170 protein-coding genes, 2 tRNA genes, 1 pseudogene and 1 other annotated feature are annotated in these 183,891 nt (G+C 47.3%); of the genes and pseudogenes, 62 read left to right on the top strand and 111 right to left on the bottom strand.

Translation table 11 applies throughout. The annotated features are described in order from the left end of the window. Window positions 1-1,001 (bottom strand): retention module-containing protein (locus tag ACED36_RS09490; protein WP_371733156.1); only part of this gene is annotated, 1,001 nt, incomplete at its 3' end. A 437-nt stretch (window positions 1,002-1,438) separates the two neighbouring features. Between ACED36_RS09490 and ACED36_RS09495 the strand changes: the two genes are divergently transcribed. After that, a complete protein-coding gene (locus ACED36_RS09495) occupies window positions 1,439-2,608 on the top strand; it encodes a Card1-like endonuclease domain-containing protein (RefSeq protein WP_371733157.1) in 1,170 nt (389 codons plus the stop codon). A 105-nt stretch (window positions 2,609-2,713) separates the two neighbouring features. Here the strand turns inward: ACED36_RS09495 and udp are convergent, their stop codons facing one another. The 7 genes from udp to ACED36_RS09530 form a co-directional block, all read right to left on the bottom strand. Further along, complete coding sequence (gene udp / locus ACED36_RS09500) at window positions 2,714-3,481, bottom strand: uridine phosphorylase (RefSeq protein ID WP_016961414.1); 768 nt, start codon at window positions 3,479-3,481, stop codon at window positions 2,714-2,716. 198 nt (window positions 3,482-3,679) lie between these two features. Next, window positions 3,680-6,160: a zinc/cadmium/mercury/lead-transporting ATPase gene (locus ACED36_RS09505; RefSeq protein WP_371733158.1), complete on the bottom strand. Its 2,481-nt coding sequence runs from the start codon at window positions 6,158-6,160 to the stop codon at window positions 3,680-3,682. Window positions 6,161-6,274: 114 nt separating this feature from the next. Beyond that, entirely contained in the window at window positions 6,275-6,748 is a 474-nt protein-coding gene (locus ACED36_RS09510; protein WP_017004094.1) for a response regulator, read from the bottom strand. Between the two features lie 88 nt (window positions 6,749-6,836). Continuing rightward, window positions 6,837-8,252 carry a DASS family sodium-coupled anion symporter gene (locus ACED36_RS09515; RefSeq protein ID WP_017004095.1) on the bottom strand — a complete coding sequence of 472 codons (1,416 nt, stop codon included), beginning with the start codon at window positions 8,250-8,252 and terminating at the stop codon, window positions 6,837-6,839. A gap of 171 nt (window positions 8,253-8,423) precedes the next feature. Then, entirely contained in the window at window positions 8,424-9,902 is a 1,479-nt protein-coding gene (locus tag ACED36_RS09520) for an MATE family efflux transporter (RefSeq protein WP_016961409.1), read from the bottom strand. A gap of 171 nt (window positions 9,903-10,073) precedes the next feature. Further along, complete coding sequence (locus ACED36_RS09525) at window positions 10,074-10,493, bottom strand: CBS domain-containing protein (protein WP_017004096.1); 420 nt, start codon at window positions 10,491-10,493, stop codon at window positions 10,074-10,076. A gap of 262 nt (window positions 10,494-10,755) precedes the next feature. Continuing rightward, the gene (locus ACED36_RS09530) at window positions 10,756-12,072 is read right to left on the bottom strand and encodes a DUF945 family protein (RefSeq protein ID WP_371733159.1); all 1,317 of its coding nucleotides are present in this window, start codon (window positions 12,070-12,072) and stop codon (window positions 10,756-10,758) included. Between the two features lie 171 nt (window positions 12,073-12,243). Here ACED36_RS09530 and ACED36_RS09535 point away from each other — a divergent pair, with 171 nt between their 5' ends. From ACED36_RS09535 to ACED36_RS09545, 3 genes are all read left to right on the top strand, one after another. Further along, the gene (locus ACED36_RS09535) at window positions 12,244-14,196 is read left to right on the top strand and encodes an ATP-binding protein (RefSeq protein ID WP_371733160.1); all 1,953 of its coding nucleotides are present in this window, start codon (window positions 12,244-12,246) and stop codon (window positions 14,194-14,196) included. Next, complete coding sequence (locus ACED36_RS09540) at window positions 14,197-14,697, top strand: response regulator (RefSeq protein ID WP_017004099.1); 501 nt, start codon at window positions 14,197-14,199, stop codon at window positions 14,695-14,697. It begins immediately after the preceding gene. Window positions 14,698-14,888: 191 nt separating this feature from the next. Next, entirely contained in the window at window positions 14,889-15,446 is a 558-nt protein-coding gene (locus ACED36_RS09545) for a hypothetical protein (RefSeq protein WP_017007481.1), read from the top strand. 51 nt (window positions 15,447-15,497) lie between these two features. On the opposite strand, the gene ACED36_RS09550 is transcribed toward ACED36_RS09545, so the two are convergent. From ACED36_RS09550 to ACED36_RS09565, 4 genes are all read right to left on the bottom strand, one after another. Beyond that, window positions 15,498-15,890: a hypothetical protein gene (locus tag ACED36_RS09550; protein ID WP_371733161.1), complete on the bottom strand. Its 393-nt coding sequence runs from the start codon at window positions 15,888-15,890 to the stop codon at window positions 15,498-15,500. Then, a complete protein-coding gene (locus tag ACED36_RS09555) occupies window positions 15,890-16,378 on the bottom strand; it encodes a TetR/AcrR family transcriptional regulator (protein ID WP_016961402.1) in 489 nt (162 codons plus the stop codon). Before ACED36_RS09555 ends, ACED36_RS09550 begins: the two co-directional genes overlap by 1 nt. A 79-nt stretch (window positions 16,379-16,457) precedes the next feature. Then, window positions 16,458-17,417: a DNA-binding transcriptional regulator DsdC gene (gene dsdC, locus ACED36_RS09560; RefSeq protein WP_016961401.1), complete on the bottom strand. Its 960-nt coding sequence runs from the start codon at window positions 17,415-17,417 to the stop codon at window positions 16,458-16,460. Window positions 17,418-17,526: 109 nt separating this feature from the next. Then, window positions 17,527-18,111 (bottom strand): TfoX/Sxy family DNA transformation protein, encoded by a 585-nt coding sequence (locus tag ACED36_RS09565; RefSeq protein WP_016961400.1) that lies wholly within the window; start codon window positions 18,109-18,111, stop codon window positions 17,527-17,529. Window positions 18,112-18,559: 448 nt separating this feature from the next. On the opposite strand from ACED36_RS09565, the gene ACED36_RS09570 reads away from it, so the two are divergent. Both ACED36_RS09570 and ACED36_RS09575 read left to right on the top strand, forming a co-directional pair. Next, a complete protein-coding gene (locus tag ACED36_RS09570; protein WP_016961399.1) occupies window positions 18,560-19,480 on the top strand; it encodes an HDOD domain-containing protein in 921 nt (306 codons plus the stop codon). A gap of 92 nt (window positions 19,481-19,572) precedes the next feature. Beyond that, on the top strand, window positions 19,573-20,472 hold the full coding sequence (locus tag ACED36_RS09575; protein ID WP_371733162.1) for a lysine exporter LysO family protein: 900 nt from the start codon (window positions 19,573-19,575) through the stop codon (window positions 20,470-20,472). A 97-nt stretch (window positions 20,473-20,569) separates the two neighbouring features. On the opposite strand, the gene ptsG is transcribed toward ACED36_RS09575, so the two are convergent. Then, window positions 20,570-22,003 carry a PTS glucose transporter subunit IIBC gene (ptsG, locus tag ACED36_RS09580; protein ID WP_016961396.1) on the bottom strand — a complete coding sequence of 478 codons (1,434 nt, stop codon included), beginning with the start codon at window positions 22,001-22,003 and terminating at the stop codon, window positions 20,570-20,572. 444 nt (window positions 22,004-22,447) lie between these two features. Here ptsG and ACED36_RS09585 point away from each other — a divergent pair, with 444 nt between their 5' ends. Then, window positions 22,448-25,207 carry a M16 family metallopeptidase gene (locus ACED36_RS09585; protein ID WP_371733164.1) on the top strand — a complete coding sequence of 920 codons (2,760 nt, stop codon included), beginning with the start codon at window positions 22,448-22,450 and terminating at the stop codon, window positions 25,205-25,207. Window positions 25,208-25,273: 66 nt separating this feature from the next. Here ACED36_RS09585 and ACED36_RS09590 read toward each other — a convergent pair whose 3' ends face one another. The 13 genes from ACED36_RS09590 to yceD form a co-directional block, all read right to left on the bottom strand. Then, window positions 25,274-26,050: a TatD family hydrolase gene (locus ACED36_RS09590; protein WP_016961394.1), complete on the bottom strand. Its 777-nt coding sequence runs from the start codon at window positions 26,048-26,050 to the stop codon at window positions 25,274-25,276. A gap of 68 nt (window positions 26,051-26,118) precedes the next feature. Further along, window positions 26,119-27,084 carry a DNA polymerase III subunit delta' gene (gene holB, locus ACED36_RS09595; protein ID WP_016961393.1) on the bottom strand — a complete coding sequence of 322 codons (966 nt, stop codon included), beginning with the start codon at window positions 27,082-27,084 and terminating at the stop codon, window positions 26,119-26,121. Continuing rightward, window positions 27,074-27,709, bottom strand: coding sequence for a dTMP kinase (tmk, locus tag ACED36_RS09600; protein ID WP_016961392.1), 636 nt, complete (start codon window positions 27,707-27,709; stop codon window positions 27,074-27,076). Before tmk ends, holB begins: the two co-directional genes overlap by 11 nt. After that, a complete protein-coding gene (mltG, locus tag ACED36_RS09605; protein WP_016961391.1) occupies window positions 27,706-28,719 on the bottom strand; it encodes an endolytic transglycosylase MltG in 1,014 nt (337 codons plus the stop codon). Before mltG ends, tmk begins: the two co-directional genes overlap by 4 nt. After that, window positions 28,716-29,525 (bottom strand): aminodeoxychorismate lyase, encoded by an 810-nt coding sequence (gene pabC / locus ACED36_RS09610; RefSeq protein ID WP_016961390.1) that lies wholly within the window; start codon window positions 29,523-29,525, stop codon window positions 28,716-28,718. Before pabC ends, mltG begins: the two co-directional genes overlap by 4 nt. Before the next feature lie 74 nt (window positions 29,526-29,599). Then, window positions 29,600-30,838, bottom strand: coding sequence for a beta-ketoacyl-ACP synthase II (gene fabF / locus ACED36_RS09615; protein ID WP_016961389.1), 1,239 nt, complete (start codon window positions 30,836-30,838; stop codon window positions 29,600-29,602). A 96-nt stretch (window positions 30,839-30,934) separates the two neighbouring features. Continuing rightward, a complete protein-coding gene (gene acpP, locus ACED36_RS09620; RefSeq protein ID WP_016961388.1) occupies window positions 30,935-31,171 on the bottom strand; it encodes an acyl carrier protein in 237 nt (78 codons plus the stop codon). A 157-nt stretch (window positions 31,172-31,328) separates the two neighbouring features. Then, entirely contained in the window at window positions 31,329-32,063 is a 735-nt protein-coding gene (gene fabG, locus ACED36_RS09625) for a 3-oxoacyl-ACP reductase FabG (RefSeq protein ID WP_016961387.1), read from the bottom strand. 60 nt (window positions 32,064-32,123) lie between these two features. Continuing rightward, a complete protein-coding gene (gene fabD, locus ACED36_RS09630; RefSeq protein WP_371733165.1) occupies window positions 32,124-33,047 on the bottom strand; it encodes an ACP S-malonyltransferase in 924 nt (307 codons plus the stop codon). A 13-nt stretch (window positions 33,048-33,060) separates the two neighbouring features. Further along, on the bottom strand, window positions 33,061-34,026 hold the full coding sequence (locus ACED36_RS09635) for a beta-ketoacyl-ACP synthase III (RefSeq protein ID WP_016961385.1): 966 nt from the start codon (window positions 34,024-34,026) through the stop codon (window positions 33,061-33,063). A 5-nt stretch (window positions 34,027-34,031) separates the two neighbouring features. Beyond that, a complete protein-coding gene (plsX, locus tag ACED36_RS09640; protein WP_017007496.1) occupies window positions 34,032-35,057 on the bottom strand; it encodes a phosphate acyltransferase PlsX in 1,026 nt (341 codons plus the stop codon). Window positions 35,058-35,066: 9 nt separating this feature from the next. Beyond that, the gene (rpmF, locus tag ACED36_RS09645) at window positions 35,067-35,237 is read right to left on the bottom strand and encodes a 50S ribosomal protein L32 (RefSeq protein ID WP_016961383.1); all 171 of its coding nucleotides are present in this window, start codon (window positions 35,235-35,237) and stop codon (window positions 35,067-35,069) included. A gap of 5 nt (window positions 35,238-35,242) precedes the next feature. Then, on the bottom strand, window positions 35,243-35,773 hold the full coding sequence (gene yceD, locus ACED36_RS09650; protein ID WP_016961382.1) for a 23S rRNA accumulation protein YceD: 531 nt from the start codon (window positions 35,771-35,773) through the stop codon (window positions 35,243-35,245). A gap of 236 nt (window positions 35,774-36,009) precedes the next feature. On the opposite strand from yceD, the gene ACED36_RS09655 reads away from it, so the two are divergent. Further along, the gene (locus ACED36_RS09655) at window positions 36,010-36,594 is read left to right on the top strand and encodes a nucleoside triphosphate pyrophosphatase (RefSeq protein WP_371733166.1); all 585 of its coding nucleotides are present in this window, start codon (window positions 36,010-36,012) and stop codon (window positions 36,592-36,594) included. A 92-nt stretch (window positions 36,595-36,686) separates the two neighbouring features. Here ACED36_RS09655 and ACED36_RS09660 read toward each other — a convergent pair whose 3' ends face one another. Both ACED36_RS09660 and rluC read right to left on the bottom strand, forming a co-directional pair. Beyond that, window positions 36,687-37,328, bottom strand: coding sequence for an HAD family hydrolase (locus ACED36_RS09660; RefSeq protein ID WP_016961380.1), 642 nt, complete (start codon window positions 37,326-37,328; stop codon window positions 36,687-36,689). Beyond that, on the bottom strand, window positions 37,318-38,274 hold the full coding sequence (rluC, locus tag ACED36_RS09665; protein WP_371733167.1) for a 23S rRNA pseudouridine(955/2504/2580) synthase RluC: 957 nt from the start codon (window positions 38,272-38,274) through the stop codon (window positions 37,318-37,320). The genes ACED36_RS09660 and rluC overlap by 11 nt, the downstream gene beginning before the upstream one ends. Window positions 38,275-38,794: 520 nt before the next feature. Here rluC and rne point away from each other — a divergent pair. Together rne and ACED36_RS09675 are read left to right on the top strand one after the other, a co-directional pair. After that, entirely contained in the window at window positions 38,795-41,860 is a 3,066-nt protein-coding gene (gene rne / locus ACED36_RS09670) for a ribonuclease E (protein WP_371733210.1), read from the top strand. A gap of 352 nt (window positions 41,861-42,212) precedes the next feature. Next, complete coding sequence (locus ACED36_RS09675) at window positions 42,213-43,769, top strand: SulP family inorganic anion transporter (RefSeq protein ID WP_017004111.1); 1,557 nt, start codon at window positions 42,213-42,215, stop codon at window positions 43,767-43,769. A 106-nt stretch (window positions 43,770-43,875) separates the two neighbouring features. Here ACED36_RS09675 and ACED36_RS09680 read toward each other — a convergent pair whose 3' ends face one another. The 3 genes from ACED36_RS09680 to ACED36_RS09690 form a co-directional block, all read right to left on the bottom strand. Continuing rightward, window positions 43,876-44,379, bottom strand: coding sequence for a fasciclin domain-containing protein (locus ACED36_RS09680; protein ID WP_371733168.1), 504 nt, complete (start codon window positions 44,377-44,379; stop codon window positions 43,876-43,878). A gap of 174 nt (window positions 44,380-44,553) precedes the next feature. Then, window positions 44,554-45,237 carry a helix-turn-helix transcriptional regulator gene (locus ACED36_RS09685; RefSeq protein WP_371733169.1) on the bottom strand — a complete coding sequence of 228 codons (684 nt, stop codon included), beginning with the start codon at window positions 45,235-45,237 and terminating at the stop codon, window positions 44,554-44,556. Between the two features lie 24 nt (window positions 45,238-45,261). Beyond that, window positions 45,262-45,579: a hypothetical protein gene (locus tag ACED36_RS09690; RefSeq protein WP_017007502.1), complete on the bottom strand. Its 318-nt coding sequence runs from the start codon at window positions 45,577-45,579 to the stop codon at window positions 45,262-45,264. A gap of 134 nt (window positions 45,580-45,713) precedes the next feature. Between ACED36_RS09690 and ACED36_RS09695 the strand changes: the two genes are divergently transcribed. From ACED36_RS09695 to ACED36_RS09705, 3 genes are all read left to right on the top strand, one after another. Continuing rightward, window positions 45,714-46,493 carry a tRNA-(ms[2]io[6]A)-hydroxylase gene (locus tag ACED36_RS09695; RefSeq protein ID WP_017004115.1) on the top strand — a complete coding sequence of 260 codons (780 nt, stop codon included), beginning with the start codon at window positions 45,714-45,716 and terminating at the stop codon, window positions 46,491-46,493. 153 nt (window positions 46,494-46,646) lie between these two features. After that, window positions 46,647-47,387 (top strand): sporulation protein, encoded by a 741-nt coding sequence (locus ACED36_RS09700; RefSeq protein WP_371733170.1) that lies wholly within the window; start codon window positions 46,647-46,649, stop codon window positions 47,385-47,387. A 185-nt stretch (window positions 47,388-47,572) separates the two neighbouring features. Then, complete coding sequence (locus tag ACED36_RS09705; protein WP_016961371.1) at window positions 47,573-48,058, top strand: acyl-CoA thioesterase; 486 nt, start codon at window positions 47,573-47,575, stop codon at window positions 48,056-48,058. Between the two features lie 93 nt (window positions 48,059-48,151). Here ACED36_RS09705 and ACED36_RS09710 read toward each other — a convergent pair whose 3' ends face one another. After that, the gene (locus ACED36_RS09710; protein ID WP_016961370.1) at window positions 48,152-48,757 is read right to left on the bottom strand and encodes a TetR/AcrR family transcriptional regulator; all 606 of its coding nucleotides are present in this window, start codon (window positions 48,755-48,757) and stop codon (window positions 48,152-48,154) included. Between the two features lie 92 nt (window positions 48,758-48,849). On the opposite strand from ACED36_RS09710, the gene ACED36_RS09715 reads away from it, so the two are divergent. Further along, on the top strand, window positions 48,850-49,872 hold the full coding sequence (locus ACED36_RS09715) for an aldehyde reductase (protein ID WP_016961369.1): 1,023 nt from the start codon (window positions 48,850-48,852) through the stop codon (window positions 49,870-49,872). A gap of 138 nt (window positions 49,873-50,010) precedes the next feature. On the opposite strand, the gene ACED36_RS09720 is transcribed toward ACED36_RS09715, so the two are convergent. Genes ACED36_RS09720 through iolC (ACED36_RS09730) form a run of 3 tightly spaced genes read right to left on the bottom strand, consistent with a single transcriptional unit; the run spans window position 50,011 to window position 54,387 of the window. Continuing rightward, a complete protein-coding gene (locus ACED36_RS09720) occupies window positions 50,011-51,522 on the bottom strand; it encodes a CoA-acylating methylmalonate-semialdehyde dehydrogenase (RefSeq protein WP_016961367.1) in 1,512 nt (503 codons plus the stop codon). 23 nt (window positions 51,523-51,545) lie between these two features. Continuing rightward, window positions 51,546-52,436, bottom strand: coding sequence for a myo-inosose-2 dehydratase (iolE, locus tag ACED36_RS09725; protein ID WP_016961366.1), 891 nt, complete (start codon window positions 52,434-52,436; stop codon window positions 51,546-51,548). A 13-nt stretch (window positions 52,437-52,449) separates the two neighbouring features. Beyond that, entirely contained in the window at window positions 52,450-54,387 is a 1,938-nt protein-coding gene (iolC, locus tag ACED36_RS09730) for a 5-dehydro-2-deoxygluconokinase (RefSeq protein ID WP_017004117.1), read from the bottom strand. Between the two features lie 208 nt (window positions 54,388-54,595). Between iolC (ACED36_RS09730) and ACED36_RS09735 the strand changes: the two genes are divergently transcribed. From ACED36_RS09735 to ACED36_RS09745, 3 genes are all read left to right on the top strand, one after another. Continuing rightward, on the top strand, window positions 54,596-55,192 hold the full coding sequence (locus tag ACED36_RS09735; protein WP_017004118.1) for a TetR/AcrR family transcriptional regulator: 597 nt from the start codon (window positions 54,596-54,598) through the stop codon (window positions 55,190-55,192). Window positions 55,193-55,332: 140 nt separating this feature from the next. Then, window positions 55,333-56,367, top strand: a complete 1,035-nt coding sequence (locus tag ACED36_RS09740; RefSeq protein WP_016961363.1) for an NADP-dependent oxidoreductase — start codon at window positions 55,333-55,335, stop codon at window positions 56,365-56,367. 201 nt (window positions 56,368-56,568) lie between these two features. Then, window positions 56,569-57,045, top strand: coding sequence for a DM13 domain-containing protein (locus tag ACED36_RS09745; protein ID WP_016961362.1), 477 nt, complete (start codon window positions 56,569-56,571; stop codon window positions 57,043-57,045). Between the two features lie 125 nt (window positions 57,046-57,170). Here ACED36_RS09745 and ACED36_RS09750 read toward each other — a convergent pair whose 3' ends face one another. Beyond that, window positions 57,171-59,714, bottom strand: coding sequence for a hypothetical protein (locus tag ACED36_RS09750; RefSeq protein ID WP_017004120.1), 2,544 nt, complete (start codon window positions 59,712-59,714; stop codon window positions 57,171-57,173). A 472-nt stretch (window positions 59,715-60,186) separates the two neighbouring features. On the opposite strand from ACED36_RS09750, the gene ACED36_RS09755 reads away from it, so the two are divergent. Then, complete coding sequence (locus tag ACED36_RS09755; RefSeq protein ID WP_016961360.1) at window positions 60,187-61,065, top strand: patatin family protein; 879 nt, start codon at window positions 60,187-60,189, stop codon at window positions 61,063-61,065. A gap of 229 nt (window positions 61,066-61,294) precedes the next feature. Then, on the top strand, window positions 61,295-62,206 hold the full coding sequence (locus ACED36_RS09760) for a DMT family transporter (protein ID WP_016961359.1): 912 nt from the start codon (window positions 61,295-61,297) through the stop codon (window positions 62,204-62,206). A gap of 98 nt (window positions 62,207-62,304) precedes the next feature. On the opposite strand, the gene ACED36_RS09765 is transcribed toward ACED36_RS09760, so the two are convergent. The 3 genes from ACED36_RS09765 to iolB form a co-directional block, all read right to left on the bottom strand. Continuing rightward, window positions 62,305-62,871 carry a DNA-3-methyladenine glycosylase I gene (locus ACED36_RS09765; RefSeq protein ID WP_016961358.1) on the bottom strand — a complete coding sequence of 189 codons (567 nt, stop codon included), beginning with the start codon at window positions 62,869-62,871 and terminating at the stop codon, window positions 62,305-62,307. 290 nt (window positions 62,872-63,161) lie between these two features. Beyond that, window positions 63,162-64,151 carry an inositol 2-dehydrogenase gene (gene iolG, locus ACED36_RS09770; RefSeq protein ID WP_016961357.1) on the bottom strand — a complete coding sequence of 330 codons (990 nt, stop codon included), beginning with the start codon at window positions 64,149-64,151 and terminating at the stop codon, window positions 63,162-63,164. An 82-nt stretch (window positions 64,152-64,233) separates the two neighbouring features. Beyond that, window positions 64,234-65,064, bottom strand: a complete 831-nt coding sequence (iolB, locus tag ACED36_RS09775) for a 5-deoxy-glucuronate isomerase (RefSeq protein WP_016961356.1) — start codon at window positions 65,062-65,064, stop codon at window positions 64,234-64,236. 173 nt (window positions 65,065-65,237) lie between these two features. Between iolB and ACED36_RS09780 the strand changes: the two genes are divergently transcribed. Then, window positions 65,238-66,425, top strand: coding sequence for a phytanoyl-CoA dioxygenase family protein (locus ACED36_RS09780; RefSeq protein WP_016961355.1), 1,188 nt, complete (start codon window positions 65,238-65,240; stop codon window positions 66,423-66,425). Between the two features lie 92 nt (window positions 66,426-66,517). Here the strand turns inward: ACED36_RS09780 and ACED36_RS09785 are convergent, their stop codons facing one another. Next, the gene (locus ACED36_RS09785) at window positions 66,518-69,286 is read right to left on the bottom strand and encodes a DUF4114 domain-containing protein (RefSeq protein ID WP_371733171.1); all 2,769 of its coding nucleotides are present in this window, start codon (window positions 69,284-69,286) and stop codon (window positions 66,518-66,520) included. 431 nt (window positions 69,287-69,717) lie between these two features. Further along, window positions 69,718-71,085: an MATE family efflux transporter gene (locus ACED36_RS09790; protein ID WP_016961353.1), complete on the bottom strand. Its 1,368-nt coding sequence runs from the start codon at window positions 71,083-71,085 to the stop codon at window positions 69,718-69,720. A 296-nt stretch (window positions 71,086-71,381) separates the two neighbouring features. On the opposite strand from ACED36_RS09790, the gene ACED36_RS09795 reads away from it, so the two are divergent. After that, entirely contained in the window at window positions 71,382-73,334 is a 1,953-nt protein-coding gene (locus ACED36_RS09795; protein ID WP_371733172.1) for a methyl-accepting chemotaxis protein, read from the top strand. Window positions 73,335-73,382: 48 nt separating this feature from the next. Here the strand turns inward: ACED36_RS09795 and ACED36_RS09800 are convergent, their stop codons facing one another. The 6 genes from ACED36_RS09800 to ACED36_RS09825 form a co-directional block, all read right to left on the bottom strand. Beyond that, on the bottom strand, window positions 73,383-73,886 hold the full coding sequence (locus tag ACED36_RS09800; protein WP_016961351.1) for a M48 family metallopeptidase: 504 nt from the start codon (window positions 73,884-73,886) through the stop codon (window positions 73,383-73,385). Window positions 73,887-74,028: 142 nt separating this feature from the next. Continuing rightward, entirely contained in the window at window positions 74,029-75,075 is a 1,047-nt protein-coding gene (locus ACED36_RS09805) for a LacI family DNA-binding transcriptional regulator (protein ID WP_016961349.1), read from the bottom strand. Window positions 75,076-75,356: 281 nt separating this feature from the next. Beyond that, window positions 75,357-76,271: a sugar ABC transporter substrate-binding protein gene (locus ACED36_RS09810; protein ID WP_016961348.1), complete on the bottom strand. Its 915-nt coding sequence runs from the start codon at window positions 76,269-76,271 to the stop codon at window positions 75,357-75,359. A 175-nt stretch (window positions 76,272-76,446) separates the two neighbouring features. Beyond that, window positions 76,447-77,250 (bottom strand): ATP-binding cassette domain-containing protein, encoded by an 804-nt coding sequence (locus ACED36_RS09815; protein WP_017004126.1) that lies wholly within the window; start codon window positions 77,248-77,250, stop codon window positions 76,447-76,449. 37 nt (window positions 77,251-77,287) lie between these two features. Continuing rightward, a complete protein-coding gene (locus tag ACED36_RS09820) occupies window positions 77,288-78,421 on the bottom strand; it encodes an ABC transporter permease (RefSeq protein ID WP_017004127.1) in 1,134 nt (377 codons plus the stop codon). A gap of 78 nt (window positions 78,422-78,499) precedes the next feature. Then, window positions 78,500-79,390: a TIM barrel protein gene (locus tag ACED36_RS09825; RefSeq protein ID WP_017007425.1), complete on the bottom strand. Its 891-nt coding sequence runs from the start codon at window positions 79,388-79,390 to the stop codon at window positions 78,500-78,502. 297 nt (window positions 79,391-79,687) lie between these two features. Between ACED36_RS09825 and iolD the strand changes: the two genes are divergently transcribed. From iolD to ACED36_RS09865, 8 genes are all read left to right on the top strand, one after another. Further along, window positions 79,688-81,541: a 3D-(3,5/4)-trihydroxycyclohexane-1,2-dione acylhydrolase (decyclizing) gene (gene iolD, locus ACED36_RS09830; protein ID WP_017004129.1), complete on the top strand. Its 1,854-nt coding sequence runs from the start codon at window positions 79,688-79,690 to the stop codon at window positions 81,539-81,541. A gap of 69 nt (window positions 81,542-81,610) precedes the next feature. Beyond that, the gene (locus ACED36_RS09835; protein ID WP_371733173.1) at window positions 81,611-82,786 is read left to right on the top strand and encodes a Gfo/Idh/MocA family protein; all 1,176 of its coding nucleotides are present in this window, start codon (window positions 81,611-81,613) and stop codon (window positions 82,784-82,786) included. Then, window positions 82,779-83,831 (top strand): 5-dehydro-2-deoxygluconokinase, encoded by a 1,053-nt coding sequence (iolC, locus tag ACED36_RS09840; RefSeq protein ID WP_371733174.1) that lies wholly within the window; start codon window positions 82,779-82,781, stop codon window positions 83,829-83,831. Before ACED36_RS09835 ends, iolC (ACED36_RS09840) begins: the two co-directional genes overlap by 8 nt. 21 nt (window positions 83,832-83,852) lie before the next feature. Continuing rightward, window positions 83,853-84,710: a 5-deoxy-glucuronate isomerase gene (locus ACED36_RS09845; RefSeq protein WP_017004131.1), complete on the top strand. Its 858-nt coding sequence runs from the start codon at window positions 83,853-83,855 to the stop codon at window positions 84,708-84,710. 23 nt (window positions 84,711-84,733) lie between these two features. Continuing rightward, window positions 84,734-85,585 carry a class II fructose-bisphosphate aldolase gene (locus ACED36_RS09850; protein ID WP_371733175.1) on the top strand — a complete coding sequence of 284 codons (852 nt, stop codon included), beginning with the start codon at window positions 84,734-84,736 and terminating at the stop codon, window positions 85,583-85,585. Between the two features lie 53 nt (window positions 85,586-85,638). Then, a complete protein-coding gene (locus tag ACED36_RS09855) occupies window positions 85,639-86,808 on the top strand; it encodes a Gfo/Idh/MocA family protein (RefSeq protein ID WP_371733176.1) in 1,170 nt (389 codons plus the stop codon). Window positions 86,809-87,045: 237 nt separating this feature from the next. Beyond that, window positions 87,046-87,417 carry a hypothetical protein gene (locus ACED36_RS09860; RefSeq protein WP_016961337.1) on the top strand — a complete coding sequence of 124 codons (372 nt, stop codon included), beginning with the start codon at window positions 87,046-87,048 and terminating at the stop codon, window positions 87,415-87,417. 77 nt (window positions 87,418-87,494) lie between these two features. Then, entirely contained in the window at window positions 87,495-87,836 is a 342-nt protein-coding gene (locus ACED36_RS09865) for a thioredoxin family protein (protein ID WP_371733177.1), read from the top strand. Between the two features lie 30 nt (window positions 87,837-87,866). Here ACED36_RS09865 and ACED36_RS09870 read toward each other — a convergent pair whose 3' ends face one another. Next, window positions 87,867-88,301: a VOC family protein gene (locus ACED36_RS09870; RefSeq protein WP_371733178.1), complete on the bottom strand. Its 435-nt coding sequence runs from the start codon at window positions 88,299-88,301 to the stop codon at window positions 87,867-87,869. Between the two features lie 262 nt (window positions 88,302-88,563). On the opposite strand from ACED36_RS09870, the gene ACED36_RS09875 reads away from it, so the two are divergent. Further along, entirely contained in the window at window positions 88,564-89,184 is a 621-nt protein-coding gene (locus ACED36_RS09875) for a LysE family translocator (protein ID WP_016961334.1), read from the top strand. 40 nt (window positions 89,185-89,224) lie between these two features. Here the strand turns inward: ACED36_RS09875 and ACED36_RS09880 are convergent, their stop codons facing one another. From ACED36_RS09880 to cobA, 5 genes are all read right to left on the bottom strand, one after another. Beyond that, complete coding sequence (locus ACED36_RS09880; RefSeq protein WP_371733179.1) at window positions 89,225-91,024, bottom strand: protein kinase; 1,800 nt, start codon at window positions 91,022-91,024, stop codon at window positions 89,225-89,227. 3 nt (window positions 91,025-91,027) lie between these two features. Then, the gene (locus ACED36_RS09885) at window positions 91,028-92,503 is read right to left on the bottom strand and encodes a NarK family nitrate/nitrite MFS transporter (RefSeq protein ID WP_371733180.1); all 1,476 of its coding nucleotides are present in this window, start codon (window positions 92,501-92,503) and stop codon (window positions 91,028-91,030) included. Window positions 92,504-92,685: 182 nt separating this feature from the next. Next, window positions 92,686-93,018 (bottom strand): nitrite reductase small subunit NirD, encoded by a 333-nt coding sequence (gene nirD, locus ACED36_RS09890; protein ID WP_016961331.1) that lies wholly within the window; start codon window positions 93,016-93,018, stop codon window positions 92,686-92,688. A gap of 10 nt (window positions 93,019-93,028) precedes the next feature. Then, window positions 93,029-95,614, bottom strand: a complete 2,586-nt coding sequence (nirB, locus tag ACED36_RS09895) for a nitrite reductase large subunit NirB (protein WP_371733182.1) — start codon at window positions 95,612-95,614, stop codon at window positions 93,029-93,031. 10 nt (window positions 95,615-95,624) lie between these two features. Then, window positions 95,625-96,413 (bottom strand): uroporphyrinogen-III C-methyltransferase, encoded by a 789-nt coding sequence (gene cobA / locus ACED36_RS09900; protein WP_371733183.1) that lies wholly within the window; start codon window positions 96,411-96,413, stop codon window positions 95,625-95,627. Window positions 96,414-96,886: 473 nt separating this feature from the next. Between cobA and ACED36_RS09905 the strand changes: the two genes are divergently transcribed. Beyond that, window positions 96,887-99,580, top strand: coding sequence for a molybdopterin-dependent oxidoreductase (locus ACED36_RS09905; RefSeq protein ID WP_371733184.1), 2,694 nt, complete (start codon window positions 96,887-96,889; stop codon window positions 99,578-99,580). Between the two features lie 59 nt (window positions 99,581-99,639). Here ACED36_RS09905 and topA read toward each other — a convergent pair whose 3' ends face one another. Then, window positions 99,640-102,261: a type I DNA topoisomerase gene (gene topA / locus ACED36_RS09910; RefSeq protein WP_371733185.1), complete on the bottom strand. Its 2,622-nt coding sequence runs from the start codon at window positions 102,259-102,261 to the stop codon at window positions 99,640-99,642. 404 nt (window positions 102,262-102,665) lie between these two features. Here topA and ACED36_RS09915 point away from each other — a divergent pair, with 404 nt between their 5' ends. Further along, entirely contained in the window at window positions 102,666-102,920 is a 255-nt protein-coding gene (locus tag ACED36_RS09915; protein WP_371733186.1) for a YciN family protein, read from the top strand. Window positions 102,921-103,066: 146 nt separating this feature from the next. On the opposite strand, the gene ACED36_RS09920 is transcribed toward ACED36_RS09915, so the two are convergent. The 3 genes from ACED36_RS09920 to sohB form a co-directional block, all read right to left on the bottom strand. After that, window positions 103,067-105,091 carry an acyltransferase family protein gene (locus tag ACED36_RS09920; RefSeq protein WP_016961325.1) on the bottom strand — a complete coding sequence of 675 codons (2,025 nt, stop codon included), beginning with the start codon at window positions 105,089-105,091 and terminating at the stop codon, window positions 103,067-103,069. 363 nt (window positions 105,092-105,454) lie between these two features. Next, window positions 105,455-105,868 carry a DUF805 domain-containing protein gene (locus ACED36_RS09925; protein WP_016961324.1) on the bottom strand — a complete coding sequence of 138 codons (414 nt, stop codon included), beginning with the start codon at window positions 105,866-105,868 and terminating at the stop codon, window positions 105,455-105,457. A gap of 8 nt (window positions 105,869-105,876) precedes the next feature. Next, complete coding sequence (sohB, locus tag ACED36_RS09930) at window positions 105,877-106,935, bottom strand: protease SohB (protein WP_016961323.1); 1,059 nt, start codon at window positions 106,933-106,935, stop codon at window positions 105,877-105,879. A 217-nt stretch (window positions 106,936-107,152) separates the two neighbouring features. On the opposite strand from sohB, the gene ACED36_RS09935 reads away from it, so the two are divergent. Beyond that, window positions 107,153-107,893: a YciK family oxidoreductase gene (locus ACED36_RS09935; protein ID WP_017004141.1), complete on the top strand. Its 741-nt coding sequence runs from the start codon at window positions 107,153-107,155 to the stop codon at window positions 107,891-107,893. A gap of 68 nt (window positions 107,894-107,961) precedes the next feature. Here ACED36_RS09935 and rluB read toward each other — a convergent pair whose 3' ends face one another. The 3 genes from rluB to ACED36_RS09950 form a co-directional block, all read right to left on the bottom strand. After that, window positions 107,962-109,059 (bottom strand): 23S rRNA pseudouridine(2605) synthase RluB, encoded by a 1,098-nt coding sequence (rluB, locus tag ACED36_RS09940; protein WP_016961321.1) that lies wholly within the window; start codon window positions 109,057-109,059, stop codon window positions 107,962-107,964. 195 nt (window positions 109,060-109,254) lie between these two features. Beyond that, window positions 109,255-109,875 (bottom strand): L-threonylcarbamoyladenylate synthase, encoded by a 621-nt coding sequence (locus ACED36_RS09945; RefSeq protein WP_017004142.1) that lies wholly within the window; start codon window positions 109,873-109,875, stop codon window positions 109,255-109,257. After that, entirely contained in the window at window positions 109,872-110,738 is an 867-nt protein-coding gene (locus ACED36_RS09950; RefSeq protein ID WP_016961319.1) for a PHP domain-containing protein, read from the bottom strand. The genes ACED36_RS09945 and ACED36_RS09950 overlap by 4 nt, the downstream gene beginning before the upstream one ends. Before the next feature lie 122 nt (window positions 110,739-110,860). Further along, window positions 110,861-110,955: a sequence feature (Trp leader region), on the top strand. A 70-nt stretch (window positions 110,956-111,025) separates the two neighbouring features. Here ACED36_RS09950 and ACED36_RS09955 point away from each other — a divergent pair. From ACED36_RS09955 to gspS2, 12 genes and pseudogenes are all read left to right on the top strand, one after another. Next, window positions 111,026-111,154: a hypothetical protein gene (locus tag ACED36_RS09955; RefSeq protein ID WP_017004143.1), complete on the top strand. Its 129-nt coding sequence runs from the start codon at window positions 111,026-111,028 to the stop codon at window positions 111,152-111,154. A 31-nt stretch (window positions 111,155-111,185) separates the two neighbouring features. Continuing rightward, a pseudogene (locus ACED36_RS09960) lies at window positions 111,186-111,461 on the top strand (3-deoxy-7-phosphoheptulonate synthase); the annotation flags it as partial. Further along, entirely contained in the window at window positions 111,458-113,041 is a 1,584-nt protein-coding gene (locus ACED36_RS09965; RefSeq protein ID WP_371733187.1) for an anthranilate synthase component 1, read from the top strand. The pseudogene ACED36_RS09960 and the gene ACED36_RS09965, both read left to right, overlap by 4 nt. After that, on the top strand, window positions 113,038-113,637 hold the full coding sequence (locus tag ACED36_RS09970) for an aminodeoxychorismate/anthranilate synthase component II (RefSeq protein WP_016961315.1): 600 nt from the start codon (window positions 113,038-113,040) through the stop codon (window positions 113,635-113,637). The genes ACED36_RS09965 and ACED36_RS09970 overlap by 4 nt, the downstream gene beginning before the upstream one ends. Window positions 113,638-113,663: 26 nt before the next feature. Beyond that, window positions 113,664-114,665: an anthranilate phosphoribosyltransferase gene (trpD, locus tag ACED36_RS09975; protein WP_371733188.1), complete on the top strand. Its 1,002-nt coding sequence runs from the start codon at window positions 113,664-113,666 to the stop codon at window positions 114,663-114,665. Continuing rightward, complete coding sequence (gene trpCF, locus ACED36_RS09980) at window positions 114,665-116,032, top strand: bifunctional indole-3-glycerol-phosphate synthase TrpC/phosphoribosylanthranilate isomerase TrpF (protein ID WP_371733189.1); 1,368 nt, start codon at window positions 114,665-114,667, stop codon at window positions 116,030-116,032. Before trpD ends, trpCF begins: the two co-directional genes overlap by 1 nt. Window positions 116,033-116,041: 9 nt before the next feature. Beyond that, window positions 116,042-117,232 carry a tryptophan synthase subunit beta gene (gene trpB / locus ACED36_RS09985; RefSeq protein WP_016961312.1) on the top strand — a complete coding sequence of 397 codons (1,191 nt, stop codon included), beginning with the start codon at window positions 116,042-116,044 and terminating at the stop codon, window positions 117,230-117,232. After that, window positions 117,232-118,053, top strand: a complete 822-nt coding sequence (gene trpA, locus ACED36_RS09990; protein WP_017007381.1) for a tryptophan synthase subunit alpha — start codon at window positions 117,232-117,234, stop codon at window positions 118,051-118,053. Before trpB ends, trpA begins: the two co-directional genes overlap by 1 nt. A gap of 178 nt (window positions 118,054-118,231) precedes the next feature. Beyond that, the gene (locus ACED36_RS09995) at window positions 118,232-118,780 is read left to right on the top strand and encodes a septation protein A (protein ID WP_017007380.1); all 549 of its coding nucleotides are present in this window, start codon (window positions 118,232-118,234) and stop codon (window positions 118,778-118,780) included. 64 nt (window positions 118,781-118,844) lie between these two features. Then, window positions 118,845-119,243 carry an acyl-CoA thioester hydrolase YciA gene (gene yciA / locus ACED36_RS10000; RefSeq protein ID WP_016961309.1) on the top strand — a complete coding sequence of 133 codons (399 nt, stop codon included), beginning with the start codon at window positions 118,845-118,847 and terminating at the stop codon, window positions 119,241-119,243. A 90-nt stretch (window positions 119,244-119,333) separates the two neighbouring features. After that, window positions 119,334-119,636, top strand: a complete 303-nt coding sequence (locus ACED36_RS10005) for a YciI family protein (protein WP_016961308.1) — start codon at window positions 119,334-119,336, stop codon at window positions 119,634-119,636. A gap of 31 nt (window positions 119,637-119,667) precedes the next feature. Continuing rightward, window positions 119,668-120,069, top strand: coding sequence for a type II secretion system pilot lipoprotein GspS-beta (gene gspS2, locus ACED36_RS10010; protein WP_016961307.1), 402 nt, complete (start codon window positions 119,668-119,670; stop codon window positions 120,067-120,069). 242 nt (window positions 120,070-120,311) lie between these two features. On the opposite strand, the gene ACED36_RS10015 is transcribed toward gspS2, so the two are convergent. The 4 genes from ACED36_RS10015 to ACED36_RS10030 all read right to left on the bottom strand — a co-directional run bounded on the left by ACED36_RS10015 (window position 120,312) and on the right by ACED36_RS10030 (window position 123,967). Then, complete coding sequence (locus ACED36_RS10015) at window positions 120,312-120,569, bottom strand: hypothetical protein (RefSeq protein ID WP_016961306.1); 258 nt, start codon at window positions 120,567-120,569, stop codon at window positions 120,312-120,314. A gap of 16 nt (window positions 120,570-120,585) precedes the next feature. Beyond that, window positions 120,586-121,530, bottom strand: coding sequence for a class I SAM-dependent methyltransferase (locus ACED36_RS10020; RefSeq protein WP_371733211.1), 945 nt, complete (start codon window positions 121,528-121,530; stop codon window positions 120,586-120,588). 261 nt (window positions 121,531-121,791) lie between these two features. Continuing rightward, complete coding sequence (locus ACED36_RS10025) at window positions 121,792-122,463, bottom strand: TIGR01621 family pseudouridine synthase (protein ID WP_017004148.1); 672 nt, start codon at window positions 122,461-122,463, stop codon at window positions 121,792-121,794. A 157-nt stretch (window positions 122,464-122,620) separates the two neighbouring features. Then, window positions 122,621-123,967, bottom strand: a complete 1,347-nt coding sequence (locus ACED36_RS10030; RefSeq protein WP_371733212.1) for a sodium-dependent transporter — start codon at window positions 123,965-123,967, stop codon at window positions 122,621-122,623. A 389-nt stretch (window positions 123,968-124,356) separates the two neighbouring features. Between ACED36_RS10030 and cls the strand changes: the two genes are divergently transcribed. The 4 genes from cls (at window position 124,357) to ACED36_RS10050 (ending at window position 128,375) form a co-directional block, all read left to right on the top strand. Then, window positions 124,357-125,817, top strand: a complete 1,461-nt coding sequence (cls, locus tag ACED36_RS10035; RefSeq protein ID WP_016961301.1) for a cardiolipin synthase — start codon at window positions 124,357-124,359, stop codon at window positions 125,815-125,817. Window positions 125,818-126,196: 379 nt separating this feature from the next. Next, window positions 126,197-126,625: a MarR family winged helix-turn-helix transcriptional regulator gene (locus tag ACED36_RS10040; RefSeq protein ID WP_017004149.1), complete on the top strand. Its 429-nt coding sequence runs from the start codon at window positions 126,197-126,199 to the stop codon at window positions 126,623-126,625. 335 nt (window positions 126,626-126,960) lie between these two features. Next, on the top strand, window positions 126,961-127,263 hold the full coding sequence (locus tag ACED36_RS10045; protein WP_016961299.1) for a hypothetical protein: 303 nt from the start codon (window positions 126,961-126,963) through the stop codon (window positions 127,261-127,263). Window positions 127,264-127,454: 191 nt separating this feature from the next. Then, on the top strand, window positions 127,455-128,375 hold the full coding sequence (locus ACED36_RS10050) for a manganese-dependent inorganic pyrophosphatase (protein WP_017004151.1): 921 nt from the start codon (window positions 127,455-127,457) through the stop codon (window positions 128,373-128,375). A 537-nt stretch (window positions 128,376-128,912) separates the two neighbouring features. On the opposite strand, the gene ACED36_RS10055 is transcribed toward ACED36_RS10050, so the two are convergent. After that, window positions 128,913-129,000, bottom strand: a tRNA-Ser gene (locus ACED36_RS10055). 246 nt (window positions 129,001-129,246) lie between these two features. Then, window positions 129,247-129,334, bottom strand: a tRNA-Ser gene (locus ACED36_RS10060). Window positions 129,335-129,536: 202 nt separating this feature from the next. Between ACED36_RS10060 and ACED36_RS10065 the strand changes: the two genes are divergently transcribed. Both ACED36_RS10065 and dbpA read left to right on the top strand, forming a co-directional pair. Continuing rightward, window positions 129,537-130,112 (top strand): UPF0149 family protein, encoded by a 576-nt coding sequence (locus tag ACED36_RS10065; protein WP_016961297.1) that lies wholly within the window; start codon window positions 129,537-129,539, stop codon window positions 130,110-130,112. 168 nt (window positions 130,113-130,280) lie between these two features. Continuing rightward, the gene (gene dbpA, locus ACED36_RS10070) at window positions 130,281-131,666 is read left to right on the top strand and encodes an ATP-dependent RNA helicase DbpA (protein ID WP_016961296.1); all 1,386 of its coding nucleotides are present in this window, start codon (window positions 130,281-130,283) and stop codon (window positions 131,664-131,666) included. Between the two features lie 109 nt (window positions 131,667-131,775). Here dbpA and ACED36_RS10075 read toward each other — a convergent pair whose 3' ends face one another. From ACED36_RS10075 to aspS, 25 genes are all read right to left on the bottom strand, one after another. Then, window positions 131,776-132,630 (bottom strand): bile acid:sodium symporter family protein, encoded by an 855-nt coding sequence (locus tag ACED36_RS10075; protein ID WP_016961295.1) that lies wholly within the window; start codon window positions 132,628-132,630, stop codon window positions 131,776-131,778. Window positions 132,631-132,723: 93 nt separating this feature from the next. Further along, complete coding sequence (gene nadA, locus ACED36_RS10080; RefSeq protein WP_371733190.1) at window positions 132,724-133,785, bottom strand: quinolinate synthase NadA; 1,062 nt, start codon at window positions 133,783-133,785, stop codon at window positions 132,724-132,726. 155 nt (window positions 133,786-133,940) lie between these two features. After that, window positions 133,941-134,669, bottom strand: a complete 729-nt coding sequence (ybgF, locus tag ACED36_RS10085; RefSeq protein WP_371733191.1) for a tol-pal system protein YbgF — start codon at window positions 134,667-134,669, stop codon at window positions 133,941-133,943. Between the two features lie 15 nt (window positions 134,670-134,684). Further along, on the bottom strand, window positions 134,685-135,206 hold the full coding sequence (gene pal / locus ACED36_RS10090) for a peptidoglycan-associated lipoprotein Pal (protein WP_016961292.1): 522 nt from the start codon (window positions 135,204-135,206) through the stop codon (window positions 134,685-134,687). A 33-nt stretch (window positions 135,207-135,239) separates the two neighbouring features. Further along, entirely contained in the window at window positions 135,240-136,592 is a 1,353-nt protein-coding gene (gene tolB / locus ACED36_RS10095; RefSeq protein WP_371733192.1) for a Tol-Pal system beta propeller repeat protein TolB, read from the bottom strand. Window positions 136,593-136,604: 12 nt separating this feature from the next. Next, window positions 136,605-137,699 carry a cell envelope integrity protein TolA gene (tolA, locus tag ACED36_RS10100; protein WP_371733193.1) on the bottom strand — a complete coding sequence of 365 codons (1,095 nt, stop codon included), beginning with the start codon at window positions 137,697-137,699 and terminating at the stop codon, window positions 136,605-136,607. Between the two features lie 13 nt (window positions 137,700-137,712). After that, window positions 137,713-138,159 carry a protein TolR gene (gene tolR / locus ACED36_RS10105; protein WP_016961289.1) on the bottom strand — a complete coding sequence of 149 codons (447 nt, stop codon included), beginning with the start codon at window positions 138,157-138,159 and terminating at the stop codon, window positions 137,713-137,715. 3 nt (window positions 138,160-138,162) lie between these two features. Continuing rightward, complete coding sequence (tolQ, locus tag ACED36_RS10110) at window positions 138,163-138,849, bottom strand: protein TolQ (protein WP_016961288.1); 687 nt, start codon at window positions 138,847-138,849, stop codon at window positions 138,163-138,165. After that, window positions 138,839-139,252, bottom strand: coding sequence for a tol-pal system-associated acyl-CoA thioesterase (gene ybgC, locus ACED36_RS10115; RefSeq protein WP_016961287.1), 414 nt, complete (start codon window positions 139,250-139,252; stop codon window positions 138,839-138,841). Before ybgC ends, tolQ begins: the two co-directional genes overlap by 11 nt. A 230-nt stretch (window positions 139,253-139,482) precedes the next feature. Further along, window positions 139,483-139,767 carry a cyd operon protein YbgE gene (gene ybgE / locus ACED36_RS10120; protein WP_016961286.1) on the bottom strand — a complete coding sequence of 95 codons (285 nt, stop codon included), beginning with the start codon at window positions 139,765-139,767 and terminating at the stop codon, window positions 139,483-139,485. Between the two features lie 10 nt (window positions 139,768-139,777). Beyond that, complete coding sequence (gene cydX, locus ACED36_RS10125; protein ID WP_016961285.1) at window positions 139,778-139,888, bottom strand: cytochrome bd-I oxidase subunit CydX; 111 nt, start codon at window positions 139,886-139,888, stop codon at window positions 139,778-139,780. Between the two features lie 15 nt (window positions 139,889-139,903). Then, window positions 139,904-141,040: a cytochrome d ubiquinol oxidase subunit II gene (gene cydB / locus ACED36_RS10130; RefSeq protein ID WP_016961284.1), complete on the bottom strand. Its 1,137-nt coding sequence runs from the start codon at window positions 141,038-141,040 to the stop codon at window positions 139,904-139,906. A 14-nt stretch (window positions 141,041-141,054) separates the two neighbouring features. Then, window positions 141,055-142,641, bottom strand: a complete 1,587-nt coding sequence (locus tag ACED36_RS10135; RefSeq protein WP_016961283.1) for a cytochrome ubiquinol oxidase subunit I — start codon at window positions 142,639-142,641, stop codon at window positions 141,055-141,057. A 457-nt stretch (window positions 142,642-143,098) separates the two neighbouring features. Further along, a complete protein-coding gene (ruvB, locus tag ACED36_RS10140) occupies window positions 143,099-144,106 on the bottom strand; it encodes a Holliday junction branch migration DNA helicase RuvB (RefSeq protein ID WP_016961282.1) in 1,008 nt (335 codons plus the stop codon). Window positions 144,107-144,120: 14 nt separating this feature from the next. Further along, window positions 144,121-144,750: a Holliday junction branch migration protein RuvA gene (gene ruvA, locus ACED36_RS10145; RefSeq protein ID WP_016961281.1), complete on the bottom strand. Its 630-nt coding sequence runs from the start codon at window positions 144,748-144,750 to the stop codon at window positions 144,121-144,123. Window positions 144,751-144,852: 102 nt separating this feature from the next. Further along, a complete protein-coding gene (locus tag ACED36_RS10150; RefSeq protein ID WP_016961280.1) occupies window positions 144,853-144,972 on the bottom strand; it encodes a hypothetical protein in 120 nt (39 codons plus the stop codon). Further along, window positions 144,965-145,963: a cytochrome d ubiquinol oxidase subunit II gene (gene cydB / locus ACED36_RS10155; protein ID WP_016961279.1), complete on the bottom strand. Its 999-nt coding sequence runs from the start codon at window positions 145,961-145,963 to the stop codon at window positions 144,965-144,967. The genes ACED36_RS10150 and cydB (ACED36_RS10155) overlap by 8 nt, the downstream gene beginning before the upstream one ends. Continuing rightward, window positions 145,963-147,402, bottom strand: coding sequence for a cytochrome ubiquinol oxidase subunit I (locus ACED36_RS10160; RefSeq protein WP_016961278.1), 1,440 nt, complete (start codon window positions 147,400-147,402; stop codon window positions 145,963-145,965). Before ACED36_RS10160 ends, cydB (ACED36_RS10155) begins: the two co-directional genes overlap by 1 nt. A gap of 231 nt (window positions 147,403-147,633) precedes the next feature. After that, window positions 147,634-147,792, bottom strand: a complete 159-nt coding sequence (locus ACED36_RS10165; protein WP_016961277.1) for a DUF3012 domain-containing protein — start codon at window positions 147,790-147,792, stop codon at window positions 147,634-147,636. 213 nt (window positions 147,793-148,005) lie between these two features. Continuing rightward, the gene (locus ACED36_RS10170) at window positions 148,006-149,805 is read right to left on the bottom strand and encodes an ABC transporter transmembrane domain-containing protein (protein WP_371733194.1); all 1,800 of its coding nucleotides are present in this window, start codon (window positions 149,803-149,805) and stop codon (window positions 148,006-148,008) included. A 136-nt stretch (window positions 149,806-149,941) separates the two neighbouring features. Then, window positions 149,942-150,385 carry a hypothetical protein gene (locus ACED36_RS10175; protein ID WP_371733195.1) on the bottom strand — a complete coding sequence of 148 codons (444 nt, stop codon included), beginning with the start codon at window positions 150,383-150,385 and terminating at the stop codon, window positions 149,942-149,944. 141 nt (window positions 150,386-150,526) lie between these two features. After that, the gene (locus ACED36_RS10180; protein WP_371733196.1) at window positions 150,527-150,952 is read right to left on the bottom strand and encodes a hypothetical protein; all 426 of its coding nucleotides are present in this window, start codon (window positions 150,950-150,952) and stop codon (window positions 150,527-150,529) included. 247 nt (window positions 150,953-151,199) lie between these two features. Continuing rightward, window positions 151,200-151,721 (bottom strand): crossover junction endodeoxyribonuclease RuvC, encoded by a 522-nt coding sequence (gene ruvC / locus ACED36_RS10185; RefSeq protein ID WP_016961273.1) that lies wholly within the window; start codon window positions 151,719-151,721, stop codon window positions 151,200-151,202. 6 nt (window positions 151,722-151,727) lie between these two features. Then, a complete protein-coding gene (locus tag ACED36_RS10190) occupies window positions 151,728-152,474 on the bottom strand; it encodes a YebC/PmpR family DNA-binding transcriptional regulator (protein WP_016961272.1) in 747 nt (248 codons plus the stop codon). A 193-nt stretch (window positions 152,475-152,667) separates the two neighbouring features. Continuing rightward, window positions 152,668-154,455 carry an aspartate--tRNA ligase gene (aspS, locus tag ACED36_RS10195; RefSeq protein ID WP_371733197.1) on the bottom strand — a complete coding sequence of 596 codons (1,788 nt, stop codon included), beginning with the start codon at window positions 154,453-154,455 and terminating at the stop codon, window positions 152,668-152,670. A gap of 309 nt (window positions 154,456-154,764) precedes the next feature. Between aspS and ACED36_RS10200 the strand changes: the two genes are divergently transcribed. After that, window positions 154,765-155,685, top strand: coding sequence for a DUF72 domain-containing protein (locus ACED36_RS10200; protein ID WP_371733198.1), 921 nt, complete (start codon window positions 154,765-154,767; stop codon window positions 155,683-155,685). A 54-nt stretch (window positions 155,686-155,739) separates the two neighbouring features. Here ACED36_RS10200 and ACED36_RS10205 read toward each other — a convergent pair whose 3' ends face one another. The 10 genes from ACED36_RS10205 to ACED36_RS10250 form a co-directional block, all read right to left on the bottom strand. Further along, a complete protein-coding gene (locus tag ACED36_RS10205) occupies window positions 155,740-156,903 on the bottom strand; it encodes a hypothetical protein (RefSeq protein WP_371733199.1) in 1,164 nt (387 codons plus the stop codon). An 8-nt stretch (window positions 156,904-156,911) separates the two neighbouring features. Then, on the bottom strand, window positions 156,912-157,706 hold the full coding sequence (locus ACED36_RS10210; protein WP_016961268.1) for an outer membrane lipoprotein-sorting protein: 795 nt from the start codon (window positions 157,704-157,706) through the stop codon (window positions 156,912-156,914). Window positions 157,707-157,725: 19 nt separating this feature from the next. Continuing rightward, the gene (locus ACED36_RS10215; protein WP_371733200.1) at window positions 157,726-160,059 is read right to left on the bottom strand and encodes an RND family transporter; all 2,334 of its coding nucleotides are present in this window, start codon (window positions 160,057-160,059) and stop codon (window positions 157,726-157,728) included. Window positions 160,060-160,311: 252 nt separating this feature from the next. Then, on the bottom strand, window positions 160,312-161,082 hold the full coding sequence (locus ACED36_RS10220) for a TetR/AcrR family transcriptional regulator (RefSeq protein ID WP_016961266.1): 771 nt from the start codon (window positions 161,080-161,082) through the stop codon (window positions 160,312-160,314). Between the two features lie 325 nt (window positions 161,083-161,407). Beyond that, window positions 161,408-162,340 (bottom strand): hypothetical protein, encoded by a 933-nt coding sequence (locus ACED36_RS10225; RefSeq protein WP_016961265.1) that lies wholly within the window; start codon window positions 162,338-162,340, stop codon window positions 161,408-161,410. After that, the gene (locus ACED36_RS10230; protein ID WP_016961264.1) at window positions 162,337-163,068 is read right to left on the bottom strand and encodes an SDR family NAD(P)-dependent oxidoreductase; all 732 of its coding nucleotides are present in this window, start codon (window positions 163,066-163,068) and stop codon (window positions 162,337-162,339) included. The genes ACED36_RS10225 and ACED36_RS10230 overlap by 4 nt, the downstream gene beginning before the upstream one ends. Further along, window positions 163,065-163,496: a MaoC family dehydratase gene (locus ACED36_RS10235; protein WP_016961263.1), complete on the bottom strand. Its 432-nt coding sequence runs from the start codon at window positions 163,494-163,496 to the stop codon at window positions 163,065-163,067. The genes ACED36_RS10230 and ACED36_RS10235 overlap by 4 nt, the downstream gene beginning before the upstream one ends. 14 nt (window positions 163,497-163,510) lie before the next feature. Beyond that, window positions 163,511-163,759: an acyl carrier protein gene (locus ACED36_RS10240; protein ID WP_016961262.1), complete on the bottom strand. Its 249-nt coding sequence runs from the start codon at window positions 163,757-163,759 to the stop codon at window positions 163,511-163,513. Window positions 163,760-163,841: 82 nt separating this feature from the next. After that, window positions 163,842-165,641, bottom strand: coding sequence for an HAD-IIIC family phosphatase (locus ACED36_RS10245; RefSeq protein WP_371733201.1), 1,800 nt, complete (start codon window positions 165,639-165,641; stop codon window positions 163,842-163,844). Between the two features lie 33 nt (window positions 165,642-165,674). Continuing rightward, on the bottom strand, window positions 165,675-166,691 hold the full coding sequence (locus ACED36_RS10250) for a polysaccharide deacetylase family protein (RefSeq protein ID WP_017004169.1): 1,017 nt from the start codon (window positions 166,689-166,691) through the stop codon (window positions 165,675-165,677). A 348-nt stretch (window positions 166,692-167,039) separates the two neighbouring features. Between ACED36_RS10250 and cmoA the strand changes: the two genes are divergently transcribed. The 6 genes from cmoA (at window position 167,040) to ACED36_RS10280 (ending at window position 173,561) form a co-directional block, all read left to right on the top strand. Further along, window positions 167,040-167,768: a carboxy-S-adenosyl-L-methionine synthase CmoA gene (gene cmoA / locus ACED36_RS10255; protein ID WP_016961259.1), complete on the top strand. Its 729-nt coding sequence runs from the start codon at window positions 167,040-167,042 to the stop codon at window positions 167,766-167,768. Between the two features lie 97 nt (window positions 167,769-167,865). Beyond that, entirely contained in the window at window positions 167,866-168,837 is a 972-nt protein-coding gene (cmoB, locus tag ACED36_RS10260; protein ID WP_016961258.1) for a tRNA 5-methoxyuridine(34)/uridine 5-oxyacetic acid(34) synthase CmoB, read from the top strand. Window positions 168,838-168,929: 92 nt separating this feature from the next. Then, window positions 168,930-169,691, top strand: coding sequence for an ATP-dependent zinc protease (locus ACED36_RS10265; RefSeq protein ID WP_371733202.1), 762 nt, complete (start codon window positions 168,930-168,932; stop codon window positions 169,689-169,691). Between the two features lie 41 nt (window positions 169,692-169,732). Beyond that, window positions 169,733-171,238 (top strand): inactive transglutaminase family protein, encoded by a 1,506-nt coding sequence (locus ACED36_RS10270; RefSeq protein ID WP_016961256.1) that lies wholly within the window; start codon window positions 169,733-169,735, stop codon window positions 171,236-171,238. A gap of 4 nt (window positions 171,239-171,242) precedes the next feature. Next, window positions 171,243-172,223, top strand: coding sequence for an alpha-L-glutamate ligase-like protein (locus tag ACED36_RS10275; protein WP_017004171.1), 981 nt, complete (start codon window positions 171,243-171,245; stop codon window positions 172,221-172,223). A gap of 180 nt (window positions 172,224-172,403) precedes the next feature. Continuing rightward, on the top strand, window positions 172,404-173,561 hold the full coding sequence (locus ACED36_RS10280) for a MalY/PatB family protein (protein ID WP_371733203.1): 1,158 nt from the start codon (window positions 172,404-172,406) through the stop codon (window positions 173,559-173,561). A gap of 110 nt (window positions 173,562-173,671) precedes the next feature. Here the strand turns inward: ACED36_RS10280 and ACED36_RS10285 are convergent, their stop codons facing one another. Next, on the bottom strand, window positions 173,672-174,139 hold the full coding sequence (locus ACED36_RS10285; RefSeq protein WP_017004173.1) for a hypothetical protein: 468 nt from the start codon (window positions 174,137-174,139) through the stop codon (window positions 173,672-173,674). Window positions 174,140-174,151: 12 nt separating this feature from the next. After that, window positions 174,152-174,598, bottom strand: coding sequence for a cytochrome c (locus ACED36_RS10290; protein WP_017004174.1), 447 nt, complete (start codon window positions 174,596-174,598; stop codon window positions 174,152-174,154). A 221-nt stretch (window positions 174,599-174,819) separates the two neighbouring features. Between ACED36_RS10290 and ACED36_RS10295 the strand changes: the two genes are divergently transcribed. The 3 genes from ACED36_RS10295 to ACED36_RS10305 all read left to right on the top strand — a co-directional run bounded on the left by ACED36_RS10295 (window position 174,820) and on the right by ACED36_RS10305 (window position 176,237). Then, a complete protein-coding gene (locus ACED36_RS10295; RefSeq protein WP_016961251.1) occupies window positions 174,820-175,446 on the top strand; it encodes a cytochrome b/b6 domain-containing protein in 627 nt (208 codons plus the stop codon). Window positions 175,447-175,484: 38 nt separating this feature from the next. Continuing rightward, a complete protein-coding gene (locus ACED36_RS10300; protein ID WP_016961250.1) occupies window positions 175,485-175,916 on the top strand; it encodes a MarR family winged helix-turn-helix transcriptional regulator in 432 nt (143 codons plus the stop codon). Between the two features lie 75 nt (window positions 175,917-175,991). Next, window positions 175,992-176,237 carry a YdcH family protein gene (locus ACED36_RS10305; RefSeq protein WP_016961249.1) on the top strand — a complete coding sequence of 82 codons (246 nt, stop codon included), beginning with the start codon at window positions 175,992-175,994 and terminating at the stop codon, window positions 176,235-176,237. Window positions 176,238-176,334: 97 nt separating this feature from the next. Here the strand turns inward: ACED36_RS10305 and ACED36_RS10310 are convergent, their stop codons facing one another. Then, window positions 176,335-176,625 carry a hypothetical protein gene (locus ACED36_RS10310; protein WP_016961248.1) on the bottom strand — a complete coding sequence of 97 codons (291 nt, stop codon included), beginning with the start codon at window positions 176,623-176,625 and terminating at the stop codon, window positions 176,335-176,337. Window positions 176,626-176,957: 332 nt separating this feature from the next. Between ACED36_RS10310 and ACED36_RS10315 the strand changes: the two genes are divergently transcribed. After that, window positions 176,958-177,335 carry a rhodanese-like domain-containing protein gene (locus ACED36_RS10315; RefSeq protein ID WP_371733204.1) on the top strand — a complete coding sequence of 126 codons (378 nt, stop codon included), beginning with the start codon at window positions 176,958-176,960 and terminating at the stop codon, window positions 177,333-177,335. 91 nt (window positions 177,336-177,426) lie between these two features. Here ACED36_RS10315 and ACED36_RS10320 read toward each other — a convergent pair whose 3' ends face one another. The 7 genes from ACED36_RS10320 to ACED36_RS10350 all read right to left on the bottom strand — a co-directional run. After that, window positions 177,427-178,284 carry a CZB domain-containing protein gene (locus tag ACED36_RS10320; RefSeq protein WP_371733205.1) on the bottom strand — a complete coding sequence of 286 codons (858 nt, stop codon included), beginning with the start codon at window positions 178,282-178,284 and terminating at the stop codon, window positions 177,427-177,429. Between the two features lie 162 nt (window positions 178,285-178,446). Next, window positions 178,447-179,043 (bottom strand): tRNA (pseudouridine(54)-N(1))-methyltransferase TrmY, encoded by a 597-nt coding sequence (gene trmY, locus ACED36_RS10325; RefSeq protein WP_371733206.1) that lies wholly within the window; start codon window positions 179,041-179,043, stop codon window positions 178,447-178,449. A 141-nt stretch (window positions 179,044-179,184) separates the two neighbouring features. Beyond that, window positions 179,185-179,802 carry a CDP-alcohol phosphatidyltransferase family protein gene (locus ACED36_RS10330; RefSeq protein ID WP_017004177.1) on the bottom strand — a complete coding sequence of 206 codons (618 nt, stop codon included), beginning with the start codon at window positions 179,800-179,802 and terminating at the stop codon, window positions 179,185-179,187. Further along, the gene (locus tag ACED36_RS10335) at window positions 179,795-180,457 is read right to left on the bottom strand and encodes an ATP-binding cassette domain-containing protein (RefSeq protein ID WP_371733207.1); all 663 of its coding nucleotides are present in this window, start codon (window positions 180,455-180,457) and stop codon (window positions 179,795-179,797) included. Before ACED36_RS10335 ends, ACED36_RS10330 begins: the two co-directional genes overlap by 8 nt. Then, window positions 180,423-182,132: an ABC transporter permease gene (locus ACED36_RS10340; RefSeq protein WP_371733208.1), complete on the bottom strand. Its 1,710-nt coding sequence runs from the start codon at window positions 182,130-182,132 to the stop codon at window positions 180,423-180,425. Before ACED36_RS10340 ends, ACED36_RS10335 begins: the two co-directional genes overlap by 35 nt. 5 nt (window positions 182,133-182,137) lie before the next feature. Beyond that, on the bottom strand, window positions 182,138-183,286 hold the full coding sequence (locus ACED36_RS10345; protein ID WP_017004180.1) for an ABC transporter substrate-binding protein: 1,149 nt from the start codon (window positions 183,284-183,286) through the stop codon (window positions 182,138-182,140). 120 nt (window positions 183,287-183,406) lie between these two features. Next, window positions 183,407-183,891 (bottom strand): TVP38/TMEM64 family protein (locus ACED36_RS10350; RefSeq protein WP_371733209.1); only part of this gene is annotated, 485 nt, incomplete at its 5' end.

Raw genomic sequence — 183,891 nt, forward strand, 5'->3', positions numbered from 1 at the left:
CCGGTATCCGCGACTTGCAACGGCAAATCAATCGCAATGCTATCGCCATTGATAGTCACGTAGCTGCCCGTGCTGTCTAAGTGATCTAATGGACCAGATTGCGTCAAAGATGCAGAAACAGAGAGTCCGTTTCCATCTTGGGTTGCCGTTAAAGTTAAGGTAACGACAACCTCGCCATTCACCGTTCCCACCAGCGTAAATGTGCCAACGCCATCACTATCCACACTCGTTTGACGAGTAAACAGTACGGGTTCGCCATTTGATGTCACACCGGCTAACTCAGCTTCGAACGCAGCTAAATCGCTCGGCGCGATCTGAAGCGAGCCGGGTAACAAACGATCGGTGCCACCTTCAATGACAAACGACTGAGTTTGAGGAACACCATAAGGATTGACGTCTAGGTCGCCTTCGGTAACTTCAAGTTTAATACTCTGTCCACCAGCAGCATCAATATCAACGGCAGGCGACCGAGAAGACCCGAAGAGATCACCACCAAGAAAATCCACGTCATCATTATTAGCACCTAACGGGCCAGCGGTATCGAATCCCGCTTCAGTTAACGACGATGCATACAGATAATCAATGACGATAAAACCTGCGTTCGACGATCCAAGATTTTCACCCGCAGCGGCTTCTTCAAATAATTCGGTGGGGTCAATGCCTTCTAAGATCAGTCGCTGCAAATCGGCTACATCAAGGTTTAAACCTTGGTTTACATCAAAGCCGTCCTCGTTAAATCGAACCCCGATGCCTGTGGTAGCAAGTTGGGCATCACCTTCGGAGATAGGAATAAGGCAGGAGGCACATCGACTGTCGACATAGAACTGCTGTTCACTTTGGCTGACGACAACCGCACTATTATCATTGGTCAGTAACACTTGATTGGGCGCTATTTGCATACCGGGAACCGCGGATACGATACCCGATTCATTGGAAACTAAGAATGCTTGTCCTTTAACGCTGTCAATATTTAACTTCGTGTCAAACTCATGACCAATCATATTTTTACCCCAACCTTTTATCGCAATTTTGGCGCGAATCCGTGTCTCTAAAAGTGATGCATAAACCTGAGCATCCTCAACCTAGAAGCTACCCAGCTATACAGTGTAACCAGCCGCCATATCACGGTGTTACCCCTAAGCCAGCTAGTTTCATGGCTCGCTCAATATTGAGACAGCCTGAGACGGAATCTTTCATCTCTTACTCGTCAATGTTTAACTATTGACACAAATGGCACTATTAATATTAGGAAAATCAGCGCTATTCGCACCGAAATTTACATAGCAATGTCATTTGACGAACTCGAGTCCATACTTCCTCTAGGGATAAATATGACTAAGTACTTGAATATTCCCAATCAAGCCCTGATATTAGCCAGAAGAACAACAAAAGATGGGTGAGCAGGTCTACTGCTCGAATGCATCTACATGGAGTAAATATGGCCATTCACGTCGGTATAATTGACCAAGATCCAGTTCGATTGGTCACCGCTTTGCTACACCGAAAATTCAAGGCCGAGAAAGTCATATTCATTGGCGTTGAATGTCAGCTGCAACAGTATGAACAGCTCAGTAAAGTATTGACGCCAAAAGGCATCATCACTGAATTTTTCCAGATCCCTTCTGACATCAATATTCCGCTAATCAAAAGCAAAATTGTTGAACTCGCGGAAAGGTTGAAGCAAGAAGGTGCGGAGGTGTGCTTCAATGCCAGTTGTGGTTTGCGTCACCGCCTTCTGACCGCTTATGAAATTTTCCGCACCTATCACTGGCCCATTTATGTCATCGAACCTTTCAGTGATGAATTGTGCTGGTTGTATCCATACGGTCTTGAGCAACAACAAGTCGAAGACCATATCAACATTAGCGACTACTTAACGATTTTTGGTGCGCGTTGTCAGTTGCAAGATGAAGATATCCGCAGCGTATTGGATACCACCATTGAAACACTGGGCCAAAAGTGGGCAAGTAACGCCTATGAGCTTGGCCCAGGTCTCGCCACACTCAACTACTTAGCGACAACCTGTCGTAAAGAACAGAAGCTTGATGTTGAGCTGAGCGAGAAGCAACAGGGTTATCGAGAACTCAAAATGCTGATTGATGACCTCAACGACGCAGGTTTATCCAACTTTGAGAATGGCATACTGACGTTTACAAACGAAGCCGCTAGGCGTTTTGCCAATGGTGAATGGCTAGAGTGGTATGTACACCATGTGGTTGAAGCCATTAAGCACGATCTTCTCACCATCCAAGATTTGTCCCTTGGTGTGCAGGTTTATCGTAAAATTGGCGAGAAAGAAGTGCGCAACGAACTGGATGTTGCCACTGTTGTGAACAACAAACTCCATATCATCGAATGTAAAACCAAAGGAATGTCGAGTGATGGCGATGATACGCTTTATAAGCTTGAATCAATTCGCGACCTTCTTGGCGGTTTACAAGCGCGTGCGATGCTGGTCAGCTTCCGTCCTTTAAGGCATCACGATATCACGCGTGCCACAGACCTTGGATTGGCGCTTATCGGCCCAGATCAGCTTGCTGACCTAAAAACGCATCTCCATGAGTGGTTTTTGGCGGCAGGCGGGACAGAGAAGGCGTCTTTCTCGTAACCTGCGATGTTCTTCGTTTCCCTTTTGGGTGAGAGAAGAAAATCATGCAAATACAAAAAAGCCGGCAAATTAGCCGGCTTTTCGATGTTATCGCCGATCAGCGTATTACTCAGTGAGCATTTTGCGTGCGGATTCCACCACGACTTTAATTGAACGCGCTTCAGTCGCAGCCATCGTCGCTTGGTCTGGGATTTCTTTCTGGGTGCGATTAATAATCACGCCCGCCACACAACCCGCTTTCAGTCCTGAACTTGCACACATGGTCAGCAACGTCGCGGATTCCATTTCAAAGTTCAATACGCCCATGTCTTGCCATTCTTTCATTGAACCCTGAAAACGACGAACAACGCGACCACTGAAGGTATCGTATCGCTCTTGCCCTGGGTAGAACGTATCGCTTGAAGCAGTTACGCCAGTGTGCACCGCCGCACCAGACTCATCAGCCGCTGCTTTCATTGCTGTCGCCACATCAAAGTCCGCAACCGCTGGGAATTCTAGAGGCGCAAAATGGCAACTCGCACCATCTAATCGCACTGAACCGGTCGTCACAATCATGTCACCGACATTGATGTTTGGCTGAATAGCGCCGGTTGTACCCACGCGCAAAAATGTGCGTACACCGAGTTGTGCCAATTCTTCAACCGCAATTGATGTTGAAGGGCCACCAATCCCTGTGGAGCAAACCACCACTGACTGACCTTCCAATTTCGCCAAATAAACGGTGTATTCACGATGGCTCGCCAAAAATTTAGGCGAATCCATCAAGGCTGCAATCTTTTCCACTCGGGCAGGATCACCCGGAATAATGGCCAATGTTGCACCGTCTAGATCCGATGCGTTGACGCCCAAATGGAATACGTTTTGCTCAGTCATGATTGTCTCCTCACTGTATCGTGCCCCTCAGCTTTGTCTAAATCGAAAAGTGCTGAGTACGATTGCCACGAATGATTAGGTGGCGATGAATTCAGCCACCACCTTAACGTTTGGAATGAAAAATAAAGTGACGAAATTCAAATTTAAAATATTTTCATTTCATTACATTGCACATATGAGTGATGTAGATCACCAACGCTAATTCATTTGTCCATGGGAGCCATCGCGGTCATCTTGTGGTCGAACTAAACCGTTTTCCGGCCTTTGCCCCTCAGGCGCGACTCGACGCGTTTTGGCTTTATAACGCAACAAACGTAGCGCATTCATGGTGACAATGGCCGTTGCCCCACTGTCTGCAAGCACGGCAACCCAAAGCCCGGTGAAACCCATTACCGTTGTCACAAGAAAAATGGCTTTTAATCCAATGGCTAGCGCGACATTTTGGCGAACATTCGCCATGGTCGCTCGAGCGAGATCGATGATCTCTGGAATACTTTCAATACGATTATGTCTTAGGGCGATATCGGCGGTTTCAAGCGCAACGTCTGTGCCGCTCCCCATCGCAATGCCAATTGTCGCCGCTTTCATTGCAGGTGCATCGTTGATCCCATCCCCCACCATGGCAACTCGAGAATGATTCGCTAATACATTGATAGCATCAACTTTACCTTCCGGCATCAAACCCGCTTGGTATTCCATATTCAAAATACCAGCCAAACCTGCTGCGGCCTTTGGGTTATCCCCTGTCAACATAAGAGAGCGAATACCTGCATCTTTTAAGCTCTCAATGGTATGAACCGCCGTTTGACGTAGTTCATCACGCCATGCCACTGCGCCATTCGCAACATCATCGATAAAAACAATCGCAACGGTTTTTCCACTATCCGCTAACTGCTGTGCACTCTCAACATTTTCAGCCTGCACGACTTGCGTGTCATTACGTTTATCGAGCGCAACAATGGTTATCTTCTTACCGTCCACATTGCCCGACACGCCTTTACCCGCATCTGTACGTACATTGTCGGCGGAAAGAATGCTCACTTGCTGACGTTGCGCTTCGATAACAAGCGCTTTTGCCAGAGGATGATGTGAGCCTTGCTCCACCGCAGATGCGAGTGCAAGCATGTCGTGACTGCCACCCTGCCAACAGAGTATGTCAGTGACCACCGGCTTACCTTCCGTTAAGGTGCCCGTCTTATCAAAAGCGACCCATTCAACACGGCTCAACGCTTCTAGCGCTGCACCGCCTTTTATTAATGCACCGTGTCTCGCCGCCGCCGCAAGCCCTGATGTCATTGCCGCTGGTGTTGAAATCACCAGCGCACAAGGACAAGCAATTAACAGCAACGTGAGTCCGCGATAAATCCAAACATCCCAACTTTCTCCAAACATAAGCGGAGGCACGATGACAATCAATGCAGCAATGATGATCATCAAAGGTGTATACCAACGGCTAAATTGGTCGATGAATCGCTCGACAGGTGCTCGTCGAGATTCTGCGTCTTCTATCAAGGTTAATATGCGGTCTATCGCACTTTCACCCTGTTTGGATACCACTTCCAATTCGACACGTTGGTCAACAGCCAACGCGCCCGCTGGTATTTTCTCACCTGCACTTTTTTCAACAGGAATAGACTCTCCTGTCAATGCACTTAAATCAAAACTCGCGCTTTCGGCAACAAGCGAAGCATCGGCTGGAAGCCTGCCACCCGGCGAAATTTCAATAATATCTCCCGGCTGAAGTGTGGATACAGAGACGTCTTTTCGGCCTCCATCTTTTTCAATTCTGACCACATTTTCTGGTACCAATGCCATCAATGATTTTATGCCTGCACGCGCTTTTGCTGATGCATAACCTTCAAGTCGCTCGCCAATCAAAAAGAGCACCAGAACCATGGCAGCTTCGACCGTTTCGCCAAGGTAAAGCGCACCAATGGCGGCAATCGACATCAACATTTCTATCGAGAATGGCGATCCACTTCTTGCTAGTACCACCGCTTTTTTAACAATAGGAATAAGGCCAATGACGGTAGCAACACTAAACAATATGCGCGACAGGTCAGGCACCCAAATGGAGAGAATGCCAGCAATGCTCATCACGCCGATAAGCGAAAGGAGAACGCCTTCTTCTTTGATGCGCTGGAGTGCACTTTTAGGCTGTGATTTTTTAGAAGGAAGAGAGAGATCTACCAGAGGGAATCCGGTTTGCTTAGCGCGAGCATTGATTTGTTCAAGCTGAATCTGTGTGGGTTCACGATCAAAGCTGACAACGAGTTTTTCTGTCGCGAATCGGACATTTACCTGCGTCACACCCTGTAGGCTTTTAATCGCGCCTTCAAGCTTACCCGCACAACTAGGGCAATCCATGTTGGTGACACGCCATGCATGGCTTTTGGCAATCGGTGATTGTTGTTGCGGCTCATCGGGAGCATGCACGTGCGAATGGACGTGGCCATCGTGAGAGTGCTCTGAATTAACATCATGGCTGCTGTGTTCGTGGTCACAACAGCCTTGTCCTGCGGGGTCGTCGCAATCCTCAGGTAGAGCATCACTGCCGTCGCTGACTGACGCAGAAGCACTGGCATTACAGCATGTGTTTGTTGACACTGGTGCGGCCTGAGAATGGGCGTGTTGATGACTTGGTTTGTTACAATGACCCGATTTACATGAATGACACATAAGGCTATCTCCCTATTTGAAATTACACTCAGTGTAAACCTTGGAGCTAACTCCAAGGTCAAGTAAACAAGATCATTATTTGGGACTTTCTCGCCGGCATTTCTATCTGATAAGTTACTTCAGTCGATCTAAAATAACTTGGGTATCCAACGCTGCCTGATAATCGCGATAGTCTAATCCTGCATCAAACACGAAATGGGTAATCAGTTTCTTTGCCGCTTCTTGCAGAACAATTGCTTGCCAAGGTTTTTCAAAGTATCGCTCAATACAGGCGTTATTGATGGCTTCAATCGTATCAGCATGCGTTGCTTGTCCGGTCAGCAGTACCTTGCGTGTGCCACGAAAACGTGGGTCCAAGGAGACTTCGGTCAGTAACTCAACACCGGTTTTCTCGGGCATCACATGATCAGAAATGATCAATGCAATGTGCTCGCCTTCTGCATCAAGATCATCCATTAACGCCAACGCTTCATCGGCTGACTCACAATCTTCAATATGAAACGCAACCGCAAGGGGAGCGAGATCTTTGAGCACAGCATCTAACACTTCACGCTGATCATCAACGCAGATAATGTTCACTTTTTCCATCTGTTTCCCCTTTCTAAAAGCCTACTGTAAAGGCAAGTGACTCGTCGCCCTCGCCCATTGTTAGAAACTTGGCATCACTGAATTGATGCTATAAGAAATTAACCAGTCGAAGTATCCAAACCATCACAAAACTTAGTGCGACACCCACAATGCCAAGTACCACACCGACTTTTGCCATTTGATTGCTATTTACATGCCCAGTGGCATGCGCCAGTGCATTTGGCGGCGTACTTATTGGCAGTGACATACCCAAGGATGCAGCAAAAGTAACAATCAGGATTAATGTCGCTTCACCACCAAGAGATGACAATGAAGTCATGGACATACCCAGCGCGGCCATAATCGGCATCAACAAGTTAGCCGTTGCAGTGTGGGACATGAAGTTTGCCATTAGCAGACAGAGTGCTGCTGCGCCCAACAGGACAATCTCAGGTGCAAAGTTCTCAAACGGAATGCTGTGGACAATCAGTCTTGCCAAGCCCGTTTTGTCCAATGCTAAACCTAACGCAAAGCCACCCGATACCAACCAAAGCACATCCCAAGAGACCTTTTTCAGATCTTCTTTGTTAATGATGCCAGTCATCGAAAACACGGCCACGGGAATAAGTGCAACCGTGTAGGAGTTCATGCCATGGCGTGAGCCCATCAACCAAAGCAACACCGTCGTAGCAAACGTGACATAGACGGTGATGGCTTTAGGCGTTTTAAGAAACTTGCCTTTAATACTTAGCGAAATCGATTGTTCATTTGATGGGAATAAATAGCTCAACAACGCCCACGCCAATACCAACATGACAGCCACAAACGGCACACCAAACGCCATCCATTCGCCGAAGGTGATCAAATTTTCGCCGGTTAAATATTGCAGTGCAATCGCATTAGGTGGCGTACCAATCGGTGTACCAATACCACCGATGTTGGCGGCAACAGGAATGGATAACGCGAAAGCAATCTTGCCTGGGTCGTTCGGTTTGAACACCATGAGAATGGGAGTAAGAATAGCCAACATCATCGCTGTCGTGGCCGTATTAGACATAAACATAGAAAACACGGCGGTGATGAGCATGAGCCCAGCCATGACCATCTGAGGTTTATGACCAAATGGTTTGAGCAATACACGGGCAAGGTTGACGTCTAAACGGTATTTTGTCGCTGCCATCGCGAGAAAGAATCCACCAAGAAATAGCATGATAATGGGGCTGGCAAACGTTGCCATGATATCGCTGTAGTGGAGTAGCCCGCCAAACTCTGGCGTTCCAGCATCGGTTCTAAACCAGATCAGTCCTTTGTCTGAGAGAAAAAGCAATTCAAGCACAATCACCAGAACGGACGTGGCATAGATAGGAATGGGCTCAAGTACCCAGCATAACGCTGCGAGTAAAAACAAAGCGATAGCCCGCTGCTGCATCACAGTCAGGGTTTCAAATGGAAAAACAGACGCTGGTAGTAGCATCACCACCAGCGGTATAAGAATAGGAAGTATGTATTTCGCCTGAACGCGCATAATCGCTTGTAATCCCTTAAAGCTAAACACCCACATTCCGTGGGCAACACGCTTATTCTGCGCTACTTGCTTTCAAGGAGTACTGAATTAGATCAATAAATTGGACTCATTTCTAAGTGAAAATATCGAATAGAAAAAAGGGACGTTTCGTTAGAAACATCCCTTCATCGACTAGCGTTTGGGAGCGGCGTCTTTTTTGTCTGTATCGGTGTTGATTGCGCTCTCGCTTTCTTCCGCCATGACGGCTCGGAAGCTGCTAAACGCTGTCACGGGTACAGCAGGTTCAATCGCAACCACATCTTCTTCTTTTTGCTCATGGTCTCGGGCAAGCTGTGCGATGAGTTTTTTAACCAAGATGTATCCTGCAATGCCGAAGAGAACAGAACCAACGGCTTGACCAATCAACACGCCTTCTGCCCCTCCCATGTAGCCGCCAACGTAAACAAAAGGAATCGTGCCTAGTGTTGCCTTTCCGACATTTAATAACGTTGACCATGTCGGTCTGTTCAGGTTGTTAAACGCGGCATTAGACACAAACAAGGTACCGTTGAAAATGAAGGTAATGGCGATGTAAGTACAGAACAATGTCACCATGGATGAAGCATCACCATCAAGGCTAAATGCATCAATGATGAACCCTTGTGCGAGGAACAAAATCAGTGCCACAACCACACAATACGCAGTGACAAACTTTACCGAGTCACTTAACGTTTGCTGAACTCTATCGAATTTTTGCGCGCCATAATTCTGCCCTAGAATCGGGCCAACAGCACCTGACAACGAAAAAATCAGCGCAAAGGATACAGGTAACAATCGGCCCATCACGGCATATCCAGCCACGTAATCCGCGCCGAATTTAGCGATTTGAGCGGTGACGATGGCATTACCAATCGGCGTTGCCGTGTTAGTAACAATCGCGGGGCCAGCGATATTCATGATGGCACGAAAGTGCTGCGAGAGATCTGCAAAGGTAGGGCGAGCCACCAAATCATGTTTACGGTGAACGGCATGGAAAGCGACGCCAAACAACACGAAACGAGACAGTAGCGATGCCGTCGCTGCCCCCTCTATTCCCATAGAAAGTCCAAAGATGAAAATAGGGTCGAGAATGGCATTCACCGCGCCGCTAATCAGGGTTGCCGCCATTGATAGCTTCGCGTCTCCCACTCCTCTTAGCGCCGCCCCCGCTGACATGCCCATTGCCATTAAGGGCGCACCGGGAAGGAGAATAACGAGAAAGTCTTTCGCTTTTTGTGCCGCTTCCCCTTGAGCACCAATCAACGCGAGGATCGGATCAACAAAAAACAAGATGATTCCCACGGTGACCGCGCTAACAATAGCCGCGAAAACCATAATGCTGCCCGTTAACTTTCGAGCCTCTTCTCGATTTCCCGAACCCAAAGCGCGGCTAACCAATGCTCCCATAGCAATCGAGGTGCCAATAGACACTGACGTTGAGAAAAAGACGATGGTGCCAGCAAAACCAATCGCCGCGGCTAATTCAACTTGACCGAGTAAACTGATAAAAAACATATCAACTAAATCGACCAAAAATAGAGCCATAAGCCCCACCGCGCCAGACGTCGACATGACGGTGATATGACGCATGATAGAGCCATTAACAAACTTGGCTTGTTGCTGATTGGGCATACTAATTTCCGTATTAAGTAAGAGAGACTGTCAGCCATCCTTGCGGCGTGATGAGAGAAAAGACTGAATCACAATGTGCGGGTAGATGTTTCTGTCGGTAAGTATTGTGCCATTAAAAAGAGGTGCTTCAAGCACCTCTTTTGATACGACACATTCAAAAATGTTTAACCATTATACGGGATGGTGAAAGCTGTCATCAATTTGAGTGGCTATCGCTTTCAAAATGTCGCGACGCGTAATGATACCCACTAGGCGATCATCTTCATCAACAACAGGGTACAGCTTAGGTTTGCCCGGTAGCATTTCTTCTGCCAGCTTAATAATACTGTCATCGGGTAATACGGCTGATACCTCTTTGTGCATGCAGTCATCTACTGTATTTGTATCATGACAGTAATAACCCATTCTGAGCAATTTATGGATCATATCTTGTTCAGACAAAAAGCCCACAACATGATGGTTTTCGTCCAGCACGGGACCGCCGGATTGGTTTGCATTCAGCATTTTTTCTAGCGCGACAGACAGAGACATGGAAGCCTTGAAGGTCACGGGTCGTTTGTTCATGTAATCTTTTACTTTTATCGATTCCATGCATCCCCCAATAATTATTCAGCAGTTATATCGATACAGCGAAAAATCTCTGTTTATCTCACTATTAGTGTCGACCAAGCTGACCAAATTACTAGCTCATGCAGAAGTATTTTTATGCTTTGTCACAAATGAAAGAGTGTTTTTCATTCAAAACCTCTCATTGGCTTACAAAAAAGGCACAAAAAAACCAGCATCTATTGATGCTGGTTTTAATAAAAATAGTGAAGATATTAAACCGTGCGTATATAAATCTTACGCTCGATTACATCAGCATCATCATCAACAGACCCAGCGGAATCTTCTCACCACTAGGCGATACTGCTTGATCACCTTCAATTTTCGCTGTCAGTGTCACGCCATTCTCAGCTTGAGAAATGAAGCCATAAGGTTCTAAGTTAGACAAAGACGCCTCCACTTCAGGGACACCTTCAACGTATGCTGTAGGAACATTAATGAAAAAGTTGCCCTTCAGCTTCGTCATGAGTGCACCAACATTTTGGGTCACACTGCCAAGCCCAGGCTCGACGGATAAATCAAACTTCGCGTCAATATGCCCTTCTGGTGTATCAAGTTCCAATGGAATGATTTCGAAGGTTAGGCCTTTCTCGACCAGACCATCTAACGCTGTCACCAACTTCATCATTTCTTCTTCAGTCGGCTCAGCACTCATCGAATCTGCCGTTGTCGCCAAGGCGATCATTGAGTTGTAATCAAGCGCATTGAAATTTACACCCATCTTAAAGTTATCAACGACCAGCGTGTCTGGCATATCAAACTTTTCGAATGAGATAACATTGGTGTTATCAAAACGAAGTTCATCAGGCGCTGCTGTTTTCACATCACCGTTGTTGATGGCAGATAGCGCGTTCTTCACATCCACAGCAAGCTTATCAATCGTCACCGTTGAGCCTGACATATCACTAAATGTACTGGTTGCGACATTCACTCTTTGCGACCCGACCCAAACTTCATCAACCAGTTGGCCATCGCCACTGCCTGTGATGTCTTTCAGCGCGAATTTCTCACCTTCAGGGCTCGATAATTCAATAAACGGCATCTCCAACTGGAACACCATCACGCCATCTTTATCGGCCGTTCCTGATACATTCGCAGGTGAACTCGTCACTTTGATTTCGTCGTTTTCGCCATTCATCGCTCGCACTGTCACATCATACTGAGTGGCGCCCAGCAACGAGGTCTCCGTGACAATCGTAAGTGGAGACTCGCCCGACGGCCAAAGCAGATCGGTAATCACTTTGATCTCAGGTGTCATTTCTAGCGTGGACGTGGTGCTAACACCTAGGAATCCATGACTCACGTGACTCAACACAGAATAAGATGTTGGTAGGCCTTCGTCTTCATAAACTTCTTTCATCGACCCGATGACAGCAACTCGCGTGATAACCTCAGAAGAGAGGTAACCTCGTTCATAGGATGTATTTTCGACAGTAAGATAAGGCGACTGGATTTGCTTAATCTCATTATCATAAAAAGACTGACCAATTTGACCTGTTGCAAATGGCCACAACACACCTACCGCGACGGCTCCAGCTATTGCCGTGTACTTTCCAAAAATCATTTTTGCTCCATGGGTCCGGCATTAATTTTAGAAGAGTTTAAACCATCCCCATCTATAACCCCATGGCCAGAAGAGGTTTTCTTTCAATATGTGCCAGTTTGCAGCGCTCTTCTCAGCTTAAAGACGGTGAAAACGATACACTCATAAAAAATAGTGATAATAGATAAACGTATGAATCTACAAGTCATCTTATGTCTTGATGATGACCCCACCATCTTGACCAAAATTGAATCCGAATTGTCAGCGTTTGGTGGGTTATTCGACATCATTTGCGCGGACAACACGCACACTGCGAGTGAAATTCTTGAAGAATTGCAGCGCAATGAGCGTCGTATCGCCCTGTTTATCTGTGACCATACACTGGGCGAAGACCAGGGCATTAATCTGCTGATAAACATCGACAATCACCCCGCTTCACACGGTGCACGAACCATACTGCTGAATGATCAGCCAAATTTAGACATTATCATGCAGGCGGTTAACGAAGGTCGACTCAACTATTGCATGACAAAGCCATGGGCACCGCAAGCCATGGCTGACACAGCCAAGAGAGAACTGACCCAATATGTGCTTCAGCACAACAGTGACGAATTATTGAAGTACTGCAGTGTGCTAGACCAAAAAAGGCTGCTAGATGCTCACATTGAGAACAAGCTCGCTTCTTACCGCAATGGTTTCATCGAATCTGCGCTGGGCGTCAGTGATGAAGTTTTAGCACAAGAGTTGGTTCAAGGCTTACACGAGTATTTTGCTCAGAACAGTGAGCACAACGTGACTCGCTTCTACAGTGAAGATCATCTGCTGACACACGAAGGCAAACCCAATTCATTCCTTTGGTTCGTCGAAGAAGGTGAAGTGGCACTGTTAAAACGTGACGAGACTGGCGCGTCTCATGAAGTAGCAAGACTGGGGCAAGGAAGCTTGATTGGCGGAATGTCATTTGTCACTGGTGATGTGTCATTTTCAACGGGCATTACCTTAGAGCCCACCAAAGTTATAAAACTCAACCGCACCTTGTTTTCTCAGGTTATGCAGGCCAGAAATGATTTGCTCCCGCTTTTTTCCAGTTACCTGCTTCGCCATTTTAACCGACGACTCAAGCGCAGCATTTCTACTGAAGTGAAATTGCAACAAACGCTTCAATCACTCGAACTAGCGCACAAGCAACTTATTGAAAAAGAGAAAATGGCGATGCTTGGGCAACTCGTGGCCGGCGTGGCGCATGAACTGAATAACCCAGTTTCTGCCATTCTCAGAAACAGTGACACGCTCAGAGATAATATTGGTCAATTGATTAATGTCGAATTGAGCGATGTAGCGAGAGACAAAGCAAACCAAATTATGGCGGAAGCACTGCTCTCTCGTCCCATGTCCACGGCAGATGCTCGTAAAAAATCCAAGGCAATTGAATCCCTTGTTGGCAACCGGAACCTTGCGCGAAAAGCCGTTAATATGGGGCTAGATAAACCTGATGACATTCAACTTTGGCAGAAAAAGCTCGCGCCAGAATTCACGGATACATTGAATCAATGGGACATGTTCTATCAAGCGGGCAGCTTACTGCGTTCAACCAATGTGTGCGCTCAACGCATTGCCGATATGGTCAAGAGCTTGAAAACCTACGCGCGACAAGATGACGAAACCATGCATGAAGTAGATATTCATGAAGGTATTGAAGACACACTGGTCATGTTTGAAAACCAACTAAAGCGCATTCAGCTTGTCCGTGATTATGGTGAGCTAAGGCCCATTCGCTGTATGCCCATCGCCCTTCAACAAGTGTGGACAAACCTCATTTCTAATGCTCTTGATGCGGTAGGCAATGACGGTGAAATCCATGTCACAACCCGAGAGACGGTATATCGCAGTCGTAAAGCCGTCAAAGTAACCGTACGGGACAATGGCATGGGGATCCCTGCGTCAATTAAGAATAAGATCTTTGAACTCAACTACACGACTAAACGAGAGGGTCACTTCGGCTTGGGTATCGGTTTGTCTGTGTGTCGTCAAATTGTGGAGCATCACGGTGGGTTGATTGATGTTAGCTCTTCGGCCGGTGAGTTCACGGCGATGATTGTTACCCTGCCCTATTCCCCGCTACTCACGCCCCCCAAGGAGGACTAAATGAGCCAATACCTTATTTTGTGCGTCGATGATGAACGTGACGTACTCGACAGTGTCACCAATGACCTCGCGTCACTCGAAGAGCACTTTGTTATCGAGGCCGCTGAATCCGTTGCTGAGGCCAGAGAGATTCTTGCTGAAGCCGCCGCTGACGAGCTTCAACTCGCCCTGATCTTGTGTGATCACATTATGCCGGAAGACCTTGGGGTCGACTTTCTTATCGAACTCAATCGCTTTGATATTACCGCCAAAGCAAGAAAGTTGCTGCTCACGGGTCAAGCTGGTTTAGAAGAGACCGTTCAAGCAGTGAATCATGGCAGCCTTGATTATTTCATTGCGAAACCGTGGCAAGGTGAAACCCTGCGACAGGTAGTGATCGACCAACTAACTACATTTATGATCGCACATGACGGTAACCTATTGCCTTGGGTTAGGGTTTTGGATGCAGAGAGAATCATGGAATCGATCAGTAATAATCGACTCAATTATTCTGACGACTAGCGAGAGTGATTTAATGATAGGCACAGTAATGGTAGGACAATTTATGATTGCAGCGCCTGTCTAACAGACTTTTTCGTATTTTTTGCTTAAATTTGACTCAGTAGTGCTTTAAATGCTCGCTATGCTGTTGTTTAGCAAAAGCGACTTCTATTAAACTACACCATAACTCCTTTTTCATCACGAGACCTTTCATGCGCAAAACCAAGATTGCTGGTATTTTACTGGCCGCAGCTTCTTCTGCTGTATTCTCTGCCGCAAGTGCTGCTAATGATGGCAGCATGAGCAACTTCAGCTACGACTACTTTGAGGCTCGTGTTGGTATTAGCCCTGTGACCTACGGCGTTGGTTTTAGCACGTCTATTCACCCTAATGCACACATTCGTGCAGAAATTGATAGTGAGTTCGAATCTGATTTCGATGCGACTGCCGCTATTGGTTTCCATGCGCCAGTTAACAACTGGGCTGACGTCTATGGCGAACTCGGCCTTCGCTCGATGAAGCAACGCGGACGTTTCGGCCACGACACAGAACTTGGTGTTGAAGTTAACCTAGGTGTGCGTCAATGGTTGGGTCCACAATTAGAAGTAGGCGGTGAACTCGGTCACGTCTCCATTGATAGCGATGAAGATATCTTTGGGTCAGTTTTTGGTCGCTTCCACGCAACCGAATTGTTCTCGCTTGGTGCTCAGATTCGCTTTAACGAAGCATATGGCGATCAATTCATGTTCACCACACGTTTCAAATACTAAGTTAGCATCATCAAAAAAGGCCTCAATGAGGCCTTTTTTCATCTCACGTTTCTATTCGCACGGAACAATTGTATAACCCGCCTCACTTTCTGCAGACTCAAGCTCACTGACCAATGTGAATCCCATCTCTTGCACGACTTTTAGGTCTCTCGCGTTTACGCTGTGAACCAAAATGTCCGCGGTTTTACCACCACACACACTTGCAAACATAAGATCATTTAATCTCGCACATTGGGACGATTCAACACTCACGCCAATCGACATGAGTTTGTCACGACTTTCTTGCACGGTACTCCCAGTCGTCTCACACTGAACAGCCCCGCGACTCTGATAAACAGTCACATCTTTGCTTTGCTTAATCGCGCAGCCCGAAAGGCTGACTGTGATATACAAACAACCTGTGGCTATAAATTTTGAGGGGCTATTCCCTTTTAGTAAACGCATTAACCTTCTTCCTTGTTTAGGCCGCTCGGACTTTCATTCCAATCAACATTCACCTCGAGTAAATGAGCAACAGACAAACCTAATAACTCGATAACAATGCTCTGACCGTATAAATCGAACAGTTTTTCCAACGCAGCTGCCGCCTTTTCTTTGCCGCTAGAATCAGCACCAGTCGCGCCAAGAAAATACTTAATACAGTGAATGAATTTTGCTTCTTGGAGTGCAGCGCACCACGTTGATTTAATTGTTTGATGTGACGTCGAGTCAATCAACCCAACAACATAGTGGAATACTTGCCCTTGAAAGGCTCCAGTCATTGATTCCTTCGTAGGAACAACACGCTGGATACCACTTCGACTTAATCCGGTGCGCTTAGCAATACTGCCATAAGTGACCGCATCCCATCCCTGCTCCATGAAAATATCAATAATGGTTTGATATATCGCCGCTTCTGTTTGCTGTGCACCTTCTTTGGTATTTTTCGCCATCAGTCCATTGCGTCCACGTTAACATACTGCGTATCTTATATTTTATTGACAAAAAGATACAGAAAGCACACCAAACTCATTAACAATTCAATCGATATTTTGTCGACTTTTCGAGTTGTTCAAGCAACCACTGCCTAAATGCGACTATTTTTGCATTGTTTACATGTTCTTCACGGTATACCAGATAAAAACTAAAGGGAGATTTAACCGACTGCGCAATCGGCGTCACGAGTCGACCAGAGTGCAAGTAGTCTTGAATATATGCGGTACGGCCGATGGCGACCCCCATCCCTGAAGTTGCTGCTTCAAGCGCAAGATCGGCGCGGTCAAAACTATGATTTGTGCCATTTAACTCAACACCGTTGGTATTCGCCCAATACAGCCATTCGTCACTCAAACTGGCGCTGGCCCAGGGGGCTGCATCATGAAGCAGTTGGCACTGAGCAAGTTGCTGGGGATTGTCATAAAGATTGTGATTCTTTGCATACTCAGGGCTGCAAACCGGCACGATGAAGTCATCAAGTAGATGATGAGTCGCTAGCCCAGTGTAACGTCCATGACCAAAATATATTGCACAATCAAAAGCCTCGGCTTTGAAGTCAACCAAATCATTTCGAGTTCTAAGATGGAGCGTAACATCTGGAAATGTATCGGCGAATTGAGAAAGTCGAGGCACCAGCCATTTTTGCGCGAAAGTCGGCGGCGCAGAAATGATGAAATCGCCAAATGGTCTAGCTCGATTGAGTTCCAATAACTTTTGGCTAATAGCCGAAAATTGCTCTGCGACCACTTGTTTTAGCTGCTCACCCTCATTAGTCAATGACAGATGGCGTGGACGTCGAATAAATAGCGACACCTCTAAACGCTGCTCGAGTTTTTTAATTCGATGGCTAACAGCGCTTTGCGTTAGATGGAGCTGCTCTGCTGCTCGAGTAAAGCTCATTGTTTCCGCGACAATTGAAAAGCAGTGCAGACCTGCGAGCAACGAGGAAGATAGCTCAGGTAGTTTCATGACAAAGCCACTGTTTTTGATACGCATTTAAGGGACTGTAGCAATATTGGCTATGTACGTATAGGGGATGGTTAACGATGTCATAAAGACAAAAAGCTGCGCAATGCAGCTTTTTTGGGGTGAGAATGGTGTGAAATCACACTGCGCGAAGAAGGTTTTGTTTGGTCTCTTCACTTAGCAAGGTGTAATGAACGCCCGTTTGAGCACCGGCAAACATCCACAGCAGTTTGATATCAACATCGTATCCGTGTGCTTCCTGCACTTTTCGGAACAATTCTTCAGGGCTCATTGAGAAGAAAGTATCAACATCTTCTATCCCTGCTTTTTTAAGCATTCTTTCAATGGTCAAACGCAGATTAGGTAAATCACGAAGACGCTTGTTTAGCTTGGAATCGCGGTATTCTTTCTCTGCTACAGAGTTCAACACGGACTTTTTTACCATCGCGTCTAAACCTGTATCTGCTGCGTCATAAAGATCCGTGATGTCGTAGTAATTAACAATCGCGGTTGAGCTCTTCTTTACATGAACAAACTTTTTACACTCTTTTGCCAACAACGCGTCCGTTAAGTCTGCGCCGCCGCGTAAGTAAATACGTTCTTCCTTAACCAGTGCAAACATTGCACCGCTCACAAAAAAGCCGGTTCCGCCAAACATTGAACGTTTCTCTGTTTCGCCAAACTGAGATAAGTACTCTACAAAGCCACTTTTAACTTCAAGCACAGGTGCCTCCTTTCTCCCCAACAGCCAATTCCTCGGCCAACATTCTGTAATTTCTCAACGCGAAATAATGATGCCGCATAAAGGCATAGAAAACCATGCACCAGATCACCCACGGCGTGAAACCGTAGCAAAAGTGCAACATCCGTCACGTTTGTGGTGTGTAATTTTTATGTATACACAATGTTAAATGAGCTATTGGACTCGCAATTTAGTGCAACCAATTGCATCAAGCTTGGCTTGCAAACGTTAATTCACTTCAAGTTTTGTCTTGAGACAGCCCTTAAACTTGCGTTTTCACCACTAATAATATTGTCAATTACTGGTATGACAAATTTATTGGACAGCACGTATTCAATTGGTGTCTTTCGTTCAAATTTATATACATATGTGTTCCAATTAAAACGTAAGAGATCTACTATTTACACAGCGTTTTTTCGAGTCTAAAAAAATGGATCACCTATCGTTATTTTGGGTTACCCCAAACCGTGAAAAGCACCTCAAAGCTATAGAAACTGATTTCTTCCAACGTGTTTATCGTTCTTTAAAAGACGGTACGTTAGCATTGCCCCCTATTCCCGATGTGGTAGTCAAACTCCAACAAGTATGTAACTCCCCGAATACCACAGTCAGAGATGTATCAACACTTCTCCTTGATGATGCAACGCTTACCGCTGCCGTGATTCGCTCGGCAAACTCTGCCGTCTTTAGTCCTAGAACGAATCGTCCATGCCATGATATCAATATGGCCGTTTCTCGATTGGGCATTCAACGCGTTCTCGGTATCGCCACGGCACATGCGATCCAATCATTGAAAAACAATGCTCACTTCAGCGTTGAATGTAATGGGCTGCTCAAGAAAAGTGCACAGGCGTCGCGAGAATTTGCCTCTACAATGGCTCTCCTATGTCAGAAGGTTAAAAACTACGATGACGATGGGATTGCTCTTGAAGTAGAAAAGTCGCTACTCATTGGGCTTCTCGCAGACATTGGTATCTACAGTGCTGTAAAGGCTTATCAGCAGTACTCTAATGAAGGCAATTACCTCGATTTTGATATTGCCAGTCACGTTTTCTACGCAGTGAGTAAAGAAGCCAGTCGATTTATCCTTAAGAGTTGGGGATTTGATTTAGACTTTGTTGAAGTATCTTTAAATCGCCACATTCGCCGAACTGGTGAAGACATCACCTATCTAGATGTTGCAAAAATGGCCAATCACTTGCTCATGTTCCGTGCGAATGATGAAGACATTGATGATCACGACGTTGAAATAACCCTCGCAGGTGCGGAAGCCCTCTATGAACTATCCAACCTGAACGAAACAGATTTTCGTCACCAGTTGAGTGGTATTATTAACAACTGCGGTTTTTAAGCCGCTCTTTGCCGGGACAAAGATTGACCTAGTTGGAAGACCACTGATACTCTCATCTCGGTTTTCTTTTTTATCAATAAGGTCTTAACTCGATGCTCCCCGGCATGCTTTATATTTTCCTTCCACTCGTTGTTGGTTATTTAATCCCCATTAAAAGTGCCTCATTGCTTGATACCATCAATCGATCTACGTCTCGATTGGTGTTTGTCATTCTAGGCCTAATGGGTCTGAGCCTGGCTGGTTTGGATAATCTCAGTAGTAACTTAAATCAAATTCTTTTGCTTAGCGTTACCTTCTTTTTCTGTATAGGTGTCGCTAATCTACTGGTGTTGCCAATCCTAGATTTCATTCTGAAAACCAAAACTGAACAACACAAGCAAACGATCCCACTTTCACAAATGGTGATGGAATCTGTGAAGCTTGTATTTGTCGTTGGCGGCGGATTGATACTAGGCCTTCTGCTTCCTATTCCCCTAGATTGGGTTGACCCTGCGAGTGAAGGTATCCTGCTAATATTGCTTTTCCTGATCGGTATTCAGCTTCGAAACAGTGGCATGACACTCAAGCAAATAATTCTAAACAAGAAAGGACTCAGTGTTGCCTTGGTCGTCATTGTCACGTCTCTATTGGGTGGTCTTCTTGCCGCATGGCTTCTCGAGCTTCCCTACAATCATGGTCTTGCTATGGCATCCGGTTTTGGTTGGTATTCTTTGGCAGGTATATTGATGGGTGATGCGTTAGGCCCAGTTTATGGCGGCGCGTCTTTCTTACTTGAGCTCACTCGTGAGCTTGTCGCGATTATCCTTATTCCTATATTTATTGGCCGTTATCCGTTAACCGCTATCGGTTATGGTGGTGCAACATCCATGGATTTCACGCTACCCATCATCCAAACCACAGGTGGGGTAAAATGCGTTCCTATCGCGATTGTCAGCGGTTTTATCCTGAGTCTTCTCGTACCCATACTTATGCTATTTTTTGTATCGCTGTAGTGTGTCGCGCACAAAAGAAATAACTGAACAAGAAATAGAAAAGGAGAGCGAATGCTCTCCTTTTTATCATCAAACGTTGGGGGAATAACGATTGATATTAATTATTGCGAATCCACTCATCCATGTCTGATTTCAAGTTGTCAGATTTAGTACCGAAGATTGCCTGAACGCCGCCGCCAGCGATAACTACGCCTGCCGCACCCAGTTTCTTCAATCTGTCTTGGTCAACAGCATCAACACTTGCTACAGCAACGCGCAAACGTGTGATACATGCGTCTAAGTTAGTGATGTTTTCTTTACCACCAAACGCCATCACCAACTCTTTCGCCATATCAGAACCAACACCAACTGCCGCTGTTTTTTCTTCATCATCATCTTCACGACCTGGCGTTTTCAGATCCAGCTTCACGATAGCAACGCGGAATACAACGTAGTAGAACACGGCGTACATCATACCCAGCAGCGGGAACAACCACATTTTCTGAGAATTTGCAGACAATACAACGAAGTCAATCAAACCGTGTGAGAAAGACGTGCCATGAACCATACCCAAGGTGTTAGTGATGACATACGCAGTACCAGCAAGGATAGCGTGGATAACATACAGCACTGGCGCAACGAACAGGAATGCAAACTCGATAGGTTCTGTAATACCTGTTAGGAATGAGGTCAGCGCAGCAGACACCATGATACCGCCCACTTTCGCGCGGTTTTCTGGTTTTGCGGTGTGCCACATTGCAATAGCAGCAGCAGGCAAGCCAAACATCTTGAACATGAAGCCGCCAGCCAACTGACCAAAGCCGTTACCTGCGGCACGTGTTGCTTCATCAGCAACCATATAGCAAGTCAGGATACCAGTACGTGCTTCACCAGCAGGCGTCACACATTGACCCGCTTCATAGAAAAATGGTGCGTTCCAGATGTGGTGCAAACCAAACGGGATAAGTGAACGCTCGACCAGACCATAGATACCGAATGCCACTTGTGGATTTTGAACGGATGCCCAGTTAGAAAAAGACGCAATCATCGCACCGATTGGTGGCCAGATGAAAGACAGACCAATTGCCAAGAATATGCTCAGAAAGCCAGTAATAATGGGTACAGAGCGCTTACCCGCGAAGAAGCCTAGGTAATCTGGAAGTTGAATACGGAAGAAACGGTTGAACGCCCATGCGGCAACACCACCAGCAAGGATACCGCCCAATACGCCAGTTTCAATCGCGCCTACACCGAACACTTCACCCATAACACCTAGGGTGTTAACCATGATGTAGTAACCAACAATAGCAGCAAGGCCTGCCACACCATCATTGTTAGTGAAACCCAGTGCAACACCGACTGCAAACAGAAGGCCCATGTGACCGAAAACGGCGTCACCAGCACTCATCATGATGGTTGAAACGACACTTGGTAGCCAAGAGAAATCGGCAGCACCAACACCTAACAAAATACCGGCGACTGGCATAACTGATACTGGAAGCATCAGCGCCTTACCGACTTTTTGCATATTCGCAAAGAGGTTTTTAAACATATGTAGCTCCTGAAATATGTAGGGTTGAGCTTGAACTCAGATCCGATTCTAGCTCTCGACAACCCGGAAACAATGTTATTCGCTGATTAATATAGGCCTGCTGTTACAGAGACTCTATGTAACATGACATGGGTATTCAGAAACCAAATATAGATCACATCAGACACTGAGATAATAGCATTTTTGATACTATCTAAATCATTGATTAAAATTAATTTTTTATGAATATGGAGTACTTAACACCCAAGTGGGTTTGTGCCAGGGGATCGAGGAAGGAACGTTATTTCATGTAACGAAATAACGCTTAATTTTATCTCTTAGTTACATAGTATTGCACAGATTTTAAGACTTGCCTGTCGCATTTTCAGACCAATAACATGATTGCGATGTATTCGATTGTGTAGATTACGTTGAACTGCTTATGGAAGAGAAAAGACCAACGTGATGAAACGACTATTTGTATTGCTCCCCGTTGTTTTTATTGCCGCATGCAACACAACACTGCTTAACGACCCGATCGCACCTGACACATCTTGGCAGCACACAACATTAGAAAACGGTTTGAACGTGCACATACGAAATCAAAAAGGTGCGCCAGTCTCCATCCGCCTTCTCGTTCACACGGGTTCAATCGACGAAGATAAGGACCAAAAAGGATACGCGCACTTTCTTGAACACATGGCATTCAATGGCAGTGATAACTTCCCAAAAAACGATGTCATTACGCTGTTTGGCGATGCTGGGCTCAACTTTGGACAACACCTCAATGCGTTCACTTATCATGATTGGACGTTCTACAAGCTGGATTTGCCCGATAACAGCCATTTGCCGCATGCGCTCGATTGGTTCAAAGATATTTCCACAGGCTTAACCCTCTCTCCTGATGCGGTCAACGCAGAAAAAGGGGTCGTACTCGGCGAACTTCGTCGACAAGAGGCATCTAAAGGTTCAATCAATTTCAAAGCCCACATGGCATTAGCGGAAGATGCTTATGAAGGGAATGTTAATGTCCTTGGCTCTCGCGAGTCGATAACCAATATTTCCACGGAAAGATTACAAGACTACTATCAGGCCAACTATACACCTAATCGCACCGAGCTAGTCATTAGCGGTGATATTGACAAAGCAAACATAGAAACGCTTATTCGCTCAACATTTGGTAGCTGGACCAACCAAGAGAACACCAATAGAAACAGTCAACTCGCCCAATTTAATCCCGAACCACTCACTCTCACCACTGCCGACAGTGAATTCCCATCTTTCACGCTCATTTTCAAACCAGAACAAAATGCGTTAACTGAAGGTGTTCACTTTGAGCAATATGCCAATCAAGTGATGCTTGCCAACGCCATCAACACACGTTTGAATGACAGAGCATCAGACACACAAGCCCCCGTTCAATTCGTTTCAAGTTCGACGGCTTATTGGCTTGGTTTACCCCAGCTAACAATTAGTGTGGCTTTTGAACCCAACAATCGCGACGCGGCGATGACATTTCTAGCACATGAACTCGCTACCCTCAGGGATCATGGCCTCAGCTCACTTGAAATCGATGCGCAAGAAACCGCTTTTGCCAATAAAGAGCAAAATATGAAGGAAAACTGGGCAGCGAGGGATTTTGCTGACGAGAAATTGAATAACCTAATAAACAACACTCAAACGCTTTCTCAAGATCAGCGCACTGAACTTTCTAAACGCTATGTCACTCTTGCGGACAAAGAATACTTCAACAAACAGTTACGTCTTCTGCTAGGTAAAAAAGACGTTAAGCCCATTACGGGACTCGCGTTCAACCAAGCCCTAGATGGAAACACGAACAAGCAAGTCACTGCTAATTTAAAAGCCTTTAACGACACCTTCCAAGCCAAAGGCCAACGACTGATACTCCCTGACGCCATTGACGCATTCCCTCAACCTGAGACAAAAGGCGATATTACCGCGATGGTATCCGTTGCGCCGGATACCACCAAGTTCACGTTGAGCAACAATGTCACGGTGTATCTCAGACATATGCCTGATGCCGGAGACACCGTCTACCTCTATGCCGGATCTCAAGGCGGTATCGCTTCGCTACCCCAAACATTAAGGCCTGCCGCTTATATGTCACCTGGCGCCTACGCGCTGACAGGATTAGGTGGAATGTCATCCACTGACTTCAATCGGTTTATGGTCAAAAACAAAAGCTATTTAGAACCCATGATTGATGAAAATAGGCATGGTATTTACGGGGAAGCACCACGAGAATCTTTGCCAGTGCTTTTAGCAGCTCTTCATCAAGCCTATCAGCATGCAACCGTGGATAAAGTAAAGTTTGAACAACACAAAGCAACGTTTGTCGCGAACCAAAAGCAATTCCATGATTCTCTCGATGGCAAGTCGTACTCTTCTTTTAACAAAAGCATATATTCGCCATCGTCACCGAGATATGGCTTCGATCCAGAACAATATCAATCAGTCACAGTAGAACAAGTCAAAGATGCCTATCAACAGCTTTTTCAGGTTAACCGAGGGCTAACCATCGTGATCGCGGGTAACCTCTCAGAAGACGAGCTAAAGCCATTGGCACGCACATATCTCGCAGGTATTACGTTTGATGAAAAAGCCCCCAAACCGAAGTACGACCTAGGCATCAAAACGTCGAAAACTGAGATCGTCTACGCCTTCGGCCCTCGCGGTAATAACGTCGAATTTGTTACTGTATTGACAAATTCAGCCCCAGCCAAAACAACCCGCGATCGGTTCATTGGCGATATGGCGGGCCGCATTATGACGCAAAGATTACTTGAGAATATTCGCGAAGAGGCGAGTTTGGACTATTCACCGTACTCCTTTGTAATGTGGCCTGATGGCGCAACACAGCAGATGTTTATGTTTGTATCGAATGTGTCATTGCTCAAGCGCGAGCAGGCGAAAGATCGCATTGGTCAGGTCGTTGACTCGTTAGGAGATGGCATTACAGAACAGGAGTTCTCAAGCACCGTCGCCCAGCTTTCTCAAGCACTGAAAGATGGACTTCTTCTCCCCAAAGAACAAGCGAGAATGATGTTTGACTACGTGCTATACGGTTCAGATCCTTTAGCCGTCATCAACCCTGACTCCATGCTGGAAGCCATTACTAAAGAAGAGTTAGAAAGCTATATGGCAGGTTTTGTGAGCAAAAATGCTATTCGCTATGAGATAACAAATTTGCCTTCAGCAAACTAAAAAGAAGCCGGGCATCAGCAGCCCGGCTTCTTTTTATCAATCTGTAAAATCAAACTTTCAGTATATCTATCGCTTCGCTTGAGAGAACAATTTGAAGAAGTTCTCTGTGGTGACTTTCGCCACTTCCTCACCGGATACGCCTTTCAGCAAACCGACATAGTCAGCAACTTCTTTCACGTAAGCAGGTTGGTTTTCTTTGCCGCGATACGGGATCGGCGCCAAATACGGTGAATCTGTCTCCACCAGCAGTTTTTCCAGCGGCAGACGGCGCACCACGTCTTTCAGTTCGGACGCTTTATTAAACGTTACAATACCTGAAATTGAGATATAGAAACCCAGCTCAATCGCGGCTTCTGCCATCTCAAAACTTTCAGTAAAGCAGTGGAGCACACCCCCCACATTCTGAGCATTCTCTTCACGCAGTATTTGCAACGTGTCTTCACGGGCCATGCGTGTGTGAATAATAAGGGGCTTATTCAACTCTACTGCGATACGTACATGCTGACGAAAGGCGTCTTTTTGTTTATCTGCTAACTCTGGCTGATAGTGGTAATCCAACCCCGTTTCACCAATAGCCACAACGCGGTCATCAGACGCCAATTGTTTCAAGATCTCGTAATCGAAGCCTTCTTCAATATCGAGCGGATGAACCCCACAAGACGCAAACACGTTATCAAACGGGCGAATCAACTCCATCATGTTTGGGAAGCTTTTTAGCGTCACGCCGACAGACAGTAAATAATCAACACCGCGCGCTTTGGCCTTTTCGACCACGTCAGCAACATCGGTGTGTAATTCGTCATAGTTAAGTTTGTCGAGGTGGCAATGCGAGTCGACTAGCACGTCACTTTCTCCGGTTAGCAAAATGATTGAAGCGCGGGATTATACGGTAATCTTCGCGCTAAATTAATTTATTCATTGAAGCCTGATAACCAGCGACTCAGGAGAAGTTCACTGTTCAGCCCTGTGTGTCTGGCAAGTTCAGCTTTCAACTTGTTTAAGGCCATCAACTGAGACGTAATCTTCGATGGGTTAACAGCCTTACTAATGGCATTGAGTTGTGCGGTTGAATCACAATGCACAATAGCCTCTTGAGACCCTTGCTGAGTCTTCATCACATCAAGCAATAAGAAGCTTAGCCAGTTCAAGCCATCTCTCTGGGCCTTCGCCAGCAGATCCGTCAGCGTAAATAAGCCTTGTTGTGTAGAAACAAAGCTAACGAAAGCACTCAGCAAGGCTTCGTGTTTACCAACGTTGCCATTTTCTATAAAGGCTTTCGCCGCCAAAGGAGCGCCACGGTTGATGCGAATAACCTGCAAAGGCACAGAGTCAAACAACCCACTTTCAACCCAACGCTTCACCACCGCTTCTTCTGGCAGTTTAGGTTTCCATTTATTACAACGACTGACAACTGTAGGCAACATGCTGTCCATGGACTCGCAAAGCAAGATAAAGTGGCAGCTTGCAGGCGGTTCTTCGAGGGTTTTGAGTAGCGCATTCGCAGCAGCTTCACCCATACTGTCCGCGTTTTGAACCAAGATGACGCGTTCACCGCCAAGTTGCGACGTTTCCCACGCATACTTGTTTCCCGCTCGAACCGCATCGACGCCCAGCTGTTTGCCTTCCGCTTCTGGCTTTAGCCAATGGAAATCAGGATGGGTGTCGGCATCAAATAACTGGCAGCTATGACAAACACCGCAAGGTTCGGTCACGCCATTTTTACACAAAATCGTTTTTGCGAGCGTGGCGGCAAGCGCTAACTTACCACTCCCTTTCGGGGCGCTCAGCAATACTGCATGGTGCAGGCGATCTTGACCCAGCAAGTGTTGCCAGTTTTGCCATAGCTCTTGATGCCAAGGATACAGGTTAGCCTGCATGATTCAGCCACGTTTCTAATGCATTGCGAATGTCTTTAGTGACGTTTTCAATCGACTGTGATGCGTCGATAATCACAACACTGTCATCAGCATTCGCCATTTCTAAGTAACGCTCACGAGTACGGTGGAAGAAATCAAGTTGCATTTTTTCAATGCGATCGAGTTCTCCACGTGCTTTAGCACGAGAAAGGCCAATCGCAGGATCGAGATCCATGTATAAGGTAAAATCTGGACGAAAGTCCCCAAGCACGGTATCACGCAGGTTTTGCATCAAGGCTTTATCAAAGCCACGACCACCCCCTTGATAGGCTTGCGAAGACATATCATGGCGATCACCCACTACATAAGCGCCGCGTGTCAACGCAGGCTTAATGACATTGTCGACCAATTGAATCCGTGCCGCATAGAGCAACAACAGCTCAGCCATGTCCGTCAAAGGCTCATCAGGGTGCCCTTCTTTGACCAGCGCACGCATTTGCTCAGCCAACGGCGTACCGCCGGGTTCGCGCGTTGTTTCAATATCTGAAATCCCACAGTCTTTCAGGGTTTCAATCACGTTATGGATAGCGGTAGTTTTCCCCGCACCTTCCAAACCTTCTACGACGATAAATTTTCCGTTATTCATTGGGCTCTTAATATCTTGAGATACTGTCTTACTGCACGGTTATGTTCCGCGAGCGTTCTAGAAAACGTGTGTCCGCCGAGACCATCGGCAACAAAATAAAAATACGGGGTATCCGATGGATTAGCGGCAGCAATAATGGACGCCTTACCCGGCATCGCAATCGGTGTAGGTGGCAATCCGTTAATCGTATATGTGTTGTAAGGCGTTGGCGTGCGCAAATCTTTCTTGCGAATATTGCCATCATACTTATCGCCCATACCGTAAATCACTGTTGGGTCCGTTTGTAGTCGCATACCCTTGTTTAATCGGTTAACGAATACAGACGCCACCTTTTCACGTTCTCGGTCTACTGCCGTTTCTTTTTCAATGATCGACGCCAGCGTTAATAAATCATACTCCGATTTAATCGGTAGGCCTTCTTCACGTGTTTCCCATGCTTGTTGTAACGCATTTTGAAGCTGGCTTGATGCACGTTTCAGGAGCGCCATATCACTTTCACCCGCCACATAATGGTAGGTTTCAGGTAGCAGCAGCCCTTCAAGTTTATCAACGTTCACACCCAATGCTTTAGCAATGTCAGCTTCTGACATGTCCGCTGTGTCATGCGTAATTTGAGGGGTTTCAGCTAACTGCTTACGCCATTCTTTAAACGTACTGCCCTCAACAAAGGTAATCGCAAACTGGTGCTCTTTGGCTGAACGCGCTACAACAAACACATCAGCTAATGTCATACCCGGCTGAATTTGATAGGTACCCGCTTTTAGTCGCGTCAGTTCCGGATGTGTTTTTGCTGCCCAACGTGCCCACTGAGAGCTTGGAATAACGCCTTCTGAGACAAGCTTACGCGTGAAAGAGTGGTAGTTTGAGCCTTCTGGTACTTTGATCAATTGGCTTTGTTCAATTTCAATGGGCTCATTCACATAGCTTTCAATTTGACCATGTACCCAATATGCGCCGCCCATTGCAGCTACAACGAAAAACAATAAAATCAGGGCGATTTTTTTTATCACGCACTCAACCTCAAGGTAATTGCTCTACATGCTAAAAAACTGCTGTAGAATGTTTTTTCTACACAACGAACAGGCACTAATCCCATCACTGCATTGGTTATAAATATTTCATCTGCATCGATAAGCACGTCTGGTTCAGCAGAAACAATACTGACGTGAAACCCTTCTCCGGGCGCCGCGTTGATCACTTCTGCGCGCATTGTACCTTCAACGCCCGACAACGAAAGGTCAGGCGTAAACAAGTTATCGCCTTTTCGCCAAAATAAATTAGACGCAGACGTTTCAATCAACTTGCCATTGAGATCGCAAACCACGCCGTCATCAAGACCTAAAGCGTCGACTTCTTGCTTAATCAACACTTGCTCAAGCCGATTAAGGTGTTTTAGACCAGCAAGAGGCGACAAACCAAGACGCTGCTGCAACATTCCCATCTGAATACCCTTTTCACGCCATTGTTTATAATGCGCAGGGGAAGGATGGGACGATACGACAACATTTGGGGTTTGGCAGCCTTGAGGGCTGTATCCTCGCCCGCCGCTACCGCGCGTGATCAAGATTTTAACGATCACCTCTGCCTTATCCTTCTGAGAAAGCGAGACTGATTCAGCCCAAGCGGTCAGCAAATCCCAATCTATGCCTTGAATACCGAGCGTTTCAGTATTTGACATCAAACGCGCCAAATGAAGTGGCCATGAACGCAACACGCCGTGATTTGACAGCATGGTGGTATAACATCCATCACCATATTGCAGCCCCCTATCCGACAACGGCAGGTGATCAGAAGCTTGTCCGTTGAGCAGGATCATCGTTCATCCTTGAAATGCAGATAAAAAAACGGCCCGATATCAACTATCGAGCCGTTCTAGTCTATCAAAAAAACTTACATTTTTTTGAAGATTAACGAGCCATTTGTGCCACCAAAGCCGAAAGAGTTACAGAGTGCATACTCCATGTTCACTTGGCGTGCTTCGTGAGGAACGTAATCAAGATCACAACCTTCATCAAGATTATCGAGGTTAATCGTTGGCGCTACCGCCTGATCAACCAAAGACATGATGGTAAAGATAGATTCAGCAGAGCCCGCAGCACCCAACAAGTGACCGGTCATCGACTTAGTCGAAGACACCATAGTTTTGTCAGCCGCTGCACCCATTGCTAAACGAATGCCTTTGGTTTCAGCCACATCCCCCGCTGGAGTAGACGTACCATGCGCGTTAATGTAACCGATATCTTCCGGTGTGATGCCTGCATCGCGGATCGCTGCTTTCATTGCCAGCGCACCGCCTGAACCGTCTGCACTTGGCGACGTCATGTGGTACGCGTCTCCGCTCATACCAAAACCGACTAATTCACAGTAGATTTTCGCGCCACGTGCTTTAGCAAACTCGTATTCTTCAAGAACGATCACACCAGCACCATCACCCAGAACAAAACCGTCACGGTCTTTATCCCACGGGCGTGATGCCGACTGTGGATCATCATTACGGGTAGACAGTGCTTTAGCCGCGGCGAAACCACCGATACCTAGCTCTGTAGAGGCTTTTTCTGCACCACCGGCAACCATTGCGTCAACATCACCATATGCAATCATACGGGCAGCGTGACCGATGTTGTGAAGTCCAGTAGTACAAGCCGTTGAAATCGCGATGTTTGGACCGCGAAGACCGTAATTAATTGAAACGTGACCGGCGATCATATTAACGATGGTCGACGGTACAAAAAATGGACTAATTTTGCGTGGGCCTTTTGCGACATACGCACGGTGGTTGGACTCAATTAAGCCAAGGCCACCAATACCAGAGCCGATGGCAACACCAATGCGCTCTGCATTCTCTTCTGTGACTTCTAAACCTGAATCTTCAAGTGCTTGCACACTTGCAGCGATACCGTACTGGATAAACAAATCCATTTTTTTGGCATCTTTCTTAGAGATGTAATCTTCACAGTTGAAATCATTCACCATCCCAGCAAATTGGGTTGCGAAACCAGTGGTATCGAAATGTTGGATGGTTTGAATGCCGCTTTGGCCAGCCAGCAAGGCTTTCCAAGAAGATTCAACGGTGTTACCTACAGGTGATAACATCCCCATGCCAGTGACTACAACACGACGCTTAGACACGATGATATTCTCCGAGAAAAGGTGTTATTTGAAATTTTCGGGGTCTTAGAAAAAACTCAGGCGGTCAAGTGACCGCCTGGAAGGATCTTGTTCTGATTACTCAGACGCGCCTACAACGTAATCAATCGCTGCTTGGACGGTAGTGATCTTCTCTGCTTCTTCGTCTGGAATCTCGGTATCGAATTCTTCTTCCAGAGCCATTACCAACTCAACGGTGTCCAGTGAGTCTGCACCTAGGTCGTCTACGAAAGATGCTTCGTTTTTAACTTCAGCTTCGTCTACGCCCAATTGCTCAATGATGATTTTTTTAACGCGTTCTTCGATGTTGCTCATATTAATACTATTCCTTACAAGATTCGCAGATGCGATATGTGCAGTAGTTTATTCAATAATGTGGACTTTGCAACACCCTATATGCTGGTCAAACCACGATATGCTCGATAAACAGCCGGAGTTTGACCTGTATCATTTAGTGTTGCAACTTTAATGTTTAAATCATGTACATGCCGCCGTTAACATGAAGTGTCTCACCTGTGATATATGCTGCATCCGCAGACGCAAGGAATGCGACTGTGGCAGCAATTTCACGTGGGTCACCCAATCGTCCAGCAGGTACTTGAGCAAGTGTTGCTGCACGCTGATCATCGTTCAGCGCTTTTGTCATATCGGTTTCGATGAAACCTGGAGCAACAGTATTTACGGTAATTCCGCGCGATGCAACTTCACGTGCCAGAGATTTGGTGAAACCCACAACTCCAGCTTTTGCCGCTGAGTAATTCGCTTGTCCTGCATTGCCCATGGTACCAACAACAGAACCCACGTTGATGATTCGGCCATTACGCTTTTTCATCATTGCACGCAGTACTGCTTTTGACATGCGGAAGATAGACGTCAAGTTGGTGTCCATAATGTCCTGCCACTCGTCATCTTTCATACGCATCAGAAGGTTATCGCGAGTGATACCTGCGTTATTTACCAGAATATCAATGTCACCAAACTCTTCTTTAATCGCTTTCAACACATCGCCAACAGATTCTGCTGATGTCACATTCAGTGCGAAACCTTTGCCATTTTCACCCAGATAATCGCTGATTGCTGCGGCACCGCTCTCAGAAGTGGCAGTACCTACGACCGTCGCACCACGTTCCACGAGAAGTTCAGCGATAGCACGCCCAATCCCGCGGCTTGCGCCCGTTACAAGAGCAATTTTTCCATTCAGGTTCATGAGTTTTCGTTCCTTTATAACAGCGGTTAGCGATTTAACACTTCCCGCAATTCCTAGAAATTACTTCGCGGCTTCCAGCGATGCTGGATCATTTACCGCCGCCGCATTTAGGTTGCGATCGATACGTTTTGCTAGACCGGTCAATACTTTACCTGGCCCCATTTCCAACAGCAGCGCTACGCCTTGACCAGCCATTTTCTCAACACTTTCAGTCCAACGAACAGGACCGTATAGCTGATGAACTAGTGCGCGTTTAATCGCAGCAGGATCAGTTTCAGCAGCAACGTCAGCATTGTTAATGACAGGAATCGATGGCGCAGAGAAGTCAATGCTTTCAAGTGCAACTGCAAGTTTATCAGCAGCAGGCTTCATCAGCGCACAATGTGAAGGAACAGAAACGGGCAAAGGAAGCGCACGTTTAGCACCCGCGTCTTTACACAGTACGTTCGCTCGTTCCACCGCTTCTTTATTACCAGCGATAACAACCTGACCCGGAGAGTTAAAGTTAACCGGTGACACGACTTGACCTTGTGCAGCATCTTCACACGCTTTCGCAATCGCGTCATTGTCCAAGCCGATGATGGCCGACATTGCGCCCACACCCGCTGGAACTGCTTCTTGCATCAACTCGCCACGAAGTTCAACCAACTTTACCGCTTGTTTGAAATCGATAACGCCCGCACATACCAATGCTGAGTATTCACCAAGGCTATGACCTGCCATGACAGATGGTTGCGCACCACCTTGTTCCAGCCAGACACGCCAGATTGCAACAGAGGCTGTCAACAATGCAGGCTGTGTAAGATTGGTTTGGTTTAGATCGGTGTCAGGTCCGTTTTGAACCAATTCCCACAAATCGTAGCCAAGTACGCCAGATGCTTCAGCGAAGGTTTCTTTAACTACCGCAAACTGCTCTGCCAGTGCTGCCAACATACCCACAGCCTGTGAACCTTGGCCTGGAAAAACCACAGCAAAGTTAGACATAACGTTTTCCTTATTAAAATTTAATCAGTGCAGAGCCCCAGGCGAAACCACCGCCAAAGGCTTCCAGCAAAATCGTTTGGCCGCGCTGAATGCGTCCGTCTCGTACTGCTTCATCGAGCGCAGTAGGAACAGAAGCGGCTGACGTATTGCCGTGTCTATCTAGAGTAATCACTACCTGATCCATCGACATTGCGAGTTTCTTCGCGGTAGCTTTGATAATGCGAAAGTTTGCTTGGTGTGGCACAAGCCAATCAATCTCTGATTTATCCATTTGATTTTCATCAAGCGTTTCAGACACGATATTGGCAAGTTGATTGACAGCGACTTTGAACACGTCATTGCCCGCCATTTCCAACCACGCATCTTGCGCAGTAGGGTTGCTCGCAATATCACGTGCTGGATATTTCAATTTCAGCAATTCACCAAACTTACCATCTGCACGAAGATGCGTTGAAATAATGCCTGGTTCATCACTTGCGCTCACAATAGCGGCACCGGCACCATCACCAAACAGGATAATGGTAGAACGATCAGTCGGATCACACTTGTGCGAAAGACGATCAGCACCAATCACCAATGCATTACGCGCCATGCCTGATTTCACGTACTGGTCTGCAACACTCAACGCGTAAACAAAACCAGAGCAGGCGGCAGCAATATCAAATGCAGGGCAACCGCTGATCTCCAACATTGCCTGAACATCACAGGCCGATGATGGAAACGCATTTTCACCACTGGTTGTGGCAAAGATAATTAAATCAATGTCTTGCTTGTCAATATTTGCCATTTCAATGGCACGACAGGCAGCGTGATAACCCATAGTTGCCACTGATTCATCTTCAGCAGCAATACGGCGCTCTTTAATACCAGTACGAGCCATGATCCACTCATCACTGGTATCAACCATTTTTTCGAGATCCGCATTCGAACGGATTTGCTCAGGCAAATAACTGCCTGTGCCTAAAATCTTACTAAACATGACGACTAATATTGCCTCTCGAGTAGTACGGCTTCCAAACGGTCACATATTTTTCTAGGTAGTTGCCGTTCGACTTCGTGTACCGCTTCTCCGATAGCGTGTTGGAAAGCGGATATATCAGCACGTCCGTGGCTTTTCACTACAATGCCGCGCAATCCTAACAGACTTGCACCATTGTACTGGTCGGGGTTCAGGTTATTTAGCGCTTTAAATAGGCTACCGAATAACCATTTAGCCACCAGTTTCTTAATTGGGTTCACCAGTATATGCATTTTTAGACTTTCTAAAAATAATCTGGCGACACCTTCACTGGTTTTCAGGCTGACATTACCGACAAATCCATCGCAGACAATCACGTCGGCCTTACCTGTATAAAGTTGATCACCCTCTACATAACCGATGTAATTGACCGCCGAGCACTGTTGTAACATTTCTGAACAGCGCTTAACTAAATCGTTGCCTTTTATTTCTTCTTCACCAATGTTCAACAACGCCACTGACGGTTTATAGCCTAGCTGCTCTTCAGCAAGGACCGATCCCATCACGGCAAACTGAAACAAGGTATCAGCATCCACGGACACATTTGCGCCCAGATCGAGCAACCAGCTTTTATGGCTTCCAATCGTTGGGAGCTCTGATACCAAAGCAGGTCTGTCTATACCAGGAAGTAATTTCAGTAACATGCGGGAAAGCGCCATCAAGGCACCGGTATTTCCAGCACTGACGCAAGCATCGGCCTTGCCTTCAGCGACAAGTTCGAGAGCGACACGCATAGAGGTACCTTTGCTCGCACGAAGTGCTTGCGAAGGACGTGTGTCATTGGCAATAGAAGATTCCGCATGAACAATTGATATGCGGGAGGCATTATTTTGACCCAGCAATGTAAGCTGGCGAGTGATCTCAGCGTGATCACCGACGAGTACGACTTTTAACGAAGGGAAATACAACAATGCCTGCACGGAGGCAGGCACTGTTATCTGAGGACCGAAGTCCCCACCCATCGCATCAAGTGCAATGGTTAGACCAGACAAGGCTCAACCTTACTTGTTGATTACCTTGCGGCCACGGTAGAAACCGTCAGCAGTCACATTGTGACGCAGGTGAGTTTCACCAGAAGTTGCATCTACAGACAGTGCACTAGTAGTTAGCGCATCGTGTGAACGACGCATACCACGCATTGAACGTGATTTCTTGCTCTTTTGTACGGCCATTGACCCTACTCCTCGTTACTTTGCTTTAAGTTCTTCAAAACGGCAAATGGATTCGGACGCTCATCAGCAAGCGGGATTTCCCCGAAAACCATACCATCAGCGGTGACTTCGCAGTCAACCTCATCGTGCATGGCAACCTGTGGCAATGCCACCATCAACTCATCTTCGATGAGGTGAAGCAGGTTAATCTCACCATTTTCGTCGACTAATGCCGGCTCATAAGCTTCCGGTAAATTGCCAACCTGATCTTCATTGAAAACCGGGCTGTAAATAAATTCGATATCACAGTGATGCGAGAAAGGCTTCCAACAACGCTGACATTCAAGAGTTACATCGACCTTGGCGTTACCGCTTACAATCTTCAGACCTTGAGCATCAATGTCAAACGAAAGCTTTACATTAGCATCACTAATCACACCTTCAGTTGCCTCAGCAAGACGCTCGAGTTGCTTTCCTGTGATGATGCCATCATAGTCCAGCCGCTTTTGCGCATTCTTAAACGGATCAACCGTCAGTGGTAGCTTTACCTTCTGCATAGGGCGCGAATTCTAGCCTCCAAAGTATCCCGAGTCAAAGAGATTTGTACCTTAACTTCCATATAGATGACAAAAAAAGCCACAATAATTCAGGAAAGGTTAATTTCTGTGCAACAGGTACTTAGCGAAATTAATACCAGAATGGACGCAAACAACGCATGTCCACTCGCCTACGCAAGTGTAAAACATTACACTGACCGCCGTATACGAATAATCTGACAAAGGTGCACCGTTAGATGAATAATCAAACAGTCGTGCTGGCATCTGGCTCTAAATACCGCCAAATGCTGCTTGAAAAACTCCGCATTCCATTCAAATCACATTCACCTGACATCGATGAAGCTGCTTTCGCTGATGAACCCCCCACTGAATTGGTCAAGCGCTTGTCCTATGAAAAAGCCCTCGCCTGTCGTGACGCTTATCCTGAAGCACTCATCATAGGATCCGATCAAGTCTGTGTGATCGACGGAAGGATCCTCGGGAAACCTCACACGCATGCACGTGCTGTTGAACAACTGAAAGCGGCCTCAGGCAAACATGTTACCTTTTATACAGGCCTCACCCTACTCAATGCCAAAAGTGGTCACACACAGACGGATGTTGAGCCTTTTCACGTGCATTTTCGAACGTTAACTGACAGTGAAATTGAAAACTATGTGCAGAAAGAGCAACCTCTCGACTGCGCAGGCAGTTTTAAATGCGAGAGTTTAGGCATTGCGTTGTTCACTCGATTAGAAGGAAGGGATCCCAACACTTTGGTGGGTTTACCCTTGATTAGGCTGTGTGAAATGTTGAAAGAAGAAGGTATGAGCATTCTGTAGCATGAGGCTTATTTCTTGCCAGTAGAACGAAGAATCACATGAAAAATCAAATAGAGAGGGCGATTGCCCTCTCTATTGTTTAACTTGAGTGCTTATATCAATGCATCAAGTGACGCAATAATCGCAACAGGTGAGTAATCCGAAAGTACAGCTTCATCATGTACTCCCCATGTTATGCCAATAGCATCGACGCCTGCCTTTTGTGCCAACAGCATATCGTGAGACGTGTCGCCGACCATGATGGCCTCATGGGGCTGAACATTTAGCTCGTCTAACAACTCAAGGATCATCAAAGGATCCGGTTTTGAAGCCGTAAGATCCGCCGTTCTTGTGGCCGCAAAGAAATGTCCCGTGTCCGTTTCCAGCATGACACGGTCTAAGCCAATACGTGACTTCCCTGTAGCAACCGCGAGCACATAGCCCTTCTCTTTTAATGCAGTTAAAACATCCACCACACCATCGTAAAGTGCATGCGGCGTCGTATTAAAATCACGAAACTGCTCGCCGTAATGTTTTTTCCACTCATCAAGCTTATCTAGCGGTGCATTCGGATAAAGATAGCAATAGCCTTTATCTAAACTTAACCCGATCATTTGCTTGAGTTCATCAGCCGACAATTCAGGCAAACCACCCGTCAAACGGGCAGCCTCCTTCAAACTCGACACGATGCGGGCAACAGAATCCATCACTGTGCCATCCCAATCGAAGATCACTAACTTGTAGTTAGTTAACACGCGGCAATTTCCTTAAGCCTTCTAGGGCTCTCTCTAATTGTTTATCCAACGGCGCAGAGATATCCATCACCTCTTCCGTGCCCGGATGCGTGAACTTGATGTTTGCTGCGTGCAGGAACAAACGGTTTAAGCCAAATTTCTTGGTGTAAGCATCAAAACGCGGATCACCATAACGGTCATCCCAAGCAAGCGGATGCCCAGCATACTGCGCATGAACTCGAATTTGATGGGTACGACCTGTGATTGGGCTCGCTTGAAGCAAGGTCGCCTGATCAAACTGTTCCAGTATTTTAAAACGTGTTTCAGATGCCTTACCATTGGGGTTAACACGAACAATACTGTTTACTTCGTTTTTAAGCAGTGGCGCAGTCACCTTCTTCATCGACGGCTTCCAGCGACCCATGCCAAGAGCGAAATAATATTTCTGTACGGTTTTTTCACGAAACTGCGCCTGAAGATGACGAAGTGCCGAACGTTTTTTTGCAATCAGCAAGATACCAGAAGTATCACGGTCAATACGATGCACCAGCTCAAGAAAACGCGCGTCTGGACGAAGTGCGCGCATAGCCTCAATGGCACCAAAATGGAGCCCACTGCCGCCATGAACCGCAGTTCCGGAAGGCTTATTGAGAACAAGCATGTGATCGTCTTCATAAATCACACATTTTTCTAGCTCTACCACTCTATCAAGCTTGGTGCTGGGAGCCGCAACCTGCGCCACCTCTGGGATCTTGATAGGTGGAAGACGGATAACATCGCCCGCTTGGAGCTTATACTCCGGTTTTATGCGTTTTTTGTTAACTCGCACCTCTCCTTTACGAAGAATGCGATAAATCATACTTTTAGGTACGTTTTTAAGCCTATTTCGGAGAAAGTTATCGATCCGCTGGCCAGCAATGTCATCAGAAATGTCGATGAATTGCACTTGGGGTTTGTCTGTATTCATAGGACTTCGATTCTACATTGCATCAAAGTAGTTTGCTGCAAAAAAGTGTCCCTGCTATAGTTGCGCCGTAATGCGAGAAAGTTTGCAGCTTTTTTGCACGTCACGACTACAAAGTCGACAAATAGAGTAAATCTTTACCGTTTTTTCCAAGACACTTGACCATTCACGGCACTATCTCTGAGTAGTATCTGATTCGCTGAGAGTTCAAGACGTCCTAATCATGCAGCAATTGGCGTAAGACATGAGGAATAAAGCACCCGTTAGTTTGTTGGCACGACGGGATAAATAACCAGTGTCAAAGAGACTATCGCCATTTGTGGCGAAGAGCCGACTGAATAAGGCGGAGTGATTTCTGATTTCCGCATCAGTGGGTCGATGAGTAGTGCCCTAGAGCGTCCCTGATTTTCCAGCCGTGAGGTTGCATTAATGTCAGACTTGGGACCTGGCAGCATTGCGTATTTTGTCTCGTATCCGACGACTAATAACAACAAATAATCGAGAAAAAATTGATATGAAAAGAATGTTGATCAACGCAACTCAGAAAGAAGAGTTGCGCGTCGCATTGGTTGACGGTCAGCGCTTATACGATCTAGATATCGAAAGCTCTGGTCATGAATCGAAAAAAGCAAACATCTATAAAGGTCGTATTACCCGTATTGAACCAAGTCTTGAAGCAGCATTTGTAGACTACGGCTCAGAACGTCACGGCTTCCTTCCTCTTAAAGAAATTGCTCGCGAATATTTCCCTGCCAATTATAGCTACCAAGGCCGTCCCAACATCAAAGAAGTGTTGAAAGAAGGCCAAGAAGTCATTGTTCAGGTTGATAAAGAAGAACGTGGTAACAAAGGCGCAGCCTTAACCACTTTCATTTCTCTCGCGGGTAGCTATCTGGTTCTTATGCCTAACAACCCTCGTGCTGGCGGTATTTCTCGTCGTATCGAAGGTGAAGAGCGTAGCCAACTAAAAGAAGCGATGTCCGGTCTTACACTGCCTCAGGGCATGGGTTTGATCGTTCGTACTGCGGGCGTTGGTAAATCAGCTGAAGAACTCGAGTGGGACTTGAAATATCTACTGAATAACTGGGAACGTATCCAGGGCGCAGCAGATACCAAAGTGGCCCCTTTCTTGATCTATCAAGAGAGTGATGTTATCGCTCGTGCATTCCGTGATTACCTTCGTCGTGACATTGGTGAAGTGCTGATCGACAGCGAAGCTGTATATAATCAAGCACGTGAGCGCATTCAGGCTACCCGTCCTGATTTCCTTCAACGTGTCAAACACTACGAAGGCGAAGTTCCGCTATTCAGCCACTATCAAATTGAGAGCCAGATTGAATCTGCGTTCCAACGTGAAGTTCGTTTGCCATCAGGCGGTTCAATTGTTATTGACCCAACCGAAGCACTGACCTCTATCGACATCAACTCTGCACGTGCAACAAAGGGTTCTGATATCGAAGAAACCGCACTGCAAACTAACCTAGAAGCTGCTGATGAAATTGCACGTCAATTACGTCTGCGTGATCTAGGTGGTCTGGTTGTTATCGACTTCATCGATATGACGCCAGTACGTAATCAGCGTGAAGTTGAGAATCGTCTGCGTGAAGCTGTTCGTATGGACCGCGCTCGCGTTCAAATCGGTCGTATCTCTCGCTTTGGTCTGCTAGAAATGTCACGCCAGCGCTTGAGCCCGTCTCTTGCAGAAGCTAGCCACCACATCTGTCCTCGTTGTACGGGTACAGGTGTAGTACGTGATAATGAATCACTGTCATTGTCTATCTTGCGTCTGATTGAAGAAGAAGCACTGAAAGAGAACACGTCACAAGTCATGGCGATCGTTCCTGTTCCTGTTGCTTCCTACCTTCTGAACGAAAAACGTCGTTCTGTTCAGCACGTAGAGAAGTATCACAATGTTCGCGTTGTGATCGTACCAAACGCCAACATGGAAACGCCGCACTTTGAAGTGGTTCGCGTCCGTGGCGGTGATGAAAACACAACATTGTCATACGAACTGCCACAGCATCTTGATGCCATTCGTGAAGCTGAAAGCAAAGAAGAAGCACCTGCAGAACGTGTTGTTAAGAAGCGTGAAGAACCTGCATTGCAAACTTTCGCTGCGCCTGCATCGCCAACACCGGCTCCTCAATCAGCGGCGCCTGCACCTAAGGCTGTTGATACAACACCTGGATTGCTTTCACGCGTTGTTTCTTTCATCTCTGGCCTGTTTGCAGGTAAAGAAGTAGAAGAAGAGAAACCGCAAGAGCCTGTACGCGAAAGTCGTAATCGTCGTGACCAAAATCGTTCACAAGATCGCACTCGTCGCGGTTCACGTGGCGTCCAGCGCGATGAGAATGGTCGAAACAATGAACGTAGCGAAGGCCGCAAACCTCGCCGTAACAATAGAGAGCGTCCAGAAAACACTGAGCGTAACGTCGAGCGTCAAGAGAAGCCGGCGAAGAAGCAAACTCGCAAGCCAGTTGAGAAGGTTGAAAAAACCGAACAACGTCCGCCAGCGAAAGTAGCGAAGCCAGTAAAAGAAGATGCCCCTGCGGTTAAACAAGACGTTGTTAAACCAGACGTTGCTAAACAAGAGAAAGTGGAAAAGACGGAAAAAGTGAAACAACGCCGTCAACGCCGCACCCTCAACAAGAAAGTGCGCCGCGCTGATTCTGCACAAGAAGCAGAAGCCATTGCAGCTAGCCCACTACTAGAAATGGGTCAAGCGGTTGCGACTGAGGCGAAAGCCGAAGTACAAACCACTGAGTTTACTCATTCAGTAGATGCGGCAGAAAACACAGAACAACGTGATGAGAAGCGTCGCAACCGTCGTTCTCCACGTCACTTGCGTGCTAGCGGCCAGCGCCGTCGTCGCAATAATCGGGAAGAAAACGAAACGTCTTCGACTGAACAAGCTCTTGATCAATTGGACATGATGGAGACCTCGGTTTCTGTTGTCGAAAAACGTAACCAAGTGGTGTTGAAATCAGGCGTTGCTTCTCCAGAAATGGCGATGGGTAAAGTATGGCCGTCAAAAGCTGCTATCAAAGCCCCTGTCGTTGCTGAAGTTGTTGCTGAAGCACCAACAGCTGAACAAGCCGTTGTTACTGAAAAACCTTCTTTGGGCGGTGTGGCCTTCCCTGAAATGGCAATGGGTAAAGTATTCCCACGTCCTTCTGCACCAAGCGTGCTGGAAGAAAAAGCCAAATCAGAAGGCACTGAAACACTGAGCGAAGAGCTTCCTGTTACTATCAACGCGCCTGCAGAAGCACAGCCAGAAACCGCTGTGGTAGACGCTGCCGAATCACAAGAGACAGAAGCAGCTAAGCCAGAAGCTAAAGTTAAAGTTAAAGAAGTGATGGAGGCAAGTGAAATCCCAGCGGTTGAGCCAGCTAAGGCTACAGAAACCCCTGTGATTCGCTATCGCCAAGTTGCTGCGCCAATGGCGAAAGCACCCGCACCGGAAAGCAACACTGCAGCACTTAACGTTGCTATTGCTGACTTCCGTAGTGATGTTGCACAAACCAAACAAGCAGGCAGCGATACCGCGACGAGTCGCGCAACAGCACCTGCCACCAAACCGAGTTTCTAAATAAACAAGGTTTGACGAAAAGAGCCATGCTTGTCATGGCTCTTTTTTTATTTCTATCTTTATCAAGCCGACTTAAGGTAAAGACTGGACGTATGATATCGCTTCAATGACAACATCTCCTTTGATGCCTAACGAAGCTTTCATTCACCCTATCGCTACGACATGACTAACTTATTGTTCAATCTGCAAAGTTTTCACCACCACTGTTTACAATAACGTTACTAACATTGAACAAAATCACACTTTTCGGTAGTATTCGCAGGCGATTTACCTCTGCGACACTGTGATTTCGCAGAGTCATATTTTTTGGCGATAGCCTTTTAACTCAATATTTAAGAAGTAATCCAACACGATGTTTGAATTTCCTAAATTCCCCCAACACTCAGTTAAAAACGACGTACTGTCTGGACTGACTGTTGCATTGGCTTTGGTGCCAGAAGCAGTTGCTTTCGCCTTCGTCGCTGGTGTAGATCCCATGGTTGGTCTCTACGCTGCCTTTATTATGGGTCTGCTGACTTCCATCCTTGGTGGTCGTCCCGGCATGATTTCTGGCGCAACCGGTGCAATGGCTGTCGTCATGGTCAGTCTGGTTGCTCAACATGGTGTTCAGTATCTTTTTGCTGCTGTCATGCTCGCCGGTCTTATCCAAGTTTCCGCAGGTGTATTCAAGCTGGGTAAGTTTATCCGCATGGTGCCGCATCCTGTAATGATTGGTTTCGTAAACGGCTTAGCCATCGTCATTTTCCTTGCACAACTTGGACAATTCAAAGCGCCTGACGCTTCTGGTGCCCTTGTTTGGCTTCAAGGTGAGCAAATGTTCTTGATGCTTGGGCTGGTCGCTATCACGATGGCTATCATTCACTTCCTGCCGAAGCTAACAACCTCTGTGCCTTCATCTCTGGTGGCTATCGTTTCTGTTACCGCCGCGGTGGTATTGCTTGATTTGGATACCCGCAACGTTGTCGACTTCCTGCGTTCAATGAGTGGCGATGAGAATGCAACATTGGCAGGTACACTGCCAACGTTCTCCATTCCATCCGTTCCGTTTAGCCTTGAAACGCTCTATATCATTCTGCCTTACGCACTCATTCTTGCTGCGGTTGGTCTAATCGAGTCGCTGCTGACGCTAACTGTGATTGATGAAATGACGGGTACTCGCGGTCGCGGAAACCGTGAATGTGTCGGTCAAGGCGTCGCTAACGTCACCTGTTCAGTGTTTGGCGCAATGGGTGGCTGTGCCATGATTGGGCAATCAATGATTAACGTTAACTCAGGTGGTCGTGGCCGCTTATCAGGTATCATGGCAGCCATTGCCCTGCTCTGTTTTATTCTGTTTACCTCGTCACTGATTGAAATGATCCCACTAGCAGCACTCGTTGGTGTCATGTTCATGGTGGTGATTGGCACATTCGAATGGGCAACGTTCAAGCTTGCACGTCGTGTGCCTAAAAAAGATTTCTTCGTGATCGTACTTGTGACTGTCGTGACAGTCATGACCGACTTGGCAATCGCCGTTATCGTAGGTGTCATTGTTTCTGCTCTGATGTTTGCGTGGGAACATGCTAAACACATCTTTGCTGCCAGCCACATTAACGAACAAGGGTCAAAAATTTACGAAGTAAATGGTCCTTTGTTCTTTGGTTCAGTTGCGAATTTCCTTGAGTTATTCGACACGCAAAACGACCCAGATGACGTCATTGTTGATTTTGGTAAGTCACGTGTTGTTGATCACTCGGCCATTGAGGCAATCGACACGTTGGCAGATCGCTATAACAAAGCGGGCAAAACACTGCACCTTCGCCATTTATCACATGACTGTCAGGCATTGCTAACCAAGGCGGGTAGCTTGGTTGAAATTAATCATATTGAAGATCCAAACTACAAAGTTGCAGATGATCTATTGGGCTAACCCTCTGCATCACGCATCGGTTTGAGGTCTGAGCAATGAAAAAAAGCGAGCTATTTAGCTCGCTTTTTTTTATGAAACAATATTTAACTCGGATTCAATTAGAAACTCACTGAGGAATAATCACGGTATCGATAACATGAATTACCCCATTTGACGCTATGATGTCCGTTGCGACCACGTTAGCGTTATCTACTTTGACGCCATTAGATGCATCGACTTTAATCATGCTTCCTTGTACCGTTGGCGCTTCAGTCATACCGATCACATCAGCAGCCATGACTTTTCCAGGGACCACGTGATACGTCAGTATCGAAATCAATTTATCTTTATTTTCTGGCATTAGGAGACTTTCAACCGTGCCAGCGGGAAGTTTAGCGAAGGCTTCATTGGTCGGTGCAAACACCGTAAAAGGTCCTTTTCCTTGCAACGTTTCGACTAAGCCAGCAGCAGCAACGAGGGTACTAAAGTCAGGGTTGCTTGCTGCAATCTCAACAATGTTCTTTTTCATTCCATGATGGTCAGCCTGGACGCTAAATACACCAAACATTAATGCACACACTGTTGCCAACAGGGTAGATTTTACTGACGACAAAACCTTTGCAGAAATCATAAGATTTCTCCTTCTTCAATACGCTATCTAAAATGGGGCGGACGCCCCAAGCCTTACTGATCAGCAGAGATGAATACGAGGGTGTCGGTGAATTAGATTACGCATACGGTTTGTTTTTTCATCGAAAGGCATCGTTTCATCAATATATTCTGTCGATCATTCGATTGAGTAGCGCTAGGTCTCGCAGCAAAGAGACATGAAATGTTGGAAGTTTTTCGTCGCCGAAGTTTCAAAGCTCTCATCCAACACGGCAACGCTTTTAATTCGATCTAGACGAAAATTTCGGTATTCATCGCGCAATTCGCACCAAGCCACGAGTGTCCATACTTTCCCCCAGTACACTTGTCCAAGTGGATGAATAACCCGTTTGCTTGTCACCTTTTCGCCAGTTTCATATTCAATGCGCACTTTGGATTTTTCTGATGCTGCTGCGCGCAATACGTCACCACGCGCTGCATGGTCACTTTCAACATGAAACGCTGGCACAGCAAGCGGAAACGCTTCAATTTGCGCTTTCAAATGTTCCGGTAAGATAGAGTGAATTTTACGAGAGGCAGATTCCGACGCAGAGGCAAGGCGTTTATCCGACCAAGCTTCAACCATCTTCATACCCAGTTCCAGTGCTAGCATTTCTTCTTCGGTGAACATCAACGGCGGCAAATGAGACCCTTTGCCAAGCAAATAGCCAACCCCTGCTTCACCTTCAATGGGCACACCCGAAAGAAGCAGAGATTGAACATCACGGTAAATCGTGCGCTCACTGACACCTAGCTCGTCAGCCAGTGCATTTGCTGTCACCGCGTAACGTTTAGAACGTAACAGTGTCAGCAATTCAAATAAGCGCTCCGATTTACTCATTCATCATTCCTGTTTGTTATTTCGTTATAGAGAAGAACTACAGATACTCATTTTGACGAAATCGGTAGCCATAACAAGCGATGCCTCATCGATATGAGAGACCATCTTCTGTGCAGACTCATTGCTCATAAAATGATTAGAAGCCGCTTTCGCATTTGCCATACTGTCCCAGTAAATCACATCAAGCCACTCTAGCGTTTCTTCGTTCAAGCTTAGTGAGCGATATTGAAAGCCAGCACTTCCCTTAACAAAAGCTGTTGTACCTTCAGCGTCAGACAAGAAACTTTGCACATCCGTGCCTTCATTCAATTTAAAGCGAACGGTTTCGACAACGTTTTCCATGGTGCTTTCTCCTTCTGTTTGGGTTAGAAGAAGCTTACTGCCAGCTACTGACAGAACATGTCAGGAGTGTTTCTCTCTGCCTCAGGGATTTGTATAATCGCTGTCTAAACACCTAATAAAAGCTAAGAATATAGATGTCGCTAAGCCAAGAGTTAGAAAAATTGCTCGAACCTATTCGCGGATTTCTGCATTGCGAAACCCCTCAAGCATGGATTGATGAAGCGATAAAGCCTGAGAATGAAACTATTTTGTTGCGCGATCATGCCAACTGCGAATTAAAAGCCAGCCAGACCGCCATGTGGCTGATCCGCAAATACGCCATCGATGAATCAAGCGGTGCGCTACTGCTGGAATGGGCTAAACCCTATGAGGATTTTGTTTATCTCTGCAAAAAAGACGGTATTTCCCAATCCAAAAAAAATGGCCTGAGTGCTCCTCTCACGCCAAAAGCAGGCTTTGCACATAGCCAAGATCTGATTGATAAAATGGTTCGCCTCATCAAAGAAGAATTCCATCATTTTGAACAAGTTGTCGAAATTATGGAAAAGCGCGACATGGCTTACTCATCACTGCCAGCCGGTGGTTATGCTCGCGGGCTGATGAAAAGCGCGCGTACCCATGAACCCGCTACGCTGATCGATAAGCTGATCATCGGCGCGTACATCGAAGCGCGTTCGTGTGAACGTTTCGCCAAAGTTGCCCCGTATTTGGATGAAGAGCTGCGCAAGTTCTATATTTCCTTACTGCGCTCAGAAGCCCGTCACTATCAAGATTACTTAAAACTGGCGGAAGCCATTGCAGGTGGCGACATCAGTGATCGCATTAAAATCATTGGCGAGAAGGAAGCCGCGTTGATTCAAGCGCCTGACAATACATTCCGCTTCCACAGCGGTGTTCCTGCTCTGGCTGCTTAATCCTTCTGGCAGTAGACCTTGTCAGCTGTCTTATTTCACGGCTTTTTCTTTTGAATTCAAGCAATCATGGATTTGTATCAAGGTTGCGGCTTGCACCAACCCTTCAGGGCGTGTAAACAGAGATCTTAAGTCTGAACGAGAGCAAGGATAAACATGTTCAAACAACTCAAAGCGTCTCTAGGCATTGGCGCTACCACGGTCGACACACGAGTAGAAAATGAATCCCTCTATCAGGGAGAAATGCTCAGATGTGTCGTTCGCATTAAAGGTGGGAACATTGAGCAGCAGATTGAAGCAATCTCGTTGAAGCTATGCACAGAAGTGAAAGTGGAATCTGATTCAGGGGTGAGTTACGAATCATTTGTGCTTGGATCAATGCAAGTAAACGACCCGTTCGTGGTCCAACCGGATGAAGAAAAAGACGTGGCATTTGAATTAAAACTGCATGATGAAACGCCAATCACAGCAGTCAATGCACGTTCCAACAAATGTCACGTTTGGCTTGAAACCACCTTGGACATAGATTTTGCCATTGACCCAAGTGATCGCGACTTCATTGAAGTCCGCCCATTGCCCGTGGTTCAACGTGTCCTCAATACGCTAGAACGTGAAGGGTTCACCATGGTCAAGGCAGACGTGGAGAAAGGCCAACTTAATGGTGACGGATTCACTTCACTCTCAGGTTGTTATCAAGAACTGGAATTCAAAAGCAGCGGCATGTTTAACCGTAAAGAAATTGAACTCTCGTTCATTCTCGATGGCAATGTGATTCATTGCTTGGCGGAAATCGACCGCTCATTCGGTCGCGGTGATATGTTCCGCTCATTCACCATTTCACTTGATGCATCAGAAGGAGAAGTCGAACAAGCATTGGCTTCAACGCTGCACGCATGATTTGACAATAGCGCCCAACTTTATCATTCGAAAGGTCAGCGTAAGCTGGCCTTTGTTGTTTGTCCCCGTTTTAAACACTGGGAGTGGCATTTAAACAACAAACTCGATTTAATCAGCAGAAATCTCAACACCTTGTTAATGTCTTTGTTATAAATAAGGTACTTCACGCAGTAAGGATGACAACGATGAGTGCAAAACAGCGGGACATAACATTACGCTTTCTGGCAGAGCCGAGTGATGTGAATTTTGGTGGGAAAGTTCACGGAGGGGCAGCCATGAAGTGGATTGACCTCGCTGCGTATGCCTGTGCTGCAGGATGGAGCGGTAAGTACTGCATTACAGCTTATGCGGGCGGTATTCGTTTCGTTGCGCCGATTCACGTTGGTAACTTGGTCGAGGTCAGTGCCAAAGTGATTTATACCGGCAGCTCATCGATGCACATTGCCATTGATGTGCAGGCAAGCGACCCCAAAGAGCTTAAAAATCGTCTCACTACCCATTGCATCGTGATCATGGTTGCGGTAGATGAAAACGGAAAGCCAACACCCATTCCAAAATGGATTCCTGAGTCAGATGAAGACAAAGAATTGGAACAATCCGCGATTCGCTTAATGAACATGCGTAAACAAATCGGCGAAGAAATGGAAGCGCATGTAAAGCTGTATAAATAGCATCAATATTATTCACAGCAAAAAGACCGTATCTGCGGTCTTTTTGCTTTTGTCAGTCACTACCATTCAGTTCCATATCTAAACAGAGTCGTGCTATTTGAAGACAGAGAATGCCACTTTGAGTACGTCTCTCACCTTTTCAGGGGCCTCTCCTCGCGCTCGCTGCGCCAATGCTGCGGTAAGTTGAGCATCAATGTAAATAGCCGCAAGCTGATTCGACATCGTACTCGACATATCGCCAACTTGTCTGGCTTGCTCTACGCGCTGCTCGATAAAACCCAGAAATTGCAGATGCGCGTTTTCGAGTGCTGATTGGGTGCTTTTTCCCAGTAGATGCTTCACCTCATTCATTTTCACCATCATGCAGCCATCAGGAGAATCACATCGCTCTTCAATGGCAAATTCAACAAGATCATCAAGCACATCATTAAAAGCAAGTTTACTACCTAGCTCGTTTAACTTTGGTAAAAGAAAAGTTTCCAAATAGGCATTTAGCGCCGCTTTCATCAATCCGTCTTCGTTATCAAACTCTCTATAAAGGCCAGGTTTAGAGACTTGCGCCAGTTTACAAATCTCATTGATTGAAACGCCCTTTGCTCCTTGCTTCCAGTAAGCCAACATTGTCACATCGAGGATATGATCACGATTAAGGGTTTTGGGTCGCCCTCTTGATGCTTTCACTGTGGTCTGATTTTTCATTTGGTACCACTTGGTATTTTATTATTGACACACTGAACTGAGTTGATTAATGTACCACTTAGTATTTAATTAAACAATCAAGGATGTCTACCATGACGGAAACAACACGTGGATTAGTACTGTTAACGGGCGTATCAGGATTTATCGGGCTTCATTGTGCAAAAGAGATGCTGCAACAAGGTTATAGCGTGAGGGGGTCTGTTCGAAGCAAAGAAAAAGAAGACGAAGTTCTGGCAACACTTCATGCCGCATCCGTTGACACCACTCATCTGAGCTTTGTCCGATTGGATCTGACCTCAGACAACGGTTGGGCGCAAGCTGCTGAAGGCTGTGACTACATCATGCATGTCGCCTCTCCGTTCACGATCGCAAACCCAAAGACTGAAGATGAAATGATCACTCCTGCCGTTCAGGGTTCGATTCGCGCTCTAAAGGCTGGCGAAAGTGCTGGTGTTAAGCGTGTTGTTCTAACGAGCTCTATCCTATCGATGATGGGTTCGATGAAAACGGGGACATTTGGACCTGAAGATTGGACAGACACCCAATCCAAAACCATCAACACGTATACCAAAAGTAAGGCCCTTGCCGAACGCGCTGCTTGGGAGTTCATGGCGAGCCAATCTGATAAAAATAAAATGGAATTGGTGGTGGTTAACCCTGGTGCCGTATTCGGCCCATCACTAGGCAAAAATATGACCGGTCAGACCATGACACTGTTTAAACAAATGTTACAGGGGAAAATCCCTCTTGTTCCTAACTTCGCCTTTCCTATGGTTGATGTACGTGATGTCGCCAAAATTCATGTTGAAGCACTGACCAACACCGAAGCAAACGGCAAGCGCATTATTGTTGCAACCGCAGAAGCACACAGCTTTCTTGAGATCGCGCAAATACTAAAAAATGAAGGCTATAAAGGACCAAGCACCAGAAAAGCGCCTGATTTTCTATTGCGCATTACGTCTATTTTTGACCGTGAAGCAAAAGGAATGCTGGGAATGTTAGGCATGAATATACAAGCAAACAACACTGAAACCCGCACCCTATTCAACTGGACACCTCGAACAATGAAAGAATCGGTTCTAGACACGGCAAAGTCAATTAAAGCCATTCAGTAGTCATTCTTTTGAACCAGCTCAGCTTTAACTTCATTCGGCGCTTTAACGTCACTGCTTTTTCTGGTTAACGAACAAAAAGGCCGCATCTGCGGTCCTTTTGTATCTACAGCGAACGGTTGTTGGTACACGTTCGGCATATTAACCCATTGTCGGCATCGTAAAGTGGCTTCTGTGTTTTTCGAGGCGAACACTGGTCGGCCAACGTGTTGTGACAGTTTTCATCCGGGTATAGAAACGCACGCCGTCGTTACCGTGCACGTTTAATGGGCCGAAAATTGAACGTTTCCAGCCACCAAAGCTGTGGAAGGCCATTGGAACGGGAATCGGCACATTCACCCCAACCATACCCGCCAACACGTCTTCGCTAAATTGACGCGCGGTTTCGCCGTCACGCGTAAAGATAGCGGAACCATTGCCATATTCATGGCTATTGATGAGTTCAAGTGCCGTTTGATAGTCAGGCACACGCACAACAGATAATACGGGGCCGAAAATCTCTTCTTGGTAGATGCTCATGTCTGGTGTGACATCATCAAACAAGGTCGCGCCAACGTAGAAGCCATTATCATGGTCTTCGACTTTACAGTTTCGACCATCAACCACCAGCTTCGCACCTTGTGCTTCACCCGCGTTGATGTAGCCGACGATTTTCTCTTTGTGCTGCGCAGAAATCACTGGGCCCATATCGTTTTCTGGACCATCGATAATGCCGGGGCCCACGCGCATTTTGCTGATGCTTTCGGACAAAGAGGCGATTAGCGTATCCGCCGTTTCATCGCCAACAGCAACAACGACGGACAACGCCATGCAGCGCTCCCCTGCAGCACCAAAGCCTGCGCCCAAAATTGCACCACTCGCCATCTCCATGTCCGCATCTGGCATCAGAATACAGTGATTTTTTGCGCCGCCTAGTGCTTGGCAGCGTTTGCCGTGCGCAGACGCTGTGCTGTAAATGTATTCTGCAATAGGTGTTGATCCGACGAAACTCACCGCCTGAACACGCGGGTCTGTCAGCAGTACATCCACAGCTTCTTTGTCACCGTTCACCACATTGAAGACACCATCTGGCAAACCTGCTTCTTTGAGCAATTGCGCCAACGCAATCGCCAAAGACGGATCTTTTTCAGACGGTTTTAATATGAAGGTGTTACCCGTAGCAAGGGCAATAGGAAACATCCACATTGGCACCATTGCGGGGAAATTGAAGGGCGTAATCCCAGCACAGACACCCAAAGGTTGCATGATGGAGTGGCTATCGACGCCAGAGCCTACATTGGCCGAGCTTTCGCCTTTTTGCAGATGCGGAATGCCGCACGCAAATTCCACCACTTCTAAGCCACGCGTCAGCTCGCCGACTGCATCGGAATAGACTTTACCGTGCTCATTGCTGATCAAGCGAGCCAGTTTGTCTTGATTGGCTTCTAACAACGCTTTGAATTTGAACATAACGCGCGCACGACGAAGCGGCGGCGTTTTTGCCCATTTTGGGAAAGCAGCTTGTGCCACAGTAATTGCCTGCTCCACTTCTTGTGCTTTGCTCAATACCACTTGACGAGTTTGTTCGCCGGTTGCTGGATTGAACACGACACCAAAGCGGTCAGTGGTGCTTTCGGTGATTTCACCGTTGATAAAGTTGTGTACGGTTTCCATGTCTTGGGTCTCCATGCTTTCAATTATATCAATCCGGCATGACGAGCAAACGCAGCCAAATTGTTGTATCCCATTGTTGCGTAAGTGAGAGGATCAGCGATAGACGGGTCTTGTTCCGCTTCTACCACCAGCCATCCTGCGTAATCGCTTCGCTTCAACACATCCATTACTGGGGCATAATCAATACAGCCATCCCCCGGTACAGTGAACACGCCATTCAATACCGCATCAAGAAAGCTCAGCCTGCGATTTTTCGCATCATCAAGCACCGCTTGGCGCACATCTTTGCAATGAACGTGGTTGATACGGGCGGCATGGCGCTTTGCGACCGCAACCGGATTACCACCGGCATAATGAAGGTGCCCCGTATCCAGTAATAAGCCAACTTCTGGCCCTGTTTCCGCCATGAGTCTATCAATGTCGCTTTCACTCTCTATTACCGTACCCATATGGTGATGATAGGCAACTTGCACGCCTTGAGACTGCGTGTATTTAGCAAACTCTGTGAGTTTTTTGCCGTAGTCATCCCAACACTTTTCTGGAAAGGCAGGGCGACGTTCAACGGGCACAGCTTGATTGCCATGAATACAGCCCGTGACTTCAGCAAACACCATTACTTTCGCGCCGAGGGCTTTAAGCAATTTAAGGTGCGATTGCGCAGCCTCAATTTCTTGTTCCACTGAACGGCTCAATAACTCGCCTGAGTACCAACCCGAAACTAGCTTTAGTCCGTGTTTGTCTAAAATCGGCCCAAGCACGAAATCATCACGCGGGAATTTATTGCCCAGTTCAAAACCTGAAAACCCCGCCTGTTTTCCTTCCGCTAAGCAAACATCCAGCGGCGTTGCAGCGCCCAGCGATGGAAGATCGTCATTTGTCCACGTCAGTGGGTTTATTCCTAATTCAACAGCCATGATGCTCTCCTTATCAACGCTGACGCCATGTTTCTATGAGTTCGAGATAGTTAGCCTTAACCGCATCTACGAAGCGCTCGTTATCCAGTTCCCCACGCATCCACTGACGACTTGGCTCACCAAAGATAGTTCGACCCACTGCAAAGCCTTTCACCGTTTGTGATTTTGCTGATGCTGAAAACCCTGCTTTGAGTTCATCTGCAGGCGCATCGAGTCCTAATAAAACAACACCACGGCAATGTGTATCGCGATCAAGGATCAGCGCATCAACATGCTGCCAGCCATTTTCTGTCAAAGGAGGAAGTTTCCACCAATCAGGTTTGATGCCGAGGTTATAAAGCCTTGTCATGACGCGAAGATAAAGCGAGTCAGACACCTCTGGAGATACCACATCAATATCGCGAGGCAGGATCACTTCAACCAAGAGTTCATTACCCGTTGCACAACATGCTTGATAGACCTCTAGCAATGTTTGCTCTTGCTCCAATTGCAGTTCGCGCTGATCGTCTGGATGATAGAACATCAAACATTTCACCACCTGCTCTCTCGGCCAACTGGCGAGTTGCGTACCAATGTTGCCATGTTCGAGACGCAGGGGGCGTGAGCCTGGCAGTTCAATAGGTCGCGCCACCCAGTAGCGCTTATTCACTGTATCACCCGCGCCCGTTGCCGCATTCAGCACGTTCATGCCAAAGGTTGAATCACACAAAATGCCGGCTTTGCCTTCCAGCCCTGCACTCTCTGCCACGTCTTGTGCCGCTCGCCAAATCAGACTTTTCAGATACGAAATGTGGTCGATATCAATGCCCGCTTGTTGTGCCATTTCGACAAACTGAGCACGATGGTCAAACGCCAACACACACAGTTCTGGCCACCCTTTTTCTCGTGTCGTAACACGATGGAGGTGATTCAAATCGGCATCGCGATCAGGACGTGGAATGTTGTGTTCGTGGAGCAAGTAATAATCAAGCTCCTCTTTGGTCGGCATGGCTGGTGAGCAACCATGACGAGACACAACCAACGCGCCACACGCATTGGCGTAACGGCAACATTGCTCCCATGATTCTTCATTGATATATCCGCGCAGCAAGCCAGACATAAACGCATCGCCAGCACCCAGCACATTCAGTACTTCCACTCGCACGCCTTTTACCGTAATGCCTTCATCAAGATGGTTACCGATATCATCAGTAAATACGCTGCACCCCAGCGGGCCGCGCTTACATACCAAAGTGGCATCGGTAAAACCGCGCACAACTTTCAGGGCTTCCACTGAATCGACAGATCCCGCGGCAATATGGAATTCTTCTTCAGTGCCTACAATCAGGTCAAACAGCCCAAGTACATCTTGGAGTTGTTGCGTCACAGCTTGCGATTCAATAAAGCGCGTTTCCCCATCACCCAAGGAGGTCAATCCCCAAAGGACGGGACGATAGTCCACGTCCAGCGCCGTTCGCACACCGTGTTTTCTGGCGTAGTTGAGCGCGGTGATCACCGCTTCACGAGAGCTAGGGTTCGATAAGTGCGTACCCGTGATCGCCAAGCATTTCGCCGAGGCAATGTACTCTTCGTTGATATCATCAGGCGTAATGGCCTGATCGGCGCAGTTATCGCGATAGAAGATCAGAGGGAAAGTGTCTTCATCTTTAATGCCAAGCAGCACCAAAGCAGTCAGGCGTTCTTTGTCAGTAATAATATTGCTGGTATCGACGCCCACTCGTTCGAGTTCTTCACGAACAAAACGCCCCATGTGTTCGTCGCCAACACGCGCTAACATGCCGGATTTCAATCCCTGACGCGCCGTGCCATGCGCCACGTTGCCCGAAGACCCACCAAGGTATTTAGCAAAGGTACGCATATCTTCTAGTCTTGCGCCGACTTGTTCGCCATAGAGATCGACGGCGACCCGCCCAAGGCAAATAACATCCAATGTTTTTTCCTGCGTTGACATGTACCGCTCCTGTCAGACTGAATGGTTGAACTGCTTTTTGATAAAATGAAATGGATATTTCATTTAATAGTAATTACGAACCGACAAAGACGCAACCAGTGAAACAAACATTTCATTGATTGAAACGACATTTATGTAAACACCTTGATTCAATATTGGCTTAACTTGGCACTAGACGACTGGTCTAGTCTTCTGTATGGTACGCACCATGAATACAGAAACGCACTCTACACGTCAGCACATCCTTGATGTCGGCTACCAGCTAGTTGCAGAAAAAGGCTTCTCGAACGTCGGCCTTTCACAATTGCTGAGTCAGGCCGGTGTGCCCAAAGGCTCCTTCTATCACTACTTCAAATCCAAAGAGCAATTTGGTGAAGCACTGATTGAAGACTACTTCTCCGGCTATCAATCTCGTCTTGATGTTTTGTTCAGCGATCCTTCAATGAATGGCTACGACAAACTCATGGCATATTGGGCAAAATGGATTGAAGTGAATAATGGCTTGTGTGCGAATCAGCGTTGTCTGGTGATCAAGCTCAGCGCAGAAGTCTCCGATTTATCGGAATCTATGCGTTGCTCTCTACTCAAAGGCGCAAATGGCATTATTTCCATGATTGCGAATTGCATTCAGCAAGGCGTCGAAGACGGCTCAATCAAGGTTCTTGATAGTCATAAAGCTGCGCACCAGATTTACCACCTATGGGTGGGCGCCGGGCTTATGAGCAAATTGAATCAAAATACTGAATGCTTAACCCAAGCATTTGATACCACTGCGCGTGTGCTGAAAGGCCACGTAGCTTTTTAATCTGTCACGCGAGTACGCCCGAAAATTTTGGACGCACTCTCAGGTACGAACAAACCAGTGATTGGAAAAACCGCCACACTCTGTTGGCGGATTTTTTTGACCAATCACTAGACGACTGGTCTAATGATAAGGAAAGCACAATGTCAGCATCCATGAAAAACACTCGAATCGTCCTTGCTTCTCGCCCTGTTGGCGCGCCTGTTACCGATAACTTCCGCCTTGAATCTTCAGACATTCCCGCGGTACAAAAAGGCGAAGTTTTACTCCGTACCATTTACCTTTCGTTAGACCCATACATGCGTGGCCGCATGAGCGACGCCAAATCCTACGCGGACCCTGTTGCTCTTGATGATGTCATGGTTGGTGCAACCGTTTGTCAGGTAGAAGAATCTCAACATGCAGAATTTGAAAAAGGTGAATGGGTACTGGCATACACAGGCTGGCAAGGCTTCGCCATTTCTGATGGTAAAGACCTTCTGAAACTAGGTAAAACGCCGTCTCACCCTTCGTTCGCATTGGGCATTATGGGCATGCCTGGCTTCACTGCTTACATGGGTTTGCTGGATATCGGCCAACCAAAAGAAGGTGACACACTGGTTGTTGCTGCAGCAACGGGACCTGTGGGCGCGACAGTTGGTCAAATCGGTAAACTCAAAGGCTGTAACGTGGTTGGTATAGCAGGTGGTGAAGAAAAATGCCGCTATGCGGTTGAAACATTAGGCTTTGATGTGTGTATCGATCACAAGGCGGGTGACTTTGCTGCGCAACTAGCAGCAGCTTGTGACAAAGGGATCGACGTTTACTACGAAAATGTGGGCGGTAAAGTGTTCGATGCTGTCATGCCTTTGCTTAACACTGGCGCACGTATTCCCGTGTGCGGCATGATTTCACAATACAACGCGACCGAATTGCCAGCTGGCCCAGACCGTATGGGCATGTTGATGGCAACGCTGCTGATCAAGCGGATTAAGATGCAAGGTTTCATCATCTTTGATGATTACGGTCACCGTTACAACGAGTTCGCGGCTGATATGTCCAAGTGGCTTGCGGAAGGGAAAATTCAGCACAAAGAACAAGTCATCGACGGCCTAGACCAAGCACCAGAAGCCTTTATGGGACTGCTTGAAGGCAAGAATTTCGGCAAGTTGGTGATAAAGGTGGCTGACGCTATCTAAATCAACATCTAACTTCTGAGAACAAAACGCAAAAGCCCGCCTGTGAATTCACAGGCGGGCTTTTTCTTTATCGCATACCCGAGTAACCTCAAGATACAGGATTCAGAGCATCTTGAGGTTGCTCAGGTATGGCATCAAATCAACGTGTTATAGTTACTTTAGAGTCTGTTTAGTATGGATACGCAAGCAGGAGCAAACAGAATGAAAACCCGACACACACTTTTATTGATGTTCTCACATGCCTTCGCCATTTTTATTGGCTTTGCGGTGGGTATCTACGCTTTGCCTATTTTGATCGCCCCACCCGGTCCAAGTATTGATGACGTTTCAGCGACGGCGGCAAACTCCACCTACAACGGCGAGTTTCGAAAAGACCTCAAGGACAGTGACACTTTCCATTGGGGAGAAGGCACGGTATCCATCGGACCAAATATGGTGTCCTTTGCTGGCGAACTCGCCCCTGGGCCTGACTACAAGCTCTATTTTTCACCTGAATTTGTAGAAACGGAATCTGATTTCAATCGACTAAAACCACAAATGGTACAAGTCGGCGATGTGAAAACCTTCGATAATTTCCTCGTCAATGTCCCCACCAATCTCGACCCTTCGCAATACAACACCGTGATTGTGTGGTGTGAGAGCTTTGGTGAGTTTATTACGTCAGCAAGGTATAAATAACGATTAGCAGAACACAAAACAGCCGCTTTTCAGCGGCTGTTTAAATTAGCCTTTATTGTCAAATCGACGTATCAGCTACAAGTAAGCACTGCGTTCTGAGCACCCTCTACATTCGCTAACAAACATTAATTAAGCGATGTATCGACACTACCCGTTTCTATTTTTATCTTGAAGTAGTGCATAAGATTTTCCCCATCGGAGTACACCAGATCTTTGTCGCTCGTATTCAGCATGGGGATCTCCACTTGGAATTTCGCATCGCCTGCAGCGTTTTTCCAAAGACGGATACGCGCTGGCATGATCAACAAAGTGGTTGGTAGTTTCATGGCAGGATTCCCCGCCGTTTTGTCTATTTCATCATAAAGATAATTCACTGACACACTGAGCATGTTCATGTCGATCTCATCAAAATCTCGCGTGGTGAAGAAATTCACCATTGATGAAATCGTGTAAATACCACCTGCAGGAATCGTTCGCCCCTTGAGGTTTTGCACAATCGTGCCGTAATACAGATTGTTCATTCTGTATTGACCCGCAATGCCAAGCGCATCAGCGGACAAGCTTACTTCTTTGCCAGCACCGGGCAACTTACTGTGTTTGGCGGAATACGTGACTTTCCAACCAAAAGGCAATTGCTTAGAAATGGGTGTAATGCCATACACCCAAGGGCGAAACAGGTAGGAACGCAACCCAGAGAACAGGCCTTGAAGCTCAGCGACGCCGCCGGGTAATCCTTGGACGTCTCCCGCAGAGCGCTCATTTTCGTCGTAAGGCGTTAAGTGCAGATGCGCGATGGAAGGCGGGCGTACTTCAACAAGCGAACCATACGAATCAGGCCTTGGGTGACAGTAATGGTTTGAACTAGTCGCGCTGTAGAGATTGCTGTCCGCGTAATTAGGATCAGGGGTTTCTTGAACCAATCTTGCTTTGCAGTAAGTCACACGACGTGAATCAGTCGGTGTACTTGTGATCACAATGTCGTTCTGACGTGCGTCAGCAGCAAAAACGACAATACTCCCCCAGCGTATCGGGTTCCAATCACTTTCTTCTTTTAGCGGTGAACTGCCAAAGGGATCGACATTGTTTGCGTCAAAATGATCTTCCATACTCCCCGTTTGCATCGAGTTCGATGATGAGCCGATATACATCGCCCCACCTCGGCTGCCATAAGTATCAAAGTTACCAAAATCATTAGAGGATGCCGTGTACGTTACTTTGCGATGAACTTTAAGCACACCCGCCGCGTTTGGCCAACCATTGCTGTCATTGACATTTCGGCTTCCAAGCACAGGTTCTGACGCATAGAGCGACCAACCGCCATTGTTCACTGCTGCACAGCTCACAAACGCATTGTGCATGTAGTCCTCATAGCCACCAGGAAAGAACCAACCATCGAGTCCATTTTCCCGCGCCATCAAATTAGTGAGCGAGTTGTAAGCGCCGTCAATGCCCACAAAGCCATTCCAAGGCATGCGTTCAACGACAATGTTCATGAATTCGTTATAAGAGGCTCGCGCAGAGGTGTAGTAATTTTCAGGAAGATAGGGGGTCATTTGAGACACTAAGGAATAGTGCGTCACCCAATTGTAAAACGACACTTCCACCGTCACTGTTTTTGCGGGTAAGCCCCCCGGCACCACAACAGTGGTGGTCGTATCATTCTTACCGATGGGTTTGTTGTATACCCGAGTCTCCCCCGTTTTTTTCGGATTACCCGTGGTTTGGCGATCGTCTGCATTGATGCCTACTGCACCACCACCTAGTTTGGAGCCTACGTTTGCGTACCTCGCAATCTCAGTACCATTCGCTGCAAATGCACGTACCCAACGTACCAGCGGCACATCCACTTTGTCGTCCAATAAGACTTCTTTAGAAGACGTGTATGCACCTCGCGCGGGTACGATAATTTCAGTATCCCCTGCACCGTTATTGAGTTTGAAAGAGGTAAGATCTGGCCATACTAGCGGATAAGTGAAACGTTTCTGCGGCAGTTGATTTGGTTGTCCCGCCCAAAATTGGGTCGTATTCGGACGTGAGGAAGCAGCAATGCTAGGTTGAGGCGGAGTATGACCGATTATCATGCCATTACCGCCATCACCCGGATCTTTCAAACAGCCACTTACAGCAAAATCTGCTACGAGTGTCGATCCGCATTGAGTCAGTACACCATTGCTATCAGTGCCACCAACGGGACAAAGGGCAGTAGGATGTTTCGCCACGCCTCGAAGTTCAGCGCTCAACGATTTACGTCGAACATAAGATCCTTGTCCACGAAAAAAACCCGCGCCAACAGGAATCACCAAATCACCCAGGATTGGGAAATAACCTTTGCCCATCACAACGTTAAACGACAAGGACAAATCCGCATCAGGCACCAGATCCCCGAGATCGTCACGCAACCCCAATGCTTGCTCAAGTTTGCGTTGATTATCCTTCGCAATCAATTTGACTGATTCACGATCCGCCACCCATCGAGCTCGAGCTTGCTCAGAAGACTCTCCGATAGACACAAGATCCAACGTTGTATCTCTGGGTGATGCCGGTGGCAATTGAATTAAAATAGGCGGTTCGGGGGTAACTTCAGGCGGAAATATCGCATTAATAATACGCTCAAACAAAACGATTATCTGTCGAAAGAAAGCGCCAAGTGCGGCCCAAACGCTGCTCATTCTTGTATTAAAGTCACTCACTACACTGCTCCATGCTTCTATCACGTAGTTCATCGAACAGATGCCAAGACATTCCTTTATCAATCCTGCATGCACCTTTAATTTGTATCTGATGGCATCCATTTATCAGAGGAAAAAGACGAATAAACCCATGAGATTTGTGCGTCTTCATTAGCACTGTACGCCACAAAAAAGCGTTAAATTGTATAATTTATGTGACATTAAAGGATTAGTTTGGCTAGATTTTTGGTGACTCAATTCTGGACCACGTGGTACGCATGAATAATGATTGTGATGGGTTATATACCCAAAGCGAGATGCGGCTCTGAAACAAGGGAGCTGTATCCTATCTAACTGAATTCACCGTAACTCATCAGCCCTGGCTATTAATAAAATAGTTATTAGCAATTTCCCTCTACTTTCTACCCAACGTATCCTTACGTCTTAAACAACAAAACAGAGAAAAGAGTCAATGGCAGACAAACGAGCATTGGTGGTTGAGGGCGGTGCAATGCGAGGCATTTTTGCCAGCGGCGTATTGGACGAATTTCTTGATGTGGGGTTTTGCCCTTTTGACTTCGCTATCGGCGTATCCGCTGGTGCGTCAAACCTCGTCGGTTACCTCGCCAAACAGCCAAAACGCAGTTATCGCGTGGTCACTGAACTGGCAACCAATACGACGTTTTTTAACCCAGCACGTTTCGTCAAAGGTGGCAATTTAATTGACGTGGACTGGCTTTGGAAAACCGCCCTAGAACGTTATCCACTCGATACCGATACCTTGTTTACCAATATCCCTTTGCTAGCCGCCGTCACCAATGTTGAAACCGCTTCTGCCGACTACTATTGGGTGAATGAAAGCAACCTGTCTAATGTGATAGAAGCAACCTCTGCACTGCCCATTGCTTATCGCCAGACTCCCTGTTTTTCGGGCGGTTGTTACACCGATGGTGGTGTTGCTGACTCCATTCCTGTGATAGAAGCTTATCGTCGCGGTGCACGTGATATTACGGTCATCCTTTCTCAGCCAGAATCTTATGAAATGACGCCAATGCGTCTTCCCAGTTTAATGGATCATATTCTGAAGAAACACCCAAGTATCGCCAACGCCATGCGCCAACGAGCAGACCGATACAATGCCTCACTGGCATTTATTCGTCAGCCACCTACCGATTGCAAAGTACGAGTGATTGCGCCACCAGAAACCTTTCCTGTTGGCCGATTCACCATGAAGAAATCAAAATTGGATCAAGGCTATGACATGGGTCGTCAAGCCGCACAAACGTATCTGTTTAAAACATTTAAATCAACGATGCTTAATAGTCTTGACTGGAATGGCGCTGCCACGTAACTGACTGCATGTCTTACCAATCAATCGTTGCGCCGAGCGAATATCTACGTTAGGTTGTTTGTTCATTAATAAGGATTTTCATTCTCAATGACCACGTTCGCTCAATCACTCTGGCTCCTTCTTCTTATGCCCCTCAGTCGGTAGAGTGTTTCGTTCCCGGCTGTGAGCAACGCAGCCGGACCTCGTTCTCACAGCCTTGATTAGTAAGACAACATCAAGGAAGTTAACCATGAACGACGCCACTGTCAGTGCGCAACCCTCCTCAAATTATCGCCAAGGGATTATCTATGCCCTGATTGGTACCGTGCTATTTTCTATCAAGCCTGTACTGATCAAACTCGCCTATGCCGTAGGTGGAGATGCAACAGCGATCATGAGTTTGCGTGCCGCGTCGTCACTCCCTCTCTATATCGCCATGCTGCTCTGGCTATGCCGAGATCCCGATCAACGAAGTAAGGTACGCCGATATGGCTGGCAAGCTGCCCTGGTCGGTGTATTGGGTTACTACTTCGCCTCACTGCTCGATATTCTCGCCTTAGAATTTATCTCTGCCCAGCTTGAGCGGTTACTGATTTTTCTTTTCCCCTCATTCGTGGTCGCTATCAGTTGGATATTCCTGAAAGAAACGCCGCAGAAAGGGACGTTCATTTGCATCCTGCTTGGCTACTTGGGTGTGGCCATGATTGTGGTGCATGATTTCCAGTCCTTTGGCTCGCAAGTGTGGCTGGGCAGTATCATGGCGATTGCGTCGGCCTTGGTCTTTGCCATCTATTTGATACTGAGCAAGAAAGTCATTGGTAAAATGGGCGCACAGCTATTCACTAGCTTAGGCATGGGAAGCGCGGGCGTGGTGATCATGATGCAGCACCAAGTTCAAGGCGCAGATTTCAGCGCCATGTCGAATGAACTGGTTTTGATAGGTGTCGCCATGGGCATTTTCTGTACGGTACTTCCGTCATATTTTGTAGCAGCAGCAATGGCGCGTTTAACCCCGTCAACACTGAGTTTGACCAGTAACATTGGTCCTGCCATTACAGCGTTATTTGCAATTATCCTGCTCGATGAAACCTTTACTGTTTTTCACGGCATCGGTATGTGTTTGGTCGTGTACGCAGTGGTGCGGATGAACAAGAAGGACTAATACAAAACCAAAAAACGGGCAGTGACATCGCCCGTTTTTTCTAGTTTCTAGTTTCTAGTTTCTAGTTTCTAGTTTCTAGTTTCTAGTAAGTATTAACCCTACTCGCCCACATCGACACCATAACGGAAGCAGGTTTTAGTATGATCGTTCACCATGCCTGTCGCTTGCATATAGGCATAACAAATCGTGGTGCCTATAAATTTAAAGCCTAATTTTTTAAGTGCTTTGCTCATGGCATCGGATTCGGGCGTCGAAGTAGGTACATCAGCCATTGATTCTCGATGATTCACGATCGGCGTCCCACCGACAAATTGCCAAATATACTTGTCGAAGCTGCCGTATTCTTTCTGAATAGCCAACACCAAGTTGGCGTTGGTCACGGTGCCATTCACTTTCAGCTTGTTACGAACAATCGCCGGATTTAACAGTAGCGCCGCTATTTTAGCTTCGTCATAAGCGGCCACAGTTTTAATATCAAAGTTATCAAACGCAACACGGTAGCCTTCGCGCTTTTTCAATATAGTGGTCCAACTGAGTCCGGCTTGTGCGCCTTCCAATATCAGCATTTCGAACAGTTCACGGTCGTCGTGAACTGGCACGCCCCACTCTTCATCGTGATAGGTTTGATCAATCGGGCTGACATTAGCCCAGCTGCAACGTTCCATGTTTTGTCCTTAACAGTGATTAGCGATGAACACCAAAATATATCCCCAAGCAACCTCAAGATGCAGGATTCAGAGCCTCTCATCTTGTTCAATTTAAGGAGAAAAGCCGAAGGAATGGTCTCCCCTTTCAAGGCTTTTCGACAATAAAGTGGACGAGATGAGAGGCTCCCAAAGGGCGAGGTTGTTTGGGTATACTGTATATATAACCATGCTTAAAAGTTGACCACAATAAAAAAGAGGATGCAATGTTAAGACTGCATCCTCTTTCTATCCATTGAAGCCTAACGAATTTACGTTAGATTAACCGTCTGATGTGTTTCTAGTGATTCCAACGAGGCTTCTGCCAGCACAAGCGCTTGCTCGCCATCAATACCTGTACATTGCGGTTCAGTTTTGCCTTCAAGTACATCGACAAAGTGTTGCCACTCGGCAATGTAGGCTTCTTTGTAGCGCTCAAGGAAGAAATACTGTGGTTTAGCGCTGCTGCAATCGTCTTCCCCCCAATGTTCAACCAAATGTTCACGTACATTGCCCGCTTTGAGCATGCCTTTACTGCCATGGAGTTCGATACGTTGATCATACCCATAACCTGAACGTCGACTATTGATGATGTTTGCCATTGCGCCAGACGGGAAGTGGAGCACGATCACAGCACTGTCGATGTCGCCAGCCTCACCTATCGCAGGGTCAACTAAGCACGCACCGTGAGCAGACACCGACACGGGATCTTCGCCCATAATAAAACGTGCCATGTCCAAATCATGGATCGACATATCACGGAAAATACCACCAGATACGCGCACATAATCCGCAGGCGGAGGTGATGGGTCACGTGATGTGATCACCAAGGTTTCTGCTTTGCCAATCGCGCCGCTTTCAAACAGATCTTTTAGCGTACGAAACTGTGGATCGTAGCGACGATTAAAGCCAACAAGGAATTTCACAGCGGATTCTGCCACGGTATCCAAACAGGCTCGAACCCGATCAAGACTGAGATCTATCGGCTTTTCGCAAAATATCGCCTTGCCTGCTTTGGCCGCGAGCTCAATGAGATTTGCATGAGTATCCGTCGCAGAGCATATACATACCGCATGAATATCAGGATCGGCCAAGGCTTCTTCTGTCGTCATCACATCGGCATGATATTTCTCAGCCAATTGCGCCGCCCCTTCAGTGTAGGGGTCAATCACAGCGCGGATCTGCGTCATGGGATGAGCATCAATATTGACGGCGTGTACTTTACCAATACGTCCGCAACCAAACAGCGCAATATTAAACATAGCCTCTCCTTTTGCTTTGGCTTTTAAACAGCGGGCGCGGTGAATGACCTCTGCGCCCCTTTGTGAAATTAAGTTAGGTTGATTAACCCGTGTGTTTATCGGCGTATTCCGACGTATTTATCCAAGCGTGGTCCTGCTCCCAGCTAAACAACCACTTACGTACTGGCCCAGCCATGACATTCAGGTAGTAGCTGTCGTAGCCTGCCATTGTTGCCACAGGGTGATAGCCACGCGGGACTTGCACAACATCACCGTCGTAAGCGGCCATGCATTCATCCAACGCTCTGTCATCGGTGTAAACACGCTGGATACAAAACCCCTGAGGCGGGTTTATGCGATGATAGTAAGTCTCTTCTAATTGGGTTTCATTGGGCGGCGCATCACGGTCATGTTTGTGACTTGGGTAGGAGCTTGTGCATCCTTCGTCAGTGTAGACCTCGACAACCAACAGGCTGTCGGCGTCTTTATCATCAGGCAAAATATTGTGTACATAGCGCTGATTATTGCCATGTCCTCTCGCTTCTGCGTCAACATCTCCTGGGGCAATAAGGCGTGAAGGAAATGTGCTTTTTCCTGGCGCATGACAAACGGCAAGCTCCAACGCTGTTGTGGCTGTCAACGTGGCAGAGTCACCGGCGGTGACATACAAAGAAAACGGTTTTTTCCGATCAAAAGGTCCTTCTCTGTCGCCAATTTCACCCAGTGTATTTCCAGACAAGACGGCTTCGGCTTTACCACCGACCAAGACAATACAGAGCTCTTCGTCGATGTTAGCGTTAAATGAGAGTGTTTTACCCGCCGCCAGCAGAAAGGCTTCAAAGCCCACATGTTTCCACCCTGCTGATTCCGGCGTGATGTGTTGATAACGCCCCTGATCATCTGGGCTCTTTCTCTTCGAAAGCAGTTCAGACATAACGTCTCCTTGTCATTTAGACTGATTTCATCGTGTTTTCGATTAACACTATTTCATGTGTCTGCCAATAATAGAACATTTTTTTCAAATCTCAATAAAATGAAATTTATATTTCATTTATCGTTTAACTTGAAATAGACTGAATGCAATTCATTTGCCGAAGGAGAAGGGAAATGCGCAGAAATGGACAAGGAACATCGACGTCTTTTTTTCAGATATCCGATGTTGATCTAGACGCGTTTAAAATAAGTTGCGAACAAAGCGTCCAGCCAGAGAGATACCCGCTGGCTGCCGACATCATCTCAAATGTCGTGATCTATGATGGTGCCGATCTTCGTGCTGCTGCGAATGGTGATTCAGACAGTGTTAACGCGTTTCAAAATGAAATGGCCGATGTGCTGCTTCATGGTCCCGGCGTGTTTGCCATCAAAGGCTTCTACGCGAAAACCAGTATTATCGACGCCATGAGTCAGGTGTTTGAACAGATCCTTGAAAATGAGCGTGGTTATGGCGCGGGTGACCACTTCGGCAAAACGGGGCCCCAAGCGAATGGACGCATCTGGAACGTATTCCAAAAAAGTGCAGAAGCCAATCCTGAGGTATTTGTTCACTACTATAAAAACCCCTTATTGCAGATCGTCTCTGAGGCTTGGCTAGGCCCGCATTATCAAATGACAGCACAAGTGAACATTGTACGCCCCGGCGGCGCAGCGCAAGTATCACATCGCGATTTTCATTTGGGCTTTCAACAACCACAAGAAACTGCACGCTACCCTATCCACATTCAACAAATGTCGGCGATGCTCACGCTGCAAGGTGCAGTGGCTCACACTGATATGCCTCTCGAAAGTGGCCCGACGAAACTGTTGCCTTTTTCGCAACACTATCCACTTGGGTATATGGCTTACCATGAGAAAGCGTTTCAAGATTACTTCGAGAATAACTATGTTCAGGTCCCGTTAGAAAAAGGTGATGCCGTGTTTTTTAACCCAGCACTGTTTCATGCTGCTGGCGAGAACCGCACGCTAGACTTTCATCGTTCTGCGAACCTGTTGCAGGTTTCGTCTGCATTTAGCAAGCCGATGGAGACAGTAGATCTGGCCCATATCTGCCGCAAAGTCTATCCGGTGTTATTGAATTTATGGCGAAACGATGCGTTATCGCCAGATGAAAAAAACGCCATTATTACCACAGCAACCGACGGTTATTCCTTCCCAACCAATTTGGACACGGATCCACCCATTGGCGGCTTGGCACCCGAATCGATGGAAGCACTGCTTCACCGAGCATTAGATGAAGACATGCAAGCCGCGACGTTTGAGGTGGCATTGGCGCAACTGCGTGAAAAGCAGCGAGCTTAATACTTGTATTGGCCTGTAGGAAATAAAAAGCACATAAAAAAACGTCCGACACAATGTGTCGGACGTTTTTGTTTTTGCTAGCATTCTACCAATTAGAAAATACTGTCACCGTCTTGTTGGATGTTTTCAGCGTCTGTCCAAACGGTAATCGATGCACCAGAACCGTTGTGGTTAAACACGTACGCTTCCAACTCGCCTACTTCTGTTGAGTTCAGCCCCATAAAAGCAATCATGTCGGCAGACAATGCCGCTGTTGGTGTAGCCGATGCATCATAGGCCCAGTTAAGCGCCTCAAGGTTAAAGGTATCATCACCTTCACCAAGGTAAGCCACAAAGCCATCCCAATCGCCAGGGTCGACGTTGGTGGTCGTTTGGAACTGATCAGACTGTGATTGAATCGCAAATGCATTCACCGTCACTGTTTGATCACCCGCATCGCCGACTACGGCTTCAACGTTAGCAATCGGCTTACTGCTGGTGGTAACGCCGTATGAAGAACCCGAGAAATCGACATTTGCATCACCTTCAACAATGATCTTATCGAATCCACGGTTACCACTATAAATATTGCCATTAGCGGTCAGAAATGACGCATCAGAGAAGTCTTCCTGATCGAAGTACATGGTGTCGTTACCTTCGCTACCAATATACAAATCTAAGCCAGTACCACCGTCCATAATGATGTCATCTTCAAAACCAGCTTGCAGTACGTCATTGCCCGCGCCGCCATAAAGTGAGTCATCACCGCTTGCGCCAAACAGTTTATCGTCGCCATCGCCGCCGTAAAGAATGTCGTCACCATTGCCGCCATTGATCACATCGTTACCCGCATCGCCATACAATACATCATCACCGTTACCGCCGTTAATGATGTCATCACCTTCATCACCGTGGACAGTATCCTGACCGTCACCACCGTAGATAACGTCTTTACCTGCGCCACCATTGATGGTGTCATTGTCAGTGTAGTTTTTATCTTGTGAAACAATGATGTTGAAACTGGTGTCGTTAAAGTCTTTATCACCCAAGTTCCAAAGGTCTTCCCAGCTTGAGCGGTCACCATCAACGTTTTCATGATCTTTGCCGTCGCCGTTTTCTGCAGCGTTAGACACATAGACCACAGAGCTTGCGCCGCCTTGAGTAATGGTTGAGCTGCTACCTGAAAGGTTTAGTTCGACAGAACCGACATCAAAGCCTTTGCGATCGCCATTTGGAATGAGGAACATACCAAAAGATTCACCGCCTGACACATCAATCTCGATGCTCAGATCTGTTACATTTTTCACGTTATCTGCAATCACAGCGGCACGAACGATGTTGCCATTTTCATCCAGCACATAGTAGCCAACACTGTTGTTGTAGGCTGCACTGTGGGTGAAGTTGCTCAATTCCAACGTCACCGTACCCTGACCTTCTAGATCATACAGAGTCGCACCGTCTTCATGACGAAGATTCAGTGATTGGGTATATTCCACGCCGCCGAAGATCGTATCATCGCCAGCGCCGCCATCAATGATGTCGTCGCCGTGCTCACCATAGATGGTGTCGTTGCCATCACCACCAAACAGCGTGTCATTGTCGCTTTCCACGTTCACTTTTTGTTTCAGTGAGACGTTATCAATCAATGCGCCATAGCTATCAGACTTGCCTTCACCTTCAAAGCGAAGAGTGATGAAATCCACACCCTTAGGAATCACCACATCTACTGTGAACGATTCGTAGTGATCGTTAGCTTGGGTGTTGTCAAAATACTTGGTGTAAATAACATTGCCTTGCTGGTCGAAAACCTTCACTTCAAACTGACTGGTTGAATGGTCACTACCGCGATAACGGTTTGCGTAATCAAATGACAGCGCTAGTACTGCATCGCCGTCGGTCGCCAAACCGGTTACATCGACGTCTTGTTGAACCCAAGTGTTTGTGTGGCTGTCTAACTCAAGTACCGTGTTACTTTTATCATTTTCTGGTGTCCCACCAAACTGGCCTTGTTGCAGTTCGATTTTATTGCTACCCGGCGTATACCAACCTGTTACTTGGTGATCGTGGAACAAACCCCACTGATTAGTGGTGTTATTGCCGTAATCTTCAAAGTCACCGTTAGTCAACAATTCACGTCCACCATTACCCCACTGGCCATCATTGCCATAGATAACGTCGTCGCCATCACCACCATAGATCGTGTCATCACCGTTGCCACCAATCAGCGTATCATCACCCTGACCACCGTCGATGGTGTCATTGCCTTCAAGACCATTGATGGTGTCGTTCACATCACCCGTTGCTGATGTGGTCAGTGCCACATTATCAATCAACGCGCCGTAGCTATCAGATTGGCCTTTAGCTTCAAAACGTAGCGTCACACCTGTCGTGCCTTCAGGAACAGAGAAGTCTATGTCGAAATCAACGTAGCTTTCATTCGACTGGGTGTTCGCGAAGTATTTGGTATAAAGAACGTTACCTTCGTTATCAAACACTTTGACTTGGAACTGGCTCGTCGCGTGATTATCACCTTTGTATCGATTAGCGTAGCTAAAGGAAAGGTTAAGAGAGGCATCGCTATCTTCGGTTAGCTTAGTGACATTAATATCTTGTTGAACCCAAGTATTGCCAGTGGAATCAAGTTCCATAACAGTATTGTCAGCGGCGTTAGCAGGTGTTCCACCAAAAGAGCCTTGTTGAAGCTCAATTTTCATCGTGCCAGGTGTATACCAACCTGCCACTTGGTGATCTTGAAACAGACCCCACTTTCTTGCGCCATCATCGCCCCAGGCTTCGAAGTCGCCGTTCATCAGTAAGTTATCGCCTTTACCATCTGAACCGTAGAGAAAATCTGCGCCGCTTGTACCGTTAATGTCTGACATACCTTGTCCTCATTTTATAATGTGACGCTGTATGAATGAGCAAGGAGCAAAAGAGCGGGGATAGCAAAGAAAGACCATCGTGGCTCAAAGCTGTGTCACTGATTAGATGTCAACTCATATTAGAGACAGCTAACATTCATTCAACGTTGTTTGTGACATCAGTTTTAATCACAAGACAAACAACAACAACACTTGTTACATAGCTTCAGCTTAAACTCAGCGAGTTGAATTAATAACATTGCATGCATCGATGATGAATGAACCAGAATAATGATGAGAAAAGAATGAGATTAAAGTAACAATGCCGCAATTTTCTCTCAACCAAGCCCAAAAAATGCGTCAGAAGTGAGAAAATCACAGAGAAGTGTTAAATGCATAGACAATTAGGCAAGCTCATCTCAAGTCCGAGAACTCAAGATGAACATAATCCATTACGCACTGGCTGCTTTTTCTTGTGTGAGGTTATTCACCCACTTGGTACCAAACACACGACGAATAGTGGGATAGAGCTTTACAATCTCCTCTGATGTCATCATCAGAAACACATACTGCAGCGGCATATCGAACCACATTGCTGCCAGTGCAGTCATAGGAATTGCCCACATCCACTGACAAACAACATCCATATTCATACAGAATTTGGCATCGCCACCTGCGCGTAAAATTCCCACGATCAGCGTGATGTTAATGTTTCTCGCAACCGTACTGATAGCAATAATTGGAAAACAAAGTGCCGCTAGCGCAATGACATCTTGGCTAACTTGGGCATATAAAGACAAAACAACGGCCTGTAAAGACAATACAAGCATGGCGCAAAGCACACCGACACATGCTGATGTCACTAACGCATAACGAGCATACCGCTCACTGATGGCCAGTTTGTTTGCGCCAAGCGCATTCCCCACCACAATCGCGGTTGCTCCCGATAAACCGGATGCGACGCAAAGTGTCAGTGCTTCGAGTGACGATACAATCGCCATGGTCGCCAATTCGGTTTCACCCATACGACCCATAATGAGTTGATAGACAAAAATGCCACCGCTCCACATCAAACTCCCCGCGATAATTGGCAGCGTAATAGTCAAATAGCGATTGAAGATACGAGAAGAGAAAGAAAAATCCCGAAGACCAAGAATCAATGGAGGACTCAAGTAATAAATCACTGCCACCGACATGAAGACACGTAATACCCGTGCAATGACCGTTCCTAAGCCTGCCCCCATTAACCCCATGGCTGGCAGACCTAAATAGCCAAAGATCAAAATGAAACTCAGCCCAACGTTTAGCCCAATTTCAATGATGGACATGGTCATCGTCGTTTTGGTTTTGCCTAGTGCGCGCAACGCAGCATCCATCGAGATGCTTGGCCCAGCAACCAAAATCGCCACACTGATGATTTGCAGATAGTTCGCGGCGAGTTCGGCCGTTTCACCCGTGGCTTTAAACAAAGAAGGAATGACATCAGGAAAGAACCAGCAAAAAGCAAACAACAAAGCAGAAGCAAACGTTGAGATGGTCGTACCGAGCGCAAAGTTTCGTCTTAGGCCATGTTCATCTTCAGCTCCCCAGTATTGAGCAAGTAAAACGCCCATTCCGGTGCCCATTCCCCAGATAAAGATACCCGTAAACCAAAATACCCGCGCACCGATGCTAGACGCTGCCACTTCCTGTGTGCCCAACTGACTAACCATAAGACTGTCGATGAAACCTGCACTGCTAAATAACAAGCTTTGCAGTACGAGAGGAAAACCCAGCAGAGCAACCCGCCGCAAAAAATACCCATATGAATGTTCTGTCATCCGATTTTCCTCGCCTAGCCAGGCATATTATCTTAGTAAATATTTTTATTTACCATAACGTTCACCGACAAAGAATGCGAAGTGTAAACACATGTAACTATCTGAATTATTTTCGATTTATATCACAGGACAATCCTATCAACTGCGCTCGTAAATCTTGGGATAGCCTCTTTAAAGCAATCCTCTCATTATTTACATGGGGAAAAAGCACACGAAAAAATGGCCGCCGTCTCACTACTGAGCTATTTGTTTAATACGTTGATTTTATAAAACCGTATCGTTCTAGGAGCTATTAGATGTTACGCAACCTAAAGCTGGGCCAGCAATTAACCCTTTCTTTTTCATCAGTCATGATCCTGATGCTAATTGTGGCAACGGTAGGCTATGTCGGGCTATCTAGCGGCTTTAATAGCTTTACGGAATATCGTGGTCTGGCGAGAAGCTCTAATGAAGCCAGTGAAGTGCAATCTGCTCTTTTAAGCGCACGCCTTAGCGCACTGAAGTTTCTTAAAACACAAGACCCTACACAGATAGATAAAGTGAACGAAGAATTGGCGCGTATTAGTAGCGGTATTCAAACCATTCTCTCGCACGAATCCAATCCTGAACGCATTCGCGAGCTTGAAGAATCAAAGATCTTGTTAAAACAATACGGCGATATGTTCGCGAGCGTCGTACAAGACTTTAAAGACAGAAATGTAGTGGTCAGTGAGGAGTTAGACCCCAGCGGCCTCAAAATGCGTAAGCTCATGACAACCTTGATTGAAGAGGCTTATCAAGCGGGTGATTCAGCAACCTCTTTCTACGCCTCGCAGGTACAGGAAAAGTTACTACTGGGTAGGTTGTTTGCCTCAAAATTTCTGATCAGCAACTCCCAAAACGATTTAAGTCGTTCGTTGGACGAACTCAATGCCGCGACTAAACCTCTCAACATATTAGAATCAAGCGCGAATACCCGTACTGAGAATGAACTCGTCCAAAGCTTTAGTGATGCTCACCTCACGTATATTTCAGCACTTCAGAAAACCGCTGAAATCATCAAAATACGAAACGAAAGGATCGCAGGAACCCTCGATGTGATTGGACCTCAAGTCACCACCAACCTTGGGGATTTCAAACAGTCCATCAGAGCGTCACAAGACACCTTAGGCCCGCAGGCACAAACTCAAAGTGAATCTGCCGTTAAAGCCGTCATCGTCGTCTCCCTTGTTGCCATTTTTGTTGGTATTACCCTTGCTTTTCTGGTCACCAAAGCCATTCGTTCACCGATTGGCGGAGAGCCTAAAACTATCGAGAAAATGGCACGAAAAATCGCACAAGGGGATCTCACGCAAAACTTCAATTCCGATAAGAAGGCAACAGGCATTTACGCTGCTATGGGTGACATGAATGATAACCTCAAAGACATTATGTCCCAGCTCAACACGTCGGTCACAACCTTGAGCAATGCTTCTGGCACACTGGTCACAGTGACAGATGAGACGGCAATAAACTCTGAGTCACAAGCTGAACAGCTGGGCCAAACAGCCGTCGCGATGAATCAGTTAACCAGCACCGTCGACAATATTTCGCAAAATGCGCAGCAAGCGTCGGACATTGCGAATGAAGCAGACCAACATGCTCGTGAAGGGCAAGTCGTGCTAGATCAAACCCGCACAAGTATTGACTCACTTGTCACCAACATTAGTAACGTGAGCAATATTATTCAGAACCTAGAAAATGAAACGAAAAACGTAGGTAGCATTCTTGATGTTATTCGTGGGATTGCCGAGCAAACTAACCTATTAGCGCTCAATGCCGCCATCGAGGCCGCACGTGCTGGTGAACAAGGCCGTGGTTTTGCCGTGGTCGCTGACGAGGTTCGCAGTCTTGCAAGTCGCACTCAGCAGAGCACCGAAGAGATTCAAGAACTGATTCATAGGCTTCAAAATGAATCTAAGCGCTCTGTCGAATCCATGCAAATCAGTATGGATGAAGCTGAAGAAACTTCGAGTAAAGCCGATAAAACGCGAGAAGCGTTAGAAGCCATTACACATTCTGTTGCCACCATTCGCGACATGAACAGTCAGATAGCCGTTGCCGCCGAAGAGCAAAACACCGTGGTAAATAACATTAATCAAACGGTGGAATCGCTTAACAGCTTGGGTAAAAGCACCGCAGTGGGTGCGGAAACCCTGTCAAACGAAGCAAAAGGTCTGACCCAAATCACCGCCAATGTGAGTGAAATCGTCCGAAAGTTCTCGCTATAAAACCCACATACCCCTCAATTGAAAAACGCGCTCATGTGAGCGCGTTTTTTATGATTTTTTAGTCAACTCTAGATGGATAAGATACAGCCGCGCATCAAATTCCAACTGATGATAATCAGGCTCCATATGGCAGCAAAGCTGATAAAACGCTTTGTTATGTTCTTTCTCTTTTAAATGTGCCAATTCGTGAACCACCAACATCCGCAGAAAAGGCTCAGGTGCTTCCTTAAACATAGAAGCGATACGAATTTCATTTTTGGCTTTTAGCTTGCTGCCATGAACGCGCGACACAAAACTATGCAGCCCCAGTGCGTTATTTACCACATGGATTTTTCCGTCATACGCCACTTTGCTGATAGGTGAGGACTTTTTGAGGTATTGATTTTTAAACCCCATCACATAGTCATACAACGCTTTTTCAGTAGTGATCGCATGCTTGCCCGGGTAACGCTGAGTAAGCCACGCACCAAGCTTACCACTTTCTACAAGGCGCTCAATTTGGGAGACCAAATGCTCGGGATAACCGTTTAAATAACGAAGAGATGGATTCATTGCCGTTTCATGCTGCGCTAATCAAGAACGCTATGCTACCAGTATTCCCGCTCAAATCCCTAGCACTGCAACGAAACCGACTGTGCGCCGAGCCGTTCAATGGCTTGATGATTCATGAGTCCGCGTTAATGGCTGAGTGCGGTTAGCGGTGTTTTTGCGTCGAGCCACGAAGCACGGGCTCGCACGGCAGGGTAATGGATTGCGGCGGTAGATTTGGGTTAGAGATGTGTTCAAACAGCACATCCATGGTTGATTGGATCATCTCTTCATTCGGCTGTCGAATCGTCGACAAGTTATAAGAGCGACTCTTAGCAAGACGAATATCATCCACCCCCAGCACACCGACGTCTTGCGGTATCTTCAACGCCAGCTCATAGCGCAGCGCATCCATACCGCCACAGGCCATAATATCATCGGCATAGAACAAGGCATCCGGTCGTTCAGAGTTTTTGAACACCCGCAGTGTCGCATCGTATCCAGCGTCGTAACTAAATTCGCCACCTTCCACCACCTGCCATTGGTTACACCCACGCTCCATTAAGCGGCTAATAAAGCCTCGCTGACGATCGACGGTCGCAGAGGTACCAATAGGGCCAGCAACAAACGCAGGTCTCATATAACCCGCATCGAGCAACATATCCGCCGCCATTCTTCCTGCCAACACATTATCGCAACTGACGACTGTGACGCTGTTGTCACTGGAATCGCGGCCGAATATCACCACAGGTGTATTTTGGGATCGACACGCATCCACGAGTTGCTGAGGCAAAGACGCCGACGTGATGATCAAGCCGTCTACGTTGTATTCCATGACGAGCTCTACCGCTTCTTGAATATCCATATCACTGTTCACGTTAATCAACAGACTATGGCAATCTCGCTTTTGAATTTCAGACGTGAAACGAGAAAGGATCGGTAAGTAAAAAGGGTTATTGAAATCCGTCATTAATATACCGACAAGGCTTGAGCGCGATTTGATGCCACGTGCCATTCGGTTAGGTTTGTAGTTTAATGCCGCCGCCGCTTTAAATACTTTTTCACGCAAGGGTCGTGAAATGCTGGCTTCGGGGTTGAACGCACGAGATACCGCAGAGACAGATACACCGGCCGCTTCCGCCACTTCCACGACGGTAACTCTACGCTTTTTCACCGCTGGTGAATTCGTTGTTAGCTGTGTCGGTTTATCCATTGTCATACGCTACCCTGCTTTCTGTCTTATTCGTCATCAGACCGCTCCTAGACATCATAATGAAATTGTTTTCATCTGGACACAGGAACGTACTGCAATTGCGCGCAGCTTATCTCGGTTGCGATAAACACATCACTTGGAAATGAAAATTTTTCTGGTGTATTGAAGCAGCGAAAAGGCGCAGAGCGATACTGAGCCTCTTCACTGTTCAATTTTTAGCAATTCAAAGATAGGTGTTCAGGCAATCTGAACTCGCATCTTAAGATTACTCAGGTATACGATTAGCGATATTCGCCAGCCAGTTTTTCTACCAATTCAACGTTTTCTTTGGTCACAAAACCTGGGCCAGAGTTGATGTTGTTAGACGGCGCGACACCGTAACGATTAAACAGGGTCAACACCATTACTGGCAAGTAACCTTGAAGGAACGGTTGTTGATCAATGCCCCACTGGATATTGCCATCTTTGATGCCTTGTGCAATTTCGCCACTTAGATCAAACGTACCGAAGTAGATGTTGCCTAATTGACGGTTTTTCTTCAGCGCGCGAATAGTTGGGTGAGCAGATGTTGGACCCAGTGTTAAAACTGCTTCTGTTTCTGGGTTTGCACGCAAGTACGCCATCACTTTCTTCTCGATGCCCGTTGGATCCTGACCTGAGTCAATCATCTGGCTACCCAACTCAACACCCAATGCATCAGCAAAGCCCTGGCAACGTTCAACCGATGCAGGGTTAGTGATGTAGTGGTTGACACAAACAAAGTTTTTAACGCCGTCAGCTTTGGCACGTTTACCTGCACCATAGCCTGCATCGTATTCTGGTTGACCCACGTGAAGGATTGCGCCCAAGTCTTCACTTTCTTGTGCCGTACCTGAGTTCATGGTTACGACAGGAATACCTTTCTTACGCGCTTTCTCCAATGGGCCTTTCAGCACCTCGTAATCGGCAATAGTGGTAATAATCCCTTGTGGGTTTGACGCCACGGCTTGCTCAATGATCCGTGCCATGTCAGCCAAATCACCCGTAGGCGGATTCCGATACTCCACTTCAACGTTGAGCTGGTCGCCCGCTTCGTTAATGGCATTTTTAATGGTGTTCCACCAAGAATCCGAGTCCGGTGCGTGACTAATCAACACAAAGCGTTCGCCATCGGCTAGCGCAGTGCTGGGAAGCAATGCTGCAAACGACGCAGCCATTGCTAACACAAGGACGGACGCTCTCTTTGCTACAGATTTAAGTAGGGTATTCATCCGGTGTTCTCCAATTTGCTTATTGTTGTATCCATCGGGTAAGGCAATACTCACCCCTTAGGTTACTGCTAAGGTTTGGGCAACAACTGCCCTATGACATTACGTTTTTCTCCACCAAAGCCTAATTCGCAGGCGCAGTATCTGCGCGCTGGAATTCGGCTAATTCTGCTTCAAGCGTTTCCAACTCTTGCCCGCCAGACATCATTTCCAATATCTGTTCGCGGGTGACATCTTTCTTCATCCATGTGCCCAAACTCTTGCCGCGATTAAGCAAGGTAAAGCGATCTGCAATTGGGAAAGCATGGTGCACGTTGTGCGTGATCAAAATAACGGCGAGCCCTTTACCTCGAGCACGAGCCACAACTTTGAGTACATTAGCCGATTGCTTCACACCCAAAGCCGCTGTCGGCTCATCAAGGATCAGCACTTTAGCGCCAAAGTGAATCGCTCTCGCGATGGCCAAACATTGGCGCTCACCGCCAGACATCGTGCCAATTGGGTGCTCGGGGTCTCGAACGTCGATTCCCATGTCTTTCATACCGGCGGTCGCAATTTCGTTGGCACGTTTGGTATCAAATACCTTAATCGGGCCCCAGTTTTTGGTAATTTCACGTCCCATAAAAAAGTTACGAGTAACACTCATCAAAGGGACCAACGCCAAATCCTGATACACGGTAGCGATACCTGCGTCGAGCGCATCACGCGGTGATTTAAAAGCCGTAGGCTGGCCATTCATTAAAAACTCACCTTCAGAGGGCTTGTGCACCCCTGCTAGGGTTTTAATCAAGGTTGACTTACCTGCACCGTTATCCCCGAGCAAGCAATGCACCTCCCCCATTTTTACTTCCATATCGATATCTTTAAGTGCGATCACTGACCCGAAGTAGCGGCTTACCTTCTTCAGTTCTAGGATATATTCCGACATTTTTCTTCTCCTAAATTCCGTATCTGGATAACCACGACTAGCGAGCGCTGGTCACTTTCTTACGAATGAAGTTGTTAAAGAGCACAGCAATGAGCAGCATTACGCCAAGGAATACACGGAACCAATCTGAATCAACACCCGTGAAGAAAATCCCCATCTGAACCACACCAAAAATCAAAGCACCGAAGAAAGCACCAATGACCGAGCCATAACCGCCCGTCAACAAAGCACCGCCGATAACCGCGGCAATAATCGCTTCAAACTCTTTGAGCAAACCACGGTCAGCCGCCGCAGACCCAAACTCCAACACCTGACAAGCCGCGAATACGGTGGCGCAAAATGCAGTAAACATGAAAAGGATTATTTTGACGTTGTCAGTCGGTACGCCCACGTTCTTAGCAGCATTGGCATCACCACCTGAGGCGAAAATCCAGTTGCCAAAACGAGTACGCAACAACACAAAAGAACACGCTGCGGTCAAAAGGAACCACCAAACGACCACCATGGGGATACCTGCGACAATCGGCGAGCCATCAGAGTAGGTTTCGATCCAACCCATTTTCGCCAACCAGATAAAGAACTCAGTTCCGATTTGCCCGCCAAATATCGCGCCCAACCAATCGCCTTCCGCAAGATTACCGACACCTGAAATAATGGTTTTATTGGTAAGTGCAATAGACAGTGCAATCGTCAAGCCACGCAGAATGAAAAGGAATGCGAGAGAAACAATGAAGGAAGGTAATCCCGTTTTAACGACGATATACCCATTGAGGAAACCGACCGCCATGGCGCATGCAAATGCGAATAGAATCGCCGCCCATACAGGCCACGCCCAATAAACGGCGGGAATGGCGATCATCATGCCTGCAAAACCAATCATGGAACCGATAGAGAGATCGAATTCACCTGCAATCATGAGCAAGCAAGCGCCTACCGCGATAATACCCAACTGCGCTGAAACCGTGGTCCAGTTAAGCACACCGTCTGCATTGAACATGCCTGAGTCCCAGGCAACGAGCGCAAAAAATACAAATACTAAAATGGCACCTGATACCGAACCAAGCTCTGGTCTCGATAGTAATCGCTTGACGGAAGAAACTTTTCTGACACGCTCGTCATTGTCTCCAACCGACTTTTTTTCTGTCCCTGATGCGGTTTCTTTTACCGACATACTCGCCTCCTAATTCCTTGCGTCTAATCTGGGCGCTGGCCCGAATCCGAATGACTGTTCAACTGTTGTCTCTGTTGCTCAGTGAAGAACCGTCTTTTCAATAAAAGCACGGCTTTGCTCTGCGTCTGTCTTCGCATCGCTTTTGGCGGTAGGGTCAGTGTCTTGTTCCACGGTCACCCAACCTTTGAAATCAATATCAATCAACGTTTGTCGAACGTCTGAGAAATCCACGCATCCCTGCCCGAGTGGACAAAAAATGTTGTTGCCAATCGCCGTGTAGAAATCGGTACCTGTTGCCACAGATGCTGCCAACACATCTGCATTGATGTCTTTAAAATGTAGATACTTAACGCGGTCTTTGTAGGTTCTTAATACATCGCTAGGATCCATGCCTGCATAAACACAGTGCCCGGTATCCACACACAAAGACATCAGGTCTGCCGGAAGGTCTCTCATTGCTCTATCCAGCTCATCGCGATATTCGATATAAGTGCCCGCATGCGCATGCAATGTGGGTGTGACATTGTATTGCGCACAAATTTCACCCACGCCGCGCAGGGTTTCCATCATCGCATCCCACTGTTCATCATTGAGTCGTGTGGCTGTTTTGGCTTGACCCGCTTCATCTGTTCGTGGAGATGAAACATGGTCAATCACGACCAAAAACTCAGCGCCTTGCTCATTGAGGATTTGGCATGTGGTATGGGTTTTCTCGAAAATGGCCTCTCGCTCTTCCGCTTTGTGAAGGTGTACAAACAAGGTGCCCGCAACCAATCCCAGCGTTCGAGCGGTTAAGGCTGAACGCAACGCTTGAGGATCTGTCGGTAAATACCCGAGAGGTCCCAACTCTGTTGCGCCATACCCAGCGCCCGCAATTTCATCTAACACTGTTTGCCATAAGGGATTGGCTGGGTTGTCAGCAAATTCAATTCCCCACGAACACGGTGCATTGGCAATTTTCAGTTCCAAGGCAAAGCCTCCTACTCAGTAAAGTCCATGCGTCTTTAACATCTGGCCTTAGCGACCCATGAAAAGCTCAAACATTTAAACTATCGTTAACACTTAATAAACAATTATGGTAATGATTTCACTTTGTCAACGAAATGGCCGTCTCAAAATTGCGCATTAAACGCCCAGTCACTCTATTTGAATAAAAAGTGTGCGCTACCTCTGATTATTTTCACTTTGCCATTTGAAAACATTTTCATTACATGACTACTATTTCATCAGAGCACGGAATTTGACTTTTTAGTGGGAGAAACATGGATGGGAACAATAAGACTCACAACGGCACAAGCACTTGTCCGTTATCTGGCAGCACAACAGATTGAAAATGAAGGGAAAGTAGAATCATTATTTGGATGTGCTTTTGCCATTTTCGGTCATGGCAACGTCACTTGTCTTGGTCAGCAACTATTTGAAAATCAGTCAGTATTCCCAACCTGGCGAGGACAAAATGAGCAATCAATGGCGTTAGCTGCAACGGCATATGCACGCGCTCATCAGCGCCGCAGAATTGGCATTGCAACCTCATCTGTTGGCCCTGGTGCGACCAACATGATCACGGCTGCAGGCGTTGCACATACCAACCGACTACCATTGCTATTGCTAGCCGGTGATACGTTCCAATCTCGCTTGCCCGACCCCGTATTGCAACAAGCCGAGCACTTTTCCAATCCCTCGCTGACGGTGAATGACGCCTTCAAGGCTGTTACTCGTTTTTGGGATCGAATCAACAGCCCATCTCAACTCACCGTCGCACTGCCTCAAGCCATTGCCACCATGCTTGATCCAGCCGATTGCGGCCCAGCGATGATTGCTTTGCCACAAGATGTTCAAGGACAAGCATGGGATTTCCCAGAAAGTTTCTTCGAGCCAAAAGTGCACCGCATTCGTCGCCCTCAGCCAGAAGCCATTGATTTAGCACTGGCGGCTGACGCCATCAAAGCATCAAAACGTCCGCTGATTATTGCTGGCGGCGGCGTGGTTTATTCTGGTGCGCGTGAGGCACTGACCCAATTTGCCGAAAAGCATCAAATCCCAGTGGTTGAAACCATCGCGGGTCGCACGCTGCTTGACGACAAGCATCCACTTAACTGCGGCCCCGTCGGCGCAACAGGATCAAACAGCGCCAACCACCTGTGTTACGAGGCTGATTTGGTACTCGCCATTGGCACGCGCTTACAAGATTTCACCACTGGATCATGGACCTTGTTCCGCGATCCAGACATGAAACTTATCAGCATTAATGCAGGTCGATTTGATGCCAACAAGCACATGGCACAGTCGGTAATTGCGGATGCCAAAGCCGCCATCGTTCCGTTAAGCGAGCAACTTGACACGTGGACAACCGAGAGCGGTTGGGTCGACAAGGCCAAAGCAGAAAAAGCGGCGTGGAATGACATCGTCAATGCCCGAACGGCAGCGACAGACACTGAACTGCCGTCGTATGCGCAAGTGATCGGTAAAGTGAATGCGCTGACGCAAGAAGGCGATCGCGTGATCACTGCCGCTGGTGGTCTACCGGCTGAAATCAACATGAACTGGCAAACCCGTCACCCTTATTCACTCGACGTTGAATTTGGTTTTTCTTGCATGGGCTATGAAATCGCAGCGGGCTGGGGTAACAAAATCGCCAGACCTGAGTATGAATCTATCGTCATGGTGGGCGATGGCTCTTACCTGATGATGAATTCCGACATCTACAGTTCTGTCCTCACCGGACACAAGATGATTGTTTTTGTGTGTGACAACGGTGGTTTTGCCGTTATTCGCAAGCTTCAAACCAACACGGGCAACGTCGCGTTCAATAACCAGTTAGAAGATTGCACCACTGAGCGTAACTATGACCTGCCGCGCGTTGACTTTGTCAGCCATGCACGCGGACTAGGCGCAAATGCAGAGAAACTGACCAATCTCAATGAATTAGAAGCCGCGTATGCGCGGGCCAAAGCATCGGATCGCACTTATGTCATCGTCGTCGATATTGACGACACAGTTTGGTCATCGTGTGAAGCATGGTGGGAAGTTGGCCTTCCTGAAGTGACCGACAATGAAAATATTATCAAAGCACGCGACCAGTGGGAGCAAGGACGTCAGCACCAACGACGTGGCGTGTAGTCGCTATCGGTCAAACAAAAAGAATAACAACGCGAGCAATGCGTCTAAAGATCAAGGAGAAAGCGCATCATGTTTAATGAAGAAATGCATTTGGATTCACCTATCCGTTGGGGAATGGTTGGCGGTGGTCGAGGCAGTGAAATTGGCTACTCTCACCGCGCTGCTGCGCAACGTGACCGTTTGTTTACCTTTGTCGCGGGTGCGCTGGACTTAGACCCTAAGCGCGGACGCGAATTTGGCGCTAATCTCGGCCTAGACCCTGACCGTTGCTATCCGGATTACAAAACCTTATTTGCTGAAGAAGCAAAACGTGAAGACGGTATTCAGGCAGTCTCGATTGCGACGCCAAACTCAACCCACTATGAAATTGCAAAAGCTGCGCTTGAAGCGGGCTTGCACGTTGTGTGTGAAAAGCCCGTCACCATTCATGTTGAAGATGCCCTCAAGCTAAAAGCATTGGCGGAGAAGCAAAACAAAATGGTTGCCGTCATGTATGGCTACACGGGCTTCCCTATGGTTCAACAAGCCAAAGAGATGGTTCGCCGTGGCGACATTGGCGCCGTGCGTGTGGTGCAAATGTCGTTTGCCCACGGCTTCCATAATCTCGAAGTAGAAAAGGACATTCCAGGTGCCAAATGGCGCATGAACCCTGAAGTGTCCGGCCCCAGTTTCATTATTGGTGATTGCGGGACACACCCTTTCTACTTGGCAAGCCTGATCACAGGGTTGAAAGTGAAATCTCTATTGTGTTCGCGCCAGAGCTTTATTGAATCTCGCGCACCACTGGAAGATAACGCCCACGTCATGTTCAACTTTGAAGGTGGCGCAGTGGGGACATTGTGGGCGAGCGCCATCAACTCAGGTTCTATGCACCAACAAAAAGTCCGCGTTGTCGGCGAGAAAGCCAGTTTGGAGTGGTGGGATGAATACCCTAACCAACTGAGATATGAAGTGCAGGGAGAGCCAGTACGCATTCTAGAACGTGGTATGGGCTATCTTTACAATGATGACCCTGGTGTGTCATGCAACCGTCAGGGTGGCGGTCACGCTGAAGGATTTTTTGAATCTTGGGCCAATCTCTATCACCGTTATGCTCTCGCGATTGATGCGTTCGAACGCGGCGATACTGCCTTTTTGGAAACCCATTGGTATCCCGACATTAACGGCGGTATTGACGGTGTGAAGATGGTCAATGCCTGCGTCAAATCAGCCGATAATGGCGCAGTGTGGGTAGACTATGACTGATTCTCACATTCACCTCTCTGGCTGGGAACAAAACGACACGCGCCCGCTCGATGTCATCTGCCTTGGGCGTGCTGGGGTTGATTTCTATGGCAATACGGACGGCGCGGATTTCTGCGCTGAGTCCAGCTTCAAAAAAAGTGTCGGGGGTTCACCCGCCAATGTCGCCATTGGCTTAGCCACTTTAGGTGCAAAAGCGGGCTTCATCGGATGTGTTTCTGACGATGCGCAAGGCCGCTATGTGCGCCATTACATGCAGGAAAAAGGCATCGACCTCTCGGGTGTGAAAACCTTGAGCGGCGAATACCGCACGAGTCTGGCGGTGGCTGAGTTGCGCCCTGAACCTGAAGTGGTGATTTATCGCAACAATGCGGCGGATCTAGCGTTAAATGCGAAAGACATCAGTTCCGAGTATCTCGCTTCATCACGTTGTCTGTTTGTTTCAGGCACCGCGCTGTCCACCAACCCTTCGCGTTTAGCGACCCTTTCTGCCATGCAAACCGCACAGCTCTCAGGCACCTTAGTGGTGCTAGATTTGGACTATCGCGCTTATTCATGGGCATCCCCAGAAGATCCGCCGCATTTCTATCGCCTCGCGGCTTCATTGAGCGATGTGGTCATTGGCAATCGCGAAGAATTCGAGGTCATGGGTATCCCGCATGACCATGAAGAAAGTCACATCAACGCGGCCTCCGAGCTATTAAGCGGCGGCACAGCGTTAGTGGTCATCAAAGCCGGTGCTGAGGGCTGTGATCTGTTTGGTTTGGATGGCAATGGCAACTTGCTCAAACGCTCGCAAGCCATTTTCAACGTGGAAGCGCGCAAACCCTATGGCGCAGGAGACGCCTTTGCTGCTGCGTTACTTTATGCCTTGTTGTATCAGCACAACCTCAAAGACGCCGTCGCCATGGGCGCTGCAAACGCTGCCATCAATGTCACAGGGGACACTTGCGCTGACGCGATGTCCAAATTACCTGCATTGATCGCGTTTATGGAAAGCCGTGGACACACATTTTCAGCGTTGCCAAAAGTGACAGTGCAACGTTAAGAAACGATTAAGGAGTAGATCATGGGAAAACATATCCCGCCGTTTGATAACAAAAATGCGCCCGTTGTTGGCGTCAATGACGACACCACCCCCCTTTGCTATTTCAACCCCGTTCGTCTTAAAAAAGGCGAAAGCCATAGCTACAAACTAGATGACTATGAATCCGCAGTGGTACTCGCAGGTGGTACCTGCGACATCACTGTCGATGGCGAAACGTTTAGCGGCATCGGCAAGCGCGCCTCTGTTTGGGATGGCGACCCCGCGGCGGTATACGCGCCAGTGGGTAGCGATGTCACCGTGACATGCGTTTCTGACGAAGCCGATGTGATGATTGCAGGTGGACGCTACGAGCAAGAAGCAGGGCACGCGCTTTCTGCCTTCGCCGTTCAACCCGAAGAGACGGACAAAATTCAGTACGGCAGTGACGACACCAAGACCCACCGCAAAATTAAACATATCTTCGGCCAGAAAAATGCCGACAAACGCGGTCGCATGCTGGTCAGCGAATTGTTTACCGTGGGTGCTGGCGGGTGGTCAGGTTTTCCACCGCACAAGCACGATGAAGATCGTGCACCGCAAGAAACCCGTTACGAAGAGGTCTACCAATTTAGGTTTAACCCTGACTTCGGCTTTGGTGCTCAGTTTCTTTACGAACATGAAGATGATTGCGGGCCGGTTTATCACGTTCGCACTGGCAGCGTGATTGCCATCGACAAGGGCTACCACCCTTCTGTCGCCGCGCCGGGTTACGAAATGTATTACTTCACCATCATCGTGGGTGAAACGAGTAAATCATTGGTACAGCATTTTGACCCCCATCATGAGTATCAAGTGCACACGATCCCCGGCATCAAAGACATGGTTGCTAAATTTAAGTAGCCGTAATCTAAAAGGACGAACCGATGCTAGTAAACCTGAACGACTTGCTCCCAAGCGCCGCTGTATCTGATGGCGCAGTGGCATGTTGCAATGTATTTGGTCTTGAAGAAGCCAAAGCCATTATTGCTGCCGCTGAATCCATTTCATTGCCCGTTATTCTGGCCGTCAACAAGGACATGGTGGACTTGGTGGGCGTCGAAGCCATGGGCGGCATGTTGGTGCCAATGGCAAAAGCCAGTTCCGTGCCTGTCTGTGTTCATTTAGACCATTGTTATGAAGAAGCCATTGTTTATCGTGCCATTCATTCAGGCTTTAGTTCTGTGATGTTTGATGGTTCACAACTGCCGCTTGAAGAAAACATCCGCCGTACACGCCAAGTCGTGGATGTTGCCCACGCGGTTGGTGTCACCGTTGAAGGCGAGCTAGGTTCTGTCCCCTATGAAGAAGGTCGCGACCACATTATATCTATGGCGACACTCCCAGAAGAAGCCACTCGATATACGGCAGAAAGCGGCATTGATGCGCTTGCAGTGTCTGTCGGCAATGTCCATCGGAAAACCGAAGCGAATAGCCCAATCGATTTCGACTTGCTGAAGAAAATTGAAATGGCCACCACTCTGCCTTTAGTCATTCATGGCACAACGGGCATTGCTGAGGCTGACCTTCTCACGCTTAAACAACAACGAGTGGCGAAATTCAACGTCGGCACCTCCCTTCGTATGGCATTTGGTCAAGCTATTCGCGAGTCCATGCAGCAAGAGCCTGACAAATATGACCGTCAGTATTTCGCAGGAAAAGCCATGCCAGTGCTGCAGAACGAAGCAGCCAGAGTGCTCGCATTATTGGCGTCCACACGCCAACCACTGCTTAAATAACCCACGCTAGTTATCGATTCATCGGGGCGATATCCATTCAAAAGGACGTAATAATGAGCAAGGCATATCAGAAGTTGGGAAGAAAGTTGAGATTAGGCGTGATTGGCGGTGGGCCGGATTCTTTCATTGGCTCCATTCACCGTTCAGCCGCCACCATGCATGAAGAATTTGAAGTTGTCGCTGGGGTATTTTCATCCAATCCTGAACGCTCCTTGATCGCGGGCAAAGAAATGGGTATCGCTCGCCCTTATGCCGATCCCGACGCGTTATTCGCGGGTGAAGCAAATGCAGATGAACCCATCGATGCACTGGCGATCATGACGCCCAATAACAGCCACTATGACCTTTCTTGTCGTGCGCTGGATGCAGGTTTCAACGTATTTTGTGAAAAGCCACTGACCATGACCGAAGAAGAATCTGCGGATTTGGTCAAGCGAGTCAATGCGGCTGGAAAGCGTTACTGCGTGGCCTATGGTTACAGTGGCTACGCGATGGTAAGACAAGCCAGAGACCTTGTCGCGCAAGGTGTTATTGGTAACATCACCATGGTGCAAAGTAACTATGTGCAGGGGCATCTTGCCACGCTAACCGAATCGGAGCTGTCTGGTGCGAACTGGCACATGAAACCGGAACTCGCAGGCCCATCGTTGATCCTTGGCGATATTGCGACCCACAGTTATCACCTCGCCAGTTATGTGATGGGCATGGAGGCGGCCTCTTTAAGTGCCGACGTCACCGCTTTGGTTGATGGGCGTGATGCCGATGACTACTGCGGAATTTTGCTGCGTTATCCCAACAAGGCGCGCGGCGTGTTTTGGGTCACCCAAGCTGCCGCTGGTGGCGTACATGGTCTGAATCTCACCCTTTACGGCACAAAAGGCGGCCTGGAGTGGCATCAAGAACAACCAAACGAATTGCTCGTTCGCCCTATCGACAAGCCCGCTTATATTCTCACTAAAGGTGGAACAGGACTGACTGGCGCAGGCTCGCGCGTGTCTCATGTGGCGATTGGTCACCCTGAAGGCTACCGAGAAGCGTTTGCCAACCTGTACTACGATTTCGCTTCCAATATCGTGGATGATTTACGTAACGAGACCCCCGATCCCTTGAGCCTCTGGAACCCAACCGTTGAGGAAGGCGCACAAGGTATGGCTTTTGTTTACGCCGCCGTCCGCTCTCGTGATAACGACGGCAAGTGGGAACCCGTGAAAGATCTCACTTAACCTTCTACTTTATCGATTTACATGCTTGCGAGCAGGTAGCCCGTCGTCGGTCTGCTCGCCTTTTTCTCTTCACCTTGCTGCTTATTCATTCCGTTCTCTCTTTCCTCTCCCGCTCCCACATGCGCTTTTCCTCACTGTGCTCCTCAAAAGAATTAATATTCAGGCTTATAACTCAGACAACCTCATCGTCGCCACCAGTCTATATTAACAAGCAATAGTGAATGCTCAGGAGGAGCTATGTCAGACAAAAAAATCGCACTTTTTGGTTGGCACCCAGATGTGGTGAACTACGAAAAATGGCCAGGAATGAGCGCAGAAAAGCTTCGCGCCATGCTTGAAGGTGACAGAGATAAGCTTGTTGCCCTTGGATACGCGGTTACATTGCACTATATCCGAGATGGTGAAACCGCCTATGACGCTGCAACAGAGGCACTTCAAGGTCAACCCTATGATTGCGTGCTGATCGGCGCAGGCGTGCGTCGTGATGACGACCATTTTCTTGTGTTTGAAAAACTGGTTAACGCAGTACACAAAGCCGCACCGCAAGCGACCATTTGCTTCAACACCAATCCCAGCGACACGGCCGATGCCATTAAGCGTTGGACCTAATAAACATGAAAGGAGACCAAGGTCGCCTTTCATGTTTAGCATTTAGAAATTCGAATCACTGTCACGGAGGACACCCGATGATCCAAGCTACCACAACGGGCTTCAACCCAGACTATGCAGAAGACGGCCCGACGATCGAAGAGGTTCAAGCCTTGCAAGGTATTGCCATTATCGAGTTTGGAGCACCTTGGTGTGGATACTGCCAAGCGGCAGAGCCTGCGGTGAAGGAAGCCTTAGCTGGGCTTTCAATTCCACACATTAAAGTTTATGACGGCAAGGGAAAACGACTGGGGCGATCCTTTAACGTTAAGCTGTGGCCTACGTTGATACTGCTTAACGACGGTGTCGACATTGAGCGCGTCGTGCGCCCCATTCACCCCGATGAAATCGGAGATTTACTCACCGACGTTGATACCTAACTCGTATTTAAACGGTTGGCGACCCATCACCTATTTCGCAAACAATTGACCATCAATGTCTTTGAACGATTTAAATTCCAACGCATTGCCGGTCGGATCGAGAAAAAACATGGTGGCTTGTTCGCCCGGTTGACCAACAAAACGAATATAAGGTTCGATGACAAACTCAACCCCTTTTTCTTTTAACCTGTCAGCCAGCAATTGCCAATCTTCCATCTCAAGCACAACACCAATGTGTGGAACCGGAACGGCTTTGGCATCGACAGCATTGTGATGCAGATTTAGCGTATTGTTTTCGCCTATATTGGGGTCGCAATGAATGACAAGTTGATGCCCATAGAGGTTGAAATCAACCCACTCGTCACTGCTTCGCCCTTCCCCACAATTCAACACATCAGCATAGAATCGGCGTGACTCTTCTAGATTTCTTACCGGAATCGCGACGTGAAAAGGTGTCAATGTCATGGGTTCTCTCCCTAGAGGCTTAGTTTCGTGATTGAGTATCCTGATTGAATTTGCTGACTAAATCATAGTTTGCCCGTCACTAAAGGTTGAATGGTTTATAAGAATGGTGCGTTGGCATGCCACGGCATTGACGATAAAACTGTGTTTGTCTCAGTTATAAATAAACATAACAACACGTCACTATTTCAATTTTTCCCGAACAATGATGTGATGGATTAACAGCGCATCTCACGCTCAGAAAATATAACAAGGATGGAACAAAATGACGGTTGAAACTTGGCTCGCGTTTCTCTCTATTGCCTTCCTCGCAGCCCTTTCTCCAGGCCCTGCTATCTTATTGGTGATGACGCATTCGCTGCGTTCTGGGCTAGGAAAAGCCTTGTTTACCGTCGCGGGTAATATTACTGGTTTGTTTATCATGTCGTCATTTTCAGTGCTGGGCTTGAGCGCACTCGTTCTCAGTTCTGCCACCGCGTTTATGGTCATCAAACTGCTGGGCGCCTGCTACTTGGTTTACCTTGGCATCAAAGTTTGGCGAAATGGCATCGAGATTTCACTCTCCGATGCGCCTGACACAAACAAGACTCGCAGCTATTATCTCCAAGGCGTGTTGGTTGCATTAACGAACCCTAAAGCTATCGTGTTTACCACGGCACTCTTTCCGCAGTTCATTGAAATAAGCCAGCCTTTGATCCCACAGTTTTCAATTTTGGTGGTGACCTTGATGTGTTGCTCAATCACCTGTTTATCTGGCTACGGATATTGGGGAGTAAAAGCCTTAAAACGCTCGAAAAGCCTTACCACATCTAAGTGGTTACCGAGAACATTTGGAGGCACTTTCATCGGCATTGGCGCGATGCTCGCGCTGACAGCACAGCGTTAATGCGTGAGAAGATTTGGCGATAAGTATTGGATGTTATGTGTTAACTGATCAATAGACCAAATTGCAGTAACACCAGCACAAACAACATCACCGATAACCCTTTCCAAAACCGGAGCGGGTTTTTCTCCAACAAAGACCGCGATTGATTAGCCTTTTCCAATTTGCGGTTTGGCTTCAACAGATCTTGCTCAAACTCAGACAGCACCTGATAACGAGCCGCAGGGATCGGATGACACGCTTTTTTTAACGCGGCATCAAACCAATCAGGAATATCAGGCCGGTATACTGTCGCTGGCACATAGTCGTTCTGCTGCGCCGCACGAGGGTTTGCCGCATTAACAGGCTTGTATGGCAAATGTCCGGTGAGCAGTTCATAAACCGTCATTCCAAGCGAGAACACATCAGACGCTAATGTCGCATTCTGTCCTTTGATATATTCCGGCGCTGCGTAATTTAGATCGCCGACTGGATAGCCTTCTTCGATGTTCTCACCCAATTCGTTTAACCCATCAGCCTGCGCGGTGCCGTAATCAATTAGCGTCACATTCATGTCTTTGTCGACCATGAGGTTATCTGGCTTGATATCACGATGCACCACCGACATTCTCTGCAACACACGCATGGCACGAATTGCTCCTTTCGCCAAAGTGCGCACCTGAGACAACGTGGGTGATGGGAAATCTACCATCCACTCTCGAAACGTCATGCCATCAAGGTATTGGCAAACATGGTAGAGAAACGGTGAGTGTTGAGATGGCGGATGGATTTTCATCACACCGGGTTGCTTGATTTGCTCACCAATCCATCCTTCTCGGATAAATCCAGCGAGATAAACCGCATCATCGGCAAAGTTTTGCGACGGCATTTTCAACACGTACCGTTTACCATCCAGATCACTGCGTGCCAGATAAATGTGGCTTCGACTGCCGCTGTAAAGTACACGGACAACCTCATAGTGATCGATCTTCACTCCTTCACGCAAAACAGGCGGAATGACGCGTTCCGACAACTCTCTTATTGCTTCATCAAATGTCGCAGAAGGCAAAGCATCAATGGTCAGCACTAAGCAGGTAACGTTGTCATCACTGCCTGCTGCCAGCGCATCTGAGACTAAATTTTCCGCGACTAACTGAAGATCACTATCTTCCTCGATACCCTCTAAGCGATCAGCGATCTGCTTATCAGACAACACATCATGCAGGCCATCACTCGACATCATCACAATATCGCCCCGCTCAACCGCTACTGACCGATAATCGACGTTGAGATGGCTATCGATGCCTAACGCGCGGGTCAAATGATGTTGTGTCTTTCCAGTGTAATGGCGATGATCTTGTGTCAGAGGTGTAAGCGAGTGATGACGAAACAGATAGGCGCGACAATCTCCCACATGAAAAACATGGGCAGTGTTAGATTTCACCACAACGCCGCAAAATGCAGCAACCATGGCACTGGAGGATGTTCCAGCTTGTTGAGCATGATGATATAACCAATGGTTGAGTGATTTGAGCACCTTGCTCGCAGAGGCTTTTGCCGTCCATGTCACCGGCGTGCCGAGGTAATCATCAATAAATTCCGTCACGCTCATTTCGCTGGCTTTTTGGCTGATATCGCTACAACTCACGCCATCTGCAATCGCAGCAACCACACCTTTATGTTTAAGCTCACTGAGTTTGTTAGGGATGCTAACCGCAAAGGCATCTTGATTAGGTACTTTGATGCCCGCGACTGAACAACCACCCGCGCGAACCACAAGCTGGGAAGCAGGCTGAACCTGCTTCCCAGCGAATGAAATGGCAGCACTGCAATCCGCTGCCGTTGAATGACTTTCTGGTTTCATCGCTTACGCTTTTGCTACGTCGATCATGGTAATACTGCCATCGTCATTCACTTCTGCAATTTGCCCTGACGGCTCTTCCATAAAGAGTAGCGTGATAAATCCAACCACTGCTGTACCAGCAATAATCAGGAAGAAGGTGCTGTAGTCCACCAGCGATAAAACGGTTAGATATACCACTGCACCAACGTTACCGTAAGCGCCTGTCATACCTGCGATTTGGCCTGTCATTCGACGCTTAATCAAAGGCACAGCGGCAAACACGGCACCTTCGCCAGATTGAACAAAGAAAGAACACCCCATCGCCGCAACCACGGCCAACCAGACAGGCCATGTACCGTCAACCTGTCCCATCACTAAGTAGCCTAACGCTAAGCCCGCAGTAAGAATAAGCAGTGTTGGTTTGCGTCCAAATTTATCAGATAGCCACCCACCACCCGGGCGCGACATCAAATTCATGAAGGCGTAAGCAGAAGCCACCATGCCAGCGATCACAGGTGTGAGCTCAAACGTGTCTAAGAAGAACAGGGGCAGCATTGATACCACCGCAAGTTCTGAACCAAACGTCGCAAAGTACAAGATGTTCAAGACTGCGACTTGTTTGAATTTGTATTGATGAATTTCAGGCACGGCCTCTTTGAAAATATGCTTGTTCACCTTCCACACTTGCAGTGAATCGAACACATAGATCAGCGCGAGACCGACGTAAATCATGGTGACGACTGTCGTAGAGAACATACCAATACCTGATGGCGAAAGCTTCCATGCAAGTAGCGCTAGCGCGCCATACATCGGCATTTTCATCAACAGCAACAAGTAGAAGTCAGCTTTTGATGTGACTTCCATTGCACCCGCGTTCTTCGGTTTGTAATAGGTCGCACCTTTTGGTGTATCCGTTACGCTGCGATAAAACACAAAGGAAAACAGCAGACTCATCAAGCCTGTGATACCCATGGCATAGCGCCAACCATCTTCGCCACCAAACATCAGAGCGACAGTCGGCAACGTGAAGGCTGCTGCGGCAGAACCAAAGTTACCCCAGCCCCCATAAATACCCTCAGCGGTACCAAGTTCATTGTGCGGGAACCACTCAGACACAAGACGAATACCAACAACAAAACCGGCGCCGATTAAGCCAAGTGCAAAACGTGCAATCGCCGCTTGTACGAAGTTGTCGGATAGGGCAAAAACGAAGCAGGGAATCGAACAAATGGCGAGTAAAAGTGAATAAACAATACGAGGGCCATATTTATCCGTTAGCATACCAACGACCACCCGAGCCGGAATAGTAAATGCCACGTTTAAAATAAGCAGGGTTTTGATCTCGGCGGTGGTGAGTCCCAATGATTCCTTTACAGACTGAAGCAATGGCGCGAAATTAAACCACACCATAAACGTAATAAAAAATGCAAACCAACTTAAATGGAGTATTTTCATTTTCCCTGTAAATGAAAACAGGTTGAATTTCTCACTTCCTGACATTTCGACATCCTCATCAATTAATAATCCCTGGCATTGCGGAATTTAATTTCCGCAATCAAAATCTCTGTTCCTATTTTTGGGGCACAGTTAGCCCGTCGCGATAAGGCGCTGATTGAACAACGCCATCACGGCAATATTTTTTATTCCTTGATTAATCGGCTAAGTGGTCGCGTTTTCAGCTATTAACCCATCGCAGCCAGCTGCACATCTCCTTCATGGCACCTCACTGAATACGTACCAACGGAGATCGAGTCATCTTCAATGCAGACACCGCTTTCGAGGCAGAAATGCTGTTTATAAAGCGGTGACGCAATCACGGTTTTATCACCCGATGAGCCAAGCATTCCTCGAGACAAAACATTGGCCTTACCAATTGGGTCGAAATTGTCGATGGCGTACAAGGTGTCTGTTTGACCGCAGAGAAAAATCGCCACTTGTTTTTCATCAAATAACGCGCAAACACCCGTGTTTTTAACCAAATCTTGCTTACGACAAATCGTTTGCCATTGTGTCATTTCCGTCTCCTTAACCTTGTATCTCAACAACATCAATACGTTGGACTTTCTCAGCCTGTTGAACGCCGACACCATCTGCCAATGTTTCTTTTTCAGCTGGCGCGGGTACTCTTTGCCCCCGCTCAGTGATGTATTTCAACCCACTGTCGGCTTGCTCGCTATTAATGAAGTGCTTAAAGCGTTTGAGCCTTTCTGGCGATTCAATGGTGGTTTTCCACTCGCATTGATATTGCCCGAGGCTTTCAGCCATTTCTTTTTCTAGCTCGTCGGCAATCAAAAGTTTGTCTTCAATGACCACCTGCTTGAGGTAATCCAACCCGCCTTCGAGGTTTTCGAGCCAAACGGACGTGCGCTGTAAACGATCAGCAGTGCGGATGTAGAACATCAAAATGCGGTCGATGTATTTGATCAAATCAACACGATCAAGATCGGAGGCAAATAAATCACCATGGCGAGGACGCATGCCGCCGTTTCCGCAGACATAGAGGTTCCAGCCATTTTCAGTGGCGATGATACCGATGTCTTTTGATTGCGCTTCCGCACACTCACGCGTACAGCCTGACACAGCGAATTTGAGCTTGTGCGGCGATCTGAGGCCTTTGTAGCGATCTTCGATGTTGATGGCGAAACCGACACTGTCATCGATGCCATAGCGACACCAAGTCGAGCCCACACATGATTTCACTGTTCGTACGGATTTACCGTAGGCGTGACCAGTTTCAAACCCCGCATCAACCAAAATTTTCCAAATGTCAGGCAATTCGTGCAATTGCGCACCAAACAAGTCGATACGCTGACCGCCCGTGACTTTGGTATACAGATCATATTGTTTGGCGACCTGTCCCAATACAATCAGCTTGTCTGGTGTGATTTCGCCACCCGCAACACGTGGCACGACGGAATATGTACCGTCTTTTTGCATATTACCGAGGTAGTTATCATTGGTGTCTTGCAAACCGATGTGCTCGTCTTTTAGCACATAGTCATTCCAAAATGACGCCAGAATCGACCCTACGGTGGGTTTACAAATATCACAACCAAGACCTGACCCGTGACTTTCAAGCAAGTCATCGAAAGTTTTCACTTTCTTGATGCGAACAATGTCCGCCAATTCCTGGCGTGTGTAGTGAAAATGCTCACAAAGGTCGTTGTTCACTTCATGGCCTAACGCGGCCAGTTCTGTGTCCATGACTTGCTTGGTTAACGCTGCACAGCCGCCGCAACCGGTAGATGCTTTGGTTTCTGCTTTCAATTCCGCCATGGACGAACAACCTGCAGCCACAGCCGCTTTTATGGTCCCTTTGGTAACGTCATAACATGAACATATCTGCGCAGTATCCGGCAAGCTTGCAAGCCCTGCCGACCCAGTATCAGAGTCAGCGGCTCCGTCGGAAAGTAAAAGTACTGATGGGAATTCAGGTAACGGCAAATCGTTGAGCATGGTTTGCAATAAGTGGGAGTAGCTGTCTACATCGCCAACCAGCACCGCACCCAACAGTTTGGTTCCATCTTCAGACACAATCACACGCTTGTAGACTTGCTCAATGCCGTCAGAGAAGGTGTAAGACTGTGCTCCCGGCGTATTGCCATGCGCGTCACCAATACTGGCGACATCAACACCCAATAACTTCAGCTTAGTGCTCATGTCTGCGCCTTTAAACGCAGCCTCTTCTCCGCACAGTTTCGCTGCAACAACCCTCGCCATTTGATAACCGGGGGCGACCAATCCGAAAATGCGTCCTTCCCATAAGGCACACTCACCAATGGCATAAATATCAGTGTCACTGGTTTGGCAGCTATCGTTGACGACAATGCCGCCACGTTCACCAAGCGCTAGGTCATGAGCCTTAGCCAATGCATCTTGAGGACGAATACCGGCCGAAAACACAACGACATCGGTTTCCAATTCACTGCCATCGGCAAATTCCAGTTTGTAGCGAGACGCATTGCCAGCCGAGATAGCCTTAGTCGCCTTTTCCGTGTGAATAGTCACGCCAAGCGAGGTGATTTTTTGCTTAAGTAATTCACCGCCGCCATCATCAAGCTGTACCGCCATTAGACGCGGCGCGAACTCAACCACATGGGTTTCAAGACCCATATTCTGTATCGCGTTCGCGGCCTCTAGGCCTAACAACCCCCCGCCCACAACCACACCAACCTGACTTGTGTCACCGGATGCTCGGATGGCTTCCAAGTCTTCTATCGTTCGGTAAACATGGCAATGCGCTTGATCGTTACCTTGGATTGGCGGAACAAATGGATATGAGCCCGTTGCAAGCACGAGTTTGTCGTAAAACACTTCGCGCCCTTTGTCAGTCACTACACATTTATTTTCTCGTTGAATGGCGACCACTTTTTCATTCAAGTAATAGTGGACGCCTTTGTCGTCATACGCTTCTTCACTGGTTAGCATCAGATCATTGGCTGTTTTACCGCTAAAAAAGCTGCTTAGCTGCACCCTGTCGTACGCAAGACGAGGTTCTTCCGAAAACGTGATGATCTCAAATTCGTTGTTATTGTTTCTGTCGCACAGTTCTTCGATGAACCTGTGCCCTACCATGCCATTCCCAACAACGACAATGCGTTTCTTGTCCATAATCCTTTCCCTATGCTGAAAGCTTTTCAATGTGTTCTTGCGATTGGACGACAAACCAATCCAGTTCGTAGGCAAGCGATACCACATGACCGACCACGATGAGTGCCGGTGACTGAACACCTTTATTTGCGATATAAGCGTGAATGTCTGAAAGTGTTTTGATGAAAACACGCTGATCTGAGGTGCAGCCTTTTTCGATAACGGCGACCGGTGTTGTGGCGGATAGACCCGCGGCAAGAAGCTCATGACAGATGAATTCAAGCTTGGATAGACCCATGTAAAACACCAATGTTTGGTTGAGTGATGCGAGGGCAGACCAATTCACTTCGAGGTCATGTTCTGAATGTGCGGTGACAAATGTGCAACCCTGTGAAACGCCGCGATGTGTTAAAGGAATACCCGCATAACTAGTACAACCGCTCGCCGCGGTAATACCCGGAACGACGTCGACAGATATACCTTCTCGATGAAGTACCTGCATCTCCTCTCCGCCACGACCAAATACAAAGACGTCGCCGCCTTTAAGTCGGCAGACGGTTTTCCCTTTTTTTGCTTCTTCAACCAAAATGCAATTAATGTCAGCCTGAGAAACGCTGTGCTTATCTTTCGCTTTACCGACAAAAATATGTTTTTTCCCGAATGGGATTAATGCAATGATTTCGTCGCTAACCAAACGGTCATACACAATGACGTCTGATTGTTGAATACACCGAAGCGCCTTCACCGTCATCAGATCGGGATCGCCAGGCCCTGCGCCCACAAGATATACTTTGCCAATATTCTGATGCTTAGCGGTCATAAAAGAAGCTCGCCGTTTATCTGTTGAATTGTCGGACATCCTTGCCTCTCACTTTCTTTACTAAAAGCCATCTTTTCAAAAAGACCTGCCGAATATATAGAGCTATCAGCAATTTAAGTGCCAGCAATTAAAATAGAAATCATCACACCTTTCAATTCAATGATTTTACTAATGAATTAATAACACTCATAACACCCATGGCTGATATGAAAAATAAAATAACACCCACACACTCAACACCATTGCTCGTTAATAGTGCGCACTAGGAATATTTCGCACCAAAAAGAGAACCTTATATTGCACCAATACAAAGCATTTTATTCTCATTAAATGGAATGACGTTAAATCTCATCATAAGAAACAATAAAAACACCGTTTAATTGATGTGAAAAAATAAAAACAAAGAGATGGTATTAATGGCGTAGTGATTGCTTGTAGAGATCATTCAGAGGAAAAAAAGGAATGAACTCGTCATGTCAAAGAATCAATCAGAATGGACAACATCAACCTGCCCTTATTGTGGCGTAGGTTGTGGCATCGAGGCGAAAATACACACCTCTGGAAAGCTTGAAGTCAGGGGAGATAGCCAACACCCTGCCAACTATGGCCGATTGTGTTCAAAAGGATTGGCGCTAGGTGACACCGTCGCAACAGAAGGCCGAATGCTCTCCCCGTCCATTGAAGGACAAAATTGCAGTTGGGATGATGCCTTAAGCCATGTCGCTTCATCACTTTCATCAATCATTGAACAACATGGCCCAGATGCCGTGGCGTTTTATGTCTCTGGACAATTACTCACAGAAGATTACTACGTAGCAAATAAGTTGATGAAAGGGTTTATCGGTAGCGGAAACATCGACACCAATTCTCGCTTGTGTATGGCCTCTGCCGTAGCGGGTCACAAACGTGCATTTGGAGAAGACATTGTTCCCGGTAATTATGAAGATATTGAGTTAGCCGATCTCGTTGTACTCACGGGCTCTAACCTTGCTTGGTGTCACCCAGTGATATACCAACGATTGAAAGCAGCCAAAGAAAAACGCGGAACCAAAATCGTGGTTATTGACCCAAGAGAAACCCGTAGTTGCGAGATAGCCGACCTACATCTCCCCCTATTTTCTGGCAGCGATATTGCTTTGTTTAACGGCTTACTGGCATACCTTGTCAAACATCAGCATATCAACCAAACCTACATCGATTCTCATACTGTCGGATTTGAACAAACCCTTACCCAAGCACAACGTTTTTCCACAATAACGTCGGTGGCGTTAGAGACGGGCTTAAAAACAACGGACATAGAAACCTTCTATCAATGGTTTTGTTCAACACCGCTCACCACCACTGTGTTTTCTCAAGGCATTAACCAATCCACGAGTGGCACTGACAAAGCAAACAGTATCATTAATTGCCACCTAGCCACTGGCCGTATTGGGCTACCCGGTAGTACACCGTTTTCAATTACCGGCCAACCAAACGCCATGGGTGGGCGGGAAGTGGGTGGGCTGGCAAACACACTGGCCGCGCATCTTGAATTTGGTGACGACGAGCACCTTTCGCTGGTGAAAGATTTTTGGAAAGCGCCCACTCTAGCAACCAAACCAGGGCTAAAAGCCATCGATATGTTCGATGCGATTGAAAAAGGAAACGTAAAAGCCATTTGGGTGATGGCGACCAACCCAGCGGTAAGCCTACCTGACAGCGACAGGATCAATCGCATTTTATCTGACTGCCCACTCGTGATTGTTTCAGACTGTGTTGCTGATACAGAAACGCTTCGTCACGCAAACGTCTGCTTACCCGCTCAAGGCTGGAGCGAAAAATCAGGCACAGTGACTAACTCAGAGCGTCGCATCTCTCGACAGCGTCGATTGCTGCCTACACCAGGCGAAGGCAAACCTGATTGGTGGATAGTCAGCGAGGTCGCCAAACGAATGGGTTTCCATGACGCCTTTAATTACCAGACAGAGGCCGATATTTTCAGGGAGTATGTTGCACAGACCAACATAGGAAATCGTCCCGAAGACAGAAGTAAAAGAATGCTGAACCTGTCAGGGCTAAACGGCATGACCAATGAGGCGTATAACGACCTGTCTCCAATTCAATGGCCTGTTAACAGCACGACGGGCGAAAGTGAACGCTTGTTTAGTGATGGACAGTTTTCGACGCCGGATGGAAAAGCAAAGTTCATCACTGTTGATCATCAGCCTCCAGCCAATGCCATTAGCGAACGCTATGGACTTATCTTAAATACAGGTCGAATTAGGGATCAATGGCACACCATGACTCGCACGGGTTTATCGAGCATTCTCAACACTCATGACAGTGAACCCATGCTAGAGATCCACCCTTTTAATGCATCCGATCGGGGTATTAGAGATGGTCAGTTGGTAAAAGTCAGTAGCAATATCAGTACGCAAGTATTTCGAGCAAGCGTCACTCGTCACGTTCTGGTAGGACAATGCTTTGCTCCCATTCACTGGAGCCAAACTCACTGCTCAGGAGGTAAAACAGACGCACTCATTCCGGCGATTACCGATCCAATTTCAGGGCAACCTGAGTTGAAAGCTACACCAGTGATGGTTCAGCCAATGTTTGTAAAAACCAGCCTTCAAATCTGCCGTTCATCACCGTTTTCGCACAGGCAATTGAGTCAGTTTTGTGCCGAATATTGGGTAAAGCAGAAAGTCTCAGGGGGCTACGTTTATCAACTTCAATTTTCTAACGAGATCGACGAGGTATATGCCACGCTTTTGGACTCATTCTTAGGTGATGAGGATGCCATCATTCAAGGTGGACAGCCCGCACAGAGAAGAGCGGTTGTTTTTCAGCAATTGAAACCAACAATGGCATTTTCTCTTTTCAATATTGATAGCGAGCTGCGTCAACCCGATATTGCACAGCTTTTAGCATCTCACTTTACGCATCAGGATATTCACGCTTTCTTAGCTGATTCCCTTTCAACGCGTTCTCCCATTATCTGCACCTGCAAGCAAGTCACGCAAAGTGATATCGAGAATCTCATTGCTGAAAATCCATCCATTGATGCTAAGACAATCAGCGAGTTAACGTTGGCGGGGACAGGCTGTGGCAGTTGTGCATCCGACATCGAACAATGCCTTTTGCGTGCTTGTACGAGTGCATTGTCAATGGTTCAGAAAGCGGGATAACAAAAAGGCAGCCTAGGCTGCCTTCTCAATTTTCACATTCAGCACTTCAAGCGCGAATACTACTTCTTCTTACGTTTATCCGTCACTTCCCACTTACCGTCTATCAGCAGACCAGTCCAACCTGATGGTTTACCATCTTCTTCAGTTCGGACGTAGTTCTCTTTGCTCTTACGGCTAAAGCGAACAACGGCTTTGCGTCCATCTGGATCTTCAGCTGGGGCATCGGCCAGATACTGATATTTTTCTGGAATGCGATCTTTAAAGCGTGCAAGTTCTTCAACTAATGGCGCGCGAGTTTCACGCGATTTAGGGAAGTTACTTGCCGCGAAGAACAAACCTGATGCACCGTCACGAAGCACAAAGTATGCGTCTGAGTTTTCACACGGCAGTTCAGGGAAATGCACCGGATCTTCTTTCGGTGGCGCGATTTCGCCGTTCTTCAAAATCTTACGGGTGTTCTTACAAGTCTCGTTGGTACAACCCATGTACTTACCGAAGCGGCCGTTTTTCAGCACCATGTCGGAACCACACTTGTCACACTCAACCAGTGGGCCTTCATAACCCTTGAGCTTAAACTCACCTTTCTCGACAATGTAGCCATCACAGCTTGGGTTGTTACCACAAACATGTAACTTGCGATCTTTGTCAATCAGGTACGCGTCCATCGCCGTTTCGCACTTAGGGCAACGTTTTTTGGCGCGAAGCGCAGCGGTTTCAACGTCTTCTTCCAGTACGTTAACAATACCTTCTTCATCCATCAGGTTGATGGTGGTTTTGCAACGCTCTTTCGGAGGCAACTGATAGCCTGAACAACCAAGGAATACGCCTGTCGATGCGGTACGAATACCCATCTTGCGACCACAGGTTGGACAATCGATGTCAGTCATGACGATGCTGTTAGGCTTCATGCCGCCTTCAACTTCTTCCAATTCTGCTTTACCCAAATCATCCGTAAATGCTTTGAAGAAGTTGTTCAGTACCTGTTTCCAGTCTTCACTGCCCATGGCGATTTTATCGAGGTTCCCCTCCATTCGCGCAGTGAAGTCGTAATCCATCAAATCAGCAAAGCTGTCATCAAGACGGTCGGTAACAATCTCACCCATCTTTTCAGCATAGAAACGACGTTGTTCAGTACGCACGTAACCACGGTCTTGAATGGTTGAAATGATCGATGCATAAGTAGAAGGGCGACCAATGCCACGCTTCTCTAGCTCTTTAACCAATGCGGCTTCTGTAAAGCGTGCAGGCGGCTTGGTGAAGTGTTGCTTAGGGTCAACCTTATCTAGCGTCAAGATCTCGCCCACATCAACGTGTGGAAGCGTTGTATCTTCGGTTTTACCCATAGGACGCTGTACACGTGTCCAACCATCAAAACGTAAGGTGCGACCTTTCGCTTTCAGGGTAAATTCGCCTGCTTGAACGCTAATGGTGCCCGAATCATATTTTGCTGGTGTCATTTGACACGCAACGAATTGTCGCCAGATCAGGTCATACAGACGATGAGCATCTGGGTCCATGCCCTGCAAATCATCGGCATTCACGTCAACGCTTGAAGGACGAATCGCTTCGTGCGCTTCCTGAGCATTACCTTTAGAACCATATTTGAGTGGTGCGGATGGCAGATACTTATCGCCGTATTCGCTACCAATAAATTCACGTGCTGATTCAACAGCCTCTTGGCTCAAGTTGGTCGAGTCGGTACGCATGTAGGTAATGTAACCCCCTTCGTACAGACGTTGAGCCAACATCATGGTCTTCTTAACGCCAAAGCCCATGCGGGTACTTGCCGCTTGTTGCAGCGTCGAAGTAATAAACGGCGCAGACGGCTTACTGCTGGTTGGACGGTCTTCACGATCCACCACTTTGTACGTCGCTTTTTGCAATGCGTCTGTTGCCGCCATCGCTTGCGCTTCGTTCAATGGCTTGAACGCTTCACGGTTTTGCTGAGCAACAACTAAGCGCAACACATTTTGGCTAGCGGTTGTGGTATCGGCGTGAATATCCCAATACTCTTGCGGCACGAATGCTTTGATTTCGTGCTCACGCTCAACGAGCAGCTTAACCGCTACCGATTGAACACGGCCTGCAGACAAACCACGTGCCACTTTCTTCCAAAGAAGCGGCGACACCATAAAGCCCACAACGCGATCCAGGAAGCGGCGTGCTTGCTGTGCATTCACGCCATCCATGTTCAGTTCACCAGGCGCTTGGAACGCTTGCTGGATAGCATTTTGGGTAATTTCGTTGAAGACAACCCGTTTAAAACGGCTTTCATCACCACCGATCAGTTCCCGCAGGTGCCAAGCAATGGCCTCCCCTTCGCGGTCCAAATCCGTCGCGAGATAAACAAAATCTGCTTTTTCAGCCAACGCTTGAAGTTCAGAAACCACTTTTTCCTTACCTGGAAGCACTTGATAGTTCGCTTTCCAATTGCGGTAAGGATCAACACCCATTTTGTTGATCAGCGAATTCTTCTCTTTGTCTTTCTTAATTCGCTCTTTTTCTTCCGGACTCAACCCTTTGGTTGAGATAGGCGTCGCTTTTTTGCCGCCTTGAGCAGCACCGGTAGGCAGATCCCGAACATGACCTACACTCGATTTAACGATGAAGTCTTTGCCCAGGTATTTATTAATCGTTTTTGCCTTTGCCGGGGACTCCACGATAACGAGAGATTTACCCATAGTGACCAATACGCCCTCGCGTTAAAAATTCAATCTATCAGTCCAAATCGCATGAAAACCTTGATGCCATGCTGACTGACGCTATTTACAATATTGAGCGAGTCGATCTGAATATCAACCAGTTTCTTCCTAAAATCCCCCGATTGGTCGCAGCTTCCGCACTTGTTACCGGCTTGTAACCAATAAACCTACTTTATCGGAGGGTTAGCGTAGTCTCACTTTTGCAAGCGCGCTAATCATTACCATTGACGCCAACCCATTTACCATTTCACTTCGAATTTTTCTGGCTTGGCTCACATAATGCGTTCTAGAAACATATCAATTCGACGCTTTCGTAAGCATGTCCTCTTTTAAGACTGCTCACGCTATAATAGGCGCTCTTTTTCCCTTTACTCGAGAAAAGTATGTCTGAGAAAACACCGATTAGCACTGAAGATCTGCTAATCATGGCAAACAAGATGATCCGAGAACACGATGCTTACCTAGATGGTATGCACACCCATTCAGTGGAAGAAAAAGCAGGTGTGATGGTTTTTAAAGGCGAATATTTTTTGGACGACAACGGATTGCCGACGCCTAAAACCACTGCTGTTTTCAACATGTTCAAATATCTCGCTCACCAACTATCAAAACAGTACACACTGCAACAAGCATTGTGAAAAAACAATAGACTCTAAATCACTGGGAAATGACACAATGGCATTGTTTCGCTTCCCAGCCATCTCAATAGGCCCAAAGCAACGACAAGTCTCGCCTCACAAATGAGCGCCAAAACATAGGCAATCTGAATATCCAAAATCGATCATTAGCTTAGTTTTTGCTTAAGTTCCTCTGAAGCATCAGATCTCATATATGTCTCATAGAAAGCTTTTGCGCCCACTGCGTTTATGTGATTGTTGTCGCTATACAATGGCCTTTCATCCAAGGAGCTCACGCATTTTTCACCATTACACGCCAAACTGGGAATATCGATAATAAGCATCTCTGGGTAATTTTTTTGAAGATCCAAAAGTAGATTGCTCGCATAGCTGTACCTTTGTTTAAATGGCTCATACTCTGCGTCACAATTATCTTTTGCAGCCCAGCGATAGTTTGCGCGTTTCACCAAACAGTTACTTGGCTTGAACGGAAAAGACGGCACTTGACCAAATACGATAGGGGTTTTCCCATTTTTAACCAGAAGATCGATGGTCTGTTCCAATCCTTTATCAAATACACGACGATTGTTTTCAAGTGATTCGGAACGATCACTTTCATCACCAAGAAAAATATGACGACCAGCCTCATTTTCAGCTAACGTCGTTTGCGTGTAAACCGCCCAACGCCCACCAAGAAAAACAAACTCAACATCAGAATCCAAAATCGTCTTGAGTGCTTGTTCGTTAGTTTTATAACAATGCTCCTCAAGCTCACCAAAACGAACACGACCACCTGCAGCAATTGGGGGGCAGCCACCCTGTCCCGCGTACAAAGCACCAAATTGATACTTCTTGCCTAATTGATCGACGAAAGATTGAAAGTGCTCCGCATGAGAGTCTCCCCATAAGAATGCGGTAGGTTTAGAAACCGATTGATCTCCGAGCAACATAGGACGAAACGGTTCATAGCCCATTAGTTGCTTTCTAACTTCATTATTAGCTTCGATTTTAGAGACTGAGTCATAATAAAGCGCCATTGACTCCTTGCTGAATCTACTCGGATACCCGTCATTTTTTTCAATATTTTTGGCAACAAAAACAAAAAGAAGAATTGGAACCAGAAAGTACCCAATAAATACGTATTTTCTTTCGACAGTTAAATGTCGGGCAGGATTTTCAATCAATTTAAAGCTTGCATAGGACAACAAAAAAGTCAGCACTGAGCAAATGACAAAGCCTTTAACACCAAACGCCTCCTGATAGTATCGATAAAAAGCTTGAACTGGCCAATGAAACAAGTATAGCGAATAAGACAACTTACCTAGGTAAACCAAGGCTGGCATAGACAAAATCTTCGTGACCGGCGCTTTCCTTTCTTCTCCGGAAAAAATAATCAACGCCGCCCCCAAGCAGACAACCGCAGCGTTGATACCAGGGAAAACATCATTTTTGTCAATAGTTAACAATGACAAAACAACCAAAAACATGCCAATAAAACCCGCACAAATATAGACTAAAGATGAATAGAAAATGTTTCTTTTCTTTAGCTGATGCAAAGCCAAAGCGAGGGAGGCACCAATCAACATCTCGAAAGCACGGCTTTGAATGAGAAAGTAAGCCTCTGATGGTTCAGAAAGAGCGAGATATTGAGAATATCCGATCATCAAAGCCAGAGAAGTTATTAGCAACTTCATCGCCAACTTTCCTGAGATATATCGTGAGGAAAGAAGTAGTACAATCGGCCAAATAAAATAAAACTGCTCTTCTACAGACAATGACCAAATGTTAAGCAAAGGCATTGTTTCAGACGATGGCGCGAAATACCCAGTATTCTTTTCAAAGTAAACATTCGAAATAAAAACAGATGAGTATCGCAAACTATCCGAAAATGACGAAAAATCGTTCGGTGAGAATAAAAAATATGCAAAAGCTAAGCTTAAAACCGCCACAACATAGAAAAGTGGCAATATCCGCTTAACCCTTCTCTCATAAAAACTTAAAAAAGAGAAAGTTCCCGACTTCATTTGAGGATAGATAACTGAGGTTATGATAAACCCAGAAATAACAAAAAAAACATCCACCCCGATAAAACCACCAGGGAGAATCTCTTTATTGAAGTGAAAAATGATAACTAGCAATACTGCAATAGCTCGAAGGCCATCGACATCTGGACGATACTTAATATTTGTCATTACTGCGCTTAACCTAGACCTAAACTAACGATTCTTTCAGCTAATTTTGTTTCACATAAGTCAATGAAACGAAAACTTTTGGTTCTACTTTCGCTAGTACTTATCAAGGTCGCGCTAAGCAATAATTGGTGCCCGCATTACTCGTTTTGGTAAAGCATTTCCTTGTAGTGATATTCTCTACGATCAAGGATCGCTGCAGCTCGAATCACCAATATCCACATGATGTGAGCTTTTGCTCAGATGCGGATTCAAAAATCATTTTCAGCTCATAACTACCCTGATATAAGCTAAAAGTGACATAAACAAAAAGTCGACTGAGCATCTAGCCCTCAGTCGACTCATCAATAATACCAAGTTTTGGAGTTAACCCTCAAATACTGCGGTATCTTTTTCTTTGTCTTCTCGGACAGAATTACCGCCCTGATCGGATTTATCTCCGCGACCTTTCGGATCGGGACCGAACTGATTCGGGCCCGGAGTGCCATCTAGAATACCCAGTTCGACCAAGGCGAAGATAGGACCAATTAACGGCAAAAAAGTCACAACAAGCCACCAAGGACTTTTATTTCTGTCTTTCAAGCGTTTGATATTGAGCGCAACTGATGCATAAATCGCAAATAACGAAATCGCGATTGAAAGTGCATCTAGCACTACATGACCGCCTTGATAAAAGAAAGTTGGCAACACCATGACAAGTACAGGCACACTGTATAGCCAATAATCACGGCGTCTCATTCGGCCTTCGAACGAAAACAACGCCCACTTTTGGTTGTTCATTTCAACTCCTAAACGATTGGTCGCTGACCACGACTGATCCACTTCAGCAGCAGACGATCTGCCGCTTCTGCTGAGGCTCCAGCCAGTTTCTCAGCGAGCTTTTTACGTTGAACGTAACGCACGCTCAAAACGTCTTTCTCTTTTACTGCAGACACCAGATAGTCATCACTGGTTCCAATGCTATCAATCAAGCCTAAAGGCAATGCTTGATTACCAAACCAGTGTTCACCTGTCGCCACTTTTTCTAGCTCAAGTGATGGGCGGTGATCAGCAATGAAATCTTTAAATAGCGTGTGGGTTTCTTCCAGCTCGCCCATGAATTTCTCGCGCGCTTTGTCTGTGTTTTCACCAAACATGGTGAGGGTGCGCTTAAACTCACCCGCCGTCAGTTGTTCAAATTCAATATCATGTTTTTTAAGTAGTTTATTAAAATTTGGCAACTGTGCAATAACACCAATTGAACCGACAACAGCAAACGGTGCGGCAATAATTTTATCCGCTACACATGCCATCATATAACCGCCACTCGCCGCCACTTTATCAACGGATGCAGTAAGAGAAATACCCGCTTGTTTAATGCGATCAAGCTGAGAAGACGCCAAGCCATAAGCATGCACCATACCGCCGCCACTTTCGAGACGCACCAGCACTTCATCACCTTCTTTGGCGACAGACAAAATGGCCGTGACTTCTTCACGCAATGCCGTGACTTCGCGAGCATCAATACTGCCCTTGAAATCCAGCACGAATACATGCGGTTTACGGCTTGATTCCAATGACACGGAATCGGTCATTTTCTTTGCTTCTGCTTTCGCTTCTTTTGCTTTCGCTTTTTCCGCTTTTTTATCCGCTTTATCTCGCGCTTTCAGTGCCGTTTCATCATAAAGATAAGACTCCATAGAATGGATTAAATCTTTATGCTTTTCAGTCAGGTTCGTAATTTCTAGCTCCCCTTTCTGACCCTGTTTGCCACCAGCGCTTTTTGCGATAATCAGCACCACGATGACTGCAACGACAAACGTCAGTATCTTTGCTAAAAACAGGCCGTAATCAAGCAAGAATTCCAAACTGTATTCCTCATTTATAGTTATATGTTCCCATTCTACTAAACAACTACCCGCAAAGTGCAAGTTCGGTGTCGTTTTCTTTGTATTCGAGTGTTGTTTATTACAGGTTTGCCATCTTACAATGCAGTTTAGCCGAAGCGAAACGCGGTCGCGGATCGAGTAACAGGCATTGAGATTAACAGGCAGCAACGCCGAAGATAAAAAGGAATATTGTAACGTGGAGTATCAAGTAGCAGCCAACGCATTAGACGGTAAAGTCATTCTGGTGACTGGCGCAGGTGATGGCATAGGCCGACAAGCCGCACTCAGTTACGCGCAACATGGTGCAACCGTTATTCTGCTAGGACGCACAGTAAAGAAGCTAGAGAGCGTCTATGACGAAATTGAGACCGCAGGCTTCCCTCAACCCGCGATTATCCCGCTAGATATGCTAGGAGCCACTCGTCAGCATTATCTGGATATGGTTGACACCATTGAGCAGCAATTCGGCCGTATTGACGGTGTGCTCCACAATGCAGGCATGCTAGGTGTATTGAGTCCTTTCGATCAGATCGAAGAAAAAGCCTTTGATGAAGTGATGCAGGTGAATGTTAAAGCCACTTTTCTGATGACCCAAGCATTAATGCCTTTGCTGCAAAAATCAGACGACGCGCGCCTGGTGTTTACAACATCTACCGTGGGACACGCTGGGCGAGCATTCTGGGGCGCATACGCAATGTCGAAGTTTGCCACCGAAGGCATGATGCAAGTGTTGGCGGATGAGTTGAGCAACACCAGTGTGAAAGTGAATGCGATAAACCCAGGTGGTACACGCACAAAAATGCGCGCCTCTGCGTTTCCTGCGGAAGAAGCAAGCAAACTGAAATCACCACTGGATATTATGCCTCTGTACCTTTACCTAATGGCGCCAGAAGGCATTGACGTTAACGGTCAGTGCATCGACGCGCAGCCTAAGTAATCGGGCTAGAAAACAGGCACAAAAAAGCCAGCATCTCTGCTGGCTTTTTAATATCAATATTTTCTTGCTTAACGCCCTTGGCGTTTTCCGCCCTGAGGCTTCTGGCGAGAAGACGATTGACCACCACGGTTCGGAGTTGCATTCCCCCCCGGACGACCGTTGCCGCGTTTACCTTGAGCTGGTTTACCTTGGCCTGGCTTACCCTGAGCAGGCTTACCTGACGCTGGTCGACCTTGACCCTGTGCTGGCTTTCCGCCTTGAGCAGGTTTATTACCTTGCACCGGTTTCGCTGACGGACCACCACGACGAGGCTTACGTGTTTCATTTGATTCAACACGCTCTTCGTGACGACGCACTGCACGACGGATCTTCTGACCACGTGCTTTACGCTTCTGCGCTTCTACCGTGATCATGGTTTCTTTCTCTGGACGCAATTCCACCATTTCACGCAGGTAGTTAACGTTATCCAGTTCAAGTTCCATCCAGCCGCCGCGAGGTAGCTCTTTGTTCAAGTAGATGTCACCGTAGCGTACACGCTTCAGGCGGCTTACCGTCACACCTTGTGTTTCCCAAAGACGACGAACCTCGCGGTTACGGCCTTCAGTGATCACAACATAGAATGTGTGGTTGGAACCTTCGCCACCTGCGTATTGAATATCTTCAAAACGCGCTTCGCCATCCTCAAGCTGAACACCACGAACCAGATTCTTCACCATCTGCTCGTTGACGTCGCCAAACACGCGAACCATGTATTCACGTTGTACTTGACGGCTTGGGTGCATCAAACGGTTCGCCAATTCACCATCAGTGGTGAACAGCATCAAGCCTGATGTATTCGCATCCAAACGACCCACGGCCACCCAACGGGCACCATTTAGTTTCGGGAGACGATCAAAAACGGTACGACGACCTTCAGGGTCGCTGCGTGTGCACAACTCACCTTCTGGTTTGTTGTATGCCATTACACGGCACACAAGTTCAGAAGGCGCAGCTACCTGTACACTGTGCCCGTCAACACGAATGTTAGCGTTGACGTCATCGAGACGATCACCCAGCTTGGCAACAAGACCATTAATGCTGACGCGACCTTCTTGAATCAGGGTTTCGATCTCACGACGAGAACCGAGACCTGCACGGGCTAACACCTTCTGTAATTTTTCACTCATTTACGTTTACCTTACTGTCGCCTTCACAGGCGTCGATGTCGGAAAGAAACGCCTCAAAAAAGAGGCAACGGCGTATTATGCCAAAATAGGCACAAATACACCACGGGATTTCGTTACTACTCTCCGCCATCACTGGAAATATTGCGTTGCAGTGTGACCGATTGACCTCCACCGCTTAGAAGTAGAGATACAAGCTTATTCGAATGGACTGGTATCACCTGTACCACGACGGAGAATTTCAGGCTTATCATCACTGAAATCAATCACCGTAGTCGGTTGCTCACCCATAAATCCGCCGTTCAAGATGCAATCAACGGCATGCTCAAGCTGATCGCGAATAGCTTCAGGATCTGACTCCGTAAAATCATTGCCCGGCAGAATAAGCGAGGTGGACATAATCGGTTCACCCATGGCTTCCAACAGATCCAACGCAATTTGGTTATCCGGCACGCGAATACCAATGGTTTTACGTTTCGGATTCATTAAACGGCGCGGCACTTCCTTGGTCGCCTTCAAAATGAAGGTATAACGACCAGGCGTATTATTACGAATCAATCGATATGCAGTGTTATCAACACGCGCATAGAGCGAAAGTTCTGACAGATCCCGACACAGCAAGGTGAAGTTGTGCTTATCATCCAAACGACGAATTCGGCAAATACGCTCCAACGCCATCTTGTTTTCCAACTGACAGCCCAAGGCATAACCAGAATCGGTCGGATAAACAATGACACCGCCATTGCGAACAATAGCGACGGCTTGAGTGATCAAGCGCGCTTGTGGATTTTCAGGATGCACATAAAAAAATTGGCTCATACTTCCTCCTTTACGGGCACTTCTAACGTCGGCAACGTCCAAGATTCCCAGATTTCCGAACAACCTTTCGGTAAGTATAAGTTACGCCCTAATTCTAGCCATGGAGAAGGGTAATGGAAATCAGAACCTTGGGAGCCAGCAAGCCCAAATTGAATGGCATAATCACCCAATAGGCGACGTTCATTCGGTGATTGTTGCGGTTGAGCGATTTCCATTCCATCTCCGCCAGCATCAGCAAAGGTTTGAAGTAGACGTTTCAACCATTTGGCCGAGAGTTTATACCGACCTGGATGCGCAATCACGGCCTGACCACCCGCTTTGTGAATAACGTCAACCGCTTCGTCTATCGTGCACCAGTTCGGTGGCACATAACCGGGGTTACCACGCGTAAGATACTTCTTGAATACCGCCTGCATGGTTTTTACGTGTCCTTGCTCAACCATCCAGCGTGCAAAATGAGCACGAGTCAGTGATACATCACCCGCTAACGCTTTCGAACCTGCCAGTGCACCGGGCATACCTTGCTTGTCGAGACGATCCGCGATTAATTCCGCGCGCGCTTCACGACGAATGGCTTGAGCATTAATCAAAGCAACCAATTCTGGCGCTTCAGGGTCGATATTTAAGCCCACAACATGGATATCTTTGTTTTCCCAAACGGTCGATATCTCGATGCCATTGACGATATGCAAAGGGAGCCCATGCTTTGCCACGGCAGCTTTCGCAGGAGCCAAACCCGCAGTGGTATCGTGATCAGTTATTGCGAGCACATTGACACGAAAATCAACAGCGCGTTTCACGAGATCTTCAGGGCTGAAGCGTCCGTCGGACGCAGTGGTGTGGCTGTGTAGATCAAATAGCATGACTTTTCTTCAATTCGTTGCTTGACTTTACCGTCATACACTAGTTAACTAGTACACGATTACTTATTCAAATGGATTACGTCTTCATGGTACAGCATAACCTCATTCAACAAACAGCACTGATTAACTGGTGGTGGCACTCCTATTAACAGGCGGTGTGATGAGTGATAACCAAAAGAAAGACGTCACCAAACCCGCCTAACGCGGGTTTTTTTGTCCCTTTTTTTGACCACCCAGCATGAATTGAGCACCTTACCGAAGGTGGCGGCACAGAAAGGACTTTTAGCATGATCATCGTATTAAAACCCCAAGCCACTGAGCCAGAACCAAAAACGGCGCTCGGTAAGAATGAACAAAGTAACCTAAAGACGCCTTTCATGCTGAGCGTCGCACTGATGGTAAAAAGCAGTGAGTAAAAATGGCAACCCAGCCTTGTTAATACGTTGACTTTCCGCCACTATCGAGGGATTGATGCAAGCCACTAATTATATCTATGACACTGGTAACACAAACATTATTTTGCATGGGCGCGGCATTCGAACGTTTGAAACGACAACCCGCAACATCGTTGATATCAATACAATCGCTGATATCCAGCATTGTCGTCACCTCAACTCAGCGGAAGCGCTGTCAGACGGACATCAAGCGCTCACCGGAAGCATGTTTGCGCAACTTATGCAGGAACTAAAACCTTTTGTAGAAGCAGCAGGGAGAACGCTGTGAAAAATCACGCTTTAAAACAAGGCGAACTCGATGTATTGAGCCTGGATGTGCCATACGTCGCCGCTCCAACTGAATTGTATGCGACGGTCTGCCAAGATCGTCCCTATAGCCTATTACTCGAATCCGCCGAGGTTGATTCCAAGCAAGACCTGAAAAGCCTTATGCTGATCGATGCCGCTGTGCGCATTGTCTGCCGTGGACGAACGGTTGAGTTAGAAGCTAAAACCAAAAATGGCAGAAATGTACTGAGCGCCGTTGAGGCTGAGCTTTCCAAGCAAGGTCTCGACATTGAATCGTCACGTACTGATGATTTACTCTTGCTTCACTTCGCGCAAGAGAACCGCACGTTAGATGAAGACGCACGTTTGCGCCAACCTTCACCGTTTGATGCACTGCGTATCGTACAACACGCCTTTAATCTTGATGGACATCCAGACCAAGCATTAATGATTGGCGGCCTGTTTGCCTACGATCTCGTTGCTCAGTTCGAGCCGCTGCCTAAGGTAGAACGCGGAAACAACTGCTCTGACTATCTGTTTTATGTAGCAGAAACCTTATTGGTTATTGACCACCAGCGACGTCATGCCACACTTCAAGGCACGCAGTTTGGTGGCAGTGAAAACGCCGAAACCTATTACGATTTAAGCCGACGACTTCAAGCCATCAAAGAAAGCTGCATCAATCCATCACCGATGCCAAAAGCCGAGGTATTAGAAACCTCAAACCTCACCGTATCTGTCAGTGATAAAGATTTCTGCGCTGCGGTTGATGAACTAAAACAATATGTGATCAAAGGTGACGTGTTTCAGGTGGTGCCAAGCCGTCGTTTCACCCTGCCTTGCCCTTCCCCACTCAATGCATATTTGAAACTCAAACAAGGTAACCCAAGTCCTTACATGTTCTACATGCATGACACCGACTTCACCTTGTTTGGCGCTTCGCCTGAGAGTGCACTGAAATACAGCAAAGACACGAACCAAGTCGAGATCTACCCGATTGCAGGGACTCGCCCGCGTGGCAAAAATACTGATGGCTCAATCAATCTTGATCTTGATGGCCGTATAGAGCTTGAGCTTCGTAACGACATCAAAGAAAACGCCGAGCACATGATGTTGGTTGATTTGGCACGAAATGACGTTGCACGTATCAGCGAGCCAGGAACCCGCTATGTGGCAGACCTGCTAAAAGTCGACCGCTATAGCCATGTGATGCATCTGGTCTCACGTGTTGTGGGACAGCTGCGTAACGATTTGGATGCCCTGCATGCCTATCAAGCCTGCATGAATATGGGCACGCTAACAGGCGCTCCGAAAATTCGCGCGATGCAATTAATTCGCCAGTTCGAGAAAAGCCGTCGCGGCAGTTACGGTGGCGCAGTCGGCTATCTCACCGGTCATGGTGACATGGATACCTGCATCGTGATCCGCTCAGCCTATGTTGAAGATGGCATCGCACAGGTTCAAGCAGGCGCAGGCGTGGTATTTGACTCCATTCCTCAAGCAGAAGCCGATGAAACCCGAGGTAAAGCGCAAGCGGTACTCACTGCGATTCAAGTCGCCCACCAAGGAGAGCAGGCATGAGTCAGCCCGTTAACGCACACATCGTGCTGGTCGATAATTTCGACTCTTTCACTTACAACTTGGTGGATCAATTCCGCTCACTCGGTTACCCAGTCACTATTTACCGCAATAGCCTGTCGGCTGATCAGATAGAACAAGCTCTGTCTGAGCTAGAAAATCCGGTTGTTGTGTTGTCACCCGGCCCAGGCGCACCATCAGAAGCAGGTTGTATGCCCGCTCTTATTTTGAAGCTCAAAGGCCGTGTGCCAATGATAGGCATATGCCTAGGACAGCAAGCTATCACTGAAGCCTATGGCGGCGTAGTTGCTGGCGCAGGTGACATTGTTCACGGTAAAGCATCCCAGATGACACATAACGCACATGCCGTGTTTGGTAACATTGAGAGCCCATTGACCATTGCGCGTTACCACTCACTGGTCGCGACCAAGGTGCCTGATTCGCTCGATGTTATCGCGGATGTGGAAGGCTTAGTCATGGCGGTTGTGAACGACGCTGATCGCGTGGTGGGTTTTCAATTCCACCCAGAATCAATTTTGACAACAAAAGGCGCAGACCTTCTGACAAATACAATCAACTGGGCGACAAAGCCACGCTGATGGACGACAGGACAAGGAGAGTAAACATGGACGCAATTATTAATAAGCTTTACGAACAAGAATCTCTGTCTCGTGAAGAAAGCCATCAGCTGTTCGACACCATCATCAAAGGTGAAATGGACCCTATCCTGTTGGCTGCAACATTAACGTCACTAAAAATTAAAGGTGAAACGCCAGACGAAATCGCGGGCGCGGCTTCTGCACTAACCGAAAATGCAAACCCATTCCCATCGCCAGAATATGATTTCGCTGACATCGTTGGCACGGGTGGTGACGGCTCGAACTCCATCAACATTTCCACCACAGCCGCCTTTGTTGCGGCAGCCTGTGGGGTGAAAGTGGCCAAGCACGGTAACCGCGGCGTATCCAGTAAATCAGGTTCTTCTGACTTGCTTGACGCTTTTGGCATTGATTTGGCCATGAGCCCCGAGACGGCACGTGGCGCGTTAGACGACTTGGGCGTGTGCTTCTTGTTCGCTCCGCAATACCATAGCGGTGTACGTCACGCGATGCCTGTTCGTCAAACCATGAAAACACGCACCATCTTTAATTTGTTAGGCCCATTGATTAACCCTGCAAAACCAACGCTGGAGTTAATGGGTGTGTATGACAAAGCCCTCGTAAGACCGATTGCAGAAACCATCAAAACCCTTGGTCTGAAACGCGCAGCCGTTGTTCATGGCAGCGGGCTTGATGAAGTCGCGATTCACGGTGAAACCACCGTGGCAGAAATTAAAGATGGCGTTATCACCGAATACACACTGACACCGGAAGATTTTGGCGTTAACACTCACCCTCTCAAATCCATTGAAGGGGGTACGCCAGAAGAAAACCGAGAAATCATCACACAGATCCTTCAAGGCAAAGGTACCGAAGCACAACAAAGTGCTGTTGCCGTTAACGTGGCAATGTTACTGCGCCTCTTCGGACAGGAAGATCTGAAAGCCAACACGCAAAAAGCACTGGATGTGATGCGCAGCGGAAAACCTTTCGAACTTGTTCAGCAACTTGCGTCACGGAGCAACTAATGGAAACGGTACTAGCAAAAATTGTTGCGGATAAACGTATTTGGATTGAGGCGCGCAAGGCGGTACAGCCGCTTGAGAGCTTCATCAATGATGTGGTTCCCAGTGATCGCAGCTTTTATGATGCACTGTCAGGAAAACCAGCAAAGTTCATCTTGGAGTGCAAAAAAGCCTCGCCGTCAAAAGGCCTGATACGCGATGATTTCGACTTGGATTACATCGCTAGCGTATACGGCAACCATGCCGCAGCGATTTCTGTCCTGACAGACGAAAAGTACTTTCAAGGTAACTTCGACTTTCTGCCACAAGTCCGCGGTCAGGTGCCTTGCCCCGTTTTGTGTAAAGATTTCATGGTAGACGCTTACCAAGTTTACCTTGCGCGCTTCCATCAAGCCGATGCCATTTTGTTGATGCTGTCTGTGCTGAATGACAACGAATACCGCGAACTGTCAGCACTCGCTCATAAACTTAAACTGGGTGTGCTAACGGAAGTCAGCAACGAAGAAGAACTGGAACGTGCCATTGCGCTAAAAGCGAAAGTGGTTGGCATTAACAATCGCAACTTGCGCGATCTAAGCATCGATTTAAACCGTACCAAGGAACTGTCGCCTCGCCTGCCAGAAGATTGCATTGTGATTTCTGAATCCGGTATCTACACCCACCAGCAAGTACGTGAATTGGCACCGTTTGCAAACGGCTTTTTGATTGGTAGTTCGCTGATGAGTGAAGACGATGTTGAACAAGCAGCTCGACGCGTACTTTATGGCGACAACAAAGTCTGCGGCCTGACTCAACCAGCAGATGCCAAAGCGGCTTATGACTCGTTCGCCAATTATGGCGGCCTGATATTCGTCGAGAAATCTCCGCGTTACGTTGACCTTGAAGCGGCACGCAAAGTCATAGAAGGCGCACCGTTAGATTACGTTGGTGTTTTCCAAAATCACGACGTTGACCATGTGGCAGACACAGCAAAAGCGTTGAAGTTAGCCGCTGTGCAGCTTCATGGTGAAGAAAACAGCGACTACATCGACAAGCTGCGCGAGACATTGCCGAAAGAAACACAAATTTGGAAAGCCCATGGCGTCAGCGACAAAGCGCCGACGCTAGAAGCAGGTGCAGACCGCAATCTGTTGGACAGCCGTATTGGCACACAAAGCGGCGGCACCGGTAAGCAGTTTGATTGGTCGCTGATCCCACAAGATCAACGCGAGACTCTGATGATCGCTGGCGGTCTGTCAGGTGACAACGCCAAAGAAGCCGCAGCACTAGGCTGCGCAGGACTCGACTTCAACTCAGGTGTAGAAAGTACGCCGGGTGTTAAAGATCAACAAAAATTGGACGCTGCATTTTCAGCGCTTAGAGATTACTAAAGGACTGTTATGACTAAGTTGAATGCCTACTTCGGCGAATTTGGTGGTCAGTATGTACCACAGATCCTGGTACCCGCGCTGGACCAGCTAGAACAAGCGTTTATCGATGCACAAAGCGATCCTGAATTTCAGGAAGAATTTATCGGTCTTTTGGAAGAGTATGCAGGTCGCCCTACAGCGCTAACCCTAACGCGTAACTTGACCAAAGGCACCAAAACCAAGCTTTACTTGAAACGTGAAGACCTTCTTCACGGTGGTGCGCACAAAACCAATCAGGTGCTTGGTCAGGCCTTGCTTGCAAAGCGCATGGGTAAGAAAGAAATCATCGCTGAAACAGGCGCAGGTCAGCACGGTGTGGCAACAGCACTTGCATGTGCTCTGCTTGATTTGAAATGCCGTGTATACATGGGCGCAAAAGACGTTGAACGTCAAAGTCCAAACGTGTTTCGCATGAAGCTGATGGGTGCGGAAGTGATTCCAGTACATTCTGGCTCTTCAACACTGAAAGATGCCTGTAACGAAGCATTGCGTGATTGGTCTGCAAGTTATGAAGACGCTCACTACCTGCTCGGCACCGCAGCTGGCCCTCACCCTTTTCCGACTATCGTGCGTGAATTTCAGAAGATGATTGGTGAAGAAACCAAGCAGCAAATTCTAGAAAGAGAAGGCCGTCTGCCTGACCACTTGATCGCCTGTGTCGGTGGCGGCTCAAATGCCATCGGCATGTTCGCTGATTTTATCGAAGATACAGATGTCGGCCTGATTGGCGTGGAACCTGCAGGTTTAGGGCTTGATACAGACCAACATGGCGCTCCACTCAAACACGGCAAGTTGGGCATTTTCTTCGGAATGAAATCCCCGTTGATGCAAGATCCAAACGGTCAGGTTGAAGAGTCTTATTCCATCTCTGCGGGTCTCGACTTTCCATCCGTTGGCCCTCAGCACGCCCATTTGAACGCAATTGGTCGTGCTAACTATGTTGCCATCACCGATGACGAAGCAATGGACGCATTCCAAGAATTGGCCCGTCACGAAGGGATAATTCCTGCGCTGGAATCCGCACACGCCTTAGCCTATGCGCTAAAAATGGCTCGCGAAAACCCAGAAAAAGAACAACTGCTCGTGGTTAACTTGTCCGGTCGTGGTGACAAGGACATCTTCACCGTGCACGACATTTTGAAAGAAAAAGGAGTGATGTAATGGCTGCCACCTTGTCTCACCGCTATGAAGCGATGTTTGAAAAATTAGATGCCAAGGGTGAAGGCGCTTTCGTTCCTTTCGTGACCATTGGCGATCCAACCCCTGAGCAATCTTTAAAGGTGATTGAAACACTGGTTGCAAACGGCGCAGACGCACTTGAACTGGGTATTCCCTTCTCAGATCCACTGGCTGATGGCCCAACCATTCAAGGCGCAGCGATTCGCGCATTGGAGTCAGGCACAACACCTGACAACTGTTTTGATATTCTTCGCCAAGTTCGTGCAAACCATCCAGACATTCCGATGGGTCTGTTGATGTATGCCAACCTCGTGTTCGCAAACGGTATCGACAACTTCTATGCAAAATGTGCCGATTCAGGTGTGGATTCAGTGTTGATTGCTGATGTGCCAGCGGGGGAATCTGAAGAGTTTCGTGTGTCTGCTGCCAAGTATGGCGTTCACGCGATTTTCATCGCACCGCCTAACGCCAACGAAGAAACACTGAAAACCATTTCTGAGCTAGGTGGTGGTTATACCTACCTACTTTCTCGTGCTGGTGTCACTGGCGCAGAAACCAAAGCAGGCAAGCCTATTGATCACCTGATTGATCAGCTATCAGCCTTTGGTGCGCCACGCCCTCTGCTTGGTTTCGGTATTTCCGAACCCGCACAAGTCAAAGAAGCGATTTCTAACGGCGCAGCGGGTGCAATTTCAGGCTCTGCCGTGGTCAAAATTATCGAACGTAATGTTGATGACCATGACAATATGCTTAAAGAATTGGGCGAGTTTGTGGTTAGCATGAAAGCCGCTACCGTTAAATAACCAAACCAAGTACCCACGTTTACTCCCAAGGCCAGCGTTACGCTGGCTTTTTTCTATGTAGAGGCCTTACTCAACACCATTCACGTTTTATCTGCTGTAAGATTTGGGTAAACTTCAAGGTCATATTGAAAGCCCCCTCGCGATTTGCTTTGGGAGGCAAACAAGGACACGTATCTAAATGAAACAGCTCCTCGACTTTATCCCATTAATTATCTTCTTTGCGCTCTACAAGATGTACGACATCTACACGGCAACGGGCGCATTGATTGTGGCGACTATCATCCAAGTAATCTTGACGTGGGTGCTCTATAAGAAAGTAGAGAAAATGCAGATCGTCACGGCAACACTGGTCGCGGTTTTTGGTGGTATGACACTATTTTTCCAAGATGACAATTTCATCAAATGGAAGGTCACCATCGTGTATGTCTTGTTTGCCGCTGGTCTGCTCGTTTCTCAGGTCATGGGGAAACCGCTTATCAAAAGCATGCTGGGTAAAGAAATCACCTTACCCGATGCAGTTTGGCGAAATATCAACAGTGCATGGGTGGCCTTTTTCACTGTACTGGCGGTACTCAATGTCTACGTCGCCTACACCATGCCACTAGATGTGTGGGTGAACTTCAAAGTGTTTGGCCTGATGGCTATTACTTTGATTTATACGTTGGTGACAGGCGTGTATATATACAAACACATGCCAAAAGAAACAGATTCTACCGATTCAAAATAGTTGATCTGGGCGGTGCCTATACGCCCTATTTAGTGAATAAACACCTCATCTCGGAAGTAGTAAGATGTCGGAAACAAACAATTGCCCACGCGGCCAATTATTGCTGCGAACGTTGGCGATGCCTGCTGACACCAATGCCAATGGTGACATTTTTGGTGGCTGGATCATGTCTCAATTAGACTTGGCTGGCGCCATTTTGGCAAAAGAAGTGTCCCATGGGCGTGTCGTCACCGTCTCTGTAGAAGAGATCGTGTTCAAGACACCCGTTTCCGTCGGTGACGTAGTATGTTGTTACGGCGAATGCACTCGTATTGGGCGTACCTCGATGAGTGTTGGACTAGAAGTATGGGTTAAACCCGTTGCAACGGACGGGGTTGGCCAACGCAGAAAAGTCTGCGAGGCAACGTTTAATTATGTGGCGATTGACGGTGAAGGCCGTCCAAGAGCGATAAATAAGTCATAAATCAGACAACATCGTCAGCACGATCCTTTAGCCTTGCATACAATAAGCCGAAGAAAAGTGAAGACGAATTAACACGGGAGAGAAACAAGGATGTGGTACGTCATTTTTTCACAAGATGTTGAAAACAGTTTGCCATTGCGCCTTCAAGTTAGAGAGCAACACTTGGCAAGACTGCGAGATCTTGAATCTCAAGACCGTTTGCTGGTTGCAGGTCCAAACCCTGCTATCGACAGTGAAGACCCAGGCGAAGCAGGTTTTACTGGCTCTACCGTCATCGCAAAGTTCGATAGCCTTGATGATGCAAAAGCTTGGGCAGACGCTGATCCATATATCGAAGCTGGCGTTTATAAAGACGTTATCGTTAAACCTTTCAAGAAAGTGCTGCCAGCCTGATTTTCTGACAGCTAACGCACAGGATCCCGTAATGCGACAATTTTCTACAACAGGACGATTGGCCCTAGCTGGCGCAATGGCTCTGATATTAACGGCTTGTTCTAGCACTTCAGATCTAGAAATTGCTGAGACATTCGCCGAGCAGAGAGCTGATGTTTTGAGCAAAATCGTGCCCGTTACAATGAACGGTTACAATTTGGTTCGCGCAACATCAAACAGCACGGCGATTGAACTGACCTTACTCTATTCAGGCAGTGGCGATGTTGCACCCGAAGCATTGGTCGACAAATTGCTAAAAACCTACTGTGTCGATAATGAAATCTATTCACTATTGGAAATGGGTGTGAGCTATAACCTTTTGTTTCGTGACGCACGTGGGCGTCCAGTATTAGAGCGCTCCATTACGCTTAACGACTGCGCCAAGTCGTCATGATGCTGGTATTATAAGCACACTGATGAATACAAAAAATCCCGCAAAATGCGGGATTTTTTATTGCGCCTAGAGGCTAAAGTTATACCAATCGGATTAAGTAAGCGGTGATAAATTCACGCAGGAAAAATCGTCAAGAGCCAAGAGGAAATTGCAGTAACTCGTTATTCTACTTACAAAATCTCTGACGCAATTATTGCCGATTTTAACCAGCAAGAATACCTGAATACTTATTCCGATTGGTATTATTCATCTATCAACGTAAATCCCAAAATGAAAGACATCACCTTCTCTCTTGGCATTTCGCAAGGTTTGAGTGACCAAACATCATCAATCAGATACAGATTTCCACTGATGAAATCTCCACCAGATAACGCTTCCGCAAACACTTTCACCGCATGACCGTTACTGTAACGCTTTACCGTCAGTCCCCATCGCTCATCATGATAAATCACCTTATGATGACCTGAATCCAATGCGTCTATTCGTTGAAATGCGTCCATGATGCAGCTCCGTCATTTAGTCCTGACGTTTAAAATGCATCACTTTTAGCGCGCTGTCTGTATCAATATCTTCAAATTCAGGTGGATTCTCAAGCCGAGAGACAAACACAAACTGTGGCGCAAACTCTGCCATCTGTTCTTCCAAGAAGCTTGGTTTTACATCTGGTGCATTCACGCAAGCCAACACATCACCACCTTCAGACACTAACTCCGGCAGGCGACGTAAGATTTTTGCGTAATCTTTGGTGAGAACAAAGCTGCCTTTCTGGAACGACGGTGGGTCAATAATCACAAGATCATAAGGCCCATTCTTCTTCACTTTACCCCACGACTTGAAAAGTTCATGACCCAGAAAACTCACTTTGTTCAGATTATGCTGATTCAATTGATGATTTTCTCGGCCTCGGGAAAGCGATGATCTCGCCATGTCCAGATTCACCACTTTATCAGCACCGCCGTCAATAGCAGCAACGGAAAACCCACAGGTATAAGCAAAAAGGTTCAACACGCACTTATGCGCTGCATTTTCCTGCACCCACTGACGGCCAAGACGCATATCCAAGAATAAACCGTTGTTCTGACGTTTACCCAGATCAAGCGTATAGCTCAAGCCATTCTCAACCACATTGATTTGAAACGGCATCTCACCCATCAAGGTTTCCGTTTCGGAGCCTTCACGGTCTCGGTGTTGCACAACGACTGTTTTACCACCTACTTTTCGCCACACATCACTTTGGCAAAATTGGCTCACGCCATCGCGAAGCGCGGTATAAAACTCAGGTTCGTCTTCTTTAAAGATAGCGATTTGCAGAACACCGTTACCAAGCCAATCCGCGGTAATTTGTTCTAAGCCTTCATAGCATCGCCCACGACCATGGAACACGCGTCTAACTTCATCGCCACACGCTGCAATACGATCAGCGATCACTTCAAAAAAGATCTTTAGCGCATCAGGCTTCATCATGGTTTGTTTCCTTTATTTCTTCTGTTGAGATGTTGGAAAGTTCAACAGGAACACCGCTCATCTGAAGGTTATAAAATTCACAGTTACGTCGCGTGCGTGTGCGTGCGACCTTCTTCTTATGCTGACGCCTAATGTTGGCCAGCGCCCAAAGACGTGACTGTTTCAAACTGCGATTTTTATTGCGGGTGTGCTGCATGCATCTCTCCAACGTTCTCCTTCCTTGGAGATCAATGACCTGCTAGTGACAGATCAACTCGATTATTTTTGATTCGGTAATTTAGGCCACAAAAGCGATGATGGCTGTTGCCATTCTTCAGGCAGCGTTGGCCATTGTTCACCCATTGATGGCGGTAACAGAAATTCAAACGCCTCACCTGAGTGACTAAATTGCAACGCATAGGCATGCAGATAGCCGCGGTCGGCACTGGCTCCACCATAGGTGTCATCACCTAAAATTGTTGCACCCACACTCTTTAACGCCACGCGTATTTGATGGGTTTTTCCAGTGTGTGGCTTGCAAAGAAACAAGCGGCGACCTTCGCCACCCGCAGTCGAAAAAAACTGGGTGACGGCAGGGTTATTTTTACTGGTCAGCAGTTTCCACATTGAGCGACGACTTTTCATCATGTCGCCAATAATGGTCCCTTGCTTTTTCGTTGGCTTTTTCGCTGAAACCGCCACATAGAATTTACGCACGGTTTTTTCTGCAAACATCAGCGAAAGTTCAGCGGCTGATTTTTGATGACGACCAAGCAGTAAAAGACCTGATGTCATTTTGTCGAGGCGATGAATCAAATAGAGTTGCTTGTCACCCGTATGCTTCGCCACTTCGGCGAGTAAGGGTTGCTCATTGTCATCTTTGTGGACACTGATCCCTGGGTGCTTATCGATGACCAAAAAGTCTTCATTCTGAAAGACCAGAGTAAACATGCCTAACCCTATAGTTGTGAGTTCGAAAGTCATTGCGAACAAAAAAAACAGCGCCGAGTGTAAACGGAATGGCGGCTAGGGAGAAGTCACGCATCGTATAAAGCCAAAATCCCCAGCAAGGCTAGGGATTTTTTTTAGCTTTATACTCGAGTAACCTTTATTTAAATAGCGGCCAGAAGAACACAAGCGCCATCAAGATAGGACAAACGACACGTACATAGGTTGGCCATACTTTCCAGAACGTGCTGTTTGCCAGTTCTGGATTGCCGTGGCTTAACTCTTCCAACACTTCGTTTCGCTTCCAAATCCATCCTGCAATAAGCGCCATGATCACACCGAGGATTGGTTGCACGTATTCGGTAGTCACGCTGATGACTGTGCCAAACATGCTGCCAAAGTTGAAAATAATCAGGGAGGAGAACAATGCAATTGCACCGCCAACCCACCACACGACGGTTTTACGATCTTTGTCCAACTCTTCTGAGAGACAGGCAACGGGGACTTCAAGCATTGAAATTGAAGAAGTCAGCGCTGCGATCACCATCAAAGCAAAGAATGCGACGCCCACAATCAAGCCTGCGCTGCCCATGGTGTCAAACATGGCTGGAAGTACGCTGAATACCAAGGTATCACCATCCAACAACGCACCGCTTTCGCTGTATATCTGCACGCCGTTTTTCTGCGCCACGAACATCGCTGGCAAAATCAATAGACCCGCGACGAAGGCAACACCCGTGTCCAACAGCGCAACCTGTGCAGCCGTTTTTGGTAAGTTCGCATCTTTACGCAGGTACGAACCATAGACCATCATGGTGCACACACCGATGGACAGAGAGAAGAACGCCTGACCCATTGCGCTCACCATTAAATCTGGTGAGAAATGCGACATATCAGGGACGAGGAACATTTTCAGGCCTTCCATCGCACCGGGTTGAAGCAGGGTGTAGCCCACCATGGCGATAAACAAAACGAAAAGCACTGGCATTAGGCGGGTTGACCACTTTTCAATACCATCCGCAACGCCGTTACGCACGACCAAAACGGTCAACAGCATAAACACGCCCATCAATACCAAGTTACGTGCAATGCCAAACCCTTCTAGCCAAGCCGCTGCGCTATCAAAACCGAAGGCGCTGAGTAACGGGCCAATCAAGAAGCCAAAAAACCAACCGGCAACAATGGCGTAGAAACTCAATATGCCACTCACACCTAGCATGCCTGCAATACCAACGGCAGAACCCAGCAGTTTGTGTTTTGGTGCAACTGAAATAAGGGAGCGTATAGGGTTAGATGCACCGAATCGGCCAATTGTCAGCTCTGCCACCAGCAGTGGATAAGCCAAAATAAAGACCATGACCAAGTATGTGATTAAAAAAACAGCGCCACCATTACTGGCTGCCTGTGTGGGGAAACCCCAAATATTACCGAGACCTACGGCAGAACCTGCCGCTGCCAGAATGAATCCTAATCGGGAGGAAAACTGGGCTCTATTACTGCTTGCCATACACACTCTCTCACTACAAACGATGATGTTGATATCCATACCCAGCGTCTTCTGCCATTCCATGGCACCTCCCCTGCTGGCTTGTAAACTTATTTTTACAGGAGACAGTTGACCCGTTTTCAATACAGGCATGGCAAGTAAACCAGTTTAGGAATAACATTTGAAGCGATAGCGTTATATTTTTCATTTAGCCGACATAAATCTCCAATTTACCCCTCATTTCGATTACTTTATAACCACACTTCGGATACAAAAAATCATCAACTCGCCATCTTTCGTTGACGAGCAGTGCGCAATACTTCGCGTTTGCTAATACGAGACACTAAATACAGTGCATACTGTGTGCGTTCACTCTATATTGGAAGTCGAGTTGGGCTAACTAGATTGATATGGAACAGATTTATCAGATCCTTGTTTGGGCAAGTGTTTTTCTTTATTGGCTGCTAATTGCCGGTGTCACCATACGTGTAGTGTTAAAACGCAGAGCGCTGGGTGTTTCTATCGCCTGGCTGATGATCATCTACATCATTCCTATCGTCGGCGTTATCCTCTATTTATTGTTTGGTGAACTCAACCTTGGCAGGAAGCGGGCTGAACGAGCCAAAGCCATGTTTACCCCTTACCTTAGCTGGCTTGAGACCCTCAATGAATGCGAAGCACATCGCCCGCATCATCATAGTTTTCTCGCTCGGCCTGTTCACGATCTGTGTTTGCGTCGGGCAGGCATCCCTGCGCTGGCTGGCAACCAACTCTCTTTGCTTAGTGAAACCGCTGACATTCTGCGAAATATTGCCTTAGACGTTCAAAAAGCTGAGTCTTCCATCAATATGGTTTTCTACATCTGGCACCCTGGCGGGCATGCTGATGATGTGGCAAATGCCGTGTGTGCTGCGGCAAGACGCGGCGTTACCGTGCGAATATTGCTTGATTCAGCAGGCAGCAAAGCGTTTTTCCGAAGCCACTGGCCGGATGCGATGCGTCAAGCTGGCGTTGAATTGATCGAAGCCTTGGCGGTCAGTCCCGCGCGTATGTTCTTGCGTCGTTTAGACATTCGTCAGCACCGTAAAGTGGTTATCATCGATAACAAGATTGGGTATACCGGCTCAATGAACTTGGTCGATCCTCGTTTTTTCAAACAAAACGCAGGTGTTGGTCAGTGGGTCGATATTATGGTCAAGGTCGATGGCCCTTCTGTTCCGATCCTGAATAGTATTTTTGCGTGGGATTGGGAGTTTGAAACCGGTCTGCGCTACTTGCCTGATTTACCAGAATGTAGCCTCATTGAGCAGCACCAGCATGCAAACCATTCCGTTCAGGTTGCGCCGTCTGGTCCAGGTATGCCGGATGGTATCATTCAGCAAGTGCTTATGCTGGCCATTCATCAGGCAAAAAAGAGCCTGACAATTACGACGCCTTATCTTGTCCCTAGCGAAAGCTTGTTGAGTGCACTTCAAACAACGGCGCAACGCGGCGTTACCGTGAATATCATTATTCCGGCAAAGAATGACAGCTTAATGGTGGATTGGGCGAGCCGATCTTTCTTCAATGACCTGCTTCGTACGGGAATCAATATCTATCGATTCAATGGCGGTTTGCTGCACACAAAATCAGTCATGGTTGATGACAACTTCTGCCTGATGGGTACAGTCAATCTAGACATGCGCAGCCTTTGGCTGAATTTTGAATTAACACTCTGTGTTGACGACCCTGACTTCTGTGAAGACATGTTGGCTTTACAGCAATCTTACATTGAAGACTCTACCAGTGTCAGTTTGGCGGAGTGGTCAAAGCGCTCTATTATCAATCGTCCTATCGAGCAGTTTTTCTACATGTTTAGCCCTTTGCTATAGCAAAAACTTGATCTTCGTTCAGGTTTGATTGTGCTCTTCACCTAACTTAGCCACCTATAAATGATAAGTTAATCATGTTTTTACATTTATTTACAAAGTTTCAGCCGTCGCTATTCTTTGTCTCATGGTTTACATTCGCTTGCCATTCGTTCGCCATCGGCGGAAATGTAGACAAACTCCCTTTACCCCAGTATCAATAATAAGACACTCGTTCACTGTTCTTAAGTATAAATTCTTATATTTCAATCTATTACTTTTAAATAAACCTAAAGCCCCAAGCTGGACCTTCTCAATGAGAGAGTGTCTAGCAGGTTAGACTTATTCTGATTGGCAGAGTTAATATGCTGCCTCTTTCAAAATAATTAAAACAGTGATAATCGTGTATATTCAATCGGAACTCAGTTCTCTATGCCGACTTGTTGCTTTGAAGTCCGAAAAGCGAGCACAAGACTGGCTGGAAAACAAAGGCATTATTTTAAGTTCTGAGCAAGCAATCACCATCATGGCTATTTCGAAGGGAGTCGAATTCCGCCAAGGTGATTTGATGGGCATGCCCTATCTTGCGAGCGAAAAGTCAAAAGTGAGCCGCGTCGTTCAAAGTCTTGTTATGGATGGCTACATTCACCGTCGGGATGACATTCATGACCGACGGTCGAAAGTATTGACCCTGACAGAAAAAGGCCAATCCATGGCTGATCTGTTAAACCAAACAGAAGAGATGAACAAAGAACTGATGAGCGCGCTCTTATCACAAGAAGAGATGTACACCATTCAGATGTCATTGCAGAGAATCGCCAACGCAATGTAGATACCTCAAGCCTGATTACCAATCAGGCTTTTTTTGTTCACACCCACTTATTGACTTTATTTATCAGAGCATTAACACCACTCAGCGATTCATCAGAAACGGATTAACTCCTACCTTTCATCCTAAACCCGAGTAAGCGCGATACATTTATAAGCGCATACTCGACACCATCATATGTGACTAATTACCGCATTTTATACGTGAAAATAGTTTTATTTATGCATCATAGCGTTGCTGACTTTCAGGCTTTTTCTCATGCTTTTCACCTGACTTTTATGCACTCTGTTGTCTACAATAAAATTGCAATTAGGGGATGACGCGCTGAGGGACAACATATGTTGGCAAGACATAGAAATTATCTGTTAAAAGACACCAAACAGCTCCATGCACATGTTCAGGTAATTCCAACTGGGACGATTGAAGTTGAGATAGTAGAAAAGCACCAACGTCACGCTGCGGAGTTCGAGCACCTGCGCTTTGAACGAAGTGGTAGAGTGACAAAATTGGTCGGCAAACATACGTCAAATGGCAAACCCATTCATTGGCAATTACCTCTTGCTAATGATGATGCCAAAGAGCTAGAACACCTCATCGAAGAAGCGGCAGAAGAACTCGAGATATTGATGAGAGACTTGTAATTCTTATAGTAGTAACTATGCCTTTCCGCGCTGCTCATGCAGCGTTTTTTTTGTCTATCCATCACACAAATTTTGAAAGCACCATACATTAATCATTTGTTGCACCTTGTCAGCCTAAGGGTGAATGTACATTTCGAGACACTCTGGTAAAATGCGCAAAAATTCAAATATGAGCATGACGAGAGCCTACTATGCCAATGTATGTTGTGGGACATAAGATCCCCGATTCAGATTCAATCTGCGGTGCCATTGCACTTGCGTACCTGAAAAACCAAATCGATGAGCCAGCAATCGCAGCACGTCTTGGTGAACTGTCTCCCGAGACTGCGTTCATTCTGGAGCGTTTCGGCTTCGAAGCCCCTGAACTGAAGCTTAGCTACGCTGGCGAAGAAGTTTACATCGTCGACCACTCTGAGTTGACTCAAGCCCCAGATGACATCGCTGAAGCAACCATCGTTGGTATTGTTGACCACCACAAACTGGGGGACTTGACGACGTCTACGCCTCTGGAATGCTGGATCCGCCCTGTCGGTTGTTCTAACACGGTCATCAAGATGATGTACGATTTCTTCGGCGTTGCTATCCCGAAAGATATCGCAGGCATCATGCTTTGCGCTATCTTGAGCGACACCGTTATTTTCAAATCGCCAACTTGTACCACCGCAGATATTCGCTGTGTTGAAGATTTGGCTGAGATTGCTGGCATTGAAGATGTTCAAGCGCTGGGCATGGAAATGTTCAACGTGAAATCTGCCGTTGCTGGCACACCTGCACGTGATCTTGTTATGCGTGATTTTAAAGACTTCAACATGAACGGTAATCTGGTTGGTATCGGCCAGTTAGAAGTGGTCGATCTGGCAGTATTTGATGAGATCAAAGCTGAGCTAGAAGCCGATATTGCGGCGCTGAAAGAAGAAGGCGAACGCCACTCTGTGATGCTGCTTCTGACGGACATCATGAAAGAAGGTTCTGAGTTGCTGGTTGTTTCTGACGACATCACCATTATCGAACGTGCATATAGCATCGAAACCGAAAATGGCCGCGTATGGCTTGAAGGTGTTCTTAGCCGCAAGAAACAAGTCGTTCCGCCACTTCAAGACAGCTTTATCTAAGTTTTTTGAGACAAAACATCAAAGGGCGAATCTCGCCCTTTTTTAACACCCTAATTTTGAACGATGTTTTTTATTGTGCATTTCTCTTTCCACTTTTTAGTTAAACATTCAAAGAATCACCATTGATCCATGTCACATAAAAATGCATAATCTGCGCAAATATTCACCAATAGGATAATACTGTGTCAAAAAAGATCATCGCTAAACTGTCGAAGTACACGCCACTTTTCGTTCTTATGAGCGTAACCATTGCATTTACCATGTTCAATGCAATGTACTGGAGCGGCGCATTCTAAGACGCAGTAGCTATATTACTATTGGCCTAAGCGCTCAGTCGTTTAGCGCAATCGCATTGAATATCTGAATTCAAAACCCAAGCCTTGTGCTTGGGTTTTTGTTTTTATGTGTTGAGTACAGAACATCCAATATCAAATTTCAGAAATGAATATTTGATCGTCCCTTCCTTTTCTCCGATACATCAGATTCCCAGCACCCAGAAACAAGAAAACCCGAGCATTTCTGCTCGGGTTTTGAATGTGGCGGTGAGTGAGAGATTCGAACTCTCGATACGTTGCCGTATACACACTTTCCAGGCGTGCTCCTTCAGCCACTCGGACAACTCACCAAATTGTGGTTGGACGTATTCGTCTCAACGGAGCGCTACTATAAATATTTACCCTTTCAGCGTCAATGCTTTGGGCTTTTCGAATCGTTCAAATGTTCAGGGTTTAGACAAAGCGCTGTTTTAACGTTGGTTTAGGCATCACTCTCGGCTCTGTCATCGCCTAACGGAAGCGAAAATCAAGCATGATATTAAATCTTGGCTTCTCTAAACGAGAAAACCCGAGCATTTCTGCTCGGGTTTCGAATGTGGCGGTGAGTGAGAGATTCGAACTCTCGATACGTTGCCGTATACACACTTTCCAGGCGTGCTCCTTCAGCCACTCGGACAACTCACCGTTTTGGTTGGACTTATCGTCTCAACGGGGCGCTACTATAGGGAAGCAGGTCAGTCAGGTCAACGATAAATAACAAAATACGGTGCGAGTGTTTAAGTTTCCATCGGCTTGGTGCGGATTTCACACTGAGCTACGCTTTTTATTCTCGAATTATCACTCGGGCTGATAGAATATTGGCCTAAACAGGACCAGAGAATTACTCATGACTATCTCGCTAGCGCAATTTATCACGGAAAATGGATTAGAGCCTTTTGTATTGTCTGCGACACAAACCGAAGGGTTTATCACCGCAATGGCTGCAGCGCCTAATCTGATCGATCCAAGCGAGTGGCTTGCTTTTATGTGGGGCGGTGAAGAAGAAGCACCGTTCAACAACCATGAACAACTTGAAGCGTACGCCACTATCATTATCGATATGTGGAATCAACAACGTGATGCGCTCCTTTCCAATGAATGGCAATGGCCTGACGTGTGTGCGCTGAGCGACGCTGAAATCGTTAACCAAGCGACGCGTGAATACTGTGAAGGTATGTTGCAAGGCTGGACGCTAGCACGCGATGACTGGGAAACACTCATGCCTGAGGACTCTCAAGAAAACGCACTTCTTGGCGGTGTATTGCTTTCTATTAGTCTTCTGTTCGACCCAGAGTCTGCATTGGCGACCATGGATGAACTAGGCGCTGCGGAACTCGCACAGTTTGAAGAAATCTTCAATGGTATGCCCGTGATGCTGTGCGGCTTGACGATGCGCGCAAACCAAATGGTTGAGCAACAATAATCTCGCCCAATCGACCCTGACATACTGGCTAGCAGTATCGGATGAATAGCAATCATAAAGCGGCCGTGTGCCGCTTTATTTTTCGCGCAGTTTGTCAACATTCCTGATATAGTCCTGCCCCTGTTTTCATCCGCCAATACCCTGGCTTCTAAATACTGGAATTTTCCTGTGACCACACAATCATTCTCTAACCTGCCGTTGAAAGCTGAGTTGCTTTCCACACTTACTGATATTGGCTATACGGAAATGACGCCGATCCAAGCACAGAGCCTTCCTGCCATTCTGGAAGGAAAAGATGTGATTGGTCAGGGTAAAACAGGTTCTGGTAAAACGGCTGCTTTCGGCCTTGGCCTGCTTAATCGCCTGAATGTAAAACGCTTCCGCGTTCAATCGTTGGTCCTGTGTCCAACACGCGAACTCGCGGACCAAGTCGCAATTGAACTACGTAAATTGGCGCGTGGCATTCACAACATCAAAATCCTGACCCTTTGTGGCGGCGTACCAATGGGACCGCAAATCGGCTCTCTAGAACATGGCGCGCACATTATTGTGGGTACACCAGGTCGAATTCTTGATCACCTAGACAAAGGCCGTTTGTCACTTGAAGAAGTGAACACCTTGGTGTTGGATGAAGCTGACAGAATGCTCGAAATGGGCTTCCAACCCGCGTTGGATGCCATTTTCCAAGACGTGCCATCAAACCGTCAAACCTTGTTGTTCAGTGCCACATTCCCGACACAGATCCAGAGCATCAGCCGCCAGATCATGAACGCACCTGTGATGGTGAAAGTGGAATCAAACCACGACAGCAGCAGCATTTCACAGCACTTTTATCAGTGCAACAGCAACAAAGATCGCATGCATGCATTGCAATTGTTGCTGTTAAAACACCAGCCAGAAAGTGCTGTTGTATTCTGCAACACTAAGCGTGAAGTAAAAGACGTTGCCGCAGTGCTTGATAACGAAGGCTTCTCTGTCGTTGCCCTTCACGGTGACTTAGAACAACGTGACCGTGACCAAATGCTACTTAAGTTTGCCAACAAGAGTGTCACCGTCATGGTGGCGACCGATGTTGCAGCTCGTGGTTTGGACATTGAAGCACTTGATGCCGTCATCAACTACGACATGGCTTTTGACACCGAAATACACATTCACCGTATTGGCCGTACTGGTCGTGCGGGAAGCGAAGGCGCAGCCTACACCTTCTTCAATCACGAAGATGGTTACAAGATTGCGCTACTGGAAGACTACTTAAAGCATGATATTAAAGGTGAAGCGCTGCCAGATGATTCGGCGATGACCAATATGCCACGCACACCTATCATGACGACACTGCACATTGAAGCAGGCAAGAAAAACAAAGTCCGCCCAGGCGATATTGTTGGCGCATTGACTGGCGAAAATGGTATCGAAGGCAGCGAAGTTGGCAAAATAAAAGTTACCGATTACCGCTCTTATGTGGCCGTTAAACGCGATGTTGCAAAACGCGCTTTAGACAAGCTGTCATCAGGGAAAATCAAAGGCCGTACTTACCGCGTTTGGCAATTACGTTAATTCACGTAGTCTGTCGACCAATAAAAATGCCGCTCAGTTCATTGTTGAGCGGCATTTTTGTTTGTGATGTTCACACACACCAGAAAGCTGAATGTCTCTCTTGTATCACTTAGTTGGCATGGGAAAATGCCCTGCGATAACGCGCAATTAGCAGCACCACAGGGATATTCATCAAAATCCCGTATAGTAGTGGAGTAAGCGCCAGTTCCGGTTGCTGAAGCTGCACCACAGCAACAAAAATCGCCGTGCCTGCATTTTGAATACCGACTTCGATCGAAAAGGTTTTGGTTAACTTAGCGTCATCGCCAAAACCTTTTGCCACTAACGCACCCAATCCCATACCAAGCAGACAGAGCAGCAATACAGCTAGCGACGCAACAGAAAACAGCTGATAAAACACCTTAGTGTTCGCCGCTAGCGTGATAGCTACAGTGAAAAATAGTGCCCACAGCGCCGTTCGCCCTGCTGCATGGGTGAATTTATCAAACCACGTCGCTATGATAAATCGCTTAAGCAACATCCCCAAAACAACCGGCATCAAAGTCACCGCCACCAATTGAAGAATGGCCGTTTTCACAGGAAGCGTTGCTGCAACGTCAGGCAAGACGATTGGCAGTAACAAGGGCAAACTAAAAGGGATAATCAGACTGCTGATCGCCGTCATCGTTATCGACAGTGCCGAATCTCCACCCGCCAAATGGCTAATTGCGTTTGATGACGCGCCACCGGGAGCCAGTGCTAAAATCCAAAGTCCAACGGCAACAACAGGGGGCAAATTCAGTAGTTGGATCAAGCCATAAGCGATAAGCGGTAACCCAATCAGTTGGGCTGCTAAGCCTGCTGATATCTTGCCGGGAAACTGCAAGACACGCTTAAAATCGGCAAGGGACAATGTCAGACCAACGCAAAACATCATCCAAGCGAGCGCAATCGGAAGACCAATAGTTAACATTGTTTGGCTCATGACCCCGCCTTAATAGAAACGTCCAAATTGGAAAATTCGGATCAAAAAAGGCGAACAGTTCGCTCGCCTTTATACTTAAAATCTCACGTTGTGTTACGCGTTACCTTTGACTTGTAGTTGCAACTCAGCAGCAAAATCAAGCATACGGTTTAGCGGGATCAGTGATTTCACACGAATGGCTTCATCAACAAAGATCTCATGTTCCTCGCCGCCATCGCGCAATGCGGTTTCAATGGCTTTGAGGCCATTCATCGCCATCCAAGGACAGTGTGCACAGCTTCGACATGTTGCACCGGCACCTGCAGTCGGCGCTTCAATCAACGCTTTGTCAGGCACAACTTGCTGCATCTTAAAGAAGATGCCCTTATCGGTTGCCACGATCATTTGCTGTTGCGGTAGCTCTTTCGCTGCTTTAATCAGTTGGCTCGTTGAACCCACAGCATCGGCCAATTGGACAACGCTTGCCGGAGATTCCGGATGCACAAGGATCGCCGCATCAGGATAAACCGCCTTCATATCCCGTAAAGCTTTCGCTGAAAACTCATCATGAACAACGCATTCGCCCTGCCATAACAACATGTCAGCGCCAGTTTTATCGGCGATGTAGGAACCTAAATGACGATCAGGCCCCCAGATGATTTTTTTGCCCTGGTCATCTAAGTGCTCAACAATTTCCAGCGCAATAGACGATGTTACCACCCAGTCAGCACGCGCTTTTACTGCCGCTGATGTATTTGCATATACCACAACAGTGTGGTCAGGGTGCGCGTCACAGAACGCACTGAAGCGGTCTTCAGGACAACCGAGATCCAGTGAACACTCTGCTTTCAGTGTTGGCATGATCACATTTTTTTCTGGGGTCAGAATTTTCGCGCTCTCACCCATGAAGCGCACACCAGCCACCAACAATGTTTTAGCTGGATGCTTGTTGCCGAACTTCGCCATTTCCAGCGAATCACCAACAAATCCGCCTGTTTCTTCAGCCAAAGCTTGAATTTCAGGATCGGTATAATAGTGGGCAATCATAACGGCATCTTTTTCTTTCAGCAGTTGTTTGATGCTCGTGATGTAGTCTGTCTTTTGCAACGCAGACAGGACTTCCGGTTTCGGAGGGAAAGGATATACCGTCTCGGCGGTATTAATAATCTGGCTCATCGACTTACTCAGATTTGCTTGCAATTAGGACATTATACCCAGCTTAACGCCGAGTTTTCACGCTTTATGACGCCAATATTGAACGTGCCATAGGCTATTTATACAAAAAAGCCGACTTAATAAGTCGGCTCTTCAAATACATAAACAAAGACGATTTAGTTCAACTGCTTCTGGGCTTGCTTTGCCGTTGTGGTGCCAGGATATTCACTGACAACAGCGTTGAACAAACTTTTCGCTGTCGCTGTATCGCCTGCTTTTTCAGCAATCATGCCAAGCTTTAACATGGCGTCTGCACGCTTACTCGACTTTTTAGCCTGACTGACAGCAGTGAAATGTTGTTTTGCTGCCGCAAGATCATTCTTAGAAAAATAGAGTTGCCCTAACCAGTAATGTGCATTGGGCTTATAAATCGATTCTGGGTACTTAGTCAAAAACGCATTAAACGCTTCGGTGGCGCCTGCGTAGTTTTTCTCTTTCAGAATGAGATTAACCGCAGCATCGTATTGTGCATTCTCAGACTGATTAGAAGAGTAAGATTCTTTTGACCCAGACTCTTCAGGTTTGGTTGACACCACAGCGGCTGGTTTCGCACTTCTCAGCGTATCAATCTCTCGGTAGAGATCGCGCTGGCGCTCCAACATCTGATTTAATTCGTAACTGTTTCTTTCTACTGTGCCACGCAACTGATCGAGTTCGCCGGCCATTTGGTCTAACTGACGCTGCATATCTAATTGCATCTGATTGCGAGCAGCCAGCATTCGCTCCAAGCGCTCTACAGAGCTACCACTTCCTAACTCGGTCACCGGAGCAGGTGCAGCGGCCACAGGGGCTGCTGCACTCACCAGTAACGCCAGCGAAAGAGCACGCAAAGTGTTACTGTTCATAAGATTTACCTTTAATTAGTAAACCAGAACCGCACGACGGTTCTTCGCGTAAGCTTCTTCACCTTGGCCAAGAACCAAAGGTTTTTCTTCACCGTAGCTTACGAGTGAAATTTGTGATGCTGGAACACCTAGTGCTTGCAGGTACTTAGCCACTGCATTTGCACGACGCTCGCCCAGTGCGATGTTGTACTCAGGTGTACCGCGCTCATCTGCGTGACCTTCAACAACCACTTTGATTTCTGCGTTTGCGCGCAGGAATTCTGCGTGTGCATCAAGCATGTCTTCAAACTGTGGAAGTACTGAATAGTCATCAAAACCGAAGTAAACAGTTTGCGACTGACGCAGTTCGTTGTTACGGATCTCTTGTTCAGTCAGGCTACCTTGACCGCCATCTACTGGTGTTACGATAGTCGTTTCTGAGCCCTTGTTGGTTTCAGAACCAGTGCTATCAGTAGAGCTATCGCTAGAACTACATGCTGCCAGTGTGAACATAGGCAGCGCAACAGCCAAACCCTTAAGTACTTTGTTAAGTTGCATCTTGTTATCCTTTATATCAAATAAGCGCAAATATTATTGGTACGGGGACCATGCTGGGGCTCTCACCCTACCGTTAGTAGCAGGTAAACGTGCTTTAAATCGTCCATCAATGGAAACCAGTGAAAGTACGTTATTACGCCCATAAACTGAGCTGTAAATTACCATGCTGCCGTTTGGTGCAAGGCTCGGTGATTCATCCAACATTGTTTTCGTCAGAATCTCTACCGCTCCCGTTTGCAAATCTTGTTTTGCAATGTTGTAGCCAGAGTCCGATCGGTGAACCATGACGAGGTATCTACCATCCGGAGTAAGTTGACCACCGAGATTTTGGCTGCCTTGCCAAGTCACTCGATTAGTAGAACCATCGGCTAAATTTACTCGATAAATCTGTGGTTTACCACCCCGGTCTGACGTAAAGATCAAAGACTTCCCATCTGGATCCCAGAATGGTTCGGTGTTGTTCGCTCGCCCTTTGGTAATTTGTTCCAATTTACGGGTTTTCAGGTCCATCACATAAAGTTGCAGGCTTCCGGTTTTCGACAAGACTAACGCAAGCTTACTGCCATCCGGAGAGAAGCGCGGCGAGCCATTGTGACGTGGGAATGACGAAATCATCTCACGCTCACCGGTGTAAATATTCATCAAGAAAATCTGCGCTTGACCGTTTTCAAAACTCACATACGCCAGCTGCTTACCATCAGGAGACCATGTAGGAGACATTAATGGTTGCTTCGACCGCAACACCAACAATTCGTTATAGCCGTCGTAGTCGGCAATACGAAGTTGGAACGGGTGCTCTGCTTTGTCATCGATAACAACGTAAGCGATGCGAGTCAGAAACGCGCCTTTTTCACCCGTCAGCTTTTCGTATACTAAATCCGAAATACGGTGTGCATATTGGCGAAGCTGACTGCCTGCAACGGTCTTGCGATTATTGAGAAGAAGGTGATCTTTGGTGAGAACCAATTCGCCACTGGTCGAAAGCCCTTTGCTCTGACCGCCAGTCAATTGACCACGAACCACATCAATAAGCTGATATTCGATCAGATACTTACCATCTGGTGTTGGGCTAATTTTACCCGTCACAAGCGCATCCACACCCATTGCAGTCCAATCGTTAAAATCCACGCTTGCTTCACTGTAAGGTGTTTGAGGCATCTTATCGATCGGAACGGGGCTGAATTTTCCGCTGCGCTGCAAATCCGATGCAATAACAGACGACACGTTAGTTGGCAGCTTTCCTTCGCCTTCCCATTTGAATGGGACAATGGCGATAGGACGTGCTGAATTTACCCCTTCCGTGATAACAAGTTTAAGCTCGGCTTGCGCGGGTTGAATGACCGCAAGCAGTAGCGTAATCGCACCAAAGAATACGCGTTTCAACATGAAGAATCCCTCTTACTCTGGTTTCACGGTCAGCTCAATACTCTGAAGCTGAGCCGCGACATCTTTATCTTCCGGCATTGGGAAGGATGATACTTTCAACACTGCGGTTTTAGTTGCGCGACAAAGAGAGCGATTTCCACCCGCTTCGGTCACATCTAGCAACAAGCCTGTACCAGAAATACGCATTTTCACCACGCATTCCTGCCCTAGCAAACTGTCATCGACCAACAGGTTCTGTTTAATCATTTGGGTATAGATTGCACCATACCTAGCGACTTCATCGCTGAGAAACTGCCCTCGAGCCGAACCACGACTTTCTGATTCAGACTCGAGACCGCTAAAAAGCTCGTTAAGCGCAGCCTCCTGCTCTGCTTGTTTGCGCTTAGCTTCGGCGGCTTTTCGTTCGGCTTCGACACGCGCAGCTTCTGCTTTACGCGCGGCTTCTTCGGCTTTTTTCTGTTCCGCTAGTTTCTGTTTTCGGGCTTCTTCGGCCTTACGAGCCTCTACTTCCGCCTGTTTTTTCTCTGCGAGCTTGCGTTCACGTTCCGCTTCAGCTTGCTGACGCTCTTGCACTGCGCGCTGACGATCAGCTTCTGCTTTTTTGGCTGCTTCTTCCGCTTTACGTTGCTCAGTAACCTGACGCTTACGCTCTGCTTCAGCTGCCGCGGATTTTTCTTTCGCTATACGTGTCGCTTCTGCCGCCTGACGCTGCTCTTCCGCTTCTTTTTTGCGCGCCTCGGCAATGCGTTTACGCTCAGTTTCTGCTTCACGCGTTGCTTTCTCAGCGATCAGTTTTTCAGCTCTGAGTTCGCGAAGGCTTTTCTCTTCCTGCTCGCGTTGTTTTTCAAGCAAGTCCGTTTGCTGCTCAAGGCGGCGTAAACGGTCATCTTCCTGACGTTTTGCTTCATCTCGTTGTTGGCGGATCTTACGGGCTTGTTCACTCACAACACTCGGGTCGATCACCACAGCTTCAATGTTTTGTCCTGGCGATTGGTGAGACACCGTAGTCAGATCAGCGCCCCATAACAAACCACCTAAAAGCGCTGCGTGTAGCAGCACGGATATGACCGTCGAGCCCGCATATCCTTTATTTTCGTTATTCTTCATTCAGTTTCTCATTTTACGAATCAAGCGGTTCGGTCATAAGCCCCACAGATGAGACTCCCGCCTGATTCAACGCATCCAGTGTTAGAATGATTTCTGAATAAGGTACGCGTCCGTCCCCTCCTACAAGCACAGGAGATTTAGGATTGATTTCCAGTTCAGCTTTTACGCGCACCAACAAATCTTGTAGTGAAAGGCCGTGTTCCATATCGCCATTGTTCACACTCAAGCCAAGACCACCGTTCTGATCGACTTCTACAATAATGAAAGCACCGCTGTCAGCATCTTCTGCAAGATCAGCGGCGGTTTTAGCCGTTGAAGTCTGCGGCAATTCAACGTCCACGCCCTGTGTCACGAATGGCGCTGTCACCATAAAGATAATGAGCAACACCAACATAACATCGATGTAAGGCACCACGTTGATTTCAGCGGTCAGCTTCCTACGCTTAGGTTGATAAGCCATGGCTTACTCCTTGGGTGCCGCGAACGCTTGGCGGTGCAAAATGCTAGAAAACTCTTCCATGAAATTCACGTAGTTGTTCTCAAGCTTGCCGACTTTCGTTGTCAATCGGTTATATGCCATGACCGCAGGAATGGCCGCAAACAAGCCCATCGCTGTTGCTACCAATGCTTCTGCAATGCCAGGGGCAACCATCGCTAAGGTCGCTTGTTTCACCGCACCCAGCGCGATAAATGCATGCATGATGCCCCAAACCGTGCCAAACAAACCGATGTAAGGGCTTATTGAGCCCACTGTGGCCAAAAAGGGTAGATTGGTTTCTAGCGATTCCACTTCTTTTGACAAAGAAACACGCATCGCACGAGACGTCCCTTCCATGACCGCATCAGGCACTTTGCCATTACTGCGGTGCAAACGCGCAAACTCTTTAAAACCGGAGTAGAAAACTTGCTCACTACCGGTCAACGAATCCTTACGTGCTTGAACCTCTTGAAAGAGTTGTGATAAATCCATGCCCGACCAAAAGCGGTCTTCAAAGCGCTCGGCTTTGGTTTCGGCTTGGGAAAGCACTTGAGAACGTTTGATGATCATTGCCCATGACATAATAGACATGCCTAGCAGAACCAACATCACTGCTTTTACCAGCAGGCTGGCCTGTAAGAACAGATCAAGAATTGACAGTTCAGCGCTCACTTAAAATCTCCGATTGAATCGATATAGGGATGGATTTTGGTTTCATTTTCTCAGGGTCGATACAGGCTACCTTAACGGTGGCCCGACACAACACGTCGCCATTTGAATTTACTAAATCCTGACAGAATGTCATGCTGACTCGACGTAGCTCTGACACCGTTGTTTGAACGGTAAGCGCTTCATCCAGTGTTGCGCCTTTGAAAAAGTCCATATCTAGGTGGCGAACAACAAATGCAGTGCGTTCTTCAAACAGCGTCAGTTGGTTGACACCAATACTGCGCAATAGTTCGGTTCTGGCACGCTCGAAGTATTTGATATAATTCGCATGATAAACCAGTCCACCCGTATCAGTGTCCTCGTAATACACCCGAATTGGCCAGCAGAATGGAGTGTGATTGCTCATCCTGATAATTACCTGAAATCCATCATTAGGTTTAGCGAAATACTATAACTGACTTGCTCAAGGTATTGAAAGCACGATGCAACGAAGCAGGTCACGAATGGCGTAAATATACCCAAGCAACCACAATATGTCGCTTTCACCGCGGCTCATCACGGTATTTTAGATTGATTGGATACAAAACAGCCCGGCGCTTTTGCAACCGGGCTGTTTGGGGATTGAGTTGTTTTCAATTAGAAAAAGGCACTTGTCAGCATCACGACCATCACTAACCACGCCAAAGCTGGGAAGAAAAAGATCTGCCATAGCCAAAAACGTGGTTTGAACCCCATACCATGAATAAATCCAGTACACGTTGCCCAAATCAGAGCCGGTGCGTTGGCAGCGTGAAAACCACCAATTTTGTCAGCAAAGGATTGCGGGTCCCAGATCACCAGTCCCGCACACGTTAGCGCAAGCACCAACGAAAACAACATCAAGACACGCTTATGAAGACGGTCATAAATACCGTCTAACATAGTCGTGAATTTAGTCTTCACTGTCGTGGTCCATGGCTTCAGTTTGTTCTAACCAAAGCGCATTGATAATACCGAACGAGCACGCCAGCAATACACCTAGAATCCAAGCGAAATACCACATGGTTGACTCCTTCTCTTAATACAGTGAGGTTTTGTTGTCTTCGATGAACTTTTCATCCAGACGACCAAACATTTTGTAATAACACCAAATGGTGTAAGCAAGAATGATTGGCACCATCACAAAGGCAACGCCTGTCATGATATTCAGCGTCAGCTCACTCGAGGTTGCATCCCACATGGTCAAGCTGTGCGAAGGCACGAGGCTTGATGGCATCACGAATGGGAACATCGCAAAGCCAGCCGTCAGGATCACGCCTGCAATCGCCAGACTTGAGAACAAGAAGGCAAAACCACCGCGCTCAAGACGAGAGCACAATGCAACCAACAACGGCATGAACACACCCAGCGCAGGCGCAGCCCAAAGTGCGGGGTAAGCATCAAAGTTATTGAACAACGCACCGGCCATTGTCACCACCTCTTTGTTAAGAGGATTAGACGTCGCATTCGTGACGATTTCACTGGTGATAACGAAGCCATCAATGCTTTGCGCCCACACGCCTGCCAGAGCAAAACACGCTGCGGTAAGCACCGCTGAGATTTGCGCCACGTTACGTGAACGAGTGTGCAACACATCGGTGGTTTTCATCTGCAAGTAAGTCGCACCTTGGGTGACGATCATAAACAAGCTAACTAGGCCACACAGAATGGCGAACGGGTTCAACAAACCGAAGAAACCGCCTCTGTAGGTTGGGATCAAGAACTCGCTCAGTTCAAACGGCACACCTTGAAGCAGGTTACCGAATGCAACACCGAAGATAATCGGCGGAACGAAGCTACCAATGAAAATGCCCCAGTCCCACGTATTACGCCAGCGTGGGTCTTCGATTTTAGAGCGGTAATCGAAACCAATAGGACGGAACCACAGTGCCGCCAATGTCAGCATCATGGCAAGATAAAAGCCAGAGAACGACACGGCATAAACCAGAGGCCATGCTGCAAACAACGCACCACCCGCGGTAACCAACCAAACTTGGTTGCCATCCCAGTGTGGCGCAATCGAGTTAATCATCACTCGACGTTGAGTATCCGTTTTACCAATAACAGGCAACAAGGCACCCACACCCATGTCGAAGCCATCAGTCACCGCGAAGCCGATCAGAAGAACACCGATCAACAACCACCAGATTAAACGTAAAATTTCGTATTCAAACATCGCTCAATCTCTCCTTATGCTTCAAGTTGACGCGCAAGATCCGTTTCCGGCGACTTTTGCTGTTCAAAGTGATATCGACCCGTTTTCAGGCTACTTGGTCCCAGTCGAGCAAACTTAACCATCAAGTAAACTTCAGCGATCAGGAATGCCGTGTAAAGCAGCACAATCGCAACCAACGAGGTAATGATTTCTGACGCTGGCAGATTTGATGCCGCCATATGAACAGGAAGGATTTCACCCACTGCCCATGGCTGACGGCCATATTCAGCAACGAACCAACCGGCTTCTGACGCAATCCACGGCAAAGGAATAGAGAAGAGTGCCGCTTTCAATACCCAAGGTTTCTGGTCAATCTTCTGACGACAGGTTTGAATGAATGCCATACCGAACACGAACAACATGATAAAGCCACATGCCACCATGATACGGAAACTCCAGAACAAAGGAGCAACCTGAGGAATCGACTCTTTCGCTGCCAGTTTGATTTGCGCTTCAGTCGCATCCACAACGTTGTCAGTGTGTTCTTTCAACAGAAGGCCAAAACCTAGGTCTTTCTTCACGTCGTCGAACGCTGCAATGTTCTCAGGTGTTTTTTCACCCGCACGCAATTTTTCCAACAAGCCGTATGCAATCATACCGTTACGAATACGTGCTTCATGCTCATCAACGATGTCATGAAGACCTGTCACTTGCTTGTCTAAAGATCGCGTCGCAATGATACCCATGACGTATGGGATCTTGATGGCGTAATCCGTTTCCATCGTCTCTTGGTTCGGGAAACCAAACACGGTGAACGCAGCAGGTGCCGGCTCTGTGTGCCATTCGGCTTCAATCGCCGCAAGTTTCACTTTCTGAACATCACCTAGCTCATAGCCAGATTCATCGCCCAGAACGATAGTAGACAGAATACCTGCGATACCAAACGACGCTGCGATAGCAAACGAACGACGTGCAAACGCAATGTCACGGCCTTTAAGCAGATAGTACGCACTGATACCAAGAACAAACATTGCACCCGTGGTGTAGCCAGCCGCGACGGTGTGAACGAACTTAACCTGAGCAACAGGGTTAAGTACGACTTCCGCAAAGCTGACCATTTCCATACGCATGCTTTCAAAATTGAATTCAGCACCCACTGGGTTTTGCATCCAGCCATTTGCAACCAGAATCCAAAGCGCAGAGAAGTTAGAACCAATAGCCATTAACCAAGTAACTGCAAGGTGTTGGCGCTTTGTGAGGCGATCCCAGCCGAAGAAGAACATGCCGACAAGAGTGGATTCTAGGAAGAACGCCATCAGTGCTTCGATCGCTAACGGAGCCCCGAAGATATCCCCAACATAATGAGAGTAGTACGCCCAGTTGGTACCGAATTGGAACTCCATGGTCAGGCCAGTGGCGACACCCAACGCGAAGTTAATACCAAAAAGCTTACCCCAGAACTTGGTCATGTCCTTGTAGATTTGCTTGTTAGTCATGACATACAACGACTCCATGATGGCAAGCAAAAACGCCATACCCAAAGTCAGTGGTACGAATAAAAAGTGATACATCGCGGTAAGGGCAAACTGGAACCGCGACAGATCCACAATATCAGTTAACATGGTAACTCCTTCCTCGTCAGGCTGACTGACGCGCGATACTTTCGTATCGATAAGTAAATGCTAAAACACATGCACGCCTTGCTGGGCGTACTTAACCGAGCTTACTTACGGGAGCCGCGTGAACGACTCGCCTATTTTTTGTTGCATATATGTTCCACACTGGTTAGGATATTGTTAAGCAACTCCTAATATAGTGATGGCTAATACTAAACATTATGGGAGGCAGCTTCAAAGTATTTGGGCCTCTAACACTTTGACTGCTGTCAAAGTAATCAATTATTGACCTCAAAATTTGCCAATAGTTAGATCTTGATCATTTTCGGTCTTCATTTCGCGCTATTACCAATCACTTCTAGCACGATATTTACGCGCCAGTATGAGTATGCATCAGTTATTCAGAAATGGAAAAGGCCAGCATCAATGCTGGCCTCAGAGTAATATTTCACTGTTTTTTAGCTTATTCAGGCATATCAAAACCAAAGTGCAGGTAGGCACGTTGGCTAGCAATCCGTCCACGCGGTGTGCGTTGAAGATACCCCTGCTGAATCAAATAAGGTTCAAGCACGTCTTCAATGGTGTCTTTCACTTCACCAATCGCAGCGGCAAGGTTATCAAGACCAACTGGGCCACCATCAAACTTCTCAATAATGGCTTTGAGTAACTTGCGGTCCATGTAATCAAAGCCTTGGTTATCGACATCCAACATATCGAGCGCCTTCGACGCCACATCAGCATTGATTTCCCCGTCAGCTTTTACTTCCGCATAATCACGAACACGCCTTAGCAAGCGGTTAGCAATACGCGGTGTTCCTCGTGCACGTTTAGCAATTTCTAACGCGCCCTCTTCATCAATCACAAGATTCAGACAATTTGCACTGCGCAGCACAATACCTTTGAGATCGGCAACATTGTAATACTCAAGACGTTGGGTAATACCAAATCGATCACGTAAAGGCGACGTGAGCGAGCCTGCTCGTGTCGTCGCACCTACCAAGGTGAAAGGCGGTAAATCAATTTTGATGGAGCGAGCAGCGGGGCCCTCACCAATCATGATATCCAATTGGTAGTCTTCCATCGCGGGGTACAGTATTTCTTCCACCACGGGGCTTAGACGGTGAATTTCATCAATAAACAACACGTCATGAGGCTCAAGATTGGTCAGCAGTGCTGCCAAATCCCCGGCTTTTTCTAACACAGGGCCTGATGTGGTGCGAATACTCACATCCATTTCATTCGCCACGATGTTGGCTAATGTGGTTTTTCCGAGTCCCGGTGGACCAAAAATCAACAGATGATCGAGGGCTTCTTCACGCTTTCTTGCTGCATGAATAAAGATCTCCATTTGGCTACGAACATGATCCTGACCTTTGTAGTCCGCCAGCATTTTTGGGCGAATAGCTCGGTCAATAACGTCGTCTTCTCGCATCGGAGGGACAACGCCAGTTAAGCGGTCTGCTTCAATCATTCAACAAAGCTCCATTAGACCATTGAGCGCAGCGCATCACGAATAATCGCCTCGCTTTTCATGCCATCTTGCGCAACCTGTTTAACCACTTTCTCTGCTTGAGCTGCTTTATAACCCAAGGCAATCAGCGCGCTCATGGCTTCCTCTTTAGGGTTGTTCGAACCAGCCATGCCAGAATCTGTGCTATTTGTACGACGCGAAGCAGCATCAGCATGCGGCGTTAATAAGTCGAACGCATGCCAGTTCTTGAGGCGATCACGCATCTCAATAACCAAACGTTCTGCGGTTTTCTTGCCCACACCCGGAATTTTCACCAAGGTCGACACATCTTCGCGCTCCACACTATCCACAAATTGCGTCGCCGTCATGCCGGACAAAATGGCTAAGCCAAGTTTAGGACCAACGCCGTTAGCTTTGATCACTTCACGGAACAAGGCACGCTCAACCGTAGTATTAAAGCCGTAAAGCAATTGCGCATCTTCACGCACAACAAAATGGGTATAAACAATGGCTTCTTCACCTGCATCAGGAAGTTCATAGAAGCAACTCATCGGCATACTGACTTCATAGCCAATGCCGTTTACTTCTAAAAGGATTTCAGGGGGTTGTTTTTCAAGCAGGATTCCGCGTAATCGACCAATCACAGTGTGGACTCGTATTTTTGGTGTTAATTGCCGTTAGGATAATAAACAACTGGATAGATATCCAGTTTTAATCCTTGAGCGCCAACAGAATTGCCAGCGCGATCAAGCCAAATTCACCAGCCGCATTGTCCACTTAATGAAGTAAGCCAGCAGAGAAACACTGGCGACACCCATCAGCCATAAGCCGATAAACCAAAGCAATGAGGTGGTTTGTTTACTCATGGTATCCCTCGTCTGCTTTCACTTTCCCACGGAACACCCAGTACGAGTACGCGGTATAAATCATGATGATAGGCAGCAAAAATGCCGCGCCAGCAAACAAGAACTTGAGGCTATTTTCAGGCGCTGCCGCCTCCCATAGCGTAAAGGCCCTTGGCACCATATAGGGGAAAATACTGATGGCAAAACCTGCGAATGCCATGAGGTAAATGATCAAAGTCCAACAGTAGGCGCTGAGCGGTTTTTCGCTGTGCAGCGAGCGCCACAGCTTAAACGCCGCAAACGCTGAGATGATGGGGATCAGGAAAAATGCAGCCGCATTGGGGAAGGTAAACCATCGTGCAGCAATCTCTTGAGAGATAAACGGGAGCCAAATGCTGACGACCCCAACCGAGCCAAGAAATGCCAAGGTCAGTTGTTTGCATCGCGCATACAGTTTCTGTTCAATGGAGCCTGACGTTTTAATCAAAAGCCAACATCCGCCCAGTAAGGTATAACCAAAGGTCACGGCGACACCGCAAAATACGGTGAAGGGGGTTAGCCAATCAAACCAACCGCCCGCATATTGCCGCCCCTCTACGCTGATGCCCTGCAATAACGCACCGAGAATCATGCCTTGAGAGAAGGTCGCCACGAACGAGCCGCCAAAGAACGACCAATCCCACAAATACCTTCCTGCTTTTGTTCGGTAGCGATATTCAAAGGCGACCCCACGAAAGATCAGCCCTATCAACATGGCTATGATGGGGGCGTACACCGCGGGCATAATGACAGAGTAAGCAAGGGGGAACACGGCAAACAGGCCGCCTCCCCCCAGCACTAACCATGTTTCATTGCCATCCCAGATGGGTGCAATGGAATTCATAGCGGCATCTTTTTCTGAATCGTTCAGTGTGGGAAATAATATGCCCACACCCAAATCGAATCCATCCAAGATGACGTAGAGAAGAACAGCGATGGCGATAATGCCAGCCCAAAGTAATGCATAATCCATTATCTCTCCCCTCCTGATTGTGGATCCTCAGGCCCCAGCGAAGCAGCGATAGGATTCCCGTCTTTGTCCTTTCCTAGTTGCCCGTGTGACAACCTCGTCACCACACGTACATCCATGTCTTGCTCATATTTGCTTGGAGATTTGCGCATGAGTTTGAGTAAGTAGTAGATACCCGCACCAAATATCGCGAAATACACCACCACAAACACCGCCAACGACGCACCGACGGCACTGGCATCAATCGGAGACACAGATTCTGCCGTGGTGAGCAGTCCATAAACGGTGTAAGGCTGACGCCCGACTTCGGTGGTGATCCACCCTGACAGGATCGCTACAAACCCGCACGGCGCACTCCATATACAGAGTTTCAAAAACCAAGGCGTTTCATACAAGGTTTTCTTGCGTCTCAACCACACCGAAATCACGCCAATAGTCAGCATCAAAAAGCCAATTGCCACCATGATGCGAAAGCTCCAAAAGACGATAGCCACAGGCGGTCTCTCCTCTTTGGGTACTGACTTCAGCCCTTTGATTTCACCGTCGACTTTGTGTGTAAGAATAAGGCTGCCGAGGTAAGGAATCGCGACTTTGTAATCGATGGTTTCTGTTTCTTCATTAGGAAGACCAAATAGAATCAGCGGCGCACCTTTTTGTGTCTCGAAATGGCCTTCCATCGCTGCCACTTTCATTGGCTGATGCTCAAGCGTATTTAGACCGTGCAAATCACCAGCAACGATTTGGATCGGTGTCACCAAAACCGCCATCCACATACCCATGGAAAAACTGATACGCGCCAATTCATTGTGCGGCGCTTTCAATAAATGCCACGCACCCACACCCGCGACAACAAAGGCTGTCGTTAAATACGCGGCGATAACCATGTGAACTAAACGATACGGAAAGGAAGGGTTGAAAATCACCTCATACCAAGAGGTCACAACGAATTGGCCCAGCTCGTTATAGGCAAATCCAGCTGGCGTTTGCATCCAGCTGTTCACTGCCAGAATCCATGTCGCTGACAGTAATGTGCCGAAAGCGACAGTGGCGGTCGCCAGAAAGTGCAGCTTTTCCCCCACCCGATTTCGACCAAATAACATGATGCCGAGAAATCCCGCTTCCAAGAAGAATGCCGTTAGCACTTCATACCCCATTAAGGGGCCGAGCACTGGGCCAGTTTTGTCAGAGAATACGCCCCAGTTGGTGCCGAATTGATAGCTCATGACAATGCCGCTGACGACCCCCATGCCGAAGGTCACCGCGAAAATCTTTGTCCAATATTTTGATAGTTCGAGATATTGGTGGTCGCGTGTTTTTAGGTGCAGCGCTTCAAGCACAGTGATGTAACTGGCAAGCCCAATGGAAAAGGCGGGGAAGATGATGTGAAAGGACACAGTAAATGCGAATTGTATCCGAGCAAGGTCTATCGCGAGTTCTGACATTCTCGCCTCCTAAATCTGTGTCATAGGGGGACACGGTTCTAGGTTTTAACGGGGTTAACCGCGTTCACGATCACTAAACATCAAATTTAATGACGTCGTTATCAGTAGAGTCTCAATCAGTATTCGTGGTAATAACAGGCCTGTATCGTGCTCTAATCTAGAAAGGGGGGCGGGAAAATAAAAAAAGGCAGGGTACAAACCCTACCTTTTGCATTACCGAAAACGTCACGCTTAGAACACACAGTGCTTTGCGAAATCTGTTGCTTCATTGGCGGACCAATCGCCTTTTGGTTTTTCTTTTAGCTCTTTGCACCAATCATCACTGCCAACTTCCGGCGAACAACCCGCTACAAAAAATACGACCGCTAACATAGCGAACATTTTCTTCATGTTACTTTCCTTGTATTTCATCTTAACGTTTCGTGAACAGTGATGACGAGTCACCACTAATTTATCGTGTGCCAATGCGGGAATAAACCAACGCTGCACGCCCTTCGCTACTGCAAGACTCAATAAGATACAACAAAGTCACGGCAATGCATTCTGGCGCATATCTCATTGCGAAAAAGTCACCATTACTGTCCATCACAATACTGAGTTCAGCTAGCTCGCAGACTGCGATATCACATTCGCTTCTGAGGCAAAAAGTTGCAGCGACGCAAACTCGCGGTACAAGGCGTTAGTTTCCATTAACTCTTGATGAGAACCACTTGCTACCAACTGCCCATCATCGAGTACCAAAATACGGTCAGCATTCACCACGGTAGCGAGGCGGTGAGCAATCACTAACGAAGTCTTCCCATCCATCAATGTATCCAACGCTTGTTTGACCTGATGTTCACTGACGGCATCCAGTGCGCTGGTTGCTTCATCCAACAGCAAAATAGGACGGTCTGCCAAGATAGCGCGAGCAATCGAAATGCGCTGTTTCTGTCCACCAGACAAACGCATACCCCGTTCACCCAATTCCGTTTGGTAACCGTGAGGTAAGGCTTCAATGAATTCATGAGCACGTGCCGCTTTGCACGCTTCAATCACTTTGTCTTCACTCGCCTCTGGCGCGCCATAGCGCACGTTTTCTAATACGTTAGTTGCGAAGATCACTGACTCTTGTGGCACCAATGCAAACTGATCACGAAGCGTTTTTAACGACATATCTTTGATGGGAACGCCATCTAACAAGGTTTGACCTTGTTGAATGTCGAAAAAGCGCTGAAGCAAAGTAAACACTGAGCTTTTCCCTGCCCCACTCGCCCCAACTAAGGCGACTCGCTCACCGGCTTTTACATCGAACGATAGCGACGAAAAGACAGGGAGATTGTCATCACCCGGGTAAGTAAATGAAACATCAGAGAAGCTCACGTTGCCTTTCGAATGAGCGGGGAAATCGACGGGTGATTCTGGGTCTTGAATATCCGATTGCATGCGCGACAGCTCTATCAAGCGCTCCGTTGCGCCCGCTGCACGTTGAATATCGCCAATGACTTCACTGATGGTGGCCACGCCCCCTGCGACCAGCAAGGCATAAAACATGAAGGCGGATAGCTGGCCCGCCGTCAGCGAACCATCCAGTACGTTTAATGCCCCAACCCAAGTCACAAGAATGATCGCGACAATACTGAGCAGTACCACAGAAGCCATTAACGAGGCGCGGTAGCGGATACGCAACTTCGCTGCGCCCATGACAGCTTCAACGCGAGAGCTAAAGTGCATAGAGTCGGCCTCTTCATGGCCGTAAGATTGAACCGTACGTATTTCGTGAAGGGTCTCATCAACGTGCGAGCCGAGATCAGCCACTTTGTCTTGGCTGACTCTGGCTAACTGGCGCACTTTACGCCCCAACACCCCAATAGGAACCAGCACGACAGGCACAGCAAGCAGCACTAATCCTGTTAGCGTCAAGCTAGTGACCGCCATCATGATCAAGCCACCTGTGACTGATACGGCCGAGCGCAATGCCATCGACAAACTCGACCCAACAACGGTTTGCAGCAAAGTGGTATCCGCTGTAAAACGGCTAATAACCTCTCCGGTTCGCTCTTTGGCGTAAAACGTCGGAGATAAATGCAGAAGTTGTTGATAGACCTTAATGCGAATATCCGCACTGACTCGCTCACCCAACCAACTCATAAGATAAAAACGAAAGAAAGTGGCAATGCCGCTCACAAAGGTGATAGCAAGGATCACCAACATCATCTGATCAAGGCGAGATGCATTGCCCGTCAGGAACCCATCATCAACAATGAGCTTGACGCCTTGACCTAGCGCAAGCCAGCTGAGGGATCCGAGCATGAGGAAGATGATCGCGCCAATGACACGCGAACGATACGGCGCAAGAAAGCTCGCAATCCATGTCAAAACAGAACGCGTACTTTGAGGGGATGATAAATTGGACGTTGGCACGGCGAGTCCTTTCTACGAATGATTGGCTTACTATACCCAAACTCCCTGAATATACCCAAGAAACCTGAAGATGCGCGCCGAACACTTCCTACTTTGAGCCCCAATCTAGCGCTGTCGCAGGAATGCTTAACGTCACTTAACGGCGCAATTGATGGGCGAGAACGATCTTCGACACTTTGTCGTTCGAGAACCAATAAACGATACCGTTTTCTTTATCCACTAAATACCTCTTCGATTTACTGGTTCTAAGGGTACGCTCGACCTTGTTTCTACTCTCTCCGATAGACAAGTAATTCGCGTCTTTATATCTACGATCAAAAATGATGATGGATCTTACTTTTCCGTCTGAATGATTAACCGTTGCATCGAATTGTTTGTAGCGATATTTCGTGAAGCCATCTAACTCGACCACCCGAGCCGCTTTACCGTGATGGTATTTTAACGATTGTAGCGTCGAGTGTCCGACTTTTATGTTCTTATATTCGGAGTCGTAATTCATCACGTCATCAGACGCGTAAACAGAGAGTGAGGAAACGAAGAGAAGGAAGAGTGCGAGTAGAGAAGTAATAAATTTGAGCATTTTCTTGTCCCTAAGTGTCTGCCACTAAACAAACGTCAAAGGGACAAGTGAAACATTTTTACTAATAAAAACCGATTCTTATAAAATGCCATGCTATCAACATCACTGAAAACTCTATATTGTTACAACGTTTGCCTCCAATCAATCCACTTGCTCTTGATCACCATTGCGTGATTGGTAAAGCAAGAAAGCAGCGGACAACCAGACTAAACACGCCATCACAAACAGCGTACCACCGTCATTACCTACAACTTCACCTACTTCATTAAACGCAGGCTGCACAACGCCAATTGGCGTGAACAGGTGAAAGAAAATTGCGCCCGTCATGGTACCTACAGCCATTAACGCGCCTAATGCATGCAGGCGAGTGAAAAGTAAAATAGATGCGATAAGTTCCGCAATACCTACCATGTACGCACCGTATTTTCCAAACCAAGCCAATCCGGACCATTCGCCCAATGTGCCAAAGATAAAGGTCGTTTCCGGCGAGCCCGTAAACTTAAAGAACAGCGATTGCACAAACACAAATGCGATGAAGATGCACAGCACCCACTTGAATATTTTCATATCGTAAACCTGATAAAACGTTGAAACGGTTAACCTAACGATAGAAAAGAAACAGCAATGTGCCAGTCATTGAAAGAGGATTCTCATCAAACACGCAATACTCTAGTGCCTGAGAAATCAATTTAATAGCAAAGGATTGGTTTTTATACCTGAGTAAAGCAGGGTTCATCAAGACAGGACATATGAGGCAAAGAAGGCAGCCAAATGGCCGCCTTCTCTTTTCTTGAACTAAAACTAGAACTAGAACTTAACGATACCGCCCTCGCCTTGCGCTTTTGGCTTTGCCTGCCATTGCCACCAGCGTGTGGTTGGTGTGAGCATGACAAATGGCAACCGCCAATGCATCGGCGGCATCAGCTTGAGGCGTTGAGGACAATTTCAGCATGTGAACCACCATGTGTTGCACTTGCTTCTTGTCAGCGCCGCCATTGCCAACCACAGATTGCTTAATCAAGCGTGCGGCGTACTCGCTGACAGGTAATCCACCGTTTACTGCCGCGACAATCGCACTGCCTCGTGCTTGACCGAGTTTTAAAGCGGAATCTGCATTTCGCGCCATAAATACTTGCTCGATAGCAAAGGTATCAGGCTGAAACTGAGTGATCACTTCGCTTACACCCGCGTAAATCTGGCCTAAACGTCCGGCCAAATCTTCAGATTCTGTTCGGATACAACCACTACCTAGGTATTCAAGGTTGCGTCCTTGTTGGCGGATCACGCCGTAGCCTGTGATCCGCGAGCCCGGGTCAATCCCGAGAATAATAGCCACGTATACTTATTCCAATGTTGCTGCGACTTCGTCAGAAATTTCACCGTTGTGGTAAACCTCTTGAACGTCGTCCAAATCTTCTAGCGCATCGATAAGACGAAGCAGTTTAGGTGCCGTCGTTTCATCTAATTCAGCCTTCGTCGAAGGAACCAGCGTGACTTCGGCGTTTTGTGCCTCAAAGCCCGCGCCATCCAAAGCATCTTTAACCGAGCCAAAGTCGACAGGTGTCGTGAATACGTCAATCGAGCCATCTTCGTGGGTTTCAACATCGTCAGCACCGCCTTCCAGCGCCGCTTCCATGACTTCATCTTCATCTAAACCCGACGCATAGGAAATCACGCCTTTTTTATCGAACAAGTAATTGACGCTGCCATCAGTACCCAAATTACCACCTGATTTTGAAAACGCGTGGCGTACTCCCGATACCGTGCGATTACGGTTATCTGTCATACACTCAACCATCACGGCCGTACCTGCAGGGCCATAACCTTCATAGATGACGGTTTCCATGCCTTCGTCACCTTCACCGCCTGCACCACGCGTCACAGCACGATTTACAGTATCGCGAGTCATGTTGTTCGATAGCGCTTTATCAATCGCCGCGCGGAGGCGTGGGTTGTTTTCAGGCTCTGCGCCGCCTTCTTTCGCAGCAACGGTAATTTCACGAATAAGTTTGGTGAAAATCTTGCCACGTTTCGAGTCTTGCGCAGCTTTGCGGTGTTTGATGTTGGCGAATTTACTATGACCTGCCATGTCTCACTCCTTTGTCAGCGGCTGAATCACCACTGATGTTACTTATCATCTTGGATTTATAGCAAAACAGACAAGGTTTGTTTGAGAGCAAGCGCTTATCTGTTTGATTAACTTCAACGAAAGCTAAATATACAAAGCACAAAAACAAACAAGGCCAGAAAATCTGGCCTTGTTATTAGAAGAGGTGGTCGACTTATGCGTCGTTTTCTTCATTTTTCTTCGCTGCAACTGTAACGGCAATCGCCAGTTCAGCCAGCGATGCAGGGTTTGCAAGGCTTGGAGCGTCAGTCAGCAAACACGCGGCTGCCGTGGTTTTCGGGAACGCGATAACATCACGGATGTTATCAGTACCACAAAGCAGCATCACTAAGCGGTCAAGACCGAATGCCAAACCTGCATGTGGTGGTGTGCCATACTTCAGCGCTTCAAGCAGGAAGCCAAATTTTTCTTTCTGCTCGCCTGATTCAATACCCAGAATATCAAACACGACGGTTTGCATGTCAGAGTTATGAATACGCACAGAACCACCGCCCACTTCGTAGCCGTTAAGAACCATGTCGTATGCGTTTGAGATAGCAGATGCTGGGTTTGCTTTCAGCTCTTCCGCCGTCATGTTCAAAGGAGACGTGAACGGGTGGTGCATCGCGTGCAGGTTACCTTCGTCATCTTCTTCAAACATTGGGAAATCAACTACCCACAGTGGTGCCCACTTGTTGGTGTCAGTCAGGCCCATGTCAGTACCCAGCTTCAGACGCAGTGCGCCCATTGCTTCGGTAACCACTTTCTTGCTATCAGCACCGAACAAGATGATGTCTCCAGATTCTGCGCCAGTGCGCTCAAGAATACCGTTAACCACTTCTTCGTTTAGGAACTTAGCCACTGGAGACTGAACGCCTTCTAGGCCAGCAGCACGGTCGTTAACCTTCATCCATGCCAGACCTTTCGCGCCGTAAATACCCACGAACTTGGTGTAGTCATCGATTTGTTTACGAGAAAGCGCAGCGCCACCCGGCACACGAATAACCGCAACGCGGCCTTTAGGATCGTTTGCTGGGCCAGAGAATACTTTGAAATCCACATCTTTTAGTAGGTCAGCAACATCAACCATTTCTAGAGGGTTACGCAAGTCAGGTTTGTCTGAACCGAAGCGACGTGCCGCTTCTTCAAACGTCATGATTGGGAACTCACCCAGTTCCACGTTCAGCAGTTCTTGCCACATGCCGCGAACCATATTCTCGGTCATTGCACGAACCTGATCAGCGCTCATGAACGAAGTTTCGATATCGATTTGGGTGAATTCTGGCTGACGGTCTGCACGCAAGTCTTCATCACGGAAGCACTTAACGATTTGGTAGTATCGATCGAAGCCAGACATCATCAGAAGTTGTTTGAACAGCTGAGGAGACTGTGGCAACGCATAAAAGCTGCCTTTGTGCACACGGCTTGGTACCAAGTAGTCACGCGCGCCTTCAGGCGTCGCTTTGGTCAATACTGGGGTTTCAATGTCCAAGAAGCCGTTGTCATCCAAGAAACGACGTACAAAGCTTGATGCTTTAGCGCGAAGTTTAATGCGGTCGCTCATTTCAGGGCGACGAAGATCCAGGTAACGGAACTTCAAACGCTGCTCTTCAGAGTTGTTTTGATTGAAATCCAGTGGCAGTGGCTCAGCACGGTTGATGATTTCCAAGCCTGTCGCGAGCACTTCTACTTCACCGGTTGCCATGCCTTTGTTCACTTGGCTTTCTGGACGAGCACGCACTTCACCAGTGAACTTGATACAGAATTCGTTACGCAGTTTGTTAGCAATCTCGAATACTTCTTTCATATCCGGATCAACCACCACCTGAACCACGCCTTCACGGTCACGCATATCAATGAAGATAAGACCGCCTAAATCACGACGGCGATTTACCCAGCCGCAAAGTTCTACAGTTTGCCCTACAAGGGCTTTGTTCAGGTGACCACAATATTGGGTGCGCATATGAATTTCCCGATCTATTACTGACTGTCCTATTGCACTAAAAAGCGCAAAGCTACAAATATGGTTGTGCAGACAATTCTGCAAGCTCCCGCCTAAGTTAGAAATCAACGATAGAAAACTGAAGTTAAAATCGAAGTTAGAAACTAAGCCAAAGCCAAAATACCTCAAAATGACGCAGCATTATAAAGGAAAATTTTGCGGAGCGGGAATTCGTAACCCATCGATCGAAAGAAATCGTCGCAATCGCGCAAAAAAGCAGCAAGGATTGACGCTGATAGCACGACACACCCACAATAGGCGTTCGACGACATGAGGGATTATCCGTTGCCATCATCGATTTCCAAACTTGCTCTGCTTTCCGACCTCACCACGCCGCCACTTCGGCTGGGCATGACCCAATGGTCACACAATACATGGCAACGTAAGTTTTACCCTACTGGCACCAAAAGCGGCGAACGCTTGGCACGCTACGCGCAAGTTTTTAATACGGTGGAAGGTAACACGACTTTCTATGCCAGCCCTTCCCATGCCACGGTCGCGAATTGGAAAGCCGCCACCAGCGATGCATTCCGGTTTACCTTTAAATTCCCTCAGCCCATCACTCATCAAATGATGCTGCGACACTCGGATGCCATGGTGTCCGAATTCATCACACTGATGCAGCCACTACACGAACGCATTGGGCTTTGGAAAATTCAATTGCCGGCGGCGTTTGGTCCGCAATCATTGCCGGATCTCAAACGCTTTTTAACCGCAATGCCAACGTCTTATAACGTCGGTGTTGAAGTACGCCATCCTGCTTTTTTTGCCAAGGGTGATGAAGAACGCGCGTTGAATAGCTTGCTGATAGAGCACGGTGCGAATCGTATCATCATGGACAGTCGCCCCGTTTTTGCCGTACCGGCAGACACTGACGCCCTACTCGATGCGCAGCAGAAAAAGCCCTGCGTTCCTGTGCATGCCATATCAACAAGCAATACACCGATGGTGCGATTCATAGGCGACCCGACACTTGAGCGAAACGATGTGTTTTTTGCGAATTGGCAGAAAAAGATCCCGCAATGGATTGAGGAAGGCAAAACGCCATATTTGATGATACACACAGCAAACAACGATCAAGCGCCAGAATTAGCCGCGCATTTTTATGATTTACTCACTCAGCAAATCGCGCTACCGCCTCTGGCACCTTTGTCACCGGAAGATATTTCTAGTCAAATGAGTTTGCTGTAAAGCAGTTATAGGTCCTAGGACCCGCTCTTCCTAGGACCTGTATTTTAAGATCCCCTAAAAATACCAACTTACTTCTGCTTCGACAAAGTCATCGCGTTTTAAGAAGTAAATAGGATCAGTGACGTTGTCCGAGTTGAACATCCAACCTGTCACCGTCCAGCTCCAATCATTCGAGAAACGACCGCTCGACTCTAAACGCACCGTCATCGAATCTGTATCGTCTAAATCGACCGTACCCCCGACCAAGAACTCAGTGCCATCGTGATCATTGAGCACCCAGCGCAGTCCTGCAAACAGGTCATTTTGGCCAGCAACGGGGGCATCTTCATCGCGACTGTCATAAATGTATTCCATCAGAAAACCCAGATCGGTGATGCCTTCGTTTACACCCACATAGGTATATTCAAAACCACCCGTAAACGCCGTGTTTGATTCTAAGCTGTAACGACGAATGGCTTCAGCTTTCCAAAGCCAGTCACCATAGATCGCTTGAACATCGAGGCCGACTTGCGTCATGAGCGCATAGTATGGCGATAAGGTGTTGAAGAAATATGGGTCTCTGTTAGTGCCATGAAACACACTCAAACCCACGTCCCATTCGTCAATCATGGTGCCATAACGCGCAGCAACATCAGGGTAAAACTCTTCATGACGAGATTCGTACTGTGCATCTGCATCGCCAGCACCAGGCAACGCTAAACGACCATCGTAGCTTGCAAAGGTACGTTCGCGAAAATAGGGAAGTAAGTACAAATCAAGCAAGCCAGATTCGAGTTCTAGTCCCAGGCTCACCATGGGTTGACCGAGTTTCACTTCGCCATCGACGGCTTCAACAGCATCAGTTTGGTTAATAACATCCACAAGATGTTGTGACTCTGTCACCCCCCAAAAGACGATACCCAAGCCAAAGCGCAGTTCGTAGTTATCTTTGTAGTGCATCAACAGAGCTTCACGCACATCGCCATGCGTGCGCTCATCATCCATTGAGTCCCAACGGAAGAACGGCGAAAAAGTAAAGCTCGTGTTCCCTTCTTCGCTTTCCCAATAAAGCTCAGGCTCAATGGCGATAGACGTTTGGCTTTTGTCCTGACCTTGTGCTCCTGTCTGTCCAAACTGACGCTGTTGAAAGGTCAGCTCACCTTCGAATTCAAAGGCGTAAGCGGGTGAGAGGAAAAGAGGCAACGCAAGCAGCGCCGCCAATGAAGTCCATGGTTTCATTCTCACTCCTAGCGCGCGCGCTTCAAGCTAGATTTAGAAAAATCACCTTCATCCAAGCCCGTTTTGAACGCGAGATCTGTCGTGGTCAATTTGGTCGATTTACCCGTCTGGTGGTTCACCATCATCATGGTGTGAGCGCGCCAGTATTGGTCAAGGTACTGTTTATAGTCACTGAACGTCAGTGTTTTCAGCAATGACTTGCGGCGATCGTAGAACTCAGTTTTCAGTGGTCGATAATGCTCTTGATCAACCCACACTTTTTGGCTGGTATAACCTGAATACTTATCGGTTGGCGTTTGTACAATCACAAACGTATTTTGTCCATCAAGCGCTTCTTCACCCACCAAGTTAAACGTGTACTTCTCCAATTCGAACGAGCTTAAATCTTCGTACGCAAATTCACTGCCCATGAACGGGCCGGATTTGTTGCGCGAGGCAATACGTTTCACGCGCTTTAACGCAGGAAGGTAAAGCCACTGATCGTCAGGGCCAGTAATGTGCGAGTAGTTAAGAAAAACAGTACCACGCACATCACGAGGTTCATCAAAAATGGTTAACCCTTTATCGCCATCACTTTCGACTTCGAGTGTTTTAATGCGCAGTTTACGGTCACTGGTATCACCATTCGCGTTTTCAAGCAGCATGGTCATTTCAGCAACGCTGTCACCCCAGCCTTGATCTCGCACTTTACGCTCGTTGGCGATTTCTAATCCTTTCACTTCATCGGCAACCACAGGCGCTGCTATCGCCATCATGCTAAACGCAATCACAACGGCTTTTGATAATGTTTTTATTGTTTTCATTCTTCTCTCCTTGAATTCGTTACTGCGTTGCTTCTTTACTAAAATCTTTAGATTCATCGGCATAGGCTTTCTTGTCTGCTACCAAGAGCACGGCAGGTAATAGAACAAAGTCCACGATGAGAGCAATGAATATGACAATGGCACTGAGTAGCCCCATGTCACTGTTTAGCCGGAAACCGGATGTTGCCAACACGCTGAAACCCGCAACAAGTACGACGGTGGTGATCCATAACGCACGACCCACTGAGTCAAATGCGTAGCGGATGCCCTCTTCAACATTGCGTCCATGCACACGCGCATGGCGATATTTCGTCAGGAAATGTACGGTGTCATCCACCACCACACCCAAGGTCAGGGTGATAACAACTGAAAGCCCCAGGTTGATTTCACCTGACACAACAGCCCACAAGCCAAAGCCCAAAATGGCTGGCACCAAATTTGGCACTAGGCTAATCACACCAAGACGCCATGAACGTAATGCGAATACCAACAACCCAGAAATCAACACCAACGCAATCGGTAAGGTTTTCAACATGCTGGCAATGTTGGTTTCGCCAATATGAGCGAACATCAGGTTCGGGCCAGACGATGCCATCTCGTACTGAGGGGCATTAGCCTTGAACCATGCATCCATGCGTTTTTCCAGCGCAATCAAATCAACACTGCCGAGGTTGTCAGTGGTCAGTACCAACTTGACCGCAGACTTATCAATGTTGACTTCATTATTCAAATCTAATCCATACGGCAATGACATTTCGTACAACAGCAAGTATTGCGCCGCGAGTTCAGGGTTCTGAGGTAAGGTGTAAAACGTTTCATCATCACCGTGCATGTTCATGTTCAAACGTTTGAACGTGTCAGAGATTGACGCGACATGGTCTGTTTCTGGTTGCGTGCGTAGCCATTCAGTGAAGTCTTCAACCGTCGTCAAGAATTCAGGGTGAGTGATCCCGTGTGGCGCACCCGATTTAATGGAAATACTGAATGCCGTCGTTCCGCTGACAGCTTCTTCCATATAATCAGCGGCTTGGCGGAAGTTGTTGCTAGAATCGAAGTATTCAACGGCATTGTCATTGGCATGGTTTTGCATCAACAACACCGCGCTCAGTGCCACGACAATGACACTGACTGGCAGAATCTTCTTATGATTCGCAATCACGGTATCGGCTACCCATCCCATCGCTTTGTTACTGTTTGTCCGGGCAGGCTTCACCTTGAACGGCATCAATTGAAGCAATGCAGGTAATAACGTAACAGACAAGACAAACGCGATCATCACGCCCAATGCAGCGAGATTCCCCATGTCTCTCAATACCGGAGAGTCCGACGCATTCATCATTAAGAAGCCAATCGACGTCGTGACTGACGTGATCAATAGCGCGAGGAAATTAAGCTTAAGCGCATAATTAATGGCCTCAGTTTTGTCTTTACCTTCACGAAGAGCATGCACATAGGACGTGATCAGATGGACACAATCCGCCACGGCGAGTGTCATAACCAGCGTCGGGACTGTCACTGTACCGTTATTGAGGTAGTGGCCTACCCAACCCAGCATCCCCATCGTGGCGGCAATCGTTAGCACAATCACGATCAGCGTCGCCATGACAAACTTCCAAGACCGCAACATAATGCCGAGGAACACAAGTACAACAAGAAACATCATTGGCACCAGCGTTTGGCTGTCTGCTTGCGCAGCATCAGCAAAAGCTTTATTCATGGCGATAATGCCCGCCAGATGGAAATCTACGTCAGGATAGGTTTCGTGCGCTTTGGCCAGAACATCTTTCGTGAAATTGGCCACTTCCTGCACTTGCGCCGTTTGGTCACCATCCGGCAATTGAAAAGTGATATTCACAATGGCGGCTTGCGCGGTTTGACCCACAATAGCGTTAACTAAACGAGGTTCATTGAGGGCGACTTCCCGAATATAGTCGATCCGCGCATCATCAAGTTCGTAATAATCTGGCGCGAGATCTTCAACAAGCAGGTCATCTTCTTCCGCGGAGGTATGTTGATAATTCGTGACGGAATCCACTCGACTCGCATATGGTGTAAGCCATGCTTCATCTGTGAGTTGCTGAATTAATGACAGGTTATCTTTGGTAAACACGTTCTTGTTATGAGGTGCTACCACAATGGCAAGCGTGTCCGTTTTATTGAAGGTTGCTTCAAGCTCTTTGAACGACTGTAGCTGCGGATTCCCTTTATCAAAGAAAATTTGGTAATCACCTCGGAAATACAAGTTTTGACTCCCCATCGCCGCAACAACGGCAAACAAAACACTGAGGATTACAAATAACCAAGGTCGTGCCGTAGGCATTCGATATAATTCTGTTTTCACCACACTCTCCATTTGTGACGATTCGTCAAATTCCCTGCTTTAAAAAGCCAATTAATATGGCTTAATACTTCCTAAACATAGGGTTATCTCACTCACCCCATTCAAGCAAAATGAAATTACACGTTCACATAGTTAGAAATTCAAATCATTGCCAGATAAAAATTGACGCTTCGTCAATTAATGACGAAACGTCAATATAGTACAATAAAGTAACAAATTAAAGCTCATTTTGACGAATCGTCAAAAATAAGTCACTTGTCGCAATTAAGATTGATTTTCTATGAGGGCGACTTCTTCGCCAAACAGGTCTTTTTCGGCACGATCCCATGTTTTTTGGTAGTCGAAATCGCAAGACAAAGGCATCCAGCGCATCCCATCTAGGAGGAAGTTGAGGTTCTGGAGCACGATATTGGTGTCATGTTGGCGAGATACACAGCTACTTTGCGTCGCATTGTTTACCAATGAACTGGTACCAAATGCCATCGCCCAATTTGCAAACACAATGCTATCGCTCGTGATGCCGGGTGCGAGAGTGATGTCTCCAGAGCTCTGACCTAGCTCGATGAACTTATCACCAAATGACACCACGAGGTCTTCCAACGTGTTCAGTTTTTCCAGGCGTTCAGGAGCACTTTTTTCAGTGACCGCAGGCGTACGGCTAACCAGTGCACACATCGCGAGAATGGGCGAGAGTTTTGAGAAAAGGTGCATACCCGCATGCATGGCAATCAACTTTTCACGGCTGGAACCTTCAAAGTCGAGTGCGCTTTTGAACAGAGGAATTTTTTTACTCAGCGCTTGGATCGCAAGCGCAGCAAACAAATCTTCCTTGCTGTTGAAGTGATTGTAAATTGTACCTTTGGAATACGAGCTGGCGGCAGCAAGCTTATCCATGTTGAGTTGTGCAAATCCTTCCCTTTCCACAATGCTACATGCTATTAGCAACAACTCACTCTCGCGATCACGCATTGCCAATTGTTTACGGCTCAACGTCGCGTCATCACTGATTAAATTTGATACTGCTTGCTCTAACATTGTGAATACCCTTAAAAGATCCTTACTTTTATAGCACAAATAAGAAATAGATTGGCAGCTTGTCCTCACTTTTTAATGCGATCACATCAACCACTCTCGTGCTCATTCCATTGAATATCCACGTAAATAGAAGTCACTCGCTTAGCGCTCTCTACAAAACAGCACCTTTGATTCAGGCAAGACGTCATGACTCATTGTGTTTTTTCGTCGAAAATCAGGACCCACAAACGAGTGTTCAACCAGATTACTCAGTCATGTCATCAAGCCATCAACCGTACTTTGAACAGATGGACTCATTACAATCACTGAGTCTAGTTTTGATAGGTTATTGTGCTTGGGCCCAACGAACGATGTCATCTCGCGGCCAAATCATCAGATAGCTTTTTGGCGTGTACTTCCCTTCATCAAACAACCGTCGACGCTTTTTGTTCTGCAAAGCAACATGCCCCGCATCATCACACGATTCGAGCAGATAAAACGACGCGCCACCAGACTCTGGGAGCGTACGTAAATAGGCCATTTTCGACGATGCATGTATCACGGAAGGGTCCCAGAACCAGCTTTGTGCAAATATGCCCGAAACGTGTGGTTCTGATTCAAGGCGCTGTGCAATTTCCAGATAAAACGCTCGCCATCCTGGTTCAAGGAAGTCAGGATTAGTTCTTCGATCTTCCATATGCAGTTCGTACATGTTTTGTCTGTTGTTCAGTTTTCTCAGCAGCATATCCGCTGCACTAACAAATTGTGCGATGCCATTCGCGGTAAGAAATCGACGCGGTAATGGTCTGGGTTCATAATGACAAATCGAGCGACTTGGCCACATATTCAACGCGCTGATAGCCAGGTCCTTCCTAAACAAATCGCTCTGAACATTGGGCTCATAGCAGCCCGTCGCAATGTCATCTGCCAAATACTCAAACCACTCTTTGATAGAGTCAATCACCATTGTCGGCATCGTCACATCATGACTAGCTAGGCCAGTCTGATCGCTTGAATCCAATGAGCGCAGACTCCGCTGCATTAAAGCCACTAGCGCGAGTTGATGAATATCTGCCTCTACGTCTTTGCTATGTGTGTTCGATAGCTGCTCAAGCCAACGATTCATTTCATCAGGGAAATGTGAATATGCGCGGCCGGGCATTTCATCTTGTACAAAAGACAGATATTGTTCGCGAACCGTCGATAACGTATCGACTTGCTTATCGAGCCTACTTTCAATCATCTCGCGCAGGTCATCCAGCTTCGTTTGCAACGTCATACACACTCTCCGCCAGTGACCGAAAGGTTGACACCATTAATGTATTCCGCACCTTCAGAGAGCAAGAAGATCACAGATGACGCGACTTCCACTGATGTTGCATTGCGCTTCATCGGGTGAGATGCCGCGTTCTGAATCACCATATTGTCGGGAATATCCTGCAAAAATGGTGTATCGACCATCGAGGGTGATACTGCATTCACACGAATGCCTTTGCCACCACATTCCGCTGCCAGTGAACGCATCAAGCCCAACTGTGCGTATTTGGCAATGTTGTAATCAGCCATCGCCGCAGGCGGCATGCCTAACGTGACGCTACTTAGAATAAAAACGATTCGTCCATCACCACGTTTTACCATTGCCGGTAAGAAAGCTTTCGCAATCATCATGCTGCTCATCATTTGCACTTCGAGCTGTTCCATGACTTGATGGCGCGAGAGCTTTTTAAAACGCGTCAGTTTCAGTCTCGGGGCTTGCGCAAAAATAAGATGATCGGGATCTGCACACAGTGCCGTTGCGTCCGAAATAAACGCCTCGCAACTGTCAGGGTCACTTAAATCAGCCCGCAGTGCATGAAGCTCGCTTTGCATGTTTGATTGCATGCTTTCAAGCGCAGCAAGATTGTTACACCCATGCGCGATAATACGATTGCCTTCGCTATCGAGCATCGACATTACCGCTTTGCCAATGTCCGAGCTCGCTCCCACGATTAAACTGGTTTTACTCATGCCGATGACTCGCTTTCATCAATCCCTGAATGGATCCGCGCTTTCGATACCACTTGTCCGTGTTGATTTCGGATAACTGCTTTGATTTCGATACGTTTTAGAAGGGTGTGAACATCCACCACCTCCCCTTCAACCGTCAGCACATCGCCAACAAAAACGGGGCGACTGAAACGGGTTTGAATATCCTGCAACAGTGCATTTTCACCCGGTAGATATACCCCAACTAATGTGGAATATAACGATGCCGTCATCATGCCGTACACCACAACATCAGGGTGCCCTCGTCGTTTGGCATGCTCCGCATTGGTATGAAGCGGATTGACATCACCGCTCACCAGAGTGAAGGCATTCAGCTTCTCCTCGGTAATATCTGCAGAGAATTGGTGTTTTAACCCCACGTCAATGTCATCAATACGGTATTGCTTCATTCATCTTATCCCGATCATGCTGCTTGAAGTTTTCGAGTGATTAAATCGACCGTATCACCCACATTACCCGCCTGATTCAGCTGTTCGATTTCCGACAAACTAAATTTAATCGCCAGCTCTTTTTCAATCGCGTCGATGATTTGTATCTGTGCCAGCGAATCCCAATCTTCCGCATCGTCTGCCGTCGTATCTCGTGTCACCACTAAATCATCTTCATCCAGCACATCAAAAATGATCTGAGAAATCGCATTTAATATATCCATACAAGCTCCTTTATCGTGCCGCGCAGTGAACCTATTTCAAGGTTGAGTATTTGTTCTTTATTTAGCATTCGTTGGTACGCAATCATTCACGCATTATCACCAGCGGGAGATCAGGCTCAGCCTGATGCTCGTCGATGACATATTCCCATTGACTGCTGCCCTCTTCGCTCTCCGACAAGCGCTGGAAACCCAGCGATGCATAGTGATCACTCACTAAGCCATTTTTTTTGCTCGGTACATATCTCCCGACCAATCTTTGGAGATTGCGCGCTTTCGCATGACGAACGAGTTCAGCAAACATTGCCTGTTCCATCTTGCGTTTGAACACACGACAGCTCATCAGCCATAAATCGATCGTGAGCGTGCTTTCTTGTTCAGCGCCGACAATCACAGAAACAATGCCGTTATCGCCAAACTTGTCACGCAATCGGCCATACAATGAAAGGTGTCGCGGAGAGTGCATGACAGACGTCATTTCCTGCGCGCTATACCGTTGAGTCGTGAGGTTAAACTGGTTGGTTTTATTCGTGAGTTGAGTGATGCGAGGCAATGCCACCTCATCAAATGGCGCGATCATTGCGTGCATGTCTAACGAGCGCAGGTAGTCGTCATAGTTTTCAAACTCACGCTGCAACTGCTGACGCTCTTGATTGTGCGCATACATGGCCGCTCGCGTAACATCTTCTGGATTAAGGGATACCAGTTCAAACCAACCCGCCTTGTCCAAAGCCGTGATGTATTGCGTAACATCTTGCCCAATGTTGGGCACAGCAACCGATGAAAGATTACTCGCCACGAGCGCCCGCTCACTGGCGTTATCATCAAGGAAAACAAGGGCGTCGAGACCGATGTTAAGTGACTCCGCAATCTGCTCAATATTTTGGTCTTTGTTTTCCCAATTAGCTTTGAATTCGCTGAAGTCAGAGAGCGTGAGTATTGAATCGGGATGCGAGAACCCTTGTTTCGCGTTCTCAATGTCATTTTTGCTGCATACCGTCAAAAGTACACCGCGCTGATGAAGCGCTTTCAAGTACTGTTGTAATTCGGTGTAGGCTTCGGCCTCTGCACTTTCATGGCCGATTTGAATGCCTTTTAAGCCATCATCACCAATCACACCGCCCCACAGCGTATTATCTAAATCACAGACGATGGCTTTCTTGCTCAATCCCACCACCGCGAGAATTTGATTAGCCACACTGTGCCCCAATTCAGGAAACGCATCGCTGCTCATTGCATATTTATAGGCAAACCACTGCGTTTTATTAAACCAACGCTCCAAGCCAAACCATGCAGAAAGATAATTGAGGTCATGCAGAATAAAATTGCCATCTAGCTCGGCGTATTCGGCAAATTTTGCATTCAATGCATTCGTGAAACGTGTTTTCCCCGTCACGGCAGACGCATCAATGTTTCCGAGCGGACGGGAAAAGGGTAATTCGAAATTGTTCTGAATAATGGTGGCTTGATACTTAACGTGTAACGCCTGCCAAACGGAATGAAAGTCATCAAAAGTATCCGCGATTTTCTCGCTAACGTCGGCGTCAAGGTCTGTCGGCACAGGCCATCTTGTTAGGTTCACGCTGCTGGTATGGAGATAAATAACTTGAGGGTTAAAAGCGTCAAGCGCGTCGTTATCAAATAAGGCTTCTTGATAGAATTGGTTGTAATCAGACTGATAGATTTCTACGTTCACCCCCCTATTCAGCAAAAATAGCTCAATGTAGTTAGCCACTTCGCTGGTCGTGGACCCGCCCAAGATCGCAACACGCAAAGGCGGCGCAGTCAGCGAGGCTTTCAACGTTCTACGGAGCTTCTTTTGACGACGTTGCAGCAATGCCACATCCAAGGGGTAAGCGATTTTTATGTTCGTCGTTTCAGTCATGTCTGTCCCCAATCACCAATGCTTGCCCCTCGCTTAAGCACGTGTTTTTCCCATCACCCAACGCAAGGTGTCCGCCACACCTGAAAGGGTCACGATGAACTGGTTCAACGAACGACTGTCCATCACCAAATTACGCTTCAACTTCAACGGGTGTTCTGTTCTTGCGTTCAGCCCTTCATCCAAGGTTGTCGCCGTTCTGATACCAAGTGCATTCAAATCCGGTAGATGCTCTGGTGACCAAATCCCACTCGGATAGCAAAAATGCGTCAGCGCTTTTGGCGAAGCAATCTGCGCGGTTAATACCTCTCGATTGGTTTGTATTTCGTGATGAATAGCGTCGCTATCTGTCGGCAGTGTGTGGGTATGTGTGTGCAGTTGAATGTTGGTGAGTGGTGAAGCCATCGCTGCATTCAACTCATTGTAATTGGCGTTGTGGAAGCGCTTTGTGTGTATCGCATCATCACTCACACCTAACGCACTCGCGACCGCCGACAAAAACGCTGTTTTTTGGTCATCGTCAAAAGACACCATTGCGGCTTCTACCGCTTTAACCATGTCAGACACATTTCCTGTGAACCCATAGTGTTGACCTTGAAATGCCACCTCAAACGCTTCTGTCGGTTTATGCCATAGCCAATATTGAAGCAAGACATTAACCACAGGGATCTGATGGTCACAGTAATAGGTCGTTACATAGACGGTCGAAGGAAACTGATACGCCTGAAATGTGGGCAAAAGTTCGGTAATACTGGAACGCCAACCATCATCTACTGTAATAACAACGGGGTATGTGAATTGTGCATCACCATTCAAATGACGCTCTGCATCGTCGAGACTGATGACATTGAAGTGAGAGTGTTGAAGATAGTCCAGCAACGCAATGAGCTTCTCTTTTGAGATGAAAACACCTGGCCAGAATTGATGTTCATCTTTCATCGACATCGAATGAAAGCAGAGGATGATCAACTTATCGCGATGGAAATATGAAAGCGCTCTGGCAATGCCAGTTCGAACAAAAAAGGCATATGCTGCCTCCCTCAACTTCCCCATTAGATCCCTCTCCAATAAACGTCCGCCAACTTAAAATTCGCTACCGCGAAATCGACAAAAATTGGCCTTACATGCATGAATTAAAGTATAGAAGCGTGTATCAAATTTGGATCAAACAATTGAAAAATGAGAGGAAACAGCGTGTCTTGTGAATACAAGACAAGAACCATTACCTAGAGGAAATAAGAAGTGATAAGACGAAAACACCTCGTATAGAGACAACTCAGGTAAAATTCTCTACAATACGCGCCCTCTCGGTGCGGGACGGAATTCCGCGCATAAGATGATTTTTAAACGGCATGTCAGGGCATTAAGTACATGCTGTTGTTACCCTCAAGGCAGGTTCAGATGGCCATTCGCGATAATATTTTTGCTGCGCCAATTGAAAAACTGGGCGATTTCACGTTCGATGAAAACGTGGCTGAAGTTTTTCCCGATATGATCCAACGTTCTGTACCCGGTTACAGCAACATCATATCCGCCATTGGTATGTTGGCTGAGCGCTACGCGTCTGACGGTTCAACCGTGTATGACCTTGGCTGCTCGCTAGGCGCGGCAACCCTTTCTATGCGTCGTCATATCAAAGCAGAGAACTGCAACATTGTGGCCGTTGATAACTCGCCAGCCATGGTGGAACGCTGCAAATTGCACGTGAATGCCTATCGCTCAGACACCAACGTTGAAGTGATTGAAGAAGATATTCGCAACGTCGATATTAAAAATGCATCGGTGGTTGTCCTAAACTTCACGCTGCAATTCTTGAATCCCGATGATCGCCTAACACTGCTGAAAAAGATTTACGCAGGCTTGAAACCGGGCGGCATTTTAATTTTGTCCGAGAAATACAGCTTCGCTGATGAAACTGCCCATGAATTGCTCATCGATTTACACCATGATTTCAAACGTGCAAATGGCTATAGCGAGCTAGAAATCAGCCAAAAGCGCAGTGCATTGGAAAACGTGATGAAGCCCGATACCATTGATTGCCACAAGCAACGCTTAAGCGATATTGGCTTTAGCAGCACCGCTGTGTGGTTCCAGTGCTTTAACTTCGGCTCGATGTTTGCGATCAAGTAAGCGGGAAGCTGATAGCCTAGGTCCTAGGTAAAAAAACTCGCTTCTCTCGACTAGCAAACAACATTTAATAAACACTTAACTGACAGACTAATAAGCCATGTTCGATTTTTCTGATTTTTACCAATTGATCGCTAAAAACCGCCTGCAATCATGGCTTAACGTACTACCCGCGCAGCTTTCTGAGTGGCAAGACCAACCGCACGGCGACATGCCGAAGTGGATGCGGGTGCTGAAAAAGATCCCAACCGATACCCCATCAACCGTGGCGCTTAAAGATTGCGTATCCATTGGCACTGAAAACGAATTGCCTGAAGGACAACGTGCAAAGCTCGAAAACTTACTGCGTACCTTCCATCCGTGGCGTAAAGGCCCCTATGACGTGCACGGGATTCAGATTGATACTGAATGGCGTTCAGACTGGAAGTGGGATCGCGTACTTCCCCATATTTCCCCGCTGAAAGGCCGTTATGTGCTGGATGTAGGGTGTGGAAATGGTTATCACATGTGGCGCATGCTTGGTGAGGGTGCAGAACTCACCGTCGGCATCGACCCATCAGAACTATTTTTGGTGCAGTTTGAAGCCATTCGGCGATTGATGGGCAACGACCAACGTGCGCACCTGCTGCCGCTTGGCATTGAACGTCTGCCAGAACTCAAAGCTTTTGACACTGTGTTCAGTATGGGTGTGCTATACCATCGCCGCTCGCCGCTTGATCATCTTATCCAGCTTAAGAATCAACTGGTGAAAAACGGTGAACTGGTATTGGAAACGCTGGTGATTGAAGGCGACGAAAATGCGGTACTAGTGCCGATTGATCGCTACGCGCAAATGCGCAACGTTTACTTCTTCCCGTCAGCAAAAGCGCTGAAGGTATGGTTAGAGAAAGTTGGCTTCGTTGATGTGCGCATTGTTGATGAGTGTGTTACGACCACCGACGAACAACGTTCCACCAATTGGATGACGCATAATTCACTGCCAGAATACTTGGACGCGAATGACCCGTCGAAAACAATAGAAGGCTACCCCGCACCTAAGCGCGCGATTTTAGTAGCAAAAAATCCTGACTAAGTCATGACAATGGACGCTTCTCGCGTCCTTTTTTTCAATGTAAACTAAGTGCCATTCATTCATACTGTTCATCACCCAGCACGGAGCTACCCATGCTAACACGCAGCGGATTGCTGATTTTTTTCACTGTTGTTCTCTCGGGCTGCAGCCTGACATCTCAAGAGCAGCATCAGCAAACATTGGACGCCATCAGCAACATCGATACTAATATCCAATCGGATATGACGACGTTGAATCAAAATGTTGCCTCTCAACAAGTACAAATCGCAACCCTTGAACAACAGCTACTCACCATGTCTGACACACTCAAAGTGCTAAGACAAACTCAAGCACGCGAAGCCGCTAACCGCCCAGAGCCACAAGTGGTGTACGTTGAGAAAGAAGTGCCGGTTCCAACCGCGCAAGACAAAACCATTTTGGGTGAAATGGAATGGGTATGGATTGATGCGGCAGGTGACAATTTCAAAGCGCGTGTCGATACAGGCGCTACCACGTCATCCATGAATGCCACTGACATTCAAGAATTCGAACGCGATGGGAAAACGTGGGTGCGTTTCAATTTAGCACACACCAAATCTGACCCAAATGATGCTGAGCCCGCCGTCGCCATTGAAGCCCAGGTCAAACGCTGGGTGAAAATCCGTCAAGCCTCTGCCGATGAATTAGAGCGTCGTCCCGTGGTTGAATTGCGAGTACGCCTCGGTGATTTACATGAAAAAGCACAATTTACGCTAGCTGACCGCTCCCAGATGGAGTTTCCGGTTTTGCTCGGCCGAGAATTTTTTAAAGACATTGCGATGGTTGACGTCAGTCAGTCATACGTTCATCCCGAGTTCGTCGCTGAAAAAAAATAATTCGCTGATGTAATTTCATCAGTTAAGCGAAAGAGGAAAACATGACTTCACGCGTCCCTTTTTATCTGTTGGTCAGCCTGCTTGTTATAGTGGGGATCGGCATGAGTATGTACCGTCACGATGTTTACGGTGTGCCTTGGACTGCCGGGCAAAAACACCAAGTTTGGGAAGTTGAAGCCCGCGTTGAATTTGAAGCGAAAGGCGATCCCGTTAAAGTGTCCTTGGCGACACCTGATACCCAAAACGGCTTTACTTTGATCAACGAGAACACCAGCTCTCCCGGTTATGGTTTTGCACTGGTCAATACCGAGAATGGTCGCCGCGCAGAATGGACCAAGCGCGAAGCAGCAGGCCAGCAAATCTTGTACTTCAAAAACCAAATGCTGGTTGATGACAATGCCAAATTCCCCAATGAGCCGCCGATTGGCAATGTTGTCCCTATCGCTCTCGATGGCCCATTAAAAACCGCAGCTGACGCTATTTTGACTGAAGCTCGACAACTTTCTGCAGATAACAGCACGCTCACACGCGAGCTCATCAAGCAATTTAACGACAACGAAAGCCAAAACGCCGCACTGCTGACCAAAGAGATGAGCAAAGCTGACGCGGTCGTGGCGATCTTGTCACTCGAAAACATCCATGCTCGCGTGGCGGGTGCATTACAACTGGAAGATGGTCGACGCCGCCAAAACATCATCCCGATGGTCGAAATTTGGGACGGTGAACACTGGCAGTTATTTAACCTTGAAACCGGCTCAAAAGATTTCACAAAAAATCTGCTGCTTTGGAATGAAAAAGGCACGCCACTGCTCGAAGTCACAGGTGGTACGAATAGTCAGGTCAGCTTCTCCATCATTTCTCAGGACATTAGCCCTAAACAAGCGACAGATGAAAAAATCCAAGCAGAAAGCCTGCTGAACTTTTCCATTCACAGTCTGCCGATTGAAGAACAGGCCATGTTCAAAACCATTATGCTCGTGCCTATTGGCGCGCTGATCGTGGTTTTGCTGCGCGTACTTGTTGGTCTCAAAACGTCGGGTACCTTCATGCCAGTGCTGATTGCCGTCGCTTTTGTGCAAACCCAATTGGTGCCCGGTATTGTTGGCTTCCTGCTCATTGTCGGAACAGGTTTAATCATTCGAAGTTATTTGTCGCGGCTTAACTTACTCCTCGTGGCAAGGATATCTGCGGTAATCATCACCGTGATTTTGATTATCGCCGTCTTCACGGTAGTCGCCTTTAAGATTGGGTTGGTAGAAGGTCTCAGCATCACCTTCTTCCCAATGATTATCCTGTCTTGGACTATCGAGCGAATGTCTATCATTTGGGAAGAAGAAGGCCCGAAAGAAGTCCTCGTGCAAGGTGGTGGTTCACTACTGACCGCGGTACTCGTTTACCTTGCTATGACCAATGACTTTGTTCGCCACATTACGTTTAACTTCATCGGCATTCAGCTCGTGATTCTGGCTGTTATCTTGATGTTGGGTAACTACACCGGTTATCGCCTCAGCGAATTGAAGCGTTTTAAGCCACTCGTGAAGGACTAAGCGCATGTTGGGATTGTTAAAAAAATACACCTCGCCGTTTAAGCTAAACCGCGCCGGCATTATGGGTATGAACCGTCGTAACATCAGTTACATCGGCCGCTATAATCAGCGCAGGCTTTTTCCCTTGGTGGATAACAAACTCAAAACCAAGCACCTCGCCCAGCAATCAGGGGCGACAGTACCTGAATTAATTGGTGTGCTTAGTGAACAGCACAGCGTTCCTTCCATTCATAAAATGGTCGAAAACTGGCCGGGCTTTGTTATCAAGCCCGCACAAGGCTCAGGCGGTAAAGGTATCTTGGTCGTCACCTCTAACAAAGACGGTGTTTACAAGAAACCGTCAGGTGCAGAGGTGAGCAAAAGCGAAGTCGAACGCCACATCACCAACACACTGGCAGGCTTGTTCTCGCTGGGTGGCAAAAACGACGTTGCCGTAGTGGAAAACCTGATCCAGTTCGATAATGTATTTGATGGCTTCAGCTTCGAGGGCGTGCCGGATATTCGCGTCATCGTGTTCAAAGGTTATCCCGTGATGGCCATGATGCGCCTTTCCACTTCAGCGTCTGACGGTAAAGCAAACCTTCACCAAGGCGCAGTGGGTGTCGGCATTGACATTGCGACAGGTAACGCCGTGCGCGCGGTGCAGTTTAACCGCCCCATTGAGCGCCACCCTGATACAGGTAGACCGCTCAGTGAGCTTAAAGTGCCCCACTGGGAGCAACTGCTCGTACTTGCTGCCAGTGCATGGGAAATGACAGGCCTTGGTTATATTGGCACCGATATGGTACTTGATAAAGAACAAGGCCCAATGGTCCTAGAGCTCAATGCGCGTCCAGGCTTGGCGATACAAATTGCCAATGGCTGCGGGTTGCTGCCAAGGTTGCGTCATATTGAACACCTTGGCACCTCTGCCACACCGCACACGCCAGAAGAGCGTGTCGACTATGCCAGAATGCATTTTGGAGACACACTCCAACAGAAATAAGTGAATCGGGCAAATGCCCGATTTTTTTTCAAGTCTCTCTGATACCCAAGCCACCGCAATTATATCTGTGTATTCACACATCAAGATCTTAAAACTAATTTCCCTTTACCCTCAACCATCGCGTTAAGTAAGCTAATTGCTCTCTAAATGTACAGAAACGTTAGGACGTAAGGACGCGTAATGGAAGCTAGTCAGCCTGTTTTTGATTTCGACAACGAACTCGATCGCACTGCCACCAGCAGCGATAAATGGGACAAATACAAAGGTCAGGATATGCTTCCTATGTGGGTCGCTGATAGCGACTTCCAATCACCACCTGCCGTTTTAGACGCCCTGCACGCACGCATCGCTCATGGTGTATTTGGTTATACCCATGCGCCAGAAAGGCTCACCGAGATCTTCGTTGCCCGCATGGCTGAACGCTATGATTGGCACATTCAGCCTGAATGGGTGGTGTATTTACCGGGTCTAGTTTGCGGCCTGAACATCGCAGCACGCGCCTTGACCGAGCAAGGGCAAACCATCATTAGCCCTAGCCCTATTTACCCGCCGTTTATCTCATCCGCCAAGCTAGCGGAACGCCCGCTGATCAAAGCACCTGTGTTATTAGAAAACGGCAGATGGTTACCAGACCTGCTGGGCGTATCGAATCAGCTAACAGACAAAGGCGGACTGCTGCAAATGTGTAATCCGCTTAATCCCGGCGGCACGGTTTATCGACGTGACGAGCTCGAAGCAACGCTGGCTTTTGCGGAAAACCATAACCTGCTCGTCTGCTCTGATGAAATTCACTGCGACCTGATTTTGGACAACGAACACAAACACATTCCTTTCGCCAGCTTAAGTGACAGTGCAGCACAACGCAGTGTGACGCTAATGGCGCCGAGCAAAACCTTCAACATCGCCGGACTGGGAGCGTCCATCGCCATCATTCCTAACGCTGACATTCGGGCGCGCTTTAACAACGTAAAACGCGGTATTGTACCGGGTGTGAGCCTTCTTGCCTTTACCGCCGCAGAAGCCGCTTATGAACATGGAGAACCATGGTTACAAGCACAACTGGCATATTTGGCAGGGCACCGAGACTATCTGATGCGAGAAATTAATGCCCTCCCCGGCTTAAAGCTAGAGCACATTGAAGCCACCTATTTAGCGTGGATTGATTGCAGCCAATTACCCGTTGATAACCCATTTCGTTTCTTTGAACTAGCCGGCGTTGGCTTATCACCAGGGTTAGATTTTGGTAATCGACAATTTGTCAGGCTGAATTTCGGCTGCACGCGCAAAACGTTGGAAGAAGCGGTACGCAGAATGAAAGCCGCGATTGAAGCGCTCTGATAGGCGATCTAACCCAACGGACAGTAGCAAAGACAACCCAAAAACAGTACCGATTCGGTGCTGTTTTGGGTTGCCTAAAAAGCAATAGCCGCGTGAAAGTTAACGTCTTCTCATGCTGATTGTTTTGTCCTTGGGTTCTTAGTTCGTTTCAGCGACAGTCCGTCACGAATGTTCAAACCAATCATAGTCAGGTTGATGGCACCGCCGACTAACTCAATGGCTTGTACCGCCCAAAAGTAACCATCAAATTCCAGCGAAACGGCTTTAAAGTACAAAAACACGGCAGAGGGAAGCATCACAAGTAGACCGTTGGCTGCCGCGATTTTCATACGGCCTTGCTTAGCACCAATCACGCCTTTGCCTTTTGACGGATAAAGCTTATTGCCGCTCACTCCAGTCAACATCATTGATAGGATCAACAAAGGGATGCACCATAAAATCGCCTGCTTTACTGCCACTATGTGGTGCTGCACACCAGAGAGTTCGGCAAACAGCGTCGATGTAAAAAAGCTCGCAACCGTCAAAAACGCCAAAGCGCCTGCCGTGCGGTGGATTAACACTAATGTTTGCCGATTCATCTCACTGTCCTCTTATCGTTTAGTGCGAAACCCGCGATGACAGCTTTTGCAGCTGCGATCTGCGGCCTTAAATGCTTTTTTCAACGCTTTAACATCCTGTGCTTCAGCCGCTGAAGCCATGTCAGCAAACTGCATATCGAGCGTTGAGAGGTCTTGTTCGAACTTATCCCACTTGTTCCAAACCGTTGTACGACTTCGGCTACCTACATCACTTCCTTCAGGAAACAGCGCAGGCAATGTCGCTATCGTTTCGCTATTTTTCAGCGCCAACGTTTTTATCTGCGCCCAATCCGAATCACTACCGTCTTCCATTTCTTTCATCGCTTGGAGATTGTCAGCGAATGACAGAAAACCTTTTTGTCGCTCATCGATTTGTTGTGAGAAGTCACCTGCCACTGCACTTGCCACCATCAATAGACTCGCAGAAATCAGTGCAACAGACGTGATTGGTTTACGCATTTCTTTACATCCTTTTTAGGCCGTAATGGCTTGTTTCAATTGGAGTGTTGATAAGCTCGATGAATGTGCATTAAATACGCAAAAAGGCTTCTAGCCTGGACACATACCCCCTATCATCTTCGTGCTTACTTAAAAGACAAAAACAATTTACATCACAATCATTGCATAAGCAACAATTGCAGTGTAAATTACTGTCAATCCACAATGATCGGATACAGAACATGAAGATATGGGATCTGCCTACCCGCCTTTATCACTGGCTACAGGCATTGCTGTTTACCCTTCTCGCCCTCAGCGGATTTTTCGGTAATGGACCGCATGAATTGTTTGGTCTCGCGTTAGCAACACTCTTGGCATGGCGTGTACTGTGGGGGTTCTTTGGTAGCGAAACCAGTCGATTCCGCCAGTTTGTGCGTTCGCCAAAAACCGTCATCAATTATCTAAATGGCGGTCACTCTCATCATGGTGTCGGTCATAACCCAGCAGGTGGTTGGATGGTGATAACGTTGTTGTCTCTGCTCCTCGCGCAATGTTTTGTTGGGTTATCGATGGGGGGATATTTTGATGCGTATATCCACGAAGACAGCCTGTTATATGACATGGATCTTCTGATTTCCGTCCATGCGACCTTGGCTTATTTGCTTTTAGCTTGCGTCGCACTTCATCTCTTGGCGATAGTCATCTATAACTTACGCGGCAAGCCTTTAGTGAAAGCGATGCTCACAGGTAAGCAACCAGCACTGACTAACACCTTGAGTGTGTTTTTTCGTTCCAATATACGTGCTGGTATACTACTTGCCAGTATCGGTGGATTGATCAGTGTTTTTCTGTACCCAGCATTTGCATAGCAAACAACGTCGACGTATGGCACTAAAAGAGAATAACGATGAGCGAATTTAATCGCCAGAACAGCTTTGGCTGGCTGATAAATGTAGTAGCGGGACAAGCTGAAAAGGAGCTAGATGCAGCCTTAAAAGAACATGGGCTGACTGTGGCACTGTGGCCAACATTGATGTGTCTGTGGGAAGAAGAAGGTGTTACCCAACGGCAGATCGCGAAAAAGGCCAAAGTAGAAAGCTCCACCACCACACGCACGTTAGATAAGCTTGAAAAGCTGGGGTTAGTCGAGCGCCGTGCTGATCCGGAAAGCCGCCGTAACTACCGAATCTATCTCACTGATAAAGGCAGAGATTTACAAGCGGTCATCTCGCCATTGCCTTTAGCGGTAAACCAAGCAATGCTGGCTGATTTAAGCCCTAACGAAACCGAGCAACTAGTCTCTTTGCTGCGAAAGATCGTTGATAAAGTTGAGTATTGAGCAGTGTCAGTAACAAATACTGCGCCATCGCCTGCTACACTTCAGCTAGTGAAATCCCACTCAAAAGGAGTTTGTATGCTAGGCGAAAAACACTCACTGCTAAATGATTTTCCAGAACTTGAAGATCGCATAAACCAACTTGTCGAGTCGGATGCTACCTTTGCCACCGACAACAAAAAATACAACGCATTAGACAAAGAAATCCGCACTCTCGAACTGCAAGGCGCCCCAATTGGGGATGATGCGATGCATCAGCTAAAACATGAAAGATCAGTGATGAAAGATTCCCTCTACCAGCGTGTCACTCAATCAGACGGTTGATTCAATCACTTGCAGGAATATTGGCCTCTCTGGGTTAAATTTCGAGCCCATTGCGTTGAGATAGCAAGATAGGCCAATATTCCTGTAGATTTCATGATTACTTTTTAGCCATGTACAACTTAAGTGCTTTCGCCGATTCATAGACAAATGTCGCTATGCCACCTGCAGACGTTGAATTTGCATAATCTTCTAAAGGCGCACAAAAGTTTGACTTAAACTTTTCGATGGCATCTTCTGGGGAGTCGGCATAAATAACATCATCTTCAACTTCAAAGCCAATCTGTAAGAGCTGATCTTTTTCGCTGACAAAGGTGTCAGAGCCCATATCTGTATAGGTGAACTCTTTACGATTTGATTCTGGTTTACAAAAGAACTGATACTTTGGCATCGTTTTTTCCCTACCCATTATTATAACCAAACACCAATAAACCATACCGACCTCACTTATAACACCTTGTTTCAAAAAGACTCCGGCATGGTTCACATTTTAATCATTGCGCTTATCAATCGTTGTAGGCAGGGTTAGCAGCCTGCATTGTCTAAATGTCAGCGCCAGCCTTTCAACGTCGACTGTCAACAAAGATTACATGTCCGCATCAAAATGAAAAATTGCCCGCTTTTAGGCTAACTATCCCAACGAAGGAAGGACACAACGGCTAAGCTGTGTGGAAGTTATTTGCAGTATATCGTCAGTCAGTGGCGGCCTAAATGGAGCAGACAATGCTGTTAACGAGTGACCAACTTGTCGAGAGTGCCAAAACACACATCAAGGAAATTTCGTCAGGTACCCTGCTGAAACTCCTCAACGATGTCGTTGTGATTGATGTGCGTGAGAAAGAGGAATGCAAAAGCGGCTTGATTCCCAACGCCTACAACATTCCTCGTGGCGTACTAGAAATGAACGTACAACAATATCTTCATCAGAAAATGGGAAAAGAGGACATTATTCACACCGCTGTCGTGCTCTATTGCCACTCTGGCGCACGCTCAGCACTTGCGACACAGTCCTTACAGGCGATGGGTTTTACGCATGTGCAGTCGTTGGAAGGGGGAATGGCTGGCTGGATAAAAGCGAACTACCCATTGGATGGCGAATAATCTAATGGCGTAACGATGACAGTTGGATAAATGCATAAGCGTGCTATGTCAACGATGTTCGAAAAATAGCACGCCTTACCTGAATTCAGCCTTAGCCAGCTTGTTCTAGTGGTGGTTCATCATGCACTGCCGGCGTTTCTTCATCTACGGAGGTATCTAAGAAGATAGCGGTGGGATCAAGGATCAAGCTATGAGATTGTTTGTGCTTGATCAGCCCGCGCATCAGTTTTTTGGTTTGCGCGTCCACGTCAAAGCCGACTTTCACCAACTCTTCCAGTGGTTGTATATCGGTTTCAACCACTGACACATTGTCTTCCACTTTATCTACAAGTAAACCAATGCTCGGCGTCGTACCATCTTTAGTGGTGAACACGATGATGGGTTTATAGTCCAGTGTTAGTTGTTCTCGTGCAGATTCAAACAAGCGGATCAGGCGAGCATACGTTGAGCGTTCTTCTCGTCTGTAGGCGTCTTTCGCGTCTTGTTGTTTGCCTGCTTTTAGCATGTCCAACACTTCATCGGCCAACTCATGGAGCTTGCGATGTGGGTCATCGAATTTCGCCAAGATCTCCGCGAACTCTTCATTTTCTGGCTTATAAGTATCGTACCAGCGGCCAAACGCGCATTTGTGTGGGTCTCGAGCTTTGGTAAATGGCACGCCTTCATGGATAGTCAGTTGCAAATCACGCAGCCAATCCACATGGTCTTGTTCGCGAGCAGAGAGTAACGCAATCAGATCGTTGTTGGTGTCTTTGGTCGCCACGCGGTTTAGGATCAAACCCAAGTCAAAAATGGGAACAGGTTTACCCATAAAATCCTTGATACCAAGAAAGCTCTCGCGGTCATTAGGAAGTTGAGTGAGGTTCTCTTCATATTGCTCGGTCAGGAGAATGTCCAAGATTTTGAGTGCGACGGTCTTTTGTCCCACTTTGAAATTGATAAAATCCATGTGCCTAGATTCCTTAGTTACCCATCTGAATAAGCATAGTCAAATGCGCACATAACGTTTTATTTATAAGACAAAAGTTTCCTGAAATGAGTAGACAAAAAAATACGCTCCCGAAGGTGCGTATTCATCAATTTCAACACTGAGCATGACCGCAGATTGCGATTATTCAGAAAGGTCCAACTCGTTATGGATCAATACCACACATTGAGAGGCGAAGATCATTTTTGGCCCAAGGCTGATCTTCTCTGCACCAAGGCGTTTTAAGCTGTTAAAGCTTTTCTTCGGCATAGGCAGGTGATCGGTTAGCAAGAAGCAGCAGTTCGCAGGAAACGTTTGTTCACGAATAGGCGTGCCTTTTTTGTCCATCATGAACAATTGATATTCTTCTGATAGTTCTTGTACCAGCTTTTCAAAGCTGACAGTACGAACAGAGATACCTGGCTCAACGTCTCGTTCTTGTTCTTTACCCATGCCTTTCGAAGCATCTAACGCTCTGGCGACTTTGGCCAATAACGCTTGCTCATGAAATCCGCCAACGTTGGTCAGTTCATTCGCGTTAAAACGAATTGTTCGTGAGTAATCTTGCGTCTTTTCCAGCACCAGATACACGACCACATCTTCACGGTGAGATTGCGCCACAAAGATAGCGTTCATTAAGGTGTGAGCCAAAATCTCGGTATGAGCTTCCTGGCCGACCGATGCCAGCACTTGCTGACTATCCACAGAAGTAGATCGGGCTCGTAATACAAAAGCACGCATAGATGAAGTTCCTAATGAGTTAAACGGCGCACCTTCTTTAAAACGAACGGAGCGGCGATTCATGGTCATAGATTTAAGCGCGGCATTATCACAGTTTTACTCAGGTATGTAACTCTCTAATCACCGCTTGATACGAGGCTGCTAGACGATTTGCTTTGCCAAGGTTTGGTAGCCATTAAAAATCCGTGACCCCGTGGTGAACCAACACATGGCACCAAACACACAGGCAATTTCCATAAAATGTGCAGGGAACACACACATCAGGATAAAGCACAAAATAGTCTCAGACCCTTCGGTTAATCCTGTCATGTAATAGAGCGATTTGTTTTTGTAGACGGGATCGTCGATGCCCTGTTTGTTCGCCATAATGGCAAACGCTAAGAAGCTACTTCCTGTGCCAATGAAGGAGAAAATCAAAAATGCGCCTGCGATGGCATTTTGGTCAGGGTTGGCCAGCACAAAGCCAAACGGTACCAGCGAATAGAACAGAAAATCGAGACTGATATCGAGAAAACCGCCTGCGTCAGTCACCCCTTGAATGCGCGCTATTGCGCCATCTAGCCCATCCATAACACGGTTAATTACAATGAACAGCAAAGCCAACGCATAGTTTTCAAACGCTAAAGCCGGCAACGCCATGGCGCCAATTGCAAAACCCGTGACTGTGGTTTGATTGGCGCTGATGTCCCACTTATCGGCCCACTCTGCGGCTCGCGATAACGGCCAACGCACCGCTTTAATTCCGATGCTATCAAGCATAAACGTGTTCCTCTTGCGCGGCATTCCAAGGCCAAGTGAGACGCTGACTGCCCGGAGGAATGTCAGCCATATCGTGTGTCACCATCAATGCAGGAATGTTCGCGTCTTTGAGTTGTTCAACCACCCAATCACGAAATTGGGTACGCAGGTCTTTGTCGAGCTTGCTGAAAGGTTCATCCAGCAACGCTATTTTGGGTTTAGCCAACAACATACGCGTTAAGCTAATGCGTGCTCGCTGACCGCCCGAGATCTGATCGGGAAATGAATCTGCCAATGTGGTGAGGGCGATATTTTTCAGTGCTTGCATCGCACGTTCTTTTCGCTCCGCGCTTTTAATGGCATCAGGCAATGCAAACGCCAGGTTTTCCCACACACTCAAGTGGGGAAACAACAAGTCATCTTGAAATAAAATACCCACGTCACGCTTATGCGCTGGCATGTTATCTAGCGCCACGCCGTCTAAGGTGATGGTGCCTGAGTAACGAAATTCATCGGACAAATGCCCAGCAACCGCATCCAATAGGGTTGATTTACCACAACCACTGGGGCCCATCAGACAAAGGATATCCCCTTTTTTAACGCACATATTGAGCGACGAAAACAGCGTCTCGCCAGAGGCTTTACGAATGGCGAGGTTTTCGAGACAAATACTCATTCGGCAATAACCCTTTGATTGAAAGTCGACGATATTTGACCTGTAAGTGGCTGACAAATATCGCAAATGAGAAAAATAGCAGCGGCAATAACGCCTGCCAAATGGCATAGATCGCCGTAACACGTCGATCGAACCCGCTTGAGAGCGCCACCGCTTCTGTGGTCAAGGTGCTGATTCTACCCGCACCGAGTACCAGTGTAGGGAGGTATTGCGCGAGACTGACGCTGATCCCAATCGCCCACGCGAACACCATCGCAGGAAGTAGGATCGGCAGTTTCACATTCAACCAAACACGCAGCGGCGATTTACCCAGACTCAAAGCAACACGCGTAAAGCCTTCGTTGTAACTACGCCAAGGGCCATCTAACGACAAGTAAACATACGGGAAAGCGAAAAACACATGCGCCCAACACACCCACAAGAAATGCGCGTCAGCGCTGACGTACAAGGTCACAACCTGCATGCCAAACAAAATGGAAAGCTGAGGAATTAACATAGGAATAGCGATGATGTAGCCCGGTACCTGCAAGCGGTAACGCAGACGATATTCGTGAGCAAGCAATGCCATCACCAAGGCGGTGGTGGCTGAAATCAACGCGATCAGCATACTCTGCTCAATGGTGCCAACAATGGACGCCCATTCGAATTCCCAAAAACGCAGGCTGTATCGGCTTGGCAATAAATCAGGGAAGCGCCAACGTTGGGCAACGCTCCACAACAACATCAGCGGCATCATAGACACGAACATGACGAGTAATCCCAAGAATACGGTTTTACCCGGCAGGGCAAATCCACGTCGCCCTGCGTATTGCCACGACCTCAACCCCTTAGTGATTGACCACTCGATGAAACGCGCAAGGCCGATCAATATCAGGGAAATCACGAACAGCACGACAGCACCGGCGGATGCACGGGGGAGTAAGGTTAAATCCGGATCGTTAAACCATTGCCACACTAACACCGCAAAAGTGGGCGGATTGGTCGGCCCAATAATCAACGCCACATCAACCACAGACAGGCCATATGCCATGACCGCCAGCATTGGGAAACGCAGCTTGGTCAGCCATTGCGGCAGCACACACTTCCACCACGCTTGCGCGCGACTGTAGCCAAGGGATGCTGACACTTTTTCAATTTGGCTCACATTCACTTGCTGCAAAATCGAAATGCTCATCAACAATAAAAACGGCACTTCTTTCAACGCCAACATCAGGATCATGCCGAGCGCATGCGGGTCGTTGATCACCAGCGCGAGATCAGCCACGCCCTGCGCCGCGGAATCATAGGCAAACCATTCATGCAGTAAGCGCGTTCCCATCCCTGTTGGCGCGAACAAGAAAGCAAAACCAATCGCAAACGCCACATGAGGAACCGCAAGTAATGGCGATAACGAAACTTCAACTTTGCGCCAAAACGCAGTGCCCCAACTGGCCTGCAAAACAGCAAAAGTGATCAAGCATGCTAGGTAGGTGCTCGCAACGGCGGAATACACCGTCATGCTGATGGAGCGCCACACACCTTGCCAATCAAACACCATGGCGAAGCCGTCCAACGACGGATAATGCATGCCCAGCGGCGGAATATAGCCGAGTGAAGACAAAGAGACGCCCACCAACCCAAACACGGTCGGCAGCACGCAACAAATGACGATAACTAAATAGAGCGCGCGTAACATCAAATCTAGCTTCCGTAACGTGTCAGCCACTCTTTCTCGATGGCGCTTTGCCAACTCGGGTGGGTTTCAGCAATAGATTTAAATGGCGTGTTCTCTTTGGCAGAGCCAGACAGGTACTCCGTTCTCAATACTGAGGGATCGCCCCAGATCTCAATGTTCCCTTTGCGTGATTGCGCTTCAGGGCAAAGTAAAAAGTTAGTCACTACTAACGCACCTGCTTTGGCATTCGCATTCCACGGCACAGCAAGGTAATGAATGTTCGACAAGGCGCCAGAATCAAACGCATAGGCGCGAGTCGATTCGGCTAAATTACCCGAGGCATGCGCAGCGTACACCGCATTTGGGTTAAAGGTGATGGCGAGATCGATTTGTCCATCATCCAGCAATTGGAAGGTTTCGGCTGTGCCTGCTGGGAACTGCTTGCCTCCGCGCCACGCGACTTGATGTAACGCGTCTAAGTACGTCCACAACGGTTTCGTGACCGACGCATAATCCGCCTCCGACACGGGTCGCTGCAAACGTTCATCACTGCTGGTCAATTCAATCAACAGCGATTTCAAAAAACTGGTGCCGTGAAACTCTGGCGGTCTTGGATACGTGATGCGGTTCGGGTGTGCTTGGGCGTAACTGAGCATTTCAGTGAATGAACGTGGTGGGTTAGTCAGTTCTTCCTCATCGTGAACAAACACTAACTGCCCCATGCCCCAAGGCGCTTCTAATCCTTCGGTAGGCTCGGAGAAATCGACGGTCACAGGCAAAGACTGGTCAACGAATGTCCAACTCGGCAGCTTGTCCACGAACGGGCCAAACAGTAATTGGCTGTCTTTCAGTGATTTAAAGTTTTCGCCGTTAATCCACATCAGGTCGACACTGCCGCCTTGGGTTTTTCCCGCCGCTTTTTCGGCGATCAAACGTGTCGTGGTTTCGGTAATGTCCGCCACTTTTACGTGATGCAGCGTCACGCCATAACGGCGTTGCACTTCTTGCTTTGCCCAATGCAGGTAACGGTTTATTTCCTGATTTCCACCCCATGCGTGGAAATAGACGTGTTGCCCAACAGCGTCTTCTTCGATCTGTTGCCAGTTATCGAGATCAGTGGCGAAAGCGACACAAGAGGCAGTGAGCAATGCAATGGCAGAAATCAGTTTTTTCATCGAATTCGGTCTTATTTTCTTATTGGGTTTTCTGCATTTTATTGAAGGATATAAATGCAAAAATCGTCCCTTACGTGTAGCAAGGGACGACACAATATTCACTTCAGAAACTAGCGCAAGTTATTTCGCTAATTCTTCCATGTTAATGCCTTTTTTCTTAGCAATGTATTTCGGGATAAGTGACATACCGAACAACACCAAACCTGCACCTGCGAACTTAACTAGCAACATGGCTGATACGCCGTTCGTTGCGATGTCACCCGCCATGTAAGCGAAAATGAATGCGCCCGGCGCCATGGTGATCAGAGAAACCAGCGCGTAAGTACCAAGGTTTAAGCTAGTTAGGCCATAAGCGTAGTTTTGCAGACTGAATGGGAACACAGGAACAAGACGCGTCAGGATCAAAAAGCTTGCACCGTTTGTTGCTACACCATCATCAATTTTCTTGAAGATTGGGTTGTCACCAAACTTTTTCATGATGGTCTTACGCAACAAAAAGCGAGCAACTAAGAACGCAACCACAGCACCTAGCGTGGCAGAGAACAGCGCCAAAACGCCACCCTTGATAGGGCCAAACACGATGCCCGCAACAATGGTGAAAGCAC

Origin of the sequence: Enterovibrio sp. FF113 (genome assembly GCF_041439165.1) — a bacterium.
GTDB classification, from domain to species: Bacteria; Pseudomonadota; Gammaproteobacteria; order Enterobacterales; family Vibrionaceae; genus Enterovibrio; species Enterovibrio norvegicus_A.

Excerpts from the sequence above, each read along its gene's own strand:
- ACED36_RS10240 (WP_016961262.1), bottom strand. The coding sequence starts at position 163,759 with ATGGATATATTAAATGCGATTTCTCAGATCATTTTTGATGTGCTGGAT.
- ACED36_RS10305 (WP_016961249.1), top strand. The coding sequence starts at position 175,992 with ATGCTAGGCGAAAAACACTCACTGCTAAATGATTTTCCAGAACTTGAA.
- ACED36_RS09815 (WP_017004126.1), bottom strand. The coding sequence starts at position 77,250 with ATGTCGGAATATATCCTAGAACTGAAGAAGGTAAGCCGCTACTTCGGG.
- pal (WP_016961292.1), bottom strand. The coding sequence starts at position 135,206 with ATGCAACTTAACAAAGTACTTAAGGGTTTGGCTGTTGCGCTGCCTATG.
- ACED36_RS10245 (WP_371733201.1), bottom strand. The coding sequence starts at position 165,641 with ATGACTGAAACGACGAACATAAAAATCGCTTACCCCTTGGATGTGGCA.
- ACED36_RS10310 (WP_016961248.1), bottom strand. The coding sequence starts at position 176,625 with ATGCCAAAGTATCAGTTCTTTTGTAAACCAGAATCAAATCGTAAAGAG.
- cls (WP_016961301.1), top strand. The coding sequence starts at position 124,357 with ATGGAACAGATTTATCAGATCCTTGTTTGGGCAAGTGTTTTTCTTTAT.
- iolE (WP_016961366.1), bottom strand. The coding sequence starts at position 52,436 with ATGGCTGTTGAATTAGGAATAAACCCACTGACGTGGACAAATGACGAT.
- ACED36_RS10200 (WP_371733198.1), top strand. The coding sequence starts at position 154,765 with ATGAGGGATTATCCGTTGCCATCATCGATTTCCAAACTTGCTCTGCTT.
- ACED36_RS10315 (WP_371733204.1), top strand. The coding sequence starts at position 176,958 with ATGCTGTTAACGAGTGACCAACTTGTCGAGAGTGCCAAAACACACATC.
- ACED36_RS10020 (WP_371733211.1), bottom strand. The coding sequence starts at position 121,530 with ATGAAGCCTGATGCGCTAAAGATCTTTTTTGAAGTGATCGCTGATCGT.
- ACED36_RS10345 (WP_017004180.1), bottom strand. The coding sequence starts at position 183,286 with ATGAAAAAACTGATTTCTGCCATTGCATTGCTCACTGCCTCTTGTGTC.
- aspS (WP_371733197.1), bottom strand. The coding sequence starts at position 154,455 with ATGCGCACCCAATATTGTGGTCACCTGAACAAAGCCCTTGTAGGGCAA.
- fabD (WP_371733165.1), bottom strand. The coding sequence starts at position 33,047 with ATGTCTAACTTTGCTGTGGTTTTTCCAGGCCAAGGTTCACAGGCTGTG.
- nirD (WP_016961331.1), bottom strand. The coding sequence starts at position 93,018 with ATGACACAATGGCAAACGATTTGTCGTAAGCAAGATTTGGTTAAAAAC.
- ACED36_RS10235 (WP_016961263.1), bottom strand. The coding sequence starts at position 163,496 with ATGAAGCAATACCGTATTGATGACATTGACGTGGGGTTAAAACACCAA.
- cydX (WP_016961285.1), bottom strand. The coding sequence starts at position 139,888 with ATGTGGTATTTCGCTTGGATTCTAGGTGTATTGCTGGCGTGCTCGTTC.
- ACED36_RS09780 (WP_016961355.1), top strand. The coding sequence starts at position 65,238 with ATGCGCAGAAATGGACAAGGAACATCGACGTCTTTTTTTCAGATATCC.
- cmoB (WP_016961258.1), top strand. The coding sequence starts at position 167,866 with ATGTTCGATTTTTCTGATTTTTACCAATTGATCGCTAAAAACCGCCTG.
- ACED36_RS09950 (WP_016961319.1), bottom strand. The coding sequence starts at position 110,738 with ATGCTATTTGATCTACACAGCCACACCACTGCGTCCGACGGACGCTTC.
- ACED36_RS09875 (WP_016961334.1), top strand. The coding sequence starts at position 88,564 with ATGACGGTTGAAACTTGGCTCGCGTTTCTCTCTATTGCCTTCCTCGCA.
- ACED36_RS09750 (WP_017004120.1), bottom strand. The coding sequence starts at position 59,714 with ATGAGCAGCGTTTGGGCCGCACTTGGCGCTTTCTTTCGACAGATAATC.
- ruvB (WP_016961282.1), bottom strand. The coding sequence starts at position 144,106 with ATGATTGAAGCAGACCGCTTAACTGGCGTTGTCCCTCCGATGCGAGAA.
- ACED36_RS10320 (WP_371733205.1), bottom strand. The coding sequence starts at position 178,284 with ATGGATTTTATCAATTTCAAAGTGGGACAAAAGACCGTCGCACTCAAA.
- udp (WP_016961414.1), bottom strand. The coding sequence starts at position 3,481 with ATGACTGAGCAAAACGTATTCCATTTGGGCGTCAACGCATCGGATCTA.
- ACED36_RS10280 (WP_371733203.1), top strand. The coding sequence starts at position 172,404 with ATGGAAGCTAGTCAGCCTGTTTTTGATTTCGACAACGAACTCGATCGC.
- ACED36_RS10295 (WP_016961251.1), top strand. The coding sequence starts at position 174,820 with ATGAAGATATGGGATCTGCCTACCCGCCTTTATCACTGGCTACAGGCA.
- ybgC (WP_016961287.1), bottom strand. The coding sequence starts at position 139,252 with ATGAGCAATCACACTCCATTCTGCTGGCCAATTCGGGTGTATTACGAG.
- rne (WP_371733210.1), top strand. The coding sequence starts at position 38,795 with ATGTTGATCAACGCAACTCAGAAAGAAGAGTTGCGCGTCGCATTGGTT.
- ACED36_RS09570 (WP_016961399.1), top strand. The coding sequence starts at position 18,560 with ATGGATCACCTATCGTTATTTTGGGTTACCCCAAACCGTGAAAAGCAC.
- ACED36_RS09700 (WP_371733170.1), top strand. The coding sequence starts at position 46,647 with ATGTTCAAACAACTCAAAGCGTCTCTAGGCATTGGCGCTACCACGGTC.
- ACED36_RS09575 (WP_371733162.1), top strand. The coding sequence starts at position 19,573 with ATGCTCCCCGGCATGCTTTATATTTTCCTTCCACTCGTTGTTGGTTAT.
- ACED36_RS10270 (WP_016961256.1), top strand. The coding sequence starts at position 169,733 with ATGACTTCACGCGTCCCTTTTTATCTGTTGGTCAGCCTGCTTGTTATA.
- nirB (WP_371733182.1), bottom strand. The coding sequence starts at position 95,614 with ATGGACAAGAAACGCATTGTCGTTGTTGGGAATGGCATGGTAGGGCAC.
- acpP (WP_016961388.1), bottom strand. The coding sequence starts at position 31,171 with ATGAGCAACATCGAAGAACGCGTTAAAAAAATCATCATTGAGCAATTG.
- ACED36_RS09510 (WP_017004094.1), bottom strand. The coding sequence starts at position 6,748 with ATGGAAAAAGTGAACATTATCTGCGTTGATGATCAGCGTGAAGTGTTA.
- ACED36_RS09880 (WP_371733179.1), bottom strand. The coding sequence starts at position 91,024 with ATGAAACCAGAAAGTCATTCAACGGCAGCGGATTGCAGTGCTGCCATT.
- yceD (WP_016961382.1), bottom strand. The coding sequence starts at position 35,773 with ATGCAGAAGGTAAAGCTACCACTGACGGTTGATCCGTTTAAGAATGCG.
- ACED36_RS09740 (WP_016961363.1), top strand. The coding sequence starts at position 55,333 with ATGTCAGCATCCATGAAAAACACTCGAATCGTCCTTGCTTCTCGCCCT.
- fabG (WP_016961387.1), bottom strand. The coding sequence starts at position 32,063 with ATGAACCTGAATGGAAAAATTGCTCTTGTAACGGGCGCAAGCCGCGGG.
- ACED36_RS09675 (WP_017004111.1), top strand. The coding sequence starts at position 42,213 with ATGTTTGAATTTCCTAAATTCCCCCAACACTCAGTTAAAAACGACGTA.
- ACED36_RS09945 (WP_017004142.1), bottom strand. The coding sequence starts at position 109,875 with ATGAGCCAATTTTTTTATGTGCATCCTGAAAATCCACAAGCGCGCTTG.
- ACED36_RS10065 (WP_016961297.1), top strand. The coding sequence starts at position 129,537 with ATGACTATCTCGCTAGCGCAATTTATCACGGAAAATGGATTAGAGCCT.
- ACED36_RS09925 (WP_016961324.1), bottom strand. The coding sequence starts at position 105,868 with ATGAACAACCAAAAGTGGGCGTTGTTTTCGTTCGAAGGCCGAATGAGA.
- ACED36_RS10175 (WP_371733195.1), bottom strand. The coding sequence starts at position 150,385 with ATGCTCAAATTTATTACTTCTCTACTCGCACTCTTCCTTCTCTTCGTT.
- ACED36_RS09535 (WP_371733160.1), top strand. The coding sequence starts at position 12,244 with ATGAATCTACAAGTCATCTTATGTCTTGATGATGACCCCACCATCTTG.
- ACED36_RS10205 (WP_371733199.1), bottom strand. The coding sequence starts at position 156,903 with ATGAAACCATGGACTTCATTGGCGGCGCTGCTTGCGTTGCCTCTTTTC.
- ACED36_RS09745 (WP_016961362.1), top strand. The coding sequence starts at position 56,569 with ATGAAAACCCGACACACACTTTTATTGATGTTCTCACATGCCTTCGCC.
- ACED36_RS09905 (WP_371733184.1), top strand. The coding sequence starts at position 96,887 with ATGTCAAAGAATCAATCAGAATGGACAACATCAACCTGCCCTTATTGT.
- ACED36_RS10005 (WP_016961308.1), top strand. The coding sequence starts at position 119,334 with ATGTGGTACGTCATTTTTTCACAAGATGTTGAAAACAGTTTGCCATTG.
- ACED36_RS09810 (WP_016961348.1), bottom strand. The coding sequence starts at position 76,271 with ATGGCTGCGTCGTTTGCAGCATTGCTTCCCAGCACTGCGCTAGCCGAT.
- tolA (WP_371733193.1), bottom strand. The coding sequence starts at position 137,699 with ATGAAGAATAACGAAAATAAAGGATATGCGGGCTCGACGGTCATATCC.
- ACED36_RS10300 (WP_016961250.1), top strand. The coding sequence starts at position 175,485 with ATGAGCGAATTTAATCGCCAGAACAGCTTTGGCTGGCTGATAAATGTA.
- ACED36_RS09870 (WP_371733178.1), bottom strand. The coding sequence starts at position 88,301 with ATGACATTGACACCTTTTCACGTCGCGATTCCGGTAAGAAATCTAGAA.
- dsdC (WP_016961401.1), bottom strand. The coding sequence starts at position 17,417 with ATGCGTATCAAAAACAGTGGCTTTGTCATGAAACTACCTGAGCTATCT.
- tmk (WP_016961392.1), bottom strand. The coding sequence starts at position 27,709 with ATGAATAACGGAAAATTTATCGTCGTAGAAGGTTTGGAAGGTGCGGGG.
- ACED36_RS09835 (WP_371733173.1), top strand. The coding sequence starts at position 81,611 with ATGTTTAATGAAGAAATGCATTTGGATTCACCTATCCGTTGGGGAATG.
- ACED36_RS10330 (WP_017004177.1), bottom strand. The coding sequence starts at position 179,802 with ATGCTTGATAGCATCGGAATTAAAGCGGTGCGTTGGCCGTTATCGCGA.
- yciA (WP_016961309.1), top strand. The coding sequence starts at position 118,845 with ATGTCGGAAACAAACAATTGCCCACGCGGCCAATTATTGCTGCGAACG.
- ACED36_RS10160 (WP_016961278.1), bottom strand. The coding sequence starts at position 147,402 with ATGTCAGAACTCGCGATAGACCTTGCTCGGATACAATTCGCATTTACT.
- trpD (WP_371733188.1), top strand. The coding sequence starts at position 113,664 with ATGGACGCAATTATTAATAAGCTTTACGAACAAGAATCTCTGTCTCGT.
- ACED36_RS10340 (WP_371733208.1), bottom strand. The coding sequence starts at position 182,132 with ATGTTACGCGCGCTCTATTTAGTTATCGTCATTTGTTGCGTGCTGCCG.
- iolG (WP_016961357.1), bottom strand. The coding sequence starts at position 64,151 with ATGTTTAATATTGCGCTGTTTGGTTGCGGACGTATTGGTAAAGTACAC.
- ACED36_RS09705 (WP_016961371.1), top strand. The coding sequence starts at position 47,573 with ATGAGTGCAAAACAGCGGGACATAACATTACGCTTTCTGGCAGAGCCG.
- ACED36_RS09800 (WP_016961351.1), bottom strand. The coding sequence starts at position 73,886 with ATGAATCCATCTCTTCGTTATTTAAACGGTTATCCCGAGCATTTGGTC.
- ACED36_RS09795 (WP_371733172.1), top strand. The coding sequence starts at position 71,382 with ATGTTACGCAACCTAAAGCTGGGCCAGCAATTAACCCTTTCTTTTTCA.
- ACED36_RS10265 (WP_371733202.1), top strand. The coding sequence starts at position 168,930 with ATGCTAACACGCAGCGGATTGCTGATTTTTTTCACTGTTGTTCTCTCG.
- ACED36_RS10225 (WP_016961265.1), bottom strand. The coding sequence starts at position 162,340 with ATGACGTTGCAAACGAAGCTGGATGACCTGCGCGAGATGATTGAAAGT.
- topA (WP_371733185.1), bottom strand. The coding sequence starts at position 102,261 with ATGGGTAAATCTCTCGTTATCGTGGAGTCCCCGGCAAAGGCAAAAACG.
- ACED36_RS10135 (WP_016961283.1), bottom strand. The coding sequence starts at position 142,641 with ATGTTAACTGATATTGTGGATCTGTCGCGGTTCCAGTTTGCCCTTACC.
- ACED36_RS09970 (WP_016961315.1), top strand. The coding sequence starts at position 113,038 with ATGAGTCAGCCCGTTAACGCACACATCGTGCTGGTCGATAATTTCGAC.
- ACED36_RS10220 (WP_016961266.1), bottom strand. The coding sequence starts at position 161,082 with ATGTTAGAGCAAGCAGTATCAAATTTAATCAGTGATGACGCGACGTTG.
- ACED36_RS10335 (WP_371733207.1), bottom strand. The coding sequence starts at position 180,457 with ATGAGTATTTGTCTCGAAAACCTCGCCATTCGTAAAGCCTCTGGCGAG.
- ACED36_RS09545 (WP_017007481.1), top strand. The coding sequence starts at position 14,889 with ATGCGCAAAACCAAGATTGCTGGTATTTTACTGGCCGCAGCTTCTTCT.
- iolC (WP_371733174.1), top strand. The coding sequence starts at position 82,779 with ATGACTGATTCTCACATTCACCTCTCTGGCTGGGAACAAAACGACACG.
- rluC (WP_371733167.1), bottom strand. The coding sequence starts at position 38,274 with ATGAATACAGACAAACCCCAAGTGCAATTCATCGACATTTCTGATGAC.
- ACED36_RS10250 (WP_017004169.1), bottom strand. The coding sequence starts at position 166,691 with ATGGGGAAGTTGAGGGAGGCAGCATATGCCTTTTTTGTTCGAACTGGC.
- tolR (WP_016961289.1), bottom strand. The coding sequence starts at position 138,159 with ATGGCTTATCAACCTAAGCGTAGGAAGCTGACCGCTGAAATCAACGTG.
- ACED36_RS09715 (WP_016961369.1), top strand. The coding sequence starts at position 48,850 with ATGACGGAAACAACACGTGGATTAGTACTGTTAACGGGCGTATCAGGA.
- ACED36_RS09525 (WP_017004096.1), bottom strand. The coding sequence starts at position 10,493 with ATGGAATCGATAAAAGTAAAAGATTACATGAACAAACGACCCGTGACC.
- iolD (WP_017004129.1), top strand. The coding sequence starts at position 79,688 with ATGGGAACAATAAGACTCACAACGGCACAAGCACTTGTCCGTTATCTG.
- ACED36_RS10180 (WP_371733196.1), bottom strand. The coding sequence starts at position 150,952 with ATGAAAATATTCAAGTGGGTGCTGTGCATCTTCATCGCATTTGTGTTT.
- ACED36_RS09755 (WP_016961360.1), top strand. The coding sequence starts at position 60,187 with ATGGCAGACAAACGAGCATTGGTGGTTGAGGGCGGTGCAATGCGAGGC.
- ACED36_RS09805 (WP_016961349.1), bottom strand. The coding sequence starts at position 75,075 with ATGGATAAACCGACACAGCTAACAACGAATTCACCAGCGGTGAAAAAG.
- trpCF (WP_371733189.1), top strand. The coding sequence starts at position 114,665 with ATGGAAACGGTACTAGCAAAAATTGTTGCGGATAAACGTATTTGGATT.
- ACED36_RS09555 (WP_016961402.1), bottom strand. The coding sequence starts at position 16,378 with ATGGCGAAAAATACCAAAGAAGGTGCACAGCAAACAGAAGCGGCGATA.
- pabC (WP_016961390.1), bottom strand. The coding sequence starts at position 29,525 with ATGATCCTGCTCAACGGACAAGCTTCTGATCACCTGCCGTTGTCGGAT.
- ACED36_RS09845 (WP_017004131.1), top strand. The coding sequence starts at position 83,853 with ATGGGAAAACATATCCCGCCGTTTGATAACAAAAATGCGCCCGTTGTT.
- ACED36_RS09680 (WP_371733168.1), bottom strand. The coding sequence starts at position 44,379 with ATGATTTCTGCAAAGGTTTTGTCGTCAGTAAAATCTACCCTGTTGGCA.
- ACED36_RS09735 (WP_017004118.1), top strand. The coding sequence starts at position 54,596 with ATGAATACAGAAACGCACTCTACACGTCAGCACATCCTTGATGTCGGC.
- ACED36_RS09585 (WP_371733164.1), top strand. The coding sequence starts at position 22,448 with ATGAAACGACTATTTGTATTGCTCCCCGTTGTTTTTATTGCCGCATGC.
- ACED36_RS10150 (WP_016961280.1), bottom strand. The coding sequence starts at position 144,972 with ATGAGTAAACAAACCACCTCATTGCTTTGGTTTATCGGCTTATGGCTG.
- ACED36_RS09820 (WP_017004127.1), bottom strand. The coding sequence starts at position 78,421 with ATGTCGGTAAAAGAAACCGCATCAGGGACAGAAAAAAAGTCGGTTGGA.
- ACED36_RS10165 (WP_016961277.1), bottom strand. The coding sequence starts at position 147,792 with ATGAAGAAAATGTTCGCTATGTTAGCGGTCGTATTTTTTGTAGCGGGT.
- ACED36_RS10190 (WP_016961272.1), bottom strand. The coding sequence starts at position 152,474 with ATGGCAGGTCATAGTAAATTCGCCAACATCAAACACCGCAAAGCTGCG.
- ACED36_RS09720 (WP_016961367.1), bottom strand. The coding sequence starts at position 51,522 with ATGGAAACCGTACACAACTTTATCAACGGTGAAATCACCGAAAGCACC.
- ACED36_RS09530 (WP_371733159.1), bottom strand. The coding sequence starts at position 12,072 with ATGATTTTTGGAAAGTACACGGCAATAGCTGGAGCCGTCGCGGTAGGT.
- ACED36_RS09765 (WP_016961358.1), bottom strand. The coding sequence starts at position 62,871 with ATGGAACGTTGCAGCTGGGCTAATGTCAGCCCGATTGATCAAACCTAT.
- ACED36_RS09505 (WP_371733158.1), bottom strand. The coding sequence starts at position 6,160 with ATGTGTCATTCATGTAAATCGGGTCATTGTAACAAACCAAGTCATCAA.
- ACED36_RS09915 (WP_371733186.1), top strand. The coding sequence starts at position 102,666 with ATGTCTGAGAAAACACCGATTAGCACTGAAGATCTGCTAATCATGGCA.
- ACED36_RS09540 (WP_017004099.1), top strand. The coding sequence starts at position 14,197 with ATGAGCCAATACCTTATTTTGTGCGTCGATGATGAACGTGACGTACTC.
- cydB (WP_016961284.1), bottom strand. The coding sequence starts at position 141,040 with ATGTTTGAATACGAAATTTTACGTTTAATCTGGTGGTTGTTGATCGGT.
- iolC (WP_017004117.1), bottom strand. The coding sequence starts at position 54,387 with ATGTCAACGCAGGAAAAAACATTGGATGTTATTTGCCTTGGGCGGGTC.
- ACED36_RS09690 (WP_017007502.1), bottom strand. The coding sequence starts at position 45,579 with ATGGAAAACGTTGTCGAAACCGTTCGCTTTAAATTGAATGAAGGCACG.
- ybgF (WP_371733191.1), bottom strand. The coding sequence starts at position 134,669 with ATGAACAGTAACACTTTGCGTGCTCTTTCGCTGGCGTTACTGGTGAGT.
- holB (WP_016961393.1), bottom strand. The coding sequence starts at position 27,084 with ATGCAGGCTAACCTGTATCCTTGGCATCAAGAGCTATGGCAAAACTGG.
- ACED36_RS09855 (WP_371733176.1), top strand. The coding sequence starts at position 85,639 with ATGAGCAAGGCATATCAGAAGTTGGGAAGAAAGTTGAGATTAGGCGTG.
- trpB (WP_016961312.1), top strand. The coding sequence starts at position 116,042 with ATGACTAAGTTGAATGCCTACTTCGGCGAATTTGGTGGTCAGTATGTA.
- ACED36_RS10230 (WP_016961264.1), bottom strand. The coding sequence starts at position 163,068 with ATGAGTAAAACCAGTTTAATCGTGGGAGCGAGCTCGGACATTGGCAAA.
- gspS2 (WP_016961307.1), top strand. The coding sequence starts at position 119,668 with ATGCGACAATTTTCTACAACAGGACGATTGGCCCTAGCTGGCGCAATG.
- tolB (WP_371733192.1), bottom strand. The coding sequence starts at position 136,592 with ATGTTGAAACGCGTATTCTTTGGTGCGATTACGCTACTGCTTGCGGTC.
- cmoA (WP_016961259.1), top strand. The coding sequence starts at position 167,040 with ATGGCCATTCGCGATAATATTTTTGCTGCGCCAATTGAAAAACTGGGC.
- ACED36_RS10275 (WP_017004171.1), top strand. The coding sequence starts at position 171,243 with ATGTTGGGATTGTTAAAAAAATACACCTCGCCGTTTAAGCTAAACCGC.
- ACED36_RS10290 (WP_017004174.1), bottom strand. The coding sequence starts at position 174,598 with ATGCGTAAACCAATCACGTCTGTTGCACTGATTTCTGCGAGTCTATTG.
- ybgE (WP_016961286.1), bottom strand. The coding sequence starts at position 139,767 with ATGTTAGACGGTATTTATGACCGTCTTCATAAGCGTGTCTTGATGTTG.
- ACED36_RS09515 (WP_017004095.1), bottom strand. The coding sequence starts at position 8,252 with ATGCGCGTTCAGGCGAAATACATACTTCCTATTCTTATACCGCTGGTG.
- ACED36_RS09865 (WP_371733177.1), top strand. The coding sequence starts at position 87,495 with ATGATCCAAGCTACCACAACGGGCTTCAACCCAGACTATGCAGAAGAC.
- ACED36_RS10030 (WP_371733212.1), bottom strand. The coding sequence starts at position 123,967 with ATGGCAAGCAGTAATAGAGCCCAGTTTTCCTCCCGATTAGGATTCATT.
- ACED36_RS09785 (WP_371733171.1), bottom strand. The coding sequence starts at position 69,286 with ATGTCAGACATTAACGGTACAAGCGGCGCAGATTTTCTCTACGGTTCA.
- ACED36_RS09885 (WP_371733180.1), bottom strand. The coding sequence starts at position 92,503 with ATGTCAGGAAGTGAGAAATTCAACCTGTTTTCATTTACAGGGAAAATG.
- ACED36_RS09955 (WP_017004143.1), top strand. The coding sequence starts at position 111,026 with ATGATCATCGTATTAAAACCCCAAGCCACTGAGCCAGAACCAAAAACG.
- ACED36_RS09635 (WP_016961385.1), bottom strand. The coding sequence starts at position 34,026 with ATGTTTAGTAAGATTTTAGGCACAGGCAGTTATTTGCCTGAGCAAATC.
- iolB (WP_016961356.1), bottom strand. The coding sequence starts at position 65,064 with ATGTCTGAACTGCTTTCGAAGAGAAAGAGCCCAGATGATCAGGGGCGT.
- ACED36_RS09790 (WP_016961353.1), bottom strand. The coding sequence starts at position 71,085 with ATGACAGAACATTCATATGGGTATTTTTTGCGGCGGGTTGCTCTGCTG.
- ACED36_RS10210 (WP_016961268.1), bottom strand. The coding sequence starts at position 157,706 with ATGAAAACAATAAAAACATTATCAAAAGCCGTTGTGATTGCGTTTAGC.
- ACED36_RS09850 (WP_371733175.1), top strand. The coding sequence starts at position 84,734 with ATGCTAGTAAACCTGAACGACTTGCTCCCAAGCGCCGCTGTATCTGAT.
- nadA (WP_371733190.1), bottom strand. The coding sequence starts at position 133,785 with ATGAGCCAGATTATTAATACCGCCGAGACGGTATATCCTTTCCCTCCG.
- ACED36_RS10025 (WP_017004148.1), bottom strand. The coding sequence starts at position 122,463 with ATGTTTACTCTGGTCTTTCAGAATGAAGACTTTTTGGTCATCGATAAG.
- ACED36_RS09495 (WP_371733157.1), top strand. The coding sequence starts at position 1,439 with ATGGCCATTCACGTCGGTATAATTGACCAAGATCCAGTTCGATTGGTC.
- ACED36_RS09710 (WP_016961370.1), bottom strand. The coding sequence starts at position 48,757 with ATGAAAAATCAGACCACAGTGAAAGCATCAAGAGGGCGACCCAAAACC.
- cydB (WP_016961279.1), bottom strand. The coding sequence starts at position 145,963 with ATGGATTATGCATTACTTTGGGCTGGCATTATCGCCATCGCTGTTCTT.
- ACED36_RS10015 (WP_016961306.1), bottom strand. The coding sequence starts at position 120,569 with ATGGACGCATTTCAACGAATAGACGCATTGGATTCAGGTCATCATAAG.
- rpmF (WP_016961383.1), bottom strand. The coding sequence starts at position 35,237 with ATGGCCGTACAAAAGAGCAAGAAATCACGTTCAATGCGTGGTATGCGT.
- ACED36_RS09695 (WP_017004115.1), top strand. The coding sequence starts at position 45,714 with ATGTCGCTAAGCCAAGAGTTAGAAAAATTGCTCGAACCTATTCGCGGA.
- ACED36_RS09920 (WP_016961325.1), bottom strand. The coding sequence starts at position 105,091 with ATGACAAATATTAAGTATCGTCCAGATGTCGATGGCCTTCGAGCTATT.
- ACED36_RS09685 (WP_371733169.1), bottom strand. The coding sequence starts at position 45,237 with ATGAGTAAATCGGAGCGCTTATTTGAATTGCTGACACTGTTACGTTCT.
- trpA (WP_017007381.1), top strand. The coding sequence starts at position 117,232 with ATGGCTGCCACCTTGTCTCACCGCTATGAAGCGATGTTTGAAAAATTA.
- ACED36_RS10215 (WP_371733200.1), bottom strand. The coding sequence starts at position 160,059 with ATGGAGAGTGTGGTGAAAACAGAATTATATCGAATGCCTACGGCACGA.
- ACED36_RS10285 (WP_017004173.1), bottom strand. The coding sequence starts at position 174,139 with ATGAATCGGCAAACATTAGTGTTAATCCACCGCACGGCAGGCGCTTTG.
- cobA (WP_371733183.1), bottom strand. The coding sequence starts at position 96,413 with ATGACCGCTAAGCATCAGAATATTGGCAAAGTATATCTTGTGGGCGCA.
- trmY (WP_371733206.1), bottom strand. The coding sequence starts at position 179,043 with ATGCGTGCTTTTGTATTACGAGCCCGATCTACTTCTGTGGATAGTCAG.
- ACED36_RS10045 (WP_016961299.1), top strand. The coding sequence starts at position 126,961 with ATGTTGGCAAGACATAGAAATTATCTGTTAAAAGACACCAAACAGCTC.
- rluB (WP_016961321.1), bottom strand. The coding sequence starts at position 109,059 with ATGAGTGAAAAATTACAGAAGGTGTTAGCCCGTGCAGGTCTCGGTTCT.
- ACED36_RS09550 (WP_371733161.1), bottom strand. The coding sequence starts at position 15,890 with ATGCGTTTACTAAAAGGGAATAGCCCCTCAAAATTTATAGCCACAGGT.
- ACED36_RS09995 (WP_017007380.1), top strand. The coding sequence starts at position 118,232 with ATGAAACAGCTCCTCGACTTTATCCCATTAATTATCTTCTTTGCGCTC.
- ACED36_RS09760 (WP_016961359.1), top strand. The coding sequence starts at position 61,295 with ATGAACGACGCCACTGTCAGTGCGCAACCCTCCTCAAATTATCGCCAA.
- ptsG (WP_016961396.1), bottom strand. The coding sequence starts at position 22,003 with ATGTTTAAAAACCTCTTTGCGAATATGCAAAAAGTCGGTAAGGCGCTG.
- ACED36_RS09520 (WP_016961409.1), bottom strand. The coding sequence starts at position 9,902 with ATGCCCAATCAGCAACAAGCCAAGTTTGTTAATGGCTCTATCATGCGT.
- ACED36_RS09655 (WP_371733166.1), top strand. The coding sequence starts at position 36,010 with ATGAATAATCAAACAGTCGTGCTGGCATCTGGCTCTAAATACCGCCAA.
- ACED36_RS10075 (WP_016961295.1), bottom strand. The coding sequence starts at position 132,630 with ATGAGCCAAACAATGTTAACTATTGGTCTTCCGATTGCGCTCGCTTGG.
- ACED36_RS09860 (WP_016961337.1), top strand. The coding sequence starts at position 87,046 with ATGTCAGACAAAAAAATCGCACTTTTTGGTTGGCACCCAGATGTGGTG.
- ACED36_RS10050 (WP_017004151.1), top strand. The coding sequence starts at position 127,455 with ATGCCAATGTATGTTGTGGGACATAAGATCCCCGATTCAGATTCAATC.